Source organism: Dokdonia sp. Asnod2-E02 (genome assembly GCF_045063915.1).
Classification (GTDB): Bacteria; Bacteroidota; Bacteroidia; order Flavobacteriales; family Flavobacteriaceae; genus Dokdonia.
Genome location: NZ_JBEFNX010000005.1, coordinates 2,116,786 through 2,347,471, shown reverse-complemented (window position 1 = coordinate 2,347,471; position 230,686 = coordinate 2,116,786). Strand labels below are relative to the sequence as shown.

Sequence of the window (230,686 nt, the reverse complement as noted above, 5' to 3'; positions counted from 1 at the left end):
GATCTTTAATCATAGCTCCCCAGCTGGGTGTAGGTGGTTGTGCTCCTATACCTAAAAAACTCAATCCGCTTTCTATAAGGATAGCTCCTGCAAAGTTTGCTGCCGAAATCACTATAAGCGGCGCTATAACGTTAGGTAAAATATGCTTTACGATAATACGCCCATCTGTATACCCTAGTGCTCTTGCCGCTGTAACATATTGCATTTGTTTTACTCCCATCACCTGTCCTCGCACAACACGAGCCACCTCAACCCACATTGTAAGCCCTACTGCGATAAAAACTTGCCAGTACCCCTTACCTAGCGCAAGTGTAATTGCAATAACAAGAAGCAAGGTTGGGATAGACCAAGTCACATTAATAATCCACATAATAGCGGCATCTACTTTTCCGCCAAAATAACCTGCTAGCGACCCCATAAAAAGGCCTATAATAAGTGATATAAAAACTGCTACAAATCCTATAGAAAAAGATATTCTCGCACCTATGAGCATCCTACTCAAAAGATCTCGACCGTACTTATCTGTCCCTAGTATAAATGTACGTGGTGATATGTACGCTTTCGCGAAAGCGTTATAATCTTCAACCCCATTTATAGTAACATTTTTTGGTAAACCTACCACTCCGTCACTCATATACGGGGTATATGTGATACCATCGTTCTCTAAATTATAATCTGCTATAGGTATTTCTGTGTCCGAATTATAGCTACCCGAAAACCATCTAGAAATAAATGATTGCTCTACCTTTAAATCACTTGGGATAGTTAGTATATCTACCGTAAATCCGGGCGGTTGTGAGTGGATAGAGAGGTGCATCTGGTTTGCATTCTCACTACTATCTGGAGCGATTACATAAGCAAATAAAGCAGCTAGGCCGCATAGTATAATGTATACCAAACTCAAAACGCCCCAAAAATTTCTTTTAAATTTTTGGAGCGCTAGGCTTGTTAATGAGTTTGCTCTTTGCGACATCTATTAATCCTTAATAGTCACGAGCTTATCTCTTCTAATATTGTTGATTTTTAAATCATTAAGCACATTAAGCGCCTCTTCTACATAAGCATCTTTTGCTAAGTTTTTATGCCAGCGCTCACGCTTTTCTTGAAGTATGGTATCCTTTTTAAAGAGTTGCTGCTCATAAGGCAGTGAGTTATAAGTAAGCTCTGTGTCATAATCATCTATAGAATCAAACTTCTTTGCAAAAGCTTCGCTTTTTGCAAGTCTAGCTTTGTACTTATCATAGTTAAGTGACCATTCTTTGTCATCACGTCGCTCCTTGATCCATTTTGCATACTCATCTACTAGTTGTAAATGCTCGCTTTTAGACATACGTTGCTTACTGTTTTCTATAGTTTGCTCAAAGTCTACATAACCATCCCACACATCATAATCTGCAGCTTTAATTTTATCCCAAGGCAAAGGGTTTTCTTGATCGCGCTCACCTATATCTACATATTTAAAACGGTCTGGAACAACTACATCACTCTTTACTCCTTCTAGTTGTGTTGAACCTCCGTTTACTCTATAAAACTTTTGAGTTGTAAGTTTTAAAGCTCCTAGATCTCCATATGGATTTTTACGTAAGTAAGAATTAAGGTCTGCTACGTTTTGCACAGTTCCTTTACCATATGTTTGCTTTCCACCTATGATGATGGCTCTTTTATAATCTTGCATTGCTGCCGCAAGTATCTCACTGGCAGATGCAGATATCTCGTTTACTAAAATCACGAGAGGCCCATCCCACAATACAGAAGAGTCTCTATCTTCTAGCACCTCTGGTTCATCACCGTTAGATGCAACCTGCACAATAGGTCCATCTTTTATAAACAAGCCAGCTATATCTACCACTGTTTTAAGCGATCCTCCACCGTTGTTTCTAAGATCTATTACAAGTCCCTCTACACCCTCTTCTTTAAGGCGTTCTATCTCCTTCTTTACATCACTTGCAGCATTCTTCTCTTTATAATCATCCATTGTAAAGTAGAACTTAGGCAAGTTTACAATACCGTATCTCTTACCATCCTTTACAACCTCTGCAGATTTTGCATAGGTTTCTTCTAGCTCTACAATATCACGCTCTATTGTAATATCTTTTGTACTACCATCTAGCTTAGTCTTTACCGTAAGGATTACTTTAGTTCCCTTTGGGCCCTTTATAAACTCTATGGCATCTTGAAGACGCATCCCTACAATGCTCAAGGCATCTTTCTCATCTTCTTGACGTACCTTCATAATAATATCGCCCTCACGCAGCTCATCACCTCTCCAGGCTGGGCCACCAGAAATAATATCTGTGATACGTACTTCTCCACCTTTCTTTTGTAGTCTAGCCCCAATACCTTGAAACTGACCACTCATTTGTGTATCAAAACGATCTTTTGCTACTGGAGCAAAATAGTAGGTGTGAGGATCAAACTCTTCTACTATTGCATTTAAGAAAATTGCAAACCAGTCTTTGCGCTCAAGCTCTAATGTAAATTCAAAAAACTCTTTTGTATTATCTGCTACTTCTTCTCTAGCTTTTGTCTCTAGTTCTTGGTTAGAAAGAATTTCTTTAGGCACTTTTGCTTCTTTATCATCTTCTTCATCTACCTTTTCTTGATCTTCTCTTAAATCATAGTAAGAGCTAAGCGCATTAAGCTTGAGTTGCTGTCTCCATCTATTTTTAAGCTCTTTTTTATTTTTTGCAAAAGGTTGCTTTTCATATTCTGTATTAAGAATCTCTTCCTTCTCAAAGTCAAAAGGTTTTTTAAGTAATTCTTCTTGTATTTTATTTGCCTCCTCTGTACGTTCTATAAGACGGTTGTAAGTAAGATCAAAGAAAGATAAATCTTTATCTCGTATCGCATCGTCTATTTGAGTTTTATACTTTTCAAACTCTTCTATATCCTTTTTGTAGAAAAAACGACGGTACGGATCTAGTGCGTCTATGTAATCATCAAATACGTTTGCAGAAAACTCATCGTTTATATCTTTTGCATCATAATGACCTCGCTCAAGCAAGTAAGCAATAAGGTCTAGCAATGTTTTATCTTTATCTGGATCGTCAAACGACTTTGTCGTAAAACTGCAACTCGCAACCGAAAACAGTAGTACCAGTGCGACTAATTTTAAATTCCTCTTCATAAAATTCAGTATTTTCATGTAACTAGCAATGTACATTAAAAATTGTGCCACAAAAAGAGCGGTGGTCGTAATCTTTTGTTAAACCCCTCTAGCGCTCATATTAATGTACAATTTACGTATTTTCGTGTATAGAACACAACTCCTGCTATGAACAAAAAACCACTTATACTTATTACTAATGATGATGGCATCACAGCACCGGGTATACGCAACCTTATAGAGGTTATGCTCAATATAGGTGATGTTGTTGTAGTTGCTCCAGACAGCCCACAAAGCGGTATGGGTCACGCCATCACGATAAACGACACTCTTTACTGCGACCCAGTAAAACTAGATCCAGATGCTACACACAAAGAATACACTTGTTCTGGAACTCCTGCAGATTGTGTAAAACTTGCAAACCAGCAAATTCTCACTCGCAAACCAGACATTTGTGTAAGCGGCATTAATCACGGCAGTAACTCAAGTATTAATGTTATATACAGCGGCACGATGAGCGCGGCAGTAGAGGCCGGTGTAGAAGGCATCCCAGCCATAGGATTCTCCTTACTAGATTATAGCCACGATGCAGATTTTGAACCTGCAAAGAAATATGTAGAACGCATCACAAGACAAGTTCTCAAAAACGGCTTACCTAAAGGTATCGTACTCAATGTAAACATCCCAAAATTACCTGCAGATCAAATTAAAGGCACCAAAGTGTGTCGCCAGGCAAAAGCACAATGGGTAGAAGATTTTGACAAGCGCACAAACCCTATGGGAAGAGACTATTACTGGCTTACAGGAGAGTTTGTAAATCAAGACAAAGGTGAAGACACAGATGAGTGGGCATTATCACAAGGTTATGTTTCTATCGTACCCGTACAGTTTGATCTTACTGCACATCACTTTATTCAAGAACTTAATGAGTGGGAAGGATAGTAATTACGCTTTCGCGAAAGCGCATCTATTCCCTTTAAAACTTTTCGCGAAAGCGGAAGAATTATGAAAAAAGATATTCTCATAGGCATCATTATAGGACTACTAGCAAACACCTTAGGCGTTCTTATTTTTTCCTTTTACATAGGCACAACACAAGACCGCACTCTTACTAATGTATTACAAACTGCCCTAGCAGAGGGAAGACTTGGTAAAATTATAGCGATAGGTGCCGTTCTTAATCTAGTAGCATTTTTTGGACTACTTAGACAAGGACAAGATGCACGAGCAAGAGGAGTACTCCTTATGACCATCGCTATGGCTTTTGTGACAATGATATTAATGTTTAGCTAATGAAGTATTACATTCTTGCCGGTGAGGCTAGCGGAGATTTGCACGGTTCAAATCTTATGAAAGCCTTGTATAAACAAGATCCTGAGGCAGAGATACGCTTCTGGGGTGGTGACCTTATGCAAGAGGTGGGCGGTACTCTAGTCACACACTATAAAGAAAGAGCCTTTATGGGCTTTATGGAGGTGATTACCAACCTCCGTAAAATTAGTGGACTTATAAAAGAATGTAAAAGAGACATTGCTAGATTTGAGCCAGATGCTCTTATTCTTATAGACAACAGTGGTTTTAACCTACGTATAGCAGAGTGGGCACACCCACTAGGTGTCACTACACATTATTATATAAGCCCTCAAGTGTGGGCATCACGATCTGGTCGTGTAAAAAAAATTAAGGCCTGTGTAGATCATATGTATGTCATTTTACCATTTGTAAAAGATTTTTATGACACGTATGATTATGATGTAAACTTTGTAGGACACCCACTACTTGATGCTGTGGCAAACAGAGAGCAAGCAGATGCTGTGGCATTTGCACAAGAGCATAATCTTGATGAACGCCCTATGATTGCCCTACTTCCCGGTAGCCGCACACAAGAAATTAATGCGATGCTGGAGGTGATGCTTAGTGTTATACCTAACTATCCAGACTATCAATTTGTGATTGCAGGCGCGCCTAGCCAAGAAACCACTTTTTACGAGTCATTTTTAAAAAATCACGATGTACAACTTGTGATGAATAAAACCTATGACATACTAAGCTTTGCAAACGCTGCACTTATCACTTCTGGTACCGCGACACTTGAGGCTGCAATATTTAAAGTACCCCAAGTGGTTTGTTATAAGGCAAATGCGGTTTCTTATAGTATTGCAAAACGTATTATAAAAACAAAATACATCTCACTTGTAAATCTTATTATGGACAGAGAAGTCGTAAAAGAACTTATACAAGGTGACCTCAACACAAAAAACCTAAAGCACGAGCTAGACAAGATTACAAACGACTCTTATAGAGAGCAACTGTTTACAGACTATTTTGAACTAGAGAAAAAACTGGGTGGTGCTGGTGCTAGTGATAAAACTGCAAAACTTATTGTAGATATCACAAATAGCGAAAACAACTAACTAATAAGATCACTCCAAATCTCATAGCTACTTATGAAACAGTTTCTCGCCGCATTATCTCTACTACTATTACTTACCTCTTGTGGTAGTTCAAAAAGAACCACAATAAAAGACATAAGCACTACAAAAACAGAGCGCATTATAAAGCAGGCGCAAGCATTTTCTGGCACTCGTTATAAATTTGGTGGGACTACGCGCAAGGGTATGGATTGCTCTGGTCTTATATATGTTGCTTTTCAAAAAGAAAACATTGTTTTGCCTAGAGTGTCAAGAGATATGGCACAACGAGGCAAACCCGTAAAAAATAAAGATATTGACACCGGTGATCTCTTATTTTTTAGAACTTCAAAAAGTAGTAAACGTATAAACCACGTAGGCCTAGTAACAAAGGTAGATGGCGATGATATCTATTTTATACACGCCACAACCTCAAAAGGAGTACTTACCTCAAATCTAAATGAGCGTTACTGGAATCGTGCTTATGTAATGGCGAGACGTGTTCTGTAAAACATAATTTACTATCTTTCAGATAATTAATACTTGTAAAAAGCGAGTATTTATAGTTATCTGTGAGAAAATTAAATATTCCTATTTTAACGCTACTCATATCTATCACCATAGGTATAGTATTGTATGACTACCTTAAGACCCCAGCTATTACAGTCTGGGTTTGCTCAATACTCTTATCTCTTACTGGAGTCTTACTTAATACATATAGCAGTAAAAAAATCATAGGCTCAGCACTCTTTATGTGCTGTACTTCTGCAATATTTATCACCATAGGTTATCTATCTAGAACTTATACTGATGATACCCTCTCACAGAATCATTATACACATACTAACACAGAGGGTTCACACACGCTACTTGTCAAAATAAATAGGGAATTAAAACCTACGTTGTATCAACATAAGTACCTAGTAGAACTCAAAGGAATAGATAGCACTATTACTACTGGTAAATTACTTCTCAACATTTATAAAGACTCTGCAACCATATTACCCAAAACTGGAGAATGGTGGTATGCAAGAACTGCTCTGTTGCCTGTACCCCATCCCAAAAATCCGTATCAGTTTGATTATGGTGCTTATCTCAATAAGCAACAAATATACAGACAGGTTTCTGCAAAGCCTCAAGAAATGTTGCGCGCTAGTATGGATACGTATGATATGGGTGTGTGGGCGTCACGCTTTCGCGAAAGCGTAAAAAAGTCCCTTCACCACCAATCTTTTACACCAAGACAACTTGCAGTCATTGAAGCGCTCGTACTGGGCCAAAGACAGGGTATAGATAAAGAGATGAGTTCTCAGTATGCCGCAGCAGGTATGATGCACATACTCGCCGTGTCTGGTCTACACGTAGGTGTAATTTTACTTATACTTAGATTCTTATTTGGTTTTATAAAATGGCGACAACTGCAATGGGTAAAATCACTACTCATTATCTCACTCATCTGGAGCTTTGCCATTATTACTGGCTTATCACCATCTGTGCTAAGAGCTGCAACTATGTTTAGCTTTCTTGAGGTAGGTGAGCTTCTGGGCGGAAAAAGAAAGTCGCAAGATGCTGTGCTAGCTTCTGCTATATTCTTACTTCTACTCGACCCGCTGCTTATCTACCAGGTGGGGTTTCAGCTCAGTTATCTAGCTGTGATAGCGATTTTATGGGTGCAACCTTGGCTAGCCAGTTTCTGGTCTCCAGAGTTGTTTATATTAAGAAAACTACGGGACGTGGTATCTGTGACTATTGCAGCACAACTAGGTGTTATGCCACTTAGCCTCTTTTACTTTCATCAGTTTCCTGGGTTATTTATTATTTCTAATGTTTTAATTATTCCGTTTTTAGGTCTCATACTAGGCGGCGGCTTGCTTGTGTGTTTTCTGAGCGTCACAGACCTTCTACCAGAGTTTATAGCACAAACTTATGGAGGTATTATAGATCTAATGAATAATTATATAGCTTGGGTGGCAGGACAAGAAGATTTTGTAGCTAGACATATAAGTGTGTCTGCAACACTTATGATACTCGTTTATATATTTATGATTACTACACTTCTTTTGTGTATGAAATATTCAAAACGCAGACTTATTGTTGCTAGCCTAGCAACAATAATTTTGACAGGTTTTATCGTGTTAGAAATTAATCAACCTGCTTCTCAACATCTGGCAATACTTAATAGAAGCGCTTCAACAACACTTACTCAACTACAAGAAAAGCAACTTACGGTGTTTAATAATGACTCCCTATATCTCACCCACACAGATAGTAGAGTAAAGGCATATCAAGATGCTCTCAAAATAGACACTGTTGTGCAGAAGTCTCACGGAAATTATTTTCGCTTTAAGCGAAAAGAAATACTTATTGTAGATAGTTTAAGCATATACAATCTTGAAGAGGCAAATCCAGATTATGTAATACTCACGCACTCGCCAAAAGTCAATATGAATAGACTCATCGAGCGATACCCTAACTGTACAATTGTTGCAGATGGGTCTAATTACCACAGTTATGTATCCCGATGGAAAGCGACTTGTACAAAACAAAAAATCCCTTTCCATAGCACGTATGAAAAGGGAGCTTTTATAATAGATTGAGTAAATTACTTAGACCAAGTGTACACGAAGTCTTCTTGATATTTTGCCCATTTTTCTTGAGTTGTGAGCGTCTTATAGTCGTCATTACTCACCATCTTTACATAAATCTCAAGACGTCTAGGGGTGTGGTACCCCACAATAGGCTGTATGTAATTACCTTGCTCATCAAAAAACACCATTGTAGGGTATCCTCTTAGTTTTAAAGCTGCTGCTAGCTCGTGCTGGCTATTACGCCCTTTTCTATTTGGGTCGTGCCTTGGGTTTGTATATACGTTACCTAGATAATTAATTTCTTCAGTACCCTCTGCATTAAACTTTACTGCGTAGTAGTTCTCGCTTATAAAAGCAGCTACTTCAGCATTTGCAAATGTATTTTTGTCAAGCATTTTACAAGGGCCACACCAAGTAGTGTAGACATCCATAAAAATCTTTTTAGGCTCTTCCTTTTGTGCAGCAAGTGCCTCATCCATTGTCATCCAGTTGATTTCTTGAGCACTTATAGATGTTGTCACTATAAGAAGCAGGAGGTATAGTATTTTATTCATTATGTTTATTTAATTATTAAGTCTGTCTAATTACTAGATTCTTACAGACAAAAAACGTTCCACAATATAGGGAACGTTTTTCTTTATTCATATTGTGTACGATGATACCATTATCGTATACCGTGCATCATTCTGATAAGTGTTTTATTTAATAATAACATTACTACACCTGCTCCTGCTGGTATCACTGTAAATATTAAAAAGAATGTTGCCATACCGTGCTCCTCAACAATAGGATCTATATAACTACCAGTTATACCCGCAGCTGTATTTGCAATAAAGTTTGCTACAAACCAGATCCCAAACATAAGCCCTACTAGTTTTGCTGGCGCGAGTTTACTCACATAAGATAATCCTACAGGAGATACACATAACTCACCTAGCGTGTGAAAAAGGTATGCTAGTACTAAAAATACCATACTTACAGAAGCTGTCTTTGCTCCTAATGGAATGCCCATAGACCCAAAAGAAAGAATACCAAAACCAAGACCTAATAAAATAAGACCTATAGCAAACTTTACAGGTCCACTAGGGTTGTATTTACTCTTCCATATTTTTGAAAATAATGGTGCAAAAGCAATGATAAAGAATGAGTTTAAGATACCAAACCAAGAAGCTGGAACCTCTGGAGCATCATCTGCAAACTGGCGAGATAACATCCAGATTACAATACCCCATATTACTACAAAACCTAATCCTAAAATGATATTAGACAATGCATATTTACCATATGTTTGTTTAAATAACATACCTAGTACCCAGGTAATAATTATCATAGGTACAACAGTGAGAAGCGTGTTTATAATTTTAAAAGTCATACCACTACTTCCTTCTAGCACTCTATCTGTATAGTCTGCTGCAAAGATGGTCATAGATCCTCCTGCCTGCTCAAATGCCCACCAGAAGAAAATTGTAAAGAATGCAAGTACACTAATCACGATAAGTCGATCACGAGTTACCTTAGACTTCTCTGCATCATCTATAACGCTATCTATAGCTTCTGCAGCATTTTCTACGCTATCTTCTATAACATCATCAAGCTCGTCTGCTTTTGCTGGCTTAGAACCTATTTTACCAAAAATACCTTGAGCAAAATAGAATTGTAACATCCCTACAAGCATAAAGATTCCTGCAAGACCAAAACCATAGTGCCATCCTACAGACTCACCTATGTAACCACATAATAAAATACCTAAGAAAGCTCCAGAGTTAATACCCATATAGAAAATAGTATACCCCGCATCTTTTTCTTTTCCTTGGTCTTTATAAAGCTGTCCCACCATAGAAGAAATATTTGGCTTAAACATACCATTACCTACTATAAGCAACACAAGTCCTGCATAAAAGAAAATATCTGAGCTTATCTCAAAAGCCATAGATGCGTGTCCTAGTGTCATTAAAAATGCACCTATGATAACGGCTTTTCTATACCCCGTAATTTTATCGGCTATTAACCCTCCAAAGATTGGTGTTACATAAACTAGCCCTGTGTAGAAAGCATATAATTGTAATGCCTCTGCACGCTCCCAGCCCCAGCCACCATCAAGTACTGCCGAAACTAAAAATAAAACAAGTAATGCGCGCATTCCGTAATAAGAAAAACGCTCCCACATCTCTGTAAAGAAGAGTACAAAAAGACCAGAAGGATGTCCTAAAACAGTCTTTTGATTGGTTTCAGAACCACCGAATTTATATTCCATATTGTAATTAATTATTTAGTGCTAATATAAGTCGTTTATATCTAAAGTTTTTCTTTGATAAAATCTGTCATCATTGTAAATAGGTGTAAACGTGTGTTACCTCCGTAAATACCGTGATTTTTATCTGGATAGTTAAAGTAATCAAACTGCTTGTTTGCCTGTACTAGTGATTCTACAAGGCGCGTTGCGTTTTGCACGTGCACATTATCATCTGCACTACCGTGCACTAGTAAAAAGTCTCCCTCTAGCTTACTCACGTGACTCATAGGCGAGTTATTATCATAACCACTTGCGTTTTCTTGTGGGGTTTGCATATAACGCTCTGTGTATATAGTGTCATAAAATCTCCACGATGTTACCGGTGCAACAGCTATAGCCATCTCAAAGGTATCTGCTCCTTGAAAAAGACAATTTGAAGCCATAAAACCTCCATAACTCCATCCCCAGATACCTGTACGATCTTCATCTATGTAAGCACGCTTGCTCAACTCTTTTGCTGCAGCAATCTGGTCTTGTACTTCGTACTTACCTAGCTCTTTTTGAGTTACTTTTTTAAAGTCACGCCCTTTTAATCCGGTCCCTCTTGGATCTACACAAACTACAATGTAGTCGTTTTGTGCTAGCATATGAAACCAGTAATCGTTAGACGTATCCCACTTATTTGCCACACTCTGTGATCCTGGCCCAGAATATTGCGTCATAAACATAGGGTACTTTTTAGATGGATCAAAATCTGTAGGCTTAATCATATAAGCGTTAAGCGATACTCCATTTACATCTATCTCAAAAAATTCTTTTGGAGAGATATCATAACCTGCATATAAGTCTTTTAATGCTTGGTTATCTTTTATAACGCGTATTTGCTTTCCGTCTTTTGCGCTGTTAAGTGTGAAGCGGTATGGTGTTGTTGTATTTGAGTATGTATGTATAAAGTTGCTGAAGTTTGCGCTAAAGTCTGCACTGTTAGTTCCTTCCTTATCTGCAAGGGCTTGCTTCTTTTTACCATTAAGACCTATAGCATACACACCGCGGTTAATAGAACCATTTTCTGAGCTTTGGTAAAAAATACGTTTTGTACCTGCGTCATAACCATAATAACCTGTCACTTCCCAGTTACCAGAAGTTACTTGATTTTTTAAAGACCCATCTGCATTATGGTGATAGATGTGATTCCACCCATCTTTTTCGCTTGTCCAGATAAAGCTATTGTCATCTAGAAAAGTAAGGTTATCTGTCACATCTACATATGCTTTATCTGTTTCTAGCACGGCAAGTGTAGTCTGGTAGGTACTCGCATTAAAAAGCGAAAGCTTTAAAGTATCTTGATGACGATTAAGTGTTTGTACAGAAAGCACGTTAGGGTCTTTTGACCAAGAGATGCGTGGTATGTAGTACCCAGCGTTATCACCTAGATTAATTTCTACATCTTTTGCTTTACGACTATTACCCGTATCTAGGTTATGCAAGCGTAGGCTCACTTTTGCGTTAGGCTCTCCAGCTTTTGGGTATTTAAAAACAGTCTGTGTCTGGTATAATTTATTACCATATACATCCATAGAGAATTCTGGTACTTCACTCTCATCAAAACGTATGTAAGCAATTTTCTTACTATCTGCACTCCAGTCAAAGGCGCGCACAAAGCCAAATTCTTCTTCATACACCCAGTCTGTAATTCCATTTATAATGCTGTTCTTCTTTCCGTCTGTAGTGAGCTGTTGTGTTGCTCCAGAGGCAATATCAAAAACAAAGAGGTTATTATCCTTTCCATAAGCGATTTTCTTTCCGTCTGGTGAAAATGTAGGCTCTTGAATAAGATCGTCAGATACTTTTGTCAGCTTTCGCGAAAGCGTATTCCACACATAATATTCACCCAGCGTAGATCTTCTAAAGATAGATTGCAATTTTGTAGAGAGTAGCACCTGCTGCTCATCATCACTAAACTCATAACTTATAAAGTAATCAAGCCCGTCTATATCTGCACTACTTACAGCCGTACGCACTTTCTTGCCCGTATCATAGCTGTAAATATCTACACTACCTGTGCGGGTTGCTCTATCAAAGTTTTGTACAGCATACTCTTGACCATTTGCCATAGAGTGTATAGACTGTAGTCGCTCTGCTCTAAAAGTGCCATTTTTCCAAATATCTTCAAGGCTTATTTGTTTTTTTTGCGCAGTTGCGCTCTGGATTGCAAGAAGAAATACAGCAATCAAAAAGGTATGTAATCTCATATATTTTTACCAATTGTGTAAAGTATTTCAATTTTACTAAAAATAAGGCAGAAAACCCTGCTTTTTGCTGTTAAAAACCTTCAGAATGTTAAGAACTCACACCGCTATAATCACGCATTAGACTTAGGTTAACCACATTCTCATTATCTTTATCACTTTCTAAAAAACTGCTTAATGACAAAGGCGATATCTGGTTTTTCTAAACTATCAAAAACTGAGAAGATTACGTGGCTTACCACAAACTTCTTTAACAATTCTGAGGCAGCAACCCAGACTTTAACCTCATACTGGAACACAGATGCAAAGCTCCAGCAACTGCACGATGAGTTTATAGAAAACACCATCACAAATTACTACCTACCCCTAGGAGTAGCGCCTAATTTTACCATAAACGACACCATCTACACCATCCCGATGGCTATAGAAGAAAGCTCTGTGGTAGCTGCAGCGAGTAAAGCTGGTAAATTCTGGCAAGAGAGAGGTGGTTTTAAAACCACCGTTCTAGGCACCACTAAGGTAGGACAAGTACACTTTACTTATGATGGTGATAAAGAAGATTTACAGCAGTACTTTGATAAAATCACACCAAAGCTCTATGAAGATGTAGAAGAGATTACGGTTAATATGAAAAAACGTGGTGGCGGCATAAAAAACATCGCCCTACGAGATAAAACAGCCGCTGTAGATGACTACTACCAGCTGCACTGCACCTTTGAGACGCTAGATGCAATGGGTGCAAACTTTATAAACAGCTGTTTGGAGCAATTTGCAACCACTTTTAAAGAAGGGTTTGAGGCAGATGCCCGCTTTCGCGAAAGCGGAAACACGTTAGATATCATTATGTCCATTTTATCTAACTATGTTCCAGATTGTCTTGTACGCGCAGAGGTAAGTTGCCCTATAGATCAACTCACCGAAAAAAATATAGACGGCGAGACCTTTGCCAAAAAATTTGTTCAAGCAGTTACCATTGCCGAAGAAGAACCCTATCGAGCTGTCACCCACAACAAAGGAATAATGAACGGTATAGATGCCGTAATACTTGCTACTGGAAATGACTTTAGAGCGGTGGAAGCAGGTGTACACGCATATGCAGCAAGAGATGGGCAATACAGAAGTCTTACGCACGCAAGTATCAAGGATGGCATTTTTACCTTCTGGATGGAGATACCACTAGCACTAGGTACCGTAGGAGGTCTCACAAAACTACACCCACTAGTAAAGTGGAGTATGGAGCTACTAGGAAACCCATCTGCAAAGGAACTTATGCAAATTGTTGCCGTCGCCGGTCTAGCTCAAAACTTTGCAGCACTTAAGTCGCTCACCACAACTGGCATACAGCAAGGGCATATGAAAATGCACCTTATGAACATTTTAAACCAGATGAATGCGACTCCAGATGAGAAGCAACAAACGGTAAATCACTTTAAATCAAACACCGTTACTCATAGCGCAGTTGTTACTTTTATAGACGGACTACGCTCATAAAATCTCGTTTTTTGAAACACCATTATTACAGTCACGGCAAACTATTACTCACCTCAGAATATCTTGTTCTAGATGGGGCACAAGCGCTAGCGCTACCTACAAAAAAGGGACAGCATCTAGACATAAAGGCCATAGATCAAGAAGCAATCATCTGGCGTAGTTATTTAAGCACTGGAGAGCTGTGGTTAGATTATAAGTTTAGCTTTCCCTTGGATAGTAATAATGGAAGAGAAGATGCCATTTACGAGCGCCTTTTAAGCATTTTACAAGCTGCACAAAAACTCAACAGCTCATTTTTAAATACGCAACAAGGCTATGAGGTCGAGAGCACACTAGAGTTTCAAAAAGACTGGGGGCTAGGCTCCTCTTCTACTCTACTTGCAAATATTGCAAGGTGGGCCTCTGTAGACCCTTACAAGCTACTTGATATGACTTTTGGAGGTAGTGGGTACGATATAGCTTGCGCCACAACAGAGAGCGCTCTTATCTACCAAAAAACCAGCACGACACCTATAGTCACACCCGTGACATACAACCCTCCTTTTAAGGACGAACTTTACTTTGTTTATCTCAATAAGAAACAAAACAGTAGAGAGAGCATAAAACATTATAGGAGTCTTGATCAAGAATCACTAACTGAGGAGAGGGCTAGATTTTCTAAATTTACACAAGACCTTTTGAGTTGTAAATCCATTGTGGCTTTTGAAAAACTACTTTCAGAACACGAAGATAATTTGTCTCGCATTCTTAAAACACCCACAATAAAAACACAACTTTTTGCAGATTATCCTCGCGCGATAAAAAGCTTAGGAGGCTGGGGTGGTGACTTTGTTTTGGTAGTAGGAACAACTTCTCAAATGGATTATTTTAGAAACAAAGGATATGACACTATCGTACCTTATAATGAAATGATACTGGGAGAATAACGCTTTCGCGAAAGCGCAAACACACACCATAAAAAAAGGCTCGAACAATTATTGTTCGAGCCTTTTTTACTTGAAATACAATCTACTAGTAGAATGTAGCTCTGTTATCTTCAATATCTGCAGCTTCTTTAAGAGCGTTAAGCACTTTTGTACTTACTGCAGCTCTAGACTTCTGAGCTTCTTGCCCTGCAAATGCAGCATAATTTTCTAGCCCTGGAGCTTCAGAGATTTTTACAACCTCTATTACATATACTCCTCTTGATCCTTCTATAGGAGAAGATACTTCTCCTTCTTTTAATCCGAAAGCTGCTCCTACTACTTTAGGCTCGTTTCCTGCTCCAGCGATTGTAGGGGCATTCATAGACACAGCACCAGCAGTTTTTACAGTTGCACCTTGTGATTGTGCTATTTCTGAAAGCGTGCTACCAGAAATTTTGTTTTTGATGATTTCTGCCTTCTTCATATTACGTAATAAAGGTGTCACTTGTAATGACACATCCTCTACACGTTCTGTCCCAGCAGGTGTTCTACGTGTAACTTGTGCTACAATATAACCACCATTTGTAGGGAAACGTTTTATGTTACCTACTTTTGTCTCTTCTTCAAAAGCCCATTGTATTACAGATCTTTGTGCTCCCTCACCTGGTAATGTTTCATCCATAGCGCGTATACGTTGTACTGGGCGCACTGCATATCCATTTTCTTTTGCAACAGCTTCAAAATCTCCCGCTTCGGCAGCAAGTTCAAACTTTTGAGTTGTGTTGTATATATTAGAAATGGTTTTATCTGAAGGTAAAATTTCTTTTACTACTGTAGCTACCTTGATTACATCTTGTACGTTCTTTTGGTCTACTATCTTAATCACGTGGTAACCAAAATCTGTCTCTGCTACTCCTATTGTTCCAGCTCTATTATCTACAATAAAGTCTCTGTATCCAGCTGCAAAAAGATTTGGATTTTGATAATCTAGATCTCCACCATTTACACTGTTAGACTGATCTGAAGAAAACTCTTTTGCAAGATCTTCAAATTTGCTTTTGTTTCTCTTTAAAACAGAAAGTAAGCTATCTGCAAGTTTCTTTGCATCTTCTTTAGATCTCGTTGCCGAAGATGGTATAGGTCCTCTAGCTGTATTTGTTACGGCACCTTGAAAATCTATAAGAATATGACTTGTCTTTACCGAGTCTGGCATCTTTCTTACATCTACTACACGAGAAAGGTTCATATATCTACCATCCTTATAAGGACCATAAACACCACCTTTACCTAATGCAAAAAGTGTATCTGCATTTGTAGCAGGTAAATCTTTCTTAAAGAACCAGCGATCTACAAATGGTACATCTGAGTTATCTATAAGAAAATCTTCTATCTCATCTGTTTTGTCAAATCCAGCAAAAGTTTCTGTAACTCCAGTAGCTCCATTACGGGCACTGTACTCACTTCTTAATTTTGAAAGCTCTGCTTTAATAGCATTCTCATCTTCTAGAGAAGCTTCTTCTACAAACTTCACAAAACGTATAGAACGCGTCTCGTCAGTTTTAAACTCTTCCTTATGCTCATTTACGTAGTTCTGGATTTCCTCCTTACTAACCTTTACGTCTTCATCTGGAACAGATGTGTAAAGCATTTGCACAAATTGAATATCTACCGTATTGTTATCAAGCTTGTATGCTACCTCTCCATCTTTAAGAGTAGCTCCTACACCAGCTCTAACAAGGTTATAGTATATCTCTTGCTTTTCTTGATTTCTTAAGCTCTCTTCAAAAACTATCCAAGACTGGTAGTCTCCGGGGTTCTGGCTATCCTTAAGCGTTGCAATAAACTCTTGCATTTTTGCCTCGCTAAAGAATCCGTCTCCATCTTGAAAACGTACATCATTTTGAAGTGCTTGCTTAAGTAACTCTTGAGTGCGGTCTTTACCTACTTGTATACCTAACTCTTCATACTGCTCTTCTAGAAGTACTCTATTTACTTCTTGCTCCCATACAGCGTTTACGGCTTTTGTAGTAGAACTATTTGCTCCTGCTCTACGTGTTTGTGATTCTACCTTTGCGGCAAAGTCTTCACGATCTAGGTTTACACCGTTTATAGATGCAACACGGTTTTGCTTATCTGCATTAAAACCTCCACTATCTAAAATAGATGAGAAGATAAATGCAAACAGTGCAAGTGCGATAATAATGATCAAGAAGATACTCTTGCTACGTATTTTATTTAAAATTGCCATTGTATGTTGTTTATGCTATAATAGTGGGCGAAAATACCATTATTATAGCATAATAAAAAATAAAAAAACAAGGCAATTTAGTCTTTAGAAATACGGACTTCTAAGAGTTCTATTTTTGTATTTGAAGTCTCTAAGATGTGAAAGATTATTCCCTCTATCTCAATGGTCTCTCCCTCTTCTGGAATTTCTTCGGTATGGCTTACCACGAGACCCCCTAAAGTCTCATAATTCTCACTTTCTGGCAGATCCAGTTTATACGTCTCATTGAGGTAGTCTACCTCGTGTCTAGCAGAAAGTCTGTAACTAGAACCGCTTAACTGCTCCTCTACTAGTGCGACTGTATCGTGCTCATCTTCTATCTCGCCAAAAAGTTCTTCTACGATATCCTCAACGGTCATCATACCGCTAGTCCCACCGTACTCATCTATAACGACACAAATGCTTTTGCGTTTTTTAGTAAGCACATTAAGCACATCTTTTACCAGCATAGTCTCTGGCACATAGACTACCGGCATCAATACGCTACTTATCGTTTTAGGCCTCTTAAAAAGCTCAAAAGAGTGCACGTAGCCTATTATATCATCTATTGTATCTTTATAAACCAGTATTTTAGAAAGTCCCGTTTCTATAAAAATCTTATTTATTGCGGCAGGCGTAGTGCGCTCATCTACAGCTACAATCTCAGTACGGGGCAACATCACTTCTCGTGACTTTACCTCAGAAAACTCTAGTGCATTTTGAAAAATCTGTATTTCTGTATCTACCTCATCAGAGTCGTTTACAGATTCCATTTGCTCAGATATGTAATTTCCTAGTTCCACTTTCGTGAAAGCTAACTGCACCTCATCTCCATCTGTCTTAAATAAGTATTTAAGAACGAGGTCTGATATCCAAATAATAAATGCGCTTAGCACATAAAATAAGAGGTAAAAGAAATAAGCAGGTATTGCAAAAAACTTAAGAAGCTTATTTGCATAAATCTGAAAGAAAACTTTTGGTAAAAATTCGGCTGTGATTAAAATCACTAGTGTAGAAATAATCGTCTGACTAAGCAGGCTAAATTCTTGTACGAAGGTATTGAGCCACGTTAAACTTTCGCCGAAAGGCATATTCTCCAGCCACCCTTGTAAGAGTGCCCCCATAAAATAACCATATACAACCAGGGCAATATTATTACCCAGCAGCATTGTTGCTATAAACTTGGAAGGTTTTGCAGTAAGTTTTTTGAGAACAATAGAGAGAAAATCATTTTGCTTCTTCTCTATTTCAATATGTATTTTATTTGCCGACACATAAGCAATCTCCATTCCTGAAAAAAACGCAGAGAGTATGAGCGAGCAACATATGGTTATAATCTGTCCTTCAAAACTTCCCATTAAGAGTTTTTCCTGTTTTCAAACTTCTTACGGAAATGACGCCTAAAGAAATACATCCCTACACTCACAGCAAAGAAAAACAAGAACAGGTATGCTCTAGAGCGATCTTCACCCCAAAGTGATACTGTTTTATAACCTGCAAGCACGGCAACTATTATATATACATACTCTGTGTATTTTGCATATCGCATCATAAGTCTTCAGAATTTTCTTTTACGTATTGTTTTGCTACGTTGTTTAAAGATACAAAATTTGTAAAGTCTTCATTTGAGTCAAAGAGGTCTCCGTCGTTACGAGAGCCATCTTTAAGAATAAGCGTGTACGGCTGATCTGTAAAAATCCAACTATTAGATTGATCCCAGTACAGCTGTTGTGCTTTTAAAGTTATAGAGTCGTGGGTAAACAACACCACATTATCTTGTAAATCTATAAGGTTTGTGCCCTTATAACGTATGGCATAGTTTGAAGTAATTAAATTCTCCTTACCATCTTCACTTATAAAAGTGACTTCTATTCCATCTGGAAACTCCTCATAAGGAAAAGAGGCGTTTGCATAATTTTTTATGTAAGGTGTTTTTAAATGTGCAGTGACTTTACCAGAATCTACATACTTAAGATTAATACCCCTACCTTCTGTAACAGGACCATCAGACTTCATACTTAACCTACGTATATCGTCTGCTTTACTATCACAACTTAAAAACAAAGTCACGGCAAAAGCCGTGACTAAGATTTTTAATATATTTCTATGTAGTAGTGACATTAGTTATTTGGAACTCTTACACTTGATCCAATCCAACATCCTATCTTGATAGTTTGACCAGCTTTTCCAGATGTAAATACATCTGCTTTACTTGGAGCTAAAGCTCTGTAACTTGCTGCTGTCTTGTTTGCAGTACCAGCTAGTGATGGACTTACACGCCCAGCTCTTTGTGCTGTACTAGCAGCTAACCAGTATACGGCTCTCTTATCAAAAGTAGTCTGACCACAGTTATTTGCACTTGCGGCATACATTGCTGCAATTCTCAAGTAAACAATACCGTAAGATGGGTCTTCACTAAGCGCTTTGTTATAAAGACCTCTTGCTTTACCGTAGCTACCACTTTTTCTTGCTTTTTCTGCAAGTCTGTAATAAGCATTTGCTCTTTCTTTTGGATCTGTTTCAAGATCGATAGCTTCTTGGTAATATCTTGCCTCTGCAGCAGAGTCTCCTCTGTTTCCAGCTAAGATACCTAAGTACTTTGCAGATTTTGCAGAAGGCTCAAGTCTGTGAAGGTTCTCAACCATTTGCTTAAATAAATCTGTATCTGTACAATCTTTACTTGCAAGACGTCCTGCAGCTTTCTTGATCCACTCCTTATCATTCTTCATAGAATCAAAATCCTTCTGATAAAGTGGCACAAGGTTCTCACAGTTACCTAACTCTCCAAGAGCCCCATCTGTACTTCCTCCAAAGATTCCGAAAGCCTTAAGGTTTGTATTATAACCTTTTACTCTTCTTTTCTCTTTTGCGCTAAGTGCAGTACCAGATTCTTCTTTTTCTACTAGCTTCTGTAATTTTGAATCTAGTGCAGTCGCTTCTTTATTAAGCTTTGCTTGCGTATCATCATAAAGGTCAAAAACCTCTTGAAGTTGCACTTGCTGTCCATTCTTATAAAGATCTACTGCTAGCTTAAAACGAGTGTAGATGTTTTTTGCACTTGTAATAGAATTTGCATCCATATTAAATGCATTTTGAAATGCATCAAATTGTGCTTTTGGCGTTCCAAGTTTGTTATCAAACATTATTTGCGCCTGTGCTGCTGCGTTCTTTCCTTTTGGAGTTTTTGCAGGGAAGTATTGCTCTCTCTTCTTTAAAAACTCAATAAGCTTTTGTGCTACAGCTCCTTTTTCGGCAGCGCTTGCAGCTTTAAGATCTGCTTTGAGTAAACGCTCTCCATACTGGTATAAAGCTAGAGAATAGTTAGGGCAGTCTTTTTGAAGTTTTTCAAAAGGTGCTCTTGCAGCCTCGTAATTTTTAACTTTTGCAGCTTCTACAAATATAGAACCCGTCGTAAGGCACTCCTCACTTATTTGTGCATTTGCTGTAAATCCGCCAGCTATGACGAGCGCTACAAAAAATGTGGTTAATCTAGTTTTCATAATGTTAGGTTTTACTGTTAATTAAATTTAGTTTGGACAAACCATAAGTCGTTTATTGATAAACTTACGCCTACGTTAAAAAAGTTTTCTTGTATAAGGTTTGCGTTTGTAGTTCCTCTCTGCCCTACTTCAAATTGTAAGTTAAGATTACTAATTCTTCGTCCTGTAGGTAGTCCAACTCCAAAAGATATGCCAAACTCATTTATATCCTCATTAGAAACTACAAGTCCAGTCTCCTCATATCTAAATCCTGCACGGTAAGTCATACGCTCCCAGTAACTTGAGATAGAATTATATTTTGGCGTATAAAAACCTCCTACTCTCATTTGCGTTGCATCTTCAAAGGAAACATTATCTGGAGTAAAGGTTCTATTACTAAAACTACTTGTTTGCTGGCTTGTGTACTCACCACCAAAGAACCACTTATTCTTTTCTCCTATACCTAACCCTACCGTTACCGAAGAAGGAAGATCAAAATCTGTATCTGGAACACTTATTTCTTGCACATCTACATCTTGTAGTAAACCTAGACTATTAAATAAAACTGTAGAAACCTCTCTCTCATTTTCTGTACCTATAGTAGCAGATGGAACATACTTTACTGATGACCTTAGCTCAAGCTTATCACTAATCATTGTTTCATACTGTGCCCCAAGCTCAAATGCTAATCCCGAAAAGTCACTTCTATTAGACTCTCTCGTACCTAGCTCTGCTTCTTCTTGAGATCTTACAGCTTCGTTTTGAATATTTCCAAAGTAGTAGTACATACTTGCTCCCACTGTAAGTCCTTTTGCAAGTGTATAACCTGTAGAAACAAACGCACGGTTAAGACCGCCACGGCCCGTAAAACGGTTAAGAACGTCATCTGTACTATCATCCAGTTTATACCCTACTGCCGTATATGGCATAAGACCTATGCTCACCCCTCCTTTTTTTGAAATAGGAAAACCAATGGCTAGATAATCAAAAGTAGATTTTGAAGAACCCTCTTTTGTCGTGGCATCTTCTGCATTTACTTCGTTATGGTTACCTCCTACTGTAAAAGTGGTGTAACGCAATTTACCTAGTGATGCAGGGTTTAATAAATTGAGGTGTAAACTATCGCTATACGTCTGTATGCCTCCCATAGATTTATTTTCTACGGTTCCTCTAAACTGTTGTATCCCCACTCCATAAAAAGAGTATGGAGAAGTAGTAGCTCCTTCTTGGGCAAGACCTTTAACGGCCATCATCAGCACTGCTACAATAAAAAGTTTTTTAATCATTCTGATATGTTAAGATATAATTGAGGCCCTCAAGCAAAAAATTTGAGTGCGCAAAGATGCTATTTTTTAATCGTTTTGCCAAGAATTCTCCATCACCACCCGTTATTATTACGGTATCCACATTATAATGCTCTTTGTAATGATTTATTGCACCATCTATTTCAAGCAAAGTGCCTTGCACAACTCCAGAGTGTATAGATTCTTCTGTACTAGTCCCTATTATACTATCTGGCATTTGTTTTTCTAACAGCGGAAGATTTGCTGTAAGTCTATTAAGTGTCTCATAACGCAAGCGCAAACCTGGCGAGATTGCTCCACCTTTATAAGAACCTTTATTAGTTATAAAATCATAGGTAATACAAGTACCCGCGTCTATAATGAGTCCATTTTTTTGAGGATGTGATTGCATAAAAGCAGCCACAAGAGCCATTCTATCTACACCCAGCGTCTCTGGCGTACCATAATCGTTTGTAAATGGAAGCGTTGTATTGTGCGAAAGCACAATCGTAGGAAAACGTAATTGCACAGATCTAGCTTGCTCATCTGTAAGCCTTCCTACAGAAGATATAATTGCCTTTTTAATAGGATAAAGACCTGCAAACTCACCTACCTCTTCACTAAAGTCTTGTAATGCAAAGTGATGCTTAGCCTGCAGCGCATCTCCTTTATAGATAGCGGCCTTAACCCTAGTATTCCCTACATCAATTATAAGTTGCATATACAATAGTAAGCGCCAAAAATACAAAAGGAAAGCACCCACATTGTTAAGGTAATGGTAAAAATCACCCTAATAACCTGTTACAAAACAAACTTCAAGCATTTTGTATAACTCCGGATGTTTACGTTTAAATAGATCTGGACGCTCAAAAAAGTACTCTGCCGCCACCGCAAAAAACTCTATTTTACTTGTACCACCATATTTTCTTATGTCTGAGGTATCATTATTTATAGCCTCCATCTCTGTATGCATCATATCTAGCCAGGGTACAATATTTTCTTTACCTAGTAACTGTTCTGGTATACCATCTACCTCACCATCCATCTTATCAAGTAAATGTACAAACTCGTGTATCGCTGTATTTCCTTTATCTGTCTTATTATTAAACCCAAAATGAAGCGCCTTGCGAGAGAGTATCATATGGTTTTCAAACTGCCCCGTCCCTACCATACCTCCTATAATACGATCTTCACCCTCTGAGTGATACTCGAGATTTGCATTAAAGTAATCTGGATAAATAAGTACCGTATCTAAATTATTGTAATGCCAGTCTCCAAAGTTAAAAATAGGGATCACCGCACTAGCTGCCACAAACACCTTATCCTTATCAGACAGGTCAAATCCTACAGCCTCTACATTTACTTCGGTGAGAAAGGCCATCATTCTTTTTTTAAAGAATTCCTTCCTTTTAGGAGTGAGCTCTTTGTAAAAAAGCACTTCATCACTTAATAAAGACTCCCAAGTAGATGGGAAAGGATCTGGTGTACGCTTTCGCGAAAGCGTAAAAAGTCCGTAACCCATAAAAACAAATAAGGCTAATCCAGCCAAAAGGAATAGTATAATCATCTAGTGTCTTATTACTTTTAAAATATATCTCACATCAAACCGCAATGTACGACTGTGAAGCAATTGCAACAACGAAAGTTATATAAAACAAAAAACCCGATCAAAAGATCGGGTTTTAATGTGGTACCTCCAGGAATCGAACCAGGGACACACGGATTTTCAGTCCGTTGCTCTACCAACTGAGCTAAGGTACCTAAAGCTTTTAGGTGGCTTACGTTTGCAATGTGACTCACACTATTTGTTGAGTTGTATGCGATACTTCTCGTAAGCGGATGCAAATATAAAACCTTTCTGAGATCTAGCAACATCTTTTTGAAAAAAATTGCAATATTTTTTTCGAGACCGCATATTTCACAAATTAGAAACCTTATTCTTTATTTCTACGTAAGTAATTGTAGTTAATTACGATTAAGCATATATTCGTATGCTTACATAATATATAACTATGGCAGATCAATATTACGACCCAAAAGATTTAAGAAAATTCGGAAAAATCACAGAGTGGAGTGAAGAGTTAGGAACTAAGTTTTTTGACTACTACGGTAAAGTTTTTGAAGAGGGAGCACTCACCGCGCGTGAGAAATCGCTCATCGCGCTTGCCGTTGCCCACACAGAGCAGTGCCCATATTGTATAGATGCATATACTAAAGACGGCCTACAGAAAGGAATCACTAAGGAAGAGATGATGGAGGCTGTACACGTAGGTGCCGCTATAAAAAGTGGTGCGACGCTCGTACACGGCGTGATGATGATGAATAAAGTAAATAAACTAGACGGGTAGTTTTTACGCTTTCGCGAAAGCGTACTCATACAGATTTCCAACCAAAAGAAATCAACACTACAAACGACAAACATTTTTAAATGTCAGCAACAAAATCACTGAAGAAAGAAGGTAGCGAACTCGCACAAGCAAACAAGCAGATAGAAATTTTATCTAATGGTATTTTTAAAGATGAACTACCTACGTTTGCTAAAAAAATAAAGGAGACCAACCAGCTACCGTTACGCCCTAACAAACTAGAAATACTCCAAATAAACGTGGGGTATATGTGTAATCAAGTGTGTGATCACTGTCACGTAGATGCTGGTCCAGATCGCAAGGAGATTATGACTTGGGAGACTATGGAGCAATGTCTAGAAGTGATACGCAATACTGGTGCTCACACGCTAGATCTTACTGGTGGCGCACCAGAGATGAATCCGCATTTTAGACGTTTTGTAGAAGAAGCAAGTAAGGCTGGGATTAAAGACTTTATTGTACGTTCTAACCTTACCATTATACGTGCAAATAAAAAGTACTACGATCTTCCAGATTTCTTTAAAAAACACAATGTACACGTCATCTCATCTATGCCACACTGGACACGTGGTAAAACAGACAAGCAACGCGGTGATGGAGTTTTTGATAAATCTATAAAAGCATTACAAGAGCTTAACGAGCGTGGCTACGGTATGCCAGGAAGTGACTTAAGACTAGACCTAGTTTACAATCCATCTGGAGCTTTCTTACCGGGAGACCAAGCAAGTATGGAGAAGGATTTTAAAAAGGCACTTATGGAGGATTTTAATATCCAGTTCCACAACCTTTTTGCAATCACAAACTTACCTATAGCACGATTTTTAGATTACCTCATCGCATCAGAAAACTATGAGGATTATATGTATCAACTTGTAGAGGCATATAACCCTGCCGCAGTAGAGAATGTAATGTGTAAAAACACAATTTCAATAAGCTGGGATGGTTATTTATTTGATTGTGATTTTAATCAAATGCTAGAATTACCAGTGGCGAGTAGTGTAAAGCACATTAAAGATTATAATGAAGATTTACTTAATGATCGTAACATTATGATCTCTCAGCACTGTTATGGTTGTACTGCAGGTGCAGGAAGTAGTTGTCAAGGAACTGTTGCTTAATACGTAGAAAATCACGACACCAAAAACCGCCATACTCATATTTGCTCAAACAGCAACTACCGAAGCTTCTCGCAAGAAGCTCGGGCAGTCTGTGGCTTTATTTAAAGAGCTCAATAGGCAAACTATTGCTACGGCACGCAAGACGGGAATTCCCTATGTTATTTTTTCTGAAAATGAGCAGGTAGGAAACACCTTTGGCGAGCGTTTTACAAATGCGCTTACCTCGGTTTTTGACAGTGGTTATGACCAAGTTATAACCATAGGCAATGACACTCCGCACCTTTCGGCGGGGCATATACTTTTAGCACAAGAAAAGCTCAAACAGTCTGCGCTTGTTATTGGACCAAGTACAGATGGCGGTTGCTATTTAATGGGGATTAAAAAGAAACATTTTAAGCCTGAGCAATTTAAAAACCTACCGTGGCAGTCTAGTAAACTGGGTGCTATTATTTCTGATACGCTTTCGCGAAAGCGTACAAACCTTTACCTCCTTGAGACCCTTTCAGATCTTGACACATTTGCAGATTTACAGCAGATGCTCAAAGAGGCTTTTACATTATCAAAGAGACTATTACAACTTATACAAAACATAGTAAATCAAGGTCTTTCTCTTGATTACCATACTACAAACCGATTCTTTGAGTCGCTCACTAAAAGCCACTTTAACAAAGGATCACCTTCATTAGTTCGTATTTAAATCTTGTAAGCCACAACAGCTTACAGTTATTCTTAGATTTTCTTATTTACCAACTAATACACTCAGATGAAATCATTTTATCTTAGTATGCTCTTGCTTTTTACAGCAAGTTTGTATGCTCAAACTACCGTTACCGGAACCGTCACAAGCGCAGAAGACAACACTACAATCCCTTTTGTAAATGTTATTCTAGAGGGCACAACTCAAGGAACTATTACAGACGAAAATGGTTTCTACACCATCACTACAACCACACAAAACAAGAGATTACAGTTTTCTGCTTTAGGATTTACTTCTCAGTCAGTTGACATTAATAATCAAACAACCCTTAATATCGTCCTAGAAAATTCCTTTGAGGGATTAAATGAGATTGTTGTTACTGCACTCGGTGTAAAACGCAATACTCGAGAGCTAGGATATACTGTACAGACCATAAACTCAGAAGCTATAGACGAGGTAAAGTCTGTAAACTTTCTGGACAACCTTTCTGGTAAGCTTGCGGGAGTTACCATCACACAAGGCGCAACAGGAGTAGGCTCTTCATCACGCATAAGCATACGTGGAGAAGCTTCTTTTTCTAATAACAATCCGTTGTTTGTAGTAGATGGTGTACCTATTAATAACAACACTGTTTTTAACTTTACAAATGAGGCAGCCGCAGGTTTTCAAGAAGTAGATTTTGGGAACGGCGCAATGGAAGTAAATCCAGATGATATTGCTTCTGTTTCTGTACTTAAAGGCCCAAGTGCAGCAGCACTATACGGTACGCGTGCGTCAAATGGAGTCATTGTTATAGAAACTAAAGATGGTAGCAAGAAAAAAGGATTGGGTATAAGCATTAACTCTTCTATCTTTTTAGACAGTGCTTTCCAACTTCCAGATTTTCAAAACGAGTATGGTCAAGGACAAGGAGGCGTTTTTGAATATGTAGATGGCCTTGGAGCAGGAATCTCAGATAACATTACGTACTCTTGGGGACCTAGGCTAGATGCCGGAAATTTAATTCCGCAATTTGATAGTCCGGTGACGCTTGCAGACGGAACGATTGTACGTGGTGGAGATACAGCTTTATACAATGGACTTGCCATCACTCCTACAGAATTTAGGTCAAACCCAGATAACCTAAAAGACTTTTATGAAACTGGAGTGACCACCATAAATAATGTATCTGTCTCTAGCGGATTTGACAAAGGTGATTTCCGTATATCGTTTACAGATTTACGTAGTGAGTCTATCATCCCTGGTGTAAACTTAGATAGACAAACCATCGCTACAAAACTCAATTTTAAGCCAACAGACAAAACTAAAATCAAGGCGAGCATTAGTTACGTAAATTCTGGAAGCGACAACCGCCCATCAAATGGATACGGAAGTGAGAATGTAAATTACTCGCTCGTAGCCTGGGGACCTCGCTCTCTTAATATAGACAGCCTCCGTGATTACTGGCAGCCAGGACTAGAAGGCGTGCAGCAGTACTCTTTTAACTACACTTTCTTTGATAATCCGTTTTTTATCTTACAAGAAAACAGAAACTCTTTTAACCGTGATCGCGTTTTTGGTAACATAGCCCTTACACAAACACTCGCCAAAAATCTTGACCTTACCATACGCACAGGGATGGACTACAGTAGTGAGAAACGACAGTTTTTAAGAAACTTTAGTTCTAACCGTTTCCAGAATGGTGGCTATGCAGAGCACGATGTTTTTTATCGTGAGATTAATACAGACTTCTTACTTAACTATGATAACAAGTTTGGCGATTTCTCGCTAGATGTAAGTCTTGGAGGTAATCGCTTATCACAAGTAGCTTCTACAAAACAAGTGCAAACCACAAACCTTGCACAACCAGGTATCTTTAACCTTAATAATGCCGCATCACCTATAGAAGCATTCCAATTTGAATCTGAAAAGCGTATCAACTCATTTTACGGAGTGGCAAAACTGGGTTACAAGAATTTCTTATACCTAGACGTTACAGGACGTAATGACTGGTCTAGTGCACTTGCAACACCTTTTAGTGCAGATAACACTTCGTTTTTCTATCCTTCGGCTAGTTTGAGTTTTATAGGGTCTAACGTATGGCAACTTCCAAAAGCAATAAGCTACTTGCAATTAAGAGCAAGTGTTGCTCAGGTGGGTAATGACACTAATCCTTTCCAAACTTCTGGAGCGTTTATCGCACAAACTCCTTTTGAAGGGCAGCCTACTTTTAGCGCACAAAACTTTATCCCTAATGCAAACCTTAAACCAGAACAAACTACATCGTACGAGATAGGTACGGATATACGTTTCTTTAAAGACAGGTTTAATGTAGATTTCACGTACTACAACGCACTTACTAAAGATCAGATTATCTCCTTGCCCATTGCTATTTCCTCAGGCTTTAATCAGCAGGTGGTAAATGGTGGTGAGGTGCGCACTTCGGGTATCGAGGTCATTGCGGGCATCACTCCTATCGTAAATGAAAACTTTAGATGGAACACGACCTTTAACTTCAGCACCAATAAGTCTGTGGTTGAAAGTCTACCGCAATCTGATGGTCGTCTTACGCTTGCCTTTAGCCGTATTTATGACAGCGCAAACCAAACCGTATTCTTTCAAGTAGAAGAAGGCGGGGAAGTTGGCGATATTTATGGAACAGGCTACCTACGTAATGACGATGGCGATTTTATCATTGATAATAACGGTCGCTTTATTGCAGATAACAACCTCAAAAAAATAGGAAACTACACCGCAGATTTTAATCTAGGGTGGAACAATGATTTCCGTTACAAGCAGTGGAGTGCTTCTTTCTTATTTGACTGGCGTCAAGGTGGAGATATTGTCTCAAGAACGCGAGCGCTAGGTAATGTAGGAGGTCAACTAGCAGAAACAGCTTTCCGCCCAGAAGAGGGAATTATAGCACAAGGAGTTGTAAACACAGGTACTGCGGCAAATCCAAATTTTGTTCCAAACACCACGGCAGTTTCGGCAGAGAGTTACTACCGTCAGTTTTATGACCGTAACCACGAAGAAAATAACATTTATGACGCCTCATTCTTAAAACTTCGTCAGTTTTCGATAGGATATTCTTTCAAGCTTAAAGACGGATTTATCGGTCTTAAAGAAGGTGTAGACGTAAACCTTTCACTTATAGGACGCAATCTTTTTGCTATCACAGAAAACCCACATTTTGACCCTGAGCAACTTGCAGTGCAGGGACAAGGATTTGTGAGCGGTGTAGAAGATTTGAGCTATGCTACAACAAGAAGCTTCGGATTTAAGGCAGGATTTAACTTTTAACGCTTTCGCGAAAGCGTAACATAAAACATTACAAATGAAACAATTTTTATACATCACTTCCCTCCTGCTTTTACTTGGAATGAGCAGTTGCACAGAAGATTTTGAAGAAATAAATACTAACCCAAATGATCCCGTAAGCGTGCAACCTAGCTTGTTATTGCGACAAGTTATTTATGACTACGGAGAGCAAATGAGTTACGAAGGTTTTGTGGCTGGAGATTTACTCTCGCAGCACAGAACGGCTCTTGACTTTAATCTTTTTGATCGTCACGCCTTAAAATCACCGCAGCTAGGTGGAAATCCTTGGCCTATTTTTTATACGAATTTAAGAGACAATGAGATTATCTTACAGCAGGCGCAAACTAATGTGACCTTTGCTGTATATGAAGGGCCTGCACTTATCCTCAAGGCGTATATGGCGGCTGGACTTACAGATCTTTTTGGCGATGTTCCTTACTCAGAAGCGTTTAATGGAATAGATGGAACGGTAACACCAGCTTATGACACACAGGAGGCTATATATACTGCAGCAGATGGTATTCTAGCCAATCTAGATGCGGGAATTGCTGCTATTGAGGCTTATGAAGATGTGATCCCGCTAGAAGGAGATATTCTTTATGGTGGTGACTTACAAGCTTGGGTACGCTTTGCAAACAGTCTTAAAATCAAACATCTTTTACGTATCTCAGATCGTGTAGATGTAAGTGCAGATTTACAAGCGCTGGTTAATGAGGATAACTTTATAACTAGTAATAGTGATAATGCTGTTTTTAACTTTAGCAATACGGAGCCTAACAGTTTTAGACTTGCACAGTTGCGTGTGGGTGACTTTAACAACTTTGTGCTTTCTGAAACGATGGAAACCATTCTTGTAGACCTTGAAGATACGAGGCTTAATACGTTTTTTAGACCAGCATCAAATACTGACGAATTTAACGGACTTATAAATGGTATAGATGCAACCTCAACGGCTGCCGTGCTAGGAGATTTATCACTTGCAGGTACTGCTTTTAGAGAAGATACTTCTGTGCTAGACGCAAACTTTATGACCGCTTGGGAAACTTCGCTTGCACTCGCCGAAGCTGCCCAGCGCGGACTTATCACCGCAGATGCGCAGGCACTTTATGAGAATGGCGTGACACTCGCTTTTGAATACTGGCAAACACCTTTACCAGCAGATTATCTAACAGGAAATGCTGCTTTTAATAACGCAGATAGTTCGCCACTAGAACAAATACTTACTCAAAAGTGGATTGCAAACATTATAAACGGTTATGAAGGTTGGATAGAATATAGACGCACCGGTTTTCCTGCGTTTATGGATGTGCAAGCAAGTCTTAATGACGGTTTAATTCCCGTACGTATGCCCTACCCATCTGAAGAAGAAGCGCTCAATGCAGATAATTACCAGACAGCATTTGATGCGACAGATGGCAATAGTCTTAATGTGCGCGTGTGGTGGGATGTAGATTAAGGAATTGTGGGAGGGTACTGCGGACATCTCCCCTAGCCCCTCTTCAAAGAGGGGAACTTTTATGAAATACATTTTCCTAACGGAAAGTGATAACGATTAGAATAAGAAACCAATATATGAATGTAGAAATCTGGCAATGGGGATTAATTATAGCATCGAGTGTGTTGATGTTTGTGCTGTCTCCGCTTGCCAAAAGTCCTGATGAGTTTTTTAAGGCTACGCATCGTAAGAAGTCTCCTAATGTGTGGATGCTTACGGGTAGTCTCATTATCTCGTGGATTTTTGCAAAGAGTATAACCAATGCTGCTAACCTAGGTCTGAGTTTTGGGATTGTGGGTGGTGTGGCTTATGCGGGTTATTACCTCTCCTTTGCTGTGGCTGGTATGATTATCTACCAGATGCGTTTGCAAGGTGGGTTTACAAGTATACATCAGTTTCTGACTTCTCGCTTTGGAAAAGGAGCGATGCGCTTATTTTCTGTGCTCATAGCCATTAGGCTTTTTAATGAGGTGTGGAGTAACACGATGGTGATAGGTTCTTATTTTGGAGAAATGGGAAGCACTCCTTATTATTGGGCGATTCTGGTATTTACCATACTCACTCTGGCTTATGCGCTCAAGGGCGGATTGAGCAGTTCTATATTTACAGATGTGATACAGATGGGATTATTCTCCATACTGCTATGTGTGATTTTATGGAGTATATTTTCGGTAGATGATTTTAGTGTGAAGGAGGTTGCGACCTCTGGAACGTGGAGCTTTGATCTTGGTCTTAATTTACTTTTTGCAGCCTTATTACAGTCATTTTCATATCCCTTTCACGATCCAGTATTGACAGATAGAGCTTTTTTAAGTTCGCCTAAGGTTACTTTACGAAGCTTTCTAATCGCCTCGGTATTGGGAGCAGCTTGTATTATCTTATTTAGTGTTATAGGTGTTTATGCCCAATCACAAGGAATGGCAGGCCAAGCCGCGGTAGAAGTGGGTAAAGCTTTTGGCGTAGTCATATTGTTAGTCATCAACTTTATTATGATTACATCGGCGGCATCTACGCTGGATAGTACATTCTCCTCATTTTCAAAGCTACTTTCAGTCGATTTAAATTTGGGTAAAAATCTTTCGTTTGGGAGATTATCTATGGCTGTAATTGCCATATTGGGAACCATTCCCGTATTTCTTAATGCAGAGATTTTAAGCGCGACGACCATATCTGGAACGATGGTAATTGGACTAACGCCAGTATTTTTATTTTGGCGAAAGCCAGCCCCAAAAATCAGCTATTACTTGAGTGTAGTGACGGGTATCATTTTTGGCTTCATATTAGTTTTTGATGCCTTACCACTATCATTACAATTTACAACAGGATCTTATGCTGCGTTACTCTGGACAAACGTCTGGGGCATCACAGCCTGCTCCATATTATACCTCATACCACGATGGATAAAAAGATAAAAAACATAGGCAATCTTACCGGCAAAGTACTCCTTTATGGCGGTGTGTATAGCAATCTACAAGCGCTAGAGAAACTAAAAGCTATTGCAGAGCAGCAAGGAATTGCTCCAGAAAATTGCATCTGCACAGGAGATATCGTGGGATATTGTGCGCAACCAGAAGAAACCGTACAACTCTATAAAATATGGGGAACACACGGTATCGCTGGTAATGTAGAAAAGCAATTGAGTGAGGGCGCAGAAGATTGCGGGTGTGACTTTAGAGAAGGATCGCGTTGTGATGGTTTTAGCCAGCTGTGGTATCCTTACGCACAAAGCAAACTCTCTAAGAATTCGCTAGAGACCTTAGAGGCGCTTCCAGACCATATTACATTTACCTACGCTGGTAAAAAGGTGACGGTTGTACACGGCTCATATAATCATATTTCTGAATTTATATTTAAATCTACGCCTTGGGAAATAAAAGGTTCAAATTTTGATACAACACAAAGTGATGTGATTATTGCTGGACATTGCGGCTTGCCTTTTCATACGGAGCAAGAAGATAAATTATGGCTCAACCCTGGCGTGATCGGGATGCCGGCAAATGATGGCTCTACCGAAGTCTGGTATGCCATTCTAGATGACACTTCTGGCAATCTTAGCTATGAACATCATACCTTTGCATATAATTACAAGCTCACGAGCCAGTTAATGCAGAACGGCTTACTACCAGAAGAATATGCACGTACTATCGTAACTGGCATCTGGGACAACACAGAAATACTACCACCTGTAGAGAGTGGCTTACAAGGATTTGGCATAAAACTATAAGACGTGAACACTAAGAATATCGCTTACATATTACTTCTATTGGTTTCGGCAGTTTCATTTGGACAGTCGGATATGGATGTGCTCTTAAAACAGTACAACACGCGCTCTGTTCCTTATATTTCTGTGCAAGAACTCAAGATGGAAATGAGTGACTATTTAATTTTAGACACTCGTAAAAAGGAAGAATTTGAGGTAAGCCATATCCCAGGAGCAGTGTGGGTTTCTGAGAAGGTGAATGATAGTATGTACGCTTTCGCGAAAGCAAAAAAAGATCAACCCATCGTCGTTTATTGCTCTGTAGGGATACGCTCTGAAGATTTTGGCGAGCGACTAAAGAAGAAAGGATTTACAAACGTCAAAAATCTTTACGGAAGCATATTTGCCTGGAAAGATGAAGGCTACGAAATTCAAAACAAGAACAAACAACCAACCGACTCTGTTCACGTATTTTCCAAAGTTTGGGGGAAGTATTTAAAAACAGGACATAAAGTTTACTAAATGAATAAATATATACCACTCATTTTTATAGGACTCACCATAGGAGGATTTGCTTTACTGGCATATCATCTTACTAACGAGACATCCACCTGGAAAGACTATCTCTCTAGTAGTCTCATTATTATTGCAAATATTGGGATGTTTATAGCTATTAAAAAAAGTGACCAGTGGACAAAAAAAGATGACGAGTAATGACTAGAAAGAAAATCATTCTCATATTTATCATACTCCTTATCCTATTACTCGTACTTACTGTAAGCAAGCTAAATTTTGAGAACCTAGGTTGGTCTATTAATGCGAGTATATACCAGCAGCTCATCACGATGGCGCTTATGTTTTTGTACCTCGTATATAATTATAGAAAGCAATAATGAAAAAAAACATAGTACTCATATTCACCAGGAATCCAGAACTAGGCAAAGTAAAAAGCAGACTAGCCAAAGGTGTAGGTCAAGAAAATGCTCTTGAGATTTACAAGAAGCTCTTGTCACACACCAAAGACGTAGTAAGCACTTTAAATTGTACTAAACGCGTGGGCTACTCTGTGAAGGTGCGCGATAATGATATGTGGGACAATGCTATTTTTGAAAAATTCCAGCAAGAAGGCGAAGATCTAGGAGTACGTATGTATAATGCATTTGAAAAAGCCTTTGCAGATGGGTATGACAATGTACTCATTGTAGGAAGTGACCTCTACGACTTACGTGCTTCTCACATAAATGAGGCTTTTGACGCGCTACACTCTAATGATGCAGTAATAGGCCCAGCCCAAGATGGTGGTTATTATTTATTGGGAATGAATAAGCTTGTAAAAGACGTATTTTACAATAAAGAATGGGGTGGCGATACGGTCTTTGCCAGTACTATGAATGATCTAGCAACAGCAAAAGTTCATCAACTTGAAACCCTTAACGACATTGACTTTGCAGAGGACTTAAAACCATATGCTGAGTTTGCTCAGTATTTACAATAACAAGAAAATTTAATACGTTTAAAAAACATATTATGGAAAAATACATCATAGAAACAGCAGATTACTTAAAAAGCAAAGGCTTTGAAAATCCTGAAGTAGGTATCATTTTAGGTACTGGTCTTGGGCAACTTATTGATCGTGTTGAGATAGAACACACCGCAAGCTATAATCATATTCCTAATTTTCCAACGGCAACTGTAGAGTTCCATACAGGTAAATTAATTTACGGTACGCTTGAAGGTAAAAAGGTTATCATTATGCAAGGCCGTTTTCACGTGTATGAAGGCTACTCACTTACAGATGTAACTTACCCAGTACGTGTGATGCACGCTTTAGGTATCAAGCACCTATTAGTATCTAATGCTTCTGGAGCGATTAACCTTGATTTCAAAAAAGGAGAATTAATGCTCATAGATGATCACATTAATCTACAAGGAGGATCACCGCTAGCTTTTAAAGGAGTAGAAAAAATGGGAGAGCGCTTTGTAGATATGAGCGCACCTTACGATGCTGCTATGAACAATACGCTACGCACTATTGCAAAAGATAATGGCATAAACTTACACGAGGGAGTATATGCCTCTGTAGTAGGCCCACAGCTAGAAACTCGCGCAGAGTATCGCTACTTAAGAATTATAGGAGCAGATGCTGTAGGGATGAGTACTGTACCAGAAATTATCGTAGCAAATCACTTAAAACTTCCAGTGGTGGCAGTATCTGTTCTTACAGATGAGTGTGACCCAGACAACCTCAAGCCAGTAGATATTCCAGAAATAATTGCAATGGCTGGTAAGGCAGAGCCAGAGATGATCACGCTCTTTACGGGATTGATTAAATCTTTGTAAAGTACGCTTTCGCGAAAGCGGAATCTAAACCAAAAGATATCATTATTACAAACGAACTACTATCTATTCAAACAACAAGTTATGAGTTACCTTAATGCTACAAATGATCTTTATAAAGAAGCAGCACTTACACCAGATGTAGGACTGTGCTGTACTACAAATCCTATCTGGGAGTTACCTGGATTAAAGATCCCAAAGATTATGCAAGAGATGAATTATGGTTGCGGAAGCACTGTAAATGCTCGTGATCTTACTAATGAGCCTAAGATGCTATATGTAGGTGTAGGTGGTGGTATGGAGCTTTTACAGTTTGCATACTTTAATCGTAATAAAGGTGGCGTAGTAGGTGTAGATGTGGTAGATGAAATGCTAGAAGCATCTCGCAAAAACTTTATAGAAGCAGAGAAGTTAAACCCTTGGTTTAAGAGCGAATTTGTAGATCTTCAAAAAGGAGATGCCCTTAACCTTAATGTGGCAGATAACTCAATAGACGTAGCAGCACAAAACTGCCTCTTCAACATCTTTAAAGCAGAAGATTTAAAACGCGCCATTGCAGAGATGTATCGCGTGCTTAAACCTCACGGCAAGCTTGTAATGAGCGACCCTACTTGTGAGCAGGAAATGAATGAGGAATTACGTAATGATGATCGTTTACGTGCGCTTTGTCTTTCTGGGAGTTTACCTATAGCCGAGTATGTAAAAGCACTTACAGATGCTGGTTTTGGAACTATTGAGATAAGAGCTCGTAAGCCATATAGAATACTTAATCCTGGAGCATATCCTACAGATGAGCTCATTTACATTGAGTCTATTGAAGTAGCAGCAATCAAAGATCCTATGCCAGCAGACGGACCTTGTATTTTTACAGGTAAAGCTGCTATTTATTATGGAGAAGAAGATTTTTTTGATGATAAGCTAGGACACATCCTTCTTAAAAATCAGCCGCTGGCTATTTGTGATAAAACAGCAGGAGCACTTGCTGCTTTAGGTCGTGATGACATCTTTATAAGCGAGTCTACGTATCACTATGATGGTGGTGGATGTTGCTAGGCTACTGTTAGTTTTTTATAATACATACGACTCTATACGTATGAGTCACACAAAAAGCGTTTCTTTATAAGAGGCGCTTTTTTATGAAACCAACATCTATGAAAACCTTTCTTTACATTGCTTTACTCGGTCTTGCTTGTGCTTGTAGCACAACTAAGACTATAACTGCACCACCTGAAGTCTCTACTGCCGAAACACCTGTTGTCATAAAGAAAGATAGTGTCTCTATAGAAACAGCTCCCATCATAACTGTTACAGAAGATACAACCACAGTAAGTGCTCCAGCAGAGGAGATGATTACAGAATCAGAAGAAATTGAAGTTGAAGTTGAAGTTGAAGTTGAAGTTTTTAATACTGCAATTACAGAAACTGTTAATCACGATAGTTTTAATGACTTACTTAAGGCATATGTATCACCAGCTGGAAATGTAGATTATAATAGTTTTAAATCAAACTGGGGAAAACTACGCAACTACATTAAACTACTAGGAGAACAAACACCTACAGATACGTGGTCTCAAGAAGAAAAGCTCGTCTACTGGATGAACGCATATAATGCAATGACTATAGATCTTATCTTACGTCACTATCCGCTAGAAAGCATAAAGGATATTAAAAACCCGTGGGATCAACGATTCTGGAAACTTGAAGATCGCTGGTATAACCTCAACCAGATAGAGCACGATATTTTAAGAAAAATGGGCGATGCAAGAATTCACTTTGGGATAAACTGCGCTTCATTTTCTTGCCCGCCATTGCTTAATGAGGCTTTTACAGCGGCAAGTGTAGACGACCAGCTTGATAAGCTAGCTCGTAATTTTATAAATGACAGCTCTCGTAACACGATTACAACGGAAAGAGTCGAGGTATCTAAAATTTTCAGCTGGTTTGCAAAAGATTTTAAAACGGAGGGTAGCCTCATAGATTATCTAAATACGTACGCTACAACTCCTATTTCACCTTCGGCGAAAGTGAGATATAAAGCATATGACTGGACGCTCAATAAGTAGTAAAGTTTTCTTAATTACTCGCTTATCTATTTTGAAAAAGCGATATTAAGTTTTCACGAAAGTGTAAAACAATAAAATAATAGTTATGAAAATATACACACGCATTTTATCACTAATAGCCATAGCCATCTCTTTACAAAGCTGTGCGTTGCTCTCTGCTGGAGGGATTACAAGTCAAGGGCAACCTACTAAGGAAGTAACACAACCACTTACATCTACTACGGCAAACTCTGCTGTAAATGTAGATCACTCGCAATGGGACTCATTACTCAAAAAGTATGTAAATGAAGAGGGACTTGTAGACTTTGATGGATTCCAAAAAGATAGACCGCTACTTAACGGCTACTTAGATCAACTCGCAAATCTTGATCCATCAAACAAGTGGAGTGAACAAGAGTTACTTGCTTATTATATTAATCTTTATAACGCAGTTACCGTAGAGCTCATACTTGATAACCCAGAGGTAAGCAGTATAAAAGATATAGATGCCCCGTGGACTAAAGGGCGTGCAAGAGTAGATGGACGCCTGCTCTCTCTAGGTGGCATTGAAAATGGCGTGCTACGCAAGATGAATGAGCCTAGAATACATTTTGCTATAAACTGTGCATCTATCTCTTGCCCACCGCTACTGCGTGAGGCGTACACTGCTGGTAAAATCAATGAGCAACTTGACAAAGCAACTAAACAGTTTATTAATAGTTCAAAAAATGATATTAGCGCAAATACGGCAGCGCTTTCTTCTATTTTTAAATTTTACACAGAAGACTTTTATAGAGGATCAAATAAAAGCTTACTACCCTATATAAATAAATATGCAAATACTCAGGTTGCGACTGGTACACCTGTCACTTTTAAGGAATATGATTGGGGCTTAAATAAGCAATAAAGTAAAACTGATTGAGGTGTTTTTGCGTACATTTAGAATAAGATACATCTTTAATGAATTCTATATCTGTAGTTATCCCTGTTCTTAATGAGTCTGAGACCATATGTGCATTGCTCACTCACCTAGAAAACAAGGCGTCTTCTCAAAATTATATACACGAAATCATCGTTGTAGATGGTGGCAGTAGTGATGACACTGTTACTCAAGTCACTCAATATGCAGCGCTTAGTAAAACGGTATCTATTATCACGTCTCAAAAAGGTCGAGCACGACAGATGAATACGGGAGCCATACAAGCTACAGGTAACATACTTTACTTTTTACACGCAGACTCTTACCCACCTCAAAACTATGATGCACTCATTTTAAAAGAGGTCACTCAGGGTAATCCTGCAGGTTGCTTTAAAATGAAGTTTGATTCTAATCACTGGTGGCTACAGCTAGCTGGCTGGCTTACAAAGTTTAAGTGGCGAGCGTGCCGTGGTGGTGACCAGAGCCAGTTTATTACCAAAGCTCTTTTTGAAGAACTGGGCCGCTTTGATGAGCGATATATTATTTATGAGGATAATGACCTTATAAATAAGTTATATGCGCGACGTAAATTTGTCGTTATTCAAGAATGGCTCACAACCTCTGCACGTCGTTATGAGGAAAATGGTATCTGGAAATTACAGTTTCACTTCTGGAGTATTTATGTGCGCAAATGGCTAGGCGCTAGTGCAGAAGATTTGCACAAATATTATCTCAACAAGATCTCATAACAGATTTATACCTCATCTGCTTTGCGACCCCAGTCTGTAATTGCGTTTATAAGTGGTATAAGTGACTTTCCTAAATCTGTAAGCATATACGCTACTTTAAGTGGTGGCTTAGTAGTATAAACCTTTCTATCTATAATACCATCACTCTCTAGTGTTTTGAGCTGTAGGCTAAGTGTACGCTCTGTCACAGAAGGCATTTGCTTGCGTAACTCACTACATCGTAAGGGACCTTCTATAAGGTGATAAATGATTACCATTTACCACTTATCTCCTATCACTCCCATCATAAGACTTGTACAGCAAGAGCCTTTTCTCATTTAAAGGCATACATCTCGATGTGTTAAATTAAACCTATACTTTTTGGCTGTTCTTGCAAAGCTATATAACTGTATATACTTTTACTAAAATACTTAATACAGCAAAAAAAATAAACGTTATGAGTTTTATAAATGCAATGCAAGAGCGCTACACCACAAAGGTGTATGACGAGACAAAAAAGATAGATCCTAAGCACATAGAAGAGCTTAAAGAAAGTTTAAGACTAAGTCCTTCTTCTATAAACAGCCAGCCTTGGAAATTTACTTTTGTTTCTGATCAAGACACAAAAGAGAAGCTCTCTAAAGTATCTTGGATAAACACTGAGAAAGTAACTAAGAGTGATACTGTAGTTGTTTTTAGTAGAGTAGATGATTTATCACTTTTTGAAGAGCAAATAAAGAGAGAATTACCACAAGGAATGGTAGATTATTATAATGAGAACTTAAAACCGCTACCTAAAGAACAGGTTACTGCTTGGTTTGATAAGCAAGTATATCTCTCTGTAGGTGTATTACTAAGTGCTTGTGCGGTTATGGGCATAGACGCTACACCTATGGAAGGAATTGAACCTGCAAACTATGACAAGATTATAGGAAACGATGGCTATGCAACCCTAGTTGCCGTGGCTATAGGATATAGAGATGAAGAGGATTTTAACCAACCTAGCAAAAATCCAAAATCAAGAATCGCATTAGATAAAGTGGTAGAAACTATATAGTCTGAACTACTTAGATTTTATTATACAAAGCGCTCCATACTGGGGCGCTTTTTTTTCGCTTTAAGCGAAAGAATAATTAATCAATAATAACTTCACCCGTAAAGAAGCTTTCTACCTCAACAACTGGTGGTGTGTTTTTTAAAATCAAATTACCCGTACTACGTAATTCTCCCACGATAGATAATTGTGGTGCTAGTATCACATCATTAGTCCCTCTGTGGAAGATAGAGACATTTTGAACATCAAGATCTTCTAAGGGTAATCTACTATCACCATCTAGTAAATTTATGGTAAGATTTGTCACACTTCCATTTATGAAGAAATTAGACAATCCGTTGCATTGTAATAGCACATTTTCTGCATCTAGTGTAAGATTAAAGTCTCCATCTTTATGATAAAAGTCTTCTTCTATAAGGTCATCACTTACTAACCTGAGTGAGTTCCAGGTCAAGACACCCTCTGCCTCTACCGTTTGCCCGCTGCTATTACGTATCTGTTTTAAATCGGGATGACTCACATACACCTTTGATGTATCATAATCACGTATAACATTACAAGAAGCTGTGTTTTTAATCTTGAGTGTATTGTCCTCTATGAGAATTTCAAAATCTTCAAGTAAATTTTCTCCAGTTTCTAGTCTTACCGAGATAACTGGAGCGTCTGTCACTATGAGCTGAGCACGTTCAAAGATGGTAATACTATCAAAATCTGTAAGGTCATACTCTTGTGTAATGATATCGCCTGTGGTTTTTAGACACGTAAGTGTATCTTCTGTATCACAAGAAATGGCACTTACAATGATTACTATTATACTAGCTATATAAATGGAGTGTCTCATCTTATTAAAATCTATATCCTATACCAAACTCTACTGCCTCTGCTTTTGCACCGTGTGCCTTTACGACCATACTCCCTGCAAGGTGTTTTCCAAAGGTTCTTTTTAAACCTAACCTATTGTAAAATCTCCCTTCAAAGTCATACGGGTAGTACACATAATATCCCAATTGAGAGACAAAAGAAAGCTCATTAAAGTGCAGCTCGTGACCTACAAAAATGCCAAAACGCTTCCAGTCTTCCTCACCCGTGACATCACCATCTGGATATGCAATAGACTCATAACGTATGAGCTCTTTTAAAAAATTTGCAAAAAATGCGTCAACTCCCGCCGTAAAGCTAGATTTGTGATTAACACGTTTATCTACAAAGGCAGTAATGGTAACAAAACCATAGCGTGGTGAGTTGTTTATATCGCTTTGGTTTGCTCCACCGCGCAGTGTTAAGTTAAAATGTATAGGTTCTTTATAAGGAGTTTTTTCTCCCATAGGTATATACTCGGGAAACTCGGCCGCTTTTGGGAAGTAATTTAATCCTGCAGTAAACGCCCACGTATTTGTAGAATTATTTGGCGCCTTGAGATTTGCATTACTGTAGTGTATAATAGTTACCCCTGCTTGAAAGCCTATATTTTTAAAAATATTATTTTTCTTATAGCTTAACTTAAGCATCGTGCTACTCAAGACTGTAGTACCATATGCATTATTTATAAAATTAGTCTCCCTGTCATAGGGTTTTGTAGCAATCGCGAGACCCTGCCCTATTCTAAACTGTAAGCGCCTCTTCCAGTAATAGAAGTTATAATGCGCATAAGCACTATATAGCTCTCCCAGATACTCATTTTTCATATCTTGATACACAAAGGTGTACCCCACATCTGGAAAGTTGTAACGACGCTCCCAGGGTTCAAAACCATAGGTCTTTCGGTTATATGCCAGCATCACCCCCGTAGGGTGTTCTGTAATAAGGTGAGAGATATCTGGATTATGTTCTAAAATCGTTCCGCCAAAAAGGTCTGCCTCTACATCAAAAGGTCTTACTTTATCTTCTTGTGCAGTAGTGCAAATGCCGTAAAGAAGTACAAATACAATAGTAATGATGCGCATAGATGTAGGTTGTAATGGTTTTTTAAACCTACGAAAAAATGTCTGCTATAGTTTGTCTAAAACCTACTATTTTAAAAGGTTTTTTTTGCGCTTTCGCGAAAGCGCACCTATATCTATTAAACTCCTACAAGTCTTTATAAAATAAAAAAGCCCGCTACTTATGTAGCGGGCGCTTGTAATATATGTGTTGCTCTTATTTACTGTTTACGTAAAAGGCGTGAATCACTCCGGGAAGCCAGCCTAATAGGGTAAGTAAGATATTTATGAGTAAATCTTTTCCTGCTCCTTTTTCTAGTGCAACTGCTAGTGGCGGAAAAAGAATACTTAGAATAATGGTTATTAGTGACATTGGTTTTTGGTTTGTTGTTAATACTGATATAAATCTACAATACTACTTATGAGATCTTATTAATATTATCTCAATTGTTTTGAGTTTAACAAACGTGACTAGAAATACTGCCCTATACCAAACACAAATCCACTAGTGGAATTTGAGGTAACACCATACCCATAATCTACTCGAAAAGTGGCATTAAAAATCTTTTTATGAATAAACCTAAGGCCTAGACCTGGATAAACTCGTAAATTTTGATCATCACCAAAATCGCCAAAATCTCCCCCGGGATTGCGCCAAGAGCCAGCATCTACAAAGCCCACTCCTTGTATTGTAAACCAGTCTCGATCTGCTAGCGTTTGTCTATACTCTGCATTGAGTACTACCACGCCGGTGCCTCTATCTATGGTATTACCTACACCTCGTATATTAAGATTGTTATCTACAGAAAAGGGGGCAAAAGGAGAATCTGCATTTGTAGCAAGACCTAGACGCAATCGCGTTGCGAAGTTTCCATCATAAATACCATCCTTATCTCGTATTCTAGCAAAATATCTAAAATCATTCCACCAGATAGTAAAATCTGGTAATGTCACCGCATTAGCCTGTACATATTGTACATTAAAAGTACTTTTAAAACCACTCACATACTGAAAGTCATACTTTAGAGCATCATACTCATAAATTCCTTTAAGCAGTATTTTATCTACATTAAAGGCTTGTGGCACGCTCACATCTGTGGCCCCATTGAGGTATAAATAATCTTCATTAAAGAGGTTAACACCTAACTCAACACGATGCTTAAAGTTAAAAGCATATAGACCTAAAATCTCTATGGAAGTATTGTTATACTTATAGTCTGCAGTACCATTATCTAAGAACACAGGTTCTTGAGTAGTAAGACTCTGAAAGTTAATCGCAAGTCCTACATTGTTATTAAATAAAAAAGGCGCTCTAAAATTTATACCATACGAGCTAAAAATATCTTTCTGATAAAACCCTCCAAAACCTATATTTCTTCCTAATAAATTATATTCATAAAGGCCTAGCCTGTATGCAAACTCATCATCATTAGTCGTGTAGAAATTAACTTGCGGGTTTATTGTGATATTTTCTTCTACGTTATAAAAAACATTATAAAAGTTATCGTGTGATTTAAAAACTTGAAAATAAGCGTGAGCAACTGCTGGAAGTCTTTTAAGGCGTATTATATCTTGATTTATCACTGCAGAGTCTAATGCAACTCCCGGTTTTATATCACTTATTAGTTTTATAAAACTAGGCTTAAGTCTTTTTGTGCCTTGTACTTTAAGGTCTAGCACTTCACCCTCTTGTCCAGAAAGCTGTACAGCGGTAATGCAACATACCATTAAAATTAATACTCTCTGTAACACTTTACATCATTATAAAAGAATCTCTCTACCTATTAAAAATACTGTCCTATCCCAAAGACAAGACCACTGTTTTGTGACGCCCCTAGCCCTACGCCATAGTCTAGTCTTATAACTGCATTAAATATACGTTTATGTATAAAACGCACTCCTACTCCAGAGTATATCTCAAGAGCATCACCACTTACAAGGTTATCTAGCGGTTGCCTTGCCTCTCTTAAGGTTCCTCCATCTACAAAGGCATTACCCTGTAGTACAAACCAGCCTCTCTCTAGCAGCGTGTGGCGGTACTCTGTATTTATAAATATAAAACTCGTACCCCTCGCGATATCATTACCAGCCCCACGTAAGTTAAACTGGTTATCTACGGTAAATGGCGCAAATTCAGACTCATTAAAAGAAGCAAACCCTAATTGTAATCTACTTGCCCAGTTACCTTTACTTCCTATTCTTTTAAAATATTCGGTTGTATTAACTCCTATAAAAGAGTCGTCAAGTAAGCCCTCACCTCCATTAATATATCTCGCATCAAGTAAGTTTCTAAAACCAGAAACATACTGATAATCTATGTCTAAAAAATTTGTCTCATACTCAGCTCGCACAGCAATTTTTGAAGCCTCTAGTTTGTTTGGAAAAGTAGCATCTATCTCTGTATCGTTTGCAGCGTACTGCTCTTTAAAAATATTAATCCCTAGCTCTGCTTTGTTGTGAAAGTCAATTTCGTAAAGTCCGTAAATCTCAGCCCCAGCTCTATCTTTTTTATAATTAAGTGTAGTTGTATCAAAGTAAATGGGCTCAAAGGTGACATCTTTAATGTAATTTACACCTAGCCCTAACTTGTTTGTAAATACAAATGGGGCCTCCCAGTAAGCTCCGTAAGAATTAAAAACATCACGCTGGTAAAAGCCACCCACAATCTGGCTCTGGCCTAAAAAGTTAAACTCAAATACACTGAGTCTAAAGGCAAAACTTCCATCATTTGCCTCAGAGATACGTATACCCGGTATAATTGTAAAATTTTCTACAATATCATAAGTGACTTCTATAGCACCATTACGTACCAAAGCTATAGTAGCGGTGGCTTTTGCAATAGCAGGAAGTCTATTAAATCGCTCTACATCTGTAGCTACTTTAAGCGAGTCATAAGGAGATGCTACTTCTGTTTTTATGAGTCTTCTCAACAGTGACTCATCTACTTTTTTTAACCCTTTAAAAGTGATTCTTTCTACTTGCTGCTTTTGAGCATAAACAAGGCAAGGCAGCAAGAACAGATATAGATATATAATTTGTTTCATAGGCTTATTTACGATACTATGAGTCCGTCGGTTCTTAATCGTAAACATTGCAGGAGCTATCGTATTTAATTTCTACCGTAGTATTCTTTTACAATATCTTGAGCTGGTTTATTTTGAGGTGTAAACTGGCTATTTTCTGGTCCTCCTACACGGTCGTGATGTATAAACCATTTCCATAAAAAGCCTCCTGCCATCCACTCTTCATCCCAGACGGCTTCATAAAGTGCTTTTGTAACATTTACTTGCGCTTCTAGATTTACTTGAGTCATACTTCGGTCAGAGCGCCAGGGTTCTTTACCTGTATAGTCTACAGAGCGATAGCCATACTCTGTAAATAATACTTTGCGTTGTTGCGCTTTCGCGAAAGCGGAAATCTCCTCTTTCCATTTTATCCAGCCTTCTATAGCACACGCCACCGTAGGTGTCTGATCATCACATACTGGAAAGTAGGCATCTATCCCAATATAATCCAGCTCTTGCCAGAAGGGTGTACGTTTATACTCATCCCAGTTTGCCGCATACGTAAGCTTACCTTTGTATACTTTTTTGATATCTTTTATGAGCTGTTGCCAGAAAGCTGGTCTATTTACTACAAATTGCTCCAGCTCTGTGCCTATGCAAAATATTGCTGCATTTTCCTCTTGAGCAAGTGTGGCATAATCCATTATAAAATCGCGATACGATTGCTCAAGTGCCAGCCACTCCTCTTCTGTCTCCATCTTGAGGTAACCTGTAAACTCACCCCGACGTATCCATATCTGGGGTTTGAGCATTACATCTATACCTTTATCGTGAAGTTGTGCTACATAATTACGACCGCCTTCTCTAGTCTCACCATACCACTGTCTATCTGTATTGTATACAATTTGCGCTTTATCTAGTGCCGGCACAAAACCAAAGGGCATTACGGCAGCATAGTTTGCGTTTATATCAATAACGGGTGCCACGTGACTGCTGTCTACTGGAGAGCGATTTGCCACAAAACTTATACCGTTAACCTTTTGCTCTGGAGCTGGCTGAGCACTACACGCTTGTAAGACCAGTATGATTATGAGAGATTGTAAAACTGTTTTTATCATTAGTATCAATTCAAGAAATTAAAGATAGGCTTCTATGCAGTAAACCAAAAAAACCTGACCACTTTTATAAGTGGTCAGGTCTAGCTATCTCTAGATTATAAAGTATACGTCAAATCTAGTAGATGCTTATATTAAAAAACAACTCGTAGTCCCAAGTTAAAAGTCTCACCTAGTCCCGTATTATTACCTCTTACAAAGTTGGTATACAAAGCCTCGAGGTTGAGCTCATCTGTGAGTTGATATTTTGCGCCTCCACCTACTGCGGTAAAGTCTTGCTCAAAATCATTACCTAGATCTATGCGCTGTGAGTGCTGTACTAAGCCTAGAACAGTAAACTTAGCACTAGGGAAGTAACTTAAAAACACCCCTGGTGTAAGATTTAAACTATTATTTGCAAAGCTGCCGTCTACGGTGTCAAAGTTTTCATCTTGCTCTGCCTCTTTTCCAAAATTAAACTCAGAATTAAGCTCTGCAAATACTTGCCAATCACCACCTGCAAAGGTGTGATCAAAAAAGAAACGGTTTTGCCACGTGAATCCTTTTTGGTCAAGAAAAACTCCTTGCTCTGTCTCTTGATCTATAAGTGGTATAGATAGCGAACTTTGAATTGAAAAGTTATTTACAGATGCAAAAGGAACAAACTTTACCGCAGGAGCGATAGAAGTAAGACCACTACGAGCGGTGCCTCGCTCTCCGTCAAAACTAAAGACATCTAGCGCATCTCTACCGCCTATTACATTAGATCGCACTTCTAAAATTACACCTACGTTGAGTCTTCTATTTTCTGACACTCCAGTAAAAGCTTCAAGTGATGATGTAAAAAATGATTGTCTAGGCTCATCACCATCTGTAAATGTACTTTCTGTTTGCGTGTACAAATTATTAAACCACTTGATATCATATTGTCCTTTTGCAATAAGCTTAGATGGTGTAAGCGTCTGTATGACAGAGCCGCCTATCTCATTATCATCAATATCTTGTGCGTAAATAGTGGTAGTGATTAGGCATAGTGCGCCCATTAAAAAATGTTTCATTTTTTTAAATATTAGGTTGGAAATTTATTATTTGTGCTCTCTTCACTCCACTCAGTAAGAGCAAGTAGTGGAGTGAGAAAGTCTTGTAAACTTTAAAAAACTGAGCCTACTAGAGGGTTTTGTTTTACGAACCTTAGTATTATGACAACTTTCACGCAAAACGTTGCAGACTCAGTATGATGTCATTATTTGACATCATTTAGGGTCCAGTCGTAAGGGTAATAAGAGAGTTTTGAGTCTATATCTAGTTTAGTACCTCTGTATTTATTTATAAAATCAAGCACACTCCCACTTCTAGTAAAATCACCTTTATACCACTCAAATATTTGTGAGATCTGTACCTTTTTGCCTTTTACTCGTATAAACGATGGATTATTGAGCGCTAGTTTAGTTTGTCGCTGTAACTGAGCTTCAAGCTTACTAGGTATATATGCTTCATTTATAATAGGAGGACAGCCCAACCCTGCACATACAAGTACAAAATGAAAACGAGCCTCGTCTGGAAAAACAGCACGTAGCTTCTTGTTTTCTATATCATTAAGGGTGATTGAGCTACCTCCTACAGCGTGTTTTTGTTTGTCAAAAAAACCTTTTATGCTGAGCGGTTGCTTTACGGGATACTTAGCCACAACCCCTTTTATTACAGATAGATTGTAAGCATTGATCCAGAAAGCTTGGTATGTTTTTGCATCTGTCTTGCTCACTTTTATAGTTTGTGCAACCGCAAGGAGTTTATCTAAAGACTCTGGATTACTTTGTACAGCAGCATAATCTACTCTTCCATTTTTTATATATTCTTTAAAAAAAACATCTGCATCTGTAAAAAATGCATCTGTACTCTGTGCACTCATCGTGTTAATAACAAGTAGTGTAAAAAGGAAAGTAACGATTTTCATAATTGCTGTTTTATGTGCACTTGGGTCGGGTAAAAAACAATCGTCTTACACTTTTTCTTAAAATAAATTGATTTTGATCACCAGATAGCTTGTTGTCCTTAATGTATTTATAGCATTAATCTACAATTCATTTAGATATGTTCTAAATAAGCCTAGGTGCTGTTAAGTTTACTATCTTTAGTTCGACACAACCCTAGTAACTTGTGAAGAAAAAAGGTTTTACATACGCTTTCGCGAAAGCGTAATCACATACCACATTACCACAACCTCTTTTCAACTTACTTAAAAACACCAACCATTATGCAAGAACATATCGTCATTATAGGCAACGGGATTTCTGGCGTTACAACCGCCCGTCACATCCGCAAAGCTTCTGACAAAAAGATCACCATCATCTCTGCCGAAACAGATCACTTCTTTTCTCGCACAGCGCTTATGTATATCTATATGGGACATATGAAATATGAGCACACAAAACCGTATGAAGATTACTTCTGGAAGAAAAACCGTATTGATCTTAAACGCGCTTTTGTAGAGACAGTAGATCACGAGAATAAGCAATTATTACTCTCTGGTGGCGAAAAAATGAGTTATGATAAACTCGTGCTTGCGGTAGGGTCAAAACCTAATAAATTTGGGTGGCCAGGGCAAGATCTAGATGGTGTACAAGGGTTGTACTCAAAACAAGATCTAGATATGCTAGAGGCAAATGCTCCAAATAAAGAAACCTGTAAACGTGCTGTGGTAGTAGGTGGCGGTCTTATAGGTATTGAGATGGTAGAGATGCTGCTCACGCGTGATATACCGGTCACATTTTTAGTAAGAGAAAATAGTTTCTGGAATGGCGTTTTACCACAAGGAGAAAGCGAGATGATTAACAGACACATTAAATCTCACCACGTAGATTTACGTTTAGGCTTTAATCTAGATAGTATTCTAGCAGATGATAATGGTAAAGTGCGCGCTGTTACTATAAAAGAAACTGGAGAAGAAATAGCCTGCAACGTAGTAGGGCTTACCGCTGGTGTGTCTCCTAATGTGGCTTTCTTAAAAGATAGCGGTATTGAGTTAGGCCGAGGTATCAAGGTAAACCCTATGCTGGAGACTAATATAAAAGATATTTATGCCATAGGTGATTGTGCAGAGCAACACGAGGGTATAAACGGTCGTAGACCCATTGAGGCTGTCTGGTATACGGGCAGAATGATGGGAGAAGCACTTGCTCAGACATTAACTGGAAATCCTACCGCCTACAACCCCGGTCACTGGTTTAACAGTGCAAAATTTATGGATATAGAGTACCAGACCTACGGATGGGTGTTCTCAAAACCTAAAGAAGGTAATACACACTTTCACTGGATGCATAAGGATGATAACAAGTGTATCACTATAGAGATGCAAGAGGGTACTCGCAAGTTTGTGGGTATAAATAACTTTGGTATCAGGCTACGTCACGAGCTATTTGACCGCTGGCTTACTGAGGGACGCACAACAGATTATGTGCTAGAGCATCTTAAAGATGCAAACTTTGATCCTGAGTTTTATAGCCATTATGAGAAGGATATTCTAGATGCTTATAATGCTGCATACGGGACATCACTTAGTCCCAAAAAGAAAAGCTGGAAAAGAATTTTTGCATAACCAACCTAACGACTTACACTTATGAAAATTATTAAAAACCTAGGCTTGGTGATCTTTATTACTGGGCTTGCCATCTGGACAGCTTCCATCTTTATGGGAGACTTCACCTTACAACAAGAACAACTTGATTCCTTTATTTCTGAAAAAGGAATTAAAAGTGAGCTAGTAGCTCAAAAAATCTCAGATAACGTAGTGGGTAAAAAACTAGGCACATTTGCTTTTACAGGTGCCGTAAGAGATGCCCTTGCTCAAAACAATGACTACTATGATGCACAAATTGCAAAATATGATGCGGCAAAGGAGTGGGATAAAAAAGGAGAACAATATCAGTACAGAATAAATGATAAAGACTTTCAAGCCTTTAGCTTCTCACTAGCCAAAAAAGCCGGAACAGGATTTATAGTAGAAAATAAAGGGCTTATGTGGTTCTTAACCTTTGGACTGGGGATACTAGGAGCTCTAATGTTCATTTTTCCTAATCTCGTGTTGCTAGGCAAACCAGGTATCAAAAATGACCACGTATATCACGAGGCAGCAACCAATAGAGGATGGATTGCCTGGCTAGTGCTTGTGTACCTCGTGCTATTTTATCTCGTGCTTTATTTTAATGCAGACTATGTAGTAAACTGGACATTTATACTCGACCCTATAAGTAATGCGCTTAACGGAGGCGATGCCAGCCAGTGGTTTGTTTATGGCTTTTTATACTGTGTGATTATGGTAACGATGGCGGTGCGTATGTATATAAAATACCGTCACAATAAATACCAGATTGTACGTACTACCTCTGTGTTATTCTTTCAGATTGTATTTGCCTTTCTTATCCCTGAGATTATGGCAAGTTTAGGAAAGCCTGGTTATGATTTTAAAAACGCATTCCCGCTAGATTATGATTTCTTCTTTGAGTGGAATCTCGACACACTTACTCAGAGTGGTGGTTTAGGTATTTTCATCCTCGTATGGGGTGTTGTACTTACACTAGTTATTGTACCAGTAATGGTATACTTTTTTGGAAAAAGATGGTACTGTAGCTGGGTTTGTGGTTGTGGAGGCCTTGCCGAAACTCTTGGTGACCCCTACCGCCAGCATTCTAATAAATCTATGAAAGCCTGGAAGCTTGAGCGCTGGCTCATACACTCGGTACTCGTGTTTTCACTTGTGATGACTCTCGTCACATTATACTGTTACTTTACCGGTGCAGAAGCTTTTTTAGGAATCAACTCGCAGTGGATAAAAGACACCTATAGCTTCCTGATAGGAGCTTGGTTTGCAGGAGTAATCGGGACTGGTTTCTACCCTATTTTTGGTAACCGAGTATGGTGTCGTTTTGGATGCCCACTAGCAGCCTACTTAGGATTTGTACAACGTTTTAAATCTCGTTTTAGAATCACCACAAACGGAGGGCAATGTATCTCTTGTGGTAACTGTTCTACCTACTGTGAGCAAGGAATTGATGTACGTGCATATGCTCAAAAGGGAGAAAACATCGTACGTTCTAGTTGTGTAGGTTGTGGTGTATGTAGCGCTGTATGTCCTCGTGGCGTACTTAAGTTAGAAAACGGACCAGAAGCAGGTCGTATCAACCCTACCCAAGTACTACTAGGTAATGATGTAGACCTTATGGATTATGTAAATAACAAAGAGGCAAGCTAGAAGATTTTTTACGCTTTCGCGAAAGCGGAATACTAATTTATATAGCTCTTTGCATAGCATATCGCTAAAGCAAAATAAAAAACAACCACCTTAGTCATCTAGGGTGGTTTTTTAATACGCTAAGTAATCGTTAAGACGCATAAATCTCCCCTGTTTCTGTATACTTTCTCATAACTTTGCGACACATATAAAGCCTCACAGATTATGAGGTGATACCATAAAAACACAGCGCAATGCTAGCATATATAAAAGAAGTATTACAAGAAATGCCTCAAGACTGGTTACGTCTTACCACACATAGACTAGATATTTATGATGAGTCTCAAGCCAAAAGCCAGTTTCTTGATGAGTTTGAAAAACTATATAACAATAATGTTTCAGATCAAAAATCACTGAGCCAGTTACCTACGGCTTATGATTATATAAGACTGGGACACCCACTATCAAGTATTTTAGAATGGGCAATAGCAAAAACATATGCCCTAAAGACAGAAAGCGTTATAAGCTTTCAGTCTAAGACTGTACCTGTGCTTGCCGTGCTTCGTAAAAATTTATTAGAAAATAAGAGCACACGCATTTTATATACTAGAGCGCTCTCTTCTCGTTTTGACACAACAGCCTTAAAAGAAGTGTACGGCTATAACTTTGAGCTTCAAAAGCTAGAAAGTGTTGATGATATCACACCTTTTAATGGAAGCACAGTACTACTATCTGAACAGCAAAAAATCGCTACTACAGCCTTACATAAAGAAGTAGACTTTTATGTAAATACGTATGGGGATTTAGGTAGTATTCTCATTATTAATGGAGAAAATAACAACCACTACGTAGCAGATGTACAACACGTGCGTAGAAGGGAAACGGTGGCAATGACACCAGAAAACACACTTGTAGCACTAGAGTCTCTCGTAAACACAACCGATTTTACCGCTAAAAAAAGCACCAAAGAAGCAGATAAAGTAAAGGTTTTAAGTACCATAAAAGAAATAACACAAGCAAACTCAAAAGCGCTTGTAGGTTCAAGTGGACTATCTATACAATATGCCATAATGATGGGTCTTGTGGCAGAAGCTCAAGAACAACATCCTGGTAAAGCAATCAAGTTTGTAGTACCGCCTAACTGTTATGGAGGGACAAATGACCAAGCAAGACGTGTAGCCGCCTGTCTTGATAATGTAGAGGTTGTAGACCTACCGGTAGATGGTGATAATGATATGGTACAAAGTGTAGACCGTGTACTTACTACTCTCGCAGAGCAAGATGCTATACCATACATCATTGCAGAAATCCCTACAAACCCAAGAGTAGAGGTGCCAGATCTTGTAAAACTTAAAGAAGTGTTGAGCACTCCTCGTAAAACGCCTAGTGGAGACACAGCAATAGATCCAGTTTTTATTCTAGATCAAACGTTTTGCCCTAATGTACACTTCTTAGGTGATAATGATTATCTATCAACTGTGAGAGCAATCTCATACGCCAGCGGATCAAAATTTCCGAGTGGCGGTAAAGTGACTGCTGGCTACTGTGTGGCAAACACAAAAGCAACTCCGCTCATCGCAAATATCGAGAAGCACTTAACCATATGCGATAATGAGGCTACAGCTTTGCAATATGAGTTACTTGCTCAACAACTGCCTTCTATGAACCAGCGCATTGCAGATGCTTATGTCAACACACGTAAGTTTGTAACTTTTATAAGCGAAGTGCTGCCAGATGCAAAAATCAATTTTGTTTCAGAAGAGCTCGCGCAGCAAGGATTTACTCCATCTGTGTTTTCACTAGATCTACCTACTAAAGGCGATACCCCTGCAGAAAGAGAAAGTTATAAAAGAGCTCTTAATCATAAGCTCATAAACTTAATGATTACTGAGATTCCTGAGGAGAGCAAGTACTGTGTAAGTTACGGGCAGCTTAAAGGTGTGTACTGGACCATACCTGCAACCTCTACCCAAGGCACAACTAAGGAGGGTGATAAGGATTACATCGCTCGTGTGTCGCTCTCACCAAATATGAATTTAGAACGTCACAAAGAGATTTTTAAAGAATTTGTAAGTGAGATGTAACTAAAATTTGTTGCAAAGTTTAGAGACGCTTGTAAAATCTATTGTAGGTTTTACAAGCGTTTTTTCTTTGAGAGCGTTACTGTAAAAGGCTTTTAGTACGCTTTCGCTAAAGCGTAAATACCAACATTTTAAAATTTATCTAGAAACATTATCTTGTGATAAAAATAATGTGATGACCACTTCTCAACATCTTGCAAAGCACCTCAGAGAGTTCATATCTGGACCTAACACGACGGGTTCACACCTTAAAGAACATCTAGCTGACATAACACTAGAAGAGGCAAATCAAGCTGTTTACGGCCTTAATACCATTGCAAAGCTTGTGTACCACATAAATTACTATATAGAAGCCGTAAGCGGCGTACTAGACGGTGAGCCACTTACTGCAAAAGATATATATAGCTACGATGCACCTATATTAAAAACTCAAGAGGCTTGGAAACTTAGACTCGATACATTGTATACAAATCTAGATAGATGTGCATCTCAGGCATCTAGGCTTACAGACCAAGAGCTAAAGAGTAATTTTGTATTAGAAAAGTACGGTACTTATGAGCGTAATCTAATGGGACTGCTGGAGCACTCGCATTATCATTTTGGGCAAATTGTAGTTCTCAAGAAAATAATTAGACAACAGCCTGTGTAGTTAGAGCTACCTTAAAATAAAAAACTCCCGATATTGCTATGGGGAGTTTTTAGTTATTTAGTCTTCTAGAGGCTTCATCTCGAAGTCTTCCATAAACTTAGTGGTGTAGTCACCAGCTATATAGTCTGGGTGATCCATAAGTTGCCTGTGGAAAGGTATAGTTGTATTAATACCTTCTATTACAAACTCATCAAGAGCACGTTTCATCTTGTTGATCGCCTCTTCTCTAGTCTGTGCTGTCGTAATTAACTTAGCAATCATAGAGTCATAGTTAGGCGGTATCATATACCCACTATATACGTGTGTATCTATACGTACTCCGTGACCTCCTGGTGCGTGTAAATTTGTAATACGCCCTGGTGATGGTCTAAAGTCGTTAAAAGGATCCTCAGCATTTATACGACACTCTATAGAGTGTAGTTGTGGGTAGTAGTTTTTACCAGATACTGGTACGCCTGCTGCCACAAGTATTTGCTCACGTATAAGGTCATAGTCCACTACCTGCTCTGTAATAGGGTGCTCTACTTGTATACGTGTATTCATCTCCATAAAGTAGAAGTTGCGGTGCTTGTCTACAAGAAACTCAACCGTTCCTGCTCCTTCATATTTGATAAACTCTGCTGCTTTTACTGCGGCATCTCCCATACGCTCACGTAACTCATCTGTCATAAATGGCGATGGTGTCTCTTCGGTAAGTTTTTGGTGACGTCTTTGTACAGAACAATCTCTTTCAGACAGGTGACAGGCTTTACCTGTGCTATCTCCTACAATTTGGATTTCGATATGGCGTGGCTCTTCTATGAGCTTTTCCATATACATACCGTCGTTTCCAAAGGCTGCAGCACTCTCTTGACGTGCACCTTCCCAAGCTTTAAGTAGGTCTTCTTCTTTCCATACGGCACGCATACCTTTACCTCCACCACCAGCGGTAGCTTTAAGCATCACAGGGTAACCCGTCTCTATGGCAAGTTTTTGACACTCTTCAAAATCTTTTATGATACCGTCAGATCCTGGTACACAAGGTACGCCTGCGGCTTTCATAGTTTCTTTTGCAGTAGCTTTATCTCCCATTTTTGAAATCATCTCTGCAGATGCTCCAATAAATTTTATGTCGTGCTCCTCACATATTTTTGAAAACTTTGCGTTTTCAGAAAGGAATCCATATCCCGGGTGTATGGCATCTGCATTTGTAATCTCTGCTGCTGCAATAACGTTAGACATCTTAAGGTAAGACTCGTTACTTGCTGCTGGGCCTATGCATACTGCCTCGTCTGCAAATTTTACGTGAAGACTCTCACGGTCTGCTGTAGAGTATACAGCTACCGTTTTAATCCCCATCTCTTTACACGTACGTATTACCCTAAGGGCAATCTCACCACGGTTTGCTATAAGTATCTTCTTAAACATACTGTTTATTTTTTATTGTGATTACTGCGTGTTGTTGTTTAAGTCTCGCTTTCGCGAAAGCGTAAAAAACCACAGTCTCCTCAATGATTAAAATACCCGCAAGGGATTATGATGGATCTACCAAGAATAATGGCTGATCAAACTCTACTGGAGAAGAATCGTCTACAAGAATCTTTACGATTGTACCTGATACTTCACTTTCGATCTCGTTAAAAAGTTTCATCGCTTCGATAACACAAAGCACATCACCTTCACCTATCGTTTTTCCTACTTCTACAAACATAGGCTTATCTGGAGCCGGTTTTCTATAGAAGGTTCCGATTATAGGAGACTTAATAGTTATGTATTTTGAATTATCTTCTGCTGGGGCCGCTGGAGCTGCAGGTGCTGCTACCTCTGCAACTGGTGCTGCCGGAGCCGCTGGTGCTGCCGGAGCCATTTGCATTGCTGGCATTTGCTGTAAGAAAGTAGTTGGTGCTTTCTCATCGTCTGCACCAGTTCTGATAGTGATTTTTACATCATCCATCTCAAGTTTTACTTCGCTAGCGCCTGACTTTGCAACAAATTTAATCAGATTTTGAATTTCTTTTAAATCCATAAGTGTTTGAATTTAGTCTGTTTAGGTTTAATTAGAGTTATATGCCCATTTGAGGTAGATCGAACCCCAAGTGAATCCACCACCAAAAGCGGCAAATATGATATTGTCTCCTTTTTTTAGTTTATTCTCATAGTCGCTCATCAACAGTGGTAAAGTGGCTGATGTCGTGTTACCATATTTATGGATATTAATGAGGACTTTATCCTCATCTAGCTCCATCCTTTTGGCAGTAGCGTCTATAATACGTTTGTTAGCTTGATGTGCGATTAAAAAGTTAACGTCGTCACCACTAAGGTTATTACGCTTCATAATTTTATCACTTACATCTGCCATATTTGAAACAGCAAATTTAAATACGGTTTTTCCATCTTGAAAAACTGTGTGCTGTTTGTTATCTAAAGTTTCTTGTGAAGTGGGTAGTATACTCCCTCCTGCATCTATCTTAAGGTACTCACGGCCTACACCATCAGATCTAAGGTACTCATCTTGTAGTCCCATCCCTTCTTCATTAGGCTCAAATAGTACTGCACCACCACCATCTCCAAAGATGATACACGTGGCTCTATCTGTATAGTCTATAATAGATGACATTTTATCTGCGCCTATAAGCAGTACTTTTTTATACCTACCAGACTCAATATAACTAGCTGCTGTAGACATCCCGTAAAGGAAGCTAGAGCAAGCAGCTGTGAGATCAAATGCAAATGCATTAGTCGCACCTATTTGAGAGGCTGTATATACTGCGGTTGAGGCTACTGGCATATCTGGTGTAGCAGTTGCTACGATTACCATATCTAACTCTTTGGGATCGAGTTGCTTTTTTTCAAGAAGATCTTGTGCTGCTTTGATGGCAAGAAACGAGGTTCCTTTGCCTTCTTCTTTAAGAATTCTACGTTCTTTAATACCCGTGCGAGTGGTAATCCACTCATCATTGGTATCAACCATAGTTGCTAAAATATCGTTAGTCAACACATAGTCTGGAACATAAGCTCCTACAGCTGTAATTGCCGCTGAGATTTTACTCATTTGTTTCAGTTAGATTTTTCGTCTTTATTCAGCTAAGAACAAAACGATGAGAAAAATACTAAAAATTGATCAAAAATGGCCTACAATTAACTTTTTTTGACAATCCTACGCATAAAAAAAACTCTCACAATGTGAGAGTTCTATGTCTAGAAAATAGAAGCTTATGCCTCTATCTCTTCAGTCTTATCAATAACTACTTGACCTCTATAGTATAACTTACCTTCAAACCAGTGTGCTCTGTGGTAAAGGTGCGCTTCTCCTGTTGTAGGATCTACAGCTATTTGAGGTATAGCAGCTTTGTAATGCGTTCTTCTTTTATCTCTTCTTGTTTTTGAGATTTTTCTTTTAGGATGTGCCATTACGTACTCTTATTTATCTGTTAATAGTTTTTTTAACGAATCCCATCTAGGATCTGTCTCTTCTTTCTCTTCTTTTGCTCTTTGGTCTGGAATACTTAATTCTTCCAGCTTTTCTAATATATCTGACTTTAATGTCCCATCTGCTATACCAGGGTGAACCCTTTTATTAGGCATAGACAACACTATGAGTTCATAAATATATTGAGCGACATTTACTTCATACTCTCCAAATGGGAGAATGAGAACATCTTCAATATCATCATTAAACTCTTGACCAAACTTAACTACAAGCTCATAGCTCCCACTTATAGGTTGATCATAAGGCTCATTTGTCACATCACAATTTACATTGATTGTTCCTGAGATATTAAAATCAAACTCCATAAAGGTAGACTTCTTTGTTAAGAGAAGTGTAGCCTCAACGCTTGCGTCGTTAAAGTCATCATATTCAAAAAGATCAAAGAACGATTTTGTAATCGTGTACTCAAACGTATGCTCTCCTTCTTTTAAACCTACGTACTGTATAGTGTATAGTTTTAATTCTTTCATCACATCATCCGTTTGGAGCGTGCAAAGATACATAATTTTTTAAATCACAATAGGTAAGAATAAAAAAAATTAATCTAACAGCTATATGATTAATGCATTGCACAACTATATTATACTTACTTTCTTGCTGGGCCTCTACCTGCACGCTCTCTTCCAGCGCGTTTTGGCGACACCTTAAGCACATCTTTTGTTATTTCTTGGTATTCTTTTCTTTTATTATAAATATTAATAGCCGCATACACTGCTTCTCTAAAAGAACCAGGATCTGCCTCACCCTTACCAGCTATCTCGTAAGCCGTACCGTGATCTGGAGATGTTCTCACCTTATCTAGCCCAGCTGTATAATTTACACCTTTACCAAAAGACAAAGTTTTAAATGGTATCAAACCTTGATCGTGATATGCAGCGAGAATAGCATCAAAATTTTTATAGTTACCAGTGCCAAAAAAACTATCTGCCGCATAAGGACCATACACAAGCTGTCCTCCAGCTCTCATTTTTTCTAAGGTAGGGATTAACACTTTATCATCATCATCACCTATCACTCCATTATCTCCCACGTGAGGGTTAATACCCAGCAGTGCTATTTTTGGCCTATCTACTCCAAAATCTTGCTGCAAGCATTTATAGAGTGTATTCACCTTCTTTTTTATTACATCTGGTGTGATATTACTTGCCACATCTTTTACAGCTATGTGATCAGTAAGAAGACCCACTTTTAAAGTATCTGTTACCATAAGCATCATTGCATCACCTGTAAGCTCTTGAGCAAGATAATCTGTATGACCAGGAAAAGCAAAATCCTCTTTCTGGATATTTGCTTTGTTTATAGGTGCCGTCACCAGCACATCTATATCACCATCTTTAAGTGCCTTTGTAGCTGTTATAAATGACTTGAGCGCATAATCACCCGCAATATCTGTAGCCTCTCCCCAAGATATATCTACTTGCTCCTTCCACAAGTTAAACACATTAATCTTGTTATCTAGCGCTTTCGCGAAAGCGTCTATCCCATAAAACTCTGCTTGAAGCCCCAGTTCTTTCTTTATATATGAAAGTGTCTTTGCCGAAGCAAAAATTACAGGCGTACAAAAATCTAACATCATTGCCTCAGAAAACGTCTTGATCACAATCTCTGCGCCTATACCATTTAAATCTCCTATAGAAATCCCTACACGTACTTTTTGCTGTTTATTCATTTGATGCCTTTCGGGTTTTGTATTTTTGTAACACAAAAGTAACCAAATAAAAACCATTTATGTTTACAGGTATTATTGAAGATCTAGCCTCTATTGAATCAATCACTAAGGATCAAGAAAATATACACTACAAAGTAAAAAGTGCAATCACAAATGAGCTCAAAATAGACCAAAGTGTAGCACATAACGGCGTATGCCTTACAGTAGTAAGTATAGATGGAGACACTTATACGGTTACAGCCATACAAGAAACGCTAGATAAAACAAACCTCAACGATCTCGCTGTAAACGATATTGTAAACCTAGAGCGCGCGATGAAACTAGGCGCAAGACTAGACGGTCACATTGTACAAGGTCACGTAGACCAAGTAGGAACCTGTACAGCTATAAGTGAAGAAGATGGAAGCTGGAGATTCACCTTTGACTACGACACCTCACTAGGAAATGTCACGATAGAAAAAGGATCTATTACTATAAATGGCACTAGCCTCACTGTTGTAGACTCAAAAGAAGGAGCTTTTAGCGTAGCTATAATTCCTTACACTTATGAACACACAGGCTTTAAAAACTTTAAAGTAGGCACTCGTGTAAACCTTGAGTTTGATGTTATAGGTAAGTATGTAAAAAGACTTACTGAGGGCTACTAGCCTTTTTCATTTTAATTTTATACATATAATACGCACCTAGTAGTAGACCTCCTATAAGTAATAACGGGAGGTGATCATCTATGGGCGCAATAAGCCCAGGTAGAGGGGTTCTACCTGGCGGAGGCGGTGCTTCTTTACCAGCAAACGCACTTATCCCCATAAATAAAAGGGGGGCTGTTGTAATGAAATTTCTGAGTTTGGGGCTCATAGTAATTCAATATAAAATATTTTAAACTAGTTAAATTAATACTAATTTAATGAGGGTTAAGTAGGCTGTAATTGTGTATTACATCGACAATAATACGTATTTTATCGATAAAATTGAGCTTTGAGTAAAAAAAAATAGGGTTTCTTGAGAGTTTCAATCTCAAAACAAACGAGGCATTTTCTAGATTTTAACAAAATTTATTTTATAATTACTTGAAAATTAAGTAAATAGAAATGTAATTCTAACAAGTTGGAGCAAACTCTCACCTTAATAAAATTTCAAAAAAATTTTAGATTTTGTGTTGTTCGTCGGAGATAAATATCCTTTAATCCGGATAAAATACCAAAAAGCACATTTTACAGAGATTAGAACATCTCTCATTATGAAGCATAAAAAAACCTCGCAAACAGATGTTTGCGAGGTTTACTAAGTGGTCCCACTTGGGCTCGAACCAAGGACCCTCTGATTATGAGTCAGATGCTCTAACCAACTGAGCTATGGGACCGTTGTTTTCTATGTTTTCTAATCTAATAGAAGTTGAAAACGGGTGCAAATTTATAATAAATCTTCACCCTAACAAAGCTTTTCTTTGCTAATTATTAATTTCTTGACATAACTCTATAAGAACACCACCCGCTGTTTTAGGATGCACAAACGCAACTAGCTTATTATCTGCACCTTTCTTAGGCTTTTCATTAAGAATAATAAACCCTTCTTTTTTTAATCTTTCCATCTCCTCTACAATATTTTCTACCGCAAAGGCTATGTGATGTATCCCTTCTCCCTTTTTTTCTATAAACTTAGCGATTGCACTATCATCATTTGTCGCCTCTAGAAGCTCTATTTTATTAGGGCCTGTTTTAAAGAAAGATGTACGCACCCCTTCAGAGGCAACTTCCTCAATCTTATAATGTGGTACGCCCAGTAGTTTTTCATAAAGCGAGTTGCCCACCTCTAGATTTTTAACAGCTATACCTATGTGTTCTATCTTATCCATATCTTATTTTCTGTACTATAAATGTTTGAATTACGCTTTCGCGAAAGCGTAATAACCATAATACAACGTTAAATACCGCATATCAAGGCTTGACAAAAGTAATACATATCAAAAAAACGTATTTTTGCAGTCTATGGAATCAAACAGACAGAAAAAAGTAGCAGGTGTTCTTCAAAAAGATCTTGCAGAAGTGCTTCAAAACGCACTTAGAGACAGCGGTCAAGGAGGCATTATTGTGTCTGTAACTAAGGTTAAGGTACCTACAGACTTATCTATTGCAAAAGTGTACTTGAGCATCTTCCCTAATGATAAGGCTACTGAGATACTCAAAGAGGTTAATCAAGTAAAACCTATCATACGTCATAACATATCACAGCGCACACGTCACCAACTGCGACGTATGCCAGAACTTCAATTTTATATAGATGATACGCTAGAGTACCTAGATGGTATAGAGCGCTCTCTTAAAGGTGGTGACAACCCACTAGAAGATCCAAGTTTACTAGCTCGTAGAAAGAAAATATAAATGCAGTTTGCTCGCTATATAGCGCAACGTTACCTTGTATCAAAAAGTGGTACAAATGCTGTAAACATAATTACCTACATATCTATAGGGAGTATCATTTTAGGAACGATGGTTCTATTTATTGTGCTCTCTGCTTTTTCTGGGCTTAAGGAGTTTAATCTCTCTATTACGTCTATTATAGACCCAGATATTAAAGTACTACCCGCTACTGGCAAAACAATTACCCTCACCCCTACTCAAGAAAAGGAGCTCGCCTCATTTACAGAGATACAAGCATACTCAAAAGTAATAGAAGAACGTGCATACCTCGAGCACGAGGGTAAAACCTCACTGGGCTTTATAAAAGGAGTAGATGAAAATTACCTCAACGTTACTCAAATAGATAGTACCATCTTTGCCGGAAACTGGCCTACTGTAGGTGAGCCAGCAGTAGCTATGGGCTATCTTGTAAGAAGAAGACTCTCTGTTAATCTCACAGACTATAGCAGCCTACTCTCTGTAATGACACCAAAACCTGGTACGGGACAAATCACAGACCCTACACAAGCTTTTAACTCATCAAAGGCAGTGGTGAGTGGAGTTTTTCAAGCCGGCGAGACACTTGACAATGATCATATTTTTGCAAATATTGACTTTGTAGGTGCACTACTGGGTTACCCAGAAGATAAGATAAGTACACTTGAGATTAAATTATCTCCAGAAGCAGATGAAGACCGCTTACGCGAGAAAATAAGCTCGCTACTCAATAACAACGTGATTTTAAAAAACAGAATAGAGCTTAATGATGCCCTCTACAAGATGCTTAATACTGAAAACCTCGCACTCTATTTTATATGTACGCTCGTACTGATAATAGCTCTTTTTAGCTTTATAGGGAGTCTTATTATGATTATAGTAGATAAGCGCAAGCATATTAAAACACTAAGCGATCTAGGCGCATCTCTAGCATCTATACGTATGATTATATTTACGCAAGGCACACTGATGATTCTTATAGGTGGCGCTGTAGGGATTATACTAGGTGCAATTCTTATTGTAATACAGCAGCAGTTTGGCTTTATACCAATTACAGAGAGTTTACCCTACCCAGTAAAATTTGAGCTAGTAAATATCGTAATCGTATATGCAACAATAGTGATACTAGGCTTTTTAAGCGCTAGACTTGCAGCCTCAAGAATAAATAAGAAATTTATAAGCTCAGACTAGACAAACTCGTAACCTGCAAACTTCTCTTCAATAAGGTTTAGTGCAGCAAAGACATCTTCACTTTTATCTGAAGTTACTAGCTTCATACGATATTCCTTAAAATGCGGAATCCCTCTAAAGTAGTTTGTATAATGCCTTCTTGTTTCAAACACGCCAAGTATCTCTCCTTTCCAAGCTATAGACATCTCTAGGTGACGTCGTGCAGCTTCTACGCGCTCTACTAAGGTAGGTGGCTTTTTATGCTCTCCTGTTTTCATAAAGTGCTTTACTTCATTAAAAAACCAAGGGTAACCTATACTTGCACGACCTATCATCGCTCCATCAAGACCATACTCATCACGCATCTCCACAGCACGCTCTGGAGAGTTTACATCTCCATTGCCAAACACTGGGATGTGCATTCTTTGATTATTCTTTACTGCAGCAATAGGCTTCCAGTCTGCATCACCTTTATACATTTGTGCACGTGTACGACCGTGTATAGATATTGCAGCACAACCTACATCTTGTAAACGCTCTGCAACCTCAACAATCTTAATACTGTCGTGATCCCAACCTAAGCGGGTTTTTACAGTAACAGGCAGCTTAGTATGCTCTACCATAGACTTGGTTAACTTAACCATAAGGTCTATATCTTTTAAGATACCCGCACCAGCTCCTTTTGATACTACTTTCTTGACTGGACACCCAAAGTTAATATCAATAATATCTGGCCCACTTGCCTCTACAATCTCCACACTGCGCAACATAGACTCCTCTACTGCTCCAAAAATCTGAATACCTACAGGACGTTCTTTTTCATAAATATCCAGTTTCATCACACTCTTTGCAGCGTCACGTATCAACCCCTCACTAGATATAAACTCTGTATATACAACATCTGCCCCCTGTTCTTTACATAACGCTCTAAATGGTGGATCACTTACATCCTCCATAGGTGCTAGTAATAGCGGAAAATCTCCTACATCTATATCTCCTATTTTTGCCATACTTAATTTCCTTGCCTTATTCTCTTGATACGTATCACGCACAAAAGAACTCAAATAATTTAACCTGGTACAAAGGTAACTTCTTTTTAGTGTTTATACCTACTCGTTATAAAATGCTTGTCGCGCAAGTCTGTCATAGGTTTTTCATAAAGACCATACCACAACCCTGCTATTAGAAATAAGAGTATAAAGTATATCGCTGCATAACCCACCCTCTCATTAAAACTTAACAGTTCTATAGGCCAAACCCATCGCATACCTTGCAACAATAACCCATAATGTAAGAGGTAAACCGCATATGAGGTTATACTTACATAACGTATGGGCACAGCTACAAATCGAGGCGCTTGTTGCCAAGAAGAAAGTACTGGCAAGGTAAGAGCGATGGCAATCGAAGTAAGAGGCAAATAAATCGCGTCCCAAATAAATGATGCAGCCACGGGATCTAAACTGTATTTTCCTAAAACAAACTGAAACCCAAAAAACAATATTACCCCTAAAGCAAATAATAACTGTTTGTGTTTAAGCCAGTGTTTTGGATATTTATGAGATAGATATGCTGCCAGCACACCATAATAAATCGCATCTATTCGGTAGATGACTACTGCCTTTAGATTTATGTTCCACTGTTGTGCATTAAGTGTTGGTGTGGTAAAATGGTAGAGTAATTTAGTTATAAGAAACACGATTATTACTGCTACTGTGCTGCGCAGGAATAAGGTTTCTTTTTTTGCTTTCGCGAAAGCGTAAACCACAACATATAACAACAGTGGCCCTATAATATATGCCACCTCCTCTACTGGCAAGCTCCACGACTCTGTAAAAAACACCTCCATCCCCGAAGAAAAATTCTGAAGGAAAAGAAAGTAGTATGGTATATTTTCTGGAAGCTGTCTACCTATCGCAATAACTAGCAAAATATTGAGAACTAAAGCGAGGTAATAACTAGGTAACGTACGGAACCACCTGCGTATTAAAAAATACTTAACATCGCGCATCCCAAAATCTTCTTTTACAAATAGCCTAAGCAATATAGACCCTATTAAATAGCCGCTCAGGACAAAAAAGATCTCTACACCCATCACTCCCCCTAGTTGTAGTAGCGGGATGACACCTCCATATTGCTCGGGGAAAATATATAAAATGTGCGATCCTAAAACAGCAAGAATAGCGATTGCTCGCATTAAGTCAAGCCCAAAAACACGCTGCTTAGATGAAGGGCTGCTAGTCAAAAGATGATTATTCTTTAAGTCGTTCTAACTCTTCAATCTCAAGAGCTCTATTATTATCTTGTAATTTAAAATTACCAAACTTATAGGTAAAGCCTACTTGCAAGTTTTGTGTCTCTGGAACAGCGAAATAAGCATTGTCTTGGTTAAGATATTGAGAGGTAAGCAAAGCATTTGCCTCCCCTAGTATGTCATTTACAGTTACTTTAAGTATAGCTCTGTTTTTCCAAAACTTCTTTTGTACACCCGCATTTAATGTAATCACACGGTCTTGAATATAGCTGCCAAATAAGAATTTAGAAATATACTCTGCGCTCACCTCTGCTGTCCAACTTCTATCTTTACTAAGTGTGAGGTAATTACCAATGTATGCATACACTCCATCTACCTTGTTATCTTGAGCAACATTGCCACTCTCTTGCGCGAGGAAGGTAACCTCCTCGTGAAAGGCACTTAGGTATGTGTATAAATAATACCAGTCTGAAATACTTCTACCGTGTGTGAAGTCAAGACCCCAAGATTTACTATCTAATGCATTTTGATTTGAGGTACGCAACACTTGTGCTTCATTATTTTGAAAAGGAAGCCTTAATATCTCATTTCCATTATCACGATAATAGAGATCAAAAGAGTAAGCACTTTTTAAGGTATAATTAAAGTTAAATCGATGACTAAAAGCTGGAGTTAACTGTGCATTACCTTGATCAAAATTGTTTTCATTCAAGAAGTAGGCAAATGGGTTTAAATCTTGATATCTAGGTCTATTTACTCTTCTTGAGTAGTCTATACTAAAACTATGATTCTCAACAGGAGCATACTGCACATATGCAGTTGGAAAAAATTCTAGATAGTCCAAATCGTTAATCCCGTTGAGCGCCAGCGAAGTTCCCTTTGAGTTAGTTTGCTCTGCGCGCAACCCAGCTTTTACACTCCATTTATCCCAGTCTTTTGCAACAGAAACATAACCCGCAACAATATCTTCATCATAAAGAAAATCATCATCTTGTGCTTCTTGTAAGCCAGACACACCACTATCTACAATAGTTGGAAATTTAATCACAGATCTAGAATCTATAATAGAAGTTCTCGCACCCAGCTCTAAAGCAACAGTCCCTAAGGTTGTTGCATAGTCTATTTGCCCTGTATAAATCTCAATGTCTTGAAAAGAGTCACTCGTAAAACGCACATTTCTAAACAGGTCTCCAGTAGCATCTATGTATCGAGAACTTAAAGATTGATCACGCTTTCGCGAAAAATTAGTATGATGCACATTCATACTCAACGATCCATTTTTAAGTGTCTTGGTATACTTTGCATCTAGCGCAATATTAGTGCGCTCTCCATTTAATCCGCTAGAGGTTCTAATCGTGTACGGGTCTTCTATAGATGAAGTAACATCAGTTATAGATCTTGAGTAATCATAAATACCTGGTGAATATAAACCCACAGCCGAGAAACTTAACTGCGAACTCTCATTAAGCTTATAATCTATAATAAGATTTGCGTTATGAGCTTTTGACCAGTTTTTACGTTCAAAATCTTGAAGCCAGTTTATACGTTCATCTGTAGTTCTATAGTTTATAAAATTGTCACTCATAAAAGAGGACTTCTGCGGGTTGAAGCTATAATTAAAAAACAGATTCAATTTTTCATTTTTATAGTACTGTGACGTCCCAAAAGAATGTTTTGGAAAAATACCGTAAGTTCCTCTAGCAAAAACAGTTCCTTTATAGCCTAAAGACACCACCTTTGAAGTAATAATATTAAGTACGGGACCTCCCTCTGCCTCATACCTAGCTGGTGGATTTGCAATCACCTCTACAGATTGTATAGCATCACCAGAGAGGCTACTTAATAGATCTTGAATTTCTTCTGCGCTTAATTGTACCCTCTTATCATTGAGATACACAGTAACTCCTTCATTTCTAATTGTAATCTCTTCTTGATTTACAACTACTCCCGGAGTTCTTTTTAAAATATCCATCGTATTACCCGATGATAGTATGGTATTTTCTACATTAAAAACAAGTCTATCTGCTTTGCGTACTACAGTAGGCTTATTTGAAGTAAGCACAACTTCATCTAGACTTTCTTGACTTGCAGTAAGCACTATAGGACTTAAAACTGTATCTTTTTCTAGTAGTATACTTTCAATTTTTTGGTCGTCAAAACCTACAAAACTAACTGTAAGGTGATATGTGCCCATTTTAAGATTTTCTAGACTAAAGGAACCGTCCTCTTCTGTAATAGTACCTTTTACCAACTTTTGCTCCTCGTCAAGTAATACGACGTTTGCAAAGGCAATTGGGCTGTTTTGAGATGTGTTTACAACTCCTTGTATGCGTATGTTTTGGGCGATGATTGATGAGATGCTAAAAAACATCAGGATTGTGATTATATGTCTAATAACGCTAGTTTTTAAGGCTTTAAATGTAATAACACTACTAACAACTTTTCACAAAATTTTAAGATTTTTCGACCAAATACACAAAATCTATTTTACTGAGAAATAAATAGCTCTTAATAGCCGTATATTTGCACCCTATTTGCTATGACTATGAAGAATATTAGAAATTTTTGCATTATTGCGCACATTGACCACGGTAAGAGTACACTAGCAGACCGTCTCCTTGATGAGACCGCTACAGTTACAAAACGTGAAGCTCAGGCGCAATTACTAGATAGTATGGATTTGGAACGTGAGCGCGGTATTACCATTAAGTCCCACGCTATCCAGATGGAGTATAAATACAAAGGCGAAGATTACATTCTAAATCTCATAGACACACCTGGTCACGTAGATTTCTCATATGAAGTATCGCGTAGTATAGCCGCTTGTGAAGGAGCTCTTCTAGTAGTAGATGCAGCACAGAGTATACAAGCACAAACTATCTCAAACCTTTATCTAGCATTAGAGAATGATCTAGAGATCATACCTGTACTTAACAAAGTAGACTTACCTAGTGCAAATCCAGAAGAGGTAACAGATGATATTGTAGACCTACTAGGTTGTGATGCAGAAGAAGTAATTCCAGCATCTGCAAAGACAGGTATAGGTATTGAAGAAATTCTTGCTGCCGTTATAGAGCGTGTTCCTGCTCCAAAGGGTAATCCAGATGAGCCACTACAAGCGCTTATTTTTGATAGTGTTTACAACCCTTTTAGAGGAGTAGAAACGTACTTTAGAGTAATAAATGGCTCTATTAGAAAAAACCAACAAATAAAATTTGTCGCTACTGGAAACACTTATGGTGCAGATGAGGTAGGAACATTAAAACTTACACAAGCACCTAAGCAAGAAATAAAAGCGGGTGACGTAGGATACCTTATTACTGGTATAAAAGATGCGCGTGAGGTAAAAGTAGGTGATACTATTACAGATGCAAAGAACCCTACACAAAATGCCATTGCAGGTTTTGAGGACGTAAAGCCTATGGTATTTGCAGGAATTTATCCTGTAGACACGGAGGACTATGAGGAGCTACGCAACTCGATGGAAAAACTACAGCTTAATGATGCGTCTCTAGTATTTGAGCCAGAAAGTTCGGCGGCATTAGGTTTTGGGTTTAGATGTGGATTCTTAGGAATGTTACACCTAGAGATTATACAAGAAAGATTAGAACGTGAGTTTGATATGACTGTTATTACAACAGTTCCTAACGTATCCTACCACGCCTTTACTCATAAACACCCAGATGATATTATTTTAGTAAATAATCCATCTGATCTTCCAGATCCATCTAGTATGAATCGTGTAGAAGAGCCTTTTATTAAAGCAACTATTATTACAAAGTCTGACTTTGTAGGACCTGTAATGTCTCTATGTATAGAAAAGAGAGGTCAAATAGCTAGCCAGACATATTTAACAACAGAGCGTGTTGAGCTTACTTTTGATATGCCACTTGCAGAGATTGTTTTTGATTTTTATGATCGTCTTAAAACAGTTTCAAAGGGGTATGCGAGTTTTGACTACTCTCCTATAGGTATGAGAGCTTCAAAACTGGTTAAGGTAGATGTACTTCTTAACGGGCAACCGGTAGATGCACTATCTGCGCTCTTACACCAAGACAATGCTTATGATATAGGTAAGCGTATGTGTGAGAAATTAAGAGAACTTATCCCACGCCAGCAGTTCGATATTCCTATACAGGCTGCCATAGGTGCAAAAATCATCTCACGTGAGACGGTAAAAGCACTGCGTAAAGATGTAACGGCTAAGTGTTACGGTGGTGATATTTCGCGAAAGCGTAAACTTCTAGAAAAACAGAAAAAGGGTAAGAAACGTATGCGTGCCGTGGGTAATGTAGAGATACCACAAGAAGCGTTTATGGCGGTTCTTAAACTTAATGATTAAGCATATATAAATTATAAAAAAAGCTGCAAATATGATATTTGCAGCTTTTTTACTTTTACAACAACTCGTTTGTAAAAATGGCTGTGGCATCTATGGGTTTTGTCTCAAGACCTTTGTCATATAACCACCCTAAAAAAGTAGTTATAACTCCCTGATCCATTCTGCCCCAAGAATCTCCTGTGCCAAATGCTTTTAAAGACATCTGTAATGCCTTTTTGAGATTTATCCCTTTATCCTTTTCTGGCACAAGTGATGCGAGTATAGCAACAGCATCTTCAGGTTGCTCTTTACAATATAGATAGCCTCGAGCAGTTGCTTTAAGGAAAGCCTGGTAAGCTTCCTTATGTGCTAGTATTTTATTTTCATCTGCAACTATTACTGGTGAGTATGAGTAAGGCACCTTATAATCTGCCATTTTAAAATAGGTGAAGTCATCACTCCTCTCTTGCACCTGCACGCCTTCCCAATTTAAAAACACCCAGGTAGCATCATAAGTTCCTGCAATGAGCGCATCCCAAATACCAAGCTTATCTGGATACTCGAGTTCTAGCACTCCCTTACCACCATCATTACGTATCATTTGCTTTACGATCTCATCTTCATATCGTGCTTTGTAAGATGCATAAGTTTTATGATCTAAAGAACTAGGAGATGCAATACCACTATCACGTTTAACCACAATTGCACTAACATCTTCTTGCAAGATAGCAGCAACCGCCTTAAGCGGGAAAGGGCTTGCCTTTGTGCGGTAACTAAGCAAGCTCTCCGTAGGGCAGAGTGCCATATCTACTAGACCGAGCTCTACCTTCTTTGCTGGGGTGAGTTCATAATTATCTGCGGCGGGATTTTCTATAGCTACTTCTAGTCCTTCTTCTTTGTAAAAGCCCTGTGCTTGTGCCACAAAAAACCCTATATGATTTATATTAGGGGTCCAGTCTAGTGCTATTTTAATGTGATTTGATTTCATTTTTTGATTAGTTTGATGAGTTGTTTTATAGTTTGTTGATTTGTATGTGTTTCTTTCTTTATGCGTTTTTGACCTGAAGAGTTTTCTATTACGCTTTCGCGAAAGCTGCCGTGCACTTCTTTAAAACCAGCATCTAAAAATTTTTCAACATTTGTAATTGAAACTCCGCCTCCTGGCAGAATAACAATACGCTCCTTAGCTTGCTCGCGTAGTGATTTCAAAACATCAACCCCCTCAATAACATCTGGTTTTTGACCAGAAGTAAGAACGCGATCTACGCCTAGCTCTATAAGCTCCTCTAGACCTTTTACAGGATCTAGCACTTGATCAAACGCACGATGAAAAGTAAAAGACATTCCCTCACTAGCCTTTACAAGCTGTGATGTTCTTTTAAAGTCTATTGTATGATCACTGAGCAGCACGCCAGACACTATACCTTGCACACCCATAGACTTTGCAAAAGCAATATCACGCAACATCGTTTTAAACTCGCTATTTGAGTATATAAAATCACCGGCACGTGGTCGTATAAGCACAAAAGATGTTATTGATAGGTCTTGCATCGCCTTCTCAATAAGTGAGTGACTAGGTGTTACACCTCCTACGTCAAGCTGCTCGCATAACTCAATACGATGTGCACCTCCATCTTGCGCCGCTAGAGCACTCTCAAATGAATTTGCACAGACCTCAATTTTCATATACTAAAGGTACTAAACCTAAAATCACTGTCAAATTTTGCGAGAGCTATCTCGTATAGCTTTAGGGCTTTTATTATCTTAGACACAAACCAATACTTGCAAATGCGTCACCTACTTACCTTATTAATTGCAGCAATATTTATTACCTCGTGTAAACACGTTACTGAGACCACTCCTGCACAAAAGGACCAAGCGCTTATAAATTATGTAAATCCATTTATAGGCACAGGTGGTCACGGGCATACATACCCTGGTGCGACAATGCCCTTTGGAATGATGCAATTAAGTCCAGATACAAGACTAGATGGCTGGGATGGGTGCTCCGGTTATCACTATGATGATGAGTACATCTATGGTTTTAGCCATACACACTTAAGTGGGACCGGCGTTTCAGACTATGGTGATATTTTACTTATGCCGTCTAACACCATACTTTTTAATAACGGCGCAAATGGTAAAAAAGGATATCGTGATCACTTCTCTCACGATAATGAAATTGCCCAACCGGGATATTATAAAGTACACCTAGATAGTACAAATATAGATGTAGAGCTTACGGTTTCTCAACGTAGTGGTGTTCATAAATACGCTTTCGCGAAAGCGGACTCCCTAAACAACTACCTCATCATAGATCTTGATCACAGAGACGAAGTGCTAAGCGCCTCTTGGGAAGTCATTAAAGAAAATGACGACCAGAAACTATATACGGAAATGCAAGGCCATCGTCACAGTAAAGCGTGGGCCTCAAAACAATTACTTTATTACTATCTCAAAACCTCACACCCTTTTAAATACATTAAAGACCCAGAGTCTAAAAGTAACAAAGTGGCTCTTAAGTTTGAGAATCCTAGCAATGAGCCTGTGATCATAAAAATAGGAATCTCTGCAGTAGATGAGAAGGGTGCAAAACAAAACTTAGAAACAGAGATAGGCGACAAAACCTTTGAGCAAGTAAAAGCAACTGCTCAAAGTACCTGGGAAAAACAACTAGAAAAAATCATAGTTGAGTCAGACAACACAACATATAAAACTAACTTTTACACCTCGCTCTATCACACGATGCTTGCGCCTAATATTTATCAAGATATAGATGGTCGCTACCGAGGTATGGATCTAGAGATTCATCAATCTACAGATTTTGATTACTATAGTGTTTTCTCACTTTGGGATACATATCGCGCGGTACACCCGCTGTACACCATTATAGAAGAGCAGCGCACAAATGATTTCATAAACACCTTTATTGCAAAATATGACGAGGGTGGTATAATGCCTATATGGGATCTTTCTGGTAATTACACAGGCTGTATGATAGGCTATCACGCCGTGCCAGTTATAGCAGATGCATATATGAAAGGCATAAGAGACTACGATACAGACCGTGCCTTTGAGGCGATGCTACATAGCGCATCACAAGATAAACTAGGTCTAGACTCCTATAAAAAATATGGATTTATACCCACAGAAATGGAAGCAGAGTCTGTTTCAAAAACATTAGAATATGCCTATGATGACTGGACTATAGCTATAATGGCTCAAGAAAGAGGTGACGTAGAAAGCTATAAAACGTATATCCAAAGAGCACAAAACTATAAGAATGTATATGACCCAAAATCAGGTTTTATGCGAGGCAGAATGCGCAATAGCTGGTTCTCGCCATTTGACCCCTACGAGGTAAACTTTAATTACACAGAAGCAAACTCCTGGCAATACAGCTTTTATGTACCTCAAGATGTAAGTGGTTTTATAGATCTTGTGGGTGGCAAAAAAGCGATGGATAAAAAGCTAGATGCACTTTTTACAGCCCAGCAAGAAACTTCTGGAAGGCACCAGCAAGACATCACAGGTTTAATAGGACAGTATGCACACGGCAATGAGCCAAGTCATCATATGGCTTATCTCTATAACTATATTCATAAACCGTGGAAAACTCAAAAGCGTGTGCACGAGATTCTTACTACTATGTATAAAGACACTCCAGACGGCATCTCTGGTAATGAAGATTGTGGCCAGATGAGTGCTTGGTATGTACTTAGCTCGCTTGGGTTTTACCCCGTGACACCAGGAAGCAACACCTATGCCATAGGTACACCTCTTTTTGACAAAGCCACGATTTACTTAGAAAATGGCAATAATTTTACCATAGAAGCCAGCAATGTATCTGACACTAATATCCATATAAAAAATGCTTCTATTAATGGTAAGGCACACCCCTACTCTTACATAAACCATAAAGATATTATGGCTGGTGGCCTCTTGCAATTTGATATGTCCAGCACTCCTGGTAGATGGGGTAAGCATCCAGCGCACAGCCCAAAAACTGCCATAACAGAACATCTCATTGTAGCTGCACCGTTTATCGCAAGTGGCGATATTACTTTTACAGAAAACACCACTGTCGCATTACAGTCTACAGATAAAGATGCAGAGATATACTTTGCCCTTAAAGAAGACGGCGAGACCTTTAAACGATATAGAAAACCTATTACCATAACATCAGATACAGAGTTACGCACCTACGCACTTTCAAGACACGGTAAAAGTGCTACAATCACTACCCCTTTTCATAAAATAAATGATGCTTATAAAGTAACTCTCGAGACTACTTATGCAAATGAATACAGTGCAGGCGGAGAGAATGCCTTAATAGATGGCATAAGAGGTTCAAAAGAATACAGATCTGGCACCTGGCAAGGATATAATAATCAAGATGTAGTTGCTACACTCGATCTAGGAGAAGTAAAAAATATAAACGCTATTACCACTTCATTTTTACAAGACCAACGCAGCTGGATTTTTTACCCTACAGAGGTTAGCTTTTTCACATCTATAGATGGCACCACTTTTACACCCTACTATAGCCAAGACATAGATGCAACTATAGAAAGTGAAGATACTTTAATTAAAACAGTAGCAGCATCTCAAGATGAGAAAGCAGCTAGATATGTAAAAGTTATAGCAAAGACGGTAGGAGACTTACCTAGCTGGCACTTAGGTCACACATATGATGGCAAAAGCTGGATATTTATAGATGAACTTATAGTTAAGTAGTAATGACAACACCCTTAGTAACCATACACTGGCTCAAAGAGCATAGAGAAAACAAAAACCTTATACTACTAGACGCAAGTCAAGAGTATGATGAGGGCAATACTATAAAAGGAGCAGTTCACTTTGATATCAAAAATACCTTTAGCAATACTAAAAGTCCATATCCCAACACATTCCCTAGTGAAAAGCAGTTTGAAGAGGAATGTAGAAAACTTGGTATCACCAGAGATTCACAAATCGTTGTTTTTGACAGCAAAGGAATATTCACCAGCCCTAGAGTGTGGTGGATGTTTACCGTAATGGGTCATAAGACTGTAGCCGTACTTGATGGCGGTCTACCAGCCTGGAATGAAGCAGGATTTGAATCCTTAGAAGTTCACCAACCTAAAGACACAACTACTTCCTTTAAAGCCCATAAAAATGAAGCAGCCATATACCATTTTGAGCAAATAGTAGACAATTGTAATTCACAAGAGTACCAGCTTATAGATGCAAGATCACAAGGGCGTTTTAATGGTACAGCTCCAGAGCCACGAGCTCACTTACAAAGCGGTCATATAAAAAACGCGCTTAACCTCCCCTACACTCAAGTGTTATCTAATGGTTATTACAAGCCAAAGGAAGAACTAGAAAAACTATTTAAGAATCTATATATAGATAAACGTTCTATCATTTTTAGTTGTGGCTCTGGCATAACGGCCTGCATTATTCTACTCGCCTTTACCCTAGTTTCAGATCAAGAGTCTTACGTTTATGATGGTTCTTGGACAGAGTGGGCAGAGCGCAATAAACTCTATACACAAGTATAATAACACTACTTTTTAAGATGTAAGATGCACCTATTATGAATAGAAGAAAATTTATAAACCGTTCGGCAGTAGCTGGGGCGGGTATTGCTACTGGAGCAAGTATACTTGGTTGTGATGATAATGTCAAAAACAGCAAGAATGATAATTCCGCTTTCGCGAAAGCGCAACAAAAACCAGCACCCATCGCTATCTGTACTTGGGGATTTTCTGGCGCTACAGAAAAAGCTGGGGAATTACTCACAAATGGTGCCTCTGCTCTAGATGCCATCATTGCCGGTGTTGCCGTTGAAGAAGAAAATATACAAAACACCACAGTAGGTATAGGTGCAACTCCAGACAGAGAGGGCAATGTAACCCTAGATGCCTGTGTTATGAATCCTCAAGGTGACTGTGGCGCCGTGCTCGCCGTAGAAAATATTGTAAACGTAGCTGCCCTCGCTCGCAAAGTGATGGAAGACACGCCACACGTGATACTTGCAGGTAAGGGTGCAGAGGAGTTTGCATACCAGCAGGGATTTAAAAAGGAAAACTTACTCACAGAAGAGCGTAAGAATGCCTGGCAAGAATGGCTCAAAACTAGTGACTATAAACCAGAAATTAATATAGAAAACCACGATACTATAGGAATGCTCGCTATAGACAAAAATGGTGATATAGCAGGTGTATGTACAACCTCAGGTTTAGGCTATAAGATGAAAGGTCGCGTGGGAGATTCTCCTATTATAGGCTCTGGATTATTTATAGATAACGAGGTGGGCGGTGCCGTGGCTACAGGTATGGGTGAAGAAGTTTTAAAAACAGTAGGAAGCTTCTTGATAGTAGAGTTGATGCGCGGTGGAATGAGCCCCCAAAAAGCTTGCGAAGAAGCCATTACAAGAATTACAAAGAAGGGACCTAGATATAAAGATTTTCAAATAGCCTACATCGCCATAAATAAATCTGGTGAGGTAGGAAGTCACTGCATACATAAAGGTTTTACAATGATGAAATATCAAAATGGGGAGAATAAAAATATAACTTCTAGCTTTTTCAGTAACGAAAAAAGCTGAATCTAGAGCCGAGATAATCGTAATAAATAGACGTGAAGCATATTTTTAACGACCAACTACTCAAATTATAGTTTGACGATTTTTAACAATATTGTTACTATAAAAATCTACTATCTTTAGTGTCTGAAATTCAACTATATAATTAACATTCTTGTTAATCCTTTTAAAAAGGAACAATAAACAAATCAAAGAATTGTTATATATTTGTATGTGCCGTATGGCGAAAAATATTTAAGACTGTTGTAATTGACTTTTAATAATCAATTATGATTTGGGGTGAAAGCCAAGCATTTTTGCTTGGCTTTCTTTATTCCCAAATGTTAGGTTTTTTTCAACTCCGTTTTAATGACGCTAGTTCATTTTATTTTAAAAATGATTTTTTACTTAGCCTCGTATAATTTATTAACAGTGCCCGCTATTCCGGATGCATCTTCTTACATTTGAGTTTATCGCACTACGCTTTCGCGAAAGCGTAATAAAACCCATCTCAAGTGACTAATACTGCCGAAAATACTCAGAAACGACTTTTTTTACTAGATGCCTACGCATTGATTTTTAGAGGATATTATGCTCTTATTAAAAACCCGCGTATCACAAGTTCTGGTATGGATGTGAGTGCTATAATGGGATTTACAAATAGCCTTTTTGATGTTATAAAACGAGAGCGACCAGACCACCTAGCTGTTGCTTTTGACAAAGGCGGAAGCTCTGCTCGTGTAGAAGCTTATGCAGATTATAAAGCAAATCGTGACGAAACTCCAGAAGCGATACGCATAGCGGTACCTCATATACAAGAAATACTTAAGGCTATGCACATTCCCATTATTGAGCGTGAAGGTGTAGAGGCAGATGACCTAATAGGCACCCTTGCAAAACAGGCCGAAAAGGAAGACTTCAAAGTCTTTATGGTTACACCAGATAAGGATTATGCACAACTAGTCTCAGAAAACATATTTATGTACAAGCCCGCTCGTATGGGTAATGGTATAGAGATATGGGGAATCCCTGAGGTGCAAAAGCGTTTTGAAGTAGAGCGCCCAGAGCAAGTTATAGATTATCTAGGGATGATGGGTGATGCGTCAGACAACATACCGGGACTTCCAGGTGTAGGTGATAAAACGGCAAAGAAATTTATCGCAGCATACGGCTCTATGGAAGGGCTTCTTGAAAACACAGATAAGCTCAAGGGCAAGATGAAAGAAAAGGTCATTGCAAATGCAGAGCTGGGACTTCTTTCTAAACAACTCGCAACTATAATGCTAGATTGTGACGTACAGTTTGATGCAAAAGATTATGAACTCTCAGAACCAGATGCAGAGGCGGTTACAAAGAAGTTTGACGAGCTGGAGTTTAGACGTATGAAAGACCAGTTTGTAAAAATCTTTTCTGGTGAGGCAGAGCAAGGCACGCAGGTATCTTCTACCCCATCTGCAAAGAAGCAAGCAGCTACTGCGGCAGGTGCTGGACAGTTTTCACTTTTTGGTGGAGATGGTGGCGCTACCGCAGCAACCGTAGCGGATGCCTCTACACGTAAGACTATAAAAGATACACAGCACTTTTACCAGACAATAGATAGCCCGCTTGCGCGAAAACTATTTATACAAAATCTACTCAAACAAACTTCTGTATGTTTTGACACAGAAACTACAGGGCTCGACCCGCTTGTGGCAGAGCTTGTAGGAGTCGCTTTTTCTTGGGAAGCTGGTAAGGGATATTACATACCGTTTCCAGAAAGTAAAGATGAAGCACAAGCACTTATAGAAGAATTAAGGCCATTTTTTGAGCATACGGGGATTGAAAAAATAGGTCAAAATCTTAAATACGACATTAAGGTCCTTGCAAAGTATGATGTAAAAGTTAAGGGTAAACTTTTTGACACAATGCTTGCACACTATCTCATTAACCCAGATATGCGTCATAATATGGACGTACTGGCAGAGACCTACCTTAACTACACACCTGTATCTATCACAGAGCTTATAGGCAAAAAAGGGAAGAACCAAAAGTCTATGCGCGACGTGCCACTAGACCAGCAAACAGAGTATGCGGTAGAAGATGCAGATATTACCCTCCAACTCAAACAGCACTTTGAGAAGGAGCTTGATGAAGCTGGCACGCGTAAATTATTTAATGACATTGAGATTCCATTACTTAGAGTACTTGCGGCAATGGAGGTAGAAGGAATTAACCTGGACGTAAACTTCTTAGAAAGTTTATCTGGTGATCTTAATGCAGATATAGAACGTCTTACTTCTGAGATTTATGAAGAAGCTGGAGAAGAGTTTAAAATATCTTCACCTAAGCAACTAGGCGAAATTCTTTTTGACAAAATGAAGCTTGTAGACAAGCCTAAAAAGACAAAAACAGGACAATACTCAACTGCAGAAGATGTACTATCATACCTTGCAAAAGATCACGATATCATCCAGAAAGTACTAGACTACCGCGGGCTATCTAAGCTAAAGTCTACATATGTAGATGCATTGCCAGAGCAAGTCGCTCAAGATGGCCGTGTACATACAGACTATATGCAAACCGTAGCAGCGACGGGAAGGTTAAGCTCTAACAATCCTAACCTACAAAACATCCCTATACGTACAGAACGTGGCCGCCAGGTACGTAAAGCATTTGTACCTAGAGATGAAAACCACACACTGCTTGCAGCAGATTATTCTCAAATTGAGCTACGTATTATAGCAGCTCTAAGCGAGGAAGAAAATATGATACAAGCCTTTACAGATGGTGAAGACATTCACGCTAGTACAGCGGCAAAAGTTTTTAATGTACCACTAGAAGAGGTAACAAGAGAGCAACGTAGTAATGCAAAGACAGTAAACTTTGGTATTATATACGGTGTCTCTGCCTTTGGACTTTCTAACCAGACAGACCTATCACGAGGAGAAGCAAAAGAGCTTATAGACAACTATTATAAATCGTACCCAAAACTGCGCAACTATATGAGTGAGCTTGTAGACTTTGCTAGAGAAAATGGGTATGTAAAAACAGTACTAGACAGACGTCGCTATCTTAATGGTATTAACTCAAGCAACGGCGTTGTGCGTGGCGCTGCAGAGCGTAATGCTGTAAACGCACCTATACAAGGAAGCGCAGCAGATATTATTAAGATTGCAATGATTAATATTTTTGAAAAGCTAGAAAATAGTGATTACAAAACAAAGATGCTTCTTCAGGTACACGATGAACTGGTTTTTGATGTGCCAAACACTGAGCTTGATGATATTAAAAACCTCATCAAAACCGAAATGGAAAGTGCTTTTAAAATGGCAGTACCTCTAGATGTAGAAGTAGGTTTAGGTCAAAACTGGCTAGAAGCACACTAAAAAAAATACAACCATCTCATTACAAAAAAAGCCAAATAAGAATAACTTCTCATTTGGCTTTTATAGTTTTATTTATGTAATCCCTACACTACTCCCTCACATATGTTGAGACTGCTGCAAGATTATTAAAATCTCCGTGAGGATAATTATTGAGATGATCCCTTTGTAAAAACTCTTGAAATCTCAAGGTATCAAGATCTTGTGATAACTCCCCTACTAGACCTGTATCTATAACAACTGTATTACCATTAATTGTATAACTAGGCGGTTGCAAATAGTTCTCAACAGTAAGACATACAAACTCCATAAGTTCATCACCATTTTGAGCTACACAAGTTGTAATTTGATAAGGCGGGATTATAGTATTATTTGCTTTAAAAGTGATTTCTTGAGGATTGAGCACTTGCTCATTTTCTTCAAGTAAATCTGTAGAGGCAACGCCATCATTATTTAAGTCTATGGCGGTCTCTACGGTATAAGAGATTTGCCTATAAGTTACCTCAGATATAGGTGACTGATTTTTAGACTCATCTTCACCACAACTTAAAAAAGCAAGTAGCAATAACGAGAGATATAGGCAATGTTTCATTAGGTAGATTTAACTAGGCAAAGATATAACGTATTAATTGTAGTTAAGTGCAGAAGGTGCTTAAATTATTTTCAATACATTTTAACAATCTCAAATAAAACAGGTTACGCTTTCGCGAAAGCGTAAAAAACCCCAAAACCAACATACAAGTTTTGGGGTGCATTTGAGGCATAATTTTTATTACAATACAAATCTATACGTCCATTTCACTAAAAATGTATTTCTGATTTGCTGTCCAAGTATCTGACTATCTGCCGCATCAAAGAGGCTATCTTCTGTAGAGGCTCCACCTTCGATACCTTGTGACCAGACTAAAAATAGCTCAGAGCCTGGCTTATACTCCCATCTCGCCACGAGGTTTGATCTAAATTGAACGAAGTTAAAATCTGGATCTCCAAAGGCATAATCTACACTCCCGTCCTCATCTTCATCTACAGCATAACCACCATCTACAGTACTTATTTGGTTTTGATTAAATAAGGTTACTCGCTTGTTAAGATCTTCGTTTTCGCTATCTGCTACGTAGTTAAAATTAGTATAGGTCCCTTTTGCTATAAACGGCTGCGCATAATATTGTATAGTAAAATTAGGGTTGATGTTATAATTAACACGTAGTGTTGCGCTCAAAGTTTCTTGATTAATCGCTCCTGTTATATACCTCGTATTATATTGAGCTGGCTCGTAGGCTTGTTGAGATACATACTGCGTTCTGTTTGGGTTTTTCTCATAGACTGTAGAGAGTGATAAACTTAGTGCATCTAGCGGCTGGTAGTTAAGTCTAAGCTCGTACTGGTTAAATGAGAAGTTATTTTGCTTTGCTTGCGAGTTTACATAAATCGCAACTGCGCTCAACTTCTTGCGTTGGTCTGTACCTACAGCTGCAAAGTAAAAGTTCTCTTCACTAAATCTCCACCGTGGCCCTCCTCTCAAAAAGGAGTTTATAAATATGCGAGGTTTGTGCGCACCACCTACTTCTGTAAACCAGTTATTTTTCCAGTTTATCTCTGCCCTACCTTCATACTGAATGCGATTAAAGTTACCTTGAAAATCATACTGTGTAGTTTGCTCTACACCTACATTTGCTTGTCTATACCAAGAGGTAGAGTTGTTCCAGAAGCGTCTTACACTTGCAAATTGTACAATACGGTCTGCGCGACGCAAGAAGCCTATATCGTTAAGCTCTAGACCAGGAGACCTCCAGTTACCACCTAGCTCATAGCGCCACTTACCACTACCTCTACCTATGGCAAGATTTCCTCCTGTACCAGAGAGGCTTGTAGCATTTGGGTCTACCGCTACGTGGTCTGCATCTACACGTTGATATAAATGTGTAAGTGAGGTTTGTGTATTAAGTATAGCCTGAGGATCTCCGTTAACACGGCTTATAATCCCTCTACCAGTTATGTAATACTTACGATCTTTCCAGTTATGGTTAAAATCTATACCGCCAGAGTAGGCTTGTGTATGTAAGAAGTCTAAGCTGCGCTCCATATTACGTGTTGTGTTTGTAAATATGGCTCCTATAAAAGAGTTACGATCATTAAAATCTTTTTGAACTCTACCCACAAAGTAGTTAGTAAGAGGCTCTACCTGTTCTTCTCTTTTTGCACCTAGCTCATCGCTAAGCTCGAGTTGTGTTGTGATTTCTTCTCTATCGTCTAGCTCTATCTCTGCAAACTCTTTTGCCGTGACACTCTCAAGCACACCTATAGTCCATCCGTTTTTAGTTTTACCGCTAAATTTTGCTGCACCCAGTATAGTCGTGTTAATAGGGAAGTCTTCATACTCTCCCTTACTTGGGTCTGAGGTAGTAAATCCTTGTGGAGTCCTCCCTATACGTCTTGGGAAGAAAACATTATCTGCACCACCACCCACTCTAAAATCAAAGACACTTTTATTTTCGACAAAGAAAGGTCGACGCTCTTGAAAGAAAATCTCAAATCCATCTAGCGCTATAGCTCCAGGGTCTGCATCTACTTGTCCAAAATCTGGATTTACCGTGAGATCGAGTGTAAGGTCATTTGTGATACCAATTTTTGCATCAAGACCTACATTGCCACTAAAGTCATCCCCATCTCTAAAGGGATTACCCGCCTCTTCTTCAAAAGTATCGTACTGCCCCAGTACAAAGGGTTGTATTTCTAATTGCTTTTGAGGTTTTATTCCTTTTATACCACGCAGCTCCCCAAACTCACTTACCCACCCAGGAGGATTTGCCGGCAGAGGTTGCCAGGTAGAACGCTCTTCATTTGCAAAGTAGCGTCTTGTAGACTGTATACCCCACACCTGCTCATCATCTGCACTAAAACGCAACTGACTTAAAGGAATGCGCATCTCTGCCGTCCACCCCTCTTCATCTTCTGAGGTGGCGAGATACCAGATAGGATTCCAGCTGCTATCAAAGTTTCCGTTATTTGATATAAACTCATCACCTTTTACTCCAGAGGCAGAGGCTGTAAATGAGAAACCTGTACGATCGTCATTATAACTATCTATATTAATCTCTACCCAATCACCCGGAAAGTCATCACGACGGCCTAATCTTTTTTCTAGTTTTGACTTATCACTCTCTAAACAGTGAAAGGCCACATACAGATTTTTTGCATCATAGGTGATTTTCATCTTAGTTTGCTGTGTAGGCGGTGTGCCTACATCTGGCTCAAACTGTAAATAATCTGTAGACCACGGCACGCTAGTCCAGGCACCATCAGATAGGTTTCCATCTATTTTAGGCGCATCACCGGTAAAGGTATTTGTGGTATAGACTTTTCTTGCAATGGCTATTTTGGTAGAGTCTACTTGAGCAAATAAAGACAGGGAACTTAGAAAGAAAAAAATGATTACTGCTCGTAGGCGATTGACTGTAAGATACATTAGGTTGTTTTTGGTTGATGATATTAGAGAGACTTATAAAAACAAGCGTTGTGACAACCTAAACAGTTTTTTAAGATTTTATTAACTTTTGTAGGGTAAAATATCGCTTTCGCGAAAGCGTAAACAACACCTATTATATAGACCAAAAAAGTACTGTAAATGATAGAATATATTATTGAAAAAAAATGCTTACAAAATATAGTGATACAGAGGTTTGTGTGATAAATAATTTTATGTACTTTTGCAAACCCGTTTTTAGACGGGAAATGGAATGTTTAATTAAAATTAATTAGTGTGGACGCATTAAGTTACAAAACAGTATCTGCAAACAAAGCTACCGTAAACAAGGAGTGGGTTTTGATAGATGCAGAAGGACAGACGCTAGGACGTATGTCTTCTATCGTAGCTAAGTTTTTACGCGGTAAGTACAAGCCTAGTTTTACACCTCACGTAGATTGTGGAGATAACGTTGTTATCATAAACGCTGCAAAGGTGCAATTATCTGGAAACAAGTGGACGGAAAAATCATACATCCGTCACACTGGATACCCAGGAGGGCAACGTAGTCTTACAGCTAGAGAACTCTACGAAAAAGATCCAACACGTGTAGTAGAAGCTGCCGTAAAAGGGATGTTACCTAAAAACAAATTGGGGAGTGCAATCTTCCGCAACCTTAAAGTGTATGCAGGAGCAGAGCACGATCAGGAAGCGCAGAAGCCTCGTGCCATTAACCTAAACGAAATCAAGTAAATGGAGACTTTACACAAAATCGGTCGTCGTAAGACCGCAGTAGCTCGTGTTTATCTTACTGAAGGAGAAGGTAAAATCACTGTAAACAAAAAAGAACTGAACAACTACTTCCCTACTGGAACATTACAGTACAAAGTAAACCAGCCACTTGTTTTAACAAACAACGAAGGTAACTTTGACATTAATGTAAACGTATATGGTGGTGGTATCACTGGTCAGGCAGAGGCTATCAGACTTGCTCTTTCTAGAGCGATGTGTGAGCTAGACGAAGAAAATCGTCTTATCCTTAAGCCAGAAGGTCTTCTTACTCGTGACCCAAGAATGGTTGAGCGTAAGAAATTTGGTCAGAAGAAAGCACGTAAGAAGTTCCAATTCTCAAAGCGTTAATATATCGCTTCACTTGCAAGTGGCTCAGGCTATATGGCAAGCGAGATTTAGAATTACTTATTTTTAAAAATTTAAATTAATTGAAATGTTGTCGTTGCTTATTATGCTTTCGCGAAAGCGGAATCTTAATAAGGTTAGTTTAGCATCTAAACTTCGTAACACGGAGTTGCTAATTTTAATGTCCAACGGAACGTAAACTATTACAAAAATGGCAAACAACATCGAAATAAAAGAATTGCTTGATGCGGGTGTACACTTTGGACACCTCACAAGAAGATGGGATCCAAATATGGCACCGTATATCTATATGGAGCGTAACGGGATACACATCATCAATCTTTATAAAACTGCAGCAAAAATTGAAGAGACTTGCGAGGCTCTACAAAAGATTGCTGCTTCTGGTAGAAAAATACTCTTTGTAGCTACCAAAAAACAAGCTAAAGATATCGTAGCAGAAAAAGCTCGTAACGCAAATATGCCGTACATCACAGAAAGATGGCCTGGTGGAATGCTTACTAACTTTGTTACTATACGTAAAGCAGTTAAGAAAATGCAGACAATTGACCGTATGAAACAAGATGGTCGTTTTGATACACTTTCTAAGAAAGAAAAACTACAGATGAACCGTCTTCGTGAGAAGCTTGAGAAAAACCTTGGTTCTATATCAGATATGACACGTCTTCCTGGCGCTCTATTTGTTGTAGATATTAAGAGAGAGCACATCGCGATTAAAGAAGCTCAAAAATTAAACATTCCAATTTTTGCAATGGTAGATACTAACTCTGATCCAAGAGAAGTAGATTATCTTATCCCTGCAAATGACGATGCTTCTAAATCTATCGACAAGATCGTAGGTTTTGTTTCTGACGCTGTTAGCGCTGGTCTTGCAGACCGCAAAGCTGGAAAAGATGCTCAAAAAGAAGGTGCAGATGCTCCTAAAAAAGAAGCAAAAGCTCCTAAAGCTAAGCCTGCAAAAGCTGCCGTAGCTGCAAGTGAAGAAGAAGAGTAAATAACATTAAGTTAATACTAAAAGGTCGTTTAATTCTTTTCTTTGCGGAAAACGATTAGACGACTTTTTTCAATTTTAAAACATATACAAATGGCAAACATAACAGCCGCAGACGTAAAAAAATTAAGAGAAGCTACTGGTGCTGGAATGATGGACTGTAAAAAGGCCCTCGTTGAAGCAGAAGGTGATTTTGACAACGCAGTAACTGTACTTCGTAAGAAAGGACAAAAAGTTGCAGAAAAGAGAGCAGACAGAGACTCTTCTGAAGGTGTTGTTGTTGCAAAGATTAACGACGCAAACACTCGCGGAGTTGTAGTATCACTTAACTGTGAGACTGACTTTGTTACTAAGAACGATACATTTGTTGAACTTGCTAACAAAATGGGAGATATCGCTCTTTCTGTAAATTCTAAAGATGAGATGCTTGCTGCAGACTTTGATGGGATGACAGTTGCAGAAAAGCTTATCGAGCAAACTGGTGTTATAGGTGAAAAAATTGAAATAGGTGGTTACGAGACATTAGAAGCTCCTTTTGTAGGTTCTTATGTACACGGTAACAAGATAGGTGCTCTAGTAGGACTTACTGCTGCTACAGATAATGCTGCAGAGGTTGCAAAGAGTGTATCTATGCAAGTTGCATCTATGGGAGCTACAACACTTTCTTACAAAGATTTTGACTCAGCATATGTTGCATCAGAAACTGAAGCAAGAATCGCAGCTATCGAAAAAGATAACATCGAACTTGGACGTCTTGGTAAGACTTTAAAGAATGTACCTCAGTATATCTCTATGTCGCAACTTACTCCTGAAGTACTTGCAAAGGCAGAAGCAGATATTAAAGAGCAGTTAAAAGCAGAAGGAAAGCCTGAGCAAATCTGGGACAAAATTGTACCTGGTAAAGTTGAGCGTTTTGTAGCAGATAACACTACTCTAGATCACGAGCAGGCACTACTTGACCAACGTTTTATTATGGACGACAGCCAGAACGTAGCAGAATTTGTTGCTTCAAAAGGTGATGCATCTGTACAAGGATTTAAAAGAGTTTCTTTAACTTAATAGTTTTAGAACTTATCCATAAAAAAAAAGCCTCCACATTGTGGAGGCTTTTTTAGTTTATAGAATGTTTGGATTTTACTAATTTCTTGAGATAGTCAGATTCCCTAAACTCTCTACAAAAACACCTCCATCTGCATATGGAACATCTTCACAAACTCCGATAGTATTATTTTCTGATACAGAAGATGATTCATAAGTTTCTCCCACTTTAGTACCACCGTCTAACAATACAAGGTTTGCTTGTATCTCATCTTTAAGAGTATTACCATCTACAATATCTAGAGACGCTGCTCCTAAAAACCAATCTGGACTAGGATTAAGCTTTGCTAGAAAAGTTACTCTTGTTCTTGTTGGTGTAAATGTAATATCAAAAGACGATGTCCCAACCGCGCTAGCATTACTAGCTGTCTGTATAAAAAACAAACCTTCACTATCACCTTCTTGACCAGTAAGTTCTGAAGCCAAAGCATCTACATCACCCGTTTCAACATAAGCAGCTAGTCCATCACTCGCAACATTTCCACTTTGAAAAACATTAATACTAGGCGAGTGCACGATAGCTATGACAGGACCAAAAGATGGATTACTTGGATACTCTTCCGGGAAATCTGCCTCACTAAATGAGGTGTCAAAAGTAAGTGTGTATTCTGCGGTCGCATTTCCTTCAAAATCGGTACCATTATCTACCGTTGTAGCAGGACTGCCATCATCATCACTACCACAACTAAGTATAATCATACTTAATACTATTAAAGCATATTTAAATTTAAATTTCATTTCCTTGTTTTGAGTTTGTTAATAATTATTTTCAGGCGTGAGTGCTAACTCACTTATAAGGAAACTAAAGATACTAAAGAATAGTAGATGCGGGGTAAGCTTTTATAAAATCTAACCTCATTCACCACTTTACTCCCCTAAATTTATTGGTTTCTTCCATTAAGTGATTTTAAAAAAAGGTTTAAACATTATATTTGCATAATCTTAGACACTATGAAATACAAAAGAATTTTACTGAAGCTTTCTGGAGAAGCGCTAATGGGAGAACGTCAATATGGTATTGATCCAAAACGTCTAGCAGAATATGCAGAAGACATTAAAGCAGTGACCGAAAAAGGGATTGAAGTTGCCATTGTAATTGGCGGTGGTAACATCTTTAGAGGTGTGGCAGGAGCAAGCAAAGGTATGGACCGTGTACAAAGTGATCATATGGGAATGCTCGCGACGGTTATAAACGGCCTAGCATTACAAGATGCACTTGAAGCAGCAGATGTAAAGACAAGACTACAAACTGCAATTAAAATAAATGAAGTAGCAGAACCTTTTATAAGACGTAAGGCTATGAGTCACCTTAGAAAAGGACGTGTAGTAATTTTTGGCGGAGGTACTGGTAACCCTTACTTTACAACGGACTCTGCAGCTGTACTTAGAGCAATAGAAGTTGAAGCAGATGTGATTTTAAAAGGAACTCGTGTAGATGGTATTTATACAGCAGATCCAGAAAAGAATACAGATGCTGTGAAGTATGATCATATATCATTTGATGATGTACTAAGTAAAGGACTCAAAGTAATGGACACAACTGCATTTACCCTAAGTCAAGAAAATGAACTACCTATCATTGTTTTTGATATGAATACACGTGGCAACTTAATGAAAGTAGTCTCTGGAGATGACTCAATAGGTACTACGGTAAACTAAGCCCACAGAATATTGGCTCAATTTTTGTAAACTTGTTATCACAATTAATATTACGATGAACGAAGATTTAAAATTTATAATAGATAGTGCAAAGGAAGCAATGGATAATGCTATCACGCACTTAGGGAAACGCCTACTTACCATTAGAGCTGGAAAAGCTAGCCCTGCAATGCTTCAAGGTTTAATGGTAGATTACTACGGGAGTCCAACACCTCTTAGTCAGGTAGCAAATGTAGTTGCACCAGATGGTCGTACAATATCTATCCAACCTTGGGAGAAGTCTATTATTCAAGAAATAGAAAAAGCCATTATAAATGGTAATCTAGGCTTCAACCCTATGAATAACGGTGAGAGTGTTATTATAAATGTACCACCACTTACTGAGGAGCGTCGTAAAGAGCTTGTAAAGCAAGCCAAAGCTGAAGCAGAAGATGCAAAAGTAGGTGTGCGTAATGATCGCAAAAACGCAAACAACGATATCAAAAAAGTAGACAGCGCCTCTGAAGATGAGAAAGCAAATGCCGAAGTAGATATTCAAAAACTTACTGATATTCATATCAAAAAGATAGAAGAGGTTCTTGCTAATAAAGAAACAGAGATAATGACCGTGTAATTACTTACAGTAGTTAAACAATTACAAAAAGCGACCTCTTGGGTCGCTTTTTTGATACATTTACGTTACAACAATTTCTATGCGTATAATTTTCGTATTCCTTTCACTTATCTGCAGTGCTACACTAAGCGCCCAAACCACACTTACAGCAGATGCTATAGTGCAAAAGGCAATTGATAATAAATCACAAAATGACCCTCGAGAAGCGCTAGAGTCATTTTCGCTACACGCATATGAGAAAACGATTATCACAGACAGCCTCAACGGGAGCTCACACAACTTCTTTTCTGAAAAGGCTAGTCTAGTTCAATATGATCGTGAGAGCGACTTTACAGAAGAAATTATGGGCTACCAGCTAGCTGGTTTTAAGAGCCCAAGATATGAAGTCTTTGCTGTAAACATACAGTCTCGCTCATTTTATGACAGTGATTTTGTCATTTTCAATAATAGATATGCCGGCATACTTTCTAAAAGAGGCGTACGTAACTACAACTATACACTTCAAGAAAGCGCTCCTGGAGAAGATTACATTATTTCATTTAGCCCAAAAGCACCTAAGCGCATCCCGGGGCTTACAGGCACAATGGTTCTTGACCAGGAAACATTTGCTATAAAGGACATTAAAGTACGCATAAGCGACAAGCTCAATATCGTATTGAACCAAGAATACACGTACATAGAAGAAAATAATATTTATCTACCTGTACGTAGAGAACTATTTTTAGACAAGGGAAGTGAAGACAGGCAACTTTCGTTTTTTAAGGGACGTATCTCTATTGGTACTATTGAAAATGAAGTGCTAGAAAATATGGTAAGCCGCAAGTTTTTAGTGTCTACCACAACAATGAGTGATTTTAAAGTAAACACTGCAATAAATCAAGAGCTTTCAAAATATGCAATTACCTTTGACCAAGGCGCTAGTGAGAAAACAGAAAGTTTCTGGCAAAAATACCGCCCCGAAAAACTCACAAGCAAAGACAAGCGAAGCTTTTCTGAAATAGAAAAAATAGTAAATGCCGAAAATATTGAACGTAGACTAGGTACTACCAACAACTTTAGCATAGGCTATTTTAGCTTTAAAGCTTTCGATTTTGATCTTACCTACCCTGTGAAGTTTAATAACTATGAGGGATTACGACTAGGCATAGGCGGCGTTACAAATGAGTCTTTTTCAAAACGCTTTAGACTAGAAGGCTACACAGCATACGGTTTTAAGGATAAAGATCTTAAATATGGAATAGGTGGAGGCTACTTACTTAATCCAGATAAAGGTGCTTGGATCTCTGCGACATATAACAGTGACCTTGAGGAGGTAGGTAACTATGCATATCTCACAGATCGCAGGGTGTACTCACTCTTTGAACCTCGTCTTGTAAATATTACACAGTTTTACAAACACCGCACAACGCGCATCAATCTAGAGTATAGACTTACCCCACAAATATTATCTGAATTTCAAATTGCCCATAGACGCTTAGATCAGACCACACCCTACCGCTACAATAAAGATGGTGAGATTATACGTGATTATGATGTAACAGAGGCAACAGCATCTTTTAGATGGAGCCCGTCTAATAAATATTTAAAAACAGATAGCGATGTGCTTCCTGTTTATGAGGGTCACCCCATCATCTCTGGACAAATCTCTCAAGCAGTAGATGGCCTGGGAGGCGATCTTGCATTTACAAAACTGGCTGCAAAAATGTTTTATCGTGTAGACAGACTCAATAAAACGGCAACCGAAGTTCTTCTTGAGGGTAATATTGCCTTTGGAGACTTACCTATCACCCACCTCTTTCACGCATTTCCAAATGCGCCTACTAAGGAAACCATACTGCAGCGATTCTCTGTAGCGGGAGTTAATAGTTTTGAGACTATGTATTTTGGCGAGTTCTTTTCAGATAGATTATTTACTGCTCAAATAAAGCATAGACTCGCACCTTTTAATATCTCAAAGCGCTTCAAGCCAGAGATGGTCTTTATAAGTCGTTTTGCGCTAGGCGACATACGCAATCCAGAAGACCACCTTGATATAGACGCTTTTGGTTCATTAAGCAAGGGATATACTGAGACAGGTTTTGAACTCAATAAGCTTCTTTTCGGTTTTGGTACGAGTTTGACATATCGTTATGGGGCTTACCACTTACCTAACTGGGAAGACAACATTGCATTTAAGTTTACCTTCAACCTAAAACTTTAATCAATAGACCTAGCTGTTTGGATTTTTATGAACCTAGGTTAATTTTTTTACGCTTTCGCGAAAGCGGTCTACACATTACCCACAAGCCGCTCGCATTTTCTCCAAGTATCTGCTCTCAAAAGAATATCTTTGCACGGCTTAAAACAAGGCAATGGCAAAATTTCTAAGTAAGGGTTTCTGGGAATCGGTAGCGAGTATTATACTACGCAACCGTCCGTTAATAATCATTCTTGTCTTAGCGTTTACTGTATTTTTAGGATTTCAGTGGCGTCATATGAGATTTACATATACGGAGGCAAATCTTCTGCCAGATGACCACGAGGTAAATCTAGAGTATCAAAATTTTAAAGATAAATTTGGCGAGGAGGGTAACCTCATCGTACTAGGTATACAAGACGAGCGCCTCTTTACGCCAGAAATACTTACCGCTTGGAATGAGCTCTCTGCTAGAATTGCTCAGGCAGATGCAGTTGCACTTTCTTTATCACTTAAGGATTTAAAAATACTAGACAAGCAAGAGGAGCCACAGCGTTTTGACCTTGTGCCTTTTATGACAGACAGTACGCTCACCGCAGAGAGTGCTGCTAGTTACAGAAAGCTACTCTTTGACGATTTACCTTTTTACGAGAATCTCATTTACAATAAAGAGACAGGTACTGTGCGCTCTGCAGTATATCTCAAAAAAGATTTAATAAATACACCAGCCCGTAGGGACTTTGTGGTGAACGACCTCATCCCTGCCATTGCAGATTTTGAAGCGGCACACGATATTAAAGTTCGCACGAGTGGTATGCCTTACATACGCACGCTTAATGCTCAAAACATTATAGATGAGATAGGCATCTTCGTAGGTGCAGCATTACTCGTGACTTCATTTATATTTTTCTTCTTCTTTAGATCTTACAGAGCCACATTTATCTCTATGGTAACGGTGATAATAGGTGTGATGTGGGCTTTTGGGTTTTTAGGATTACTAGGGTATGAAATCACTGTACTTACAGCTATCATCCCGCCGCTTATTATTGTGATAGGGATTCCTAACTGTATTTTCTTAATAAATAAATATCAGCAAGAGTATAAAAATCACGGTAACCAAGTAAAAGCACTCCAGAGAGTGATTACAAAAGTGGGTAACGCCACCTTAATGACTAACATTACTACGGCCTCTGGTTTTGGAACTTTTATCTTAACAGAGAGTTCGCTACTTAGTGAGTTTGGTGTCGTGGCGAGTATAAATATCATTGCGATATTTTTATTATGCCTTCTCATCATTCCTATTTTATATAGTTATATGTCTCCTCCTAAGGAGAAACACCTCAAGCACCTAGGTAAAAACTGGATAGAAGGTTTTGTAGACTGGATGGAACGTATGGTGCGCAACAGGCGTACAACCATTTATGCATCAAGTGTATTATTACTTGCATTAAGTATTATAGGGATCTATCAAATACGTATCTCTGGCTCGCTTATAGAGGATATGCCTAAAAAGGCTGGCTTCTACAAAGACATCAAGTTTTTTGAAGAAGAGTTTGATGGTATTATGCCGCTTGAAATTCTTATAGACACTAAGAAAAAACAAGGTGTAATGAAGCTCTCTACCCTCAAGCGAATGGAAGAGCTAAGCACTACTATAGAAGAGCAACCAGAGCTCTCTGCTCCTATCTCTATTGTAAATCTTGTGAAGTATGCAAAGCAAGCTTACTTTAATGGCAACCCTAAGTATTACCAACTCCCTACCAGCAACGAGCGTAACTTTATACTGCCGTATGCAAAGAGTTTTGATAATGACGAAAACCTTATGGGAGCCTATGTAGACAGTACTGGGCAATATGCTAGAATCACTACATTTATGAAAGATGTAGGCACAGACAAGATGGAGCGTGCCGAAGAAAATATACAGCTCAAAATCGATAAACTCTTTCCAGAAGAGCGCTATGAGGTGACAATGACGGGTACTGCTCTCGTTTTTCAAAAAGGAACAGACTACCTCGTGATGAATCTCGTGATAAGCCTATCACTAGCCATATTACTCATTGCTTTATTTATGGCGTGGATGTTTAAATCACTACGTATGATTATTGTATCCCTCATCCCTAACCTACTGCCACTACTAGTTACAGCAGGTATGATGGGCTTTATAGGCATCCCTATCAAGCCATCTACGATTCTTGTTTTTAGTATTGCCTTTGGGATCTCTGTAGATGACACAATACACTTTCTTGCCAAATACAGACAAGAACTTAAAGCAAACAAGTGGAAGATTAAAAAGTCTGTGTATGCCTCACTACGTGAGACGGGAGTAAGTATGTTCTACACTTCTATTGTGCTTTTCTTTGGCTTCTCGGTATTTATGATAAGTAGTTTTGGCGGTACAGTAGCACTAGGTGGTCTTGTGAGTGCAACGCTATTATTTGCAATGCTTGCAAACCTTCTATTATTACCATCACTCCTACTCTCTCTTGAGTCTGAAATTGCAAATAAAGATGTCTTTAAAGAACCTGCACTTCAAATTGTAGATCGTGAAGGTGATGAAGATCCGGCTGGTACTAAAACTAAAGACAAGCAATAAGCCTGTAAACACATAATAGTGACTATTACACTTTTATAAAGCTAAGCGCTAGCGCGTATCTTTGTAAAAAAAGGCAATGCTAGATCAATATTTTGACGAGGTAAAAAAGGAGTTCTCCCTAGGTATTAATAAGAAAGGGCATCCTTTTAGATACATTACTTTAGGTACGGTAGATGCAGGTGGTATCCCGCAGCTACGCACCGTAGTACTAAGGCAAGTACAAGACGACCTCTCGCTACGTATCTATACAGATAGCAGATCTTCAAAAATCGCTCAGCTGTTACAAAACCCTACGGCCAGTTTACTTTTTTATCACCCTAAAAAGTTACTTCAGGTTAAGGTGACCGCAACAGCAAGTATTGTTACAGATCCAACAGAGCTTGCCAAATACTACACAGGTGTGCAACCTAATTCAAAAAAAGATTATACCACCGCACAGCCTCCTGGAGCTACCCTTTCAAACCCAGATGAAGTCTCTTATCTAGAAGCAACGCATTTTTTCACCATTATAGCATTTGCTCCTACACAGATAGAATACCTTCAGCTTAAGAGGCCTAACCATATACGAGCATCGTTTACAAAGACTAATGATGAGTGGGAAGGACGCTTTATAAATCCTTAAAATTACGCTTTCGCGAAAGCGTACTAAAAACCCACATTACCACCGCGCACAGCTAGCTCAAGTTAGGGTGTTTTACCTTACGCCCTACGGCAAAAAACTTTTATATTTGCCCACTGTCAAGCAAACCCGAAAAAATAACACATATGACACATACACCTATAGTAGAATTACTGAGTAGTGATTCTATTCATCAAGAATTTACCGTAAAAGGGTGGGTACGATCTTTTCGTGCAAACCAGTTTGTAGCTCTTAATGATGGCTCTACGATAAATAACCTACAGTGTGTGGTTGATTTTGAAAATACAGACCCTGCGTTACTTAAACGTATTACCGTAGGTGCTGCAGTGGCTATTACTGGTACCCTAGAAGAAAGTCAGGGTGGAGGACAACGCGTTGAGATTAAAGTAAAAGAAGTAGAGATAGAAGGTGATGCAGATCCAGAGGAGCTTAAAAAAACCATCTTATCGCCTAAGCGTCACACGCTAGAAAAGCTACGTGAGCAAGCACACCTAAGAGTACGTACAAATACCTTTGGGGCGATTATGCGTTTACGCTCTAAGCTCTCTTTTGCAATACACGAGTACTTTAATAAAAACGGATACTACCACGCACACACACCTATTATAACTGGTAGTGATGCAGAGGGTGCTGGTGAAATGTTTCGCGTAAGCGCACTAGATCCAGAAAACCCACCACGTAAGGAAGATGGGACTATAGATTATAGCAAAGACTTTTTTGGCAAAGAGACAAATCTTACCGTATCTGGACAGCTAGAGGGAGAGACCTACGCGCTAGGTCTAGGTAAGATTTACACCTTTGGACCTACCTTTAGAGCAGAAAATAGTAACACCTCTCGTCACCTTGCAGAGTTCTGGATGGTAGAGCCAGAGATGGCTTTTTGTGATCTTGATGGTAATATGGACCTCGCCGAAGATTTTATCAAATATGTGATAAACTACGCGCTAGAAAACTGCCAAGACGATCTTGCCTTTCTAGAAGAAAGACAGACTAAAGAAGACCAGTCTAAGCCTGCGGCAGAGCGTGCTGCAATGCCACTACGTGAGAAGCTTCACTTTATAGTAGATAACAACTTTAAACGTGTGAGCTACACAGAGGCGATAGACATCTTACGTAATAGTAAGCCTAACAAGAAAAAGAAATTTAAATACCCTATAAACGAGTGGGGTGCAGATTTACAGTCTGAGCACGAGCGTTTTCTGGTAGAGAAGCACTTTAAGTGCCCTGTTATCTTATTTGACTACCCGGCAAATATCAAAGCTTTCTATATGCGTCTTAACGAAGATGGTAAAACCGTACGAGCGATGGATGTACTCTTCCCAGGTATAGGTGAGATGGTAGGAGGATCACAACGTGAGGAACGTCTGGATGTGCTTAAAGAAAAAATGGCAGCCTTAGACATCTCTGAGGAGGAGCTTTCTTGGTACCTAGACACGCGTAAGTTTGGAACGTGTACACATAGTGGTTTTGGTCTTGGTTTTGAGCGCCTTGTACTCTTTGTAACTGGTATGACAAACATACGCGACGTGATACCTTACCCACGTTTCCCGGGTCACGCAGAGTTTTAGAAAAAAGTTTTTTAGTACGCTTTCGCGAAAGCATACACACCGCATAAAATCCAATGTACTTAGGTATATTGGATTTTTTTGTGAAAGGGATCGCTTACTCGTGTGAAACATCCTCCCTAGCCCTCCTTCGAATGAGGGGACTTTAATAACGTCAGGTTCAAATTCAAGTTCAGGTTCGATTTCGATTTCGATTTCAAGTTCAAGTTCGATTTCAAATTCAACTTCAACTTCAAGTTCAACTTTTCTTAATTAGTGCGTGCTTACTCGGGTGAAACATCCTCCCTAGCCCTCCTTCGAAGGAGGGGAATTTAGTTGAGATTTAGAAACAAATTCGGCTTGTCATCTCGACCTTAGGAGAGATCTCATTACCTAGCTCAGGGGAGGTTGCTTACTCGTCGTTCTTACTCAGACTTGCTTACTCATATGCGATTTCTCCGCAAGGTCGAAATGACAATGGGTTCGATTTCAATTTCGATTTCAAGTTCAGTTTCAACTCTTCTTAATTAGTGCGTGCTTACTCGGGTGAAACATCCTCCCTAGCCCTCCTTCGAAGGAGGGGACTTTAGTTACAATGAGAATCGATACTCAGCTTTTGTCATCTCGACGAAAGGAGAGATCTCATTATCTAGCTCAGGGAGGTTGCTTACTCGTCGTTCTTATTCGGACTTGCTTACTCATATGCGATTTCTCCACAAGGTCGAAATGACAATGGGTTCAAGTTCAAGTTCAGGTTCAAGTTCAAGTTCAAGTTCAGCTTCAAGTTCGATTTCAGTTTCAACTTCAACTTCAACTTCAAAACCACTATTCAAAATAAAATTTCTTTTTGATATGCCTGAAAACGTAGTCATTACAATGATAAGTTGTATTTTGGTGATGAATAATAATCCAAATTAATTATCTAAAATCAAATTATTAATACGTGTTCTTTCTTTTACCCAGTAAGTGTTTCGCTTTAACCCGTGATAAGCCTACAATAAATCCACAAGGAAAGACCGCGTAAAATGTATCAAACTATGGCAGAGATACCTGACAACATTATCCCTGTACAAGAAGCAGATAACTTGTACAAAACTTATGGAGATGATCGCGCTCCTATAATAGAAAAAGACGTAAACGACCAATATAGAGGTCAAGATCCTCCTTATGAAGCGACAAGATTTGTCACTGCAGATTATGAAAAGCTAAAAAAGTATATCGCTTTTATAGATCAAGAATCAAAAGAAGCTGGAGTAACTCCAAAAGGGCTACGTATCTATTTTGGGGCAACAAAACCTACTAAAGGTAAACCTGGTAGAGAAACTGTTTTTCTAAATCCAGTAGCTGCATTTAAAGGAGTGGATGGTGATATTTCTTATGCTATTCATACAGACTTAGATGGTAACAAACAAGCAATCACCGTAGGTGACGTTATAGATGGAAAAATACCTAAACCTTCTGACACAAAATCACTCAATGGAGATGTGCAAAGTCTCGCTGGTGATGACTGGGAATATCCACCACCGCCGAGACAAAATGACCCTAACGATTATCATTAATTAAACGGTGTTACAATAATGAACACGATACGCATATTGATTCATACAATAGAGCTAGTAGCGGCATTGTGTTCATTATTTACTCTTTGGAAATATAAATCAACACCTCTCAAATATTTTTGTGTGTACTTATGGTACGTAGTATTGCACGAAGCTGCAGCATATTTCTTACTTAGAGAAGGTATTATAAGATTTCAACTCACTAACCTCTATGGGTTCATCACTACATTTTTTGTATTATGGATGAGTTACAAATACATTAAGATTAAAAAATTCAAGAATACAACTCTGATACTTTCTGGTATAGCACTATTAATTTTTCTTGCAGAACTAATATTTAAAGGCTTCAAGGAAGTTCTTTTTGTCTCTAAAACTACTGGCTATCTTATAGCTCTAATAAGTTTATTTCTTTATATAATAGGACTCTTTAAGACAAATAGCTTACACAACCCCTTTCGGGAATTGTTTACATATTTTTTATTAGGTTTTACCTTGTTTTTAATAGCATCACCCGTAATATTATTAGCAAGAAATATGTATACAAATAATATGGAGATGAGTATTAACCTTTCATACATAATGGGGTTCATAGTTTTTTTAATGTACACCATCTTCTCTTTTGGCTTTATCTATTCTAAAAAAGCATCTGAGTTAGAAGAGGACTAGGTTAGTTCTTTTTTTATGCTAGTGTAAGCTGTAACAACATTTGCCCTAGCTCCTACTTTCCATAAAGGGTCATTTACCCCTACCCCACTATCTATAAGGGTAGTATACTTGTGTTTCCCTAGCTTGGTTTACGTTTTAACACTAACCCAAAACCAATTGTACAAATGAAAACAATTAAATTACTGGCCTTACTTTTTGTAAGCGGACTATTAATATTAAGTTGTGGTGGAGAACCGCAAACTAGTGATCACGAAGAAGAAGTACTTCTAGAGCCTAGCACGATCATTCCTTTACAAGATGCAGAAGATATGTACCATAGATACGGCACTCAACGGGTATCACTTATAGAGAGTGTTGTAAATATAGATGAAGATGGTAACACTATTAAGCCAAATGACAACCGCTACATACAAGCGACTCGCTCATTATCTATGGACTACAAAGAACTTAAGGCATACCTAACTTTTATTGAGCAACAAGCAAAACTGGCAAATGATACTAAAATCTCAGGCTTACGCATTTATTTTTCTCAATATAAACAAGGTGAGAATGATGGAAGAGCAACTGTTTTTCTTAATCCAATAATGGAAGCAGGACAGAAAGGAGACATTAGAGATGATGTAGCTTTTGCAATAAAAACAGATGGTAATAAAAGTACAGCTGTACCTGTAGGGCAACTTATAAAAATTCCATCTGAGATATCCAATAGAGCAGACTTAACAATGCCCATACAGAATGGCGTACAGAGTTTAGCGGGGAATAGTTTGCCTTGGAATCCACCACCAAAAAATGATCCAGATGATTTTCAATAAAACTAAGCCGTTTTAAATGTATGAAGAATTCAAAATTGCAGTAATAACATCTGAATATATAGCAGCAATATTTGCGGCTATATATTTCTATAAGTATCGGAATTCAAAACTCAAATTGCTACTAATTATAATGTGGTACATACCTATTAATGAGGTATTAGGTCAGTACTTATTTGCAAGAACTGAAACTGGATACCTACTTTACAATTTGTATCGCATTTTAGTACCTGCAAGTTTTGTATATCTGATTGGCACACAAATTTCAGATTCATTGAGAAAGAAAATTGTATTTGCACTTTCTGCTTTTTGTTTTCTCACTTTTTTGATAAGTATCTATTTTTCAAACCCACTTAAACAATTCTCGAGAACTACTTTCACCATTTTTACAATTGCTGTGTTAATTTCATTATTAATCTATTTCATAGAGTTATTAAAATCTGACAAAGTATTAAATATGAGTAAAAATTTATTTCTATGGATTGCTCTCGGTTTTCTAATATTTTTTATTTCATTCCCTGTAATCTTACTCGCAAGAGAGTTTGTAAGTGACGGAGACAAAATACATAGATCGTTAAATTATATTCAATTTACAGTGTCCATTTTATCATACCTCACTATTGCCTTTGGTTTTTATCAAGGAGAAAAAATGATAATCAAAAAATAAAAAATTAATACTTAAAGCGCCACACTGTATACCTTATGGATTACTTAATATACATCGTGCTATTATTTGAGTTTGCTGCCGCAATCTCTGCCACTGTATATTATAAAAAGTACAAGTCAACCCCATTAAGATGGATGCTACCACTTTTATGGTATATCGCCCTTAATGAGTTTACTTGCCACATACTACTAGCACCCTATAGGGTTGAGATACTTTATAACTTTTATGAGGTTATCGTTTGTTTAGGCTTATTAATAATCACAAGATTGCATTTATCACATCACACACGCATCGCTATAGCAAATGTATTAATCATAATAAGCGCTATCGCATTTACTATTACTGCGATTACGCAAGGCCCTTTTAAAGACTGGCCTGTATTCTCATTTACGTTATCTACTATTTTAATCATTATAGCACTCACGCTATATCTAGTGGAGCAATTAAAAAGTAATAAAATTGCAGCATACACCAGAGATATCTTTTTGTGGGTATGTATTGGTTTTTTAATATTCCACATTTCATATCCCGTTATAATGTTTTCGCGATACTTCCTTGTTAAGGATAGTGTTTTCATATATGAGGCAATTTTTCTTATTCAATTTATTGCAGTAATTGCGTGTTATGGCACGATTGCATTTGGTTTTTATAGAGGAGTACATTCAGCAACTTTAATAAATCGTACTTTATGATTAAGGAAGAAGTTCTTGTCATATGGCTGGTCTGCGTGACCATTTTGTTTCTACTATTTTTAGTAGCGACTTTGTTTTGTGCGATTGCACTCTATTATCGTTTTGATAATAAGTCGCGTGTACGGTAAATGGAGTTTCTCTCGTTTTTTTAAAATTTGGTTTTGAGTACGCTTTCGCGAAAGCGTAACACAGCACACCAGGAGTATAATATTTTACAAGTTCACTCTTTATAATTTATTACCTTACAGCACTAACTTAAAGAAACCCCTCCTTGAGCACCCTAATGTACATATCTGAAATTATAGCGGCACTTGTGGCAACTATTTTCTTCTACAAGTACAAACACCTGCCCATAAAAACGATACTGTACATACTCTGGATAGCCGTTATTACCGAAGGTATGGCTAGAGTTTACTCACATTACTACCACAATAATCACTGGGTATATAATCTGTATGCGTTCTTGTTTTACACCCTATTTTATAAAATGATTTATGATCATATAAAAAATAAAACCAGAAAACGACTCGTACTCGTTATTGCTACTATAATGATGACCGCAGTAATTATACGAGGTTTTACTGTGCCTGTAATTACATTCTATATGAGTAAAACGTATAGTATCGCAATGGTGATAATGGTGTTTTTACTTATGATTTATGCCGTAGAGCGCCTTAAGAGTGATGACAGTTTGCAGGTAAAAAATGAGCTAGCACTTTTTGTTTTTACAGCTTATTTGGTTTTTGGTATTTCCTTTATTCCGCTGGCTCCTTTTTTGACAGGGCAGATGGACTTTAACTACTCCAGAGCTATGCTAGATATCTTGAAGGGCGTACAGACTGCGGCCTTACTGTTTGCAAATGCCTTACTTGTTTTTGGCTTTATATGGACAAAACCAAGAGCAAGAGAGGTCTTATAAGAAAGCTTTCTAGATGCAAATTTTAAAGCTCCTACTGTAACTAAAAGGGCAAATGCCCTATGGTGAATGCGTACCAAAATAAGTATCTTGAACTCTTAATTTAATCACACCCCAATAGCAATCTATGTTTCTGATTCAAGATCAAGATAGCGGCACTCTTTTTATAGTGCTTGTTGCCATCACCATTTTACTACTACTGCTGGTTGTTGTAGTAGTGTTATTTTCTGTTTTTATGAAACGTAAAAATAGCTTACTGTTAGAACAAGAAGAGGCAAAACAACGTTTTGAAAGAGAAATTACAGAAACGCAGATAGAGATACGTGAGGAGACGCTACGTAACATAAGCTGGGAGCTACACGATAATATAGGGCAGCTACTTACACTAGCAAAAATACAAACACAAAACTCTGGTGGTAGCCAGCAAGATCTAGACGAGGCAGTAGCAACCATAGGTAAGGGTCTTACTGAGATACGAGCACTGTCAAAACTCATAAACCCAGAGGCGCTTAAAAATATGTCTTTACCAGAGGCACTTAACCTAGAGCTAGAACGCTTTGAGAGAATGTCTTATCTAAAACCATCGCTCAAAATATCTGGCAGCCCAATAGAAATAGATAAAAAGATTGAGACCATTATCTTTAGAATATTGCAAGAGTTTTTTACAAACACCATAAAGCACTCTAAAGCTACGCACCTAGATGTACACCTCAACTATAGAGGTGACACTGTACTCATTACCGTAAAAGATAACGGAGTAGGTTTTGATTATGAAAAAGCCAGAGCAAAAAATGGTATAGGCCTTACTAATATAGAAACACGCGCAAAGCTTATAGGCGCTACCATAAAATATATGTCACAAGTTAACGAAGGCACAACGCTATCACTTAACTATAAAACACAATCATTATGAAAACAATAGTTATTGTAGATGATCATACATTACTCAGCCAGGCCATAAGCGGCTTAGTAAATTCATTTGAAAATTTTAAAGTGCTTTATACCTGTAAAAATGGGCAAGAGCTACTAGACAACCTTAAGTTTGAAAACAAGCGTCCAGACATAGTCCTTATGGATGTAAATATGCCTATTATGGACGGTATTGAGGCTACTACAAATCTCAAAGAGCTCTATCCAGACATACTAGTGCTTGCGCTCTCTGTAGAGGAGGATGATCATACTATTTTAAAAATGATACGCGCAGGTGCAAAAGGATACCTCCTTAAAGACACCGAAAAAAAGGTACTAGAAAACGCTCTTAATGAGCTTATTATAAATGGGTATTACCATACTAATACCGTGAGCCAGCTTCTTGTAAAAAGCCTAGATGGAGATAACAGAGATGAACTTAGGGATAGAGAAATAGAGTTTATAAAACACGCCTGCACAGAGATGACTTATAATGAGATTGCATCTGTAATGTTTTTAAGCCCTAAGACAGTACAAGGATATAGAGATAGTGTGTTCTCGAAACTAAATTTAAAAAACAGAACAGGTCTTGTTATTTATGCCCTAAAAAGCGGATTGTTTAAACCATAAACTTAAGCTTCACCAAAGCTTTCAAACCTCCATAAATCAAAGATTTGTGGAGGCTTTTTTTTGAAAATAGTCGTGGTACTAGTGTACAATTATAGTAGCATAATTGCAGCAAAATTAAAAAAGGGAGGCTTTCCCCCAAAAGCCCCCCGGCTTGCTATCAAATTCTTAATTCTATTGCTAGAACTACGATTCATTTGGATGGCAAGTTGTTAGGTATAAAATTAGATGATATTTACCCTTTTTACAATTATATATAACGTTATTATTAGGGGTAAATGCCCTATTTATAAAATTACACATTTGTGACAGCCCTGTGGGCTACGTTTAACAAGATACCCGTAAGCATCTCAAAATCAACATCTTTTAATTCTTTATAGCGTAGCGACCTTAGATTTTTCCTTTTTTCGCCTCCTACAAGTGCTTCTTTATGAACACTTATTTGCACCCCACGAGGAAAACCCACGTCTACAAACGACTTTCTAAAATTGAGAAAACAAAACATTTTACCATCTAGCATATAAAATGGTAAATTCCATTTAAATGTCTCCTCTACTTCAGGTACGGTACTTTTTATAACAGCCTGTAGCTCTATAAGCATTGTGCGCCAGGGTTCTGGTTTTGAGAGTATATATGCTTGAGCAGGATTCATATCGTTACTAAAAATTAATTGTGGGGGATGGACTTATACACGCTTTTGCGAAAGCGTAATAAAAATAGTACTACACTTATATACAAGAATGGTTTGTGAGGGAGATAATGATGCTACTTAATCAAAAAAACTATTGCGATGAATGCTTATCTTTCGCCTAGTATTTCTACTTAAATATAAGATAAATTACGCACATACTTATGATAGACTTATCTGGATTAGACATTACCATCATTATAGCGCTCTTTGTAATCATACTAGGCGTGGGCTTTTATGTAGGTAAAAGCGCTGGAAAAAACACGACTCAATATTTTCTATCTGGTCGTAATATGCCGTGGTGGTTACTGGGCTTATCTATGGTTGCCACAACCTTCTCTACAGATACGCCTAATCTGGTGACAGATATTGTGCGTACTAATGGTGTATCTGGTAACTGGGTCTGGTGGGCATTTTTAGTCACTGGACTGCTCACCGTCTTTGTGTATGCAAAGCTGTGGCGCAAGTCTGAGGTAAAGACAGATATTGAGTTTTATGAGCTGCGTTATGGCGGTGCCCCGGCGCGGTTTTTAAGAGGTTTTAGAGCGATCTATCTAGGCATTGTTTTTAACGTACTGGCTATGGCGGGTGTAACCCTAGCTGCCATAAAAATAGGTGAAGTGATGCTAGGTCTTGATCCAGTAACAACCGTGGTAGTAGCTGGTGTGATTACTGTACTCTTTAGCGCCATAGGTGGGTTTAAAGGCGTAGTATACACAGATTTTATATTGTTTTTTGTGGCGATGGCAGGGGCCTTTGGCGCGGCATACTACATTGTAGGTATGCCAGAAATAGGAGGGCTTGAAGCGCTTATTACACACGATAATGTAAAAGATAAAATTAATATTCTTCCAGATTTTAATAATACAGAGATGCTCATCACGCTACTTATTATACCACTAGCGGTACAATGGTGGAGCTCTTGGTACCCAGGATCTGAGCCTGGCGGTGGTGGTTATGTCGCACAACGTATGCTCGCTGCCAAAGATGAAAACCACGCCATAGGTGCAACCTTCTTTTATAACATTATGCACTACGCGCTACGCCCCTGGCCGTGGATTCTAGTAGCACTAGCCTCACTTATAGTATTTCCCGACCTCGCAAGTATACAGGAAGCCTTCCCAAATATTTCTGAAGATAAGCTAGGGCAAGATCTTGCCTACTCTGCAATGCTCACAATGCTACCTAGCGGCTTGCTAGGCCTTGTGCTTGCATCACTATCTGCAGCATATATGAGTACGATAAGCACACACCTTAACTGGGGAGCATCATATGTGGTAAATGACGTATATGCACAACAAATTAAACCAGAAGCGACAGAGAAGGAGCTGGTCGCTGTAGGTCGCATCACCACAGTAATACTTATGGTAGTGAGTGCAGGTATCGCACTAGCGCTTACTAATGCGCTACAGCTTTTTAATATCATACTAATGTTTGGAGCAGGTACTGGACTCATCTTTATACTGCGCTGGTTCTGGTGGCGCATTAATGCGTGGACAGAGATAAGCGCGATGCTCGCCTCTGGTATCATTTCTATACTTATAGAATTTACCTCGCTGGGAGAAACACTTTTTGGCACTAGCGGGATGATGCCTGGCTATGCTAAGTTTCCTTTTGTGGTGTTTACCTCAACGCTTATATGGCTTGTTGTTACCTATCTCACAAAACCAGAAACTAAAGAAACACTTTATGCGTTCTATAAAAAAACACAACCAGGTGGGCCAGGCTGGAAAGGAATTGTCACCGCTGCAAACCAAGAGGGAGTTCCCATCGTACAACACACAGAAGCGTGGAGCGTGCCTATGGGAATAGTCGCAATGCTACTAGGCTGTGTATTAATTTACGGAACCTTGTTTACCACCGGTTACTTCATTTATGGCCAACTTACTAATGCACTCATAGGGCTTAGTTTTTGCTTTACATCTGGAGCTTCGCTCATTGCGGTTTGGAAAAAAATAAAAGGAAAAGTACTCTAATGAAATTATCTCTTATTATCACCATATTGTGTTTGAGCCTAGGGCTGCAAGCACAAGAAACGACAGACACCTACAAGCAGGCTATTGGTCTTGTAAAAAAATCATCAGTTTTTAAGCAAACTGGTGCGACAGCAATTGCTACGGGTTCAAAAACTATAAGTTTTACAAACCAAGCCTATGCATTTTGGCTAGATGGTCTAGATACCCGTTTTAATGACAAGGATTTTGAAAACTTCTTTGGTGATTTATATCAACCTAAGGAGATAGAAAGCTTTAAAAAAGCTGGAGACAAAAGAAGATCACAATACCAGCTATATGTTTCTGAGACAGATACAGATCTGTTTGTGATAGAGATGCTTTCGCGAAAGCGTAAACGCAAGGCAAAGTACCCTAAGTTTTATCAAGGGCAAAGTATCTCATTCCTTTTTGAAAAAACGAGCAATGGAGGTGTGCGCCTCATTGAGACGTTAACTCTACAAAACAATTAGACAATGATAGATTGCCAGCCTATAATAGACAAAACGTACAAGAAGGTACTCGCTATGGAAAATAGCGGCAATGTAGCAAGCTACATACCAGAACTTGCAAAGGTAGATGATACAAAGTTTGGCGTATGTCTCACCACCCAGAACGGTGAGGTCTTTACAGCGGGAGATGCGACTCTAAAATTTTCTATACAGAGTATTGCAAAAGTGCTATCACTTAGTCTCGTGCTTTCTAAAATAGGTGATGACCTATGGAAACGTATGGATTTTGAACCCTCTGGAACCGCCTTTAACTCACTAGTGCAACTAGAGAGTGAGAATGGCATCCCTAGAAACCCGCTTATTAATGCAGGAGCTATTGTGGTATGTGATATTATTTGTGAGCTTTTTGATAACCCAAAAGAAGCATTGCTTGATTATGTACGTGAGGTATCTGGTATAGAAGATCTTCAGTATTCTGAAAATATTGCTCATTCTGAGCAGCAAACAGGTTATCGCAACTTTGCACTTGCAAATTTTATAAAGTCGTTTAATAATATTAAAAATACCTGCGACCAGGTTACAGACCTATACTTTCACCTATGTAGTATCGAGATGACGTGTGAGCAACTCTCATATACGTTCGGCTTTCTTGCAAACCGTGGGAAGCAGTTTAATACAGGTAAAACAATTGTCACGCCTAATCAAGCCAAACGCATTAACGCCATTATGCAAACCTGTGGTTTTTATGATGAAGCTGGCGAGTTTGCTTATAAAGTAGGTTTACCCGGTAAAAGTGGTGTAGGTGGTGGTATGGTAGCCATACTGCCTGGTAGTTATGCAATTGCTGTATGGAGCCCTAAACTTAACAAACAAGGTAACTCCTATAGAGGAATGAAGTTTTTGCAATACTTCACAGATGAAACACAGGATACGGTGTTTTAAAATATTACCACAGCTTTGCACCACATATGAATCACATACAACCTTCCACACATCTCATTATTGCATTACTAATAACTATTTTACTCATAGTAGTTTTATGGTTTTATAAAAAGAAATTACTTGCCAGTCGTAAATGGTTATTTATAAATTCTATCCTTTTTTTATGCGTTTATGTTATTGTGGCGGGTGCTGCTTTATATCAAGACATCTCCCTACAGCTAGCCTTGCAAAAATTTGACCTCAACCGCGACGGATTTTTCAATGGTAATGAGATTACCCCACAACAATCTGAAGCAATGCAAAAATATGTTTCTGACACTGGTAGAACATTTTCGGTAATCTCTGGATTACTCTTTGCGGGAACTATCACTATTATGATATCCCTAGGTCGAGTTGTTATAAATATCTTCAAGTCCAAATGAACATCTCCATCAAGTACATCACTCTCTTTTTAGTCCTTTTTGCTATTGAAGTAATTATAGCAACATACATACACGACAATTTTATAAGACCCTACTTAGGAGATACGATTGTTATTGTATTAATTTACGCCTTTGTGATGGGGTTTTTCTATGTAGGTCACACCCTCTCAAGCAAGATTAAAGTTGCCTTTTATGTATTACTATTTGCATTTATAATAGAGGGATTGCAAGCCTCTTCTTTTATTTATAAGATAGGCCTAGGAGATCAAAAATGGGCACAAGTGATCTTGGGCACTTCTTTTTCTTGGTGGGATATTGTAGCATACATAGCGGGCTTTATCGCAATAGTATGTGCTGAATGGGTTATAAACAAAAAGAAAATAGCTTCACACTAACGGCTTGCTAGCTCTAAGCATCTCACGCTTGCCTGGAGGTCCAGGCAGTCGCTCTACTACAAAACCTGCGGCTTGCATTGCCCTTCGGGCAGCTCCTTGCGCACAATAGGTAGTAAGTACTCCTCCTGGTATTAAGGCTTCATACATTTTTGTAAAGATCTCCTCTGTCCATAAAGTGGGCTGCACTCTTGGACCAAAGGCATCAAAATAAATAAGATCAAAAACCTCACTATCTGTAATATCTTCAAAACGCTGTGTGCGCTTAGTGAGTGTAAAGTGCTCACTTATATTTTCTGGTTGCTCCCAGGCAGCGTCGTGCATCTCATTATAAACTTTTGTAGCATCCTCTTCCTCTAGCTGGCTAGCATACTCCATAGCTTGAGCTTCTTCTTGAGAAACGGGATAAGCCTCTGCTCCTACATAATTAAAAGACACATTATGTTTATGCGTCTCAAAATAGGTAAGCAAGGCATTGAGACCTGTACCAAAACCCATCTCAAGTATAGCTATCTCTTTTTTTTGTGGATATGTAGTTACATAGTGAGCAAGCCCAGTTTTAAGAAAAACGTGTCTAGCCTCTTGTATCGCACCGTGTTTAGAATGATACTGCTCATCCCAATCTGGTATGTGTATGGTCTTTGAGCCGTCTGCCGTGGTAATTATTTCTCTTTTCATTTTTCTTTTGAGGTTATTGCTTTGCGCAACATATAAAAAAGGGCAGGCTTACACCCACCCTTTTTAAAACTATATCGAGTTACTTCTTATTCTGATTTAAGAAGAACACCATCTGCCATAAATCTTAATTCTCTCTGTGGCTCTGTAATGGCTGCTATCTCTTCTTCAGACTTGCCCCCGTCTTTTGCCATATGTCTCAACTCATCTACAGATACTTCTTCTAGATATGCCTTACCTTCTACAATAGCCTCTCCTCCATCTGTATCTGTAGGGACAAAAAATCTGTAATCTTTAAATTTTACAAATACCTGCTCCTCACCAGCTATATCCAGTCGCATCCAGCATCCTTTTGAAACACAAACAGCGTTTACTGGAGCCTGAAATTTTACAACCGCCGTATCACCTTCGGCAAGTGAAGCATATTTTTCGGCAATCTCACTTTTAGTTAATGTATTTTCTGGAGATATCGTTGCTCCATAGCTAGCATAATCGTTTTGAGCAATCGTTTGATTTGTAGCTAGTTCTTCATTTTTTTCTGATTCCGCTTTCGCGAAAGCGTCATTACTCCCCTCTTCTCCTTGTTTACAACTTAGTAATGTCAAGAAAATTAAGAATATCGTTGCACATAGTTTCATAATCATTTGGTTTTAAGTTGAACATCGTAAAATTATGCAAAAATCAATCACCGAGTATGACAAATCACTAAATTTGTTACTATGGAAACAACCTCTACTCTTAAGATTACAAAGCGAGACAACAGTAAAATTGCTGATGTTGATTTTAATAACCTTGCTTTTGGAAGCGTTTTTACAGACCATATGTTTTCTGTAGAATATGTAAACGGGCAATGGCAGCAACCAGAAATAGTACCTTACGGACCTATCTCTATGGATCCTAGTGCAAAAGTTTTTCACTACGGTCAAGCTGTTTTTGAAGGGATGAAAGCTTTTAAGGATGATAATGGGGATATCTTCTTATTTCGTCCAGAAGATAACTGGGAGCGTATCAATACCTCATCTGCACGTCTAGCAATGCCAGAACTTCCTAAAGAAGTTTTTATGGAAGGTCTTATGGAGCTTCTTAAACTAGACGAAGCTTGGATAAAAGCTGGAGATGGTAATTCTTTATACATACGCCCTTTTCACATTGCAACACAACCGGGAGTATCTGCATCACCATCAGACAGGTATAAGTTTATGATTATTCTTGCGCCTGCTCAATCATATTACTCTGGTGAAGTAAGCGTAGTATTTGCCGAAAAGTATAGCCGTGCCGCGAGTGGTGGTGTAGGTTATGCAAAAGCTGCAGGTAACTATGCTGCACAATTTTACCCTACTAATCTTGCAAAAGAAGAAGGATACCAGCAGGTAATCTGGACAGATGCAAACACACACGAGTACCTAGAAGAAGCGGGTACGATGAATGTATTTTTCCGTGTGGGAGATAAACTTATTACAGCACCTACTAATGATACTATCCTCAATGGTATCACACGTAAGAGTATCATACAACTGGCAGAAGCAGCAGGTATTACTGTAGAAGTAAGACCAGTAGCTGTAAAAGAGATTGTAGAAGCTGCACAAGCTGGTGAGCTTAAAGAAATTTTTGGCGTAGGTACTGCTGCAGTAGTAGTTCCTTTTAAGAGCTTTGCTTACAAGGGTGAAGATCACAAACTCAATGCACCAGAAAATAGTTATGGAGTACAGTTTAAAAAAGACTTAAACGACATACAATATAATCGCACAGAAGATAAATACGGATGGAGAGTTGCTGTAAAGTAGTACTTCACCATACATAAACAAAAACCGGAATAGCAGCTGCTGTTCCGGTTTTTGAGTTTCTACAAGGCTATTATACTAAGAGACTACAGACTTTTTATTACCTTGTAAGCATTAATAAAAACAACCATCTAGATTATGAAAAGAGGTAGCGGTCTTAAGATCAGGTTACTTATAGGAGTTGCCATTGTTGCATTTGCACTTTTTAAAAACTGTAGCAACAAGGAAGAAAATCCTTATACGGGTAAAACCCAAAGCATCACAATGTCTCCAGAAGAGGAGATTGCTATAGGCTTACAACACGCGCCTGCTATGGCAGAGCAGCACGGAGGCTTACATCAAGACCAGCAGTTACAAGCTTTTGTAGATCAAGTAGGTCACAAGCTCGTACAAGAAAGTATGGCTAGAGAGACACCTTATAACTATGATTTTCATTTATTGCAAGATGAGCAAACGGTTAATGCATTTGCATTACCAGGTGGCCAGATTTTTATCACCTATGCCCTACTCTCAAAACTTGAAAATGAAGATCAGGTTGCTGGAGTACTAGGTCACGAGATAGGCCACGTACTAGGTAAACACAGTGCAGAGCGTGTAGCAAACTCAGAGATGTGGTCTACCATCTCTATGGGTGCAGAAGTAGGCGGAGGTATGGGAGGTGCAGCAGGTGCCATAGGTCAGAACATATTACTAGGTAATAGTCGTGATGACGAGTTAGAGAGTGATGATCTAGGCGTGCGTTTTATGATACGCGCTGGTTATGACCCGTACCAAATGATAGGCGTGATGAAAATACTTAAAGCTGCAAGTGGTGGTAGTCGCCAGCCAGAGTTTGCAAGCACACACCCAGATCCAGAAAATCGTATAGAGCAAATCAAGGAGAGCATCCAGAAATATGGTTATACGGGACCAGCGACTATGTAATAATATACTCGCAACCGTTTTCGTTAAAACCCCTTTAAAACCTCGCACCCGCGAGGTTTTGTTTTTATCTTTACTACTCAACCTAAGACGATGAATAAAAAAACAATCCTAATGATACTAGATGGCTGGGGTATGGCTCCAGACAAGAAAGTATCTGCCGTAGACCAGGCACAAACGCCTTTTATAGATAGCCTTTACAATAAGTACCCGCACGCACAGCTACTCACCCACGGTGAGAATGTAGGCCTGCCAGAAGGCCAGATGGGTAATAGCGAAGTGGGCCATATGAATCTAGGCGCAGGAAGGATTGTTTATCAAGACTTTGCTAAGATCAATAAAGCACTTAAAGAAGATACGCTCAAAGATGAGCAAGCGCTCAAGGATGCTTTCGCTTTCGCGAAAGAAAACAACAAGTCTGTTCACTTTCTCGGTCTCGTTTCTGATGGAGGTGTACACTCACACATTGAGCATCTTAAAGGACTTATTCTCGCTGCCGAAAATGCAGGAGTGCCACAATCTTTCATTCACGCTTTTTCTGATGGTAGAGATGTAGATCCAAAATCTGGAAAAAAGATGATATCTGATATTTCTGCTTTCGCGAAAGCGCACAACGCACAACTAGCATCTGTAATAGGTCGCTACTACGCAATGGACAGAGATAAACGATGGGAACGCGTTGCACTTGCATATAATTTAATTACTAAAGGTGCCGGAACGCCTACTAAAGACATAGAACAAGCCATACAAGCCAGTTATGACGCTGGTAAAACAGATGAGTTTATAGATCCGCTTTTTGTGACTCAAGATGGTGAGACCATCTCTACCGTGCAAGAAGGTGACGTAGTGATTTTCTTTAATTTTAGAACAGATCGCGGTCGCGAACTAACGGAGATGTTATCTCAAAAAGATTTTGCAGAGCAAGACACAAAAAAGCTTGACCTGTATTATGTTACAATGACTAACTATGATGACACCTTTAATGACATTAAAGTTATTTACGACAAAGACAATCTCGTAAATACCCTTGGTGAAGTTTTAGAAAGCGCAGGTAAGAAACAAATACGCATCGCAGAAACAGAAAAATATCCTCACGTAACCTTCTTCTTTTCTGGAGGGCGTGAAGAACCTTTTAATGGAGAGTCTAGATTGCTAGCTCCCTCGCCAAAGGTTGCCACCTACGACTTGCAGCCAGAAATGAGTGCTTTTGAGATACGTGATAAAATTGTTCCAGAAATAAACAAAGGAGACGTAGACTTTGTCTGCCTCAACTTTGCAAATCCAGATATGGTAGGTCATACGGGTGTGATGGAAGCCGCAATAAAAGCCTGCGAAACAGTAGACAGCTGTACAAAAGATATTGTAACCGCCGCCGAAGAAAATGATTATACTGTAATCATCATAGCAGACCACGGTAATGCAGAAGTAATGATTAACCCAGATGGATCGCCTAATACGGCACACACGACAAATCCAGTACCGGTGATACTAGTCGATAAAGACATCAAGAAAATCAACAATGGTATTCTATCTGATGTGGCTCCTACAGTTTTAAAATTGCTAGGCGTACCACAACCAGATGTGATGGATTGCGTACCTTTAATCTAAAAATAATGAGGATGAAAAATATCATTTATACAGGTTTGCTAGCTATAGTTCTTGTAAGCTGTAATACTTCAAAAACAGCTACAGAAACCCAGGCTACGGCGCCAAAAGAAGAAAAAGCTACAGTGATTGCAAAAGGTAATAGAATTGAAAAACCTACTACCCCTACAAAACCTGCCTTACCTGCAAAGCCTGCACCTAAAGTAAAGACAATGCTAGTGGGTAAAGAAGATCGCACAGCACTAGAGCAACCACCATTTGGAAGCTGGTACAACACAAACTATGCACGGTATAAAACTGATGATGCACTTATACCAGAAATCACAGAAGAGATAGAAGGAGTTACCATTACTACATTTATGGGGACTTGGTGTGGAGACAGTAAACGTGAGACACCACGTATGTTTAAAATATTAGATAATGTAGCCTTCAGTAAAAAAGACCTTACACTTATTACTGTAGATCGCACAAAGAAAAAACCTACTGAATTTACAGCAGAAAATAATATTATACGCGTTCCTACTTTTATTTTTAAAAAGGATGGAAAGGAAATAGGTCGTATAGTCGAGCGTCCTGTAGAAAGCTTAGAAGCAGATATGCTTAAAATTTTAAAAGGAGAATCTTACAAACACGCATATGAAAATTAAAATAATCGCTCTTGCCGCTCTTACCGTACTATTAACAGCTTGTAATGAGCACAAAACAGTAGAGCAAGTTACCGAAGAGCTAGAAGAAAAAGTAGCTACAGAAGCACCTCTAGAGGAAGAAGCGCCTATACTTATAGGTGAGTTTAAAAGAGATACCCTCGAGTCTCGTGCTTATAATAAATGGTTTATACAGAGTTATAAAGATCACACACTAGATACAGAGAGTCTTCCTGCTTTAAAAAAGGGGCTTACAGATGTACGTGTCACCGTATTTATGGGAACTTGGTGTGAAGATAGCCAGCGTGAGGTACCTGCCTTTTTTAAAATGCTTGATGAAATAGATTACGATAGTGACCTTATTCATATCGTAACCGTTTCTGAAGATAAAACAGAACCTGCAGAGCTAGTAAATCATAAAGAAATAACAAATGTTCCTACTTTTATATTTACTAAAGATGGTAAGGAGCTAGGCCGTGTGGTTGAGTATCCGTTAGAAAGTCTAGAGAAGGATATGGTAAAAATACTCTCAGGTCAAGAATATAAACACGCTTATGCGGAGTAATATGAACAAACTTTAGATTATCAAAACCCTTCATAAATTATGAAGGGTTTTATTTTTTAGTACTTGTAAAAAGCTAGACAATATTCATTAGTTTAGCCACACTAACATTAATCAAAAAACACAATTAATTTATGGAATGGTATTTAAAGGTAGTACGAGACAACTATGCAAATTTTGAAGGTAGAGCACGTCGTAAAGAGTACTGGATGTTTTATTTATTTAATATGATATTTACTCTCTTAGTATATATTCCTCTCATAGCCGGAATTGCGATGGAGAATGAAACTCTTATGATGGTAGGTGGTATATTATTTATGCTTTATATACTTGCGATAATAATTCCCTCTATTGCCGTAGCTGTGCGAAGACTACACGACCAAGATAAGAGCGGCTCTTGGTATTTTGTTACCTTTATACCTTTTATAGGAGGTATTTGGCTCTTAATACTTATGGTTACAGAAGGAACACACGGACCTAACCAGTATGGACCAGATCCTAAAGGGGATCTTATTCAGTAAATAACAATAACTACTTTAAAAAGGGCTTCTATAAAACTTATAGAAGCCCTTTCTTATTATATAAACGTAACCGTAGTTCTTTTTGTAATTTTGCATAAAATTTTAAGTGATTAAAGAAACACAAACCATAGCGGTAGACTTTGACGGTACCATTGTAGAAAATGCGTACCCTAAAATTGGCAAGCCATTATTATTTGCTTTTGACACACTTAAAAAATTACAGCAAGAAGGGAATTTATTGATTCTATGGACCTATAGATCTCAAGATAAACTAGAAGAAGCTGTAGCCTTTTGTAAAGAAAATGGACTTACCTTTTATGCGGTAAATAAAAGTTATCCTGAAGAAGTAATGAGCCCAAAAATAAGCCGTAAGATAAATGCAGATATCTTTATAGACGATAGGGATGTAAGAGGAATGTTAGGCTGGGGAGAAATCTATCAGAAACTGGGCAAAGGGCAAGAACAAACGCAAAGCCTTAAGGCAACACAGAAAAAAAAGAAAACACCAAAAAAGAAAAAATCTAAAGGTGGCTTTATGGCACGTATAGAAGAGCTTTTTAAAGAAGATTAATAGCAATGGCAATCATACAAAAAACCAGAGAAGAAATAGAATTGATGCGTGAGAGCGCTCTTGTAGTATCACGCACACTAGGGATGCTAGCTGGTGAAGTAAAGCCAGGTGTTACCACGCTCCACCTTGACAAACTAGCCGAGGATTACATAAGATCTCAAGGCGCCATACCTGGCTTTTTAGGGCTTTATGATTTCCCAAACACGCTATGTATGAGTCCTAATGAACAGGTTGTACACGGTATCCCAAATGATAAGCCACTTGTAGAAGGTGACATTATCTCTATAGATTGTGGTGCTATAAAAAACGGATTTTACGGTGATCACGCCTATACGTTTGAGGTAGGAGAAGTAAGCCCAGAAGTAAAAAAACTACTTGAGGTAACTAAGCAGTCTCTTTATGTGGGTATAGAACAACTCAAAGTAGGTAACCGCGTAGGTGATGTAGGATATGCTATTCAAAAATTTACCGAAGATCACGGTTATGGAGTTGTACGTGAGCTCGTAGGTCACGGTCTAGGTACTACAATGCACGAAGACCCAGAAATGCCTAACTATGGTAAACGTGGTCGTGGTAAAAAGTTTATAGAAGGTATGGTAGTTGCCATAGAACCTATGACTAATATGGGCACAAGAAACATAAAACAGCACAATGACGGCTGGACAATCACCACTCGTGATAATCAACCTAGTGCTCACTTTGAGCACGACGTTGCCATTGTAGATGGTAAACCTGAGCTGCTATCTACGTTTGCATACATTTACAAAGCATTAGGCATAGAGAGTGATGAGGAAACTCCTTTTCGCCAGCAAGCGCTAGTATTATAAGCTTTGAAGAAAATTTTTAAATTTTTCTTAAACGCCATTCCTCGACCTTTATTAATCAGGTTGAGTTATGTGGTGCGGCCACTACTGGCACTTACCCTTAAGGGTAATCGCTATGAAGACCCTATAGACGGTAAGACCTTTAAAAAATTCTTGCCTTATGGATATGGCACTCCTAGAGAAAATGTACTCTCACCATCTACCCTTTCGCTAGAGCGTCACAGACTTTTATGGCTGTGGCTACAGCGTGAGACAGATTTTTTTAAAGCAGAAAGAAAAGTACTTCACTTTGCTCCAGAGCAAGCTTTTTATAAACGCTTTCGCGAAAGCGCACACCTAGATTACACCACTACAGATCTTAACTCTCCACTGGCAGATGTTAAGGCAGATATTTGTGATTTACCATTTGCCGAAAATAGTTTTGACCTCATTTTTTGTAACCACGTACTTGAGCACATACCTGATGACACAAAGGCAATGCAAGAATTGTATAGAGTGTTGAGCCCTGGCGGGATGGCGATATTACAAATCCCTCAAGAATTAAACAGAGCAACCACCTTTGAAGATAACACCATCACAGACCGTGATGAGCGCGCAAAAATCTTTGGACAATACGACCACGTGCGTGTTTATGGAAGAGATTATTTTGAAAAGCTTAGAACCATAGGTTTTAAGGTAGACGAAGTAGATTATACAACTATCCTAACCCCAGAAGAGGTAGACCGTTATCGTCTTGCTCCTGGCGAGATTATACCTGTTTGCTATAAGTAATAGTTACTTCTGTATATATTGGTTAAAACCAGGAGTCATAAAAACACCTCCATCATACACGAGATAGGCTTCTATATTTTGACCTTTTAAGGCCTCTTTTGAGCGCTCAAGCCCCATTGCCATACAAGAAGTTGCCCAAGCATCTGCCGTGGCACAATCATCTGCTATAATGGTTGCACTAAGCACATCACTACGCTCTGCAGAACCCGTAAGTGGGTTTATGGTATGTACGTATTGTTTACCCGTAGCTTTGTCAACGCGATTCTTTCGGTAGTTTCCAGAGCCAGCCATTGCTTTGTCTGTAAGGCTTACGAGAACTGATGCCGTTCTGTCTGTCACTTTAGAATCTAGATTTTCTATTCCTACTGTCCAGCGTTGTTCTTTATTTAGGTTGGCCCCTGCAGCTACTATCTCTCCACCTATATCTACGAGGTAGTTATTAAACCCCTTTGAACCCATATAAGCTGCCACTCTATCTACTCCATATCCTTTTGCGACGGCATTAAAATCAAAATAAATAGTTGATGCGGCCTTATTTATCGTTCCATCTTCTTGTAATTGTACTTTACTCCAACCTACATACTGCATTAATGAGTCTAATGTAGGCTCATTTAGTGTTTCTAAGGCTTCTGTATCCCCAAAACCATAAGCATTACGCAATGTTCCTACTGTAGGATCAAAGTAGCCTGAGGTGGCTTTATTTAGCTTTCGCGAAAGCGTAAATACGTCCTTAAACATAGCATCTACAACAACCGTAGTATCACCTCTATTTATTTTTGAGATATCACTTTGCGGAATGTACGTGCTTAGTGACTGGTTTACCGCTGCTACCACAGAGTCTATACCTTTTTTAATTTGTGGAGCCGCTGCTACCTCTCCAAAGTATTTTACTCCATAACTAGTACCAAAAGCGTTGCCTGCGATTGTAATCTCGTCTGGGGTTTGTGACTGTTTGCAAGCTAGAAAACTTACAGCAATAAGAAATGATAGAAGTATGCGCATTATTGTATCTCTTGAAGTCCGTTATAAATCTCTCTGTAAGCCGAATCTTTTTCTACCGGCTTTTGATAATTGTCTCCGTGACCTAGCCCTACCCCAGCATAAAATGTACGTGCTTCAAATTTGAGTGCGTGATCACGCATTTTTATCATAAAAGCCTCATCATACACATTTGCATCTTCTGGAAATGTACGCGCTCTTACGATTACAAAATGTAATTTTTTATCCTTGAGAGCCACAAACTGCGGGTCCTTTTTAAGCTTAGAATTTACTGCCATAAACTCAAAGCCTTGACTCTTTAAATCTTCTCCTACGATGTTCATCGCAAGGTTGTGAAGCTCTTGTTCTGTAAGAAGTTCTGCCATATTACAAAGATAATTATTGCAGTTCTTACTTTACACATTTGCTCTTATTATTAAGACTATAGAGACTACTTACTTTTAAAGTTGTTTAAAAAATCGCTGCGCTTGTTACGGGATACAGGCACCTTATTATTTTCTGTAAGTTGGACGTACCCCTCATTGAGGTAAGCAATGATATGATCTAGATTGATAAGGTGCGATTTATGTACTTGATAAAACGTTGTTTTATCTAACATCTTTACAAAGTGGCCTATACTATTAGAGCTCAACATAGTTTTACCTTCTTCTAAATAGAGCTTTGTATACCCATCTACTCCTTCACACCGTATGATGGACGGTATAGGGATAAACTCTAGTCCTTTTTGAGTGGGCACTACGATCTTCTTTTTTTGAAAATTTTGAACCCCTAGATTTGCGATAAGCTGCTTGTTTTTGGCCAAAGAATCCTTATGCTCTACGTTTTGAATAGCCTTGTGGACCGCCGTGATAAGATCATCCTTATCTGCTGGTTTTACTATGTAGCCTATAGCACAATGGCGTATTGCCTCGATGGCATACTCATCATAAGCAGTTACAAAAATGATTTCAAACGCTGGATTTGGAATAGACTTGAGCATATCAAAACCTGTCATCTCCGGCATTGAGATATCTAAAAATATTACGTCGGGCTGTAACTCTTGTATTTCTGTAATGGCATTTTTGGGGCTTTGGCTCTCTCCCACAATAGTCAATTGCGGACAATACCTCTCTAGCTTAGAACGTAAGATAGCAAGCGCCTTGCGCTCATCATCTACTAGGTATGCTCGTATGTTCATCTTCTATGGGTTTAAAAATTAAAGTAGCTATCGCCCCCTCTGTATCTTCTCTATCTTCTAGTGTGTAGCTCACTTTCCAAGTATTACTGTATTCTAATAGCTTGAGACGATCTTGCAATACGCTAGACGACCTGTTATTAAGTTCTTTGCCGCTGTTATCAAATATTGCTTTAGACTTTACTAGACCTATACCATCATCTATTATAGTGACTTTAAAAGAGTCTTCACTCACGTAGCCAAAATGAATCGCAACAGTACCAGTTGTGGCTTTGTGAAAAATACCGTGATTTACAGCATTTTCAACTATAGGTTGCAACAACATTGTGGGTATAATATCTTCTTCATCAAGCTCGGCATCTTTTGTGATGCTATAGTTAAGCTTGTCCTCAAATCGTAATTGTTCAATAGAGAGGTAATTTTCTAACAAGGATATCTCTTGCGCTATGGTAATATGACGCTTTCGCGAAAGCGTAAAAAACGACCGTATTAATTTTGAAAACTTAGTCAAATAAATCTCAGACAGCTCTACCTCATTGCGCTGTATATAATACTGAATTGCATTGAGAGAATTATGCACAAAATGCGGATTCATTTGTGAGCGTAGCGCTTGGAGTTCTAGGGCGTGTTGTTGTCGCTCACTCATAATCTGATTTTCATACTTTTCTTTAACCAGTTTATTTCTCTGCTTTATAAATACTGTAAAAATAAAAATGAGCGCACCAATAATCGCCAAAATGGAGAACACTGAAATTAGTAAAACAGAATCTATCTTTTCTGAGGACATAAAAATGCTATTGAAAAAAAGCCATACAAAAGAACATTAACAACTACCAGAATAAGGTAGACCACGTTACGACTAGGTAAAAAATCTTTAGTAAGACTGAATGTTATAGGTAAATAACCTAAAGTAAAAATTAATATGCCTGTGACAATCCAAAAAGCTGGTAACCTAATAAAATCTATTAATTCATTTGATTTTATAAGAGAGATATAAAACAAAATGGAAAGTAAAAACATTATCATCGTTCCAACTGTAGACTGAATCTTTAACTCTCCAGTTATTTTCTCAAGTATCAAGCTAAAAATTAATGAAACAACATAGCATACACCCAGTAAAGCGACAAGTTTATTCTTGCTAAGAATTTTATAAAACCAACTTATAAAAAATAGATATGTAACTATATCAAATAAGGTGTACAATAGTTTATCAATACTGCTTATCCCATTGAAATGAGAGCAAACTTCAATTAAGACCACAAATAACATATAAAAGGGAAAGTAAACCAGATTTCCTAGCTTAAGCTTTTTCCAACGCCAAAAAGATATGATTGCAGATAAGAACAAGACAAGCTTTGTCACAATTAACAAAATATCACTCATCATTAATTTGCTGTTTTTAAATATACTAATTGGAACCTCCTTCAACAGGCTGAGCATCATCTGGCTCTTTACCCATAGGGTCTAACTTATCGTAATAAGCACTTGGGTATTCCAGTTTCTCATAATCTAAAATAGAAGGGAAGTCTGAGTCATTGTTACTAGGATCTGGGGTTGCGTGCATCGCTTGAAAAAAAATAGTTGATCTTGGGACATTCTTTTCATCATTCTTTGCACCAAAGTATATTACTGCTCCAGGATTTTGTTTTCCCTGTGCAATAGCTTCTTTTTTTATATTGTTCAAATATTTTTGCAAATCATCAATATCCTTAACAATGACACCTACATTATCTGGCTCTCCGTTTTGATATTGACCTTCTATACCTATGGTAATATATTTATGCTGGTTATTAAAGTAATTCTGTTGTAATTGATAAGCCTCACTTTCAGTTATTATATGTTGAGGATTTGGATCACCGCTCGGACAGTCACAACAAGAGACTGTGACAGAGCCCAGCACAGCCCACAAGGCGATTAATTTTAATTTTTTCATAATTAGAATGGTTAGTTAGTTATGTTTAAATATAGCTAAATATTACTGTTTAATATTCAAGCACGGAAATAGGCTTATTTTAAAAGTAATCCCTATCACTATAATGACCCGCTCGTCTATTCAAATAAATGACAAACAAAAGCGAGTCAAATAATTTTTCTCTTAAAAATCACAAAGATTAAAACACTCTGATGCATCAAAAGTCTCTACATCTCCAATAGTATTCTTATCACTTGTATTATATGTGCCATTAAAATCTACAAAAAGATCTGTATCCTGATTTGCATTAGGCGCAGGAGTAGTCCAACTAGTATTACCGGCATAAGAAATCCCTTGTAAACCATAAGCAAATCCTGATACTGCTCTTACCTCCATAAAGTTGCTTGTTGCCCAAAATTGAGAACCACACTCACTGTCTATATCTTCATCTACTTCTCTATTTGAAAAATCTACACCACCCGCAGCATTTTCACCGTCGGCTCCAGCATTTCCTCCTAAAAAATATTGTAGATTGAACGACCAACTCCCTCCGGATCTAGAAAAGCTCTGTGTCTTAGCATTATGAGGATCACCTCTCTCTGCAACAAGCATTTCATTGAAGGAACTTGAAAATGCAATATCTGTGATAGTGCTTTGAGAACCCACTACTCCAGAAATTTCAAGACTCGCGGCAACATTATTAAAACTGCCATCTGGATTGAGTGTGACAGAGTATATACTTCTTTCTGGATTTGGCATTATTGCTACTCTTGGAAAGTAAACTTTTGCGACTCCGCTCTCATAATTAACTCCAATTCCCCAAACTCGTTCTTCTTGATTTACAATACCTGCCGAACCTCCATCTGGAGACCAAGGGTCATAGGTCTCAATTAAATTACCTTGCATATCATATCTGTATATATTCCCATCTTCTAGGTTTGAGACAAAAAGTTGATCATTCAACTTGTCATAAGCTATGTTTCCTAAACCATTTAGAGTGCCGCCTGTATTAGGGACAGTAAAAAATGGAACTGCTGTCCAGCTTGGTCCTGTACATTTATACACTTGTCCACTTACAACATTTGAAGCCGGTGAAGGAAAAACACCTTGTTGATATATATTAGAAGATGCTAAGTAAATATTTTCATCACTATCTATAGCTATCCCAAATACCTGCCCTATATTTTCGGGTGTCCAGTTTGCTGGGTGTATAGTTTCAGATGGTGTATTTAGCCCTGGTCCCCAATCATCACCTATCGGAGCCTGAGAGTTGTAACGCGTGTCAAAAATAACACCTACAGGTTCATTAGATTCTGCGGCATAACAAGTAGCTACTGTAAAGCCTGAATTTGCTTTATTAGCTTCAAAAGGCACACAAGAGACCCCATCTACAGATTCTAATTCATACCCACACTCATCATCACTACAGCTCACTCCTAGAATGGCTAGTGACATCATTATTGTTATTTTATATATTGTTTTCATTTTATTTTTAGATTAAAAAAAGGACCGCTTTATCTAAGCTAATTATCAACACCTTATCAGATCATAGTTCAACAATGATTGTTGTGATAGAGCAGTCCCTTTGGCTAACACTTAATTTTAATTACAGATTACTTTCATCTCTGTGCGTCTGTTTATTTGGTGTTTTGTCTCACTACAAGAAACCCCATCTGCACACTCATTAAGTAATCTTGACTCACCGTATCCCTTACCTGTGATTTTGCTTCGGCTTACACCTTGCGAGACTACATAGTCTACAGCGGCATTTGCTCTGTTTTGAGATAGCGTTTGATTATAAGAGTCTGAAGCTCTAGAATCTGTATGCGAGCTTACCTCTACACGTATACCAGGATTATCTTTCATAAACTGTGCAAGCCTATTAAGCTCTGGTCGTGCATCTGGACGGATATCATATTTATCCAGATCATATAAAATATTATTAAGTGTAATGGCTTTACCACACTCTGCTTCTTCTAGACAGATCTCAAGTTTTACAAAGAGTGTTGTACTTCTGTCATACTCGGCTGGGTTTATTTTAACCGTTTGAGAAAAGTATTTATCTTTCTTACCTCTTAACTCATAAGAACCACGTTGTCCTATATGTAATATGTAGGTGCCATTCCCATCTGTGATTGTACTTTTTTGTTCTGCAGCTGTGAGGTTTTTTATAATGACATCTACACCAGGTAGTCCAGTTGCGGTATTACAGATAACGGCTTTACCCTGAAGAATAAAGTTCTCGTCTTCATAAAGAATCTCCTTTTGTAAGGTCTGTCCTTCTTTAAACTCAGAGGCACCTGCATTGTTACTAGTTAGACCCACCTCATAAAGTTGCCCATCTATAACATAATCATCTTTTGCTATGTCATTAAACACTACTATACCAAATGTATTTGTAGTTCCAGTTTGCACTATATTACCTGCACTATCACGCAAAGCAACATCAGTATCAGGTAGTACTTGTCTTGTAAACTTATCACGAGCTGTCACCGCTAGCGAGTACTTCTCACAAGTAGTACAACACTTATTATCGTGCTTAGATTTTAACTTTATAGTTAACCCTGCAAATACTCCCACAGATGATATATCGTGTTCACAAGCTTCTGCTCGCGTGTAAATATCACCGGTGAGACTGCTACCCTGCTCTGAAATAGTAGCATCATAATATCTAGCAGCCATACCACCATCAAGACTCTCTTGTACACCAAAATGTCTCATATAGTAAGCTCCTGCGTGTATGCCAAAAGTTTGATTAAAGAAATAGGTAAATCTCAGTTGGGCTTTACCCGTAAGAACACTACCCTCATCATAACCTGCGTGAAAGTTCAATCGATCATTTATAACAGTATTCTCTCTCAACTCAGTCAGTCCGCCTTTTATACTAGCAAGACCACCTCTAAGGTTTAGCTCTGCCTTGAACTTATTACTGGGCGACACATACTGAAAGTTAGGTCCTATACCATAAAAGAATCTAGTAATACCCTCCTCTCTCAAAGAGAAATCTGTGAGTGTTGTTCCTGAGATATCTATAAGATTATCTATAGGAAACGTGCTCTCTGGACTGTTTTTAATGTAATCAAGATCTAGCCCTATACCAAACCATCTCCAGTAATAGTCTACAGAGAGACCCAGTTCAATACCTCCTTGATAATCTATAAAAGGAGTATCATTATCATATGTAGGAAAATCATATCCTACTCGGGGACTCAACTGCCAGTAATTGTGGTCAGGATGTGTCTGCGCTACACTCCCCCAAGTGCAAGCGAATACTACGAGTAGTACGACGGTTTTCATAAATGCTTTCATAATTAAAAGTTGTTGTTAATAATGATGCAAATATGAACCAGTTACATAAGGTGTAAAATAGCCACTACACGAACGGTAGTTTTGAGTACAGCAACGGTGATTACAAAATGATAATAGATATGTACGCTTTCGCGAAAGTGTATAAAAAAAACCCGATACATTGCTGTATCGGGTTTTTAGGTTTTCGCGAAAGCGAAATTATATACTATCCTCCAAAGTCATCAAAACGGATGTTCTCATCTGGAATTCCATAATCTTCTCCCATTTTCTGAACAGCGTTGTTCATAAGTGGAGGACCACAGAAATAAAGTTCGATATCTTCTGGCGACTCGTGCTTACTTAAGTACTGGTCGATTACTACCTGGTGAATGAAACCTACAAAACCGTCTCCTTCTCCATCTGTAGAGTCTTTTACTTTCCAGTTATCTTCTTCCATAGGCTCAGAAAGCGCTAAGTAGAATTTAAAGTTAGGGAATTCTCTCTCTAACTCACGGAAGTGCTCTAAGTAGAATAACTCACGCTTAGAACGTCCTCCATACCAGTAAGTAACCGTACGTCCCGTCTTTAGGGTTTTGAAAAGGTGATACAGATGTGAACGCATAGGTGCCATTCCTGCTCCTCCTCCTACGTAAAGCATTTCTGCTTCAGATTCGTTTATGAAGAATTCTCCATAAGGCCCAGAGATTACTACTTTATCACCTGGCTTTTGTGCAAATATGTATGATGACGCAACCCCAGGGTTAACATCCATCCATTGGTTTTTAGCACGATCCCACGGCGGCGTAGCAATACGCACGTTAAGCATAATCTCGCGTCCCTCTGCCGGGAAAGAAGCCATAGAGTATGCACGCTCTACAGTCTCATTATTTTTCATTGTAAGTGGCCATAGACCAAACTTATCCCACTCTGCTTGAAACTTATCTGGTGTTTCGTGCTCTTCTGGGTGAGCCGTGATATCTATATCCTTATAGTTAATTGTACACTCAGGGATTTCAATCTGGATATATCCTCCAGCTTTATAACCCATATCTTCTGGTATCTCAACTACAAATTCTTTAATGAATGATGCTACGTTATAGTTACGCACAACTGTTGCATCCCATTTCTTAATTCCAAAAACTTCTTCTGGAATCGTGATGTTCATATTTTGCTTCACCTTTACTTGACAAGCAAGACGTGCTCCGTGAGCAAGCTCCTTACGAGAGAAGTGTGGTGTTTCTGTAGGTAATGCTTCTCCACCTCCTTCAAGAACGTGACACTCACATTGTATACAAGTACCTCCACCTCCACAAGCAGATGGTAAGAATATTTTATTGTTTCCAAGAGTTGATAAGAGCGTACCTCCAGAGGCAACTTCAACTTCTTTTTCACCATTTATAGTAATTGTTACAGGTCCTGATGGAGATAACTTTTGCTTAGTAAAAAGCAATAAGCCCACAAGGATTAACGTAAGCACTAAAAAGGCAGCGATTGTGGCGATAACAACGCCAGACATTGATGCAGCTAGTAACATAATTAGTTTTCTTTTTCGTTAGCAATTTCAACCTCGATCATAGCTACGGGTTGCGTATTTTCTTCTTGTAACTCTATTTGAGCAGCTTCGGTAGCTGGTGCAGCTTCTTCTTCGTCACCACCTGTAAGCATTCCTCCAAAACTCATAAAACCTATTGCCATAAGACCTGTAATGATAAAAGTAATACCAAGACCTCTTAATGGAGCAGGAACATTTGAGTAACGTATTTTCTCACGTATCGCTGCAATTGCAAGAATTGCAAGGAACCACCCTATACCTGAAGATATACCGTAGTTAAAGGCAAGACCTAACGTTTGGATATCTCTAGATTGCATAAATAATGACCCTCCTAAGATGGCACAGTTTACTGCAATAAGTGGTAAGAAAATACCAAGTGAGTTATATAATGACGGAGAGAACTTCTCTACTACAATCTCTACCAGTTGTACCATTGTTGCAATAGTTGCGATAAATAGTATGAATGATAGGAAACTTAAGTCATAATCTGCATACTCTGGTCCTAACCACGCTAGTGCGCCATCACGAAGAATATACTGGTCAAGTAGCCAGTTTATAGGCACTGTTACTGCTAGTACAAATATGACAGCAGCACCAAGACCAACAGCGGTTGACACTTTTTTAGACACGGCTAGGTAAGAACACATTCCTAAGAAGGTGGCAAATACCATATTGTCTATGAAAATCGATTTGAAAAATAATTCAATATGCTCTAACATATCTTTGATTTTATAGGTTTACGCTTTCGCGAAAGCGTGATAATTCATTTTCTAGTTCTCTTCTACGAGTGCAGGGTTCTTACTACGCTGTACCCAGATAATGAGTCCAACTACGATAAGTGCCATAGGCGATAGTAACATAAAACCGTTATTCTCGTAGCCTATGCTGTATAATCCTGTTTTTTCTATAGGATCTCCTAGTACCTTAATACCTAGAAGCGTTCCTGAACCTAATAGCTCTCTAAAGAAACCTACTATAATTAAGATCACACCATAACCAAGTGCGTTACCTATCCCGTCTAAAAATGATCTATATGGACCGTTACCTAAAGCAAATGCTTCAAAACGTCCCATAATGATACAGTTTGTAATGATAAGACCTACAAAGACTGAAAGTTCTTTACTCAGCTCATAAGCAAATGCCTTGAGCGTCTGGTCTACTACAATTACAAGTGTTGCCACAACGATAAGTTGTACAATAATTCTAATTTTTGATGGTATGATGTTACGCATAAGCGATATCACTACGTTACCAATACCTAGTACAAATAGTACAGATACTGCCATTACGATAGACGCTTTAAGCTGAGCAGTAATTGCTAGTGCCGAACAGATACCTAATACTTGAATAGTAATTGGGTTATCATCTGCTAATGGATCAAGAATGAGTCGTTGATCTTTTTTTGATAGTATCGCCATTATGCTTTGGTTTTAAAATCTTTAATTACTGGAACGTAGCTCTTAAGTGTGCTTTTAATCATTGCACTCACACCATCACCAGTGATCGTTGCACCTGCTAGAGCATCTACTTTATTATCATCCTTACGTTCATTTTTTGGATCATTGTTACCTTTTGCAACTGTGATACCTGAGTACTGAGTTTTTGACATAATCTGCTCACCAGTAAAGTCGTCCATAAAGTAACGCTCTTTAATGTTTGCACCTAGACCAGGAGTCTCTCCTTTGTGATCAAAAAATACACCTTGTACAACTAGATCTTTATCTAGCGCTACATATCCCCAGATAGCATCCCAAAGTCCTTTACCATACATAGGCACAACAAAAAATTGTTTACCATCACGCTCTCCTACAAAAAGAGGCATCTTGCGCTCATTTTTAGGCAACTTGCTTTGCTTCTTCATATCTACAGTAAATGCCTCATCACTTTGAGTCACTTTACCATTCTGGATGATGTAAGCTTCTTTAATGTACTTATCGTACTCTGCTTCTACCTTATCTGTAGGGATGAAGTTTACACCTCCATCACCTGCTACATTCTCATTTACGCCCATTGCATAAAGAATGTTCTGCTGCTTTTCAAAGCGCTCATTTTCTTTAATAGCAGGCTTAAGACCTTGTGCTAGTCCTGCTAGAACTCCTCCTACTACGACTACCATAATAGTCGCAAAGAGAATTGTATATCCGTTTCCGTCTGTCTTTGCCATCGTTATGCTGTTTTAAGTTTAAGACGCTTCATTCTTCTCTTCACATTCCCTTGTACCACGTAGTGATCAATTGTAGGAGCAAATACGTTCATTAATAAGATCGCGAGGAATACTCCTTCTGGGTATGCCGGGTTAAATACGCGTATCATAATAGATATAAAACCTATTAAGAAACCGTAAATGTATTTCCCTTTATTAGTTTGTGATGCAGTTACTGGGTCTGTTGCCATATATACTGCGCCAAATAAAATACTACCTATGATAAGGTGTTGCCAGAAAGGAACACTCATTAAGCCATAAAACTTACTAGTATCATCTATCCATCCTGCATCTACAACTCCATTAAAGATAAGTCCCATTGCTAGTGCTCCTACTATAGTAGAAAGTATGATTCTCCAGCTACCTATCTTTGTAAAGATTAAGAATAAGGCTCCTACTATAATGAGTATTTTAGAAGTCTCCCCTACAGATCCAGGAATAAATCCTAAGAACATATCTGTGTAGTCATAATTAATCGTTGCTGCATTTTGAGCATAACTACCTAAGATAGTTTCTCCAGATATTGCATCTGGTGTTCCTGCTCTCTCTACTGCTTGGTGTACCCACACCTTATCTCCAGACATCCACGTTGGGTATGCAAAGAATAAGAAAGCACGTATAGTAAGCGCTGGGTTTAATATATTCATCCCTGTACCTCCAAAAACTTCTTTACCTATTACTACACCAAAAACAACCGCTACTGCAAGCATCCATAACGGAATATCTACAGGTACAATAAGTGGCACAAGCATTCCAGTTACTAAGTAACCTTCCTCTACCTCGTGTCCTTTTATAACAGCAAAAATAAATTCTACAAGTAATCCTACACCGTAAGAAACAATTACTAATGGAAGTACTGTCCAAGCTCCTATAGAGAAGTTGTCTAGATTCCAGAAGTTAGTACTAAAGAACCCTTGAGCTGCTTCAATCTCTCCTGTTGCAAGGTAATGCTGGTAACCAGCATTAAAAATACCAAACAGTAAACAAGGAATCAATGCTATGATTACCGTGTTCATTGTACGTTTTAAATCATCTACCGCTCTTATGTGACCACCACTGTGTGTAGTCTCGTTAGGAGCGTATAAAAAAGTGTGAAGCGCGTTGAAAGCCGGAGCCATCTTCTTCCCTTCATACTTCATTTTAAGCTTATGTAAACTTTCTTTCATTCCCATAACTTATCCTATTTCTTTATACATAACATCTAATCCCTTACGAATGATCTCTTGGTGTGGCTGCTTAGACACACACATAAACTCTGTAAGTGCAAAATCTTCTGGGGCCACCTCATACATTCCTAAAGCCTCCATCTCGTCTAGATCTTCTACCATACAAGCCTTAAGAATTTGCATAGGGTAAATATCTAGAGGAAAAACCTCTTCATAATTTCCAGTTACTACAAATGCACGGTGCTCACCGTTTGTATTTGTATCTAGATCATATTTCTTTTTAGGCTGTAACCAAGAAAAAGTAAGCGCTCTAGATGGAGAGATTTTATCAAAAACAGGCTTATTCCACCCGAAGAATTCATAATCATCACCCTCTGGTATTACTACAAACTCTGTTGCATAAAAACCAAGAGCTCCGTCTGGCTTAACTTTAGTACCTGTTAATACATTACCAGAGATGAAGCGATTATTATCACCATCTACTCCAGCATCATATGCAAATGTAGAAACCTCTGCACCTATGATTGTACGGTAATACTTAGGCGCTTTTATAGAAGACCCAGAAACCGATATCACACGTTGTGCGTTAAACTTGCCTGTAAGTAACAACTCTCCTATTACAACAAGATCTTGTGCTGCAACCGTCCAGGCTGTCTCACCTTTGTTAATAGGACTTGTTTTATTTATTAAGGTTCCTACATTACCAGCTGGGTGTGGTCCTTTTACTGTATATGTTGTAACACCTGTAAGGCTTGCAAATACAGATGCACTAGAACCTATAGAAACGTGTACACCACCATCTGTAAGTTTTCCTAATGCTGTAACTGCTGCCTGCAGCTCTGCTTCTTTACCTGCCAGTACAAAATCAAGATCTGCAGCAAGCGGTCCAGTGTTTACACCAGATATAAAAATTGCTTTTGGAGATACTGTTGGGTTTGCAACCACATCATAAGGACGTTGTTTTATAAACGGCCACACACCACCTTCAAGCAATCTTGCTTTTACAGTAGCAGCATCTGCAGTTGGACTCAACGCTCCAAAATCACGAGTAGCACCAGCATAATCTGCTTCAATCACAATATCAGTAATCACACGGCGAGCGCCACGCTTGATTTCTGTAATTGTTCCAGCAACTGGAGATACAAACTTGATTTCTTCTTGAGACTTTGAGTAGAAAATCTCATCTCCAGCCTTAAGGCTAGCTCCTTCTTTAAGGACCATTTTAGGAGTCACGAGATGAAAATCTGAAGGCCTAATAGTAATGGTACGCGATCTAGGCCCTTCAGAAATTGTCTTTTCTGCTTCGCCTACTAATCGGATATCAAGACCTTTTTTGATTCTGATGTCTTTTGACATATGTCAGTAGATTTATGTTATCTAAAATCCTCTAAAATTGAGGTGCGCAAATTTACAAAATACGTCTCATTTTTCCGAGCTAGAAAAAGTGAAAGTATTATTTATAATGCTTCTAAATAATAAGTTATCAATCTGTTTAATAAACCACCTCTTTTTTGAGAAAACCGCACTTAGACGCTCCACAAAACTCATAATAACTTCAAGTATACACCACTGCTCGTGGTTTATATTCATTACCCACTCACATTAAGCACTTTACAAATTAATTACTGCCCTATAACTTCTTCAATTTCTAAAATTCTAAATACGCTTTCGCGAAAGCGTAAAAAACACAGTGCCACATCACATCACGCACACCTCAACGCAATATCTCGGCATCAAATTTGTTTATATTTGGCAACCATCAATCCATTATGAAAAATTATTTTACGCTTTTCTTACTATTTGCAACGTTTACAACCTTTGCACAGGTAGCACAAGAAGTACCCGAACCTCCTTTTATTAAAACGGTACAATTTAACGCTACCAACAGATCTGGAACATCTTTACCCATACTACAACTAGGTAGCAGGTTGTCGCTTTCTTTTGACGATATTTATGGAGATGAGCGTGATTACTTTTATAAAATCACGCATCACAATGCAGACTGGACAGAGAGTAGCCTTGCTAGATCTGAGTATATGCAAGGGATGGATAATGTGCGCATCCTCAATTTTGAAAACTCGGTTGCAACGCTCCAGTTATACACGCACTATGAGCTGTCTATACCTAACCAGATGACTAAGCGTCTCACAAAAACGGGCAATTACCTCCTTAGCATTTATGATGAAGAAAACGAGCTCGTTTTCTCTCGTAAGTTTATGATATTCTCATCCCAATTTAAGGTGGGAGCTCAAGTAAAAAGGTCAAGAGATTTACAATACATCAACTCAAAACAAGTGCTGCGATTTTTTATAGACTCTGGAGATGAAGTTATTATAAACCCAAAACAAAATCTTCACACAGTTTTAATACAAAACAACAACCTCAAAACAGCCATTACAGGCATAGAGCCTCAATACAATATAGGTAACAGACTCGAGTATAGATATGACCAAGAGACCGCTTTCTGGGGTGGCAATGAGTTTTTTAACTTTGAAAACAAGGATGTGCGAGCCGCTACTTTTGCCATAAAAAGCATAGAGCTCAAGAGTCTGTATCACAATTACCTATACTCTAATCCAGCTAGGTATGACCAGCCGTACACCTACAATCCAGATATAAACGGAAACTTTCTCATAAACACCCTACAAGGTCGCACACCTCTTACCGAGGCAGAGTATGTATGGATACACTTCTCTTTGAGACACCCTAAACTTCTCGATGAACAGTCTATACATCTTTACGGAAGCTTTAATAACTATGTAATAGACAATAGCACAAAACTGGAGTGGAACACCCGCACTAGAAGATACGAGCTACCGTATTTACTTAAACAAGGTTTTTACAACTACAATTATGTGCTAGTAAACAAAGATGGAAGTATAGATTATAAGAATAGTCTAGACGGGAACTTCTGGCAAACAGAAAACAACTATAAAATACTAGTGTATTACCGTAAGCCTGGAGGACGTTTTGACGAGCTGGTAGGCTTAGGGCAAACTAATTCTTCACAAATAACAAATTAGATTTTTACGCTTTCGCGAAAGCGTATTCACTAAAATCATATATTTACAGGGATGAAGGAAACACCTGTAAAATCTAACTCACGTAAGGCGATGAAATATCGTGGCGTTGAGTGCCTTAACTGCGGGCACCCGCTAGACCTTACCGATCGTTATTGTGCATACTGCGGGCAAATTAACACGACAAAACGGCTCACTATAAAAGACTTCTTTAATGAGTTTGTACTGAGTGTGTTTACTTATGACTCCCGTTTTAGATATACCGTTAAAGACCTACTTTTTAAACCAGGAACCATCACAAGGTACTATGTAGAAGGGAAGCGCCTCAAATATGCAAACCCCTTTCGGTTTTTTCTGAGTGCGTCCATTTCTTATTTTATATTACTCGCAATCATAGGTTTTATAAATGGTAATAATGACTTAGATTTTACAGATGAAGGTGTCGTGCAACTCAATGTAGACCAAGCCAAAGATGATATAGACTCCATAAAAGAAATCACAAAAGACATTGATCTCAACGAGTTTCAAAACCTCAACAATGAAGAAGCACAACTCCTTGAAGAAAAAATAAACAACACTGTAGAGAAGAGTGTAAAAAAGCTAAAAGAGAGAAAACAAGCACAAGAAGCAAAAAAAGACTCCATCGTAAAAGTACCTTATGACACAAGAGCCGAAAGCTCTATAAACGGCATCTATCTTGAGAACATATTTACAAAAGGCGAGATATTTTACGACTTTTATGAATACACAGACATAAGTGACCCACAAGAAGCTCTAGATAGCTTAAAATACAGCAAGACCAGAACAAACGTATTTTTATATAGCAAGAATGAGGATATAAAACGCGTTAAGGATAATCCGGCTCGTTTTTTAAGATTTCTAGCTTCTAAGATTCCGTTTTTCTTATTCTTTTTTGCACCTATTTTTGCGCTTTTCTTATGGCTAATTTATTCAAAGAAGAAGTTTAATTATATGGAACACTTAGTCTTTATATTTCACATATTCAGCTGGGTGTTTTTAGTATTGCTTATTGCTCTTATTCCAGACCTACTTATTGGAGATGAAATAGTTGCATCTCTATTACTCATTCTTGTGGGTCCATTTTACTTTTACAAGGCGTTGCGTAATTTTTACAAACAAAAACGCAGGTGGACAATTCTAAAATTTGTATTTTTAAACATAGTATTCTATTTAGGAGCGACATTATTTGCAGTAATCTTCTTTGCGATTACCGCATTTTTATTTTAAAATGGTACAACAAGTAACTAGAGGCATAAAGATTTCGGTAGAGACTACCTTTGAGGGCACGTTTTATAAAAACTATAAAATGCACTTCGCCTTTGGCTACAAAGTAACCATAGACAACCAGAGTAAAGATAGCGTGCAACTTATGGCACGTCACTGGAAAATACAAGACGCTCTTAACACTCCCGAAGTCGTAAATGGCGAGGGTGTGATAGGTAAAAAACCTGTTTTGAAACCCGGCGAAAGCCACACCTATAGTTCTGGTTGCTTACTTACATCTCCCTTTGGCTCTATGGAAGGGCATTACCAGATGGTAAACTTTACAACCACAAAAAAATTCAGAGTAAAAATACCTGCCTTTAAGCTGAGCGCACCTTTTGCATTAAACTAGCTGCCGTTTGCCCTGTAAGCTCAAGGCGAAAAATCTCTTCTCCCTGTTGTATTGTACAGTACAAACAGTTACTATCATAAACAAACTTATAAGGTTGTGTAGCATCAAACCCTTCTGGCAATTGTGCAGTACCACAAAAGTCTTGCACTCCACGCTCTGTATATCTTTTTACTAATGCCTTAGTCTTATCACCCTGGACTTCTAAATAAAAGTAAGCTCCACTACCCGTCCCATCTAGAAAGGTAGCTCCTTCTGGCACCTCAATACTTATCCCATCTTGATCAAGAACCTCAGGAACCTTTCGGTCAAAGAAGTTTGTGAGGTTTTCTTTTAAGGCTGTAGATGTGTATGGCTTAATACACCCATTATACACCTCATACACCCCGTCTTGTGATGCACTACGCTCTACATTACCCACGGTGCTGGGAGTAAATTTCTTATTGCGCTTAAGATATTTTATTATGGAGTTATTATTTGTACTAGCTAGAATCGTGTCTGTCACAAATCTTGCACAGTTACTTCCCACTTTTCCAAAGGCTTTGTAAGGAATACTCCCTTGCCCTTGAAGACCCATTATATATGAGAGAGCTTTATCATAATCTACCGTATCACATAAGGATGTAACAAGACGACCCTCCCCGTGTGTTTTTTCTGGATGCGCTTCTAGCCATAGCAAAAGCTCATTAAGATTAATTAATTTATGATTTTTTATCTGAGCTTTTACGGGCACAACTAGCTCTACATCTGTAAGAGCCCCACGCACTCTTCCCTTGCCTGGAGGAGTAATATACCTGCCAAAATCAAAGTACTGAGCCACTCCCGTTTCATTTTCTATAAGAACCAGCGCAGCGTGACCTGCTTTAATATGTGTGCGTGTGCCTAAACCTACCAGTGGTAATATTTTACACATAAGCTCATCAGACATTTTTACAAAAGTATCTGGAAAAGCAAGCACTATTATTTTACCTGTATTTTTCAAACAGCAACTGTATCAAAGTTAGTAATGTGCACCTCATCCTTTTGTAAATCGCGGTAGGTCATTATACAATCTTCCTTAGTCTTTTCTACTTGGGTAACACTTACGGTTCCTAGTTTACCGCGATTCATTTTAAGATCTACCTTTTCATCTCCCTCACCAGCTGTGGTGTGAAAACTTGATAATTGCTCACTACTCCAATCAGTATTTTGAGCAAATGTTTTAAACCACTTTTTACGCTTCTCCTTCATCTCTGTAGTATACAGTGTAGAAGAAGACCATATTTTTGGTAAATCATCTAGTTCGCTTATATGAGCCTTCACTCCATCCCAAACCAGTTCTGTTGCCTTGAGACCAGTGTTCCAATCTATAGCTATAATGGTAAAGGGCTCAATTCCCTCATAGTCAAAATCATTTATAGAAGTCGTTAAATCATCAGACTTAAGTAGTTCTTTTACCACTACGCCTCTACTCATCTTATAATCCTCAACCTTGATATGATTTTCAAACCCTCCATTAAGAAGGCAAATCATTGTATTTTTTTCTGAAACTCCTATCCACGATCCTCCGGCTACGGCATCTTTTGGAAACAGCATTTTCACCCCATCTATATCATAAAAGCTAGGCGCAAGTGTGGTTCTTCCATAAGCCTCGTCACGGTTAGAGGTTAGAATAAAAGTGTTATCTTTTTTAGGTATATAAGTAACTGTGCACATTCTTTATGGGTCGTAAGTTCTGTTTGCAACTTACGAAAAAGCCTACACTTGCGGTTTCGATACCTATTATTTTGTACGTATGACTGTCTACAGTAGCCACACTCATACTAAAATGTGATATTAACAAATTTAGATGTGATTGTCTTCTATTTTGCTTTCGCGAAAGCGTAAAAAACCCCAACTGTTACAGTATTGCCAAACCGCTGAGCTATCGCAATAGAATTTGTACTTTTGCACTACCAAAAAATTAAAACCAAACACCACTATGGGAAAAGGATTTTTTCAAGTTCCAATCGCTGTAAACGAAGAGGTAAAATCTTATGCACCAGGCTCTCCAGAACGCGAGGCCGTTGCCGCAGCTTATAAAGAGTTATTTAACGCACATACCGAAGTACCTATGTACATAAACGGTAAAGAGGTGCGTACTAAAAATACACAACCTATCACGCCACCGCACGATCACAAGAAGGTGGTAGGTGAGTTTCACCTTGCCGAAAAAACACACATTGACCAGGCTATCGCTGGGGCACTTGAGGCCCGTACGGAGTGGGCAGAGCTTCCTTGGGAGCAACGTGCTGGTATTTTCTTAAAAGCTGCAGAGCTTATTGCTGGGCCTTACCGCGCAAAGATTAATGCTGCAACAATGATTAACCAGTCTAAAACGATTTATCAAGCAGAGATTGATGCTGCTTGTGAGCTTATAGACTTCTTACGTTTTAATGTGCAGTTTATGACAGATATCTATAACGAGCAGCCAGAGTCTACCTCTGGAGCTTGGAATAGACTAGAATATCGCCCGCTAGAAGGATTTATCTATGCGATTACTCCTTTTAACTTTACAGCCATCGCTGCAAACCTTCCTGCTGCTTGTGCACTTATGGGGAATGTTGTGGTATGGAAACCTTCAGATAGCCAGATGCTTTCTGCAAAGATTATACTTGACATCTTCCGTGAGGCAGGTGTACCAGATGGTGTGATACAAGTGGTACACGGTGATCCAGTAATGATTACAGATACCGTACTTTCAAGCCCAGATTTTTCTGGATTACACTTTACAGGATCTACACACGTATTTAAAGATGTGTGGAAAAAGATAGGAGAAAACATACATAACTATAAAACTTACCCTCGCATTGTAGGTGAGACAGGTGGTAAAGATTTTATCGTTGCACACCCTACTGCACCAGCAAAACAAGTGGCAACAGCCATCTCTCGTGGAGCGTTTGAGTTCCAAGGTCAAAAATGTAGTGCTGCAAGTCGCGGGTACATACCAGCATCTTCTTGGGAAGAAATTAAAGAGCTTGTGATAGAAGACGTAAAGTCTTTTAAAATGGGATCTCCAGAAGATATGAGTAACTTTATCACTGCTGTGATACACGAAGGATCTTTTGATAAGCTTGCAAAATACATTGACCAGGCAAAAGAAGATGCAAACGCAGAGATTATAGTAGGTGGTGGTCACGATAAGAAAAAAGGATACTTTATAGAGCCTACCGTTATTGTAACTACAGATCCTAATTATACAACAATGCACACAGAGCTTTTTGGCCCAGTGATGACTATTTATGTATATGAAGATAAAGACTGGAGCGAGATGCTTAAGCTTGTAGACAGCACTAGTGAGTATGCACTTACTGGAGCAATACTAGCAACAGATCGTTATGCAATACAAGAAGCTACAAAAGCACTTAAAAATGCCGCTGGTAACTTCTATATAAACGATAAGCCTACGGGAGCTGTTGTAGGGCAACAACCTTTTGGGGGAGCACGTGCTTCTGGAACAAATGACAAAGCAGGATCTGCTTTAAACCTACTACGTTGGGTAAGCCCACGTATGATTAAGGAAACATTTGTTACTCCTACAGATTACAGATACCCTTTCTTAGCTAAGAAATAGGTTACCTTTTTTCGTCTTTGAGACGAGGTATATAATATGCAACAGGCTTTCTATTATAGAGAGCCTGTTTTTTATTGCGCTTTCGCGAAAGCGGAATTACAGAATTTGGCGCTAGAGGATTTTTTACTCATTAAAAAGGCCACTTCACTCATTCCAGATTTAAAAAAATATAGAGGGCTAGTATGTTTGTCGAGCAATCAAAAACACTAAGAGTTATGAGAACCGTTATCGCACTTCTATTCACACTAATACCTATATTAAATATAATTGCCCAAGTAAAAATTGCTGGAACTATTTATGGTGATGAAACACCTCTAGCATTTGCCACGGTTACAATTAAAGGATCCGAGAAAGGAAGTATTACAGACGAGAACGGCCATTTTACATTAAGTGCAGAGATAAATGATATTTTATTAATCTCTCACGTTGGTTTTAATGCCAGAGAAATTAAAGTCACCCACTCAAACACTTTGAACATTAAGTTAGATAATAACAATCTGGAAGAAGTTATAGTTTATGCGCAAAATATAAAGACCGAACAAAAAGTGATTGGTGGTTGTAAATTTCACTCAATTGCTAGATGTAATGCAAAAGCCATTGGTGTTAGAATTGATAACGAGCGAAACGTACAACCTGAAAAAATTAGAGCTGCTTTTCCAAACCCTACATCTAGCGGATATTTCGACATCTTACTTAATGAGACTTTTCACAAAGTTTCAGTTACAATATCATCTATGACCGGCCAAATTATAGGCTCTAAGACTACATATGATATTAATCAATTAAATAACCTTGATATTTCATCCTATGCTCCTGGAGTTTATATTGTAAATATCATTGCAGATGGAAAACCTCTTAAACCGCTCAAAGTTATAAAATCGTAATATCTTATAAGAGAACACCTAACTATCCCGCAAGTCTACACGCACCATATACCTCTGGGATTCCCATAAGGCGTACCTCGCGCAAGCTATTACCATAACGCTGCACTCTCATAGGTATGAACCATATTGCATACCCAAAAATCACTACCCACAATGCAACAGCTATAAAAAAAGATGCGATAGGATCTACCAGATAACACAGATACTGAACGCCTGTTACAGCAGTTGCTACCTTTACCACATACCTAGCCCATAGCTTGACTGAGTATACCCTCACCTTATGCTCTTTTCTAGTTTTTGGCAATTCACTACCCAAATGCACGAGCAAGGTATCTGCAAATGGTTTATAAGACGTAAATGCCATACTAATATTAGCTAGAAACAGTAAAAAATGTAGTACTTCCATAAGAGTAGGTTTTTTTAAAAAACAGCCGCTGCTATCTGTCTAATATTATCACTTTTACCCATTGAGTAATAATGTAACACGGGTACGCCAGCAGCTTGCAACTCCTTGCTTTGCTGTATGCACCACTCTATGCCTATCTGGCGTATGGCAGCAGTGTCTTTGGCTTTTACAACTTCCATTACTAATGCATCTGGCACGTCTACGCTAAAGCGTTGCGGAATTAAATTGAGTTGCTTCTTTGTCGCCAGCGGCTTGAGTCCTGGTATAATAGGTTTTGTGATACCCGCGGCTCTGCATTTTTCTACAAAGTCGAAGTATTTCTGATTGTCAAAAAACATTTGGGTCACCACATAACAGGCCCCAGCTTCTAGCTTTTTCTTTAAAAAATGAATGTCACTTTCAAGACTGGGCGCTTCCAGGTGCTTTTCTGGATAGCCCGCCACACCTATGCAAAAGTCTGTCTTTGCACTATTCTGCAAATCTTCATCTAAGTAGGTGCCATTATTTAAATCAATAATTTGCTCTACGAGGTCTTGCGCATAGATATTTCCGTTTTTATTGGGCTTGTAGTAAGTCTCACTCTTTACCGCATCACCACGTAAGGCCATCACATTCTCAATACCTAGAAAATCCATATCTATCAAAAAATTCTCAGTATCTTCTTTTGAAAAACCACCACACAACACGTGCGGCACTGCATCTACTTGATAGCGGTTTTGTATCGCAGCACAAATACCCACGGTACCAGGGCGTTTACGCACCACCTTTTTCTCTAGCAACCCGTCCTCACGCTCCTTATAAATATATTCCTCACGGTGATAAGTTACATCTATAAAAGGCGGCTTAAATTCCATAAGCGGATCTATATTATCAAAAATGGTATTGATATTTTGCCCTTTAAGAGGTGGCAAGATTTCAAAAGAAAAATCGGTTCTCTTTGCTGCTATTGCCTTTGCTATGTGATCTCGTACTTTTGTCATAATCTACTCTGCTATATTTGGGGTGAGCCATTTTTCCGCTTTCGCGAAAGCAATATTCTTGCGGCTCGCATAGTCCTTTACTTGATCTTCTTTTATTTTACCTAAGCCAAAATACCTCGCCTCAGGATGCCCGAAATAATACCCGCTCACACTTGCCGCCGGCCACATCGCCAAACTTTCGGTAAGGGTAACACCTATGGACTCTTCCACGCCAAGCAACTTCCAGATAGTCTCTTTCTCAAGGTGATCTGGACAAGCGGGATAACCTGGCGCTGGACGGATACCTTGGTATTTTTCTTTAATTAAATCTGTATTAGCTAGTTCTTCTCTAGTGGCATATCCCCAGTGTTTTGTGCGTACTTCTTTGTGCAGATATTCGGAAAAGGCTTCTGCGAGTCTATCTGCAAGTGCTTTAATCATTATAGCGCTGTAATCATCTAGTGCATCTTCAAACTCTTTTGCCTTTCTGGCTGTTCCAAATCCTGCTGTAACACAAAAAGCACCCATATAATCTTGCAATCCACTATCTAGCGGAGCAATAAAATCTGATAGCGCAATATTGGGCTTGCCCGCTGCCTTTTTTGATTGTTGCCTGAGCGTTCTAAACACCACCGAACCCTCTACTCGCTCTTGATTTACCTCAATATCATCTTGGTTATTTGCATTTGCTTTAAAAAGTCCAAAAGTCGCTTTGGCAGTGAGCCATTTTTCGGTAATAATTTGTTTGAGCATTTTTTGTGCATCGTCAAATAGTTCGCTGGCTTGTATTCCTACCACCTCATCTGTTAAAATCTCTGGGTACTTACCGTGTAAATCCCAACTCCTGAAAAATGGACTCCAGTCTATATAAGGCACCAGTTCGTTGAGATCTAAATGTTCAATCACCTGTACACCTAGTTCTTTTGGAGCGACAATATCTTCGGCTTTAAAATCTATTTTTAATTTATTTGCTCTTGCCTGTTCAATCGTCAAGTATTCCTTAATGCGTTGTCTTGAGTTAAAATTTTCGCGAAAGCGGGCATATTCCTCTTTCAGTTTATTTTTAAAAAGAACACTTGTATCTTTCTGTAATAAATCGCCCACAATAGTCACCGCCCTGCTGGCATCGTTTACGTGCACAACGGCACTCTCATAATGCGTGTCAATTTTTACAGCGGTGTGTGCCTTGCTTGTGGTCGCACCACCTATCAAAACTGGGATTTTGATATCTTGTCTTGCTAGTTCTTTGGCTAGATAAACCATCTCATCAAGGCTAGGTGTAATTAAACCACTTAGACCTATGATGTCTGCATTTTCGGCAAGAGCGGTGGCTATGATTTTTTCTGGCGGCACCATCACACCTAGGTCTATAATCTCATAATTATTGCACGCTAGTACAACGCTCACAATGTTTTTACCTATGTCGTGCACATCTCCTTTTACGGTCGCCATTACAATTTTACCCGCACTCTGACTCGCGGCTTGGGTACCGTTTCTCAACTTCTCTTCTTCAATGTAGGGTAATAAATAAGCAACGGCTTTTTTCATCACTCTGGCAGATTTTACTACTTGAGGTAAAAACATCTTCCCACTCCCAAAAAGGTCTCCCACCACATTCATACCCGTCATCAAGTGGCCTTCTATTACTTTGATAGGACCATCTACAGCTTGTCTGGCCTCTTCTACATCTTGCAGAATATAGGCATCTATTCCTTTTACCAGTGCTCTGGTGATACGGCTCTGCACATCCTCTGTTCGCCAGGCTTCGGTTTCTTTTTGTATAGATTCTTTTTGACCTACGGTCTCTGCAAATGTGAGTAGGCGCTCTGTTGCATCATCTCTTCTATTGAGTATTACATCTTCTACACGCTCTAGTAAATCTGCTGGAATATCATCATACACCTCCAACAAGGCGGGATTAACAATACCCATATTCATCCCTGCATCAATAGCGTGATACAAAAACACCGAGTGCATCGCCTCGCGCACGGCATTATTTCCTCTAAAACTGAAAGACACATTACTTACACCACCACTCACACTACAATGAGGTAAATTATTTTTTACCCATCGCGTGCTCTCTATAAAGTCTAATGCATTGCGTTTATGCTCATCCATACCCGTCGCCACAGGAAAAATATTGAGATCAAAAATGATATCTTCTGCCGGGAAGTTTACCTCATTAACTAAAATCTCATAGCTGCGCTTTGCAATCTCAATACGACGCTCATAAGTATCTGCCTGACCTACTTCGTCAAAAGCCATTACAATCACAGCGGCACCATAACGTTTGATTGCCTTTGCTTGTTGTATAAAAATGGCTGCTCCTTCTTTTAAAGAAATAGAGTTTACAACACATTTACCTTGTACTACCTGCAAGCCAGCCTCTATAATCTCCCATTTAGAACTATCTATCATAATGGGCACTCTCGCGATATCTGGCTCTGCAATCACAAGATTTAAAAAGGTAACCATCGCCTCCTTTCCATCAATAAGTCCGTCGTCCATATTGATATCTATGATCTGCGCACCATTTTCTACTTGATCTCTAGCTACAGATAGTGCCTCGTCAAATTTCTCTTCTTTTATAAGCCGCAAAAATTTCTTTGAACCCGCTACATTTGTACGTTCACCCACATTTATAAAATTACTTTCTGGAGTAATTATTAGTGGCTCTAAGCCTGAAAGACGCATATATCTGGTTATAGTATTCATTATAAGGTTATTGATCGTGGAGTCACTCCTTTTACAAGTTGAGCAATAGCTTTAATGTGAGCAGGTGTAGTGCCACAACAACCACCCACTATGTTCACGAGGTTTTTATCGATATATTTTTTAATCTGCGCCGCCATTTGTTCTGGTGTTTCATCATACTCACCAAAGGCATTAGGCAAGCCCGCATTGGGGTGAGCAGAAATACCCATCTCTGTTTTACTTGCTATAGCTTCTAGATGTGGCTGCAGCTGACTAGCACCTAGCGCACAGTTAAAACCAACAGACAACAACGGAATATGAGATACTGAAATTAAAAATGCCTCTGCCGTTTGCCCAGAAAGCGTTCTACCAGAGGCGTCTGTTATAGTGCCCGAAATCATTACTGGCGTGTCTACCGCTCGCTCCTCTTTTACCTGGTCTATAGCAAAAAGCGCAGCCTTTGCATTGAGCGTGTCAAATACAGTTTCTACCAGTAGCAAATCTACACCACCATCTAGCAAAGCTTCTACTTGCTGCTTATAAGCCACTCTAAGTTCTTCAAAACTCACGGCACGATAACCCGGGTCATTTACATCTGGCGACATACTCGCTGTCTTGTTTGTAGGACCTATGCTTCCTGCTACAAATCGTGGTTTGTGAGGTTCTTTTAAGGTGATAGATTGAGCGACATCTTTGGCAATTTTCGCGGAAGCGTAATTTAAATCATACACATACTCCTCCATATCATAATCTGCCATTGCAATGGTGGTACTCGAGAAGGTGTTAGTCTCCACAATATCTGCTCCCGCATTAAAATACTTGCGGTGCACCTCTGCAATTGCGGCAGGCTGCGTGAGTGACAGTAAATCATTATTACCTTTTACAGATCGATGATAATCTTTAAAGCGCTCTCCTCTAAAATCTTCTTCACTAAAGTTATATGCCTGCAGCATCGTTCCCATCGCACCATCTAGCACGAGAATTCGTTCTTGCAAGTTCATTTTTAATTGTGCTGCCATTAGTTCTCTAGTGCTTGGATAATATCATTTTTAATGTCTTCTATATGTTCTAAACCTACAGATATACGGATAAGACCATCTGAAATACCTACCTCATCGCGCTCAGCGCTCGACAGCTTGCTGTGGGTAGTGCTAGCAGGGTGACTTACAATTGTTCTGGTATCTCCTAGGTTTGCTGTGAGCGAACACATCTTTATGGCATTTAAAAAATCACGCCCTTTTTGTAATCCGCCAGCAAGTTCTATTGTTACAATACTCCCTCCTGCTTTCATTTGTTTTTGAGCAAGTGTATATTGAGGATGTGATGGTAAAAAGGGATAACGGACTTTTTTGATTTGAGGTTGATTCTCTAAGTGTGTTGCGAGCTCAAGTGCATTTTTACAATGACGATCTACTCTTACCGAGAGCGTTTCGAGACTTTTTGAAATTGTCCACGCATTAAAAGGAGATAATGCAGGTCCAGTAACTCTAGCAAAGCGATAAATCTTATCAATTAGCGCTGCACTACCTACTGTTATACCACCCATTGTACGACCTTGACCGTCTAGGAGTTTTGTTGCCGAGTGAATGACAATATCCGCACCAAAACGTATAGGTTGTTGTAAATATGGTGTTGCAAAGCAATTATCTACTATAAAAATAAGATTATGCTTTTTAGAAAAATCTCCCAGTTCTTGTAGGCCTACTATATCTATTGCAGGGTTAGTAGGCGACTCGACATACATCACCTTTGTATTAGGTTGTACTTTTGATGCTAAGTCATCTAGTTTTGTTCCATCAAAATAGGTATGAGAAATATTCCATTTTGGTAAATACTTTGTAAACAGAGTATGTGTATTTCCAAAAATAGCCCTTGCCGAAAGTATGTGATCTCCACTATCTAACAAAGCAGCAAATGTGCTAAAAATAGCACTCATCCCTGTAGCAAACGTCACTCCCTGTGCTGCACCTTCTAGCAAACATATTTTTTTTACAAGCTCTGCGCAGTTGGGATTTGTATACCTACTGTAAATATTTCTTTTTTTCTCCTCTGCAAAGGATGCTCTCATCTCTTCTGCCGTATCAAACACAAAACTAGAAGTAAGGTACACAGGTGCTGAGTGCTCTTGATGTAAAGAACGCTCTGTTTGCGTACGTATCGCAAGTGTATCTGGATGGTAATCACTCATAACTAGTTAAGGCTTGTTGTGATTTTTAAAATATCACTTAGCACACCTCTCGCTGTCACTGCCTTTCCTGCGCCAGCTCCTTGTATCACAAGTGGGTGGTCACCGTAGGAGTCTGTATAAATTTCAAAAACGGCATCTGCACCTTGCGTTTGCCCCAGTGCTGTGTGCTTAGACTCTTGCACTAGTTTTACTTCAAGTTGTTGTGTTTTTAAATCTAACTCACCTACGTGTCTCAACACTTCATTTGCTCCTAGTTGGGATTTACTTTTCTCAAAAATGGCATCAAGGGTTTTTACGCTTTCGCGAAACTGAGGTAAGGTAGTGGTACCATTTAATGCTTTAGGCACTAGTGATTGTACTTTTACATCGTCAAACTCTTTTGTGAGGCCTACCTCTCTCCCTAAAATCAAGAGCTTGCGTGCCACGTCTTTACCAGATAGATCTTCTCTAGCATCTGGCTCAGTGAGTCCCAACGCATCTGCCTCAAGTAGTATGTCTGAAAAACTCTTATCCTCTGCCGAAAAGGTGTTAAACAAATAACTAAGAGAGCCAGAAAATATGCCTCGTACCTTATGTATTTCTTCACCACTATCGTATAAACTTTTTATGGTCTCAATGACAGGCAGTCCTGCTCCTACATTTGTTTCGTATAAGAACTTCTTGTTGTGCTGTTTTAAAGATGTACGCAGCGTTTTATAAAAATCATAAGAGCGTGTGTTTGCAATTTTATTTGCCGTTACGATATGAAATCCATTTTCAACGAGAGCTACATAGTTTTCTACAAACTGCGGACTCGCAGTGACATCTACCGCGATAAACGAGCTTTTATCATCGTGATTTGACTCTTGTTGTTGTTTTAATTTTTTCGCGTAAGCGTAAATATCATCTAGTGTGTATGGATGTGCCTGGTTCTCAAAATCTGCACTCCAGCTGCCTGTTGTCTCATTTTGAAACAACGCCAGTGTAGAGTTTGCAATACAAAAAATGTTAAGTTGCTTACTAGAAGACTTTTTATTAAAATCTGTAATCTGTGTAATGAGCGTGCTCCCCACATTACCTATACCAAAAATGGCGATGTTTATTTGTGACATAATTGTGTTGAAAAAATGGGTTTTACAAAACTTGATAGTTGCTCATATTCTATTAAAAAGGCATCGTGACCGTGTATGGATTTAATCTCATCATAGGTAGATGAGACACCCAGCTCTTGTAATTGCAAGTGGGTCTCATACATCTCATCTGCTAGAAAAAGTCCGTCTGTATCTATAGCTACTTGATGCACAGTACCGGTAAAGTCACGTAGGGACTCTTTAAAATCTTTGCTTCCTTGTGTAATATCTGCACTAAGCAATAACTGATTCATAAGCCTATATGCCGATAGCGAAAAACGTTCTGAGAGTTTTATGCCGTGGTGATTAAGCCAGCTTTGTGTATTATACAATTGCTCATCACGCTTACTGCGATTAAACTTCTCTTTAAAAGAAGCTGGTGTACGATAAAAGGTCATTGCGTGCATACGCGCATCTGCTACGGGCTGGCTAGAATGGGTAAGCAAGCTGTCTTGTATGTGACATTGTGCTATCACCCAGTCTGTCGCTTTCCAGTCTGTCGCAATGGGTATTAAATGTTTTATAAGCTTTGGCTGTTGGCTTGCGAGTTCCCAGGCTATTTGCCCTCCTAAGGAACCACCTACAACGGCAAAAAGTGATGTTATGTTAAGATGCTGTAGCACCTCCCCGTGTATGCGTGCGATGTCATAATTAGTAAACTCTTTATACGCTGTAATACGCTGCGTGCTTGCGTGGCCATTACCTGGTATATCTATAGATAATATGGTGTAGCAACCTGTGTCTATAGCTTTTTCTTTACCTATCAAATCACTCCACCAGCCCTTATTACCGGTTATGGTAGAGTTACCTGTGAGCGCGTGATTAACCAGTACTACAGGAGCTGTACCTAGCACCTGACCTGCCAGCTGGTATGACACTTCGAGGTCACAATGATAACCAGAACGTGTGGTAAAAGATGATATGGATACTATGTTAAGCATATGTATTGTAGTTTAAGGTGGGGTGAAAGGCTACTTATTGTAAAAAAAAAGGTCCAACTAGCTCTGGCAAAAAAGCTAGCTGGAGCATCACAATTAATTACACTAAAACAGTTTTATCTACGCGCGCAAAAGCCGCTACGAGATCTTCTTTAAGATCTTCTATATTTTCAAGACCTACAGAAAGACGTACGAGATCTTTAGTCACTCCAGTTGCCTCTTGCTCTTGGTCTGAGAGTTGCTGGTGTGTGGTGCTCGCTGGGTGTATAATGAGTGATTTACTATCACCTATATTTGCGAGTAGTGAGAAAAGCTTAGTCTTGTTTGCAATAGTTTTTGCACTTTCAAAACCACCTTTTATACCAAAGGTTACAATCCCACTCTGCCCCTTAGGCAAGTATTGCTGTGCAAGATCATTGTACTTACTTGACTCAAGACCTGGGTAGTTTACCCACGCCACCTCATCACGAGTTTCTAGCCACTGTGCAAGTGCAAGTGCATTTTGCGAGTGCTTTTGCAATCTAATTTCTAGTGTTTCTAGCCCTTGCAATATTTGGAATGCATTAAATGGACTCAATGCCGCACCGTGATCTCTCAATCCTTCTATGCGCACCTTTGCAATAAACGCTGCCTCTGCTAGTGCATCGTGGTACACTAAGCCGTGGTAACCGGCAGATGGCTCTGTAAACTCAGGAAATTTACCATTACTCCAATCAAATTTTCCTGCATCTATGATCACTCCACCTAGTGCGGTACCATTACCGTTTATATATTTTGTAAGAGAGTGAATCACGATATCTGCCCCGTGCTCAATTGGATTAAGAAGTGCTGGAGTTGCCACCGTGTTATCTACAATAAAAGGCACTTTGTGCGCTTTCGCGAAAGCGGAAATACCTTTTAAATCTAATACATCCAGCTTGGGATTACCTAGTGACTCCACAAAGAAGGCACGGGTATTTTCTTGTGCTGCGTTTTTAAAATTTTCTGGATCTGAAGGATCTACAAAAGTGGTTGTAATCCCAAAACGAGGAAGTGTCACACTTAGTAAATTATACGTTCCTCCATAAAGACTACTTGAGGCTACTACGTGGTCTCCTTGCTTTAAGAGTGTAAGTAGTGTGGTGTTAATTGCCGCAGTACCAGATGCGGTTACTACAGCTGCCAGCCCTCCTTCTATCTCTGTGAGGCGCTTCTCTAGCACATCATTTGTAGGGTTATTAAGGCGTGTGTAGATAAAACCTGGCTCAGAGAGGTTAAAAAGGTTTGCTGCGTGGTCTGCATCATTAAAAACGTAGGCAGTGCTCTGGTAAATAGGCACGGCTCTTGTTCCTCCGTTTGCTGCATAATCGTGTCCTGCGTGCAACGCTTTGGTTGCTAATTTTTGTGTACTCATTTTTCTTTTTTTTGAGTTTAATAGATTCCCTCTCACCTTGTGTGAAAGGATTAAAAACAAAAGCCAAACGTCTCTTAAACCTTTTTACAGGCTCTCAAGATTTTTAAGAAAAATATTATAAGAAAAAACATAAGCACGTACCTGAGCGGTACTGCTCGATGTTATCTATCCTCAAGATTCGGTAATGAGCGACTCTTGGGTAGAATGTAGCACCTTCTTTCTAAGTGAAAGGGTTGCTAAGGCTTCATAGGGTCATTCCCTCAGCCTTTCTTGATAACATTTCAATAAGTTGTTGAACTTTGTGAGCACAAATATTGTAAAAACAATTTTACAAAAACAAACTTTTTAGAATAATTTTCTAAATAAAGTTATGTTAAATTCAATTAGGTAAAAATTAAACTATATTTAATCTATATATAAAACTATTTTTCTAATCCCTCTGTAAAAGCAGAAAATAGGTCTTAGGAAATTTTCACAAAAAAATAACATTACCCTACCAGATTGGTAGGGTAATAGATTATTTATATCATTAAAGTTTCTTTACTTTTGTCCCCATAATAACGAGGACAGATTTGACTGCTTGCAACCTCAAAAAAAAATGGCTAAAATCAAACACAAGACTTTAACATTTCTTGTGTTATGTTTCTACCCAGCACTCGTCAAATCTACTTCTTGACAAAAAATTAAAAAATGGCTTATTTATTTACCTCAGAATCTGTTTCTGAAGGACACCCTGATAAAATTGCAGATCAGATTTCTGACGCACTTATCGATAACTTTCTTGCTTTTGACACGCAGTCTAAAGTTGCTTGCGAGACCCTAGTTACAACTGGGCAGGTAGTTCTTGCAGGAGAAGTAAAGTCTAATGCATACCTAGATGTTCAAAAAATTGCCCGTGAGACTATTAATAAGATAGGATACACAAAGGGTGAGTATATGTTTGACGGTAACTCTTGTGGTGTACTGTCTGCTATACACGAGCAGTCTGACGATATAAATCGTGGTGTAGACCGCGAGAGCAAAGAAGAGCAAGGTGCAGGAGACCAAGGTATGATGTTTGGCTATGCGACTAAGGAAACTGAAAACTATATGCCACTAGCTCTCGAGCTATCACATAGATTACTCATTGAACTAGGTAAACTACGCCGTGAGGATGATGAGATTACCTACCTACGTCCAGATGCAAAAGCACAAGTTACTATTGAATATAGTGATGACAATGTGCCGCAACGCATTGAAGCTATTGTTGTGTCTACACAGCACGACGACTTTGATGAAGATGAAGCAATGCTAGGTCGCATACGTGGTGACATACAAGATATTCTTATACCGCGCGTAGTAGGAATGTTACCAGAAAATATCGCTGCGCTCTTTAATGATGATATTAAGTATCACATCAACCCAACGGGCAAGTTTGTGATAGGTGGACCTCACGGAGACACAGGCCTTACCGGTCGTAAAATTATAGTAGATACATATGGTGGTAAAGGAGCTCACGGTGGTGGTGCTTTTTCTGGAAAAGACCCATCAAAGGTAGACCGCTCTGCAGCTTATGCAACGCGTCATATTGCAAAAAACCTAGTAGCTGCCGGAGTAGCAGATGAGATACTTGTACAAGTATCTTATGCAATAGGTGTTGTTGAGCCTATGGGAATCTTTGTAGATACCTACGGTTCATCAAATGTGTCGCTGTCTGATGGTGAGATTGCTCAAAAGGTAACCGAACTTTTTGATATGAGACCAGCTGCAATAGAAAGCAGATTAAAACTGCGCTCTCCTATATATAGCGAGACTGCAGCATATGGACATATGGGACGTACAAACGAAGTGGTAACAAAAACTTTTGAAAGCTTTGACGGTAAGAAAAAGGAAGTTGAAGTAGAACTCTTTACTTGGGAAAAACTAGATTATGTAGAGAAAGTAAAAGAAGCTTTTAACCTATAATCTATCCTTATAGATAGTAAAAAAGGGAGCCTAGTGGCTCCCTTTTTTTGTTTTGTATGTTATCACTCATATGCGCTCAATGTGATGCGATTTCCTGACAGGCTCGAAATGACAGAAATGTTGTTACTCAAATATGATTTTATCTACTTCTATCTCAAAATCTGTTGCGGCTTTTGTATTTGAAATCAGTCCTATGCGTATAATATCTGCGAGATCTTCTTTATCGGGCTGCCCTTCCAGAGGTTGTCCCAGTCTGTAGATGCCAAAATCTGCGAGATTATAGATGACGGTTTTCCACTCCCCCTGAGTGATGGGTAGGTTAATTTTATAATTAGGTCTCCAGAATCTTTTATACTTATTGAGCGTGAGCCCAAAATCTTGCCCTGTAGATTTATATCGCACAGTCACGGTTTTATAACCCGACAAATCGTACGACTGGTAAGGAGTTCTCAAGGATGCAAAACCACCATTATTCTCAAGACTTACGCTTCCGCGAAAGATGATACTTTCCTTAGTTTGCTCAATACTACCCGTAGATAATCCTCCCATTACTCCATCAAGCACGACAAACCAGTCATCACAAGTGTTGCAAGTAGTTCCAAAATCAAAAGAGAGCGGTGTCGTGTTCATAGTAGTTGTGATCAGTAAGGCTAAGAGATATTTCATAGCTTTTTTCTTTAAAGTTACGCTTTCGCGAAAGCGTAAACCTTATACTTACCACATTTTTAACACTACTCGGCAAGTGTCATTTTCTTCTTAAAACGACGATCAATAAGAAATTGAACAACAAAAAGAAGTAAAAATATAAAACGCGAGAGGCTAGGCATAGAGCTTGCTATAAGACCCGCAATTACCCAAATAATCATCACATTAAGACCCCTAGCTCTGTACCAGCGATATCGTAACCTAGTAAAACCCGAGAGTTGCTTTTCTGAGTGATACACATATCGCAACATCACTATATTAAAAAACCCTATCACACTAAGATTAATACAATAAAATATGAAAGGACCAGCTTGGTCAAAACCATTTATATACATCGCAGTTGAGAATGGTAATACGACGATAGCGAGTAGAAAAAAGATGTTTATCCAAAGTAATTTACCTGAAATCACATTTACGTAACGCATTAATTTTATGTGCCCCATCCAGTAGAGCGCACTAACCATAAAACTCACAAAAAGCCCAATAAAATCTGGTATTCTAGCAGATAGAACACTTTTGAAAGGTTTTGTATTAATCTCACTTATAGTAGGGACACCCACCTCGAGAATAAGCAGTGTCATTACGATAGAAAATACAGCGTCTGAGAAGTTGATTACCCGTGTTTTATCATAAGTTTCTTGTATCATTTTTCTAAAGTAATTAAAAAAAGTAAAAGCGACCTCATAAAGAATGAAGTCGCTTTTAAAAAGTGTTTCTTGTAGTTATGCTACAAACTATACTGTACTGTGAACATTACAATACGAGGCTGCACAAAATACTCTGTATTTGAGATGGTAAAATCATTTACACTATTTGTACTTATCACATCTACATCTAGTAAGTTTGTGGCTTGTATTCTAAACTCCCACTTACTTTCTGGTTTTTTATAGTAGAGATTTGCTTCTAAGAAAGAATATCTATTTTCTATCTCAGTACTATCGTCATTATCGTCATAGTTATACAAGCTCCAGTCTGCAGCAATTGTAAATCCTTTACCAAAACTCCACTCTGCATTTGCAAATGGTCTATTTGTAAAGAAGGTTCTATCTGTCACCCCGTTATCTGAGTTTGTACTCGTAAAATTATAACCTATTTCAAAATTGGGTCCTTCTTTAAAATTAGTCTCTGCACTCGTTGTATAGTTTTGGGTTAAGTTCTTTGTATTACGATCTTCTGTATTTACAATGTTATTAAGATCACTGTAGCTACCTCTTGCGCTTGCGTTAAACTTCCACTTTTTAAAGCGTTTTGAGAAGCGCGCATTTGCACTTAACGTCTGGTCTGCAAAATTTGTATTATTTACAGGCCTGGATATTCTGTTTATACCTATAAAATCACCGGCTGTCTTAATAGGATCTACACGACGGCTATAATTAACACCCCCAAAAAGACTCGTAAAGTTGAACATACTGAAGCTAAAGTAATTTAAACTCACGTCGTGATAGATGGCATTTTCTATATCTCGATTACCTCTAAAGAGGCTGTTGTAGTTATTAAACAACAAGCCTTCGGCAAAGTTATTTACGTCTGTATACTGGGCAGTCATCTGGTAATTAAAACGCAAGCTTTTACCTTGAGAAAACTCCACTACAGTATATAAATCTGGTAGTACCATCCACTCACTATCTTCTGTTGTGCTCCCTAGTTGTGTACTTTTAGTAGTATAATTATGTAGTGTAAGCCCTGGTGTGATTGTAAATATGCCAGTCTTTATTTTATAATGAAGACCTAAAAACACATCGCTAAAATTAAAACGCACATCATTACCTATAGGTGTACCATCTTCTGTCTCGTTGAGATCTTGACTGCTACCGTTTTCTAAAATTTCAAATAAGTTTGAATTAAAGTCTTGACGGCTCAAAGTGGTTCCTAGTGTAAAGTTGAGATTACTTTTATTATTAAGAACATAGTAGTAATCTATCTTTGCGTCAAGCTTGTTTGAGATGACGCTTTTATTTTGATTAATATCAAAAAGCCCGTCTGCTCCTGCTGTAAAATCTATGGCCTCAAAAGGATTATCTGGATCATCTGGATTAGGAGACGTAAAAGGCTCTTGAGATAATAACGCACTATAAAATGGATTTTCATCCTGATATAAATGCTGGAAGGTACCAGAGAATATGTTATTCTCATCTAGCGTATAATAAACGTTTGCATTTTGATTTATAGAAAATGGTTCATTTTCCTTATTCTGGTCTACAATATCTGTTGTGGTCTCTCCATCTTGCGTAATAATACTTGCGCCATCAGAAAATTCTGTTTGTTTTGACTTTTTGAGCAGTATATCATAATCTACCTGCAGGCTCGCATTAGGCTTAAACTTTGAGCTTAATTTTGCCATACCAAGCTGGTTGCGCTGGTCTGTCACTTCATCAAACCCTTGAGTAAAGCCCTGATTGATAAATGTGTTGAGAGAGTTATTTACAAAGTTGGTTTTATTATCGCTTAGTAGCGCAAAGCCACTAAGGTCCCACTTAGGTGAGGCTGCATAGGTAAAGTTTGCTGCTACAAAATTAGACTCAATCTCATTTGCTCTATTATTTTGAGTAGTTAAAAAGCCTAAACCGCTATCGCTTACATTAAATCCAGTACCACCTCGTCTATTAAACCCTCTAAAACCACCTGTAAAGTTGAAATAATCACGAAAAGTAAAAGGTACATCTCCCGTATTATTAAAGTTAGATATAACATTAATACTCCCCTTAGGGCTGTAATAAAACAGTTTTGCCTTACCCAGATAGCGCGTTTTCTCACCATCTCCTAGACCGGCAGTCACATCACCAAACCAAAAATTAGTCTTTCCTTCTTTAAGTCTTAAGTTTATAGCAACATTATCTTGATCATTACCCAAGCCTCGCATCTGGTCTACTTCATTATAATTTTTAAGTACTTCAACTTTTTTGAGTGCATCTGCAGGTATATTTTTTGTTGCTAGCTTAGAGTCTCCGTCAAAAAACTCCTTCCCTTCTATCATCACTTTGCTCACAACCTGTCCTTCTACCTCAATCTCACCATCATCATTTACCTCAACACCCGGTAATTTTTTAAGTACATCGCCTAGCTTGCGTTCTGTACCATTTGTAAAACTGTCTGTATTATAAACAATGGTATCGCCTTTTATAGTAACCGGCATCTCATAGACAAGCTCTACATTATCAAGCTGATTTGGGTCCTCTTTAAGTACAAAATCTTTAACTACCTCATCTGCATCTTGGGCAGGTGTAAACTCTTCTAGTATAGACTGTAATCCCAAGTAACTAACTTTAAGATCATAAGTAACACCCGTAGCAAGATCCAGCTTATATCTACCAGATTGATCTGTAATACCGTAAGACTCTAAGGTACCTTCAGCTTTGTTTGTAGCAATAATATTTGCTAGCTCAAGCGGGTTCCCTATGCTGTCTTTAACCACACCTTTAAGTGTCATACTTTGGGCAAAAATAATACTGGGCAATGCAAGCAGCACTGCCAAAAGAAGTTGGGTATTTTTCATCTTTGGATTGGTTGTTTTTTTTACACCTCAACGTCCAGCAATTAAGGGTCGTCGTGTATAAAATAATTATGAATGTTAGTCCTACGCTTTCGTACTTCGGCAGGCTTTGTATAGACTACAGCAAACTGAAAGCGATGATATCCTTTCTAAAATCTGCCGCCGCCTTGACCACGTCTTCCTCCTCTGCCGAAACGCTCTGCCATTTCTTTTCCTTTTTCTTCAAGGATTTTTGTGTACTCCTCGCGGCTTACTTCCTTACCTTTTACAGGAGCCTCAATAGTTACAGGCTCTTTTGGGTTTAACACCACCTTTGTGCATAAAATAGTGGTATTACTTGTGCTTAACTCTAGTATTAAACCTGGTAACCCGCCAAACTCGTCTGGGCCGTGACTTGCAGGAATCATAGGTGTGTACCAGGCTACGATTTCTTCAGTCTTTGGCTCCTCATCGGCAACGGTTCCTCCGGCCTTTTTAATAGAGTCATTTTTTTCTTGCAACTCTCTTGCTCTTCTTCCCATTCTAGACCACAGGTTAGTCTCAAGGCTGCGCGTTGCCACTGCCTTAAAAACGGGATACTGCCCTATCATCTTACTTTCTTTTACAAGCTCCCAGTTAAGGTTATTTAAGGTGTCTTTTACAAGAAAAGTTTTACCCATCATATCATTCTCACGTGCATAGTCATTACTTGCACGATTAGAATAAATACCTCCTTGTGTAAAACCACCGCCAAAACCACGGCCTCCTCCACCTTGTCCTGGAGTTTCTAACTTTGCCTCTTCCTTATAAAAAGACTCATCTTTTGTAAAGCTTAGTGTATATTCTTTTTCTAAGAAGCGCTTCATACGCTCCATCATTTGCTTTTTCTGAGCTTCGCTCATTTGCTGACCACGACGTCCAAAATTAGACATATCTACCGTGCGTTTGCTCTGGTAAGTAGCCACCCCAGTAATCTCCTGCGCAGTAACCACTGCCGAAAAAAGGAATGTGCAAATCATTAAAAAAGAAAAGGTAGCTTTACTCATAACATCTGTGTTTGAAATTTTAGACTATAAAGCTAGCTAATAGTTTAATGCGGGTTAAAAATTATTTATCCCTGTATCTCAATACTGATGTGATTACCTCCTTTTTTACCTTTGGTTTGGTAACGCTCCATCATCTCTTTTGCTTTTGCTGTAGAAATTTCTTCATACTCCTCTGCACTTACTTTTTTACCTTTTGTAGGTGCTGTTATATTAAGTTTTTCGCTTGGATTGAGCACTACCTTTGTACACATCATAGCCATCTTACCGTCATTTACTTCGAGTATAAGTCCTGGCAATCCCCAGAAACGATCTGGCCCTTGCTGCACAGGTATGTCTAGCGTGTACCAGGCTGTTGTGACTTTTGTTTCTTTTGTTGGGGCAGTTTCTTCTCCATTAACCATATTAATAGTCTCCTTCTCTTCTGTAAGTGTCGCTTTAAAACAGGTGTATTGCCCTATATTTTTAATCTCTTTCTCAAGTTTCCACTCAGGCTTTTTTAAGCTGTCTTCTATAAGGAAGTCTTTTCCCATTAAATTGGTCTTATTTGTAAAGCTTTGCTCTTCTATATTATTAAACAGCTCATCATTACTAGTAGATACTTGAATTTGTATCCCGCTACTTGAAGGCGCTTGTGGCTTGTCTAATGTTGCATTTTCTTTCCACAAAGACTTTTTACCATCAAAGGTGAGTGTGTATTCTTTTTGAAACTGCTTGCGTAGCTGCTCTTGTAAGGTCTTCTGTATATCGCTTGTAATACCCGAAGTGCTATCCATCTTCATTTCTATATGACGTTGCGTTTGGTATGTTGCCACTCCAGATACTTGTTGTGAGTACGCTTTCGCGAAAGCGCAAACCATCACAAGCGCTAGTAAAGTTTTGGTTATAGATTTCATAGTTTTTATGTTATTTGTTATTCTTTTTATTTTGTTGCTCTAGCTTTTCAAGCCTAGATTTTAGTTCTAAAAAGGATGGGCTTTTTTCAAATATGCGTGCCGCTTCTGAAAGTTTTCTCTCAATGTTACTTAAGTCCTTCTTAGTGAGCCCGGCGAGTGAGGCCTGATCATCTTCATCTAGATTTATGGTAAATTTTATTTTTTTTGTGACCTTAGCATTGAGACTATCTAGAGTAACATCTTCTTTTTCGAGAGTGTAACTTATTTTCTGACTTACCTCTTCCATCTTAGTCTGTAATTTTACAATATCTGACTTTGAAAAGAACTCATTGCGTTCTACATCTTCAAGCTTTTCAGAAAGAACTGTGAGCGCCTCTTTTAGTTCTTCTTTAAATTCTTGAGACACTTCGAGCTTCAACTCTTTTTCTTGAGCAAAGGAAATACTCGTTAGTAATGTTAGAATAATTGTGATGATCGTTTTCATAATAGATTGATTTTAAAATGTTTGTTGTATTGAACAGTACAAATATGGAGAACATCTTTGGCTATTTGAGTTAACAACCGTTAACGAGTGTTAAGCGATTTGGTAACAGCTAGTTAACCCATTACATTTGGAGTATGCAAGAAAGACATTATAAAACCATATTGTACTTTATAAGCGCCGTCATAATATGCACACTCGCAGTGCAGATTTACTGGAATTATAAAAATTATGAGGTGGGAAAAGCACAGCTCAAACGTGATATGCAAACTAGCATTGATAATGCTGTAAGCGCTTATTATGAAGGTATCACGGCTTCTAACACTATAGGATTTCTGGGAGATGACCAAAATCTAGATTTATTTTTTAAATCAGATAAAATGCAGAATCTAGGTAAGCGTGTAGACAGTGGTCTTACTATAAATAGTATTAAAATAGAAGAGACTAATAATGATGATAACATTATAGTAGAAGGTGCAAGCCCAACAGAACTAGACAGCATTTTTGCAAGCCGTGTTGTTAAGGTAGACACCACATATGCTCAAGAGTTTAAACGCAACATACCTACATCGAGTGCTCATACTACTTTTAAAGTTTTTGGCGAAAGTGAAAAAGCAGTAGAAGTACTCTCAAAAAGAATAAAAAACAACTTACTTACCTCACAACAGGTAACAGACTCTTCACAAACAGCATTACCAGATAGACTTGAAGCACTTACAGACCTTACAACGAGTATAGTTTTGTCATTTAAAGATGATAAAATAAACGTGCCTACACTAGATAGCCTCATTAACCTAGAGCTTACGCGAAAAAACCTCAACAACACACAATATACTATTGCTTACAACGCAGCAGAAAGTGATACCACACAAACACTCAATAATCACGATCTAGCTATCGTCTCTACCTCAAATTTACTCCCTAAGAAGAGTAGCCTAGCCGTAGGTTTTAAAAATGTAGCAAGTATCGTTTTACAACGTAATTTACTAGGGATGCTCCTCTCCCTACTACTTGTAGGTGCTGTAATAGCCAGCCTACTCTACCTCCTTAAAATCATACAAGAGCAAAAACAGCTCGCCGAGATTAAAAATGACTTTATAAGCAACATCACCCACGAGTTTAAAACCCCCATAGCCACCATAGGTGTAGCTATAGAGAGTATACAACACTTTAATGAGGCAGACAGTAAAGAGAAAACAAAAAAGTATCTTGAGATGTCATCACAGCAAGTATCAAAACTCAACACGATGGTTGAGAAGCTACTTGAGACCGCCACTTTAGACAGCGAAGCTTTAGAACTTAACAAACAAGAGACTAACCTCGTTGAGCTACTTGAGCACATCACACAATCACATCAAGAAACCACAAATGGCAAGGCACTAACCTTTACCACTCAAGACAGAAATACATGTGCATCTATAGATGTTTTTCACCTAGAAAACGCGCTAGATAATATTATAGATAACGCCATAAAATATGGTGGAGATACCATAAAAATAGCTCTTAACAGCACAAAAGAAATCTTACAAATCACCATCGCAGACGGTGGTAACAAGCTTACAAAACAGCAAGCTCAACACATTTTTGATAAATTTTACAGAGTGCCAAAGGGAAATAAGCACGACGTAAAAGGTTTTGGTATAGGCCTCTACTATACAAAGACCATTATAGAAAAACACAGTGGTAATATCACCGTACAAACTCAACCTACCACTTTTAAAATCACACTGCCTTATGCCTAAAATAAATCTACTACTCGCCGAAGATGAGCCTGCGCTAGGCCAGATTGTAAAAGAGAGCCTTGAGACTAGAGACTTTATAGTCACACTATGTCCAGATGGTGAGATTGCTTTTGAAAAATTCAAACAAGACACTCCAGACATACTCGTACTTGATGTAATGATGCCTAAGATGGATGGTTTTACTCTAGCCAAAGAAGTAAGAGCCGTAAATGATGAAATCCCCATTATATTTCTCACAGCAAAGTCTCAACCAGCAGATGTTGTAGAGGGGTTTAGCATAGGTGGTAATGACTACCTAAAGAAACCCTTTAGTATGGAAGAACTCATCGTGCGTATTAAAAACTTATTGAATCGCTCTGCACAACAAAAAAAGTCAGAGGTACTTAAGGTGGGTGACTACAGCTTCGACTTTCCGAGGCAAGAATTACATTACAATAATGACGTCACCCGTCTCACACATAGAGAAGCCCATCTTCTTTTTAATCTGGTAAAAAATAGGAATCAAGTGCTGGACCGTAGCCTGATCTTAAAAAAGCTATGGGGCAATGACGACTTTTTCAACGCACGTAGTATGGATGTCTTTATCACAAAACTTCGCAAAAAACTCAAAGACGACCCTCAGGTTGAGATTGTAAACGTGCGTGGCTATGGTTATAAATTGCTGTGCTAGATTTAACGAAAAGTATTAGTTGCTGTGTTACGCTTTCGCGAAAGCGTAATTATTCCACTCCTGGTTTTGCCTGAAACATATTTACTAGAAAGAAAGTTCCAATCTTACGAGCTCTAAACTTTGCCATCTCTGCAAGGTCTCCTTCATATAATTCATCTACCGTTTGCACCCAGTGATTGAGCCACACGCCAAAGTGTTGCTCATTTATAGTATAACCCTCATCTCTATCTACACGTTTGTGAGCCTGCAAAGGTCTTCCTGTAAAAATGCGCTTTTGAAACAGGTTACCTTCCCAAAAATCTGTGAGATGCTCAAAGTGATGTGGCCAGTCTGTAATGTGTTTATTGAAAATAGGTCCCAAATAAACATCACTACGTATGCGACCATAAAAAGTGGTCACCAGTTTATATACGTCTTCTCTATTTTTAATCTCTTTTCTCACATTACAAAGGTATTAACTATAACGGCTAGATTTTTGTACTTTGCTTACTAATGTATAAACTGATTTACATACTACTATTCCTTGCTTCTATCACAGTTACAAGCCAGAGCTACTCCCTAGAGAAGATCAATGAGGTCACACTAGACACAGACACCTTTATCGCTGTAGATGCTTTCAATGCACTATACCACATTAAAGGTGATATATTATATAAGACTGATGTGCAAAATGAGTATCAATATTCGGCATTACAACTGGGTGCGTTAACTTCGGTAGATGTGCTCAACCCGCTTAGAATTACCTTGTTTTATGAAAGCTCAAACACAGCTGTCATTCTTGACAACACACTTAACGAAATCACACGTGTAAACTTCTCTACGATCGAAAACTTTAGAAATGTAAGCCACGTGCGTACGGCAAGTGATAGGCGCTTCTGGATTTTTAATACAGATTTACAACAGTTAGAAATTTTTGACTGGAATACTCAAAAAGTTCTTACCCAGTTTCCCCCTATGGCACATAATGCCACAGCACTTATGAGTAATTTTAACTTTGCCTGGGTGAGTACTAAAGATGGTGTTTTTTACTACAATAATTATGGAAGTTTTATAGAGAAGATGGAAAGTCCTGAAAGCCAGCTTATGTCACAAGACAAAGGTGCTTTTATACTTTATGCAGATAAGAAGCTCTATTACAAACCTAATGATACTGCTGCTGTAGGAGTTATAGAAACATTAGATTTATCTATAAAACAGCTTTCTTTAAAAGGGGAAAGTCTCTATATTTACAGTGATAAAAAGCTCACTGCTTTCCGTCTCAAACTAGCTAAACAACCTTAACTATGCACATCGCCATCGCCGGTAATATTGGTGCCGGTAAAACGACACTGACTAAACTTCTCGCAAAACATTTTAAGTGGACTCCACAGTTTGAAGACGTGGTAGATAACCCTTACCTAGATGATTTTTATAACGAGATGGAGCGCTGGTCTTTTAACCTGCAAATTTACTTTTTAAATAGCCGTTTTAGACAATTACTAGAGATACGCGATAGCAATAAATCTATTATACAAGACCGTACTATCTATGAAGACGCATTCATATTTGCGCCTAACCTGCACGCGATGGGCTTGCTTACTAATAGAGATTACAACAACTACAAGTCGCTTTTTGACCTTATGGAGAGTGTAGTAGATGCACCAGACCTTATGATTTACCTGCGTAGCTCTATCCCAAACCTTGTATCGCAAATACACAAGCGTGGCAGAGACTATGAAAACTCTATATCTATAGACTACCTAAGCCGTCTTAATGAACGCTACGAGGCGTGGATACACGGTTATGACAAAGGAAAGCTTCTTATTATAGATGTAGATAATCTTGACTTTGTAGATAATCCAGAAGATCTAGGAGATATCATCAATAGAATAGATGCTGAGTTAAATGGGCTTTTTTAACATAAAGCTTAATAATCTTTAAGTTTGGCAGGGTGTTTGATGATTTTTGAGCTTCAATCAAAAATCAAACATTATGAAATTTATTACCAAACTAGTAGTTCTAGCAATCCTTGTAACCTTTTTATCTTGTAGTAGTGATGACGACAACGCAGTATTACAAGAGGTTGCTCTTACCACAGCCTCATTGAGCGGCACTTATGAATTAACGGATTATAATTCATTAGATATAACAACCTATGAACTCACAGGTACAACTATTACAATTTTAGGTGAACCGCTTACTCTCGGAAATTCAAATATCACCTTTACAGAGTCTGGAGCTTATTCCTTAAACTTTAATTATACGGCTAATGAAAGACATAGCTTTAACAATGCTTCTTCTACGTTTGTAGAGAATGTGAATTATTCAGATGCTTCTGCGGGAGATTACACGATTACTGGAGATCAGAAAGTTTTATTTAATGGTCGAGAATATGAAGCAACCCTACTCAATAATGGTGAACTTACTATTTATTTTGAGCAATATGAAGAAACCGAATACTACGAAAACACCTACAGTCAAGAATTAACGTTTACTAAGGTTTAGTATTATATACACAGCTCAGCAACAGCCATTTATAATTAATCACAAATACATATTCAATAAGAAAATTCTTTCTAGTTCTGTTTTTATAAACTAGATTTGCGCGTTTTTAAACTTAAACTATATTATGAAAAAGATTACTCTATTTTTAGTTATGGCAATTTCTGTGATGACTATATCTTGTAGCAATGACGACGATTCTTCTGAGCCAGCAGGACCAACACTTACACCTGCACTACTTGCCGGAACTTACAACTTAAACTTTTACGAGAGTGAAGAGGTAATACAAGAAGAAGTTACAGGTGGTACAGCTACTACAACGATAAGTGAGGTAGGTGATACATTTGGAACATCAAATATTGTTTTTGACGCAAACGGAACTTATACTGTAAACTTCCAATACCGTGTTACAAGAACAACTCAATTAGAGAGCAACGACCCTGTAGAAGAAACTGAGATTATCACAAACTCAGATACAGGTAATTATTCTGTAAATGACACAAACCAGACACTTACTATAGATGGTGAGACTGGAGATGTTACTTTATTTAACGACAGCCAGCTTAGACTATTATTTGAAAGCACAGATGTTGAGGCAGATGGCACATCTACATTTACTAGTGAATTACGTTTTGCAAGACAATAGTCAAAACACAATTTAACTACATAAACAAAAAACGGCTACTTAAATTAAGTAGCCATTTTTTTATGCTTTATGCTATAAGACCTATAAATCTCGCGTGCTCCTCTGCAAAGGAACTCTTTTCTATTAGTACTGCTGGCGTGGTCTCATACTGTGCAAGTACACTTTTTACACGCATTACCTTTTTCTTATGCTTCACACTACGCAGGTACACCGCTAGTATTTGCTCTGGATACTCCTTTGCTACTTCTAGATAAATATCTACATCGTGCTCTCCACTATCACCTATAAGCACAAACTTTAAGTCCGGATAGGTGTTTAATATATTTCTAATCTCGTGCTGCTTGTGCGGCTTTTCTGGTTTTGGAGTTTTCTCAAAAGGCCCTCTAAAATCTCTTAATAATATAGGCCCTTTCGGGAAATTTTGATTCCTCACAAAAGATTCTAGGTAGTTATATAAATTCCAAGGGCTGTTACTCACATAAAACATTGGGTTTGCATCTGCTCCAGAAGTTCCTCTATGTAGTTTTTGATATAAAGAAGGAGCTCCCTCTAGCGATGTGCGCCTCCCTACATCTTTAAAAAGTGTATTTACAATCACTCTCCACTTAAGAAGCGACGCTACTCCCGTATGTAATATCGTATCATCTATATCACTTATGACTCCATAAGACGCATTTTCTGAAGGGATAAGCATCTCTACGGCAAACTTATTTTCTCCCATAAGCACCACATCCTTTTTTACATCATCAAAACTCACTGTAAGCTGGAGCCATCCCTCACTATTAGTCATCTTATCTAAGCCGTGTACCTGCTCATCTATTTTAAAATATCCTTCGGCATCTGTGGTGGTGTAAAAGACAGCTCCATCTGGCAAAGTCACTTTGAGTTTTGTGTGACGCAACTCATCTGTAGCAAACTGTTTATAGGCATTTTTAAAAGCAGCAAGCACACCCTTTTTCTTTAGATCTACTCCTTCGTGCTCTAAAGCGCGCCCTATGAGGTATAAGTGATTTTTAGTTCCATAAGACTGGTACCCGTCTATTTGTATACGATCTTGTTTTTTAGAAAAGAACATTGTACGATGTATTGGTTAGTATTACGCTTTCGCGAAAGCGTAAAAATAATAGCTTCATAAAAAAAGTGCACAACTATAGTAATGCACTTTTTAGTAGCGATATGTATCTATATCTTACGCATTTTGAGGAATTCCTTTTACCTCTCCTCTAGCGGGGTAATCTTTTTTCATAATAAAATCTATCCCTCCTAGAATATCGTCAAAGTGCGGTCTTGCAAAAGGCATAGACTGTACACTTGAGAAAAATAGTGTTCCGTCAGTTTTTATCAAGAAGAGACCTGGCTCTGTAAAGAAGTCTGGCTCCTTATCTGAAACCGCTTCAGAAATAAACAATCCGTACTCTCTTGCTTTCTCTAGTGATAGATTATATGCTACTGGTAGTCCTTCTATATCCCAATCTTCACCTGCTATTTTTGCTCTCTTCTCTGTGTCTGCACTTATAGCCACGACATTAATGCCGCGATCTACAAACTTATCTAGTTTTTGAGAAAGCTCTTCAAGTTGTTTTTTACATACGGGACAATGTAGTCCTCTATAAAAAACTAAAAGCGTAAAGTTTTCTGCGTTTTGATCGCTCAGTTTCCAGTTAGTATCATTTATTAATGGAAGTTCCAGTGAGGGAACTTGTGTTTTTGGTAACAACATAATTTTAATTTTTACATAAAATTACCGCATAAACAGCTGCAGCTCTCATAACACCATTGTAAACCTTTGTTAAGGTATGTGAATGTCATAAAAAAAGGTGAGCCTATAAGACTCACCTCGTTATACGTAATAGCTAGTATATAAACTATTTATTGCGAAGTGATGCTTCAAAGGCGTCCATTTGCTTTTTTACCTCAGCTTCTGTACCTGTAAACTCTTTTACCTCAGTACTCATCTCACCATTATCATCTGTCGTAATAGTTACTGTTCCTACAAACTGCCCATCACGCTCTGCCATAGCAAAGCGAACTTCTTTTTGCACTTCGCGTGTTTCTTTAATACGTCCATCTTGAGTAATTGCGACCACAGTCCCATCTTCTGTAGTAATAGCCAGACCATCATCTGTATGACCGCCTAGTATAGGTGCAATCACAAGACCGATAAGACAGGTAAGTTTTATAAGTATATTCATAGACGGTCCAGATGTATCTTTAAAAGGATCTCCTACCGTATCACCAGTAACAGCAGCTTTATGAGCATCAGAGCCCTTGTAAGTCATCTCACCGTTAATCTCTACTCCTGCCTCAAAAGATTTTTTTGCATTATCCCAGGCACCTCCAGCATTGTTCTGAAAGATTGCCCATAACACGCCACTTACCGTAACGCCGGCCATATACCCTCCTAGCATCTCTGCAATAGCAAGACGATTCATCCCAAAGGCAAGCGGCAAGAAAGCAATCACAAGCGGAAAACCAATGGTTAAAATACCTGGCAGCAACATTTCTTTAAGCGAAGCTTGTGTAGATATAGCCACACATTTATCATACTCTGGTTTCCCAGTTCCTTCCATTATACCTGGTATGTCTTTAAACTGGCGACGTACTTCTTGTACCATTTCCATAGCTGCTTTTCCTACGGCATTCATCGCAAGTGCAGAAAATACCACTGGAACCATTCCTCCTACAAAGAGCATTGCGAGTACAGGTGCTTTAAAAATATTAATACCGTCTATTCCCGTAAAGGTTACATAAGCCGCAAATAATGCGAGCGATGTAAGCGCTGCAGATGCAATCGCAAATCCTTTTCCTGTAGCCGCCGTAGTATTACCTACAGAATCTAGAATATCTGTGCGTTCACGCACGATAGGCTCCTGCTCACTCATCTCTGCTATACCACCTGCATTATCTGAGATTGGTCCAAAGGCATCTATCGCAAGTTGCATCGCTGTAGTAGCCATCATTGCAGAGGCTGCTAGAGCCACCCCATAAAAACCGGCAAATGCATATGACGCCCAGATCGCACCGGCAAATAATAGTACCGATGGAAATGTAGAGATCATACCCGTAGCGAGACCTGCAATAATGTTAGTTCCTGCTCCTGTACTTGATTGTTGTACAATTTTGAGAATAGGCGTTTTACCGAGACCAGTATAATATTCTGTCACAGAAGAAATCACAGCTCCCACAACTAGCCCCACTATAGTCGCATAAAAAACGCGCATAGATGAGATTTCTTGCACTCCTTCTCCAAAGAATTCCATTCGCATCGTTTCTGGAAGCATCCATTTACATAGTGCAAAACAAGCTACTGCCACAAGCACTATAGAAGTCCAGTTACCTATATTAAGAGCACCCATAACCTGAGACTCCTTTGCATCGTTACTCTTAATTTTAACAAGCATTGTACCTATAATAGATATAATAATACCCACACCTGCTATAGCCATAGGCAACAATATAGGACCAATACCTCCAAAAGCGTCTGAAATGCTACCTCCCATATCTTTTATCACATAATTACCTAGTACCATTGCTGCTAGCACGGTTGCTACATATGATCCAAATAAGTCTGCCCCCATCCCTGCTACGTCTCCTACATTATCTCCCACGTTATCTGCAATAGTTGCAGGGTTGCGAGGATCATCTTCTGGTATACCAGCTTCTACCTTACCTACAAGGTCTGCTCCCACATCTGCAGCTTTGGTATAAATACCACCGCCTACACGAGCAAAAAGTGCAATAGACTCTGCACCTAGAGAGAATCCTGCTAGTGTTTCTAATACAATGGTCATATCCATCGTATTTGTCCACTCACCACCCATAAAGAAATGGAAGAAAAAGATAAAGAATGCTGTAAGACCAAGTACTGCAAGACCAGCAACTCCAAGCCCCATCACCGTACCTCCGCCAAAAGAGATTTTAAGCGCATTAGGCAAGCTAGTGCGCGCCGCCTGAGTGGTACGCACATTTGTTTTGGTAGCGATTTTCATCCCTATGTTTCCTGCAAAGGCAGAAAATACAGCACCGCATACAAATGCAATAACAATAAGCCAGTGCGTGGTAGGCACTACATAAGACACAATAGCAAGTAATACACTTACAATAATTACAAATATGGTAAGCAGTTTATACTCGGCATTTAAAAAAGCGAGCGCCCCCTCATAAATGTGATCAGATATTTCTTTCATCTTACCATCACCAGCATCTTGCTTCATAACCCAAGATTGCTTTATGATCATATAGACAAGCCCAAGAAGGGCCAATACAATCGGCACGTAAATCATCATTGATTCCATAAATTTTGTTTGGTTTTAGTGAGAATTTCTTAAAAAAATTCTTAAAATATTAGATGATACTAAAGTAGCAAAATCCACCTAAATCACAAACAACTCACAATCAATAACATACAAAAAATGTGATTGCATAAAAAAAGCCGCAACGCGATGCGTTACGGCTCCTAGGCTAATTCGTTTATACTGTGAGTCTTAGTAAATACTCACTTCGCTACGTGGTACATCAGACTCTTGGAATCTCTGGTAACACTTTGCTACAATTTCTCTAGCTTCGTGTACGTCTCCCCATCCACCTACGTCTACTTTTTTCTCTTCAAGGTCTTTGTACACTTGGAAAAAGTGCTCAATCTCTTTTATAAGGTGTGGGTTACAATCAGATAAGTCTTCAAGCTTACTTGCACTTGGATCTGTTACTGGTACACAGATAACTTTTTCGTCTGGTCCTTTTTCATCTGCCATATGGAAAACTCCTATAGGCTTTACCTCAATCACACATCCAGGAAAAGTAGGCTCTGTTACAAGAACAAGTACATCAAGAGGATCTCCATCTAGTGCAAGAGTTTCTGGTATAAAACCGTAATCTGCAGGGTACATCATAGAAGAAAAGATCATACGATCGTAACGTATTTTCTTTAGCTCAAAATCATACTCATATTTGTTACGACTCCCTTTTGGGATTTCGATTAAAACGTCAAATGTTTTTACTTTTTCTGCTGTCATATCATTATAAAAAAACAAATTATGCTCCCTCCTATTAAAAAATCTCTTAATATTTGAACACTAATTTGTGTAGTTAGTATTGCGCTTTCGCGAAAGCTAAATTTTAAATAGCTGAAATTCAATTAATTATAAACAGCAGCTTGCCAAAAAATATCTTTCGGGGTGCAAAAATACGCTGTAAAAGCGTTATCACCAAAGGAATACGTGTTAAGATTAGGTTAGGTAGTTACTCGTACAGCGGTTTAAAAAAGAAAGGTGATACTGATTAAAGTACCACCTTGAATGTTTTCACAACGGGATAATCTGTTTGTTGTTCTATTTTTTTATTAATGTCATTTACTTAAATAAACACCTCTGAAGGCAATACTACTTTCGCGAAAGCGTAAAAACAACCTTCATTAAAAATAAAATCCAAAACTACCTGTCACCCCTATCTTACGAGCATCTGGCAAGAAGTTATAATTTCCTCTAAAGTTTACATCTATACGGAACACCTTAAAGATATTACCTACCCCGATGCTGTACTCATAATACGGCTCCATAGATGGGGCAATCATAGATGGTGTGATGGCGGTTACTGGATCTCCCTCTGCAAAGAGAAGACTCTCAAAGGCGGGTCTGTTAAGATCAATATTAGCCTGTGATATATTACCTATTATACCACGCACGCCTATAATCTCTCTGAGGTTTAACCCTTTTAAGAAAGGAATACGGTTAAAGATTCTTCCTCCAAAGTTATGTTCTAGCTGTAGTGATGCATACTCATCTGTAGTAAACTCATAAAAATTGAGCTGGCTAAAGGTGTTGAATATTGAGAACAGTGACTGGTTACCTGGCACTGGACTTAATAATGCCAGTGGCACCTCATCAAAGGTTTTACCTACCTCTGTAGAAGCGGTAAGTGTACCTAGACCTCCTACACGTATTGCCTTACGAGCAGAAAATTGAAACTTATCGTACCCAAAATCACTGTCTAGCGTACCCTCAAGGCCACGTGTGTAACTCGCATAAAAGCTAGGGAACCACTCGTTTGTAACGCGTCGCTCTACGCCAAAACCTGAGGTCTTTTTACCTGGCTCCCAGATAGTAGTAAGAACCACCTCTGCTTGTTTAAGCTCACCTGTGGTGGTGGTTTGTGTGGCATCTGTAAAGTAGTCTAGACTAAAGGTCTCTGAGGCAGACTCGAGCGTGCGCAGTGAGAAATCTGCTCGTACTTGCAGGTTGCGCACCACCTCTATCTCTGCTGCTACGTTTGCCAGTTTTATAGAGGTGAGCTTATCATTAGTCGCTGTGTTTACTAGAGATGATGAGGCAAGATTTCTACCTAGCACATCTCTTGAGGTGGTAAGGCTCGCCCCTATTTGCTCTACATCTTGACGGTAACCGCCAGAGATTATAAGTCTACTCTTTTTATCTAAAAGCCACTTACCAGAGATACCAAATTTTCCTTTTTTGTCTTTAAAACCATAGGCTAAAAAGCCTTCTAGACGCCAAGGATCGTTTTGAGAAAAATAAGTTCTACCACCTGTACGTACACGCAAACCTTCTACCTCGTTAAACCCAAAGGTTGAAAATATAGGGCCGTAATCAAAATTGAGACTTGGGATCTCATAATAACCAGAGGCTAGTACAGAGCCTGCATTATAGAGATTTCTAAATTTCTTAACCGTTTTAAGCGTGTCGAGCATTTTATAAACACCTAGCTCGTCTTTGCTCAGTTCTTCTTTTCTATTCTCTTCCCAAAACTCATCGCCACGATTATAAATATCCTTATCGTAGTTATAGACTTCCTTGTCGTAATAATCTTTGTCTAGTTTTTTATCAAACTCATAGTTATCATATAGGGTCGTACGCTTACCGTACATTCCTCTAGATTGCTCTTTTTTATTAAAAGCAAAGTCTGACAAGAAATAATCTCGTGAGAGTAAGAACGTAGTATCGTTTACGATATCAAACTCTTGCTCCATATAGATTTCTTTGACCCAGTTTATGTTTGCACTCTTTGAGAGCTGCATATTAATCTCCTTAATGGCCCAGGTTGAGTCGTTTACCCAGAAGTCTCCTTTAAAGGTGAGTTCGTTTTTACGACGTGGATAATAAATGATATTATAACACCATTTATTATCTATGTAGGCACTATCTGAGAGTACATAATTATAGGTTTGTATCCCTGTGCGCGACAGCGGACTTGTAAAACTCTTATCAAAAAACTGTAAGTAGTTCTGGTAGATATCATAATCACTGTACAGATCTTTTACAAAACCTATCACTGTTTGATTCTCGCTAAAACCACTGTTTTTATTACCTAGCAGCTCTTCTTTTACTTTGTTAATCTCGTTGTCTCCATAAACTTTTGACACGGCTTCGTTTACAAAAATGGGTAGATAGGTTTTACCCGTCACATTTGAAGTATCTGTCTGATCAAATATAAATTCCATCCCTTTAAAGAGACGGCTATTTATAAGTGCACTGTCTATGGTGTTAAGGTCAAACTCTAGTTTTTCATACTTATCATACTGGTATTGCTTAAACTGCTTGAGTCCATTCTCTCTTTTATTTGCCCATATCTTGCGTAGTATATCTACAGCAGGGTTGTTCTTTTTATCTGTTTTACCCGTAAAGATTACAACCTCATCTAGCGCCCCAGCCTCTTCTTCTAGGGTGATTTTCATCTCGTAGTTTACCTTTTGCTCTAAGTCTACAATAAGGTTTGAAAATCCTATAAAAGAAAATCGCACTTGCTCCCACGTAGCATCAGACTCGAGGTAAAAGCGACCATTCTCGTTTGTAATAGTTCCCTCATTTGAACCCATAAAAACGACATTTACAAATGGTAATGCATTTCCCTGCGCGTCAAAAACTTCTCCACTCACTTTAGTCTGACCATAAGATATAGCCACCGTAAAAAGCGTAATAAGGAAGAAAAGTAAATTATGTTTCATCTATTAATTCTATTTGTGCGTTGTTACATATCATTCAGTAGGGTTACAATGATTACCCTATAACGTTTAGAATATGTATTATTCTGTATGAAATGTTATTTTATACACATTAATTAAAAAACCCCTCTCTTAGGTAGAAAGGGGTCAAATATAGTAAGCTTTCGCGAAAGCTTATCTGTACATCACCTTTTTGACAGCCTTTACAACATCATCGCTGTTAGGCAACCACTCTTTAAGTAGTACTGGTGAGTAAGGGGCAGGTGTATCTGCCGTGTTTATTCTTTGTATAGGTGCATCTAGGTAATCAAAACAGTGCTCCTGTACCTGGTGACTTATCTCTGTAGATACGTTTCCAAAAGGCCAAGCCTCTTCAAGTATCACAAGTCTATTAGTTTTCTTTACTGAGTCAAAGATAGCTTGCTTATCTAGCGGGCGTACCGTACGTAAATCGATAATCTCGCAAGAAATACCATCTTCTGCCAGTTGATCTGCTGCTTTGTAAGCCTCTTTTATAATTTTTCCAAAAGAAACGATAGTTACATCTGTTCCCTCTCTCTTAATATCTGCAACACCTATAGGTAATACATACTCTCCATCTGGCACCTCACCTTTATCACCATACATTTGCTCAGACTCCATAAAGATTACAGGGTCGTTATCACGTATCGCTGCTTTAAGTAGTCCCTTTGCATCATAAGGGTTAGATGGTACAATTACTTTTAGACCAGGTGTGTTTGCAAACCAGTTTTCAAAAGCTTGCGAGTGCGTTGCTCCTAGTTGACCTGCAGATGCTGTAGGTCCTCTAAAAACGATAGGACAAGAAAATTGCCCACCTGACATCTGTCTTATTTTTGCGGCATTATTTATAATTTGATCAATACCTACCAGTGAGAAGTTAAAGGTCATATACTCCACAATAGGACGACAACCCGTCATAGTACTACCTACACCTATACCTCCAAAACCAAGCTCTGCAATAGGAGTATCTATAACTCTATCTGCACCAAACTCGTCTAGCATTCCTTTTGAAGCTTTGTAAGCACCATTATATTCGGCTACTTCTTCTCCCATTAAATAAACAGATGCGTCACGACGCATTTCTTCACTCATAGCCTCACAAACGGCTTCTCTAAACTGGATTGTTCTCATATAAGTTACCCACTAGTGGGTTAATTTGCAAAGGCTCTTTAAAGCATCGCCTTAATCACCTAATTAATAATCGTTTTTTACGTAATCACAAAAATAAGCAATTCAGAAACCTCAAAAAATGAGAATTTTGCAAAATTTTACTATGCACGCATAGTAAAATATAGTTTTTTACCTTATTTTTGTAACGATAACGAAATAGTACGAGTTTACGCTTTCGCGAAAGCGTACCTTTATCTTTATAAAAAACAAATTCTATGAAAATATTAGTGTGCATCAGTCACGTACCTGATACGACTTCAAAAATTAACTTTACTGAAGGAGACACCAAGTTTGATACTAATGGTGTTCAGTTTGTGATCAACCCAAATGATGAGTTTGGATTAACCAGAGCAATGTGGTTTAAAGAAAAACAAGGTGCCTCTGTAGACGTGGTAAACGTAGGAGGACCAGAAACAGAACCTACACTTCGTAAAGCACTTGCAATAGGTGCAGATACAGCTATACGTGTTAACACAGAGGCAAAAGATGGTTTTCAAGTTGCCAAAGAACTTGCAAAAGTAGTACAAGACGGAGGTTATGACCTTGTAATCGCAGGACGTGAGTCTATAGATTATAATGGTGGTATGGTACCAGGTATGCTTGCAGGTCTTACTGGAGCAAACTTTGTAAACACGTGTATATCACTAGAAGTAGATGGCACAAGTGCTACAGCTACGCGTGAGATAGATGGTGGTAAAGAAACTGTAACAACAGCATTACCACTTGTTATAGGAGGTCAAAAAGGTCTTGTAGAAGAGAGTGACCTACGTATACCTAATATGAGAGGTATTATGATGGCTCGTAAAAAACCATTAAGCGTTGTTGAACCTGCTGGAGCAGCAACCGAAACTACTGCTGTTGCTTTTGAAAAGCCAGCACCAAAAGGGGCCGTAAAGCTTGTAGACACTGTAGACGAGCTCATCGATTTATTACATAACGAAGCGAAAGCTATCTAAAAAGTACGATAATATGTCAGTTTTAGTATATACAGAATCAGAAAACGGAGCATTCAAAAAAGCTTCACTTGAGGTAGCATCTTATGCAAAAGGTGTTGCAGATATGATGGGAACTTCTGTTACTGCTATTGCAGTAAATGGAGGTGACACAACACCACTAGGAACTTATGGTGTAGATAAAGTTTTAAACCTTAAAGACAGTAAGCTAGACGCATTTAATGCAGCTGCTTATGCAAAGGGTATTGCTGCTGCTGCAAAGGCAGAAGGTGCAACAGTAGTTGTATTAAGCCAGAGCGCAAACGCAAAGTATCTTGCACCTTTACTAGCCGTAGAGCTTGAGGCAGGATATGCATCAAACGTGGTTGCTCTTCCAGAAAGCGCAGCACCATTTAAAGTAAAGCGTACTGCTTTTACTAACAAAGCATTTAACATTACAGAGATCTCTACAGATGTAAAAATTGTAGGTCTTGGTAAGAACGCATATGGTCTTAAAGAAAACAGCGCCCCTGCTGCAACAGAAGATTTTAGTGCAGATCTAGGAACATTTGGTGTAGAGGTTGCCTCTGTAGATAAAGCTACAGATAAAGTTTCTATCGCAGATGCTGAGATTGTAGTCTCTGCAGGTCGTGGTATGAAAGGACCAGAAAACTGGGGGATGATAGAAGAAATGGCAGACATACTTGGAGCAGCAACTGCTTGTTCTAAGCCAGTATCTGACCTAGGGTGGAGACCTCACGGTGAACACGTAGGGCAAACTGGTAAGCCTGTTGCTTCTAACCTATACATCGCGATAGGTATCTCTGGAGCTATACAGCACCTTGCGGGTATTAACTCTTCAAAAGTAAAAGTAGTAATCAACACAGATCCAGAAGCTCCTTTCTTTAAAGCAGCAGATTATGGTATCGTAGGTGATGCTTTTGAAATTGTACCTCAACTCAATGAGAAACTTAAAGCCTTTAAAGCTTCTAACAGCTAGAAATAAACTATTAGTTATATAAAATGAGCTTAAATTATATTTAAGCTCATTTTTATTTACCCTTATCTATCTAAAAGACTGCACATTACATTATAATTAAGATAACAATACGGCAAATCGTATAAACTTCTTAACTTATAAACCCTTTTTCCTATTTTTGCAACTTATGAGCTTAGTGCGTTTAAACATTAAAGGAATCTCCTACAGCCAGACTCAAAATGGCGCGTATGCCCTTATTCTTACTGAACAGGACGGAGAACGTAAGTTACCTATTGTAATAGGAGCTTTTGAGGCACAGTCTATTGCGATTGCATTAGAAAAGGAAATAAAACCACCCAGACCTCTCACACACGACTTATTTAAAAACTTTGCAGATCGTTTTGATATCGTCATTAAACAAGTAATAATACACAAACTTGTAGATGGTGTTTTTTACTCTAGTATAATTTGTGAGAGAGACAAAATAGAAGAAATTATAGATGCACGTACAAGTGATGCTATATCACTAGCCCTACGTTTTCAAGCACCTATATTTACTTATAAAAATATACTTGATAAAGCAGGTATCTTTCTCAAAGGAAACACAAACCCAGAGGAGTTTACAGAAGAGGATGAAGTCCTAATGGATGAAATCATTCTGGAAGAAGAGCCTACATCAAGCGGTGATGATTATAAAAAAATGTCACTTCAAGAACTACACAACAAATTAGAGCAAGCCGTAAATAGTGAAGACTATGAGACTGCTGCACAAGTGCGAGATGAAATCTCAAAACGCAACTAAACAATCTTATATGCGCAAGCTACTACTCACCCTATTAGTATTAATGAGTTCACTTACAACATTTGCGCAGGAGCAATCACAGGCTATGGCAGATGTTATCCCTTCTCAAGGTTTTACTTTTGAGAGTTTTGGCCGTGGTGTACTAGGTATGGTTACTCTTATTGTAATTGCTGTTTTATTTAGCAGCAATCGCAAAGCAATTAATTGGAAAACAGTAGGCATAGGACTTGCGTTCCAGCTTATTATAGCTGTTTGTGTACTTAAAGTTCCTTTTGTAGAAAGTATTTTTGATTTTATAGGGAGCATCTTTGTAAGCATACTAGAGTTTACCCTTGCTGGAAGTGATTTCTTATTTCAAGGTCTCGTGAGTGACACCTCAACTTTTGGGTACATATTTGCTTTTCAAGTATTACCTACCATCATCTTCTTTTCTGCGCTTACCTCTGTGATGTACTACTTTGGAGTAATACAGAAGGTTGTAAAAGCCTTTGGGTGGTTACTATCAAAACTGTTAGGTATCTCTGGAGCAGAGAGTTTAAGTGTAGCTGGTAACATCTTTTTAGGCCAGACGGAAGCACCGCTTCTCATAAAGGCATACTTAGAAAAAATGAACAAGTCAGAAATCTTACTTGTAATGATAGGTGGTATGGCTACAGTTGCTGGAGCGGTACTTGCGGCATACATAGGTTTCTTAGGTGGTGAAGACGAAGCGCTTAGACTTATTTTTGCAAAGCACCTACTCGCAGCCTCAGTAATGGCAGCACCAGGAGCTATTGTAATTTCAAAAATATTATACCCTCAGACAGAAGAAGTAAACACAGACGTATCTGTCTCAAACGATAAAATAGGAGCAAACGTACTTGATGCTATTGCAAACGGAACAACAGAAGGATTAAGACTTGCTGTAAATGTAGGGGCAATGCTTCTGGTTTTTGTAGCATTCATAGCTATGGCAAACGGTCTACTAGGCTGGATAGGTGAAATCACGACACTTAACGGCTGGATAGCTACACACTCTGCATACCCGCAACTATCTCTAGAAGCCATCTTAGGTACCATCTTTGCCCCACTTATGTGGCTTATAGGTGTGGCTAGTGAGGACACAACGATGATGGGACAACTACTAGGTATAAAACTAGCAGCAAGCGAGTTTGTAGGTTACATACAGCTTGCAGAGCTTAAAGACACCACAAACGTTGTACACCTCAACTACGAGAAGTCTATCATAATGGCAACATATATGCTTTGTGGATTTGCAAACTTTGCCTCTATCGGTATTCAGATAGGTGGTATAGGTTCTCTAGCTCCAGGGCAGCGCACGCAATTATCACGTTTTGGTCTTAAAGCACTTATAGGAGGTTCTATAGCTTCACTTATATCTGCAACCATTGCTGGTATGATTATAGGATAGTCAATATTGTCGACTGAAGCTAGTTTTTTTATAACTAACCTGGTTAAATAAGAACTAGACGTTATTACGTTTAACCTTTCTTTTTAACCATTTTATGTAGTTTTCAAGACTTCCCTTATACCACTCACTTGCTATGAGATATTCATCGTCTCCATTTTTGAAAACGCCAGAATAATACCTTGTATAGTTTTTAACCATTCTGTTCTCTTGAACAGAAAATCTATTGTCAATCTTCTTTAAAACTGCATAATTAACATTCAAAGTAATCTTACTATATGTTTCTTCTTCAAGCTTTTGCATTTCAGTTTGTGTAATTAAACCATCACTAATAATTGTTGGCAGTGTAGATCTCACTAAGACCCCAATTTTCAGAGATTTAAGTTCAGCTTCTGACTTATTTATAATTGCAAATACTCTTTCTCTTTGTAAATTCATTTCTCAATATTAAGAATCAATTAATTTAGAATTCATTTTATGAAGGAAATCAAAATAACATAATAAAAATTATATTTCACTAGTAATCAGGTGATTTAATATATATATTATTAATCCCTATACTTTTACTGTTCTGATAATTTAAGTGTTTTACCAATAAACACCTCAATGACTTGTATTTCTTGTAGTAGTTAACACACTTTCACGAAAGCAATCTTTACAACACCCGACAAAAGTGTACTACCTACATTAATTTTTGTCGTATCTTAATGTGGTAGAATAGATTGCATACTAAAAAAACCGCTTATGAAAACGCACAAAAAACTGCTTACTAGCCAGCTCAGATGGCTACTTGCCTTATGCATAATACTAGCATTTATCCCAAGTACTTATGCTCAAAACATAGCAAATTATGTTGAAGTAAAAGGAACAATAGCCGAGTCTGATTCTAAAGATGACATCGCTAAGGCTACCGTTACTCTTATGGGCACTAACCTAAGTACTGTATCAAATAATGAAGGTGAGTTTGCCTTAAAAATACCAGCGACAGATACAAAGAAGCAACTTAAAATTACCGCTCTAGGCTTTAATGAAAAGATTATTCTATTACCAGAAAATCTCAAAAAGCTACTCAAAATTAAACTAGACTACAGCATCATAAGTCTTGATCCTGCAAACCTAGTCGCTTATACAGATGCAAAAGCCCTTGTAAAAAAAGTACTCAATAAACGTAAAGACAACTACCTAGGTGATAAAACCGTAATGACTGCTTTTTACAGAGAGACTATAAAAAAGCGTAGCAAAAATGCATCTCTAGCAGAAGCCGTTGTAAACATTTATAAGCAACCTAATGCAAACAGCAAAAAAGACCAAATAAGACTAGTTAAATCTAGAAAAGACACAGACTACTCCAAACTAGACACCATTGCTCTTAAGCTACAAGGGGGTCCTTTTAGCACGTTATATGTAGACGTAATGAAGTATCCAGAATATATCTTTAGCCCAGAAACGATGGATGCTTATACCTTTAGATTTGGCAAAGTATCAGAAATTAATGGAGAGAATGTTTTTGTCGTCCGTTTTAAACAACGTGGAGAAGTGCTTACACCGCTATATGAAGGGAGTTTATATATAGGCGCAAGCAGTCTCGCTCTTGTAAAAGCCACTTATGCTCTCAAGCTAGACAATACAAATGAGGTAAACGAGATGTTTGTGCGCCGCAAACCGAGTGACGTAAAAATAAAACCTCGCAACATATCTTATGAGGTAAACTATCGCGAGAAGAATGGCAGGTGGGTTTATGGTTATAGTAAAGCAGACCTCTCTTTTGAGGTCAAGAGAAAACGCCGTCTTTTTAAGTCTATATACACGCTCTCTTGTGAGATGGCTGTCACAGACTGGCAACTCGCCACATCAAACACCTCTTGGGAAGGCAATGGCGAGATAGATGAATATATCATTATGGCCGATCAAAATCTAGGTTTTGGTGATCCAGAATTCTGGGGAACATACAATGTGATTGAACCAGAAAAATCTATAGAGTCTGCGATAAAAAAAATACAGCGGAGGCTAGAACGCTCAGAAGATCGTGCCTCACTAGGCGGCAAATAACCTCGGTTAATAACTCATAATAACTAGAAACACCTTTCGTTGTAGAAGACGGCAGGTGTTTTTATTTTGCTTGAACTTTGCAAGAGACTTTTTACGCTTTCGCGAAAGCGTAATCACTACCAGCATAAGCACCTTACAATTATCACTAAGTAAACTAGATGTATGAAACAGTATCACGACTTAATGAAGCACGTACTCGCCGAAGGCAACTTTAAAGGCGATCGCACCGGTACAGGAACAAAAAGTGTATTTGGGTATCAAATGCGTTTTGACCTCTCAGAAGGCTTCCCGATGGTTACTACAAAAAAGCTACACCTTAAATCTATCATCTATGAGCTTTTATGGTTTTTACAAGGTGATACTAACGTGAAGTATTTACAAGAAAATGGTGTGCGCATCTGGAATGAGTGGGCAGATGAGAATGGAGACCTAGGTCCCGTTTATGGTTACCAGTGGCGCAACTGGAATGGTGATGAGATAGACCAGATAAAAGATATTGTAGAGACACTTAAAAAAAATCCTAATAGCCGCAGGATGCTTGTGAGTGCCTGGAACCCATCTGTAATGCCAGATACCTCTGTCTCTTTTTCTGAAAATGTTGCAAATGGTAAAGCTGCTTTACCTCCTTGTCACGCATTTTTTCAATTTTATGTAGCAGATGGAAAGCTAAGTTGCCAGCTATACCAGCGCAGTGCAGATATCTTTTTAGGAGTTCCGTTTAATATAGCTAGCTACGCACTATTTACAATGATGATGGCGCAAGTGTGTGGCTATGAGGCTGGAGATTTTATTCACACCTTTGGCGATGCCCACATTTACAGTAATCATATGGAACAAGTTGAACTTCAATTATCCAGAGAAATTCGTACTTTACCTACTTTAAAAATAAATCCTGAGGTAAAAGACATCTTTGGCTTCACTTTTGATGACTTTACTTTAGAAAATTACAATCCGCATCCTCATATAAAAGGAGCAGTTGCGATATAACCTCAAATTAACCTACTTACAACAATGAAAAAATTATTATTTGCCCTTGCTTTTTTTGCAGCATTTACAACTATGAGTGCACAAGAAGGTGTGTCTATGAGAAAGTCTACCACTCTTAAAGTTGCAGAGGTACCACCTACGTGGCCAGGATGTACTGGGTCTATCAATCAAAAAAACAATTGTTTACGCCAGAAACTAGCAGGACATATTGTTAAGAATTTTAAATTTCCATCAGACTATGTAAAAGGGAAGGTGGCAATTGATATGTTTATAAATAAAGAAGGTAAGCCTGTGATACGATCTGTAAAAGGAGGCTCTCCAGGAGTACAAAAAGAAGTAAAAAGAGTGATTATGATGATGCCTCAAGTAATTCCCGGCAATATGGGAGGAACAAAAAAGGATAGCGATCTTAAACTTGCATTTACATTGTAAGACTGTAAGAACATATACTATTATAAAGCGAGGAGCAAAAGAGATTTTGCTCCTCGCTTTATTTATAGCATTCTCAATAGTAAATAGTTATCGGTGTTTTCCATATTCTCGTACTTTAATAGATATATTTAACACTCATCATCAAAACAACATTTATGAATCGTTTGATAACTATACTCGTACTACTTGTATGTGCCACCTCTTTACAGGCACAATCTTACTCAGACAGCAAAGAATATTTTTATGGTTCACAAGCTGGTGTAAAAGCCTTTGAGCGACCTCCCATCTGGCCCGGCTGTAATTTTAAGAACATACATAAACTGAGAAGATGCTTTGATGAATCTTTAAGTGAGCATATAGCGGCCAATTTTAAAATTCCATATGATCTTATGGAAAAACTAGAATATAAGAAGGTTACAGTAAACTTTTATATTCAAAAAGATGGATCTATTAGAATACGCAGTATAAAGGGAGGAATACCAGAAATAAAAGAACTGGCCAAAAAAGTCATTTTATCTATTCCAGAAATTAAACCCGGAGAACTAGGTGGCAAAAAAGTAGCTGCAGAATATACAATACCCATTACCTATTAGTACGACCTACTTACCGAATTAGACCCGATGCATCACTTGGCTTAAATATTAACATTTTGCCAAATGAGGTCATAAAATTTTACACGCACTCAAAAACCCGTAACTTTATGTGACTTATAATTGTCACTGCTATGATTGTTACAGAAAATTTACTCGAGTTTTTTCTTGAAACTCGACAGCACACAGAGCGCCTGTGTAAACCACTTGAGATAGAAGACTATGTCGTACAACCCATAGTAGATGTCTCGCCACCTAAGTGGCACCTAGGTCACACTACGTGGTTTTTTGAAGAGTTTATTCTAAAACATCATAAAGAAGGTTACACACTTTTTAGCGATGACTTTGCTTTTGTTTTTAATAGCTATTATGAGAGTATAGGTAAGCGCGTTGTGCGCACAGACAGAGGTAATCTATCAAGACCCACTGTAGACCAAGTATATGCTTACAGAAAATATGTGACAGAGGCTCTTAAAGATCTTCTAGAGGGAGACGTTTCGGCAGAGGTGACTAAGTTACTTACCATAGGCATACATCACGAGAAACAACACCAAGAGCTACTCGCTACTGATATAAAATATATACTAGGCAACAACCCACTTATGCCTGTTTATGGAGGAGATATTAGCTTTCGCGAAAGCGTAAAAGAAACCCCGCAATCTCAATGGACTCATATAACCGAAGGTGTGTATGAAATAGGACATAACACTACAGAGTTTTGCTATGATAATGAGCTGGGTCGTCATAAAGTATATCTACACGACTATGCAATATCTAATACTCTTGTAACAAACGGTGAGTGGATAGCTTTTATAGAAGCTGGAGGATATAATAAAACATTGCTCTGGCACGCCGAAGGCTGGGACTGGGTTCAAAAAAATAATATTGAATGCCCTATGTACTGGCATAAAGTAGGAGATAAATGGTATCACTACACACTAGAAAAAGGCTTACAAGAAATAGACGAGAGTGCTTCTCTAGCTCATATCTCATACTACGAGGCATTTGCCTATGCACAATACAAAGGTCTACGCTTACCTACAGAATTTGAGTGGGAAGTAGCAAGTAAACATCTAGACTGGGGAGACCGCTGGGAGTGGACAGAGAGTGCCTACCTACCCTACCCTGGCTATAAAAAAGAAGAGGGAGCATTGGGAGAATATAATGGTAAGTTCATGGTAAACCAGAAGGTCTTAAGAGGTGGCTCTGTGGCAACACCAAGTAGACATACAAGACACTCCTATCGTAACTTTTTTCAAACTGGATTGCGATGGCAATTTACAGGACTACGCCTAGCAAAATAATAGTAAGTTATTACCATACTACACGACCATTACATATATGACACAAACTAAACCAACTATATCAACCGCATTTCATAAAGAAGTTGAAGAAGGGCTTACGGCATTTCCAAAATATCTTTCTTCAAAATTTATATATGATAAGAAGGGAGACAAGCTCTTTCAAGATATTATGGCAATGCCTAGCTACTACCTCACAGATTGTGAGTATGAAATTTTTGAAACACATAAAACTGCCATTGCACAAGCTTTTAGCAGTAAAAGCGGTTTTGAGCTTATAGAACTAGGGGCTGGTGACGGGAAGAAAACAAAGATTTTACTAGAACACCTAGTAACTCGAGGAGACACTTTTACTTATCTCCCTATAGACATAAGTCAGAATGCGCTAGACGGGCTAGAAGAAAGTATGAATAACGATTTACCACAGGTAGATATAAAACCACAACAGGGCACCTACTTTGACGTGCTAGAAGGGCTAGCAAATTACAACTCTCGTAAAAAAGTAATTGTAGTACTAGGCTCAAACATAGGGAACCTTTTACACCCACAGGCTATAGACTTTTTATCAAATATTAAAAAAGCAATGAGCGAGGGAGATTTACTTTTTATGGGGTTTGACCAGAAAAAGAATCCGCAGGTGATACTTGATGCTTATAATGACCCAGAAGGTATTACCGCTGCTTTTAATAAAAACCTACTGCACCGCATTAATGATGAGATGGATGGTACTTTTAATCCAGACCAGTTTAAACACTGGGAGGTTTACGACCCAGAAACAGGCACTGCAAAGAGCTATCTCGTGAGTAAGCAAGATCAAGATGTACGTATTAACGCTCTAGATCTTGATGTACACTTTAATGCCTGGGAGACCATACATACAGAGATAAGCCAGAAGTATGACGACAGCATTGTAGAGTGGCTTGCAAATGAGTCTGGGCTTAATATCATAAACGACTTTGCAGATAGTAAGGGATATTACAAGAACTATTTATTTGAAAAGAAATAAGAGTACGCTTTCGCGAAAGCGTAACAACATTAAAAAAAAGAATTATGAAAGCAATATGGAACAACGAAGTAATAGCAGAAAGTGATGATACAATAGTGATAGAAAACAATCACTATTTTCCGCACGAGGCTATAAAGAAAGAATATTTTAAATCTAGTGATTTACAAAGTACCTGCCCGTGGAAAGGGAAAGCATCATATTACTCAATAGAGGTAAATGGTAAAGAAAATACTGATGCCGCTTGGTACTATCCAGAAGTAAGTGAGCTAGCAAAAAGTATAGAGAATAGGGTTGCCTTCTGGCGTGGTGTCGAGGTAGTAGAGTAATTCTATATTTCTGTAACGTAAAAAAAGCCATTTTCTAACCGAAAATGGCTTTTTGCACTATAAGTTGGGAGAAAACTTGCTATTATAATTCTAAGACACTGTTTTCGGCAGCGGCATAATCATTCCATTGGTAACCATCTGCAGCTTCTTCATTTACCCACTCTCCATCTACTACATATTTAAACTCGTATGACTTTTCTGTAGGGATATCAAAAGTTCCTTTAAAGGTTCCGTTCTTAAGTTTTTTAAGAGGTGTTGTGGTATCCCAGTTATTAAAATCACCTGCTACGGCAACCGTATCTGCCTCTGAAGCAGCAATCGCAAAGGTTACTTTACAAACAGGCTTTGTTTTTAAAAATTTCTTAGTAAGCGCCATAATTCTTTGTTTTTGATAAAGTACAAAGATAGGACTAGAACACTATAAAAAACAGATAATCAGACTATTGAGTGCATTATTCACGATTTAATAATATTGCACCTCTTAAAATTGATATCTAGTAAATCGAAAACGTTTGCAGACATCATAAATTGATAATATGGCGATTAATTAACACCTCACTCACATAAAATTTACAGTAAAAACCACAAAACAAAGGGATTATGACTTAATAACTTCTAGTAAATGTGCTAGATCATCTTCTGTATTAAAGTAATGAAAACCTACCCGCACGCCTTCACCTCGCACCATCGTAAGTATATCTTGGTTTTTTAGTTTTATTATAGTTTGGTCGTCTCCTTTTATATTAAAAAATGTACCGTGACTCTCGCGCTCTGCAATTGCTTTTGAAAGAAGTCCATTTTCTAAAAACATCTCTTTGGCCTTGAGATTTATATCCTTAATTCTCTTATCTATAACACTCATACCAAGTTGATTTATAACATCTATTGCTACACCTAGGCTTCCATAATTGAGCGTGTCTTGGTGTCCCGGCTCAAAACGGCCTAAAAAATTACCTTCTTGAGGCTTATACTTACCTTGTATAGAATTAAAACCCGTTGTGCTAGGAGCAACACGGTCTACAATACTTTCTTTAAACAAGAAAAAGCCATTACCGTACCCAGCATTCATCCACTTATAGGTGCTCGCACCTATAGCATCTAGTGCAGAGTTATCAAAATCAAACACCTCTGTACCTACGTACTGTGTAGCATCTGCAAGAAATAATGTATTAGGATATAGCGCTTTTAAATCTTTAAGAAACCCTTGGTTTATTTTTAACCCATCCAGCCATTGCACAAGTGAGAATGCAAAAATATCTGGCGTATCTTTCTTAAAAGCTTCTGCAACGACCTCTTCAATATTAAAACTAATCTGGGTGTACGTAATATCAAAATCTCTACTTTCAAAAGGCCAGTTTATAGATGGGTAATCTCCTTCTAGCAACAGTACCTTTTTTTGTTTTTTAATCCCTTCAAGTAGCGTATTAAAACCGTATGAAAAATTAGGAACAAGGGCTACTCTATTTGCCTCGCAAGAAAAAAGCTTGCCTACCTTCTCACGCACACTTCCTAGTATCTTACCTTGATTTTCTTTAAGCAAGCTACCTTGTACGAGAAAATCAAGATCGTGTTCTTGCCTCCACTCCATTACTGGCACAGATAGTAAACCAGAAGATGGCGTATTGAGATAGGTATACTGGCTTAGGATTGGGAAGAGTTTGGCAAAATTTTTCATAAGCTATTTTTAAAATGACGTTCTAAAAGGCTAATTTTATATGATTATATAAAGGTCGCATTTTATGGCACTATTCTCAAAGAAAACAACAACATCTATAGACCCAGTTCAAAAAGAACTTATAGAAAACGCTCAAGCTCGCGTAAGGCAAAAGAAAAACCTCTACAGGCACTTTGTAGCTTTTCTAGCAGGAGCAATACTTCTTATTGTAATTAATCAAGTGCTCAATGTGGGTAAAGAGTTTAAACCTTTTGAGACACCTTGGTTTGTATGGGCCATTCTTATATGGACATTCTTCTTTCTCATACATCTCATAAACGTCATTGTAATGAGTAAGTTTATGAATAAGGAGTGGGAACAAAAACACCTAGACAGACTGGTAGCCCAACAAAAACTACGCATCGCAGAGCTAGAAGAGAGTGTGCAAGTATCGCACCCTTTACCAGAAAAAAAAAGTCCAATCTTAACAGATCCAAACACCTCACTAGACAACCAGAATACTCCCCTATGATAACAATGATAGCAGCTGCTGCCGAAAATAATGCACTGGGTAAAAATGGCGATATACCCTGGCATCTTCCAGATGATTTTCGTCATTTTAAAAAACTCACCACAGGTCACCATATTATTATGGGGCGTAAAACCTGGGAGTCTTTCCCAAAACCGCTACCTAACAGAACACACGTAGTCATTACAAGAGATAAGCAATACAACGCACCAGGTGCTACCGTTGTGCATTCCCTAGAAGATGCGCTGGCATATTGTAAGCAAGAGGCTCACACATTTATTATAGGCGGTGGCGAGATTTATAAACTAGGTATGCCATATGCCACCCATATAGAACTTACCCGAGTACATAACGAGTATGCGGCAGATGCCTTTTTTCCAGAAATACCAGAGAGTGAGTGGGAACTTGTAAACAGTACCTTTCACGATGTAGACGATAAACACAAAAGCGGCTTTACTTTTCAAAGCTGGAAGAAAAAGTAGAGCAAAGAACTTATACGTAGTTTTGAGTACGCTTTCGCGAAAGCGTATATCTCCTCATTGAGTCTCTCTCATTTTGTACTTTTGCACCTACTAACGAACATAAACTTATGAAAGCATATATATTTCCGGGTCAAGGTGCTCAGTTCTCAGGAATGGGATTAGACATTTTTGAAAAATACCCAGATGCTCAAGATCTTTTTTTAAAGGCAAATGATATTTTAGGTTTTAATATTACTGATGTAATGTTTGAAGGATCTGCAGAGGATCTTAAAGAAACTAAAGTAACACAGCCTGCTATCTTTATACATTCTATAGCACTTAAATCTGTAATGACAGATTTTGCACCGGCAATGGTTGCTGGTCACTCACTGGGAGAATTTTCTGCCCTAGTAGCAAGTGGCGCATTAAGTTTTGAAGATGGATTAAAGCTTGTGAGCCAGCGTGCCCAAGCTATGCAAAAAGCTTGTGAGATACAGCCATCTACTATGGCAGCCGTATTAGGCCTAGAAGACGACGTGGTAGAAGAAGTGTGTGAGCAAACGCCTGGAGTTGTGGTAGCGGCAAATTATAATTGCCCAGGCCAGCTTGTAATATCTGGAGAGATAGAGGCCATAAATAAAGCTTGTGAGACTATGAAAGAAAAAGGTGCTCGTAGAGCGCTTGTGCTTCCTGTAGGAGGAGCTTTTCACTCACCTATGATGGAGCCAGCTAGAGAAGAACTAGCGGCAGCTATAGAGGCAACAAGTTTTAAAAACCCTGTTTGCCCTATATATCAAAATGTAACAGCAACTGCTATTACAGATGCTAGCCAAATACAGGCAAACTTAATAGCACAACTTACCGCTCCAGTAAGATGGACACAAACCATACAGCAAATGATTGCAGATGGAGGTATAGAATTTATAGAAGTAGGTCCTGGTAAAGTGTTACAAGGACTTATGAGAAAAATAAATAGAGATGTAGCTGCAAGCGGCGCAGTTTTACCTGAATAGATTCTATTTATTTTAGAGCATAAAAAAAAACCAGCCACAAGGCTGGTTTTTTAATATATGATGGTTAAAGATCTTCTTAGTGACCTGTTGCCTTCTTTACTTTATCTACAGCTCCATTTGCAGCATCTTTAGTAGCATTTGCAGCATTGTTTGCAGCGTCTTTAGTTGCGTCTACAGCATTGTTTGCAGCATCTTTAGTTGCATCAATAGCGTTGTTTGCAGCGTCCTTAGTTGCATTTGCAGCATCTTTTGCTCCTTCTACTGTTGCATCTGCAGCGTTTTCGATAGCGTTTCCTGTTGCATCTACAGCATCTCCAGCAGCGTTTGCAGCGTCATTTGCAGCATCTTTTACAGAGTTACCAGCGCTCTCAAGAGCATCACCAGCACTGTTTACAGCATCACCAGTTGCGTTTGCAGCATCGTTTGCAGCATTTTCAACAGCGTTTCCAGCTTCATTTGCTTTTTCTTGTACTTCTCTACAAGAAACTGCTCCTACGATAAGTGCTAATGCAGCAACATTTAATAATAATTTTTTCATAATACAAAATTGTTTAGATAGTTGTGAGGTGCAAATTTAACATAATTTCACATTTAATCATCAATTATTGATTTTAACTGTAATCTTAAACCGATAAAAAACACAAAATAACCGATTAATAGCTACTTACAACTTTTGTTTTTAAAATGTTATGTTCATTATACGTTCAAAGTGCTGAATTAGATGTTTTTATGATAAATAAATAAAATTTGGAATTATTCCTAATTTTCATACATTTACCGTATGGGAACAAACGACTTACCTTCTGAGATACGCAGATTTAAAGAAATACGAGAAGATCACGACTTCACACAAGCAGAGTTTGCCGAAAAATTAGGCATAAAAAACAGCACTGCAGATATTGAACGCGGTCGAACTAAACTATCTGGGCAAGTTATTACTGAGCTCTTGCGTTTATTCCAAATAAACCCTTTATGGATATATGGGTATAGTAACCAGAAATATCTTAACCCAGATAAAGGAGATATAAGTCCTAAAGTTGTCATCGTAGACAAGGAAGATAAAGAGAATATGGTACTGGTTAATCAAAAAGCAGCAGCTGGTTACCCAAATAATATAGCAGATGTAGAGTGGTATCAAAACCTACCTGCTTTTGACTTCCCTATTCCTCAATACCGTAATGCTACTTACAGAGGTTTTCAAGTAGAAGGTGATAGTATGTTGCCTAACTTTAGACCAGAAGACTGGGTACTTGCAAAGGGTGTAGAAAGTCTTGAGTATGCTAGTGATAATAAAGTATATGTCATTGTAATGCAGGATGCTGTTGTAGTTAAAAAATTACAGAAGCTTCCAGATTCATCCAGAGTACTACTCATCTCTATTAATGAGGAGTATGCACCTTATGAGGTAGCTGTAAGTGATATACAAGAAATATGGCAAGTAAATAGTAAGCTCACTTTTAATCTAGATGAAGGTAGTAGCAACAATTTACTTAAAGAACTACAACAGTCTATGCTTGAACTCAAAGCACAAATGACAGAATTTAAAGCATAAAAAAAAGGATAATACAATCACTTGTATTATCCTTTTTACGTGTTGTTATAAAACAGATTAATGGTCTGTCTTTATCTTAACAGCGCCATCTTCATCTACCTTTACTTTGGTCTCAGAACCGTTTGCATTTTCTGTTTTTAATTTATAACCGTCGTCTGTATTTTTTTCCTTTATCTCAACGGCATTTTCTTTTGCTTCTTCTATAGCCTGCTCTGCCTCTGTTTTCTTTTCTTTACAAGAGGTTAATGATACAGCCATAATACCTAGAGCAATTGCTCCTATTTTTAATGTTTTCATAATCATATTGGTTTAGAGTACTACAAATGTAGATTGATTAATAAGGCTTCACGCACAAAGCTTTACCAATAAGCTCTAAAGTTACGTTAACATTTGCCCCTCATACTTACTATATAACCTAAAACTGTTAATTTTAAAGTAAAAATGAACTTTCAAGATACCTACGACTTTCTCGAAAAACTTGAACAAAACAACTCCAAAGAGTGGATGGACGCTCATCGCAAAGAGTACCACCATATTAGAGACAACCATATAAACTGGCTCAACAAACTTAATGCGAAGCTGGCGGAAGTAGATGGAGCGTATTTCGACACGCCTGGTAAAAAAGCTATAAACCGTATCAATAACAATCTAATGTTCCACCCTAATAAGCCTATTTATAAAGACCATATAGGCGCAGGACTGGATCAAAGAACTAAACAAGGGGATTTTTATATAGAGATAGGTCTTAAACACAATCTTGTAGCCGGTGGTTACTGGAAGCCTAAAAAAGAAATACTAGATAGCATACGCGATGCGATAGATTATAATGGCGAAGAACTCAAAGCTATATTAGAAAAACCAAGTTTTATAAAAACCTTTGGTAAATTATGGAATCAAGATAAACTAAAAACCGCACCAAAGGGTTTTTCTAAGGACCACCCACATATTGACTTACTTAGATATAAAACATTTGCGGTGGAGACTACGCTTTCGCGAAAGCAAGTTTTATCAAAAGATTTTGACGCACTACTTATTGAAATGTATAAAGAGATGCTACCTTTTAGAAGATACTTAAGAGAAGCCGTATCTGTGCTTCCTTAATTACTCTCTTTGAGATAATCTATGACAGCTCGCGTGGCCCCAGTATTACTATTTACAAAATGCCCTGCGATCATACCCGTCTGTGCTCTAAACTTATCATCATTGAGTAGTTTATTAAGTCGCTGGTCAAATTGATCTTGACTCGCCACCGCATATAATCCAGCAAGCTGCTGGAGTATTTTTGCCTCGGGAAATTTGTCAAAATGAGGACCTATAAGAATAGGCACTCCAAAGGTCGCCGGTTCTAAAATATTATGTAATCCCGTATTCCCCATAGCACCGCCTACATAAGCTACATCTGCATAACTATAGATTTTAGTAAGAAGTCCTATCGTATCAACTATAAGTACATCACAATCTTTTAAAGTATTTACATCCATTGTAGAGTAACGAGCGACTCTAGCGGTACAAGCTCCTATAAATACTGATATTTTCTCTTCTTTAATCTCGTGTGGAGCTATAATAAATTTCGCCTTGCCTTTGTGATTGTTTATGTAGTCTATAATTAGTTTATCATCTTCTGGCCAAGTGCTTCCACATACCACACAGAGATTATGTTTCTTAAATTGTGACACAAAATCAAGCGTATTATCCATTGTAAGCTGCTGGCTCACTCTGTCAAAGCGAGTATCTCCACTTATTGTATAATTTTGAAATCCTAGCTTTTCTAAAGCTTCGGCAGAGTTTTGATCTTGCAAAAAGAAATGCTCAAAACTCTCTAGTGATTTGATCATCCATTTTCCATAAGGTTTAAAAAAAGGCTGACTTTCTCTAAAGACCCCAGAAATCAAAAAGGTTCTAATCTTTCGGCTTTGTAGCTCTCTTAGGTAGTTAGGCCAGAATTCATATTTAACAAAAAAAACTGCCTCTGGTTTTATGGTATCTAAGTAGGTACAAACGTTTGATGTGGTGTCTAGTGGTAGGTAGATGGTCGCTTTCGCGAAAGCGTTATTTTTCTTTATTTCATATCCAGAGGGAGAGAAGAAGCTTATCACCCACTGGTGGTCTGGATAGTGCTCAGTAAGGGCCTTTAATATAGGTACACCCTGCTCATATTCTCCTAAAGAAGCGGCGTGCATCCACAAAGTTTTCTTTCCTGTTATGAGCTCCGCATTTAAAATCTTGATAGTATCCTTTCTACCTGTAATAGACTTTTGAAGCTTTTTATTAAAATTTCCAGCAAGCGGTAATACAGCCTGGACTAACTTCATTAATAAAGAATACATTATATGCATAGGTTCAAAAATACACTTTGTAATTAAATAGGTCTGAGTAGGAGATGGAGATTTTGTATTTTTGTTTCCAATAAAATTAGTGACATTTATTAATAACTTAATATAAAAAGGCAACCTGCCTTTCAAACTTCTAGGATGAAAAAAATACAAATGGTCGATCTTCAAGGCCAATACGCAACAATAAAAGAACAAGTAGATAATAGTATTGCAGAGGTGATTGCAAATACCGCTTTTATAAATGGTCCTGAGGTTAAAAAATTTCAAACCGAGCTTGAAGAATATCTAGGCGTAAAGCACGTAATACCCTGTGCAAATGGTACTGATGCGCTTCAAATTGCAATGATGGGATTGGGTCTAGAACAAGGAGATGAGGTCATCACGGCAGATTTTACTTTTGCAGCTACTGTAGAGGTGATTGCCCTTTTAAAACTTACCCCGGTTCTTGTAGATGTTGACCCAGTAGATTTTAATATCGACGTAGAAGCTATTAAGAGAGCTATCACACCAAAAACGAAGGCTATTGTGCCTGTTCACCTTTTTGGTAGAGCAGCAAATATGGATGCTATTATGGATCTAGCAAAAGAGCACAACCTCTTTGTTATAGAAGATAACGCACAAGGTATAGGTTCAAACTACACAGGTCGTGATGGTAAGAAAACAAAAACTGGAGGAATAGGTCACGTAGGTACAACATCGTTTTTCCCTTCAAAAAATTTAGGTTGCTATGGGGATGGCGGTGCAATATTTACAAATGACGATGACCTTGCTCATACCATAAGAGGTGTGGTAAATCACGGTATGTACGTACGATACCACCACGATGTAGTAGGGGTAAACAGTAGACTGGACTCTATACAAGCAGCAGTTTTAAGAGCAAAACTGCCACATCTAGACTCATATAACAAAGCGAGACGCGATGCTGCACGCAAGTATACAGAAGCCTTTATGAGTAATAAAAAGATTATTACGCCTATAGTTTGTGATAGTTGTGATTGCCACGTTTTTCACCAGTATACATTACGAGTAGTAGACACAGATCGTGATGCTCTTGTAGCACACCTTAATGAGAATGGGATACCTTGCGGCGTGTATTATCCTATCCCACTGCACAGCCAGAAAGCTTATAAAGACGAGCGATATAATGAAGCAGACTTCCCCGTGACTAATGCCATTGTAAAAGATTGTATCTCCCTACCTATGCACACAGAACTAGAGGACGACCAGATTGCTTTTATAACTAAAACCGTGATTGACTTTGTAAATAAATAATCTATGAAATATACGCTATCCCTTCTACTTGCTTGCTTTGTGAGTATGACCACTTTTGCACAAGAGACGTTACTACATTGTGGTAAAATAATAGATACTCAAAATGGCAAAGTTTTAAAAGAGCAAACTATTACCGTACTGGGTAATCAAATTGTGAGTATTGAGAAGGGGTACGCTTCCGCGAAAGCTGGACAAAAAGTAATTGATCTTAAAACCAAAACGGTAATGCCTGGCTTTATAGATATGCACGTGCACATAGAAGGCGAGACAAACCCGAAACAGTATCTTGAGACTTTTACTAAGAATGAGGCAGACATAGCCTTTACAGCAGCCGAAATTGCAGAAAGAACATTACTCTCAGGCTTTACAACAGTAAGAGATCTAGGCGGCTCTGGAGTAAATGTATCCTTAAGAAATGCTATTAACTCAGGAACCACTCGAGGTCCTCGTATTTATACCGCCGAAAAGGCCATAGGAACCACAGGAGGCCACGCAGATCCTACTAATGGTTTTAAAAAGGTCAATATGGGCGACCCTGGTCCAGCCCAAGGTGTTATAAACAGTGTAGATGACGCAAGAAAGGCGGTAAGGCAACGCTATAAGAATGGCGCTGACCTTATAAAAATCACAGCCACCGGAGGTGTTCTTAGTGTGAGTAAAAATGGTGATAACCCACAATTTAGACAAGAAGAGGTAGATGAGATTGTACGCACTGCAAAGGAGTACGGAATGCACGTAGCTGCACACGCACACGGTAAAGAAGGGATGCAACGAGCTATTAAAGCGGGTGTACAGACTATTGAGCACGGCTCATTTATGGATGAAGAAACGGTGCAGCTTATGAAAAAACACAACACCTATCTCGTACCCACCCTATCTGCAGGAAAGTATGTCGCTGCCAAGGCTAAAGTAAAAGGTTACTACCCAGACATCATCATACCTAAAATTGAAAAGGTAGATGCTACGCTCAAAAAGACATTTACAATGGTTGCAAAATCTGGAGTAAATATTGCTTTTGGGACCGATGCGGGCGTCTTTCCTCACGGTGAGAATGCAAAGGAGTTTAGATATATGGTAGATTATGGATGGAGCCCTATGTTTTCAATACAATCTGCAACTATTACAAACGGGAAACTTTTAGATATGGAAGGTAAACTAGGTGTACTAGCCCCAGGCTACCTCGCAGACATTGTAGCTACAGATGATGACCCTACACAAAACATAGCAACCACAGAAAGTGTCTCTTTTGTTATGAAAGATGGATTAATCTATAAGCAATAACAATGTAAGACTCAAGAAAATTAACTAGACTAGGTAAACATTACCCATAAAAAAGCCTCGCTCATTTCTGAGCGAGGCTTTTTTAATTAAGTATAAATGACTTTTATTTTGCCACTATAATAAATTCAGACCTTCTGTTAAGTTGGTGTTCCTCTTCAGTACATTCTATACCATTACCACAAGCATTAGTAAGTTGTGTCTCACCATAACCTCTACCTGTGAGTCTTGTTTTACTTATTCCTCCTTGTTCTACTATGTACTTTATAGTAGAAATATTTCTGCGCTGAGATAGACTCATATTATACGCATCTGGAGCTCTACTATCTGTATGTGATCGTACATCAATCTTAAGACTTGGGTACTCTGTCATAACAGCAATTACCTTCTCAAGCTCTAAAGCTGCATCTGGACGAATGTTGTGTTTATCAAAATCAAAGTAGATAGGATTAAGCTCTAGTGTCTTTGCAAGATCATCGCCTAACTCAACTTTTAATGGTGGTTTTAAGTATAAATCTCTGTTTAAAACTAGCCCTACCTCTGATGTTGTATTTACTATAGCCTCTGCTGGCTCATAAGAAGACTTGCTAGCACGCACTATGTAAGATGTATTACAATCTACATCTGGAAAGCTAAAACGTCCCGCATTATCGCTTATTTTAGTCCCTACTACTTCATTTGCGATGTTACGCAACTCTACCGTAGCTTGAGGTAGTATTTCGTCTGTTTTTACATCCATTGTAACTCCAGTAATGTTTTGAGCACAATCTGTCAATAGTTTTTTCTTGCGCACAAAGCTATAGATGTCGTCATTCCCTAGACCTGTAGCACGATTTGACGCAAAGTAACCCGTACCTCTTTCTTCACTAAGAATTAATCCAAAATCATCTGCACTACTATTTACAGGCTTACCTACATTATAAGAATTCCCAATACTACCATCAGATTCAAGTTGTGTTACGAAAATATCTAGACCTCCTAAACCAAGGTGACCATCAGATCCATAAAACAGCTTATTGTCAGAACTTATAAATGGAAAAGTCTCTCTACCTTCTGTATTTATATCACCACCCAAATTAACAGGCTCTCCATAAGTACCATCGTCATTTATAGTCACCATCCATAAATCACTTAATCCTTTTGTACCAGGTCTATCTGATGCAAAGTATAAAATGTCTTCATTTGGGCTCAATGCTGGATGGGCTGTAGAGAACTCATCACTATTAAAAGGAAGTTCTACTGGTGTAATCCACTCACCATTTACGCGCTCACTTCTATATAACTTGAGCTTAGTTGTTCCTTGCTCATCTCTTTTTAATTTTTTCTTTTTAGTGTAGTTATTTCTGGTAAAATAAATAACATCTCCACTCTCTGTAAATACAGATGTACTCTCGTGATATGGCGTGTTTACCTTTTCTGCTAGGCGTTCAACTTTTGGAAATTTATCTCTTGGAACATCTACCACAAATAAGTCTAAGAATGGCTGCTCATTCCAGTGGTGTATGTAATCTCCAGTTCTACTCTCACGATTTGAAGAAAAGACAAGGCGCTCACCATAAAAACTTGGCCCAAAATCTTGTAACTCTGAGTTGAAGTCTACGCGACCTACACTATATCTTCCAGACTGTGCTTCTATTTCTTTAAGGTAATCTCGTTCTGCCACATAGCGCTCTGCTCGCGTATCGTCGCCATTAAGTTTATTAAACTTTTCCATTTGAGCATCTGCGAGGTCATATTGTCTTAGTGTTTTTAAGGACTGAGCATATCTAAAATAATACTCAGGACTTACAGAACTACCTTCCTCTAAATTATTAAAGAGCTCTCCGTACCACTTTGCCGCTTCTTTGTAATCTGCAGTTAAGTAGTAAGCATCACCTAGTTTTTGCAAAATTTCAGGTGACGTAAATCCTCTCTCTGCTACGCGCTTATATAGGTCTCTCGCGTTTACAAAAGCATACTCGTCAAAATTTTCTGATGCTTCCCTAACCTTTCCTTCTTGTGCTGTAACATTTAGGCACATCGAGCATATAATTAATGCGAATAGGTTTTTTAGTAATCTTAGTTTCATACAAAATAATTTTAGTCGGCTCAATAGCTGTTTACGCTTTCGCGAAAGCGTAATAGTGTTAATATACTAATTAGAAGAATCTAGGGGAAATCAAACGCTTAGGCTTCTTTAAAATTTCAAATCTTAAAAACACCTCGTAACTACCGTCGTTAAACTGTTGTAACTCGGTAGTCTCACGATCGTATGCAAAACCTATCATTAGGCCATCTGTAACCTGAAAACCTACAAGACCACTTAAGGCTGCACTCCATCTATAAGCTGCACCTAAGGTTAACTTATCATAAATCAAAGCATTTGCCGTAAGATCTACTTGTAGCGGTGCTCCCGAAACCCACTTTGCTATAGCAGCTGGTTTGAACTTTACATCTTGTGAGATATCAAAAACATACCCAGTAGTTAAGTAATAGTTGATACGCTCTGTTGCTAAGAAGGTTGCATTAGGATCATTTGTGTTTTGACTATCGTCAAAGTGGTCTGTCTCCAATAAATTAGGAGCACTTAAACCAGCATAAAAACGATCTGTAGAATAGAATAACCCTACTCCTACTTGTGGAGAAAACTGATTGTCAATATTGTTTTGAATAAGTGCATCACCGTTTTGAAATGGTGAAGCCTTTGAATAGTTTACATCTAACAAGTGTACTCCTCCTTTTATTCCAAAACTTAATTTACCAATGTCTGATGTAGGAATTGAGTAACTAAACGCAAGATCTACATAGGTCTCACTGGTAATAAAGATATCATCTTGTACTATGTTAAGCCCTAAACCTACACGTTGAGAATCTCCTATAGGAGAATGGATAGAAGCTGTTTGTGTACGAGGAGCGCCGTCTAGACCTACCCACTGACTTCTGTGAAGCCCTAATACACTAACACCACCTCGAGAACCCGCATATGCTGGGTTAATACTCAAAGTATTGTACATATACTGAGTGTACTGTGCATCTTGCTGAGCGTTTACCTCGACTGCGCTCAAACTTAAGATGAGCAATGACACAACCAATATAGTGTTAAAACATTTTTTCATATTGCTTTATTTTAATCCGGTGCACTCTTGCGAGCACACCGAATATTAGTATCTATTATTATCTATTTAAGTATAAAGGACCGGCTAACTGTTGTAGTCTTCCATCACCATTAGTGTATTCTATAGTGTAGTAATACGTTCCTACAGGTAATAGTTGATCTCCATTTACGGTTGCACGACCATTACTTTCTCCTCTAAAGTATTGACCATCTTGACCATAACCTTTCACTCCGTATACTTCTACTCCCCAACGGTTATAAATACGTACTGTATTGTTTGGATATTGTTCTATACCTCTTATTACAAATACGTCATTTAATCCATCTCCATTAGGAGTCATTATATCAAATACTTCTAGACCATCTGTTGCAGTTAATACTCCATTATTAATTTCAGTATAATCTGGAACACCATCTCCATCTTCATCTCCAGTCTCATCTCCGTTAGGTATACCATCTCCATCACAATCAAGATCTAACCATTCATCACTTACAGTGTCAAGATCCTGACTATCTGTATTAAAGTCACAAGGATCAGTTGGATCTGTACCATCTATAACTTCAACTTCATTTGTCACACCATCACCATCACAATCTGTTTCATTCCAGATATCTGTAGGATCAACTGTTTGACTTGTTGCATCAACGCTACAAGAATCTTGAGGATCTGTACCGTCTATAACTTCATCACTGTTAGTAACACCGTCACCATCACAATCTGTATTGAACCATTCTTCGGTTGCAATTGCTAAGTCTTGACTCGCTGCATCGTAATCACAGAGGTCTAATGGGTTTGTACCATCAAGTACTTCAATACCATTTAACACACCATCACCATCACAATCTGTATCATTCCACATATCTGTTACAGTAGAGATATCTTGACTAGCTACGTTATAGTCACAAACATCCAGTATATCTGTATCATCTAGAACTTCTTGCTCATTTGTTACTCCGTCACCATCACAATCACCGGCTAACCAAGCAGCATCTGGAGTTATAGTTTGGTGAATTATATCAAAGTCACAGTTATTTAATGGATCTGTACCATCAGTAACTTCGGTTCCATCTATCACACCATCACCATCTGAATCTGGGTTCTGAGGATCAGTTCCTATTGCAATTTCGTCGCCATTACTAAGACCATCATCATCACAATCTAGAGCATTCCACTCATCGCTCGCTGGTAATGTAATACTAGCTGTTAAGAAATCACAACCATCTGTTGGATCTGTACCATCTAATACTTCTTGCTCATTTGTTACTCCGTCACCATCACAATCACCAGCTAACCAAGCAGCATCAGCAGCTACAGTTTGACTCGTAAAGTCAAGATCACAGTTGTCTAATGGATCTGTACCATCAGCAATCTCATCTCCATTAGTTACACCGTCTCCATCACAGTCAGCAATTAACCAATCACCTACAGGTGTTACAGTTTGATGATCAAAATCAAAATCACAAATATCTAAGGGATCTGTACCATCAGTAACTTCAGTTCCGTCAATCACACCATCACCATCTGAATCTGGGTTCTGAGGATCGGTTCCTTCTGTGATTTCATCTCCATTAGTTAATCCGTCATCATCACAATCCAGAGCATTCCACTCATCACTCGTTGGTAATGTAATACTAGCTGTTAAGAAATCACAACCATCTGTTGGATCTGTACCATCTAATACTTCTTGCTCATTTGTTACTCCGTCACCATCACAATCACCAGCTAACCAAGCAGCATCTGCTACTACAGTTTGACTCGTAAAGTCAAGATCACAGTTATCTAATGGATCTGTACCATCAGCAATCTCATCTGCATTAGTTACACCATCTCCATCACAGTCAGCAGCTAACCAAGCAGCGTCTGCTGTTAATGTTTGACTAGCAACTACTAGATCACAGTTATCTGTTGGACTTGTACCATCTGTAACTTCGGTTCCATCAATCACACCATCACCATCTGAATCTGGGTTCTGAGGATCAGTTCCTTCTGTGATTTCATCTCCATTCGTTAATCCGTCATTATCACAATCAAGAGCGTTCCAAGCAGCACTTGCTGTCTCTGTAATACTAGCTGTTAAGAAATCACAACCATCTGTTGGATCTGTACCATCTAATACTTCTTGCTCATTTGTTACTCCGTCACCATCACAATCACCAGCTAACCAAGCAGCATCTGCTCCTACAGTTTGACTCGTAAAGTCAAGATCACAGCTATCTAATGGATCTGTACCATCAGCAATCTCATCTGCATTAGTTACACCATCTCCATCACAGTCAGCAGCTAACCAAGCAGCATCTGCTGTTAATGTTTGACTAGCAACTACTAGATCACAGTTATCTGTTGGACTTGTACCATCTGTAACTTCGGTTCCATCAATCACACCATCACCATCTGAATCTGGGTTCTGAGGATCAGTTCCTTCTGTGATTTCATCTCCATTTGTTAATCCGTCATTATCACAATCAAGAGCGTTCCAAGCAGCACTTGCTGTCTCTGTAATACTAGCTGTTAAGAAATCACAACCATCTGTTGGATCTGTACCGTCTAATACTTCTTGCTCATTTGTTACTCCGTCACCATCACAATCACCAGCTAACCAAGCAGCATCTGCTCCTACAGTTTGACTCGTAAAGTCAAGATCACAGTTATCTAATGGATCTGTACCATCAGCAATCTCATCTGCATTAGTTACACCATCTCCATCACAGTCAGCAGCTAACCAAGCAGCGTCTGCTGTTAATGTTTGACTAGCAACTACTAGATCACAGTTATCTGTTGGACTTGTACCATCTGTAACTTCGGTTCCATCAATCACACCATCACCATCTGAATCTGGGTTCTGAGGATCAGTTCCTTCTGTGATTTCATCTCCATTTGTTAATCCGTCATTATCACAATCAAGAGCATTCCAAGCAGCACTTGCTGTCTCTGTAATACTAGCTGTTAAGAAATCACAACCATCTGTTGGATCTGTACCATCTAATACTTCTTGCTCATTTGTTACTCCGTCACCATCACAATCACCAGCTAACCAAGCAGCATCTGCTACTACAGTTTGACTCGTAAAGTCAAGATCACAGCTATCTAATGGATCTGTACCATCAGCAATCTCATCTGCATTAGTTACACCATCGCCATCACAGTCAGCAGCTAACCAAGCAGCGTCTGCTGTTAATGTTTGGTGAAGAATATCGAACTCACAGTTGTTTAATGGATCTGTACCATCTGTAACTTCGGTTCCGTCAATCACACCATCACCATCTGAATCTGGGTTCTGAGGATCAGTTCCTGCTGTGATTTCATCTCCATTTGTTAATCCGTCATTATCACAATCAAGAGCATTCCAAGCAGCACTTGCTGTCTCTGTAATACTAGCTGTTAAGAAATCACAACCATCTGTTGGATCTGTACCATCTAATACTTCTTGCTCATTTGTTACTCCGTCACCATCACAATCACCAGCTAACCAAGCAGCATCTGCTCCTACAGTTTGACTCGTAAAGTCAAGATCACAGCTATCTAATGGATCTGTACCATCAGCAATCTCATCTGCATTAGTTACACCATCTCCATCACAGTCAGCAGCTAACCAAGCAGCGTCTGCTGTTAATGTTTGGTGAAGAATATCGAACTCACAGTTGTTTAATGGATCTGTACCATCTGTAACTTCGGTTCCGTCAATCACACCATCACCATCTGAATCTGGGTTTTGAGGATCGGTTCCTGCAGTGATTTCATCTCCATTAGAAAGACCATCATTATCACAGTCTAATTTATTCCAAGCAGCACTTGCTGTCTCTGTAATACTAGCTGTTAAGAAATCACAACCATCAGTTGGATCTGTACCGTCTAATACTTCTTGCTCATTTGTTACTCCATCACCATCACAATCACCAGCTAACCAAGCAGCATCTGCTCCTACAGTTTGACTCGTAAAATCAAGATCACAGCTATCTAATGGATCTGTACCATCGGCAATTTCATCTGCATTGGTTACGCCATCTCCATCACAATCTGAAGTAGGCCAATCATTAGTAACGGTTATTGTTGCCGTTACATCTTCACAAGGCAACTCTTGACTAATTGTATATGTATAAACTCCTGCTGCATTTACTGCAGGATCAAACATTCCATCAAGTAGATTTGGACTCCAAGTACCACCAGCATCTGCGGTTCCAAGAGCAGCAAATAAATCTACTGTGTCACAAGTTGCAGTAACTACTCCACTAACACCAGGATTTGCTTGAGGCACAAACTCCACTTCTACTGTTAATAAATCTAAGCTCTCACACCCTGCAGCATTAGTTTGACTAATTACAACCAAACTATCTGTCAAATCTGTTAATAATGTTGTCGCTGGAATAGAAACTTTAGGTTCAGCTTCATAATCTGCTAACGTATCATAGTAATTCAAGGTTAGTGTCTGTCCATCTGTTGTCACCTCTAAGTCTGCTAACGTTGCCGTAGCCATTTCCGACTCACAGAACTCTTGTAGTGTATCTCCGTTAGGATCTTCTGGTTCTGGATTTATAGTTACAACAAATTCTAATCTATCTGAAACATCAGATATACAAGTAGAAGGTGCATCTTCTGCAAAACCTGCAAAATAACTTACTCCATCAGTTAAAGGAGTAGTACTTGACAACACATTACCAGCAGCATCATACCACACCACAGTCGATCCCATAGGTGTATTATCTACTACTAAATCACCGATTGTATTAGCATCTGACACACAAGACACTGGCGTTGCATCTGGAGATGTAGGTGCTGGCAAATCACAAGTATATGTAATTGTTATAAGTGCATTATCTGCTGGTGCATTAATATTTCCGTCGTTGTCTTTTATCGTATAAGCAACTGGTGTCGGGTTTCCTGTAAAGTCTGGAAGCGGAATAAACGATGTTGCTCCTGTAAATGGATTTACACTCCACGTTCCTTCTCCTGGCACATTAAATCCAGTTACATTTCCATCAACCACATTGATTCCTGTAGCTCCAGGTGGTATTACTAAACTTACACTAGTTACATCTACAGTTCCATCTGTATCAGAATCAACAAGTGGATTAGGGTTACTCGGATCTTGATTGTTTGCAAAAACATCAACAGTCACTGTTGAACCTGCCACATTATCTAAATCAAAATCATCTTGTGGTACCGGAGGTATTTTCACGTAAGTGATTGTAAGTGTACCCTCATTCATAGATGTCAACCCTCCTAAATCATTTACTTCATAGTTAATAGGTGTAGGGTCTGCCGTAAATCCTGCTTGCGGAACAAATGTTACGTTTCCAGCAGGGTCTACAGTCCAAGTTCCCTCTCCAGGAACAACCAAAGTATCGTTAAATCCATCACCATTAGAATCTGTCGCGTTTGGATCTACAAAGTTTACTGTAGACGGATCAATCGCGTTAGACGGGTCTGCTAATGTGTTTGCTGTATCGTTATCACCAATAGGCGTATCCATAGTTACAGGTCCAGCGGCATTAAGTAAATCTTCATCATCCTCAACTATAGGTCCATCAGGAATACGTATTGTAACCGTTGTTGTGCTTGTATTTCCAGCTTCGTCTGTTATAGTATACTCAAATGTTGTCTCTCCTGACCATCCAGCTTCTGGTATAAATGTCATTGTACCATCTGGATCTACGAAGACTGTACCATTTGCAGGTTGTGTGTAGCTAGAAACTACCGTATTACCTTGCCCTAATATATCCTCATCATCGTGATCATCCCCAAATGCGTCATTTACCTCAAATAAGTTCTCAACAATAGATTGATTAATTCCAGTTATGAAATCATCTGGCATAGCTTGTATTGCAGCTCTTACCAAGCTCATAGGTATTTGAGTAGGCGCACACATACAATTTGCATCGCTAGGCTCCATTACAAAAACTAAACCTGTTGTCTCTGAACAAGCTTCTGTACCATTAAATTCAATTGACTCTGTTAATGACCCTCCAGCTGGAATTCCTCCAACTAGGTTGCCTGTAAATATGCTCGCTCCCATAGGCTGTCCCATTGCATCAGCACAATAGAAATCAAACTCAGCACCAGCTGGCATATCCAACTCTCCTGAATTCTCTATTGTTAGGGTTGCTAACGAATATCCAAAAGTAGACACCGTTTCCGAAAGTGTAGCTTCTGAAGCGGTTAAGGCTGCAGGAGTTGGCTTACGAATTTCTATATCATCTTGTCTACTTCCTGTTTGAATAATTGCTTCTGTACAAGAAGCTCCCGCACCTGTTGAACAAGTCGTTCCTGCTGTTTCTATATAGTTACTTACAGATACAGAAGCAGCATCTGAACATATACCATTAATAGGTGTTACATCAAAAGAAAATTCTAATGTATCATCATCTACCATACCGCTAGGATATTGTACTATAAGCTCATTAGGCATTTCACTAACGATAGTCATATCATCAGTACCACCACCAGTATTTGCAAGTGTACCTGGAACATACTCAAGCCCTACTGGTATTTCAACACTAGCAAAATCTTGCGTACCTGTTATAGCAGCCGGATTACCAACTATATCTTTTACAGTAGATTTATTAACTATTGTAAAATTACCACCACATCCATCTATTGGATCTGGAACAGACAGCTCTGGAAACACTTCGTAAGGTGCAGATAAACCATCTATTACAATTCCACTTGACAGAACTCTTGAGTTATCTCCAATTGCCGGATCACCACAAGGAGCGTTACCATTTACTTTAAAATTAAGTGGAGAGTTAGATTGATAATCACAAGTAGTCTGTAATGTGTATCGAATGATAATTTTACGATCATCTTGACTCACACCTACAGCACCAGTACCTGGAACACCTCCATACACATCCATATCTGGATGTGTAAGCGGAATTTCATAACCCGTACCTAAATCAACTACAGTAGATGTAATATCTTCCCAATTACCAGAACCTCTTGGATATTCTGACTCTATTAAAACGATATCCAGTGCAGACGTTCCTCCAAAAGGTTCCAAAGTAGAAACAGGATTTACAACTGTACCTTTTAAACCTGCATTAAATTCATTTTCTATCACAAATGACGTACAGTTATCTACTGTTGTAGATGGTTGAGATTGTAGCGTTTGCTGTACTAATGATCCAGAAGGTATAAGCGCAATTGTCGCAACTTCCTTATAACAAAAATCTGTTGTTGTTGTGTAATCAATTGGATATGCATCACAGTCATAACCTAACTCAAAATCTATTGGCCTTTGCTCACAAAAGTTATAAGTTGCTGCTATTCTAATATTTTTGGTTCCTCCAGCGGCAACTGCCCCTACCTGAACATAACTATTACCGTCTGCATCTGTAAATATCTCAGTCGATGGGTCAACTGGTGTACCTCCACCAGAACCATCTGCAGCCACATCAAGACTTGCATTTGTAACAACCACACCCTGTACAGGTACTCTTACCCAATGAAATGGTATATCGTTACTAGATGTGTTAACTATCTGTAGATCAAAAAATGCTTCTGGTCCAAATCCATCAACATTTGAACCTGCTAAAGGCTGGAAATTATATGTTGGTGCATTATAGGTTAGTCGTATTCCATTATTCGCATATGTATTACCTGCAGCTCCAGTTTGGTTATTGCTCGTTACACCATCGTCAGAAAAGACTAGGTTTTGAATTCTAGTTAAATCTTCACCATATTTTGCAGGATCTGCATAAACGTTATGCGCCCAAGGAAATAAGTCCATCGTAGTAAACACATCAATTTGTGTTGTTTCTAGTAACTCACAAGTTCCTTTTACGGTAAGGACAGTTCTGTAAGCTGCTTGCCCTCTTTGATCTGTATCTCTATAATCACTTCCTGGAACTGGAGTTGCCCTCCAGTTATTATCATCTATTTGAACTAAATTAAGATCGCCATCACTTGCCCTAAAAGTACCTTCTGTAGTAGACTGACTAGCATCAAGAACTCTAATACCATCTGGCACCACGTAATCAATTTGCTTGATGGCAGTTATCGGTCTAAATTCACCAGGGTGCAAGTGTCCTATCGAACCTCTTATATAGTTGTTATTATCAATAGCAAGAGCTTCTGTACAATCTGAGAAAGATCTACTACCCCCACTAGTATTTATATAAGGCCTCGTGAACTCTACAGAATCTCCCCAGTCGTCACAACTTACCTCATCTGCAGCGTTTGCATTAGAATGACCTGGCTCAATTGTAAAGAAGCGCCCTCTAAAGCCCATTACATTAAAATTGTTAGGATAATAAGTATCCAACTTAAAGTGCCAATCTATCTGAATAAAGAACTCATCTCCATTATCTACTGTACCCGAATCCAAGGTTGCTATCGCATTAGAAAAATCAAAATCTGCGATAAAATCGTTACTTCCACTTGGATCTGGAATAATCACCGGTGGATTCAACGCTGTTACTGGAGTTGTTAAACCTGTAGACGCATCTATAAAATATACTTCCCCCTCAATAAAGCTTATTGTCTCTTGACCTAATGATGCTGCCGCTGGTAGATCATATTTTTGTCTAAAATGAAGATTATCTCCAATCAAAGGATTAGTTTCAGCAGCATTATTAGAACTATTCATAAAGCCTTCTGCCTGTACACGCATATCATCACCTGCTAGATATTGATCTAGTTCGTGAATAGCTGGATCAAGTGTAACCAGCGTAGTCATTGTATTGTCAGTATATCCAGGAGTGATTCTAAAAGAATCAAAAGCTGTTATATTAGGACCTTGGCAAGGCTCACAACCGTGAAGTAGTACTGGAAGAAATGTATCACAATGAATATCATTTGTTTTACAAAGATCTCCACTAGCGTCATACCAGTTATATGTAGTTTTATATGGTACAATTATAGGGTTAGGAGTTGCACAAGTAGCTACTAAAGGAAAACGTACAAACTCATCATCATCTCCGTTATTATTGTTACTATAACCATTAGAAAGATCTGTGGTTCTATAAAAAACTGGCGTCCCTACACCTCCAGGCTGACTGTACAAAGCCGGGTCTGCAGAAGCATCAAGAGTGACACCTGCAGGAACGTCTAGTTCAACCAGCATTTCATTATCATCATCATCCGTAAAAATACCGTGTCCATTATGTCTATACGCTGTACCTGCATTCCTAAAATAAGGACTAATTGCAAGTTCAAATACTTCACCGTCAGACGTATCTGTATCCTGCTCTCTCAAAGTAGGTAACAAATAATCTCGTCCTATATTACCGTATCCTAAATCAATACCCGTAATACGCGACACATCACACTGTGTTTTTGTAAGTGCATTGAAGAATATATGCTCCCAGTCTTGTAATCTATCATCGCCAGATCCACAAGAAAACACATCGTCATCTACAAACTGCATATCATAAGTAAGCGTCACTGTATCTCCTGGTGCAATATCATCAAAATACGTATCACCATCTACATCAGAAAAACCACCCGCACCATCTGGATCCATCATAAGTGTATCCTCCTCAAGCATTTGCGTGTCGCCATACTGTACATAACTAGCAACATCTGAAGTCCATCCAGATATATTACCAGAAATATTAGTTTCAGTTGTAGTACCTAACCTAAAGTTGGTAAATATTTTTTGATCATAACGCTGGCTAGACCAACGGTTATTATTATTATAATCTATATTAAGCAGCTGATTATTAGATCCCATACCGAAAGAAAGCCTCACATCTTTTGCCCAAGAAGCCTCTCCTGTCCCTGTATTAGTAATTTCTATTATTACTGTATTTATCCCGCAAATTTCTCTAGGGTTTTGAACCACGTTATATGTAAGTGTAGGCACAGCAGTCCCAAAAAGAACCGATCCTACCACTTGATCAGAAAGGTAACAATCCCAACCAGCTCTGTGATCAACATTTGTATCTGCCGTACTACTACCACAAGACAACAAACTAAACTCTTCTGTAAAAACCAGCGTCTCACCATCATTAAATACTCCGTCGCCATCCTCTAAATTTGAATCTGTTGGATTTCCATCTACAAACGGAGACACCGTCATATCATACTCATATACAAGCGGGTTAGCCATATCATCTACTGGAGAAAGCTCCACACCATTGTAAAATAATTTATAATCTGTGATTTCACTACCAAGCAATACGGTGTGATAACCTGTTTGAACTCCTGATGTCCCAGCATTAATATCTGTTATTTCACGAGTATGTGTTCCACCCACTATCGCAGGTAATGAAAGTATAGGGGAATCTACCTGTAGAGAAGGTGCAATTAAATCATAACCGCCAAAATTAGGGTCTGTATCTTCTCCAGAGCCATCTCCTCCACTATAAGTTAAAGCTATAAAATCTTTGAATGTCCCACTATTTTCCGAATGAGCTACCGCATCACACCCGCCAAGACGTTGAAATGAAAATGAAGCAAAGTTTCCAGCCCCCCAATTATTAGTAGCATCACTATTTCGATTAACAGCAAACACTGGAGCTGCCAAATTACTAATGTCAGATTCTAATATCTCAAATTCTCCAGTAGGATTAGAGTTAGTAATACTAGCCGTACCTGGTATATAAGTAATCCCTGGCGCCATATTAACCGTTACAAGAACTGTATTAGTAGAAGATCCCAACGAAGTTATAGCAACTTCATTAAATGACTCATTACCCGGACCAATACCTATATCACCATCTATCGTGAAAGGCTGATAAGCCACCCTAAAATCATCATTTTCAAAAACTTGCGCATAAGACGACCCCGCAAAACTCACAAAAGCCAGTACTAATAGCAAAAAACTTCTTTTCCTCAACTTTTGCATTGAGGTAAAATTATTTTTCAAAACGGATGGAAGCGTAATTTTTCCCATAAATATAATTTATAAACTGATTCTTTATAATAGCTTTATTTCTCGTTTCAATAATTTGACCTCAATCTTGACAATTAAAAAATGTCGCTGATTCACGAGAAAATATAATTACTTACAAACATAAGTATATCTGACAAATGTAATGTTAATTTAATAACACAATAAATTATAGTGTATTTTATCGATGATTTTAACCTTTTTGTCGATGATTTGAGTCAAATATACGATAAATAGCAGATTAATATCGACGAAATACACAACCCTACATCTTTCTTAATTTTTTCAAAGGACTGACTATGAAGTGTTTCACTTAGAATCAAAACAAATTACCTTTCTTAAACGACAATTTACATCTTCCTTACTGTAAGTTAACTCTAAAACAATCTGTGATTGATCCCATATTTTTTTATAAAAAGTTTAAAAAACGCTTTGTAAAAACTAGAAAAGACTTAAATTTGCATCCGCTATGAGAAATAGTGATGTTCTTTACAGAATGAAATGCGAAAGTAGCTCAGGGGTAGAGCATCACCTTGCCAAGGTGGGGGTCGCGAGTTCAAATCTCGTCTTTCGCTCAAATTTGAAATAATTACGCTTTCGCGAAAGCGTATAGAAAATATACCAATTTTATTTTCACACAAGTGAGAATATGCTCGAGTGGTGGAATTGGTAGACACGTTGGACTTAAAATCCAATGTCCATTAGGACGTACGGGTTCAAGTCCCGTCTCGAGTACAAAAGGCTTCCATCTAGGAAGCCTTTTTTATTTTATAGATTTTAATAATGGCTACAGTCTACATTCTCTATTCTAAAAGTATTGACCGTTACTACATAGGCAGCTGCCTAGATTTAGAACAAAGAGTACAGGAACACATATTAAATAATAAAGGATTTACCGCTAGAGCACAAGATTGGAAAATCTTCTTTAAAATAGAAAATTTAGAATATCAACAAGCACGGAGAATCGAAAAACATATCAAGAATATGAAAAGCAAAACATATTTAGTAAACCTTAAGAAGTATAACGAAATAACACAAAAGCTGATTCAAAAGTATAAATAACGAGTTCATCCCGATAGCTATCGGGACCCGTCTCGAGTACAAAAGGCTTCCATCTAGGAAGCCTTTTTTATTTTATAGATTTTAATAATGGCTACAGTCTACATTCTCTATTCTAAAAGTATTGACCGTTACTACATAGGCAGCTGCCTAGATTTAGAACAAAGAGTACAGGAACACGTATTAAATAATAAAGGATTTACCGCTAGAGCACAAGATTGGAAAATCTTCTTTAAAATAGAAAATTTAGAATATCAACAAGCACGGAGAATCGAAAAACATATCAAGAATATGAAAAGCAAAACATATTTAGTAAACCTTAAGAAGTATAACGAAATAACACAAAAGCTGATTCAAAAGTATAAATAACGAGTTCATCCCGATAGCTATCGGGACCCGTCTCGAGTACAAAAGGCTTCCATCTAGGAAGCCTTTTTTATTTTATAGATTTTAATAATGGCTACAGTCTACATTCTCTATTCTAAAAGTATTGACCGTTACTACATAGGCAGCTGCCTAGATTTAGAACAAAGAGTACAGGAACACATATTAAATAATAAAGGATTTACCGCTAGAGCACAAGATTGGAAAATCTTCTTTAAAATAGAAAATTTAGAATATCAACAAGCACGGAGAATCGAAAGACATATCAAGAATATGAAAAGCAAAACATATTTAGTAAACCTTAAGAAGTATAACGAAATAACACAAAAGCTGATTCAAAAGTATAAATAACGGGTTCATCCCGATAGCTATCGGGACCCGTCTCGAGCACAAAAGGCTTCCATCTAGGAAGCCTTTTTTATTTAAATTAATTAAAAATCAACACTCTAGGGTGTTGACTTACTCTTTTTCTTAACAAGCATTCTTTTTATCTCGTTAAGTTTCATAAGTGCCTCCACCGGTGTAAGCGTATCAATATCTATATGCAATATCTCTTCTTTTATTTCTTCTAGTAATGGATCATCTAGATTAAAGAAGCTAAGCTGCATTTCTTCCTCTGCCGCATCTTTTAGGGTACCCGTAAGCTCTTCACTACCGTGAGACTTTTCTAGCTTACCCATCATCTTAGTAGCGCGACGCAGTACTTGCTGTGGCATTCCCGCCATTTTTGCTACGTGTATACCAAAACTATGCGCACTTCCTCCTGGCACCAGTTTACGTAAGAATAAGACGTTGTCTTTAAGCTCTTTTACAGAGACGTTATAGTTCTTAATACGCTCAAAGGTTTCACACATCTCATTGAGCTCGTGATAGTGTGTTGCAAAAAGCGTTTTTGGCCTACCAGGGTGCTCGTGTAGGTACTCACTTATTGCCCAGGCTATAGATATACCATCATAAGTACTTGTCCCCCTACCTATCTCATCTAGTAAAACCAGGCTTCGGTCGCTCAAGTTATTAAGTATACTAGCTGTCTCATTCATCTCTACCATAAAGGTACTCTCACCCATAGATATATTATCACTAGCTCCTACTCTAGTAAAAATCTTATCTACTAGACCTATATGAGCCACTTGGGCTGGTACAAAACTTCCCATTTGAGCAAGCAGCACTATTAATGCTGTTTGCCTTAAAATAGCACTCTTACCAGACATATTAGGCCCCGTGATCATAATCATTTGTTGATCTGCACTATCTAGATACACATCATTTGTAACATATGCCTCACCTAGTGGCAGTTGCTTTTCTATAACAGGGTGACGCCCTTCCTTTATGTCTATTACTTGAGACTCATCTAGGGTGGGTCTCACATAATTATTTTCTCTTGCAAGTTGTGTAAAGCCTAGCAAACAATCGAGCTGTGCAATTTGTGCTGCATTAGCCTGTACCTGAGGGATAAAACCACCCACCCAACTCACCAGCTCAGCAAATAGTTGCTGCTCTATACCTTGTATACGTTCTTCTGCCCCAAGTATTTTACCCTCATACTCCTTAAGCTCATCTGTAATGTAACGCTCAGCATTAACAAGAGTTTGTTTTCTGATCCACTCCTCAGGCACCTTATCTTTATGTGTATTTCTTACTTCTATATAATACCCAAAAACGTTATTTGAAGCAATTTTTAAAGAAGTAATACCAGTGCGCTCTGTCTCGCGCTCCAGCATCTTTTCTAGGTAATCCTTACCTCCTTGTGATAATGCTCTTAAATCATCTAGTTCTTTATGAAAACCAGGAGCAATTGCTCCACCTTTTACTATAGAGACAGGAGCTTCTTCTCTTAGGGTTTCTTTTATTTTAGAACGGAGTACTTCACAGTTCTGCAACTGCTCACCTATAATTTTAAGCGATTCATTATCTGTACCAGATGCTAGGGCTTTAATAGGCACAATAGCCTCTAGCGAGTTTTTGAGTTGTATCACCTCGCGAGGGCTAATCTTAGCCGTGGCAACCTTGCTTATTAAACGCTCAAGGTCTCCTATCTGCTTGATATGACCCTGCATTTTATCAAAAATATCGCCGTTATCTGATAAAAATGACACCACCTCGTGACGGCGTTTTATCTCATCCAGTCTTTTAAGTGGCAATGCGAGCCATCTTTTAAGAAGGCGCCCACCCATTGCAGAGGTAGTTTTATCTATTATGTCTATTAAGGTAATAGCCTTTACATCAGAAGCCGAGTTATATAGCTCTAGGTTACGTATGGTAAAGCGATCCATCCACACATAATCATCTGCCGCAATACGACTTATGCTTGTGATATGCTGTAGCTTATGGTGTTGCGTCTCTCCTAGATAATGTAAAGCAGCCCCAGCAGCTATAATACCTGCCATAAGATGCTCAACACCAAAACCCTTAAGAGACTTCACATTGAAGTGCTTATGCAATGATTCTCTCGCATAATCTATTTGAAAAACCCAATCTTCTTGATAAAAAGTGTGATAATCTGGCCCATACGATTCTATGAATTTCTTTTTTTGAGCCTTAGAAACAAGTAATTCACTAGGGGCAAAATTCTGGAGCAACTTATCTACATAAGCAACATCTCCTTGAGCAGTAAGGTACTCTCCTGTTGACACATCTAAAAAGGAAACACCTACCTTATCTTTTTCAAAATAGACAGCTCCCAGAAAGTTATTTGTCTTTGCAGAGAGTATATCATCATTCATCGCAACACCAGGCGTAACAAGCTCTGTAACACCACGTTTAACGATTTTTTTTGTTTGTTTTGGGTCCTCAAGTTGATCACAAATAGCGACACGACAGCCCGCTTTTACCAGCTTAGGCAAGTATGTATTAAGCGAGTGATGCGGGAAACCCGCAAGCTCAGTGCGCTCTCCACCATTATTACGATTAGTTAACGTGATATTGAGAATGGCAGCAGCTTTTACCGCATCTTCACCAAATGTCTCGTAAAAATCGCCAACTCTAAAGAGCAACAAAGCATCAGGATATTTTGCCTTGATACCATTGTATTGTTGCATTAATGGGGTCACTTTCTTCTTTGCCAAACTGTAATTTTTAAGGAAAATAAAAATACGCCATTCTTTTGTGTTGACATTAATGACCTAAGGAATGTTATCCCCAGTTTTACACATTTTTTTAGTCCGCTTTCGCGAAAGCGTAAAATAAAGCGTTTTAAGGATGTTTTAAACCGTAGAACACAAAACCATAAGCTGTGAAAAATAAAATCGATTTACAACAGCTTAAAACAATCAATTTATTATAGATAAAAACTATTTTTTTATTTTAATAATAATACTAGACTATCCAAAATCACACTTCCGCCTAAATTATTGTGAGAAAAATCACTATTAACAACAAAATGATGAATTATTCGCAAAAAACATATATTATCACCTAAATTCTTATCAAATGCCTATCATTTAGTGATTTATGTTAGATATTATTTATAATTTGGATTTAAACTTTAAAATCCAAACTTAAATGAAACAAAACCATCCATTACTCAAAATGGTGTTCTTGCTATTATTTTCAATTCCTTGCACATTACTAGCTCAGTCTGTAGTTACGGGAGTTATAAGTGATAGCGGAAACAACCCAATTCCTTTTGTAAATGTTATAGAAAAAGGAACATCAAACGGAACTACATCAGATTTTGACGGAAATTATTCAATAACATTATCTGGTGACTCTGGAACGTTAGAATTTACCTATTTAGGCTACGCAACTCAAGAAATTGCAGTTACTAGTTCACAAACACTTAATGTAACTCTTGAAGAATCTTCTGAATCACTAGATGAAGTTGTAATTTCTGGACTTGCGTCTTCTGTGAAGAGATCTAACGCGGCAAATGCTGTTGCATCAATCTCTGCCGAACAAATTACAGGTACAACACCACCTCCTACTCTAGACGGTGCACTTTATGGCAAATTTGCCGGAGCGCTAGTGAGTCAAAACTCTGGAGCACCTGGTGGAGGACTTTCTATAAAATTACGTGGAGCGACTTCTATACAAGGTAACACACAGCCATTATATATTATAGATGGTGTATATGTAGACAACTCTTCTATCTCTGCAGGTCTTAATGCAGTATCGGCAGCATCGGCTGGAGGTAGTGCTTCAAACCAAGACAACCCAACAAACAGAATAGCAGATATTAACCCAGATGACATACAAAACATCGAGATATTAAAAGGAGCTTCTGCTGCTGCTATTTACGGGTCTCGTGCCGCAGCTGGGGTAGTTATTATTACCACAAAAAAGGGTAAAGCTGGAGAAACACAGTTTAAATTTGGTCAATCCTTCGGATGGACTCAAGTGACTAAACTCTTAGGATTACGTAACTACAACGAGCAGCGTGTAGAAGATAGTTTTGGTCCAGATGCTGTGCCACTTTTTATAGCAGCTAGAGATGAAGGTCGCCTAGTAGATTATGAAGAAGAAATTTTCGGCGAGAAAGGTCTTATAAGTAAAACCAACTTTAGTATGAGTGGTGGTGATACCAAAACTAGATTTTATGCTGGAGTTACACATAGTAATGAAAATGGTATCGTAAAAAATACTGGATATGAAAAAACCTCTCTTAGATTAAATTTAGACCACAGAGCTACAGATTTCTTAAAAGTATCTCTTAACACAAACTACATCAATTCAAAATCTGATCGTGGTTTCTTTAACAATGACAACTCAGGAACAACAATAGGGGTAACTTTAACAGGAACAACACCTTGGCTGGAATTATTTCCAGATGAAAATGGTGTGTATCCAGACAACCCAGCTGGTGCGTCTAACCCTTTACAGACACGCGATAGAGTTACAAATAGAGAAACAGTAGATAGATTTATCATAGGAGCATCTGCAAATCTTGATATTTTTAAGGCTGAAAAGTCAAGTCTAGAATTAATAATGCGCGGTGGACTTGATACTTATGGACAGAAGTCAAGAGCAATCTTCCCTAAAGATTTACAATTTCAACGACCTGAAAATGGTGGTCAAAATGGTGTTGCCGTACAAGGAGACACTCAAAATAGAAACTACAACCTAGCAGCATTTTTAGTTCATAATTATAGAACAGATAATGATCTATCTTTTAGAACTCAAGCGGGTGTTACAAGAGAATATTTTGACAGAAATACACAGCTTATTACGGCTAGCGGACTTGTCGCTTCAGAAACTAATGTTGACCAAGCTGCAAATACAGGTACTAACCAGTTTAGATTACTTCAGGAAGATGCAGGTTTTTTTGTTCAAGAAGAGGTTAACTATCAAGACAAGCTTATAGGAGCTATAGGTCTTAGAGGCGATAAATCTTCAAATAATGGAGATGCAAATAAGTTAAACTATTATCCAAAGGCTTCTCTTGCTGCAAATATCAACAAGTTTGATTTTTGGAAAGAAGATGGCTTTATAAACAAACTTAAGCTTAGAACGGCTTATGGAGAAGCTGGTAACTTTGCTCCTTTTGGTGCATTATTTACCTCATATACTTCATTTTCATCAGACGGGTTACTAGGCATAAGTCTAGTAGGTGTGCGTGGAGATGCTGGATTAAGCCCAGAACGCCAGAAGGAACTTGAATTTGGTACAGATATTACTTTCTTTAATAATAAGGTAGATTTTTCTGCAACTTACTATATCAAAACCGTAGATGATTTAATTCTTAACTCTGCTCTATCACCTTCTTCAGGTTTTACTAGCGAGTTTGTTAATGCAGGTGAATTACAAAATAAAGGTATTGAGCTATCTCTTAACAGTACTATTATCGAGTCAGAAAACTTTATTTGGGATGCTAGTGTAAACTGGTTTAAGAACACTTCAAAAATCACTCGTCTTGATGTAGATCCTTTTAACGTAGGAGCTTTTGGAGCAACATTAGGAACCTTTAGAATCGAGGAAGGGTCAAGTGCTACGCAAATTGTAGGTATAGGCCCTAACCCTGGAGCAAATGGATTCCAAAAGTTTGGAGATTCTGAGCCAGATTTTCAAATGGCGCTTAACAATAGCCTTCAATACAAAGACTTTCAATTATCATTTTTATGGCAATGGAAGAAAGGTGGAGATAACATTAACTTAACCACCCTTCTATCTGATCTTAATGGTACAAGTGCAGATTATGACGACTCTGGTTTAGATCCAACTGGTACGCTTGCCAATGGACCATATAGAGTAAGTCAACTAGGATCATCTGCAGATGTTTTTGTAGAGGATGCATCTTACCTGAGATTACGTGAGGTAGGTTTCTACTACACGCTTCCTTCTGCTACTCTAGAAAACTTTTTAGGCGGTAATATAGACAACATTAAAGTTGGCTTCTCAGGTACTAACCTAATTAACATATTTGACTATAACAGTTATGATCCAGAAGTATCAAACTTTGGTGGTGGCGGTATTTTTACCGGTGTAGAGGTTACACCTTTTCCATCTTCTAAGCGATTCTTATTTAACCTAGCTGTAAACTTTTAATATAAAAAGATGAAAAAATATTTTATAAAAAGCCTACTCGCATTAAGTATTTGCGCCGGGTTTTATTCTTGTGAAGTTCAAGAATATTCAGACTTAAATAACCCTGAGGTTGATGCTTTTGCAGAAAACCTAACAAGGGGTGACTTACAAGATCTCGTAGGAGGGATTTTATACAGCTCAAGAGTTGGGCTTGGCACCTATTATGACGACTGTGGAGTTATAGGAAGAGAATACTATAGATTCTCAAGTTCTGACCCACGTTTTACTAGTGATTTACTAGGTGGTGAGAACTCTGTGCTAGACAATAACACGTTTTATATCACAACACCTTGGTCAGCCCGCTATAGAACTGTAAAAAATGCAAATTTAATATTAGGTTTTCTCGATGCACAAGATCTCTCTGCCATATTTACAGACGAAGAGCTTAGCGCTACAAGAGGATTTCTTAATACAATGATTGCTCACGAGCTACTGCTCAACCTTAATCTTACAGATGAAGGTGGTATACGCATAGATGTAGCAGATGAGACTAACCTAGGACCTATTGTTTCAAAAAGTGAAGCGTTAAGCTTTATAAAATCAACACTAGATGCTGCTGCCTTAGACCTAAGTGCTGGTGGTGATGCCTTTCCATTTATACTTTCTTCTGGCTTTGGAGATTTTGATACTCCAGCAAGCTTTAGCCAAGTAAGTAACGCGCTTGCGGCACGTGTAGCTGCATATCAAGGCGATTTTGCTGGTGTACTATCATCTCTTGAAGATTCATTTTTAACACTAGATAATAATGAATTAGATTTAGGTGTTTATCACAACTTCACTCAAGACCAGACAGATATTCTTAACCCTATGTTTTTTGCTCTCAACTCATCTACTGCTGGCGCGCGTATCGCACAACCATCATTTATTACAGATGCTGAGACAGATGACCAACGTCTTGACAAAGTTGTGCTTAGAGAATCTGCTCTTACTCTAGATGGTCTTACTGGAGAGTATGATGTATTTAGATATACAAGTAACGTAGACCCTATTCCAATCATACGTAAAGAAGAACTACTCTTATTATACGCAGAGGCAAACATTACAATCAATCCTATGGAAGCAGTAACAGCTTTAGATATCATACGTGATAGCGCTGGACTGGACCCTTATGCTGGAGCTATGGACGCTGCTTCTCTTACAGATGAGATGCTTACACAACGTAGGTACTCACTCTATGCAGAAGGACACAGATGGATTGATGTACGTCGTTATAATCGTCTTGATGAGCTCCCTATAGACAGAGCAAATGATGATGTATTCTCTCAATTTCCAATACCGCTTACAGAACTTTAATATAAAGTTATTGAGCAATTCTAAAACACCCTACCTATAGGGTGTTTTTTTATGCTTTCGCGAAAGCGTAATTACCCACAAAAAAAAAGCGCATTCAGCTTATTGCCGAATGCGCTTTTCTACACTCACTAACTAATCAGTTATGCTGCTTCTGGCAGCTCTTTTTCTTCTTCTACTGTTTCTTTACCTCCTCGTATTTTATATTTAATACGATATACTATGTAATATAGCAATGGTACGATAATAAGAGTAAGGAAGGTAGCTATGATTAATCCGTAGATTACTGTCCACGCAAGTGGCCCCCAGAAAATCACGTTATCACCTCCTACATAAATCCCTGCATCAAACTCTTGGAACAATCCAAAGAAGTCAATGTTAATTCCTATTGCAAGCGGTATTAGACCAAGCACTGTTGTGATGGCCGTAAGCAATACTGGGCGTAAACGCGCTCTACCTCCTTCTATTATCAATTCTTGCATTGTCTTTTTATCAAGTAATTGCTTGTCTTCAAGACCTAGCGCCACCTCTTTTCTATCTACTAGCAATTGCGTGTAGTCCAGAAGTACCACCCCATTATTTACTACAATACCGGCAAGTGAGATAATACCCATCATAGTCATTATAATAACGAAAGGCGCTCCACTTATAATAATACCTCCAAAAACTCCTATAAAGCTCAAGAAGATTGCAATCATAATAATGACTGGTTTTGATATAGAGCTAAACTGGAAAATAAGCAAGAAGAAAATTAACGCAAGACCTCCAAAGAAGGCACTTACTAAGAAGTTCATTTCTTTAGCTTGTTCTTCAATTTGCCCTGTGTAGTTTACCTTGATATCCTTAGGCACACCATCAAAGTTTTTCATCTCTTCTTGAATGGCTGCAACTACCACACCCGCATCTGTAAATCCAGCAGCAAGGTTAGAATATACCGTTACTACACGTTTTGAATCTCTGTGCTTGATCGCGCTAAAAGATGATGTATTTTTTGTAGTAGTAACAGCACTCACCGGCACTTCTTTTACTTGCCCAGTTGCTGGGTCTCTAAACGTGATATTCTGATTAAATAAAGCAGATTTGTCATAACGTTGCTCTTCATTAAAGCGCACGTAGATGTCATAATCTTCTCCGTCTTTCTTATATACTCCAGCTTTATCACCAAAGATAGAACGACGCAACTGCATACCCACTTGACCTGTTGCCACACCTAGCTCTCCAGCCTTCTGGCGATCTACGATGACCTCTGTACCTGGTTTACCTCTATTTACATTAATCTTAAGCTCATCTACACCTGGCACGTTACGGCTGTTGATATAGTTACGCATTTGCTCTGCTGCGATAATGAGTTCTTGGTAATCTTTACCTTCTAGCTCGATGTTAATAGGGTATCCTTGTGGTGGTCCTGCAGCATCTTTTTCTACTGTAATCACCACTCCTGGGTACACACCTCTCACGGCATCTTGCACTTTAAAGCGTAGCTCTTCACTATCTGCCTCGTTACGGTACTTGTACTCACGCATCGTTGCCGTAATTTTTGCTTTATGCGGCATCTCGGCAGCACTACCGCCATCTGTTTGAGGATTACCTGCACCCTCACCTACTTGTGATACAGAAGTTTCTACAAGAGCGTTGTAATCTTCGCCCTCTAGATATGCTTCGTCATTAAATACTTTAAAGACGCGTTGCTCTATCTCTTTAGTAATGGCATTTGTTTTCTCGATGGCTGTTCCTTCTGGATACTCGATATACACCGTAATCTGGTTAGGTTTATTATCTGGGAAGAACTCAACAGCTGTGCGTCCTGCCATCATAGAACCAACAAAACCACCCATCGTTAATAACAATAGCAGAAATATAGCAATAACAAATGCAATAGGTCTGTAGCCTCTAATAGACCACCCTAAGAAGTTTTTGTACACCTTCTCAAGCCACGTAAGGAAACGCTGCTGAAAAACATCGGCGGCACCTTTAAGTAGGTATTTGTAGATCCACATAAAGATAATAGTCGCTAGTACTAGACTTCCTAGACCGCGTATGCTTCCACCTAAAAATAATATCATTAACCCAATAGGCAACATAATGAGTGATGTGCGTATGAGAAATTTTCGCGAAAGCGCCTTCTCCTCTGTATTCATAAACTGTGATACGAGCATCGAGTTTATAAATATTGCCACAAATAATGATGAACCTAGCACCACAGATAATGTGATAGGGAAGTAAATCATAAACTGTCCCATAATACCTGGCCATAATCCTAACGGTACAAAGGCTGCTACGGTTGTAAGTGTAGAAATGATAATAGGGAAAGCAATCTCTCCGATACCTTTTTTGGCCGCTTCTATGCGTCCCATACCTTCTTCATCCATAAGGCGGTATACGTTTTCTACTACCACAATACCGTTATCTACAAGCATACCTAGTCCCATAATGAGGGCAAAAAGTATCATTGTATTCATCGTATAACCCATTAAATTAAGGATCATAAAACTCATAAACATAGACATAGGGATTGCAAAACCTACAAAGAGTGCATTTTTAAACCCTAAGAAAAACATAAGTACACCTACCACAAGTATAATCCCGAAGATAATATTGTTTACTAGGTCATTTACTTGGTTTTCTGTTTTGGCACTCTGGTCATTTGCTGTACGTACGACTACATCTGGAGGAAAGACCTCTGCCGTGGCGTTTTCGATAATCTCGTTGATTTGCTCAACAGCTTCAATCATATTTTCGCCAGAACGTTTCTTTACATCTAGCATTACCACTGTCTCGCTTATCTCCTCATCATCTACGGTGTCTCCATCATAAAGCGTAAGGTCACGCGCATAAGTAGTTTTATCTTCTTCTGTAAATGATACCGTTGCGATATCCTTTAGGTATATCGCTCCATTTTCTGATTTGATCACAAAGTCTTCAAGCTCTTCTGGGCTTTGAATCTCTCCTATAACGCGTATGTTACGACGCTGCCCACTGCTTATAAGGTTACCTGCAGAGAGGGTCATATTCTCATTGCCTATAGAAGCAAGTATGTCGTTAAAACTTACTTGTGCAGCAATCATTTTATACACATCTACCGCTACTTCTACCTCGCGTTCTTGAGCACCACGTATGGTAGCTTCCTTGATTTCTTTAAGGCTCTCTATCTCATCTTGCAGGTACTCTGCATACTCCTTGAGCTTTATAGTAGGGTAGTTACCAGATACGTTTACATTAAGAATAGGTGTCTCTTCTGAGATACTTAGGTCAAAAACATTAGGCTCTACCTTTGCGTTGTTAAACGTAGGCCAGTCCTCATTTGCAGTTTCTGAGTCTACCTCATCCTTAACACGTTGCTTTGCAACTTGTACATCTACGTCTTCTTTAAACTCTACTGTGATGATCGCATAATCTTCTTGTGAGGTAGATAATACTTCTACCACGTCAGAAAGATTCTGCAGTTTATCTTCTAGAGGGTCTACTATGAGACGTTCTATATCTTCGGCAGTGTTACCTGGGTAAGGTGCAGAGATATAAATTTTAGTCTCATTAATTTCTGGAAAGTTCTCACGAGCCATCCCTAGATAGGCTCCCATTCCTAAGGCAAGAAACAGCGCCATAAGAACGTAAATAATCGTAGGATTATCTATCGCCCAACTTGAAATCGCAAACTCCTTGTTTACATTTTTCTTTTTCTTATCTGTCATCGCTTAGTATGTTAAGATTTTTACTGGCTGGTTATCTTTTACAGATCTCGCACCTTCTACAATGATTTTATCTCCTACTTCTAGACCAGATAGTACTTCTATGTTAGGTCCTTGTGATTTACCTGTGGTGATGATTTTTTGTTGTGCTACCATTTCGTCCGCTTTCGCGAAAGCGGTATACACAAATTGCTCACCAGCTGCATTTTCATTAATCACATTGAGAGGGATTAAAATTGCACTTTCTGCCGTGTAATCGTTGATAGAAAGTCTCGCTGTAAGATTAGGTTTTACCTTTCCATCCTTATTAGGAACGTCTACTTCTATTGCAAAACTTCTATTTGATGGCTTGATATAATTACCCGTCTGGCGCACGGTAGTCTCTACAGACTCTCCTAGTACTGGGAATTCTACTTTTACCTTTTTACCAGCAGTTACTGTAGGCAGGTAGCTTTCTGGAATCTCTGCTGCTACATACATATTATCAAGATTTACGATTCTGAATAATGCCATACCTGGGGCAACCACTGTACCTTGGTCTGTAATCACCTCATCTATTACTCCAGAAAATGGAGCTGTAACCGTTGTTTTACCCAACTGACTTCTAATCTGGCTCACCATATTTTGTGATGACTCATATTGTGTTTTTGCCTGTAGGTATTGTATTTCTGATCCTATTTTTTGATCCCAAAGACGTTGCTGGCGCTCAAAAGTAGTCTTTGCAAGTGCTAGTTGAGATTCCATTTGCGCTACTTGACTGCTTAGACCTCCGTCATCTATACGAGCCAGTGTTTGCCCTTTACGCACGCGCTGTCCTTCTTTTACAACTACACGAGATAAGGTACCTTGATACTCTGGGTAGATAAGTACATTTTGCTTAGTCTCTACATTACCTTGCACCTCTATAAAGTGATTAAACAAGGTGTCTTTTACCGTCATTGTGGTAATAAGAACCTCTTTTTTCTCTCTAGGATTCTTTTCTTCTAGCACCTTTTCTATTTGTGCTAGTTGATCATTAGTAGCCGTGATCTCTTCCTTAAGTGCTTTTTGTTTTGCCTGTAACTCCTCTACAGATCCAGACTCTAGAAGGGCTTCTACAGATTTTACGTTACTGTCTCCACCGCAAGAAGCTAGCGCGATACTTAAGATGGCAAGTGTGATATATTTTTTCATCATTGTAATATTACTGATTGGTACTATTTGGATTCTCTTTTTAAAAACTAGTTGTTTGTATAGTTAGGCACATTAAGAATAGTCTCAAGCTCTGCTTTTGTGGTTACAATTTGTAGCATTGCCTGTATTAATTCTTGCTGCACTTGGTAAAGCTGTGTTTGTGCTTGTCTTAAATCAAAACTCGTACTAAGCCCTTCTCTAAACTTTACTTGGTTTTTATTTTCAATGCGCTCTGCAAGTTTGATATTCTTCAGCGCAGTGTTGTAGTTATCTATCGCAAGCTCGTGATCACTTTTTGCAGATGCATAAGCAAGTTTTATCTGTTGCTCTGTCTCCTCTCTTTGTGTTGCTGCTTGATCTAGCGCAATCTCTGCCTGCGCTGTTCTTGCATTACGCATACCAGAACTAAAAATAGGGATGTTAAGCTGGAACCCAGTAATAGACTGTGCAAACCACTTCTCATCACTATCAAAAAAGTTAAACTCGTTACGCCCTGCAAAGGTTCCTACGTTTATAAACGCTCCTAGTGTAGGTAAGGCCTTGCTCTTTTCTAGCTTAAGCTCTAGTGCTCTTTGCTCATTAAGATTATTTACAATCTTATAGTCTACATTTTGCTCAATGTTAACCGTATCATTAAGTAATCCTAGTGCAGGAACAGCAAGTGACTCTAGGCTATCTTTAAGAACCGTCTCCTCATCTACCCCTACACCTATTGCGAGGTTAAACATTTGCTTTGCAATCACCACCATACGCTTTGCATTTGCACGCTGGTTTTGAAGCGACAAATAAGTGATTTGTAACTGCTCTACATCTTCCTCTTCTGCAAAACCATTTTCAAAAATGAGTTTTGTTTCCTTAAGGTTATCTTCAAGGTTTGCAATGTTTCGATCTAAAATCGCCACACTTTCTTGTGCAAGTAGCACACCGCCGTAAGCGTTTATGACTCCTTTGCGCACTTCGAGTTGTGTTTTTTCATTTGCATTTTTAGAATAGTCTAGAAACGTCTTTGCAGCTTGTAGACCCACAAGATATGACCCATCAAAAATAAGCTGACTCAATGTAGCGGTGGCAGTAGCATTTTGCTGTGTTCCAAAAACTACGGGTATAAAAGTACCTGGTTCTCCTCCAGTAAACTCGGCTGGTATAAGCTGTGTAGGCTGCTTGATTTGATAATTATAATCTAGACTTGCGCTTACCTGTGGTAACCCACTCGCCGTGGTCTCCCACTTTTGCTTTATAGCCTTTGCGATATCACGACGGCTATTTATTGCTGTGTAGTTGCTATCTAGAGCAAAAGTCACAGCCTCTTCTACAGTAAAACTTCTGGTCTGTGCGGTCACACCTACACTAGCAAGAAGCATTACAGCTATATATAATCTCTGTATCATTAGTTATGGTTAGATTTAATAAGTTTATTTAAAATTTCTCTACCCTTAGGGGTTACAATACCGCGTATGTGATACTCTAGATACATATCGTGTAAGTCTCCTACAGGAAAAGCAGATCTAGGGAAAATCGTCTCATCTTTAATACCTGTCATACCGGTGAAGTAAATGTTTACCACAAACGGCACACTTATTTCACTAATAAAAAGTCCTTGCTCTATACCTCTAAGCACATTTCTAGTCACACAGCTCTGCATATAGTCGTACTGACTCTTTCTAAGGGTCTGGTGTATCTTAGGGTAATATTTTTGAAGTTGATACATAGAAGAAGTACGCTCTCCGTTTATATGCTCAAGTACATATTTCTTTATGTCGTGTAACTCTTCAATAGGATTTAATTCTTCATCAAGTATCCCATCTATACCTCCACACACAGAATTAAACATATTAAGTGCGCAGGCAGAGACAATAGCCTCCTTATTAGCATAATAACTGTACACCGTCTTTTTAGACATTCCCATCTCACGGGCAATATCATCCATAGTAATGCTCTTAAATCCTTGATTTAAAAACAGTTCGGTGGCGGTTTTTAATAATTGTTCTTTCATAGTCAAGGCGCAAAGATACGCAGGAAACTTTTTAAGTTTTTAAAGTTTCCGTTAACTTTAGTTAAAATTTAACAACTGTAAGTTTTTACTGTGCGCTTTCGCGAAAGCGTAATAGGGCATAATCTCCTTTTATCACTTATTTTTACAAAAAATTGCCATTTATGCACAGCATACCAGAATACACATCTATATTTTTAGAATACCTCAACAAGCACGCGCTAGAGAAGGAACCTAAAAATCTTTATGAGCCTATTAATTACATCTTACAACTAGGTGGTAAAAGATTGCGTCCAGTACTTACACTTATGGCGTGTGAGCTTTTTGAAAAAGACTATAAGGATGCACTAGATGCAGCGCTGGCAGTAGAGATTTTTCATAACTTCTCTCTAGTGCACGATGATATTATGGATGATGCACCCTTGAGACGCGGGGAAGAAACGGTGCACGAGAAGTGGGATATTAATACGGGTATTCTTTCTGGTGATGCAATGCTTATACGTGCATACCAGCTTTTTGAAAATTATGAGGGAGCCACCTTTAAGGAGCTAGCAAAACTGTTTTCAAAAACAGCAATAGAGGTTTGTGAGGGACAACAGTATGATGTAGATTTTGAGACGCGTGACGATGTGACCATCCCAGAATATATGAAGATGATTGAGTATAAAACTGCTGTTCTCGTAGGTGCTGCACTTAAAATGGGAGCTATTGTGGCTGGCGCATCAAAGAGTTGTCAAGAAGGTATTTATAACTACGGGCGTGATCTTGGGCTGGCTTTTCAACTACAAGATGATTATCTAGATGCCTTTGGCGATCCAGAGAGTTTTGGAAAGCAAGTAGGTGGCGATATTATAGAAAACAAAAAAACATTTTTATACCTCACTGCCCTAGCAAATTCTAACAAGGATGATGCACAACAGCTAGAGCACTTTTTCTCTATCTCACCGGCAGATCCTACAGATAAAATAGAGACGGTAAAGCAACAATTTCTGGACTCAGGTGCCGCAAAAGCAACCGAAGAAGAAATAGCTAAGTATACTCAAAAGGCGTTTACCGCACTTGATAATGTAGACATCTCAGAAGATAAAAAGGAAACGCTCAGGCTTTTTGGGCAAGGGCTTATGAAGCGCACATACTAGCGAGCACACACCTTTTACAAGCAGTCCCCACGTAAACTTTTAACTAAGAGTTTATTATGGCACTCCGTTTGCTTAAATTTACGAGAACTAATTAATGTTACTCGTGAAGTACTTTCTATTTATTTTATTTGCCGCAATGAGCTTGTCTAGCTGTGCTCAAACTACCTGGCATAGTGAGCAACTTGCTATAGATGACTCGTTACAGATTGCCGTCATACAGATACCAGAAAATAGAAAGCTATCACAAACAGAGGTTTTCTCACTGGGTAATAATTCATACACGCTTACCCTACATAGCACAGACTCCATATACAGCACAACTCACACCCTCAAGCTTAATAACAACACCTATAAAGCTTACATAACATCCCTACCGCTTATTACTATAAACGCCTCGCAAGAAATTGTAAATGAGCCTAAACGTATGTGTCGCATTGGGTATGCAGATGAGGAAATCACATTTACAAGTTATGCCGGTATTGAGCTACGAGGTAGCAGTTCGCTTGTTTTTAAGAAGAAAACCTATGACCTCAACTTTTACAAAGACAGTCTAGGTTTTGAAAACCAAGACTACAAGCTGGCTGGAATGCGCTCTGATGATGACTGGATTCTGGATGGACTTTATAACGAGCCCTTACGTATGCGCTCTTTTATCTCACTTAATCTCTGGAATGATATCTACACACCACATTATCTAGATAAAGAACCTAAGGCAAAGGCTGGTGCGACCGCGGCTTATAGTGAGGTGTTTATAAATGGTCGCTACAAAGGTCTTTTCTTACTTCAGGAGCAGGTAGATCGCAAGCTAGTTAAGATAAAGAAAAACAAAGGCGATACCGTACGTGGTGAGATCTTTCAAGGGGCACGCTACCTTGGGGCCAGTTCCTTTGATTCTATACCTCCTGCAAAGAATTTTTTAGCCAGCTGGGGTGGTTATGATATAAAATACCCATCGCCTTCTAATGCGCCTTGGGACAATGTATATCCTTTTACAGACTTTGTAGTTAATAGTGATGATGACGCTTTCGCGAAAGCGATCTCAAAACAATTTGTACTTGACAATGCTATAGATTACTTCTTATATATAAATGCCCTACGTGCACCAGATAATCTAGGAAAAAACCTCTACCTAATACGTTATGATGCTGGAGCGCCCTACTTTTATGCTCCTTGGGATCTGGACGGAACACTAGGAACCATCTACAGCGGAAAGCGTATTAATACCACAAATGACTTTTTAAGCAACGGACTATTAAGAAGGCTTATCGCCACAGATGCAGATGATTTTATTGCACGTTTTCAAGCGCGATGGCTCACCTTACGACAAGGAGTTTTAAGCGAAGAGCAGTTGCTCAAAAAACAAATGGACACTTATAACTCACTAAAAGAACAGAAGGTTTACGAGAGAGAAGCGCTCATATGGGACACGTTTATTTATGAGGAAGAAGGCATTACATATATGCAAGAATGGACAAAAAAGCGCCTTGCCTTTTTGGACAAATACATTAGTGATTTAAAATAACAAGCGACTGTAAAACTAAGCAGTAAAGGAGTTAATCACCTTCAAAAAGTCTTCGCGGTTTTTTACAAAATCAAGATCTGAGATGTCTATAATCTTTACATTAAGATTATGCTGTCCCTTTATAAAATCTAGATACCCTTGATTGATTTTTTCTAGATACTCTGGAGCAATACTTTTCTCATAACTACGGCCACGCTTCTTTATATTTTTAAGCAAACGCTCCGTATTTTGATATAAGTACACGTACAAGTCTGGTTGTGGCATATCTTTATACATCATCTCGTGGAGACGCTTGTACAGCACATACTCTTCTTCTTGTAATGTAACTTGTGCAAAGATGAGCGATTTATATCGATCATAATCTGCACACATAAAGTCTTTAAACAAATCAAACTGACCAATATCATCAAGCAATTGCTGATAGCGATCTGCTAGAAAAGACATTTCTAGAGGAAAGGCAAACCTATCTGGGTCTTTATAAAATTTAGGTAAAAATGCATTGTCTTTAAATCGCTCTAAAATGAGCTTTGCATTAAACTCCTCAGAGATCATTGTAGCTAGACTTGTTTTACCAGCGCCTATATTACCTTCTATCGCTATATAATTGTAACCACCTAGATCTATACTGTCTTGTGGCTTCTTGAGCCACTTTGCTTGCTTTGTTAATGAGCTATCATCTTCACAGGCTTCTAGCAGCTCTGTAAAAGACTTATTAAAAACAGGAGCTACATCTTCTGCACTTATATCTACGAGCGGCTGCAATACAAAACGACGCTTGAGCATATGCTCGTGCGGTATGGTTAACCGCTCTGTTTGCTTTACAACATCGTCATATAGTAATATGTCTATATCGATATATCGTGATTGATATCCTTCTCCTTCTGTTTTATCTCTACCTAATAACTTTTCTATAGCTTGCGTTGCATCTAAGAGCTTACTTGCAGATAGTGATGTTTCCATCTTTACAGCACAGTTATGAAAATCTGCTCCCTCAAAACCCCAAGCTGGGCTTTGATACACTGGTGAGATTTTGCGCACACGACCTACACGCTCAAAAAGCAATTGAATTGCATTATTGAGTGCCTCGTACGTATTACCTTGATTACTGCCTAATGATAAGTATATAGTATGCAATGAGATAGCTGTTCTAAGTTGGGCTTAAGATTTCACAACAAATTAAGGAAATCAAAATCACAATGCCCTAATTTTGAAATTGAAGTTATTAAGAAAATGAATCAAATCTCTAGTCACTTAAATTCAAAGGACTTACAACTAGCCTATCGCATCTATTTTACACTAGGTGCTCTTTTTATATGTGCCCTGGTGGTATCTAACCTTATATTTCAAAAATTCTTTAGCTGGGACTTTTTTGGCATTTATACTTTTGAGATTTCTGTAGGGATACTTCCCTACCCTATCACCTTTCTTATTACAGATATTGTAAGCGAGATTTACGGCAAAAAAAAAGCAAACCAGATGGTCACTGCTGGCATTTTTGCTTCTCTATTTTCACTACTCATCGTTTATGTGGCAAAAGTAGTTCCTGCGACTAGCTGGTCGCCTGTAAGTGATAGTCTCTTTACCACCGTATTTGGTGCTACGGCGCTGGCGGTTTTTGCAAGTATGATGGCATACTTACTTGCACAATATGTAGACATACACATTTATCATTTTTGGAAACGAGTAACCAAGGGCAAACACCTCTGGCTCAGAAATAACTTCTCCACCTTTTTATCACAATTTATAGATACGGCAAGTGTGCTTTTGCTCTTGTGCGCTTTTGGGTTAATAGAATGGGATTTATTTGGCGGACTATTATTAGGTGGATTCTTATTTAAAATTCTCGTAGCGGCATTCGACACACCGTTCCTTTATCTAGGTGTATGGTTATTTAAGAAGCGTTTTAACCTTGAAGAAGGAGAAGAGATTAAGCTCCCTGTTTAAACAAGTATATTCACACTAAGGCAGATTGTAAAAGACAACATTAGAAAACAACAAATGAAAAAGATATTTAAAATTATAGGCATTGTAGTTCTTGTACTTGTTATCGTGCTGGCTGCTTCTCCATTTTTGTTTAGAGGAAAACTAGAAGACCTCCTCAAGGAAACCATAAACAATAACCTCAACGCTCAAGTAGAATGGTCTTCTCTGGATCTAAGCCTCTTTAGGAGCTTTCCTGATGCTACGGTTATTGTAAATGATTTTACGGTAGTAAACAACGCTCCATTTGCTGGTGACACACTTGCGAGTGGTAAAGAAATACGCATTGAGATGGGCGTTACCCAGCTCTTTAAAAACACCGCAGATGAGCCTATTGCTATAGATGCACTATCACTTCTAGAAGCAAACGTACACGTACAAGTAGACTCCTTAGGTAATGCAAATTATGATATTGTAAAAGAGACGCCGACTACAGAGACTACTACTGAGGAGAGCTCAGAACCTTTTGTTTTTAATTTACAAGAGTACAGCCTCGTAGACTCAAAAATAATTTATGACGATCGCTCTACACAAACTCACTTAGAACTTACAGAGGTAAACCACACGGGTTCTGGAGATTTTTCGGCTATTGAGAGTGAACTTGATACGAAGACCCACGCTGTAGTATCTTTTGATTATGGTGGCACGCATTACCTAGACGGGCACGACCTAGACCTCGAGGCTGTAATCCAAATGGAGCTAGAAAAGCAGAAGTATACTTTTAAGGAAAACCTAGCCAAAATAAACGAACTCCCACTAGAGTTTAATGGTTTTATAGAGCTTCTAGAAGATGGCAATCTTATGGACTTATCATTTAAAACACCTTCATCAGATTTTAAGAACTTTCTAGCCCTAATCCCTAAGGAATATAGAGCAAATCTCGATGGGGTGGAAACGAGTGGCGATTTTCGCGTAAGCGGAATTATAAAAGGGAAAACAACGGAGACTAACATCCCAAATCTTGATATTGAGATTGTGTCTAATAATGCTTCTTTTAAGTATCCTGATCTCCCTAAAAGAATGAATAACATCAATATAGATGTAAAGATTAAAAATGATACTGGCATTACAGAACTTACTTATATCGAGATAAACGACTTACGTTTTAAGATTGACCAGGACACCTTTACGGCAAAGGGAACACTTAAAAACTTGATGGGTAATATGCTTGTTAATCTTGACCTAGATGGTGCGCTAGACTTAGGTAACATTGACAAGGTGTATCCTCTTAACCTAGACCAGCCGCTTCAAGGTAGACTGGTTGCAGATGTGGTGACGAGTTTTGATATGAACGCTGTCGAGAAGCAACAGTATCAAAATATAAAAAGCTCTGGTAATGCTACACTTAGTGACTTCACTTATAGCACTCCAGAACTGCCTAATCCCATTGCTATACAAAATGCAGATGTGAGTTTTAAAACCGGTAATATTGCACTTAACTCATTTGCCGCAACAAGTGGGACTTCAGACATAAATGCAACGGGATCTATAGAAAACCTCATCCCTTTTGTGATGTCTAAGGAAGATTTAAAAGGACGTTTTGACGTGACTTCAAAGGTGTTTAATCTGGATGATTTTGCAACCAGCACAGCAACTACAACAGGCACTTCACCAGCCAGTACAGGCGAGAGTGATACCGCTGTACAAATTCCAGATTTTCTAGATGCCTCTGTAAACTTTAATGCCGCAAAGGTAATTTATGATGGGCTAGAACTTAGTAATACAAAAGGTAGCGTGACCATTGCAAATGAGCAGGCATCATTAAGCAACCTTAACTCTGGCATCTTTGGCGGTGCGGCAGGACTCTCTGGATCTGTCACCACACGCGATGGTGCTCCTACTTTTAATATGACTGTAGACTTGAGCAGTATAGACATAGACCGCTCATTTAAGGAACTAGAGATGCTGCAAGGACTTGCTCCTATTGCAAAGGCACTACAAGGCGCGCTCAATACCAAAATACAATTGCAGGGACAGCTGGATGACAACTTCAGCCCTATCCTTAGTACCATTTCTGGAGATGCCTTTGCAGAGATTTTGACCGCAGATGTAGATGCAGATAAAATGCCGCTTCTTAATCTCCTATCACAAAAACTTGATTTTATAAATCTTGACGACCTCAAACTAGACAAGCTCAAAACGAGCCTTACATTTAATGATGGTCAGGTGGCTGTAAAGCCTTTTGATTTTAACGTAAAAGGAATTAATGTAAAGGTAAGCGGTGGACATAGCTTTACAAATGAGATGAACTACACCCTCAACCTTGATCTCCCTGCAAAATATCTAGGCGGAGACGTGAGCGGCTTACTCTCAAAACTCACAGATGCCGAAAAAGAGAACATCCATATAGACGTTCCTGTTTCCCTTTCGGGAAATTTTACTGCGCCTAAAGTAGACCTTAATCTAAAAGCAGCTACCACAGCGCTTACTAACCAGATTATAGAGATCCAGAAGCAACGCGCAAAAGACAAAGTAGAAGATAAACTTACTGATGTATTAGGAGGTCTATTAGGTGGAAACAAAACAACACCAAACACCACTGCGACAGATAGCACAACGACTGACACACAGACTCCTCAAAACACCACCACAACCCCAAAAGCCGAAGACGCCATTAAAGATGTTGCCACGGGAATATTAGGTGGTCTCTTTGGGAAAAAGAAAACAACAAAAGAAACAGTGAAGGATACGGTTAATTAATTAACCGTTTTTATCACGCTCATTTTCTAACCTATTTTCGAGACTATTATATTCCTTAGGAGTTTCTGCACTCTCTATAACTTGAACACTAGATTGCTCTACTGTCTCTGGTGGGGCTACATATCCAGGAGCTCTTTTCACAAAGGTTTCCTTTACTCGTTCTGACATAATAAAGTACGGAATCCAAACAGCACACCTAAAAATAGCCTTAATAATTTCTTTAAGTGACTCTTGATTTTCTTCTGGAGTAAACATATCTGAAGCAAGTGCATTTGCTGCAACACTATCTAAAATTAAGAAAGCAAGTGTGCCAGCATATAGAATAATCATTAACCTAGGAACAATTGTCCTTCTCTTAAAGAACAATATAATTACCACAAAACTATATACGATAAGCGCTACATTAATAATCATCTCTATGGCGATGAGTATAATCATTGGCTTTCCTGTTAAGCCTTCAGAATTCCATAGAGCAGACCAAGTATAGGCATCAAAATAACCGTCTTCAGAAAGTATTTGCACTAAAATAACGATAGGAGTAAAAACAAGACCTATTGCAATAAGTATGAGCCAGCCGCCTATATTTTTTCCTTGTGTATCCTTAACCTGAGCGGGAACATCATATTCGTAATAAAGTCTATAAGCTCCATACCCAAACAACATCAAGCTAATTACTAGTAGGAAAATAGCGATATAACTTAATCCTGAGGTTTCCATTGCAGAGGCTGCTTCTAGGTCATAAGTAATAAAATAAGAAAGATCATCTTGAATCTTACTATGATCAGATATGTACTTACGCACGTCACCAGCCTCAACAAAATCTTTCTTTCTAGAGTAATTATGAGTTACTAGTAGTTTGTTTCCAAAATGGCTTGCTTGCTGTTCATACTTAAAATATGAGCTTTCGACCGTATTTTTATAGTCTTCAAATTCCCAAGGCTCCGGTAAGTTGACTGTGATATTAAACTCAATATCTAATGGATAGTTTATAGCATATGGCGCCGTGCGCTCTGGTGATGTAGTAGGGTTTACATAACTCTCTAATAACAACGGATAGGTCTCAATATATATAAGCTGCTCATTGTCTGGTGACTTTGCCCAGATAGAATCTATAACGTAAGACTCTCTCACTATAAACTCATTACGAGTTTTTCTTAAATCCTCTACCTCAAGGTCATCTCCCTTTTTTATATTAGGATATAATGTACTGTAAAATCGCAAATAGTCTTTTTGTATTGAAGCATTACTACGCTGGTCAAAATCTGCACGTAATCTATCTGCATCACTCCCTTTATATGTAGTTACAACGGTTAATGCTCCAGACCCATTAATCTCATCTACATCATATATCTCACTTATAGCAACCCCTCCTGTTGGCTTAAAATCAATTTGAGTCAGCCCTTTTTCTCCAGGTTTTAAAACGAGCCCCTTCTCATAATTTGGAAAAAATTTACCCTTTGCTCCTGTACCCTGATTTGAGATTGTGGGATCGATATAATAATCTTCACCGTCTAGATTATAGGTAACAACGCAATGGTCAAAGAGATTAGGCGTTGGGAGTTTATCACCTATACTCTTTCCTGCGGTACTGTTTACCAGCATAGGGTATGCCTCAATGCCATTTGCTTGCAGTAACTCACTTAGCAAAAATGACTTTCCTTTACAATCTCCAAATCTTTGCTCAAGCACCTTAAGTGGTGACTCTGGTTTATGAGAATTCATCCCATTTTCGAAACCAAAATACCTCACATCATCTTGTACAAAATCTATAAGAGTATGTGCAATCTCCTCCTTAGAAGGAGCAAGATCTTTGGTCTCACTTTTTATATTTTGATCTGACAGTCGTTTTAATCGTTTTTTATCTGCGGCACTTAATGTGTAGATCTCTTTATACTGATTTACAATACTCTCCCACGATTCATAATTTACAAATTGCACAAAACCATAATCATCATACCATATAGGCTCGTTAGTATCATAAAACTTAGGTGCAACATCTTCTAGCGTCCATTCGTAAACTTTGCTATTACCTGAAATACTTTCTGCTGGCTTAGGGGCATTATTGAAGTATTTAAACTTAAAAGAGTCATTATTAGGCACA

General features: G+C 38.5%; 200 protein-coding genes, 4 tRNA genes and 1 riboswitch (2 of these 205 running past the window's edge). Of the genes, 107 read left to right on the top strand and 97 right to left on the bottom strand.

The genetic code is table 11. From position 1 onward, the window contains the following. On the bottom strand, positions 1-973 hold the 5' portion of the coding sequence (locus ACJJVM_RS10615; RefSeq protein ID WP_405211658.1) for an ABC transporter permease. Its footprint begins 128 nt before the window's first position; only the first 973 of its 1,101 coding nucleotides appear in the window; it begins with the start codon at positions 971-973; its stop codon lies off the left edge, out of view. Positions 974-976: 3 nt separating this feature from the next. After that, positions 977-3,127 carry a carboxy terminal-processing peptidase gene (locus tag ACJJVM_RS10610; RefSeq protein ID WP_405211657.1) on the bottom strand — a complete coding sequence of 717 codons (2,151 nt, stop codon included), beginning with the start codon at positions 3,125-3,127 and terminating at the stop codon, positions 977-979. 147 nt (positions 3,128-3,274) lie between these two features. On the opposite strand from ACJJVM_RS10610, the gene surE reads away from it, so the two are divergent. From surE to ACJJVM_RS10585, 5 genes are all read left to right on the top strand, one after another. Then, positions 3,275-4,048 (top strand): 5'/3'-nucleotidase SurE, encoded by a 774-nt coding sequence (surE, locus tag ACJJVM_RS10605; RefSeq protein WP_298353434.1) that lies wholly within the window; start codon positions 3,275-3,277, stop codon positions 4,046-4,048. Between the two features lie 63 nt (positions 4,049-4,111). Next, on the top strand, positions 4,112-4,399 hold the full coding sequence (locus tag ACJJVM_RS10600; RefSeq protein ID WP_405211656.1) for a hypothetical protein: 288 nt from the start codon (positions 4,112-4,114) through the stop codon (positions 4,397-4,399). Continuing rightward, entirely contained in the window at positions 4,399-5,520 is a 1,122-nt protein-coding gene (gene lpxB / locus ACJJVM_RS10595) for a lipid-A-disaccharide synthase (RefSeq protein WP_405211655.1), read from the top strand. Before ACJJVM_RS10600 ends, lpxB begins: the two co-directional genes overlap by 1 nt. Before the next feature lie 33 nt (positions 5,521-5,553). Then, positions 5,554-6,027, top strand: a complete 474-nt coding sequence (locus ACJJVM_RS10590) for a C40 family peptidase (RefSeq protein ID WP_405211654.1) — start codon at positions 5,554-5,556, stop codon at positions 6,025-6,027. A gap of 62 nt (positions 6,028-6,089) precedes the next feature. Then, the gene (locus ACJJVM_RS10585; protein ID WP_405211653.1) at positions 6,090-8,114 is read left to right on the top strand and encodes a ComEC/Rec2 family competence protein; all 2,025 of its coding nucleotides are present in this window, start codon (positions 6,090-6,092) and stop codon (positions 8,112-8,114) included. A 5-nt stretch (positions 8,115-8,119) separates the two neighbouring features. Here the strand turns inward: ACJJVM_RS10585 and ACJJVM_RS10580 are convergent, their stop codons facing one another. The 3 genes from ACJJVM_RS10580 to ACJJVM_RS10570 all read right to left on the bottom strand — a co-directional run bounded on the left by ACJJVM_RS10580 (position 8,120) and on the right by ACJJVM_RS10570 (position 12,590). Beyond that, positions 8,120-8,659, bottom strand: a complete 540-nt coding sequence (locus ACJJVM_RS10580; protein WP_405211652.1) for a thioredoxin family protein — start codon at positions 8,657-8,659, stop codon at positions 8,120-8,122. A 110-nt stretch (positions 8,660-8,769) separates the two neighbouring features. Next, positions 8,770-10,359, bottom strand: a complete 1,590-nt coding sequence (locus tag ACJJVM_RS10575; protein WP_035325495.1) for a peptide MFS transporter — start codon at positions 10,357-10,359, stop codon at positions 8,770-8,772. Positions 10,360-10,400: 41 nt separating this feature from the next. Next, complete coding sequence (locus ACJJVM_RS10570) at positions 10,401-12,590, bottom strand: S9 family peptidase (protein WP_299151310.1); 2,190 nt, start codon at positions 12,588-12,590, stop codon at positions 10,401-10,403. A 174-nt stretch (positions 12,591-12,764) separates the two neighbouring features. On the opposite strand from ACJJVM_RS10570, the gene ACJJVM_RS10565 reads away from it, so the two are divergent. Continuing rightward, positions 12,765-14,078 carry a hydroxymethylglutaryl-CoA reductase, degradative gene (locus ACJJVM_RS10565; protein ID WP_299151307.1) on the top strand — a complete coding sequence of 438 codons (1,314 nt, stop codon included), beginning with the start codon at positions 12,765-12,767 and terminating at the stop codon, positions 14,076-14,078. An 11-nt stretch (positions 14,079-14,089) separates the two neighbouring features. Next, positions 14,090-15,004: a GYDIA family GHMP kinase gene (locus tag ACJJVM_RS10560; RefSeq protein ID WP_405211651.1), complete on the top strand. Its 915-nt coding sequence runs from the start codon at positions 14,090-14,092 to the stop codon at positions 15,002-15,004. Between the two features lie 85 nt (positions 15,005-15,089). Here ACJJVM_RS10560 and ACJJVM_RS10555 read toward each other — a convergent pair whose 3' ends face one another. From ACJJVM_RS10555 to ACJJVM_RS10515, 9 genes are all read right to left on the bottom strand, one after another. Beyond that, positions 15,090-17,231 carry a peptidylprolyl isomerase gene (locus ACJJVM_RS10555; protein WP_405211650.1) on the bottom strand — a complete coding sequence of 714 codons (2,142 nt, stop codon included), beginning with the start codon at positions 17,229-17,231 and terminating at the stop codon, positions 15,090-15,092. 77 nt (positions 17,232-17,308) lie between these two features. Further along, on the bottom strand, positions 17,309-18,607 hold the full coding sequence (locus tag ACJJVM_RS10550; RefSeq protein WP_405211649.1) for a hemolysin family protein: 1,299 nt from the start codon (positions 18,605-18,607) through the stop codon (positions 17,309-17,311). Continuing rightward, complete coding sequence (locus ACJJVM_RS10545; RefSeq protein WP_021778176.1) at positions 18,607-18,801, bottom strand: hypothetical protein; 195 nt, start codon at positions 18,799-18,801, stop codon at positions 18,607-18,609. The genes ACJJVM_RS10550 and ACJJVM_RS10545 overlap by 1 nt, the downstream gene beginning before the upstream one ends. Beyond that, positions 18,798-19,370, bottom strand: coding sequence for an LPS export ABC transporter periplasmic protein LptC (lptC, locus tag ACJJVM_RS10540; RefSeq protein WP_021778175.1), 573 nt, complete (start codon positions 19,368-19,370; stop codon positions 18,798-18,800). The genes ACJJVM_RS10545 and lptC overlap by 4 nt, the downstream gene beginning before the upstream one ends. Then, positions 19,370-20,749, bottom strand: coding sequence for a M48 family metallopeptidase (locus ACJJVM_RS10535; protein WP_298353478.1), 1,380 nt, complete (start codon positions 20,747-20,749; stop codon positions 19,370-19,372). The genes lptC and ACJJVM_RS10535 overlap by 1 nt, the downstream gene beginning before the upstream one ends. A gap of 17 nt (positions 20,750-20,766) precedes the next feature. Then, a complete protein-coding gene (locus ACJJVM_RS10530; protein ID WP_405211648.1) occupies positions 20,767-22,014 on the bottom strand; it encodes a hypothetical protein in 1,248 nt (415 codons plus the stop codon). Then, the gene (locus ACJJVM_RS10525) at positions 22,007-22,732 is read right to left on the bottom strand and encodes a type III pantothenate kinase (protein ID WP_405211647.1); all 726 of its coding nucleotides are present in this window, start codon (positions 22,730-22,732) and stop codon (positions 22,007-22,009) included. The genes ACJJVM_RS10530 and ACJJVM_RS10525 overlap by 8 nt, the downstream gene beginning before the upstream one ends. A 69-nt stretch (positions 22,733-22,801) precedes the next feature. Continuing rightward, positions 22,802-23,578 carry a zinc-dependent peptidase gene (locus tag ACJJVM_RS10520; RefSeq protein WP_405211646.1) on the bottom strand — a complete coding sequence of 259 codons (777 nt, stop codon included), beginning with the start codon at positions 23,576-23,578 and terminating at the stop codon, positions 22,802-22,804. A 121-nt stretch (positions 23,579-23,699) separates the two neighbouring features. After that, positions 23,700-23,772, bottom strand: a tRNA-Phe gene (locus tag ACJJVM_RS10515). 251 nt (positions 23,773-24,023) lie between these two features. On the opposite strand from ACJJVM_RS10515, the gene ACJJVM_RS10510 reads away from it, so the two are divergent. The 16 genes from ACJJVM_RS10510 to ACJJVM_RS10435 all read left to right on the top strand — a co-directional run bounded on the left by ACJJVM_RS10510 (position 24,024) and on the right by ACJJVM_RS10435 (position 39,234). Beyond that, complete coding sequence (locus ACJJVM_RS10510) at positions 24,024-24,359, top strand: arsenosugar biosynthesis-associated peroxidase-like protein (RefSeq protein WP_013750118.1); 336 nt, start codon at positions 24,024-24,026, stop codon at positions 24,357-24,359. An 80-nt stretch (positions 24,360-24,439) separates the two neighbouring features. After that, positions 24,440-25,495: an arsenosugar biosynthesis radical SAM (seleno)protein ArsS gene (arsS, locus tag ACJJVM_RS10505; RefSeq protein WP_013750119.1), complete on the top strand. Its 1,056-nt coding sequence runs from the start codon at positions 24,440-24,442 to the stop codon at positions 25,493-25,495. Positions 25,496-25,586: 91 nt separating this feature from the next. Next, positions 25,587-26,192: a DUF2064 domain-containing protein gene (locus ACJJVM_RS10500; protein ID WP_405211645.1), complete on the top strand. Its 606-nt coding sequence runs from the start codon at positions 25,587-25,589 to the stop codon at positions 26,190-26,192. Between the two features lie 66 nt (positions 26,193-26,258). Beyond that, positions 26,259-29,474 carry a SusC/RagA family TonB-linked outer membrane protein gene (locus tag ACJJVM_RS10495; protein ID WP_405211644.1) on the top strand — a complete coding sequence of 1,072 codons (3,216 nt, stop codon included), beginning with the start codon at positions 26,259-26,261 and terminating at the stop codon, positions 29,472-29,474. Positions 29,475-29,508: 34 nt separating this feature from the next. After that, on the top strand, positions 29,509-30,948 hold the full coding sequence (locus ACJJVM_RS10490) for a SusD/RagB family nutrient-binding outer membrane lipoprotein (protein ID WP_405211643.1): 1,440 nt from the start codon (positions 29,509-29,511) through the stop codon (positions 30,946-30,948). A gap of 116 nt (positions 30,949-31,064) precedes the next feature. Beyond that, a complete protein-coding gene (locus tag ACJJVM_RS10485; protein ID WP_405211642.1) occupies positions 31,065-32,399 on the top strand; it encodes a sodium:solute symporter in 1,335 nt (444 codons plus the stop codon). After that, the gene (locus ACJJVM_RS10480; RefSeq protein ID WP_405211641.1) at positions 32,384-33,211 is read left to right on the top strand and encodes a metallophosphoesterase family protein; all 828 of its coding nucleotides are present in this window, start codon (positions 32,384-32,386) and stop codon (positions 33,209-33,211) included. The genes ACJJVM_RS10485 and ACJJVM_RS10480 overlap by 16 nt, the downstream gene beginning before the upstream one ends. Before the next feature lie 3 nt (positions 33,212-33,214). Beyond that, complete coding sequence (locus ACJJVM_RS10475) at positions 33,215-33,709, top strand: rhodanese-like domain-containing protein (RefSeq protein WP_405211640.1); 495 nt, start codon at positions 33,215-33,217, stop codon at positions 33,707-33,709. After that, entirely contained in the window at positions 33,710-33,901 is a 192-nt protein-coding gene (locus tag ACJJVM_RS10470) for a hypothetical protein (protein WP_021778162.1), read from the top strand. After that, positions 33,901-34,080 carry a hypothetical protein gene (locus ACJJVM_RS10465; RefSeq protein WP_405203631.1) on the top strand — a complete coding sequence of 60 codons (180 nt, stop codon included), beginning with the start codon at positions 33,901-33,903 and terminating at the stop codon, positions 34,078-34,080. The genes ACJJVM_RS10470 and ACJJVM_RS10465 overlap by 1 nt, the downstream gene beginning before the upstream one ends. Then, the gene (locus ACJJVM_RS10460) at positions 34,080-34,682 is read left to right on the top strand and encodes a TIGR04282 family arsenosugar biosynthesis glycosyltransferase (protein ID WP_405211639.1); all 603 of its coding nucleotides are present in this window, start codon (positions 34,080-34,082) and stop codon (positions 34,680-34,682) included. Before ACJJVM_RS10465 ends, ACJJVM_RS10460 begins: the two co-directional genes overlap by 1 nt. Before the next feature lie 32 nt (positions 34,683-34,714). Next, positions 34,715-35,527: a purine-nucleoside phosphorylase gene (locus tag ACJJVM_RS10455; protein WP_035334536.1), complete on the top strand. Its 813-nt coding sequence runs from the start codon at positions 34,715-34,717 to the stop codon at positions 35,525-35,527. An 81-nt stretch (positions 35,528-35,608) separates the two neighbouring features. Continuing rightward, positions 35,609-36,577: an arsenosugar biosynthesis arsenite methyltransferase ArsM gene (gene arsM, locus ACJJVM_RS10450; RefSeq protein WP_035334537.1), complete on the top strand. Its 969-nt coding sequence runs from the start codon at positions 35,609-35,611 to the stop codon at positions 36,575-36,577. 98 nt (positions 36,578-36,675) lie between these two features. Continuing rightward, entirely contained in the window at positions 36,676-37,587 is a 912-nt protein-coding gene (locus ACJJVM_RS10445) for a DUF547 domain-containing protein (RefSeq protein WP_405211638.1), read from the top strand. An 85-nt stretch (positions 37,588-37,672) separates the two neighbouring features. After that, positions 37,673-38,473 (top strand): DUF547 domain-containing protein, encoded by an 801-nt coding sequence (locus tag ACJJVM_RS10440; protein ID WP_405211637.1) that lies wholly within the window; start codon positions 37,673-37,675, stop codon positions 38,471-38,473. A gap of 53 nt (positions 38,474-38,526) precedes the next feature. Then, positions 38,527-39,234: a TIGR04283 family arsenosugar biosynthesis glycosyltransferase gene (locus tag ACJJVM_RS10435; RefSeq protein ID WP_298353533.1), complete on the top strand. Its 708-nt coding sequence runs from the start codon at positions 38,527-38,529 to the stop codon at positions 39,232-39,234. Between the two features lie 5 nt (positions 39,235-39,239). Here ACJJVM_RS10435 and ACJJVM_RS10430 read toward each other — a convergent pair whose 3' ends face one another. Beyond that, entirely contained in the window at positions 39,240-39,491 is a 252-nt protein-coding gene (locus tag ACJJVM_RS10430; protein ID WP_405211636.1) for a winged helix-turn-helix transcriptional regulator, read from the bottom strand. 179 nt (positions 39,492-39,670) lie between these two features. Between ACJJVM_RS10430 and ACJJVM_RS10425 the strand changes: the two genes are divergently transcribed. Beyond that, positions 39,671-40,270 (top strand): nitroreductase family protein, encoded by a 600-nt coding sequence (locus tag ACJJVM_RS10425; protein ID WP_299151258.1) that lies wholly within the window; start codon positions 39,671-39,673, stop codon positions 40,268-40,270. 76 nt (positions 40,271-40,346) lie between these two features. Here ACJJVM_RS10425 and ACJJVM_RS10420 read toward each other — a convergent pair whose 3' ends face one another. The 8 genes from ACJJVM_RS10420 to ACJJVM_RS10385 form a co-directional block, all read right to left on the bottom strand. Beyond that, a complete protein-coding gene (locus ACJJVM_RS10420; protein WP_405211635.1) occupies positions 40,347-41,108 on the bottom strand; it encodes a head GIN domain-containing protein in 762 nt (253 codons plus the stop codon). A 4-nt stretch (positions 41,109-41,112) separates the two neighbouring features. Then, positions 41,113-42,210, bottom strand: a complete 1,098-nt coding sequence (locus tag ACJJVM_RS10415; protein WP_405211634.1) for an acyloxyacyl hydrolase — start codon at positions 42,208-42,210, stop codon at positions 41,113-41,115. A 193-nt stretch (positions 42,211-42,403) separates the two neighbouring features. Next, positions 42,404-42,559 carry a YqaE/Pmp3 family membrane protein gene (locus tag ACJJVM_RS10410; RefSeq protein ID WP_021778150.1) on the bottom strand — a complete coding sequence of 52 codons (156 nt, stop codon included), beginning with the start codon at positions 42,557-42,559 and terminating at the stop codon, positions 42,404-42,406. A 98-nt stretch (positions 42,560-42,657) separates the two neighbouring features. Further along, positions 42,658-43,914: an outer membrane protein assembly factor gene (locus tag ACJJVM_RS10405; RefSeq protein WP_405212198.1), complete on the bottom strand. Its 1,257-nt coding sequence runs from the start codon at positions 43,912-43,914 to the stop codon at positions 42,658-42,660. A 56-nt stretch (positions 43,915-43,970) separates the two neighbouring features. After that, positions 43,971-45,230, bottom strand: coding sequence for a POTRA domain-containing protein (locus ACJJVM_RS10400; RefSeq protein WP_405211633.1), 1,260 nt, complete (start codon positions 45,228-45,230; stop codon positions 43,971-43,973). 65 nt (positions 45,231-45,295) lie between these two features. Further along, on the bottom strand, positions 45,296-46,309 hold the full coding sequence (locus tag ACJJVM_RS10395) for a glycoside hydrolase family 113 (RefSeq protein ID WP_405211632.1): 1,014 nt from the start codon (positions 46,307-46,309) through the stop codon (positions 45,296-45,298). Between the two features lie 131 nt (positions 46,310-46,440). Beyond that, the gene (locus ACJJVM_RS10390) at positions 46,441-47,343 is read right to left on the bottom strand and encodes a hypothetical protein (RefSeq protein ID WP_405211631.1); all 903 of its coding nucleotides are present in this window, start codon (positions 47,341-47,343) and stop codon (positions 46,441-46,443) included. A gap of 185 nt (positions 47,344-47,528) precedes the next feature. After that, on the bottom strand, positions 47,529-48,239 hold the full coding sequence (locus ACJJVM_RS10385) for a DUF547 domain-containing protein (RefSeq protein ID WP_405211630.1): 711 nt from the start codon (positions 48,237-48,239) through the stop codon (positions 47,529-47,531). A 300-nt stretch (positions 48,240-48,539) separates the two neighbouring features. On the opposite strand from ACJJVM_RS10385, the gene ACJJVM_RS10380 reads away from it, so the two are divergent. The 4 genes from ACJJVM_RS10380 (at position 48,540) to ACJJVM_RS10365 (ending at position 54,242) form a co-directional block, all read left to right on the top strand. After that, positions 48,540-49,880: an NAD(P)/FAD-dependent oxidoreductase gene (locus ACJJVM_RS10380; RefSeq protein WP_405211629.1), complete on the top strand. Its 1,341-nt coding sequence runs from the start codon at positions 48,540-48,542 to the stop codon at positions 49,878-49,880. 21 nt (positions 49,881-49,901) lie between these two features. After that, positions 49,902-51,533 (top strand): 4Fe-4S binding protein, encoded by a 1,632-nt coding sequence (locus ACJJVM_RS10375; protein WP_298353563.1) that lies wholly within the window; start codon positions 49,902-49,904, stop codon positions 51,531-51,533. A 233-nt stretch (positions 51,534-51,766) separates the two neighbouring features. Then, positions 51,767-53,596 carry a cystathionine beta-synthase gene (locus tag ACJJVM_RS10370; RefSeq protein ID WP_405211628.1) on the top strand — a complete coding sequence of 610 codons (1,830 nt, stop codon included), beginning with the start codon at positions 51,767-51,769 and terminating at the stop codon, positions 53,594-53,596. A 172-nt stretch (positions 53,597-53,768) separates the two neighbouring features. Then, entirely contained in the window at positions 53,769-54,242 is a 474-nt protein-coding gene (locus ACJJVM_RS10365; protein WP_405211627.1) for a DinB family protein, read from the top strand. A gap of 57 nt (positions 54,243-54,299) precedes the next feature. On the opposite strand, the gene accC is transcribed toward ACJJVM_RS10365, so the two are convergent. The 6 genes from accC to pdxA all read right to left on the bottom strand — a co-directional run bounded on the left by accC (position 54,300) and on the right by pdxA (position 59,380). Beyond that, positions 54,300-55,649 (bottom strand): acetyl-CoA carboxylase biotin carboxylase subunit, encoded by a 1,350-nt coding sequence (gene accC, locus ACJJVM_RS10360; protein ID WP_035325563.1) that lies wholly within the window; start codon positions 55,647-55,649, stop codon positions 54,300-54,302. Positions 55,650-55,755: 106 nt separating this feature from the next. Next, positions 55,756-56,247 (bottom strand): acetyl-CoA carboxylase biotin carboxyl carrier protein, encoded by a 492-nt coding sequence (gene accB, locus ACJJVM_RS10355; protein ID WP_405211626.1) that lies wholly within the window; start codon positions 56,245-56,247, stop codon positions 55,756-55,758. Between the two features lie 27 nt (positions 56,248-56,274). Further along, positions 56,275-57,273 (bottom strand): beta-ketoacyl-ACP synthase III, encoded by a 999-nt coding sequence (locus ACJJVM_RS10350; RefSeq protein WP_298353577.1) that lies wholly within the window; start codon positions 57,271-57,273, stop codon positions 56,275-56,277. 161 nt (positions 57,274-57,434) lie between these two features. Further along, positions 57,435-57,632, bottom strand: a complete 198-nt coding sequence (gene rpmF / locus ACJJVM_RS10345) for a 50S ribosomal protein L32 (protein WP_021778137.1) — start codon at positions 57,630-57,632, stop codon at positions 57,435-57,437. A 9-nt stretch (positions 57,633-57,641) separates the two neighbouring features. Beyond that, a complete protein-coding gene (locus tag ACJJVM_RS10340; protein ID WP_298353582.1) occupies positions 57,642-58,181 on the bottom strand; it encodes a DUF177 domain-containing protein in 540 nt (179 codons plus the stop codon). A gap of 116 nt (positions 58,182-58,297) precedes the next feature. Then, the gene (pdxA, locus tag ACJJVM_RS10335; protein WP_405211625.1) at positions 58,298-59,380 is read right to left on the bottom strand and encodes a 4-hydroxythreonine-4-phosphate dehydrogenase PdxA; all 1,083 of its coding nucleotides are present in this window, start codon (positions 59,378-59,380) and stop codon (positions 58,298-58,300) included. Between the two features lie 59 nt (positions 59,381-59,439). Between pdxA and ACJJVM_RS10330 the strand changes: the two genes are divergently transcribed. Further along, positions 59,440-60,027, top strand: a complete 588-nt coding sequence (locus ACJJVM_RS10330; RefSeq protein WP_299151247.1) for a riboflavin synthase — start codon at positions 59,440-59,442, stop codon at positions 60,025-60,027. Here ACJJVM_RS10330 and ACJJVM_RS10325 read toward each other — a convergent pair. The 3 genes from ACJJVM_RS10325 to mce all read right to left on the bottom strand — a co-directional run bounded on the left by ACJJVM_RS10325 (position 60,011) and on the right by mce (position 61,232). Further along, positions 60,011-60,235: a hypothetical protein gene (locus tag ACJJVM_RS10325; protein ID WP_038597373.1), complete on the bottom strand. Its 225-nt coding sequence runs from the start codon at positions 60,233-60,235 to the stop codon at positions 60,011-60,013. The two genes, ACJJVM_RS10330 and ACJJVM_RS10325, sit on opposite strands and share 17 nt — an antisense overlap. Before the next feature lie 431 nt (positions 60,236-60,666). Further along, positions 60,667-60,740, bottom strand: a tRNA-Ile gene (locus ACJJVM_RS10320). 87 nt (positions 60,741-60,827) lie between these two features. Then, entirely contained in the window at positions 60,828-61,232 is a 405-nt protein-coding gene (gene mce, locus ACJJVM_RS10315) for a methylmalonyl-CoA epimerase (protein ID WP_405211624.1), read from the bottom strand. 133 nt (positions 61,233-61,365) lie between these two features. On the opposite strand from mce, the gene rbfA reads away from it, so the two are divergent. Then, complete coding sequence (gene rbfA, locus ACJJVM_RS10310; RefSeq protein ID WP_021778132.1) at positions 61,366-61,758, top strand: 30S ribosome-binding factor RbfA; 393 nt, start codon at positions 61,366-61,368, stop codon at positions 61,756-61,758. Further along, positions 61,759-62,964: an FtsX-like permease family protein gene (locus ACJJVM_RS10305; RefSeq protein ID WP_405211623.1), complete on the top strand. Its 1,206-nt coding sequence runs from the start codon at positions 61,759-61,761 to the stop codon at positions 62,962-62,964. Here the strand turns inward: ACJJVM_RS10305 and dusB are convergent. The 3 genes from dusB to ACJJVM_RS10290 form a co-directional block, all read right to left on the bottom strand. Continuing rightward, positions 62,961-63,953, bottom strand: coding sequence for a tRNA dihydrouridine synthase DusB (dusB, locus tag ACJJVM_RS10300; protein WP_035328796.1), 993 nt, complete (start codon positions 63,951-63,953; stop codon positions 62,961-62,963). The genes ACJJVM_RS10305 and dusB overlap by 4 nt on opposite strands. 86 nt (positions 63,954-64,039) lie before the next feature. Next, positions 64,040-65,185 (bottom strand): acyltransferase family protein, encoded by a 1,146-nt coding sequence (locus ACJJVM_RS10295; RefSeq protein WP_405211622.1) that lies wholly within the window; start codon positions 65,183-65,185, stop codon positions 64,040-64,042. 7 nt (positions 65,186-65,192) lie between these two features. After that, entirely contained in the window at positions 65,193-67,565 is a 2,373-nt protein-coding gene (locus ACJJVM_RS10290; RefSeq protein ID WP_405211621.1) for an outer membrane beta-barrel protein, read from the bottom strand. A 174-nt stretch (positions 67,566-67,739) separates the two neighbouring features. Here ACJJVM_RS10290 and lepA point away from each other — a divergent pair, with 174 nt between their 5' ends. Beyond that, on the top strand, positions 67,740-69,536 hold the full coding sequence (lepA, locus tag ACJJVM_RS10285; RefSeq protein WP_298353611.1) for a translation elongation factor 4: 1,797 nt from the start codon (positions 67,740-67,742) through the stop codon (positions 69,534-69,536). 55 nt (positions 69,537-69,591) lie between these two features. Here the strand turns inward: lepA and ACJJVM_RS10280 are convergent, their stop codons facing one another. Together ACJJVM_RS10280 and ACJJVM_RS10275 are read right to left on the bottom strand one after the other, a co-directional pair. Then, positions 69,592-70,503 (bottom strand): ABC transporter substrate-binding protein, encoded by a 912-nt coding sequence (locus ACJJVM_RS10280; RefSeq protein ID WP_405211620.1) that lies wholly within the window; start codon positions 70,501-70,503, stop codon positions 69,592-69,594. After that, positions 70,500-71,201 carry a copper homeostasis protein CutC gene (locus ACJJVM_RS10275; protein ID WP_405211619.1) on the bottom strand — a complete coding sequence of 234 codons (702 nt, stop codon included), beginning with the start codon at positions 71,199-71,201 and terminating at the stop codon, positions 70,500-70,502. Before ACJJVM_RS10275 ends, ACJJVM_RS10280 begins: the two co-directional genes overlap by 4 nt. A gap of 102 nt (positions 71,202-71,303) precedes the next feature. Here ACJJVM_RS10275 and ACJJVM_RS10270 point away from each other — a divergent pair, with 102 nt between their 5' ends. The 4 genes from ACJJVM_RS10270 (at position 71,304) to polA (ending at position 79,451) form a co-directional block, all read left to right on the top strand. Beyond that, positions 71,304-74,252: a GH92 family glycosyl hydrolase gene (locus ACJJVM_RS10270; RefSeq protein ID WP_405211618.1), complete on the top strand. Its 2,949-nt coding sequence runs from the start codon at positions 71,304-71,306 to the stop codon at positions 74,250-74,252. Between the two features lie 2 nt (positions 74,253-74,254). After that, on the top strand, positions 74,255-75,061 hold the full coding sequence (locus ACJJVM_RS10265; protein ID WP_405211617.1) for a sulfurtransferase: 807 nt from the start codon (positions 74,255-74,257) through the stop codon (positions 75,059-75,061). A gap of 35 nt (positions 75,062-75,096) precedes the next feature. Further along, positions 75,097-76,110: an isoaspartyl peptidase/L-asparaginase family protein gene (locus tag ACJJVM_RS10260; RefSeq protein WP_405211616.1), complete on the top strand. Its 1,014-nt coding sequence runs from the start codon at positions 75,097-75,099 to the stop codon at positions 76,108-76,110. A 491-nt stretch (positions 76,111-76,601) separates the two neighbouring features. Next, positions 76,602-79,451 carry a DNA polymerase I gene (gene polA, locus ACJJVM_RS10255; RefSeq protein WP_405211615.1) on the top strand — a complete coding sequence of 950 codons (2,850 nt, stop codon included), beginning with the start codon at positions 76,602-76,604 and terminating at the stop codon, positions 79,449-79,451. Between the two features lie 88 nt (positions 79,452-79,539). Here the strand turns inward: polA and ACJJVM_RS10250 are convergent, their stop codons facing one another. Further along, a complete protein-coding gene (locus ACJJVM_RS10250) occupies positions 79,540-80,040 on the bottom strand; it encodes a hypothetical protein (RefSeq protein WP_405211614.1) in 501 nt (166 codons plus the stop codon). Between the two features lie 180 nt (positions 80,041-80,220). Next, positions 80,221-82,914, bottom strand: coding sequence for a DUF5916 domain-containing protein (locus tag ACJJVM_RS10245; RefSeq protein WP_405211613.1), 2,694 nt, complete (start codon positions 82,912-82,914; stop codon positions 80,221-80,223). Between the two features lie 294 nt (positions 82,915-83,208). On the opposite strand from ACJJVM_RS10245, the gene rplM reads away from it, so the two are divergent. From rplM to tsf, 4 genes are all read left to right on the top strand, one after another. Next, positions 83,209-83,664, top strand: a complete 456-nt coding sequence (gene rplM / locus ACJJVM_RS10240) for a 50S ribosomal protein L13 (protein WP_405211612.1) — start codon at positions 83,209-83,211, stop codon at positions 83,662-83,664. Next, positions 83,665-84,051 (top strand): 30S ribosomal protein S9, encoded by a 387-nt coding sequence (gene rpsI, locus ACJJVM_RS10235; protein WP_021778117.1) that lies wholly within the window; start codon positions 83,665-83,667, stop codon positions 84,049-84,051. Between the two features lie 208 nt (positions 84,052-84,259). Further along, a complete protein-coding gene (gene rpsB, locus ACJJVM_RS10230) occupies positions 84,260-85,060 on the top strand; it encodes a 30S ribosomal protein S2 (RefSeq protein ID WP_021778116.1) in 801 nt (266 codons plus the stop codon). A 90-nt stretch (positions 85,061-85,150) separates the two neighbouring features. Next, positions 85,151-86,116: a translation elongation factor Ts gene (gene tsf, locus ACJJVM_RS10225; protein WP_298353637.1), complete on the top strand. Its 966-nt coding sequence runs from the start codon at positions 85,151-85,153 to the stop codon at positions 86,114-86,116. A gap of 78 nt (positions 86,117-86,194) precedes the next feature. On the opposite strand, the gene ACJJVM_RS10220 is transcribed toward tsf, so the two are convergent. Continuing rightward, positions 86,195-86,893 (bottom strand): spondin domain-containing protein, encoded by a 699-nt coding sequence (locus ACJJVM_RS10220; protein ID WP_405211611.1) that lies wholly within the window; start codon positions 86,891-86,893, stop codon positions 86,195-86,197. Positions 86,894-87,106: 213 nt separating this feature from the next. On the opposite strand from ACJJVM_RS10220, the gene pyrH reads away from it, so the two are divergent. From pyrH to asnS, 6 genes are all read left to right on the top strand, one after another. Then, a complete protein-coding gene (pyrH, locus tag ACJJVM_RS10215; protein ID WP_035325606.1) occupies positions 87,107-87,814 on the top strand; it encodes a UMP kinase in 708 nt (235 codons plus the stop codon). Positions 87,815-87,869: 55 nt separating this feature from the next. After that, positions 87,870-88,427 (top strand): ribosome recycling factor, encoded by a 558-nt coding sequence (gene frr, locus ACJJVM_RS10210; protein ID WP_021778112.1) that lies wholly within the window; start codon positions 87,870-87,872, stop codon positions 88,425-88,427. A gap of 79 nt (positions 88,428-88,506) precedes the next feature. Further along, the gene (locus ACJJVM_RS10205; protein ID WP_405211610.1) at positions 88,507-90,627 is read left to right on the top strand and encodes a DUF5686 family protein; all 2,121 of its coding nucleotides are present in this window, start codon (positions 88,507-88,509) and stop codon (positions 90,625-90,627) included. 151 nt (positions 90,628-90,778) lie between these two features. Next, the gene (locus ACJJVM_RS10200; RefSeq protein WP_021778110.1) at positions 90,779-93,196 is read left to right on the top strand and encodes an RND family transporter; all 2,418 of its coding nucleotides are present in this window, start codon (positions 90,779-90,781) and stop codon (positions 93,194-93,196) included. A 76-nt stretch (positions 93,197-93,272) separates the two neighbouring features. Beyond that, on the top strand, positions 93,273-93,818 hold the full coding sequence (locus ACJJVM_RS10195; RefSeq protein ID WP_405211609.1) for a pyridoxamine 5'-phosphate oxidase family protein: 546 nt from the start codon (positions 93,273-93,275) through the stop codon (positions 93,816-93,818). A 143-nt stretch (positions 93,819-93,961) separates the two neighbouring features. Next, positions 93,962-95,404, top strand: coding sequence for an asparagine--tRNA ligase (asnS, locus tag ACJJVM_RS10190; RefSeq protein ID WP_298353652.1), 1,443 nt, complete (start codon positions 93,962-93,964; stop codon positions 95,402-95,404). Positions 95,405-96,078: 674 nt separating this feature from the next. On the opposite strand, the gene ACJJVM_RS10185 is transcribed toward asnS, so the two are convergent. After that, positions 96,079-96,252, bottom strand: coding sequence for a hypothetical protein (locus ACJJVM_RS10185; RefSeq protein ID WP_405211608.1), 174 nt, complete (start codon positions 96,250-96,252; stop codon positions 96,079-96,081). Between the two features lie 165 nt (positions 96,253-96,417). On the opposite strand from ACJJVM_RS10185, the gene ACJJVM_RS10180 reads away from it, so the two are divergent. The 6 genes from ACJJVM_RS10180 (at position 96,418) to ACJJVM_RS10155 (ending at position 102,228) form a co-directional block, all read left to right on the top strand. Further along, entirely contained in the window at positions 96,418-96,939 is a 522-nt protein-coding gene (locus ACJJVM_RS10180) for a hypothetical protein (RefSeq protein WP_405211607.1), read from the top strand. Positions 96,940-97,769: 830 nt separating this feature from the next. Further along, positions 97,770-98,417, top strand: a complete 648-nt coding sequence (locus tag ACJJVM_RS10175) for a hypothetical protein (RefSeq protein WP_405211606.1) — start codon at positions 97,770-97,772, stop codon at positions 98,415-98,417. A 699-nt stretch (positions 98,418-99,116) separates the two neighbouring features. Further along, on the top strand, positions 99,117-99,773 hold the full coding sequence (locus ACJJVM_RS10170; RefSeq protein ID WP_405211605.1) for a hypothetical protein: 657 nt from the start codon (positions 99,117-99,119) through the stop codon (positions 99,771-99,773). Between the two features lie 283 nt (positions 99,774-100,056). After that, on the top strand, positions 100,057-100,692 hold the full coding sequence (locus tag ACJJVM_RS10165; RefSeq protein ID WP_405211604.1) for a hypothetical protein: 636 nt from the start codon (positions 100,057-100,059) through the stop codon (positions 100,690-100,692). 124 nt (positions 100,693-100,816) lie between these two features. Next, on the top strand, positions 100,817-101,602 hold the full coding sequence (locus ACJJVM_RS10160; protein WP_299150501.1) for a sensor histidine kinase: 786 nt from the start codon (positions 100,817-100,819) through the stop codon (positions 101,600-101,602). Next, on the top strand, positions 101,599-102,228 hold the full coding sequence (locus ACJJVM_RS10155) for a response regulator transcription factor (RefSeq protein ID WP_298353672.1): 630 nt from the start codon (positions 101,599-101,601) through the stop codon (positions 102,226-102,228). The genes ACJJVM_RS10160 and ACJJVM_RS10155 overlap by 4 nt, the downstream gene beginning before the upstream one ends. Positions 102,229-102,520: 292 nt before the next feature. Here ACJJVM_RS10155 and ACJJVM_RS10150 read toward each other — a convergent pair whose 3' ends face one another. Further along, on the bottom strand, positions 102,521-102,877 hold the full coding sequence (locus tag ACJJVM_RS10150; RefSeq protein ID WP_405211603.1) for a DUF1801 domain-containing protein: 357 nt from the start codon (positions 102,875-102,877) through the stop codon (positions 102,521-102,523). A gap of 200 nt (positions 102,878-103,077) precedes the next feature. On the opposite strand from ACJJVM_RS10150, the gene ACJJVM_RS10145 reads away from it, so the two are divergent. The 5 genes from ACJJVM_RS10145 to ACJJVM_RS10125 are packed head-to-tail and all read left to right on the top strand — an operon-like array spanning position 103,078 to position 107,115. Next, positions 103,078-104,889 (top strand): sodium:solute symporter family protein, encoded by a 1,812-nt coding sequence (locus ACJJVM_RS10145; protein ID WP_405211602.1) that lies wholly within the window; start codon positions 103,078-103,080, stop codon positions 104,887-104,889. Beyond that, on the top strand, positions 104,889-105,377 hold the full coding sequence (locus ACJJVM_RS10140; protein WP_405211601.1) for a hypothetical protein: 489 nt from the start codon (positions 104,889-104,891) through the stop codon (positions 105,375-105,377). The genes ACJJVM_RS10145 and ACJJVM_RS10140 overlap by 1 nt, the downstream gene beginning before the upstream one ends. Before the next feature lie 3 nt (positions 105,378-105,380). Further along, positions 105,381-106,298: a glutaminase gene (locus tag ACJJVM_RS10135; protein WP_405211600.1), complete on the top strand. Its 918-nt coding sequence runs from the start codon at positions 105,381-105,383 to the stop codon at positions 106,296-106,298. 26 nt (positions 106,299-106,324) lie between these two features. Then, positions 106,325-106,720, top strand: a complete 396-nt coding sequence (locus ACJJVM_RS10130; protein WP_405211599.1) for a hypothetical protein — start codon at positions 106,325-106,327, stop codon at positions 106,718-106,720. Next, positions 106,717-107,115, top strand: a complete 399-nt coding sequence (locus tag ACJJVM_RS10125) for a DUF2809 domain-containing protein (RefSeq protein ID WP_405211598.1) — start codon at positions 106,717-106,719, stop codon at positions 107,113-107,115. Before ACJJVM_RS10130 ends, ACJJVM_RS10125 begins: the two co-directional genes overlap by 4 nt. Here the strand turns inward: ACJJVM_RS10125 and mnmD are convergent. Together mnmD and ACJJVM_RS10115 are read right to left on the bottom strand one after the other, a co-directional pair. Beyond that, complete coding sequence (gene mnmD / locus ACJJVM_RS10120) at positions 107,107-107,790, bottom strand: tRNA (5-methylaminomethyl-2-thiouridine)(34)-methyltransferase MnmD (protein WP_405211597.1); 684 nt, start codon at positions 107,788-107,790, stop codon at positions 107,107-107,109. The two genes, ACJJVM_RS10125 and mnmD, sit on opposite strands and share 9 nt — an antisense overlap. A gap of 86 nt (positions 107,791-107,876) precedes the next feature. After that, positions 107,877-108,425 carry a DUF4920 domain-containing protein gene (locus tag ACJJVM_RS10115; protein ID WP_405211596.1) on the bottom strand — a complete coding sequence of 183 codons (549 nt, stop codon included), beginning with the start codon at positions 108,423-108,425 and terminating at the stop codon, positions 107,877-107,879. Between the two features lie 81 nt (positions 108,426-108,506). Between ACJJVM_RS10115 and ACJJVM_RS10110 the strand changes: the two genes are divergently transcribed. The 9 genes from ACJJVM_RS10110 (at position 108,507) to ACJJVM_RS10070 (ending at position 115,987) form a co-directional block, all read left to right on the top strand. Then, entirely contained in the window at positions 108,507-109,571 is a 1,065-nt protein-coding gene (locus ACJJVM_RS10110; protein WP_405211595.1) for a branched-chain amino acid aminotransferase, read from the top strand. A gap of 135 nt (positions 109,572-109,706) precedes the next feature. Next, entirely contained in the window at positions 109,707-110,492 is a 786-nt protein-coding gene (locus ACJJVM_RS10105) for a M48 family metalloprotease (protein ID WP_405211594.1), read from the top strand. Between the two features lie 90 nt (positions 110,493-110,582). Then, on the top strand, positions 110,583-112,097 hold the full coding sequence (gpmI, locus tag ACJJVM_RS10100; protein ID WP_298353702.1) for a 2,3-bisphosphoglycerate-independent phosphoglycerate mutase: 1,515 nt from the start codon (positions 110,583-110,585) through the stop codon (positions 112,095-112,097). A gap of 11 nt (positions 112,098-112,108) precedes the next feature. Next, a complete protein-coding gene (locus ACJJVM_RS10095; RefSeq protein WP_405211593.1) occupies positions 112,109-112,741 on the top strand; it encodes a thioredoxin family protein in 633 nt (210 codons plus the stop codon). Beyond that, positions 112,731-113,303 (top strand): thioredoxin family protein, encoded by a 573-nt coding sequence (locus ACJJVM_RS10090; protein ID WP_298353706.1) that lies wholly within the window; start codon positions 112,731-112,733, stop codon positions 113,301-113,303. The genes ACJJVM_RS10095 and ACJJVM_RS10090 overlap by 11 nt, the downstream gene beginning before the upstream one ends. A 131-nt stretch (positions 113,304-113,434) precedes the next feature. Beyond that, the gene (locus ACJJVM_RS10085; RefSeq protein WP_298353709.1) at positions 113,435-113,821 is read left to right on the top strand and encodes a DUF805 domain-containing protein; all 387 of its coding nucleotides are present in this window, start codon (positions 113,435-113,437) and stop codon (positions 113,819-113,821) included. A 109-nt stretch (positions 113,822-113,930) separates the two neighbouring features. Then, positions 113,931-114,392 (top strand): BT0820 family HAD-type phosphatase, encoded by a 462-nt coding sequence (locus ACJJVM_RS10080; protein WP_035328802.1) that lies wholly within the window; start codon positions 113,931-113,933, stop codon positions 114,390-114,392. Positions 114,393-114,397: 5 nt separating this feature from the next. Beyond that, entirely contained in the window at positions 114,398-115,219 is an 822-nt protein-coding gene (map, locus tag ACJJVM_RS10075) for a type I methionyl aminopeptidase (protein ID WP_405211592.1), read from the top strand. A gap of 3 nt (positions 115,220-115,222) precedes the next feature. Next, complete coding sequence (locus ACJJVM_RS10070) at positions 115,223-115,987, top strand: class I SAM-dependent methyltransferase (RefSeq protein ID WP_298353714.1); 765 nt, start codon at positions 115,223-115,225, stop codon at positions 115,985-115,987. A gap of 3 nt (positions 115,988-115,990) precedes the next feature. On the opposite strand, the gene ACJJVM_RS10065 is transcribed toward ACJJVM_RS10070, so the two are convergent. From ACJJVM_RS10065 to ACJJVM_RS10000, 14 genes are all read right to left on the bottom strand, one after another. Further along, positions 115,991-116,989, bottom strand: coding sequence for an FAD:protein FMN transferase (locus tag ACJJVM_RS10065; protein WP_405211591.1), 999 nt, complete (start codon positions 116,987-116,989; stop codon positions 115,991-115,993). Beyond that, positions 116,989-117,351, bottom strand: a complete 363-nt coding sequence (locus tag ACJJVM_RS10060) for a hypothetical protein (RefSeq protein WP_035328806.1) — start codon at positions 117,349-117,351, stop codon at positions 116,989-116,991. Before ACJJVM_RS10060 ends, ACJJVM_RS10065 begins: the two co-directional genes overlap by 1 nt. Positions 117,352-117,416: 65 nt before the next feature. Beyond that, complete coding sequence (locus tag ACJJVM_RS10055) at positions 117,417-118,163, bottom strand: LytTR family DNA-binding domain-containing protein (RefSeq protein ID WP_298353723.1); 747 nt, start codon at positions 118,161-118,163, stop codon at positions 117,417-117,419. Beyond that, on the bottom strand, positions 118,135-118,806 hold the full coding sequence (locus tag ACJJVM_RS10050) for a sensor histidine kinase (protein WP_405211590.1): 672 nt from the start codon (positions 118,804-118,806) through the stop codon (positions 118,135-118,137). Before ACJJVM_RS10050 ends, ACJJVM_RS10055 begins: the two co-directional genes overlap by 29 nt. Before the next feature lie 122 nt (positions 118,807-118,928). After that, the gene (locus ACJJVM_RS10045) at positions 118,929-119,546 is read right to left on the bottom strand and encodes a hypothetical protein (protein WP_405211589.1); all 618 of its coding nucleotides are present in this window, start codon (positions 119,544-119,546) and stop codon (positions 118,929-118,931) included. 22 nt (positions 119,547-119,568) lie between these two features. After that, entirely contained in the window at positions 119,569-120,093 is a 525-nt protein-coding gene (locus ACJJVM_RS10040; RefSeq protein WP_405211588.1) for a hypothetical protein, read from the bottom strand. A gap of 162 nt (positions 120,094-120,255) precedes the next feature. After that, the gene (locus ACJJVM_RS10035) at positions 120,256-121,557 is read right to left on the bottom strand and encodes a hypothetical protein (protein ID WP_405211587.1); all 1,302 of its coding nucleotides are present in this window, start codon (positions 121,555-121,557) and stop codon (positions 120,256-120,258) included. A gap of 117 nt (positions 121,558-121,674) precedes the next feature. Then, complete coding sequence (locus ACJJVM_RS10030) at positions 121,675-123,381, bottom strand: OmpA family protein (RefSeq protein ID WP_405211586.1); 1,707 nt, start codon at positions 123,379-123,381, stop codon at positions 121,675-121,677. Between the two features lie 205 nt (positions 123,382-123,586). Next, positions 123,587-124,894, bottom strand: coding sequence for an NADH:ubiquinone reductase (Na(+)-transporting) subunit F (nqrF, locus tag ACJJVM_RS10025; protein WP_298353736.1), 1,308 nt, complete (start codon positions 124,892-124,894; stop codon positions 123,587-123,589). Positions 124,895-124,896: 2 nt separating this feature from the next. Beyond that, complete coding sequence (nqrE, locus tag ACJJVM_RS10020; protein ID WP_035334627.1) at positions 124,897-125,631, bottom strand: NADH:ubiquinone reductase (Na(+)-transporting) subunit E; 735 nt, start codon at positions 125,629-125,631, stop codon at positions 124,897-124,899. 51 nt (positions 125,632-125,682) lie between these two features. Continuing rightward, positions 125,683-126,330, bottom strand: coding sequence for an NADH:ubiquinone reductase (Na(+)-transporting) subunit D (locus ACJJVM_RS10015; RefSeq protein ID WP_021778072.1), 648 nt, complete (start codon positions 126,328-126,330; stop codon positions 125,683-125,685). Continuing rightward, positions 126,330-127,076, bottom strand: a complete 747-nt coding sequence (locus ACJJVM_RS10010; RefSeq protein ID WP_298353740.1) for a Na(+)-translocating NADH-quinone reductase subunit C — start codon at positions 127,074-127,076, stop codon at positions 126,330-126,332. The genes ACJJVM_RS10015 and ACJJVM_RS10010 overlap by 1 nt, the downstream gene beginning before the upstream one ends. A gap of 2 nt (positions 127,077-127,078) precedes the next feature. Beyond that, positions 127,079-128,287 (bottom strand): NADH:ubiquinone reductase (Na(+)-transporting) subunit B, encoded by a 1,209-nt coding sequence (locus ACJJVM_RS10005; RefSeq protein WP_405211585.1) that lies wholly within the window; start codon positions 128,285-128,287, stop codon positions 127,079-127,081. A 3-nt stretch (positions 128,288-128,290) separates the two neighbouring features. Continuing rightward, positions 128,291-129,637 carry a Na(+)-translocating NADH-quinone reductase subunit A gene (locus ACJJVM_RS10000; protein WP_405211584.1) on the bottom strand — a complete coding sequence of 449 codons (1,347 nt, stop codon included), beginning with the start codon at positions 129,635-129,637 and terminating at the stop codon, positions 128,291-128,293. Positions 129,638-130,050: 413 nt separating this feature from the next. Here ACJJVM_RS10000 and ACJJVM_RS09995 point away from each other — a divergent pair, with 413 nt between their 5' ends. The 3 genes from ACJJVM_RS09995 to apaG are packed head-to-tail and all read left to right on the top strand — an operon-like array spanning position 130,051 to position 132,937. Continuing rightward, positions 130,051-131,304, top strand: a complete 1,254-nt coding sequence (locus ACJJVM_RS09995) for a DUF5103 domain-containing protein (protein ID WP_405211583.1) — start codon at positions 130,051-130,053, stop codon at positions 131,302-131,304. A 51-nt stretch (positions 131,305-131,355) separates the two neighbouring features. Continuing rightward, on the top strand, positions 131,356-132,549 hold the full coding sequence (locus tag ACJJVM_RS09990; protein WP_405211582.1) for a DUF3667 domain-containing protein: 1,194 nt from the start codon (positions 131,356-131,358) through the stop codon (positions 132,547-132,549). 1 nt (position 132,550) lies between these two features. Further along, positions 132,551-132,937: a Co2+/Mg2+ efflux protein ApaG gene (gene apaG, locus ACJJVM_RS09985; protein ID WP_021778066.1), complete on the top strand. Its 387-nt coding sequence runs from the start codon at positions 132,551-132,553 to the stop codon at positions 132,935-132,937. On the opposite strand, the gene ACJJVM_RS09980 is transcribed toward apaG, so the two are convergent. Together ACJJVM_RS09980 and ACJJVM_RS09975 are read right to left on the bottom strand one after the other, a co-directional pair. After that, positions 132,906-133,916: a DUF6695 family protein gene (locus ACJJVM_RS09980; protein WP_405211581.1), complete on the bottom strand. Its 1,011-nt coding sequence runs from the start codon at positions 133,914-133,916 to the stop codon at positions 132,906-132,908. The genes apaG and ACJJVM_RS09980 overlap by 32 nt on opposite strands. Continuing rightward, positions 133,913-134,629, bottom strand: coding sequence for an NRDE family protein (locus ACJJVM_RS09975; protein WP_021778064.1), 717 nt, complete (start codon positions 134,627-134,629; stop codon positions 133,913-133,915). Before ACJJVM_RS09975 ends, ACJJVM_RS09980 begins: the two co-directional genes overlap by 4 nt. A gap of 265 nt (positions 134,630-134,894) precedes the next feature. On the opposite strand from ACJJVM_RS09975, the gene pruA reads away from it, so the two are divergent. Together pruA and ACJJVM_RS09965 are read left to right on the top strand one after the other, a co-directional pair. Next, on the top strand, positions 134,895-136,526 hold the full coding sequence (gene pruA, locus ACJJVM_RS09970; RefSeq protein ID WP_405211580.1) for an L-glutamate gamma-semialdehyde dehydrogenase: 1,632 nt from the start codon (positions 134,895-134,897) through the stop codon (positions 136,524-136,526). Between the two features lie 215 nt (positions 136,527-136,741). Then, complete coding sequence (locus ACJJVM_RS09965) at positions 136,742-137,410, top strand: carboxypeptidase-like regulatory domain-containing protein (protein WP_405211579.1); 669 nt, start codon at positions 136,742-136,744, stop codon at positions 137,408-137,410. Positions 137,411-137,432: 22 nt separating this feature from the next. Here the strand turns inward: ACJJVM_RS09965 and ACJJVM_RS09960 are convergent, their stop codons facing one another. From ACJJVM_RS09960 to ACJJVM_RS09925, 8 genes are all read right to left on the bottom strand, one after another. Further along, positions 137,433-137,816: a hypothetical protein gene (locus ACJJVM_RS09960; protein WP_405211578.1), complete on the bottom strand. Its 384-nt coding sequence runs from the start codon at positions 137,814-137,816 to the stop codon at positions 137,433-137,435. A gap of 14 nt (positions 137,817-137,830) precedes the next feature. Next, on the bottom strand, positions 137,831-138,796 hold the full coding sequence (gene metF / locus ACJJVM_RS09955) for a methylenetetrahydrofolate reductase [NAD(P)H] (protein ID WP_298353763.1): 966 nt from the start codon (positions 138,794-138,796) through the stop codon (positions 137,831-137,833). Positions 138,797-138,799: 3 nt separating this feature from the next. After that, complete coding sequence (gene metH / locus ACJJVM_RS09950; protein ID WP_405211577.1) at positions 138,800-141,490, bottom strand: methionine synthase; 2,691 nt, start codon at positions 141,488-141,490, stop codon at positions 138,800-138,802. Beyond that, entirely contained in the window at positions 141,490-142,488 is a 999-nt protein-coding gene (locus tag ACJJVM_RS09945) for a homocysteine S-methyltransferase family protein (protein WP_405211576.1), read from the bottom strand. The genes metH and ACJJVM_RS09945 overlap by 1 nt, the downstream gene beginning before the upstream one ends. Continuing rightward, complete coding sequence (locus ACJJVM_RS09940) at positions 142,488-143,657, bottom strand: trans-sulfuration enzyme family protein (RefSeq protein ID WP_405211575.1); 1,170 nt, start codon at positions 143,655-143,657, stop codon at positions 142,488-142,490. The genes ACJJVM_RS09945 and ACJJVM_RS09940 overlap by 1 nt, the downstream gene beginning before the upstream one ends. Positions 143,658-143,659: 2 nt before the next feature. Then, the gene (locus ACJJVM_RS09935) at positions 143,660-144,748 is read right to left on the bottom strand and encodes an aspartate kinase (protein ID WP_405211574.1); all 1,089 of its coding nucleotides are present in this window, start codon (positions 144,746-144,748) and stop codon (positions 143,660-143,662) included. Beyond that, positions 144,736-145,707, bottom strand: coding sequence for an alpha/beta fold hydrolase (locus tag ACJJVM_RS09930; protein WP_405211573.1), 972 nt, complete (start codon positions 145,705-145,707; stop codon positions 144,736-144,738). The genes ACJJVM_RS09935 and ACJJVM_RS09930 overlap by 13 nt, the downstream gene beginning before the upstream one ends. 97 nt (positions 145,708-145,804) lie before the next feature. After that, entirely contained in the window at positions 145,805-147,097 is a 1,293-nt protein-coding gene (locus ACJJVM_RS09925; RefSeq protein WP_405211572.1) for an O-acetylhomoserine aminocarboxypropyltransferase/cysteine synthase family protein, read from the bottom strand. Between the two features lie 158 nt (positions 147,098-147,255). Next, positions 147,256-147,377, bottom strand: a riboswitch (SAM riboswitch). Between the two features lie 410 nt (positions 147,378-147,787). Here ACJJVM_RS09925 and metK point away from each other — a divergent pair. Continuing rightward, entirely contained in the window at positions 147,788-149,041 is a 1,254-nt protein-coding gene (gene metK, locus ACJJVM_RS09920; protein ID WP_405211571.1) for a methionine adenosyltransferase, read from the top strand. A gap of 123 nt (positions 149,042-149,164) precedes the next feature. Here the strand turns inward: metK and ACJJVM_RS09915 are convergent, their stop codons facing one another. The 6 genes from ACJJVM_RS09915 to ACJJVM_RS09890 form a co-directional block, all read right to left on the bottom strand. Further along, positions 149,165-149,707: a CIA30 family protein gene (locus tag ACJJVM_RS09915; protein ID WP_405211570.1), complete on the bottom strand. Its 543-nt coding sequence runs from the start codon at positions 149,705-149,707 to the stop codon at positions 149,165-149,167. Positions 149,708-149,772: 65 nt separating this feature from the next. Next, a complete protein-coding gene (locus ACJJVM_RS09910; RefSeq protein WP_035334649.1) occupies positions 149,773-150,393 on the bottom strand; it encodes a TMEM175 family protein in 621 nt (206 codons plus the stop codon). An 80-nt stretch (positions 150,394-150,473) separates the two neighbouring features. Beyond that, a complete protein-coding gene (locus tag ACJJVM_RS09905; RefSeq protein ID WP_405211569.1) occupies positions 150,474-153,239 on the bottom strand; it encodes a carboxypeptidase regulatory-like domain-containing protein in 2,766 nt (921 codons plus the stop codon). Between the two features lie 146 nt (positions 153,240-153,385). Next, on the bottom strand, positions 153,386-154,261 hold the full coding sequence (locus ACJJVM_RS09900; RefSeq protein WP_405211568.1) for a GLPGLI family protein: 876 nt from the start codon (positions 154,259-154,261) through the stop codon (positions 153,386-153,388). 65 nt (positions 154,262-154,326) lie between these two features. Further along, the gene (locus ACJJVM_RS09895) at positions 154,327-155,154 is read right to left on the bottom strand and encodes a GLPGLI family protein (protein ID WP_405211567.1); all 828 of its coding nucleotides are present in this window, start codon (positions 155,152-155,154) and stop codon (positions 154,327-154,329) included. 10 nt (positions 155,155-155,164) lie between these two features. Next, positions 155,165-155,638: a hypothetical protein gene (locus ACJJVM_RS09890; RefSeq protein ID WP_298353795.1), complete on the bottom strand. Its 474-nt coding sequence runs from the start codon at positions 155,636-155,638 to the stop codon at positions 155,165-155,167. Between the two features lie 134 nt (positions 155,639-155,772). Here ACJJVM_RS09890 and ACJJVM_RS09885 point away from each other — a divergent pair, with 134 nt between their 5' ends. After that, positions 155,773-157,377 (top strand): sensor histidine kinase, encoded by a 1,605-nt coding sequence (locus ACJJVM_RS09885; RefSeq protein WP_405211566.1) that lies wholly within the window; start codon positions 155,773-155,775, stop codon positions 157,375-157,377. Next, positions 157,370-158,047 (top strand): response regulator transcription factor, encoded by a 678-nt coding sequence (locus ACJJVM_RS09880; protein ID WP_405211565.1) that lies wholly within the window; start codon positions 157,370-157,372, stop codon positions 158,045-158,047. Before ACJJVM_RS09885 ends, ACJJVM_RS09880 begins: the two co-directional genes overlap by 8 nt. A gap of 49 nt (positions 158,048-158,096) precedes the next feature. Here ACJJVM_RS09880 and ACJJVM_RS09875 read toward each other — a convergent pair whose 3' ends face one another. Continuing rightward, entirely contained in the window at positions 158,097-158,489 is a 393-nt protein-coding gene (locus tag ACJJVM_RS09875; protein WP_035334656.1) for a group III truncated hemoglobin, read from the bottom strand. A 50-nt stretch (positions 158,490-158,539) separates the two neighbouring features. Here ACJJVM_RS09875 and ACJJVM_RS09870 point away from each other — a divergent pair, with 50 nt between their 5' ends. The 4 genes from ACJJVM_RS09870 to ACJJVM_RS09855 all read left to right on the top strand — a co-directional run bounded on the left by ACJJVM_RS09870 (position 158,540) and on the right by ACJJVM_RS09855 (position 161,174). After that, positions 158,540-159,328: a hypothetical protein gene (locus tag ACJJVM_RS09870; protein ID WP_405211564.1), complete on the top strand. Its 789-nt coding sequence runs from the start codon at positions 158,540-158,542 to the stop codon at positions 159,326-159,328. Between the two features lie 2 nt (positions 159,329-159,330). Then, positions 159,331-159,945 (top strand): deoxynucleoside kinase, encoded by a 615-nt coding sequence (locus tag ACJJVM_RS09865; RefSeq protein WP_021778044.1) that lies wholly within the window; start codon positions 159,331-159,333, stop codon positions 159,943-159,945. 73 nt (positions 159,946-160,018) lie between these two features. Next, on the top strand, positions 160,019-160,531 hold the full coding sequence (locus tag ACJJVM_RS09860; RefSeq protein WP_405211563.1) for a hypothetical protein: 513 nt from the start codon (positions 160,019-160,021) through the stop codon (positions 160,529-160,531). A gap of 124 nt (positions 160,532-160,655) precedes the next feature. Then, entirely contained in the window at positions 160,656-161,174 is a 519-nt protein-coding gene (locus ACJJVM_RS09855) for a hypothetical protein (protein ID WP_035325694.1), read from the top strand. Between the two features lie 67 nt (positions 161,175-161,241). On the opposite strand, the gene ACJJVM_RS09850 is transcribed toward ACJJVM_RS09855, so the two are convergent. From ACJJVM_RS09850 to ACJJVM_RS09825, 6 genes are all read right to left on the bottom strand, one after another. After that, entirely contained in the window at positions 161,242-162,249 is a 1,008-nt protein-coding gene (locus ACJJVM_RS09850; protein ID WP_405211562.1) for an App1 family protein, read from the bottom strand. A 114-nt stretch (positions 162,250-162,363) separates the two neighbouring features. Beyond that, positions 162,364-162,894 (bottom strand): peroxiredoxin-like family protein, encoded by a 531-nt coding sequence (locus tag ACJJVM_RS09845; RefSeq protein ID WP_405211561.1) that lies wholly within the window; start codon positions 162,892-162,894, stop codon positions 162,364-162,366. Between the two features lie 145 nt (positions 162,895-163,039). After that, positions 163,040-165,469 carry a sodium-translocating pyrophosphatase gene (locus tag ACJJVM_RS09840; protein WP_298353817.1) on the bottom strand — a complete coding sequence of 810 codons (2,430 nt, stop codon included), beginning with the start codon at positions 165,467-165,469 and terminating at the stop codon, positions 163,040-163,042. 189 nt (positions 165,470-165,658) lie between these two features. Beyond that, positions 165,659-166,186, bottom strand: a complete 528-nt coding sequence (locus tag ACJJVM_RS09835; protein ID WP_298353820.1) for an inorganic diphosphatase — start codon at positions 166,184-166,186, stop codon at positions 165,659-165,661. A gap of 398 nt (positions 166,187-166,584) precedes the next feature. Next, positions 166,585-169,128 (bottom strand): DUF5686 family protein, encoded by a 2,544-nt coding sequence (locus ACJJVM_RS09830; RefSeq protein ID WP_405211560.1) that lies wholly within the window; start codon positions 169,126-169,128, stop codon positions 166,585-166,587. A gap of 171 nt (positions 169,129-169,299) precedes the next feature. Next, complete coding sequence (locus ACJJVM_RS09825; protein ID WP_021778037.1) at positions 169,300-170,277, bottom strand: pyruvate dehydrogenase complex E1 component subunit beta; 978 nt, start codon at positions 170,275-170,277, stop codon at positions 169,300-169,302. Positions 170,278-170,531: 254 nt separating this feature from the next. Between ACJJVM_RS09825 and ACJJVM_RS09820 the strand changes: the two genes are divergently transcribed. The 4 genes from ACJJVM_RS09820 to ACJJVM_RS09805 all read left to right on the top strand — a co-directional run bounded on the left by ACJJVM_RS09820 (position 170,532) and on the right by ACJJVM_RS09805 (position 174,440). Next, a complete protein-coding gene (locus ACJJVM_RS09820; protein ID WP_405211559.1) occupies positions 170,532-171,272 on the top strand; it encodes an electron transfer flavoprotein subunit beta/FixA family protein in 741 nt (246 codons plus the stop codon). A gap of 13 nt (positions 171,273-171,285) precedes the next feature. Next, positions 171,286-172,248 carry an electron transfer flavoprotein subunit alpha/FixB family protein gene (locus tag ACJJVM_RS09815; protein ID WP_405211558.1) on the top strand — a complete coding sequence of 321 codons (963 nt, stop codon included), beginning with the start codon at positions 171,286-171,288 and terminating at the stop codon, positions 172,246-172,248. A gap of 166 nt (positions 172,249-172,414) precedes the next feature. Continuing rightward, positions 172,415-173,029 carry a bifunctional nuclease family protein gene (locus ACJJVM_RS09810; RefSeq protein ID WP_021778034.1) on the top strand — a complete coding sequence of 205 codons (615 nt, stop codon included), beginning with the start codon at positions 172,415-172,417 and terminating at the stop codon, positions 173,027-173,029. A 43-nt stretch (positions 173,030-173,072) separates the two neighbouring features. After that, positions 173,073-174,440, top strand: coding sequence for a NupC/NupG family nucleoside CNT transporter (locus ACJJVM_RS09805; protein WP_405212196.1), 1,368 nt, complete (start codon positions 173,073-173,075; stop codon positions 174,438-174,440). Between the two features lie 54 nt (positions 174,441-174,494). Here the strand turns inward: ACJJVM_RS09805 and ACJJVM_RS09800 are convergent, their stop codons facing one another. Then, positions 174,495-174,875: a hypothetical protein gene (locus tag ACJJVM_RS09800; protein WP_405211557.1), complete on the bottom strand. Its 381-nt coding sequence runs from the start codon at positions 174,873-174,875 to the stop codon at positions 174,495-174,497. Positions 174,876-175,181: 306 nt separating this feature from the next. Between ACJJVM_RS09800 and ACJJVM_RS09795 the strand changes: the two genes are divergently transcribed. The 7 genes from ACJJVM_RS09795 to ACJJVM_RS09765 all read left to right on the top strand — a co-directional run bounded on the left by ACJJVM_RS09795 (position 175,182) and on the right by ACJJVM_RS09765 (position 181,128). Next, positions 175,182-176,486 (top strand): carboxypeptidase-like regulatory domain-containing protein, encoded by a 1,305-nt coding sequence (locus tag ACJJVM_RS09795; protein WP_299150376.1) that lies wholly within the window; start codon positions 175,182-175,184, stop codon positions 176,484-176,486. Positions 176,487-176,648: 162 nt separating this feature from the next. After that, positions 176,649-177,473 carry a thymidylate synthase gene (locus ACJJVM_RS09790; protein WP_298353844.1) on the top strand — a complete coding sequence of 275 codons (825 nt, stop codon included), beginning with the start codon at positions 176,649-176,651 and terminating at the stop codon, positions 177,471-177,473. Between the two features lie 24 nt (positions 177,474-177,497). Next, positions 177,498-177,905, top strand: coding sequence for an energy transducer TonB (locus ACJJVM_RS09785; protein WP_298353847.1), 408 nt, complete (start codon positions 177,498-177,500; stop codon positions 177,903-177,905). A gap of 155 nt (positions 177,906-178,060) precedes the next feature. Beyond that, complete coding sequence (locus ACJJVM_RS09780) at positions 178,061-178,498, top strand: hypothetical protein (protein WP_405211556.1); 438 nt, start codon at positions 178,061-178,063, stop codon at positions 178,496-178,498. A 131-nt stretch (positions 178,499-178,629) separates the two neighbouring features. Then, positions 178,630-179,799 carry an ergothioneine biosynthesis protein EgtB gene (gene egtB, locus ACJJVM_RS09775; RefSeq protein WP_405211555.1) on the top strand — a complete coding sequence of 390 codons (1,170 nt, stop codon included), beginning with the start codon at positions 178,630-178,632 and terminating at the stop codon, positions 179,797-179,799. A gap of 37 nt (positions 179,800-179,836) precedes the next feature. After that, the gene (locus tag ACJJVM_RS09770; RefSeq protein WP_405211554.1) at positions 179,837-180,802 is read left to right on the top strand and encodes an L-histidine N(alpha)-methyltransferase; all 966 of its coding nucleotides are present in this window, start codon (positions 179,837-179,839) and stop codon (positions 180,800-180,802) included. 44 nt (positions 180,803-180,846) lie between these two features. Next, positions 180,847-181,128: a DUF427 domain-containing protein gene (locus ACJJVM_RS09765; RefSeq protein WP_405211553.1), complete on the top strand. Its 282-nt coding sequence runs from the start codon at positions 180,847-180,849 to the stop codon at positions 181,126-181,128. Positions 181,129-181,210: 82 nt separating this feature from the next. On the opposite strand, the gene ACJJVM_RS09760 is transcribed toward ACJJVM_RS09765, so the two are convergent. Next, positions 181,211-181,504, bottom strand: coding sequence for an isoamylase early set domain-containing protein (locus ACJJVM_RS09760; RefSeq protein ID WP_035325716.1), 294 nt, complete (start codon positions 181,502-181,504; stop codon positions 181,211-181,213). Between the two features lie 222 nt (positions 181,505-181,726). Next, complete coding sequence (locus ACJJVM_RS09755; RefSeq protein WP_405211552.1) at positions 181,727-182,803, bottom strand: aminotransferase class V-fold PLP-dependent enzyme; 1,077 nt, start codon at positions 182,801-182,803, stop codon at positions 181,727-181,729. Positions 182,804-182,867: 64 nt separating this feature from the next. Here ACJJVM_RS09755 and ACJJVM_RS09750 point away from each other — a divergent pair, with 64 nt between their 5' ends. The 3 genes from ACJJVM_RS09750 (at position 182,868) to fabD (ending at position 184,785) form a co-directional block, all read left to right on the top strand. Next, the gene (locus ACJJVM_RS09750; RefSeq protein WP_405211551.1) at positions 182,868-183,314 is read left to right on the top strand and encodes a 2TM domain-containing protein; all 447 of its coding nucleotides are present in this window, start codon (positions 182,868-182,870) and stop codon (positions 183,312-183,314) included. Then, positions 183,311-183,793, top strand: coding sequence for a dihydrofolate reductase (locus ACJJVM_RS09745; RefSeq protein ID WP_405211550.1), 483 nt, complete (start codon positions 183,311-183,313; stop codon positions 183,791-183,793). The genes ACJJVM_RS09750 and ACJJVM_RS09745 overlap by 4 nt, the downstream gene beginning before the upstream one ends. A 107-nt stretch (positions 183,794-183,900) precedes the next feature. Beyond that, complete coding sequence (fabD, locus tag ACJJVM_RS09740) at positions 183,901-184,785, top strand: ACP S-malonyltransferase (protein WP_405211549.1); 885 nt, start codon at positions 183,901-183,903, stop codon at positions 184,783-184,785. Between the two features lie 76 nt (positions 184,786-184,861). On the opposite strand, the gene ACJJVM_RS09735 is transcribed toward fabD, so the two are convergent. Beyond that, the gene (locus ACJJVM_RS09735) at positions 184,862-185,323 is read right to left on the bottom strand and encodes a hypothetical protein (RefSeq protein ID WP_298353874.1); all 462 of its coding nucleotides are present in this window, start codon (positions 185,321-185,323) and stop codon (positions 184,862-184,864) included. A gap of 243 nt (positions 185,324-185,566) precedes the next feature. Between ACJJVM_RS09735 and ACJJVM_RS09730 the strand changes: the two genes are divergently transcribed. Then, a complete protein-coding gene (locus ACJJVM_RS09730; RefSeq protein ID WP_298353877.1) occupies positions 185,567-186,337 on the top strand; it encodes a LexA family transcriptional regulator in 771 nt (256 codons plus the stop codon). A 57-nt stretch (positions 186,338-186,394) separates the two neighbouring features. Here ACJJVM_RS09730 and ACJJVM_RS09725 read toward each other — a convergent pair whose 3' ends face one another. Further along, the gene (locus tag ACJJVM_RS09725) at positions 186,395-186,634 is read right to left on the bottom strand and encodes a hypothetical protein (RefSeq protein ID WP_298353880.1); all 240 of its coding nucleotides are present in this window, start codon (positions 186,632-186,634) and stop codon (positions 186,395-186,397) included. 144 nt (positions 186,635-186,778) lie between these two features. On the opposite strand from ACJJVM_RS09725, the gene ACJJVM_RS09720 reads away from it, so the two are divergent. Further along, positions 186,779-187,438 (top strand): DUF2461 domain-containing protein, encoded by a 660-nt coding sequence (locus ACJJVM_RS09720; RefSeq protein ID WP_405211548.1) that lies wholly within the window; start codon positions 186,779-186,781, stop codon positions 187,436-187,438. Here the strand turns inward: ACJJVM_RS09720 and ACJJVM_RS09715 are convergent. Then, entirely contained in the window at positions 187,435-188,649 is a 1,215-nt protein-coding gene (locus ACJJVM_RS09715) for a 3-deoxy-D-manno-octulosonic acid transferase (RefSeq protein WP_405211547.1), read from the bottom strand. The two genes, ACJJVM_RS09720 and ACJJVM_RS09715, sit on opposite strands and share 4 nt — an antisense overlap. Positions 188,650-188,808: 159 nt before the next feature. On the opposite strand from ACJJVM_RS09715, the gene ACJJVM_RS09710 reads away from it, so the two are divergent. Further along, positions 188,809-189,942 (top strand): DegT/DnrJ/EryC1/StrS aminotransferase family protein, encoded by a 1,134-nt coding sequence (locus tag ACJJVM_RS09710; RefSeq protein WP_298353889.1) that lies wholly within the window; start codon positions 188,809-188,811, stop codon positions 189,940-189,942. A gap of 3 nt (positions 189,943-189,945) precedes the next feature. Beyond that, positions 189,946-191,223, top strand: coding sequence for an amidohydrolase family protein (locus tag ACJJVM_RS09705; RefSeq protein WP_299151575.1), 1,278 nt, complete (start codon positions 189,946-189,948; stop codon positions 191,221-191,223). A 103-nt stretch (positions 191,224-191,326) separates the two neighbouring features. Here the strand turns inward: ACJJVM_RS09705 and ACJJVM_RS09700 are convergent, their stop codons facing one another. The 3 genes from ACJJVM_RS09700 to ACJJVM_RS09690 form a co-directional block, all read right to left on the bottom strand. Then, entirely contained in the window at positions 191,327-193,240 is a 1,914-nt protein-coding gene (locus ACJJVM_RS09700) for an OmpA family protein (protein WP_405211546.1), read from the bottom strand. A gap of 118 nt (positions 193,241-193,358) precedes the next feature. After that, positions 193,359-194,315 carry a type IX secretion system membrane protein PorP/SprF gene (locus ACJJVM_RS09695; RefSeq protein WP_298353898.1) on the bottom strand — a complete coding sequence of 319 codons (957 nt, stop codon included), beginning with the start codon at positions 194,313-194,315 and terminating at the stop codon, positions 193,359-193,361. Between the two features lie 58 nt (positions 194,316-194,373). Next, positions 194,374-205,071, bottom strand: a complete 10,698-nt coding sequence (locus ACJJVM_RS09690; protein ID WP_405211545.1) for a gliding motility-associated C-terminal domain-containing protein — start codon at positions 205,069-205,071, stop codon at positions 194,374-194,376. A gap of 575 nt (positions 205,072-205,646) precedes the next feature. Here ACJJVM_RS09690 and ACJJVM_RS09685 point away from each other — a divergent pair. From ACJJVM_RS09685 to ACJJVM_RS09665, 5 genes are all read left to right on the top strand, one after another. Further along, a tRNA-Gly gene (locus tag ACJJVM_RS09685) sits at positions 205,647-205,718 on the top strand. A 76-nt stretch (positions 205,719-205,794) separates the two neighbouring features. After that, positions 205,795-205,878: transfer RNA gene (locus ACJJVM_RS09680), tRNA-Leu, on the top strand. A gap of 48 nt (positions 205,879-205,926) precedes the next feature. Then, positions 205,927-206,205 (top strand): GIY-YIG nuclease family protein, encoded by a 279-nt coding sequence (locus ACJJVM_RS09675; protein ID WP_405211544.1) that lies wholly within the window; start codon positions 205,927-205,929, stop codon positions 206,203-206,205. 87 nt (positions 206,206-206,292) lie between these two features. After that, positions 206,293-206,571: a GIY-YIG nuclease family protein gene (locus tag ACJJVM_RS09670; RefSeq protein ID WP_405211543.1), complete on the top strand. Its 279-nt coding sequence runs from the start codon at positions 206,293-206,295 to the stop codon at positions 206,569-206,571. A gap of 87 nt (positions 206,572-206,658) precedes the next feature. Continuing rightward, a complete protein-coding gene (locus tag ACJJVM_RS09665) occupies positions 206,659-206,937 on the top strand; it encodes a GIY-YIG nuclease family protein (RefSeq protein ID WP_405211542.1) in 279 nt (92 codons plus the stop codon). Positions 206,938-207,032: 95 nt separating this feature from the next. On the opposite strand, the gene mutS is transcribed toward ACJJVM_RS09665, so the two are convergent. Continuing rightward, complete coding sequence (gene mutS, locus ACJJVM_RS09660) at positions 207,033-209,624, bottom strand: DNA mismatch repair protein MutS (RefSeq protein ID WP_405212194.1); 2,592 nt, start codon at positions 209,622-209,624, stop codon at positions 207,033-207,035. Between the two features lie 463 nt (positions 209,625-210,087). On the opposite strand from mutS, the gene ACJJVM_RS09655 reads away from it, so the two are divergent. Both ACJJVM_RS09655 and ACJJVM_RS09650 read left to right on the top strand, forming a co-directional pair. Next, entirely contained in the window at positions 210,088-213,066 is a 2,979-nt protein-coding gene (locus tag ACJJVM_RS09655) for a SusC/RagA family TonB-linked outer membrane protein (RefSeq protein ID WP_298348831.1), read from the top strand. Between the two features lie 9 nt (positions 213,067-213,075). Continuing rightward, entirely contained in the window at positions 213,076-214,398 is a 1,323-nt protein-coding gene (locus ACJJVM_RS09650; protein WP_298348834.1) for a RagB/SusD family nutrient uptake outer membrane protein, read from the top strand. Between the two features lie 140 nt (positions 214,399-214,538). Here ACJJVM_RS09650 and ACJJVM_RS09645 read toward each other — a convergent pair whose 3' ends face one another. The 4 genes from ACJJVM_RS09645 to ACJJVM_RS09630 are packed head-to-tail and all read right to left on the bottom strand — an operon-like array spanning position 214,539 to position 221,247. Next, positions 214,539-218,084, bottom strand: a complete 3,546-nt coding sequence (locus ACJJVM_RS09645; protein WP_405211541.1) for an efflux RND transporter permease subunit — start codon at positions 218,082-218,084, stop codon at positions 214,539-214,541. Between the two features lie 3 nt (positions 218,085-218,087). Further along, on the bottom strand, positions 218,088-219,254 hold the full coding sequence (locus ACJJVM_RS09640) for an efflux RND transporter periplasmic adaptor subunit (protein WP_405212193.1): 1,167 nt from the start codon (positions 219,252-219,254) through the stop codon (positions 218,088-218,090). Positions 219,255-219,301: 47 nt separating this feature from the next. Beyond that, a complete protein-coding gene (locus ACJJVM_RS09635; RefSeq protein WP_298348844.1) occupies positions 219,302-220,642 on the bottom strand; it encodes a TolC family protein in 1,341 nt (446 codons plus the stop codon). Continuing rightward, the gene (locus ACJJVM_RS09630) at positions 220,642-221,247 is read right to left on the bottom strand and encodes a TetR/AcrR family transcriptional regulator (RefSeq protein WP_299151437.1); all 606 of its coding nucleotides are present in this window, start codon (positions 221,245-221,247) and stop codon (positions 220,642-220,644) included. The genes ACJJVM_RS09635 and ACJJVM_RS09630 overlap by 1 nt, the downstream gene beginning before the upstream one ends. Positions 221,248-221,408: 161 nt before the next feature. Between ACJJVM_RS09630 and ACJJVM_RS09625 the strand changes: the two genes are divergently transcribed. Together ACJJVM_RS09625 and ACJJVM_RS09620 are read left to right on the top strand one after the other, a co-directional pair. Then, the gene (locus ACJJVM_RS09625) at positions 221,409-222,383 is read left to right on the top strand and encodes a polyprenyl synthetase family protein (protein WP_035325748.1); all 975 of its coding nucleotides are present in this window, start codon (positions 221,409-221,411) and stop codon (positions 222,381-222,383) included. A 94-nt stretch (positions 222,384-222,477) separates the two neighbouring features. Continuing rightward, positions 222,478-223,905, top strand: coding sequence for a CotH kinase family protein (locus ACJJVM_RS09620; protein ID WP_405211540.1), 1,428 nt, complete (start codon positions 222,478-222,480; stop codon positions 223,903-223,905). A 15-nt stretch (positions 223,906-223,920) separates the two neighbouring features. Here the strand turns inward: ACJJVM_RS09620 and folK are convergent, their stop codons facing one another. Then, a complete protein-coding gene (gene folK / locus ACJJVM_RS09615) occupies positions 223,921-225,039 on the bottom strand; it encodes a 2-amino-4-hydroxy-6-hydroxymethyldihydropteridine diphosphokinase (protein WP_405211539.1) in 1,119 nt (372 codons plus the stop codon). A gap of 96 nt (positions 225,040-225,135) precedes the next feature. Between folK and ACJJVM_RS09610 the strand changes: the two genes are divergently transcribed. After that, positions 225,136-225,849, top strand: a complete 714-nt coding sequence (locus ACJJVM_RS09610) for a queuosine precursor transporter (protein WP_405211538.1) — start codon at positions 225,136-225,138, stop codon at positions 225,847-225,849. A 54-nt stretch (positions 225,850-225,903) separates the two neighbouring features. After that, positions 225,904-228,585 carry an AsmA-like C-terminal region-containing protein gene (locus ACJJVM_RS09605; RefSeq protein WP_298348861.1) on the top strand — a complete coding sequence of 894 codons (2,682 nt, stop codon included), beginning with the start codon at positions 225,904-225,906 and terminating at the stop codon, positions 228,583-228,585. On the opposite strand, the gene ACJJVM_RS09600 is transcribed toward ACJJVM_RS09605, so the two are convergent. Next, positions 228,586-230,686 carry the 3' portion of a DUF3857 domain-containing protein gene (locus ACJJVM_RS09600; RefSeq protein ID WP_405211537.1) on the bottom strand. 560 nt of this gene lie beyond the right edge of the window, so the window shows 2,101 of its 2,661 coding nt (coding positions 561-2,661); its start codon lies beyond the right edge, outside the window; it ends in the stop codon at positions 228,586-228,588.

What these genes read in the sequence shown, in the direction of transcription:
- ACJJVM_RS10610 (WP_405211657.1), bottom strand. Translation starts at nt 3,127, where the DNA reads ATGAAGAGGAATTTAAAATTAGTCGCACTGGTACTACTGTTTTCGGTT.
- surE (WP_298353434.1), top strand. Translation starts at nt 3,275, where the DNA reads ATGAACAAAAAACCACTTATACTTATTACTAATGATGATGGCATCACA.
- ACJJVM_RS10600 (WP_405211656.1), top strand. Translation starts at nt 4,112, where the DNA reads ATGAAAAAAGATATTCTCATAGGCATCATTATAGGACTACTAGCAAAC.
- lpxB (WP_405211655.1), top strand. Translation starts at nt 4,399, where the DNA reads ATGAAGTATTACATTCTTGCCGGTGAGGCTAGCGGAGATTTGCACGGT.
- ACJJVM_RS10590 (WP_405211654.1), top strand. Translation starts at nt 5,554, where the DNA reads ATGAAACAGTTTCTCGCCGCATTATCTCTACTACTATTACTTACCTCT.
- ACJJVM_RS10580 (WP_405211652.1), bottom strand. Translation starts at nt 8,659, where the DNA reads ATGAATAAAATACTATACCTCCTGCTTCTTATAGTGACAACATCTATA.
- ACJJVM_RS10575 (WP_035325495.1), bottom strand. Translation starts at nt 10,359, where the DNA reads ATGGAATATAAATTCGGTGGTTCTGAAACCAATCAAAAGACTGTTTTA.
- ACJJVM_RS10570 (WP_299151310.1), bottom strand. Translation starts at nt 12,590, where the DNA reads ATGAGATTACATACCTTTTTGATTGCTGTATTTCTTCTTGCAATCCAG.
- ACJJVM_RS10565 (WP_299151307.1), top strand. Translation starts at nt 12,765, where the DNA reads ATGACAAAGGCGATATCTGGTTTTTCTAAACTATCAAAAACTGAGAAG.
- ACJJVM_RS10555 (WP_405211650.1), bottom strand. Translation starts at nt 17,231, where the DNA reads ATGGCAATTTTAAATAAAATACGTAGCAAGAGTATCTTCTTGATCATT.
- ACJJVM_RS10550 (WP_405211649.1), bottom strand. Translation starts at nt 18,607, where the DNA reads ATGGGAAGTTTTGAAGGACAGATTATAACCATATGTTGCTCGCTCATA.
- ACJJVM_RS10545 (WP_021778176.1), bottom strand. Translation starts at nt 18,801, where the DNA reads ATGATGCGATATGCAAAATACACAGAGTATGTATATATAATAGTTGCC.
- lptC (WP_021778175.1), bottom strand. Translation starts at nt 19,370, where the DNA reads ATGTCACTACTACATAGAAATATATTAAAAATCTTAGTCACGGCTTTT.
- ACJJVM_RS10535 (WP_298353478.1), bottom strand. Translation starts at nt 20,749, where the DNA reads ATGAAAACTAGATTAACCACATTTTTTGTAGCGCTCGTCATAGCTGGC.
- ACJJVM_RS10530 (WP_405211648.1), bottom strand. Translation starts at nt 22,014, where the DNA reads ATGATTAAAAAACTTTTTATTGTAGCAGTGCTGATGATGGCCGTTAAA.
- ACJJVM_RS10525 (WP_405211647.1), bottom strand. Translation starts at nt 22,732, where the DNA reads ATGCAACTTATAATTGATGTAGGGAATACTAGGGTTAAGGCCGCTATC.
- ACJJVM_RS10520 (WP_405211646.1), bottom strand. Translation starts at nt 23,578, where the DNA reads ATGATTATACTATTCCTTTTGGCTGGATTAGCCTTATTTGTTTTTATG.
- ACJJVM_RS10510 (WP_013750118.1), top strand. Translation starts at nt 24,024, where the DNA reads ATGGCAGATCAATATTACGACCCAAAAGATTTAAGAAAATTCGGAAAA.
- arsS (WP_013750119.1), top strand. Translation starts at nt 24,440, where the DNA reads ATGTCAGCAACAAAATCACTGAAGAAAGAAGGTAGCGAACTCGCACAA.
- ACJJVM_RS10495 (WP_405211644.1), top strand. Translation starts at nt 26,259, where the DNA reads ATGAAATCATTTTATCTTAGTATGCTCTTGCTTTTTACAGCAAGTTTG.
- ACJJVM_RS10490 (WP_405211643.1), top strand. Translation starts at nt 29,509, where the DNA reads ATGAAACAATTTTTATACATCACTTCCCTCCTGCTTTTACTTGGAATG.
- ACJJVM_RS10485 (WP_405211642.1), top strand. Translation starts at nt 31,065, where the DNA reads ATGAATGTAGAAATCTGGCAATGGGGATTAATTATAGCATCGAGTGTG.
- ACJJVM_RS10480 (WP_405211641.1), top strand. Translation starts at nt 32,384, where the DNA reads ATGGATAAAAAGATAAAAAACATAGGCAATCTTACCGGCAAAGTACTC.
- ACJJVM_RS10470 (WP_021778162.1), top strand. Translation starts at nt 33,710, where the DNA reads ATGAATAAATATATACCACTCATTTTTATAGGACTCACCATAGGAGGA.
- ACJJVM_RS10465 (WP_405203631.1), top strand. Translation starts at nt 33,901, where the DNA reads ATGACTAGAAAGAAAATCATTCTCATATTTATCATACTCCTTATCCTA.
- ACJJVM_RS10460 (WP_405211639.1), top strand. Translation starts at nt 34,080, where the DNA reads ATGAAAAAAAACATAGTACTCATATTCACCAGGAATCCAGAACTAGGC.
- ACJJVM_RS10455 (WP_035334536.1), top strand. Translation starts at nt 34,715, where the DNA reads ATGGAAAAATACATCATAGAAACAGCAGATTACTTAAAAAGCAAAGGC.
- arsM (WP_035334537.1), top strand. Translation starts at nt 35,609, where the DNA reads ATGAGTTACCTTAATGCTACAAATGATCTTTATAAAGAAGCAGCACTT.
- ACJJVM_RS10445 (WP_405211638.1), top strand. Translation starts at nt 36,676, where the DNA reads ATGAAAACCTTTCTTTACATTGCTTTACTCGGTCTTGCTTGTGCTTGT.
- ACJJVM_RS10440 (WP_405211637.1), top strand. Translation starts at nt 37,673, where the DNA reads ATGAAAATATACACACGCATTTTATCACTAATAGCCATAGCCATCTCT.
- ACJJVM_RS10435 (WP_298353533.1), top strand. Translation starts at nt 38,527, where the DNA reads ATGAATTCTATATCTGTAGTTATCCCTGTTCTTAATGAGTCTGAGACC.
- ACJJVM_RS10430 (WP_405211636.1), bottom strand. Translation starts at nt 39,491, where the DNA reads ATGGTAATCATTTATCACCTTATAGAAGGTCCCTTACGATGTAGTGAG.
- ACJJVM_RS10425 (WP_299151258.1), top strand. Translation starts at nt 39,671, where the DNA reads ATGAGTTTTATAAATGCAATGCAAGAGCGCTACACCACAAAGGTGTAT.
- ACJJVM_RS10420 (WP_405211635.1), bottom strand. Translation starts at nt 41,108, where the DNA reads ATGAGACACTCCATTTATATAGCTAGTATAATAGTAATCATTGTAAGT.
- ACJJVM_RS10415 (WP_405211634.1), bottom strand. Translation starts at nt 42,210, where the DNA reads ATGCGCATCATTACTATTGTATTTGTACTTCTTTACGGCATTTGCACT.
- ACJJVM_RS10410 (WP_021778150.1), bottom strand. Translation starts at nt 42,559, where the DNA reads ATGTCACTAATAACCATTATTCTAAGTATTCTTTTTCCGCCACTAGCA.
- ACJJVM_RS10405 (WP_405212198.1), bottom strand. Translation starts at nt 43,914, where the DNA reads ATGGTATGTTGCATTACCGCTGTACAGCTTTCTGGACAAGAGGGTGAA.
- ACJJVM_RS10400 (WP_405211633.1), bottom strand. Translation starts at nt 45,230, where the DNA reads ATGAAACAAATTATATATCTATATCTGTTCTTGCTGCCTTGCCTTGTT.
- ACJJVM_RS10395 (WP_405211632.1), bottom strand. Translation starts at nt 46,309, where the DNA reads ATGATAAAAACAGTTTTACAATCTCTCATAATCATACTGGTCTTACAA.
- ACJJVM_RS10390 (WP_405211631.1), bottom strand. Translation starts at nt 47,343, where the DNA reads ATGAAACATTTTTTAATGGGCGCACTATGCCTAATCACTACCACTATT.
- ACJJVM_RS10385 (WP_405211630.1), bottom strand. Translation starts at nt 48,239, where the DNA reads ATGAAAATCGTTACTTTCCTTTTTACACTACTTGTTATTAACACGATG.
- ACJJVM_RS10380 (WP_405211629.1), top strand. Translation starts at nt 48,540, where the DNA reads ATGCAAGAACATATCGTCATTATAGGCAACGGGATTTCTGGCGTTACA.
- ACJJVM_RS10375 (WP_298353563.1), top strand. Translation starts at nt 49,902, where the DNA reads ATGAAAATTATTAAAAACCTAGGCTTGGTGATCTTTATTACTGGGCTT.
- ACJJVM_RS10370 (WP_405211628.1), top strand. Translation starts at nt 51,767, where the DNA reads ATGCTAGCATATATAAAAGAAGTATTACAAGAAATGCCTCAAGACTGG.
- ACJJVM_RS10365 (WP_405211627.1), top strand. Translation starts at nt 53,769, where the DNA reads ATGACCACTTCTCAACATCTTGCAAAGCACCTCAGAGAGTTCATATCT.
- accC (WP_035325563.1), bottom strand. Translation starts at nt 55,649, where the DNA reads ATGTTTAAGAAGATACTTATAGCAAACCGTGGTGAGATTGCCCTTAGG.
- accB (WP_405211626.1), bottom strand. Translation starts at nt 56,247, where the DNA reads ATGGATTTAAAAGAAATTCAAAATCTGATTAAATTTGTTGCAAAGTCA.
- ACJJVM_RS10350 (WP_298353577.1), bottom strand. Translation starts at nt 57,273, where the DNA reads ATGAGTAAAATCTCAGCGGCAATTACAGCTGTAGGAGCTTATGTTCCA.
- rpmF (WP_021778137.1), bottom strand. Translation starts at nt 57,632, where the DNA reads ATGGCACATCCTAAAAGAAAAATCTCAAAAACAAGAAGAGATAAAAGA.
- ACJJVM_RS10340 (WP_298353582.1), bottom strand. Translation starts at nt 58,181, where the DNA reads ATGAAAGAATTAAAACTATACACTATACAGTACGTAGGTTTAAAAGAA.
- pdxA (WP_405211625.1), bottom strand. Translation starts at nt 59,380, where the DNA reads ATGAATAAACAGCAAAAAGTACGTGTAGGGATTTCTATAGGAGATTTA.
- ACJJVM_RS10330 (WP_299151247.1), top strand. Translation starts at nt 59,440, where the DNA reads ATGTTTACAGGTATTATTGAAGATCTAGCCTCTATTGAATCAATCACT.
- ACJJVM_RS10325 (WP_038597373.1), bottom strand. Translation starts at nt 60,235, where the DNA reads ATGAGCCCCAAACTCAGAAATTTCATTACAACAGCCCCCCTTTTATTT.
- mce (WP_405211624.1), bottom strand. Translation starts at nt 61,232, where the DNA reads ATGGATAAGATAGAACACATAGGTATAGCTGTTAAAAATCTAGAGGTG.
- rbfA (WP_021778132.1), top strand. Translation starts at nt 61,366, where the DNA reads ATGGAATCAAACAGACAGAAAAAAGTAGCAGGTGTTCTTCAAAAAGAT.
- ACJJVM_RS10305 (WP_405211623.1), top strand. Translation starts at nt 61,759, where the DNA reads ATGCAGTTTGCTCGCTATATAGCGCAACGTTACCTTGTATCAAAAAGT.
- dusB (WP_035328796.1), bottom strand. Translation starts at nt 63,953, where the DNA reads ATGGCAAAAATAGGAGATATAGATGTAGGAGATTTTCCGCTATTACTA.
- ACJJVM_RS10290 (WP_405211621.1), bottom strand. Translation starts at nt 67,565, where the DNA reads ATGTTTTTTAGCATCTCATCAATCATCGCCCAAAACATACGCATACAA.
- lepA (WP_298353611.1), top strand. Translation starts at nt 67,740, where the DNA reads ATGAAGAATATTAGAAATTTTTGCATTATTGCGCACATTGACCACGGT.
- ACJJVM_RS10280 (WP_405211620.1), bottom strand. Translation starts at nt 70,503, where the DNA reads ATGAAATCAAATCACATTAAAATAGCACTAGACTGGACCCCTAATATA.
- ACJJVM_RS10275 (WP_405211619.1), bottom strand. Translation starts at nt 71,201, where the DNA reads ATGAAAATTGAGGTCTGTGCAAATTCATTTGAGAGTGCTCTAGCGGCG.
- ACJJVM_RS10270 (WP_405211618.1), top strand. Translation starts at nt 71,304, where the DNA reads ATGCGTCACCTACTTACCTTATTAATTGCAGCAATATTTATTACCTCG.
- ACJJVM_RS10265 (WP_405211617.1), top strand. Translation starts at nt 74,255, where the DNA reads ATGACAACACCCTTAGTAACCATACACTGGCTCAAAGAGCATAGAGAA.
- ACJJVM_RS10260 (WP_405211616.1), top strand. Translation starts at nt 75,097, where the DNA reads ATGAATAGAAGAAAATTTATAAACCGTTCGGCAGTAGCTGGGGCGGGT.
- ACJJVM_RS10250 (WP_405211614.1), bottom strand. Translation starts at nt 80,040, where the DNA reads ATGAAACATTGCCTATATCTCTCGTTATTGCTACTTGCTTTTTTAAGT.
- ACJJVM_RS10245 (WP_405211613.1), bottom strand. Translation starts at nt 82,914, where the DNA reads ATGTATCTTACAGTCAATCGCCTACGAGCAGTAATCATTTTTTTCTTT.
- rpsI (WP_021778117.1), top strand. Translation starts at nt 83,665, where the DNA reads ATGGAGACTTTACACAAAATCGGTCGTCGTAAGACCGCAGTAGCTCGT.
- rpsB (WP_021778116.1), top strand. Translation starts at nt 84,260, where the DNA reads ATGGCAAACAACATCGAAATAAAAGAATTGCTTGATGCGGGTGTACAC.
- tsf (WP_298353637.1), top strand. Translation starts at nt 85,151, where the DNA reads ATGGCAAACATAACAGCCGCAGACGTAAAAAAATTAAGAGAAGCTACT.
- ACJJVM_RS10220 (WP_405211611.1), bottom strand. Translation starts at nt 86,893, where the DNA reads ATGAAATTTAAATTTAAATATGCTTTAATAGTATTAAGTATGATTATA.
- pyrH (WP_035325606.1), top strand. Translation starts at nt 87,107, where the DNA reads ATGAAATACAAAAGAATTTTACTGAAGCTTTCTGGAGAAGCGCTAATG.
- frr (WP_021778112.1), top strand. Translation starts at nt 87,870, where the DNA reads ATGAACGAAGATTTAAAATTTATAATAGATAGTGCAAAGGAAGCAATG.
- ACJJVM_RS10205 (WP_405211610.1), top strand. Translation starts at nt 88,507, where the DNA reads ATGCGTATAATTTTCGTATTCCTTTCACTTATCTGCAGTGCTACACTA.
- ACJJVM_RS10200 (WP_021778110.1), top strand. Translation starts at nt 90,779, where the DNA reads ATGGCAAAATTTCTAAGTAAGGGTTTCTGGGAATCGGTAGCGAGTATT.
- ACJJVM_RS10195 (WP_405211609.1), top strand. Translation starts at nt 93,273, where the DNA reads ATGCTAGATCAATATTTTGACGAGGTAAAAAAGGAGTTCTCCCTAGGT.
- asnS (WP_298353652.1), top strand. Translation starts at nt 93,962, where the DNA reads ATGACACATACACCTATAGTAGAATTACTGAGTAGTGATTCTATTCAT.
- ACJJVM_RS10185 (WP_405211608.1), bottom strand. Translation starts at nt 96,252, where the DNA reads ATGACTACGTTTTCAGGCATATCAAAAAGAAATTTTATTTTGAATAGT.
- ACJJVM_RS10180 (WP_405211607.1), top strand. Translation starts at nt 96,418, where the DNA reads ATGGCAGAGATACCTGACAACATTATCCCTGTACAAGAAGCAGATAAC.
- ACJJVM_RS10175 (WP_405211606.1), top strand. Translation starts at nt 97,770, where the DNA reads ATGAAAACAATTAAATTACTGGCCTTACTTTTTGTAAGCGGACTATTA.
- ACJJVM_RS10170 (WP_405211605.1), top strand. Translation starts at nt 99,117, where the DNA reads ATGGATTACTTAATATACATCGTGCTATTATTTGAGTTTGCTGCCGCA.
- ACJJVM_RS10165 (WP_405211604.1), top strand. Translation starts at nt 100,057, where the DNA reads ATGTACATATCTGAAATTATAGCGGCACTTGTGGCAACTATTTTCTTC.
- ACJJVM_RS10160 (WP_299150501.1), top strand. Translation starts at nt 100,817, where the DNA reads ATGTTTCTGATTCAAGATCAAGATAGCGGCACTCTTTTTATAGTGCTT.
- ACJJVM_RS10155 (WP_298353672.1), top strand. Translation starts at nt 101,599, where the DNA reads ATGAAAACAATAGTTATTGTAGATGATCATACATTACTCAGCCAGGCC.
- ACJJVM_RS10150 (WP_405211603.1), bottom strand. Translation starts at nt 102,877, where the DNA reads ATGAATCCTGCTCAAGCATATATACTCTCAAAACCAGAACCCTGGCGC.
- ACJJVM_RS10145 (WP_405211602.1), top strand. Translation starts at nt 103,078, where the DNA reads ATGATAGACTTATCTGGATTAGACATTACCATCATTATAGCGCTCTTT.
- ACJJVM_RS10140 (WP_405211601.1), top strand. Translation starts at nt 104,889, where the DNA reads ATGAAATTATCTCTTATTATCACCATATTGTGTTTGAGCCTAGGGCTG.
- ACJJVM_RS10135 (WP_405211600.1), top strand. Translation starts at nt 105,381, where the DNA reads ATGATAGATTGCCAGCCTATAATAGACAAAACGTACAAGAAGGTACTC.
- ACJJVM_RS10130 (WP_405211599.1), top strand. Translation starts at nt 106,325, where the DNA reads ATGAATCACATACAACCTTCCACACATCTCATTATTGCATTACTAATA.
- ACJJVM_RS10125 (WP_405211598.1), top strand. Translation starts at nt 106,717, where the DNA reads ATGAACATCTCCATCAAGTACATCACTCTCTTTTTAGTCCTTTTTGCT.
- mnmD (WP_405211597.1), bottom strand. Translation starts at nt 107,790, where the DNA reads ATGAAAAGAGAAATAATTACCACGGCAGACGGCTCAAAGACCATACAC.
- ACJJVM_RS10115 (WP_405211596.1), bottom strand. Translation starts at nt 108,425, where the DNA reads ATGAAACTATGTGCAACGATATTCTTAATTTTCTTGACATTACTAAGT.
- ACJJVM_RS10110 (WP_405211595.1), top strand. Translation starts at nt 108,507, where the DNA reads ATGGAAACAACCTCTACTCTTAAGATTACAAAGCGAGACAACAGTAAA.
- ACJJVM_RS10105 (WP_405211594.1), top strand. Translation starts at nt 109,707, where the DNA reads ATGAAAAGAGGTAGCGGTCTTAAGATCAGGTTACTTATAGGAGTTGCC.
- gpmI (WP_298353702.1), top strand. Translation starts at nt 110,583, where the DNA reads ATGAATAAAAAAACAATCCTAATGATACTAGATGGCTGGGGTATGGCT.
- ACJJVM_RS10095 (WP_405211593.1), top strand. Translation starts at nt 112,109, where the DNA reads ATGAAAAATATCATTTATACAGGTTTGCTAGCTATAGTTCTTGTAAGC.
- ACJJVM_RS10090 (WP_298353706.1), top strand. Translation starts at nt 112,731, where the DNA reads ATGAAAATTAAAATAATCGCTCTTGCCGCTCTTACCGTACTATTAACA.
- ACJJVM_RS10085 (WP_298353709.1), top strand. Translation starts at nt 113,435, where the DNA reads ATGGAATGGTATTTAAAGGTAGTACGAGACAACTATGCAAATTTTGAA.
- map (WP_405211592.1), top strand. Translation starts at nt 114,398, where the DNA reads ATGGCAATCATACAAAAAACCAGAGAAGAAATAGAATTGATGCGTGAG.
- ACJJVM_RS10065 (WP_405211591.1), bottom strand. Translation starts at nt 116,989, where the DNA reads ATGCGCATACTTCTATCATTTCTTATTGCTGTAAGTTTTCTAGCTTGC.
- ACJJVM_RS10060 (WP_035328806.1), bottom strand. Translation starts at nt 117,351, where the DNA reads ATGGCAGAACTTCTTACAGAACAAGAGCTTCACAACCTTGCGATGAAC.
- ACJJVM_RS10055 (WP_298353723.1), bottom strand. Translation starts at nt 118,163, where the DNA reads ATGAACATACGAGCATACCTAGTAGATGATGAGCGCAAGGCGCTTGCT.
- ACJJVM_RS10050 (WP_405211590.1), bottom strand. Translation starts at nt 118,806, where the DNA reads ATGAGTGAGCGACAACAACACGCCCTAGAACTCCAAGCGCTACGCTCA.
- ACJJVM_RS10045 (WP_405211589.1), bottom strand. Translation starts at nt 119,546, where the DNA reads ATGATGAGTGATATTTTGTTAATTGTGACAAAGCTTGTCTTGTTCTTA.
- ACJJVM_RS10040 (WP_405211588.1), bottom strand. Translation starts at nt 120,093, where the DNA reads ATGAAAAAATTAAAATTAATCGCCTTGTGGGCTGTGCTGGGCTCTGTC.
- ACJJVM_RS10035 (WP_405211587.1), bottom strand. Translation starts at nt 121,557, where the DNA reads ATGAAAACAATATATAAAATAACAATAATGATGTCACTAGCCATTCTA.
- ACJJVM_RS10030 (WP_405211586.1), bottom strand. Translation starts at nt 123,381, where the DNA reads ATGAAAGCATTTATGAAAACCGTCGTACTACTCGTAGTATTCGCTTGC.
- nqrF (WP_298353736.1), bottom strand. Translation starts at nt 124,894, where the DNA reads ATGTTACTAGCTGCATCAATGTCTGGCGTTGTTATCGCCACAATCGCT.
- nqrE (WP_035334627.1), bottom strand. Translation starts at nt 125,631, where the DNA reads ATGTTAGAGCATATTGAATTATTTTTCAAATCGATTTTCATAGACAAT.
- ACJJVM_RS10015 (WP_021778072.1), bottom strand. Translation starts at nt 126,330, where the DNA reads ATGGCGATACTATCAAAAAAAGATCAACGACTCATTCTTGATCCATTA.
- ACJJVM_RS10010 (WP_298353740.1), bottom strand. Translation starts at nt 127,076, where the DNA reads ATGGCAAAGACAGACGGAAACGGATATACAATTCTCTTTGCGACTATT.
- ACJJVM_RS10005 (WP_405211585.1), bottom strand. Translation starts at nt 128,287, where the DNA reads ATGGGAATGAAAGAAAGTTTACATAAGCTTAAAATGAAGTATGAAGGG.
- ACJJVM_RS10000 (WP_405211584.1), bottom strand. Translation starts at nt 129,637, where the DNA reads ATGTCAAAAGACATCAGAATCAAAAAAGGTCTTGATATCCGATTAGTA.
- ACJJVM_RS09995 (WP_405211583.1), top strand. Translation starts at nt 130,051, where the DNA reads ATGAAAAATTATTTTACGCTTTTCTTACTATTTGCAACGTTTACAACC.
- ACJJVM_RS09990 (WP_405211582.1), top strand. Translation starts at nt 131,356, where the DNA reads ATGAAGGAAACACCTGTAAAATCTAACTCACGTAAGGCGATGAAATAT.
- apaG (WP_021778066.1), top strand. Translation starts at nt 132,551, where the DNA reads ATGGTACAACAAGTAACTAGAGGCATAAAGATTTCGGTAGAGACTACC.
- ACJJVM_RS09975 (WP_021778064.1), bottom strand. Translation starts at nt 134,629, where the DNA reads ATGTGCACAGTTACTTATATACCTAAAAAAGATAACACTTTTATTCTA.
- pruA (WP_405211580.1), top strand. Translation starts at nt 134,895, where the DNA reads ATGGGAAAAGGATTTTTTCAAGTTCCAATCGCTGTAAACGAAGAGGTA.
- ACJJVM_RS09965 (WP_405211579.1), top strand. Translation starts at nt 136,742, where the DNA reads ATGAGAACCGTTATCGCACTTCTATTCACACTAATACCTATATTAAAT.
- ACJJVM_RS09960 (WP_405211578.1), bottom strand. Translation starts at nt 137,816, where the DNA reads ATGGAAGTACTACATTTTTTACTGTTTCTAGCTAATATTAGTATGGCA.
- metF (WP_298353763.1), bottom strand. Translation starts at nt 138,796, where the DNA reads ATGACAAAAGTACGAGATCACATAGCAAAGGCAATAGCAGCAAAGAGA.
- metH (WP_405211577.1), bottom strand. Translation starts at nt 141,490, where the DNA reads ATGAATACTATAACCAGATATATGCGTCTTTCAGGCTTAGAGCCACTA.
- ACJJVM_RS09945 (WP_405211576.1), bottom strand. Translation starts at nt 142,488, where the DNA reads ATGGCAGCACAATTAAAAATGAACTTGCAAGAACGAATTCTCGTGCTA.
- ACJJVM_RS09940 (WP_405211575.1), bottom strand. Translation starts at nt 143,657, where the DNA reads ATGAGTGATTACCATCCAGATACACTTGCGATACGTACGCAAACAGAG.
- ACJJVM_RS09935 (WP_405211574.1), bottom strand. Translation starts at nt 144,748, where the DNA reads ATGTCACAAATAAACATCGCCATTTTTGGTATAGGTAATGTGGGGAGC.
- ACJJVM_RS09930 (WP_405211573.1), bottom strand. Translation starts at nt 145,707, where the DNA reads ATGCTTAACATAGTATCCATATCATCTTTTACCACACGTTCTGGTTAT.
- ACJJVM_RS09925 (WP_405211572.1), bottom strand. Translation starts at nt 147,097, where the DNA reads ATGAGTACACAAAAATTAGCAACCAAAGCGTTGCACGCAGGACACGAT.
- metK (WP_405211571.1), top strand. Translation starts at nt 147,788, where the DNA reads ATGGCTTATTTATTTACCTCAGAATCTGTTTCTGAAGGACACCCTGAT.
- ACJJVM_RS09915 (WP_405211570.1), bottom strand. Translation starts at nt 149,707, where the DNA reads ATGAAATATCTCTTAGCCTTACTGATCACAACTACTATGAACACGACA.
- ACJJVM_RS09910 (WP_035334649.1), bottom strand. Translation starts at nt 150,393, where the DNA reads ATGATACAAGAAACTTATGATAAAACACGGGTAATCAACTTCTCAGAC.
- ACJJVM_RS09905 (WP_405211569.1), bottom strand. Translation starts at nt 153,239, where the DNA reads ATGAAAAATACCCAACTTCTTTTGGCAGTGCTGCTTGCATTGCCCAGT.
- ACJJVM_RS09900 (WP_405211568.1), bottom strand. Translation starts at nt 154,261, where the DNA reads ATGAGTAAAGCTACCTTTTCTTTTTTAATGATTTGCACATTCCTTTTT.
- ACJJVM_RS09895 (WP_405211567.1), bottom strand. Translation starts at nt 155,154, where the DNA reads ATGAAATCTATAACCAAAACTTTACTAGCGCTTGTGATGGTTTGCGCT.
- ACJJVM_RS09890 (WP_298353795.1), bottom strand. Translation starts at nt 155,638, where the DNA reads ATGAAAACGATCATCACAATTATTCTAACATTACTAACGAGTATTTCC.
- ACJJVM_RS09885 (WP_405211566.1), top strand. Translation starts at nt 155,773, where the DNA reads ATGCAAGAAAGACATTATAAAACCATATTGTACTTTATAAGCGCCGTC.
- ACJJVM_RS09880 (WP_405211565.1), top strand. Translation starts at nt 157,370, where the DNA reads ATGCCTAAAATAAATCTACTACTCGCCGAAGATGAGCCTGCGCTAGGC.
- ACJJVM_RS09870 (WP_405211564.1), top strand. Translation starts at nt 158,540, where the DNA reads ATGTATAAACTGATTTACATACTACTATTCCTTGCTTCTATCACAGTT.
- ACJJVM_RS09865 (WP_021778044.1), top strand. Translation starts at nt 159,331, where the DNA reads ATGCACATCGCCATCGCCGGTAATATTGGTGCCGGTAAAACGACACTG.
- ACJJVM_RS09860 (WP_405211563.1), top strand. Translation starts at nt 160,019, where the DNA reads ATGAAATTTATTACCAAACTAGTAGTTCTAGCAATCCTTGTAACCTTT.
- ACJJVM_RS09855 (WP_035325694.1), top strand. Translation starts at nt 160,656, where the DNA reads ATGAAAAAGATTACTCTATTTTTAGTTATGGCAATTTCTGTGATGACT.
- ACJJVM_RS09850 (WP_405211562.1), bottom strand. Translation starts at nt 162,249, where the DNA reads ATGTTCTTTTCTAAAAAACAAGATCGTATACAAATAGACGGGTACCAG.
- ACJJVM_RS09845 (WP_405211561.1), bottom strand. Translation starts at nt 162,894, where the DNA reads ATGTTGTTACCAAAAACACAAGTTCCCTCACTGGAACTTCCATTAATA.
- ACJJVM_RS09840 (WP_298353817.1), bottom strand. Translation starts at nt 165,469, where the DNA reads ATGGAATCAATGATGATTTACGTGCCGATTGTATTGGCCCTTCTTGGG.
- ACJJVM_RS09835 (WP_298353820.1), bottom strand. Translation starts at nt 166,186, where the DNA reads ATGACAGCAGAAAAAGTAAAAACATTTGACGTTTTAATCGAAATCCCA.
- ACJJVM_RS09830 (WP_405211560.1), bottom strand. Translation starts at nt 169,128, where the DNA reads ATGAAACATAATTTACTTTTCTTCCTTATTACGCTTTTTACGGTGGCT.
- ACJJVM_RS09825 (WP_021778037.1), bottom strand. Translation starts at nt 170,277, where the DNA reads ATGAGAACAATCCAGTTTAGAGAAGCCGTTTGTGAGGCTATGAGTGAA.
- ACJJVM_RS09820 (WP_405211559.1), top strand. Translation starts at nt 170,532, where the DNA reads ATGAAAATATTAGTGTGCATCAGTCACGTACCTGATACGACTTCAAAA.
- ACJJVM_RS09815 (WP_405211558.1), top strand. Translation starts at nt 171,286, where the DNA reads ATGTCAGTTTTAGTATATACAGAATCAGAAAACGGAGCATTCAAAAAA.
- ACJJVM_RS09810 (WP_021778034.1), top strand. Translation starts at nt 172,415, where the DNA reads ATGAGCTTAGTGCGTTTAAACATTAAAGGAATCTCCTACAGCCAGACT.
- ACJJVM_RS09805 (WP_405212196.1), top strand. Translation starts at nt 173,073, where the DNA reads ATGAGTTCACTTACAACATTTGCGCAGGAGCAATCACAGGCTATGGCA.
- ACJJVM_RS09800 (WP_405211557.1), bottom strand. Translation starts at nt 174,875, where the DNA reads ATGAATTTACAAAGAGAAAGAGTATTTGCAATTATAAATAAGTCAGAA.
- ACJJVM_RS09795 (WP_299150376.1), top strand. Translation starts at nt 175,182, where the DNA reads ATGAAAACGCACAAAAAACTGCTTACTAGCCAGCTCAGATGGCTACTT.
- ACJJVM_RS09790 (WP_298353844.1), top strand. Translation starts at nt 176,649, where the DNA reads ATGAAACAGTATCACGACTTAATGAAGCACGTACTCGCCGAAGGCAAC.
- ACJJVM_RS09785 (WP_298353847.1), top strand. Translation starts at nt 177,498, where the DNA reads ATGAAAAAATTATTATTTGCCCTTGCTTTTTTTGCAGCATTTACAACT.
- ACJJVM_RS09780 (WP_405211556.1), top strand. Translation starts at nt 178,061, where the DNA reads ATGAATCGTTTGATAACTATACTCGTACTACTTGTATGTGCCACCTCT.
- egtB (WP_405211555.1), top strand. Translation starts at nt 178,630, where the DNA reads ATGATTGTTACAGAAAATTTACTCGAGTTTTTTCTTGAAACTCGACAG.
- ACJJVM_RS09770 (WP_405211554.1), top strand. Translation starts at nt 179,837, where the DNA reads ATGACACAAACTAAACCAACTATATCAACCGCATTTCATAAAGAAGTT.
- ACJJVM_RS09765 (WP_405211553.1), top strand. Translation starts at nt 180,847, where the DNA reads ATGAAAGCAATATGGAACAACGAAGTAATAGCAGAAAGTGATGATACA.
- ACJJVM_RS09760 (WP_035325716.1), bottom strand. Translation starts at nt 181,504, where the DNA reads ATGGCGCTTACTAAGAAATTTTTAAAAACAAAGCCTGTTTGTAAAGTA.
- ACJJVM_RS09755 (WP_405211552.1), bottom strand. Translation starts at nt 182,803, where the DNA reads ATGAAAAATTTTGCCAAACTCTTCCCAATCCTAAGCCAGTATACCTAT.
- ACJJVM_RS09750 (WP_405211551.1), top strand. Translation starts at nt 182,868, where the DNA reads ATGGCACTATTCTCAAAGAAAACAACAACATCTATAGACCCAGTTCAA.
- ACJJVM_RS09745 (WP_405211550.1), top strand. Translation starts at nt 183,311, where the DNA reads ATGATAACAATGATAGCAGCTGCTGCCGAAAATAATGCACTGGGTAAA.
- fabD (WP_405211549.1), top strand. Translation starts at nt 183,901, where the DNA reads ATGAAAGCATATATATTTCCGGGTCAAGGTGCTCAGTTCTCAGGAATG.
- ACJJVM_RS09735 (WP_298353874.1), bottom strand. Translation starts at nt 185,323, where the DNA reads ATGAAAAAATTATTATTAAATGTTGCTGCATTAGCACTTATCGTAGGA.
- ACJJVM_RS09730 (WP_298353877.1), top strand. Translation starts at nt 185,567, where the DNA reads ATGGGAACAAACGACTTACCTTCTGAGATACGCAGATTTAAAGAAATA.
- ACJJVM_RS09725 (WP_298353880.1), bottom strand. Translation starts at nt 186,634, where the DNA reads ATGAAAACATTAAAAATAGGAGCAATTGCTCTAGGTATTATGGCTGTA.
- ACJJVM_RS09720 (WP_405211548.1), top strand. Translation starts at nt 186,779, where the DNA reads ATGAACTTTCAAGATACCTACGACTTTCTCGAAAAACTTGAACAAAAC.
- ACJJVM_RS09715 (WP_405211547.1), bottom strand. Translation starts at nt 188,649, where the DNA reads ATGAAGTTAGTCCAGGCTGTATTACCGCTTGCTGGAAATTTTAATAAA.
- ACJJVM_RS09710 (WP_298353889.1), top strand. Translation starts at nt 188,809, where the DNA reads ATGAAAAAAATACAAATGGTCGATCTTCAAGGCCAATACGCAACAATA.
- ACJJVM_RS09705 (WP_299151575.1), top strand. Translation starts at nt 189,946, where the DNA reads ATGAAATATACGCTATCCCTTCTACTTGCTTGCTTTGTGAGTATGACC.
- ACJJVM_RS09700 (WP_405211546.1), bottom strand. Translation starts at nt 193,240, where the DNA reads ATGTGCCTAAATGTTACAGCACAAGAAGGAAAGGTTAGGGAAGCATCA.
- ACJJVM_RS09695 (WP_298353898.1), bottom strand. Translation starts at nt 194,315, where the DNA reads ATGAAAAAATGTTTTAACACTATATTGGTTGTGTCATTGCTCATCTTA.
- ACJJVM_RS09675 (WP_405211544.1), top strand. Translation starts at nt 205,927, where the DNA reads ATGGCTACAGTCTACATTCTCTATTCTAAAAGTATTGACCGTTACTAC.
- ACJJVM_RS09670 (WP_405211543.1), top strand. Translation starts at nt 206,293, where the DNA reads ATGGCTACAGTCTACATTCTCTATTCTAAAAGTATTGACCGTTACTAC.
- ACJJVM_RS09665 (WP_405211542.1), top strand. Translation starts at nt 206,659, where the DNA reads ATGGCTACAGTCTACATTCTCTATTCTAAAAGTATTGACCGTTACTAC.
- mutS (WP_405212194.1), bottom strand. Translation starts at nt 209,624, where the DNA reads ATGCAACAATACAATGGTATCAAGGCAAAATATCCTGATGCTTTGTTG.
- ACJJVM_RS09655 (WP_298348831.1), top strand. Translation starts at nt 210,088, where the DNA reads ATGAAACAAAACCATCCATTACTCAAAATGGTGTTCTTGCTATTATTT.
- ACJJVM_RS09650 (WP_298348834.1), top strand. Translation starts at nt 213,076, where the DNA reads ATGAAAAAATATTTTATAAAAAGCCTACTCGCATTAAGTATTTGCGCC.
- ACJJVM_RS09645 (WP_405211541.1), bottom strand. Translation starts at nt 218,084, where the DNA reads ATGACAGATAAGAAAAAGAAAAATGTAAACAAGGAGTTTGCGATTTCA.
- ACJJVM_RS09640 (WP_405212193.1), bottom strand. Translation starts at nt 219,254, where the DNA reads ATGAAAAAATATATCACACTTGCCATCTTAAGTATCGCGCTAGCTTCT.
- ACJJVM_RS09635 (WP_298348844.1), bottom strand. Translation starts at nt 220,642, where the DNA reads ATGATACAGAGATTATATATAGCTGTAATGCTTCTTGCTAGTGTAGGT.
- ACJJVM_RS09630 (WP_299151437.1), bottom strand. Translation starts at nt 221,247, where the DNA reads ATGAAAGAACAATTATTAAAAACCGCCACCGAACTGTTTTTAAATCAA.
- ACJJVM_RS09625 (WP_035325748.1), top strand. Translation starts at nt 221,409, where the DNA reads ATGCACAGCATACCAGAATACACATCTATATTTTTAGAATACCTCAAC.
- ACJJVM_RS09620 (WP_405211540.1), top strand. Translation starts at nt 222,478, where the DNA reads ATGTTACTCGTGAAGTACTTTCTATTTATTTTATTTGCCGCAATGAGC.
- ACJJVM_RS09610 (WP_405211538.1), top strand. Translation starts at nt 225,136, where the DNA reads ATGAATCAAATCTCTAGTCACTTAAATTCAAAGGACTTACAACTAGCC.
- ACJJVM_RS09605 (WP_298348861.1), top strand. Translation starts at nt 225,904, where the DNA reads ATGAAAAAGATATTTAAAATTATAGGCATTGTAGTTCTTGTACTTGTT.